The organism is Parabacteroides massiliensis, assembly GCF_900155425.1.
Taxonomy (GTDB): domain Bacteria; phylum Bacteroidota; class Bacteroidia; order Bacteroidales; family Tannerellaceae; genus Parabacteroides; species Parabacteroides massiliensis.
In genome coordinates, this window is record NZ_LT700191.1 from 635,289 (window position 1) to 865,974 (window position 230,686).

At 45.0% G+C, this 230,686-nt stretch carries 201 protein-coding genes, 12 tRNA genes, 3 pseudogenes and 1 riboswitch (2 of these 217 only partly in view); of the genes and pseudogenes, 79 read left to right on the forward strand and 137 right to left on the reverse strand.

Annotated elements, in window-relative coordinates:
* Positions 1–254: the 5' end (the start) of a DNA recombination protein RmuC gene (locus BQ9893_RS13590; RefSeq protein ID WP_075966526.1), read on the reverse strand. 1,021 nt of this gene lie to the left of the window's left edge; only the first 254 of its 1,275 coding nucleotides appear in the window; its start codon is at positions 252–254; its stop codon lies beyond the left edge, outside the window.
* Positions 255–413: 159 nt separating this feature from the next.
* Between BQ9893_RS13590 and tpx the strand changes: the two genes are divergently transcribed.
* Both tpx and BQ9893_RS13600 read left to right on the forward strand, forming a co-directional pair.
* On the forward strand, positions 414–920 hold the full coding sequence (gene tpx, locus BQ9893_RS13595) for a thiol peroxidase (RefSeq protein WP_075966527.1): 507 nt from the start codon (positions 414–416) through the stop codon (positions 918–920).
* 100 nt (positions 921–1,020) lie between these two features.
* Positions 1,021–2,238, forward strand: coding sequence for an MFS transporter (locus BQ9893_RS13600; protein WP_075966528.1), 1,218 nt, complete (start codon positions 1,021–1,023; stop codon positions 2,236–2,238).
* 673 nt (positions 2,239–2,911) lie between these two features.
* Here BQ9893_RS13600 and BQ9893_RS13605 read toward each other — a convergent pair.
* The 13 genes from BQ9893_RS13605 to BQ9893_RS13660 all read right to left on the reverse strand — a co-directional run bounded on the left by BQ9893_RS13605 (position 2,912) and on the right by BQ9893_RS13660 (position 17,313).
* The gene (locus BQ9893_RS13605) at positions 2,912–3,265 is read right to left on the reverse strand and encodes a HepT-like ribonuclease domain-containing protein (RefSeq protein WP_075966529.1); all 354 of its coding nucleotides are present in this window, start codon (positions 3,263–3,265) and stop codon (positions 2,912–2,914) included.
* Entirely contained in the window at positions 3,262–3,555 is a 294-nt protein-coding gene (locus BQ9893_RS13610) for a nucleotidyltransferase family protein (RefSeq protein WP_075966530.1), read from the reverse strand. The genes BQ9893_RS13605 and BQ9893_RS13610 overlap by 4 nt, the downstream gene beginning before the upstream one ends.
* 292 nt (positions 3,556–3,847) lie before the next feature.
* Complete coding sequence (locus tag BQ9893_RS13615) at positions 3,848–4,324, reverse strand: Arm DNA-binding domain-containing protein (protein WP_262497383.1); 477 nt, start codon at positions 4,322–4,324, stop codon at positions 3,848–3,850.
* Between the two features lie 105 nt (positions 4,325–4,429).
* Positions 4,430–4,502: transfer RNA gene (locus BQ9893_RS13620), tRNA-Thr, on the reverse strand.
* Between the two features lie 39 nt (positions 4,503–4,541).
* Positions 4,542–5,003 carry a hypothetical protein gene (locus BQ9893_RS13625; protein WP_075966531.1) on the reverse strand — a complete coding sequence of 154 codons (462 nt, stop codon included), beginning with the start codon at positions 5,001–5,003 and terminating at the stop codon, positions 4,542–4,544.
* Positions 5,004–5,071: 68 nt separating this feature from the next.
* A complete protein-coding gene (locus BQ9893_RS13630; RefSeq protein ID WP_075966532.1) occupies positions 5,072–6,103 on the reverse strand; it encodes a DUF6340 family protein in 1,032 nt (343 codons plus the stop codon).
* Between the two features lie 91 nt (positions 6,104–6,194).
* Positions 6,195–7,046, reverse strand: coding sequence for a sugar phosphate isomerase/epimerase family protein (locus BQ9893_RS13635; RefSeq protein ID WP_075966533.1), 852 nt, complete (start codon positions 7,044–7,046; stop codon positions 6,195–6,197).
* A gap of 151 nt (positions 7,047–7,197) precedes the next feature.
* Entirely contained in the window at positions 7,198–7,356 is a 159-nt protein-coding gene (locus BQ9893_RS21745) for a hypothetical protein (RefSeq protein WP_167369875.1), read from the reverse strand.
* 19 nt (positions 7,357–7,375) lie between these two features.
* A complete protein-coding gene (locus tag BQ9893_RS13640) occupies positions 7,376–10,003 on the reverse strand; it encodes a valine--tRNA ligase (RefSeq protein WP_075966534.1) in 2,628 nt (875 codons plus the stop codon).
* A gap of 489 nt (positions 10,004–10,492) precedes the next feature.
* Positions 10,493–12,100, reverse strand: coding sequence for a RagB/SusD family nutrient uptake outer membrane protein (locus BQ9893_RS13645; RefSeq protein WP_075966535.1), 1,608 nt, complete (start codon positions 12,098–12,100; stop codon positions 10,493–10,495).
* Entirely contained in the window at positions 12,097–15,366 is a 3,270-nt protein-coding gene (locus tag BQ9893_RS13650) for a TonB-dependent receptor (RefSeq protein ID WP_244155136.1), read from the reverse strand. Before BQ9893_RS13650 ends, BQ9893_RS13645 begins: the two co-directional genes overlap by 4 nt.
* A gap of 361 nt (positions 15,367–15,727) precedes the next feature.
* On the reverse strand, positions 15,728–16,708 hold the full coding sequence (locus BQ9893_RS13655; RefSeq protein ID WP_244155137.1) for a FecR domain-containing protein: 981 nt from the start codon (positions 16,706–16,708) through the stop codon (positions 15,728–15,730).
* A 62-nt stretch (positions 16,709–16,770) separates the two neighbouring features.
* Positions 16,771–17,313, reverse strand: a complete 543-nt coding sequence (locus BQ9893_RS13660; RefSeq protein ID WP_075966538.1) for an RNA polymerase sigma-70 factor — start codon at positions 17,311–17,313, stop codon at positions 16,771–16,773.
* A gap of 151 nt (positions 17,314–17,464) precedes the next feature.
* On the opposite strand from BQ9893_RS13660, the gene BQ9893_RS13665 reads away from it, so the two are divergent.
* The 3 genes from BQ9893_RS13665 to mazG all read left to right on the forward strand — a co-directional run bounded on the left by BQ9893_RS13665 (position 17,465) and on the right by mazG (position 21,354).
* On the forward strand, positions 17,465–18,376 hold the full coding sequence (locus BQ9893_RS13665) for an RluA family pseudouridine synthase (RefSeq protein ID WP_075966539.1): 912 nt from the start codon (positions 17,465–17,467) through the stop codon (positions 18,374–18,376).
* 17 nt (positions 18,377–18,393) lie between these two features.
* Positions 18,394–20,469, forward strand: a complete 2,076-nt coding sequence (locus BQ9893_RS13670) for a protein-disulfide reductase DsbD family protein (protein WP_075966540.1) — start codon at positions 18,394–18,396, stop codon at positions 20,467–20,469.
* 99 nt (positions 20,470–20,568) lie between these two features.
* Entirely contained in the window at positions 20,569–21,354 is a 786-nt protein-coding gene (mazG, locus tag BQ9893_RS13675) for a nucleoside triphosphate pyrophosphohydrolase (protein WP_075966541.1), read from the forward strand.
* A 95-nt stretch (positions 21,355–21,449) separates the two neighbouring features.
* On the opposite strand, the gene BQ9893_RS13680 is transcribed toward mazG, so the two are convergent.
* The 13 genes from BQ9893_RS13680 to BQ9893_RS13740 all read right to left on the reverse strand — a co-directional run bounded on the left by BQ9893_RS13680 (position 21,450) and on the right by BQ9893_RS13740 (position 33,836).
* On the reverse strand, positions 21,450–21,920 hold the full coding sequence (locus BQ9893_RS13680; protein WP_075966542.1) for a hypothetical protein: 471 nt from the start codon (positions 21,918–21,920) through the stop codon (positions 21,450–21,452).
* A gap of 48 nt (positions 21,921–21,968) precedes the next feature.
* Positions 21,969–22,358 carry a hypothetical protein gene (locus BQ9893_RS13685; RefSeq protein ID WP_075966543.1) on the reverse strand — a complete coding sequence of 130 codons (390 nt, stop codon included), beginning with the start codon at positions 22,356–22,358 and terminating at the stop codon, positions 21,969–21,971.
* Between the two features lie 46 nt (positions 22,359–22,404).
* Positions 22,405–22,956, reverse strand: coding sequence for an RNA polymerase sigma factor (locus BQ9893_RS13690; RefSeq protein WP_075966544.1), 552 nt, complete (start codon positions 22,954–22,956; stop codon positions 22,405–22,407).
* Between the two features lie 157 nt (positions 22,957–23,113).
* A tRNA-Leu gene (locus tag BQ9893_RS13695) sits at positions 23,114–23,195 on the reverse strand.
* Positions 23,196–23,355: 160 nt separating this feature from the next.
* Complete coding sequence (gene groL / locus BQ9893_RS13700; RefSeq protein WP_075966545.1) at positions 23,356–24,993, reverse strand: chaperonin GroEL; 1,638 nt, start codon at positions 24,991–24,993, stop codon at positions 23,356–23,358.
* 72 nt (positions 24,994–25,065) lie between these two features.
* Positions 25,066–25,335: a co-chaperone GroES gene (locus BQ9893_RS13705; protein WP_075966546.1), complete on the reverse strand. Its 270-nt coding sequence runs from the start codon at positions 25,333–25,335 to the stop codon at positions 25,066–25,068.
* Between the two features lie 225 nt (positions 25,336–25,560).
* Positions 25,561–26,991, reverse strand: coding sequence for a glycoside hydrolase family 30 protein (locus BQ9893_RS13710; RefSeq protein WP_075967381.1), 1,431 nt, complete (start codon positions 26,989–26,991; stop codon positions 25,561–25,563).
* A gap of 62 nt (positions 26,992–27,053) precedes the next feature.
* Positions 27,054–28,409 carry a histidine--tRNA ligase gene (hisS, locus tag BQ9893_RS13715; protein WP_075966547.1) on the reverse strand — a complete coding sequence of 452 codons (1,356 nt, stop codon included), beginning with the start codon at positions 28,407–28,409 and terminating at the stop codon, positions 27,054–27,056.
* A 45-nt stretch (positions 28,410–28,454) separates the two neighbouring features.
* On the reverse strand, positions 28,455–29,141 hold the full coding sequence (locus BQ9893_RS13720; RefSeq protein ID WP_075966548.1) for a zinc metallopeptidase: 687 nt from the start codon (positions 29,139–29,141) through the stop codon (positions 28,455–28,457).
* A 122-nt stretch (positions 29,142–29,263) separates the two neighbouring features.
* A complete protein-coding gene (locus tag BQ9893_RS13725; RefSeq protein ID WP_075966549.1) occupies positions 29,264–30,535 on the reverse strand; it encodes an adenylosuccinate synthase in 1,272 nt (423 codons plus the stop codon).
* Positions 30,536–30,567: 32 nt separating this feature from the next.
* Positions 30,568–31,026 (reverse strand): Fur family transcriptional regulator, encoded by a 459-nt coding sequence (locus BQ9893_RS13730; RefSeq protein ID WP_075967382.1) that lies wholly within the window; start codon positions 31,024–31,026, stop codon positions 30,568–30,570.
* A gap of 60 nt (positions 31,027–31,086) precedes the next feature.
* Positions 31,087–31,770 (reverse strand): DNA alkylation repair protein, encoded by a 684-nt coding sequence (locus tag BQ9893_RS13735; RefSeq protein WP_075966550.1) that lies wholly within the window; start codon positions 31,768–31,770, stop codon positions 31,087–31,089.
* Positions 31,771–31,778: 8 nt separating this feature from the next.
* Positions 31,779–33,836, reverse strand: a complete 2,058-nt coding sequence (locus BQ9893_RS13740; protein WP_075966551.1) for a dipeptidyl-peptidase 3 family protein — start codon at positions 33,834–33,836, stop codon at positions 31,779–31,781.
* Between the two features lie 269 nt (positions 33,837–34,105).
* On the opposite strand from BQ9893_RS13740, the gene BQ9893_RS13745 reads away from it, so the two are divergent.
* From BQ9893_RS13745 to BQ9893_RS13760, 4 genes are all read left to right on the forward strand, one after another.
* On the forward strand, positions 34,106–35,896 hold the full coding sequence (locus BQ9893_RS13745; protein WP_075966552.1) for an aminopeptidase P family protein: 1,791 nt from the start codon (positions 34,106–34,108) through the stop codon (positions 35,894–35,896).
* Between the two features lie 87 nt (positions 35,897–35,983).
* Complete coding sequence (locus BQ9893_RS13750) at positions 35,984–36,502, forward strand: gamma carbonic anhydrase family protein (protein WP_075966553.1); 519 nt, start codon at positions 35,984–35,986, stop codon at positions 36,500–36,502.
* Entirely contained in the window at positions 36,503–37,159 is a 657-nt protein-coding gene (locus BQ9893_RS13755; RefSeq protein ID WP_075966554.1) for an HAD hydrolase-like protein, read from the forward strand.
* 53 nt (positions 37,160–37,212) lie between these two features.
* Positions 37,213–38,610, forward strand: a complete 1,398-nt coding sequence (locus BQ9893_RS13760; RefSeq protein ID WP_075966555.1) for a C1 family peptidase — start codon at positions 37,213–37,215, stop codon at positions 38,608–38,610.
* An 85-nt stretch (positions 38,611–38,695) separates the two neighbouring features.
* Here the strand turns inward: BQ9893_RS13760 and BQ9893_RS13765 are convergent, their stop codons facing one another.
* Positions 38,696–40,561: a RagB/SusD family nutrient uptake outer membrane protein gene (locus BQ9893_RS13765; RefSeq protein ID WP_075966556.1), complete on the reverse strand. Its 1,866-nt coding sequence runs from the start codon at positions 40,559–40,561 to the stop codon at positions 38,696–38,698.
* Between the two features lie 30 nt (positions 40,562–40,591).
* A complete protein-coding gene (locus BQ9893_RS13770) occupies positions 40,592–43,657 on the reverse strand; it encodes a SusC/RagA family TonB-linked outer membrane protein (RefSeq protein WP_244155139.1) in 3,066 nt (1,021 codons plus the stop codon).
* 744 nt (positions 43,658–44,401) lie between these two features.
* Here BQ9893_RS13770 and BQ9893_RS22170 point away from each other — a divergent pair.
* From BQ9893_RS22170 to BQ9893_RS13805, 6 genes are all read left to right on the forward strand, one after another.
* Positions 44,402–45,454: a helix-turn-helix domain-containing protein gene (locus tag BQ9893_RS22170; protein WP_244155140.1), complete on the forward strand. Its 1,053-nt coding sequence runs from the start codon at positions 44,402–44,404 to the stop codon at positions 45,452–45,454.
* 184 nt (positions 45,455–45,638) lie between these two features.
* Positions 45,639–46,526 (forward strand): FimB/Mfa2 family fimbrial subunit, encoded by an 888-nt coding sequence (locus BQ9893_RS13785; RefSeq protein ID WP_075966559.1) that lies wholly within the window; start codon positions 45,639–45,641, stop codon positions 46,524–46,526.
* Positions 46,527–46,599: 73 nt separating this feature from the next.
* A complete protein-coding gene (locus BQ9893_RS13790) occupies positions 46,600–47,442 on the forward strand; it encodes a fimbrillin family protein (RefSeq protein ID WP_167369876.1) in 843 nt (280 codons plus the stop codon).
* Between the two features lie 19 nt (positions 47,443–47,461).
* Positions 47,462–48,397 carry a fimbrillin family protein gene (locus BQ9893_RS13795; protein ID WP_075966561.1) on the forward strand — a complete coding sequence of 312 codons (936 nt, stop codon included), beginning with the start codon at positions 47,462–47,464 and terminating at the stop codon, positions 48,395–48,397.
* An 86-nt stretch (positions 48,398–48,483) separates the two neighbouring features.
* Positions 48,484–49,389 (forward strand): fimbrillin family protein, encoded by a 906-nt coding sequence (locus tag BQ9893_RS13800; RefSeq protein ID WP_167369877.1) that lies wholly within the window; start codon positions 48,484–48,486, stop codon positions 49,387–49,389.
* Positions 49,390–49,404: 15 nt separating this feature from the next.
* Entirely contained in the window at positions 49,405–50,697 is a 1,293-nt protein-coding gene (locus tag BQ9893_RS13805) for a leucine-rich repeat domain-containing protein (protein ID WP_075966563.1), read from the forward strand.
* A gap of 22 nt (positions 50,698–50,719) precedes the next feature.
* Here BQ9893_RS13805 and BQ9893_RS13810 read toward each other — a convergent pair whose 3' ends face one another.
* From BQ9893_RS13810 to gltX, 3 genes are all read right to left on the reverse strand, one after another.
* On the reverse strand, positions 50,720–53,044 hold the full coding sequence (locus BQ9893_RS13810; RefSeq protein ID WP_075966564.1) for a GH92 family glycosyl hydrolase: 2,325 nt from the start codon (positions 53,042–53,044) through the stop codon (positions 50,720–50,722).
* 124 nt (positions 53,045–53,168) lie between these two features.
* The gene (locus BQ9893_RS13815) at positions 53,169–54,407 is read right to left on the reverse strand and encodes a 3-deoxy-D-manno-octulosonic acid transferase (protein ID WP_075966565.1); all 1,239 of its coding nucleotides are present in this window, start codon (positions 54,405–54,407) and stop codon (positions 53,169–53,171) included.
* A 71-nt stretch (positions 54,408–54,478) separates the two neighbouring features.
* Positions 54,479–55,993 (reverse strand): glutamate--tRNA ligase, encoded by a 1,515-nt coding sequence (gene gltX, locus BQ9893_RS13820; RefSeq protein ID WP_075966566.1) that lies wholly within the window; start codon positions 55,991–55,993, stop codon positions 54,479–54,481.
* A gap of 437 nt (positions 55,994–56,430) precedes the next feature.
* On the opposite strand from gltX, the gene BQ9893_RS13825 reads away from it, so the two are divergent.
* Positions 56,431–58,461, forward strand: a complete 2,031-nt coding sequence (locus BQ9893_RS13825) for an HD family phosphohydrolase (RefSeq protein WP_075966567.1) — start codon at positions 56,431–56,433, stop codon at positions 58,459–58,461.
* Between the two features lie 167 nt (positions 58,462–58,628).
* On the opposite strand, the gene BQ9893_RS13830 is transcribed toward BQ9893_RS13825, so the two are convergent.
* The 12 genes from BQ9893_RS13830 to mutA form a co-directional block, all read right to left on the reverse strand.
* Positions 58,629–59,105, reverse strand: coding sequence for a low molecular weight protein-tyrosine-phosphatase (locus BQ9893_RS13830; RefSeq protein WP_075966568.1), 477 nt, complete (start codon positions 59,103–59,105; stop codon positions 58,629–58,631).
* A gap of 32 nt (positions 59,106–59,137) precedes the next feature.
* Positions 59,138–61,600: a replication restart helicase PriA gene (gene priA / locus BQ9893_RS13835; protein WP_075966569.1), complete on the reverse strand. Its 2,463-nt coding sequence runs from the start codon at positions 61,598–61,600 to the stop codon at positions 59,138–59,140.
* 113 nt (positions 61,601–61,713) lie between these two features.
* Positions 61,714–62,301 (reverse strand): porin family protein, encoded by a 588-nt coding sequence (locus tag BQ9893_RS13840; RefSeq protein WP_075966570.1) that lies wholly within the window; start codon positions 62,299–62,301, stop codon positions 61,714–61,716.
* Between the two features lie 272 nt (positions 62,302–62,573).
* Positions 62,574–62,772, reverse strand: a riboswitch (cobalamin riboswitch).
* Positions 62,773–62,831: 59 nt separating this feature from the next.
* Positions 62,832–64,112, reverse strand: coding sequence for an acetylxylan esterase (locus tag BQ9893_RS13845; protein WP_075966571.1), 1,281 nt, complete (start codon positions 64,110–64,112; stop codon positions 62,832–62,834).
* Positions 64,113–64,141: 29 nt separating this feature from the next.
* Positions 64,142–64,993 carry an ATPase gene (locus tag BQ9893_RS13850; RefSeq protein WP_075966572.1) on the reverse strand — a complete coding sequence of 284 codons (852 nt, stop codon included), beginning with the start codon at positions 64,991–64,993 and terminating at the stop codon, positions 64,142–64,144.
* A 17-nt stretch (positions 64,994–65,010) separates the two neighbouring features.
* Positions 65,011–66,321, reverse strand: coding sequence for an MFS transporter (locus BQ9893_RS13855; protein ID WP_075966573.1), 1,311 nt, complete (start codon positions 66,319–66,321; stop codon positions 65,011–65,013).
* The gene (locus tag BQ9893_RS13860) at positions 66,318–67,253 is read right to left on the reverse strand and encodes a DUF4922 domain-containing protein (RefSeq protein WP_075966574.1); all 936 of its coding nucleotides are present in this window, start codon (positions 67,251–67,253) and stop codon (positions 66,318–66,320) included. Before BQ9893_RS13860 ends, BQ9893_RS13855 begins: the two co-directional genes overlap by 4 nt.
* Complete coding sequence (locus tag BQ9893_RS13865; protein ID WP_075967383.1) at positions 67,246–68,715, reverse strand: glycosyltransferase family 2 protein; 1,470 nt, start codon at positions 68,713–68,715, stop codon at positions 67,246–67,248. Before BQ9893_RS13865 ends, BQ9893_RS13860 begins: the two co-directional genes overlap by 8 nt.
* Positions 68,716–68,797: 82 nt before the next feature.
* Positions 68,798–70,216, reverse strand: coding sequence for a S41 family peptidase (locus BQ9893_RS13870; RefSeq protein ID WP_244155141.1), 1,419 nt, complete (start codon positions 70,214–70,216; stop codon positions 68,798–68,800).
* A 16-nt stretch (positions 70,217–70,232) separates the two neighbouring features.
* Positions 70,233–71,189 carry an Rpn family recombination-promoting nuclease/putative transposase gene (locus BQ9893_RS13875; RefSeq protein ID WP_075966575.1) on the reverse strand — a complete coding sequence of 319 codons (957 nt, stop codon included), beginning with the start codon at positions 71,187–71,189 and terminating at the stop codon, positions 70,233–70,235.
* Between the two features lie 223 nt (positions 71,190–71,412).
* Positions 71,413–73,560 carry a methylmalonyl-CoA mutase gene (scpA, locus tag BQ9893_RS13880; RefSeq protein WP_075966576.1) on the reverse strand — a complete coding sequence of 716 codons (2,148 nt, stop codon included), beginning with the start codon at positions 73,558–73,560 and terminating at the stop codon, positions 71,413–71,415.
* 88 nt (positions 73,561–73,648) lie between these two features.
* Positions 73,649–75,514 (reverse strand): methylmalonyl-CoA mutase small subunit, encoded by a 1,866-nt coding sequence (gene mutA / locus BQ9893_RS13885; RefSeq protein ID WP_075966577.1) that lies wholly within the window; start codon positions 75,512–75,514, stop codon positions 73,649–73,651.
* A gap of 262 nt (positions 75,515–75,776) precedes the next feature.
* Here mutA and BQ9893_RS13890 point away from each other — a divergent pair.
* A tRNA-Glu gene (locus BQ9893_RS13890) sits at positions 75,777–75,849 on the forward strand.
* A gap of 46 nt (positions 75,850–75,895) precedes the next feature.
* On the opposite strand, the gene BQ9893_RS13895 is transcribed toward BQ9893_RS13890, so the two are convergent.
* The gene (locus BQ9893_RS13895) at positions 75,896–77,902 is read right to left on the reverse strand and encodes a tetratricopeptide repeat protein (RefSeq protein ID WP_075966578.1); all 2,007 of its coding nucleotides are present in this window, start codon (positions 77,900–77,902) and stop codon (positions 75,896–75,898) included.
* Positions 77,903–78,036: 134 nt separating this feature from the next.
* Here BQ9893_RS13895 and BQ9893_RS13900 point away from each other — a divergent pair, with 134 nt between their 5' ends.
* Together BQ9893_RS13900 and BQ9893_RS13905 are read left to right on the forward strand one after the other, a co-directional pair.
* Complete coding sequence (locus BQ9893_RS13900; protein WP_075966579.1) at positions 78,037–78,912, forward strand: SPFH domain-containing protein; 876 nt, start codon at positions 78,037–78,039, stop codon at positions 78,910–78,912.
* Positions 78,913–78,933: 21 nt separating this feature from the next.
* Positions 78,934–79,140 carry a type II toxin-antitoxin system antitoxin gene (locus BQ9893_RS13905; protein WP_075966580.1) on the forward strand — a complete coding sequence of 69 codons (207 nt, stop codon included), beginning with the start codon at positions 78,934–78,936 and terminating at the stop codon, positions 79,138–79,140.
* A 96-nt stretch (positions 79,141–79,236) separates the two neighbouring features.
* On the opposite strand, the gene BQ9893_RS13910 is transcribed toward BQ9893_RS13905, so the two are convergent.
* On the reverse strand, positions 79,237–80,229 hold the full coding sequence (locus BQ9893_RS13910; RefSeq protein ID WP_075967385.1) for an HU domain-containing protein: 993 nt from the start codon (positions 80,227–80,229) through the stop codon (positions 79,237–79,239).
* A 315-nt stretch (positions 80,230–80,544) separates the two neighbouring features.
* Here BQ9893_RS13910 and cbiB point away from each other — a divergent pair, with 315 nt between their 5' ends.
* Genes cbiB through cobC form a run of 6 tightly spaced genes read left to right on the forward strand, consistent with a single transcriptional unit; the run spans position 80,545 to position 85,036 of the window.
* Entirely contained in the window at positions 80,545–81,498 is a 954-nt protein-coding gene (gene cbiB, locus BQ9893_RS13915) for an adenosylcobinamide-phosphate synthase CbiB (protein ID WP_075966581.1), read from the forward strand.
* A 15-nt stretch (positions 81,499–81,513) separates the two neighbouring features.
* On the forward strand, positions 81,514–82,122 hold the full coding sequence (locus BQ9893_RS13920) for a S4 domain-containing protein (protein WP_075966582.1): 609 nt from the start codon (positions 81,514–81,516) through the stop codon (positions 82,120–82,122).
* A gap of 4 nt (positions 82,123–82,126) precedes the next feature.
* Positions 82,127–82,642, forward strand: a complete 516-nt coding sequence (locus tag BQ9893_RS13925; RefSeq protein ID WP_075966583.1) for a bifunctional adenosylcobinamide kinase/adenosylcobinamide-phosphate guanylyltransferase — start codon at positions 82,127–82,129, stop codon at positions 82,640–82,642.
* A gap of 18 nt (positions 82,643–82,660) precedes the next feature.
* The gene (gene cobT / locus BQ9893_RS13930) at positions 82,661–83,698 is read left to right on the forward strand and encodes a nicotinate-nucleotide--dimethylbenzimidazole phosphoribosyltransferase (protein WP_075966584.1); all 1,038 of its coding nucleotides are present in this window, start codon (positions 82,661–82,663) and stop codon (positions 83,696–83,698) included.
* Between the two features lie 37 nt (positions 83,699–83,735).
* Entirely contained in the window at positions 83,736–84,488 is a 753-nt protein-coding gene (locus BQ9893_RS13935) for an adenosylcobinamide-GDP ribazoletransferase (RefSeq protein WP_075966585.1), read from the forward strand.
* 14 nt (positions 84,489–84,502) lie between these two features.
* Entirely contained in the window at positions 84,503–85,036 is a 534-nt protein-coding gene (cobC, locus tag BQ9893_RS13940) for an alpha-ribazole phosphatase (RefSeq protein WP_075966586.1), read from the forward strand.
* A gap of 133 nt (positions 85,037–85,169) precedes the next feature.
* Here the strand turns inward: cobC and asnS are convergent, their stop codons facing one another.
* From asnS to purB, 3 genes are read right to left on the reverse strand one after another with little or no spacing between them, the layout of a single operon-like run.
* Complete coding sequence (gene asnS, locus BQ9893_RS13945) at positions 85,170–86,576, reverse strand: asparagine--tRNA ligase (protein ID WP_075966587.1); 1,407 nt, start codon at positions 86,574–86,576, stop codon at positions 85,170–85,172.
* A gap of 19 nt (positions 86,577–86,595) precedes the next feature.
* The gene (locus BQ9893_RS13950) at positions 86,596–88,101 is read right to left on the reverse strand and encodes a pseudouridine synthase (protein ID WP_075966588.1); all 1,506 of its coding nucleotides are present in this window, start codon (positions 88,099–88,101) and stop codon (positions 86,596–86,598) included.
* A gap of 60 nt (positions 88,102–88,161) precedes the next feature.
* Positions 88,162–89,505 (reverse strand): adenylosuccinate lyase, encoded by a 1,344-nt coding sequence (purB, locus tag BQ9893_RS13955; protein WP_075966589.1) that lies wholly within the window; start codon positions 89,503–89,505, stop codon positions 88,162–88,164.
* Between the two features lie 169 nt (positions 89,506–89,674).
* Between purB and BQ9893_RS13960 the strand changes: the two genes are divergently transcribed.
* The 3 genes from BQ9893_RS13960 to BQ9893_RS13970 all read left to right on the forward strand — a co-directional run bounded on the left by BQ9893_RS13960 (position 89,675) and on the right by BQ9893_RS13970 (position 89,952).
* Positions 89,675–89,749 (forward strand) — tRNA-Val (locus tag BQ9893_RS13960).
* Positions 89,750–89,776: 27 nt separating this feature from the next.
* Positions 89,777–89,851, forward strand: a tRNA-Val gene (locus tag BQ9893_RS13965).
* Between the two features lie 26 nt (positions 89,852–89,877).
* Positions 89,878–89,952, forward strand: a tRNA-Val gene (locus BQ9893_RS13970).
* A gap of 456 nt (positions 89,953–90,408) precedes the next feature.
* On the opposite strand, the gene BQ9893_RS13975 is transcribed toward BQ9893_RS13970, so the two are convergent.
* Positions 90,409–90,843: a DoxX family protein gene (locus BQ9893_RS13975; protein ID WP_075966590.1), complete on the reverse strand. Its 435-nt coding sequence runs from the start codon at positions 90,841–90,843 to the stop codon at positions 90,409–90,411.
* A gap of 404 nt (positions 90,844–91,247) precedes the next feature.
* Between BQ9893_RS13975 and BQ9893_RS13980 the strand changes: the two genes are divergently transcribed.
* The 3 genes from BQ9893_RS13980 to BQ9893_RS22355 all read left to right on the forward strand — a co-directional run bounded on the left by BQ9893_RS13980 (position 91,248) and on the right by BQ9893_RS22355 (position 92,296).
* Positions 91,248–91,433, forward strand: coding sequence for a type II toxin-antitoxin system HicA family toxin (locus BQ9893_RS13980; protein ID WP_075966591.1), 186 nt, complete (start codon positions 91,248–91,250; stop codon positions 91,431–91,433).
* A gap of 62 nt (positions 91,434–91,495) precedes the next feature.
* Complete coding sequence (locus BQ9893_RS13985) at positions 91,496–91,900, forward strand: type II toxin-antitoxin system HicB family antitoxin (protein WP_075966592.1); 405 nt, start codon at positions 91,496–91,498, stop codon at positions 91,898–91,900.
* Between the two features lie 267 nt (positions 91,901–92,167).
* Positions 92,168–92,296, forward strand: a complete 129-nt coding sequence (locus BQ9893_RS22355; RefSeq protein WP_262497384.1) for a hypothetical protein — start codon at positions 92,168–92,170, stop codon at positions 92,294–92,296.
* Between the two features lie 115 nt (positions 92,297–92,411).
* Here BQ9893_RS22355 and BQ9893_RS13990 read toward each other — a convergent pair.
* Positions 92,412–92,485, reverse strand: a tRNA-Arg gene (locus tag BQ9893_RS13990).
* Positions 92,486–92,682: 197 nt separating this feature from the next.
* On the opposite strand from BQ9893_RS13990, the gene asnA reads away from it, so the two are divergent.
* Together asnA and ung are read left to right on the forward strand one after the other, a co-directional pair.
* Positions 92,683–93,720 carry an aspartate--ammonia ligase gene (gene asnA, locus BQ9893_RS13995; RefSeq protein WP_075966593.1) on the forward strand — a complete coding sequence of 346 codons (1,038 nt, stop codon included), beginning with the start codon at positions 92,683–92,685 and terminating at the stop codon, positions 93,718–93,720.
* Between the two features lie 109 nt (positions 93,721–93,829).
* Positions 93,830–94,492, forward strand: a complete 663-nt coding sequence (gene ung / locus BQ9893_RS14000; RefSeq protein WP_075966594.1) for a uracil-DNA glycosylase — start codon at positions 93,830–93,832, stop codon at positions 94,490–94,492.
* Here the strand turns inward: ung and BQ9893_RS14005 are convergent, their stop codons facing one another.
* A complete protein-coding gene (locus BQ9893_RS14005) occupies positions 94,493–97,255 on the reverse strand; it encodes a putative LPS assembly protein LptD (RefSeq protein ID WP_075966595.1) in 2,763 nt (920 codons plus the stop codon).
* Positions 97,256–97,320: 65 nt separating this feature from the next.
* Positions 97,321–97,863, reverse strand: a complete 543-nt coding sequence (locus BQ9893_RS14010) for an HD domain-containing protein (protein WP_075966596.1) — start codon at positions 97,861–97,863, stop codon at positions 97,321–97,323.
* A gap of 90 nt (positions 97,864–97,953) precedes the next feature.
* On the opposite strand from BQ9893_RS14010, the gene BQ9893_RS14015 reads away from it, so the two are divergent.
* Positions 97,954–99,147, forward strand: coding sequence for an exo-beta-N-acetylmuramidase NamZ family protein (locus tag BQ9893_RS14015; protein ID WP_075966597.1), 1,194 nt, complete (start codon positions 97,954–97,956; stop codon positions 99,145–99,147).
* A gap of 103 nt (positions 99,148–99,250) precedes the next feature.
* Here BQ9893_RS14015 and BQ9893_RS14020 read toward each other — a convergent pair whose 3' ends face one another.
* Together BQ9893_RS14020 and BQ9893_RS14025 are read right to left on the reverse strand one after the other, a co-directional pair.
* Positions 99,251–99,694: an META domain-containing protein gene (locus BQ9893_RS14020; RefSeq protein WP_075966598.1), complete on the reverse strand. Its 444-nt coding sequence runs from the start codon at positions 99,692–99,694 to the stop codon at positions 99,251–99,253.
* Between the two features lie 10 nt (positions 99,695–99,704).
* Positions 99,705–100,130, reverse strand: coding sequence for an META domain-containing protein (locus BQ9893_RS14025; protein ID WP_075966599.1), 426 nt, complete (start codon positions 100,128–100,130; stop codon positions 99,705–99,707).
* 352 nt (positions 100,131–100,482) lie between these two features.
* Between BQ9893_RS14025 and BQ9893_RS14030 the strand changes: the two genes are divergently transcribed.
* Both BQ9893_RS14030 and BQ9893_RS14035 read left to right on the forward strand, forming a co-directional pair.
* Positions 100,483–101,736: a M23 family metallopeptidase gene (locus BQ9893_RS14030; protein WP_075966600.1), complete on the forward strand. Its 1,254-nt coding sequence runs from the start codon at positions 100,483–100,485 to the stop codon at positions 101,734–101,736.
* A 10-nt stretch (positions 101,737–101,746) separates the two neighbouring features.
* Positions 101,747–102,115 (forward strand): YccF domain-containing protein, encoded by a 369-nt coding sequence (locus tag BQ9893_RS14035; protein ID WP_075966601.1) that lies wholly within the window; start codon positions 101,747–101,749, stop codon positions 102,113–102,115.
* 24 nt (positions 102,116–102,139) lie between these two features.
* On the opposite strand, the gene murI is transcribed toward BQ9893_RS14035, so the two are convergent.
* The 8 genes from murI to ribD form a co-directional block, all read right to left on the reverse strand.
* Positions 102,140–102,973: a glutamate racemase gene (murI, locus tag BQ9893_RS14040; protein WP_075966602.1), complete on the reverse strand. Its 834-nt coding sequence runs from the start codon at positions 102,971–102,973 to the stop codon at positions 102,140–102,142.
* 139 nt (positions 102,974–103,112) lie between these two features.
* Positions 103,113–103,610 carry an OmpH/Skp family outer membrane protein gene (locus BQ9893_RS14045; protein ID WP_075966603.1) on the reverse strand — a complete coding sequence of 166 codons (498 nt, stop codon included), beginning with the start codon at positions 103,608–103,610 and terminating at the stop codon, positions 103,113–103,115.
* Between the two features lie 74 nt (positions 103,611–103,684).
* Positions 103,685–104,200: an OmpH/Skp family outer membrane protein gene (locus BQ9893_RS14050; RefSeq protein ID WP_075966604.1), complete on the reverse strand. Its 516-nt coding sequence runs from the start codon at positions 104,198–104,200 to the stop codon at positions 103,685–103,687.
* 24 nt (positions 104,201–104,224) lie between these two features.
* The gene (locus BQ9893_RS14055; protein WP_075966605.1) at positions 104,225–106,915 is read right to left on the reverse strand and encodes a BamA/OMP85 family outer membrane protein; all 2,691 of its coding nucleotides are present in this window, start codon (positions 106,913–106,915) and stop codon (positions 104,225–104,227) included.
* Positions 106,916–106,929: 14 nt separating this feature from the next.
* A complete protein-coding gene (locus BQ9893_RS14060; protein WP_075966606.1) occupies positions 106,930–107,673 on the reverse strand; it encodes an isoprenyl transferase in 744 nt (247 codons plus the stop codon).
* A 17-nt stretch (positions 107,674–107,690) separates the two neighbouring features.
* On the reverse strand, positions 107,691–108,410 hold the full coding sequence (gene porG / locus BQ9893_RS14065) for a type IX secretion system protein PorG (RefSeq protein WP_075966607.1): 720 nt from the start codon (positions 108,408–108,410) through the stop codon (positions 107,691–107,693).
* Positions 108,411–108,497: 87 nt separating this feature from the next.
* Positions 108,498–109,922, reverse strand: a complete 1,425-nt coding sequence (locus tag BQ9893_RS14070; protein ID WP_075966608.1) for a BamI family beta-barrel-assembly machinery protein — start codon at positions 109,920–109,922, stop codon at positions 108,498–108,500.
* A 71-nt stretch (positions 109,923–109,993) separates the two neighbouring features.
* Positions 109,994–111,037 (reverse strand): bifunctional diaminohydroxyphosphoribosylaminopyrimidine deaminase/5-amino-6-(5-phosphoribosylamino)uracil reductase RibD, encoded by a 1,044-nt coding sequence (ribD, locus tag BQ9893_RS14075; protein ID WP_075966609.1) that lies wholly within the window; start codon positions 111,035–111,037, stop codon positions 109,994–109,996.
* 427 nt (positions 111,038–111,464) lie between these two features.
* On the opposite strand from ribD, the gene BQ9893_RS14080 reads away from it, so the two are divergent.
* The 12 genes from BQ9893_RS14080 to BQ9893_RS22570 all read left to right on the forward strand — a co-directional run bounded on the left by BQ9893_RS14080 (position 111,465) and on the right by BQ9893_RS22570 (position 120,295).
* On the forward strand, positions 111,465–114,362 hold the full coding sequence (locus BQ9893_RS14080) for a glycoside hydrolase family 2 protein (protein ID WP_075967386.1): 2,898 nt from the start codon (positions 111,465–111,467) through the stop codon (positions 114,360–114,362).
* A 109-nt stretch (positions 114,363–114,471) separates the two neighbouring features.
* Positions 114,472–115,332, forward strand: coding sequence for a peptide chain release factor N(5)-glutamine methyltransferase (gene prmC, locus BQ9893_RS14085; protein ID WP_075966610.1), 861 nt, complete (start codon positions 114,472–114,474; stop codon positions 115,330–115,332).
* Entirely contained in the window at positions 115,316–115,807 is a 492-nt protein-coding gene (locus tag BQ9893_RS14090; RefSeq protein WP_075966611.1) for a regulatory protein RecX, read from the forward strand. The genes prmC and BQ9893_RS14090 overlap by 17 nt, the downstream gene beginning before the upstream one ends.
* On the forward strand, positions 115,782–116,474 hold the full coding sequence (locus BQ9893_RS14095; protein WP_081415469.1) for a ComF family protein: 693 nt from the start codon (positions 115,782–115,784) through the stop codon (positions 116,472–116,474). Before BQ9893_RS14090 ends, BQ9893_RS14095 begins: the two co-directional genes overlap by 26 nt.
* Before the next feature lie 136 nt (positions 116,475–116,610).
* Positions 116,611–117,252: an orotate phosphoribosyltransferase gene (gene pyrE, locus BQ9893_RS14100; protein ID WP_075966613.1), complete on the forward strand. Its 642-nt coding sequence runs from the start codon at positions 116,611–116,613 to the stop codon at positions 117,250–117,252.
* 6 nt (positions 117,253–117,258) lie between these two features.
* Complete coding sequence (locus tag BQ9893_RS14105) at positions 117,259–117,669, forward strand: SRPBCC family protein (RefSeq protein ID WP_075966614.1); 411 nt, start codon at positions 117,259–117,261, stop codon at positions 117,667–117,669.
* Between the two features lie 12 nt (positions 117,670–117,681).
* Positions 117,682–119,019 carry an argininosuccinate lyase gene (gene argH, locus BQ9893_RS14110; protein WP_075966615.1) on the forward strand — a complete coding sequence of 446 codons (1,338 nt, stop codon included), beginning with the start codon at positions 117,682–117,684 and terminating at the stop codon, positions 119,017–119,019.
* A 6-nt stretch (positions 119,020–119,025) separates the two neighbouring features.
* Complete coding sequence (locus tag BQ9893_RS14115; protein WP_075966616.1) at positions 119,026–119,487, forward strand: Rieske (2Fe-2S) protein; 462 nt, start codon at positions 119,026–119,028, stop codon at positions 119,485–119,487.
* A gap of 96 nt (positions 119,488–119,583) precedes the next feature.
* Positions 119,584–119,656 (forward strand) — tRNA-Gly (locus BQ9893_RS14120).
* A 21-nt stretch (positions 119,657–119,677) separates the two neighbouring features.
* A tRNA-Leu gene (locus BQ9893_RS14125) sits at positions 119,678–119,762 on the forward strand.
* A 25-nt stretch (positions 119,763–119,787) separates the two neighbouring features.
* Positions 119,788–119,860, forward strand: a tRNA-Gly gene (locus tag BQ9893_RS14130).
* Between the two features lie 285 nt (positions 119,861–120,145).
* Positions 120,146–120,295, forward strand: coding sequence for an Arm DNA-binding domain-containing protein (locus BQ9893_RS22570; protein ID WP_374046600.1), 150 nt, complete (start codon positions 120,146–120,148; stop codon positions 120,293–120,295).
* Positions 120,296–120,524: 229 nt separating this feature from the next.
* On the opposite strand, the gene BQ9893_RS14140 is transcribed toward BQ9893_RS22570, so the two are convergent.
* The 7 genes from BQ9893_RS14140 to dxs all read right to left on the reverse strand — a co-directional run bounded on the left by BQ9893_RS14140 (position 120,525) and on the right by dxs (position 138,801).
* Positions 120,525–121,955 (reverse strand): RagB/SusD family nutrient uptake outer membrane protein, encoded by a 1,431-nt coding sequence (locus BQ9893_RS14140; RefSeq protein ID WP_075966617.1) that lies wholly within the window; start codon positions 121,953–121,955, stop codon positions 120,525–120,527.
* Positions 121,956–121,971: 16 nt separating this feature from the next.
* The gene (locus BQ9893_RS14145; RefSeq protein ID WP_075966618.1) at positions 121,972–125,139 is read right to left on the reverse strand and encodes a SusC/RagA family TonB-linked outer membrane protein; all 3,168 of its coding nucleotides are present in this window, start codon (positions 125,137–125,139) and stop codon (positions 121,972–121,974) included.
* Between the two features lie 728 nt (positions 125,140–125,867).
* The gene (gene sov, locus BQ9893_RS14150) at positions 125,868–133,322 is read right to left on the reverse strand and encodes a T9SS outer membrane translocon Sov/SprA (RefSeq protein ID WP_075966619.1); all 7,455 of its coding nucleotides are present in this window, start codon (positions 133,320–133,322) and stop codon (positions 125,868–125,870) included.
* A gap of 37 nt (positions 133,323–133,359) precedes the next feature.
* Complete coding sequence (gene ruvA, locus BQ9893_RS14155; RefSeq protein ID WP_075966620.1) at positions 133,360–133,953, reverse strand: Holliday junction branch migration protein RuvA; 594 nt, start codon at positions 133,951–133,953, stop codon at positions 133,360–133,362.
* Between the two features lie 81 nt (positions 133,954–134,034).
* Positions 134,035–135,489, reverse strand: a complete 1,455-nt coding sequence (locus BQ9893_RS14160) for a TrkH family potassium uptake protein (protein ID WP_075966621.1) — start codon at positions 135,487–135,489, stop codon at positions 134,035–134,037.
* Positions 135,490–135,526: 37 nt separating this feature from the next.
* Positions 135,527–136,864, reverse strand: coding sequence for a Trk system potassium transporter TrkA (gene trkA / locus BQ9893_RS14165; protein WP_075966622.1), 1,338 nt, complete (start codon positions 136,862–136,864; stop codon positions 135,527–135,529).
* A gap of 29 nt (positions 136,865–136,893) precedes the next feature.
* On the reverse strand, positions 136,894–138,801 hold the full coding sequence (gene dxs, locus BQ9893_RS14170; RefSeq protein ID WP_075966623.1) for a 1-deoxy-D-xylulose-5-phosphate synthase: 1,908 nt from the start codon (positions 138,799–138,801) through the stop codon (positions 136,894–136,896).
* Between the two features lie 732 nt (positions 138,802–139,533).
* Here dxs and BQ9893_RS14175 point away from each other — a divergent pair.
* Positions 139,534–140,634 (forward strand): annotated as a pseudogene (locus tag BQ9893_RS14175) (PD-(D/E)XK nuclease domain-containing protein); the annotation flags it as partial.
* A gap of 5 nt (positions 140,635–140,639) precedes the next feature.
* Here the strand turns inward: BQ9893_RS14175 and BQ9893_RS14180 are convergent.
* Positions 140,640–140,951, reverse strand: coding sequence for a DUF1905 domain-containing protein (locus BQ9893_RS14180; RefSeq protein WP_075966624.1), 312 nt, complete (start codon positions 140,949–140,951; stop codon positions 140,640–140,642).
* A 25-nt stretch (positions 140,952–140,976) separates the two neighbouring features.
* Complete coding sequence (locus BQ9893_RS14185; protein ID WP_075966625.1) at positions 140,977–142,359, reverse strand: AlbA family DNA-binding domain-containing protein; 1,383 nt, start codon at positions 142,357–142,359, stop codon at positions 140,977–140,979.
* A gap of 108 nt (positions 142,360–142,467) precedes the next feature.
* Between BQ9893_RS14185 and BQ9893_RS21135 the strand changes: the two genes are divergently transcribed.
* Positions 142,468–142,665: a DUF3788 family protein gene (locus BQ9893_RS21135; RefSeq protein ID WP_081415471.1), complete on the forward strand. Its 198-nt coding sequence runs from the start codon at positions 142,468–142,470 to the stop codon at positions 142,663–142,665.
* Here the strand turns inward: BQ9893_RS21135 and BQ9893_RS14190 are convergent.
* The gene (locus BQ9893_RS14190) at positions 142,594–142,863 is read right to left on the reverse strand and encodes a winged helix-turn-helix transcriptional regulator (RefSeq protein WP_394333241.1); all 270 of its coding nucleotides are present in this window, start codon (positions 142,861–142,863) and stop codon (positions 142,594–142,596) included. The two genes, BQ9893_RS21135 and BQ9893_RS14190, sit on opposite strands and share 72 nt — an antisense overlap.
* 45 nt (positions 142,864–142,908) lie before the next feature.
* Here BQ9893_RS14190 and BQ9893_RS14195 point away from each other — a divergent pair, with 45 nt between their 5' ends.
* Entirely contained in the window at positions 142,909–143,664 is a 756-nt protein-coding gene (locus BQ9893_RS14195; RefSeq protein WP_075966627.1) for a hypothetical protein, read from the forward strand.
* A 210-nt stretch (positions 143,665–143,874) separates the two neighbouring features.
* On the opposite strand, the pseudogene BQ9893_RS22575 reads toward BQ9893_RS14195, so the two are convergent.
* From BQ9893_RS22575 to BQ9893_RS14220, 5 genes and pseudogenes are all read right to left on the reverse strand, one after another.
* Positions 143,875–144,049: pseudogene (locus BQ9893_RS22575) on the reverse strand (ATP-binding protein); the annotation flags it as partial.
* Between the two features lie 317 nt (positions 144,050–144,366).
* Positions 144,367–145,323: an Acg family FMN-binding oxidoreductase gene (locus BQ9893_RS14205; RefSeq protein WP_075966629.1), complete on the reverse strand. Its 957-nt coding sequence runs from the start codon at positions 145,321–145,323 to the stop codon at positions 144,367–144,369.
* On the reverse strand, positions 145,313–145,927 hold the full coding sequence (locus BQ9893_RS14210) for a TetR/AcrR family transcriptional regulator (protein ID WP_075967387.1): 615 nt from the start codon (positions 145,925–145,927) through the stop codon (positions 145,313–145,315). The genes BQ9893_RS14205 and BQ9893_RS14210 overlap by 11 nt, the downstream gene beginning before the upstream one ends.
* Before the next feature lie 209 nt (positions 145,928–146,136).
* Positions 146,137–146,898 carry a phage integrase SAM-like domain and Arm DNA-binding domain-containing protein gene (locus BQ9893_RS14215; RefSeq protein ID WP_075966630.1) on the reverse strand — a complete coding sequence of 254 codons (762 nt, stop codon included), beginning with the start codon at positions 146,896–146,898 and terminating at the stop codon, positions 146,137–146,139.
* Positions 146,899–147,033: 135 nt separating this feature from the next.
* A tRNA-Phe gene (locus BQ9893_RS14220) sits at positions 147,034–147,106 on the reverse strand.
* A gap of 186 nt (positions 147,107–147,292) precedes the next feature.
* Here BQ9893_RS14220 and BQ9893_RS14225 point away from each other — a divergent pair.
* Together BQ9893_RS14225 and BQ9893_RS14230 are read left to right on the forward strand one after the other, a co-directional pair.
* Positions 147,293–147,366 (forward strand) — tRNA-Pro (locus tag BQ9893_RS14225).
* Positions 147,367–147,467: 101 nt separating this feature from the next.
* On the forward strand, positions 147,468–148,115 hold the full coding sequence (locus BQ9893_RS14230) for a pentapeptide repeat-containing protein (RefSeq protein ID WP_075966631.1): 648 nt from the start codon (positions 147,468–147,470) through the stop codon (positions 148,113–148,115).
* Here BQ9893_RS14230 and BQ9893_RS14235 read toward each other — a convergent pair.
* A complete protein-coding gene (locus BQ9893_RS14235) occupies positions 148,105–151,590 on the reverse strand; it encodes a DUF748 domain-containing protein (protein ID WP_075966632.1) in 3,486 nt (1,161 codons plus the stop codon). The genes BQ9893_RS14230 and BQ9893_RS14235 overlap by 11 nt on opposite strands.
* A gap of 192 nt (positions 151,591–151,782) precedes the next feature.
* Between BQ9893_RS14235 and BQ9893_RS14240 the strand changes: the two genes are divergently transcribed.
* From BQ9893_RS14240 to BQ9893_RS22190, 10 genes are all read left to right on the forward strand, one after another.
* Positions 151,783–152,247 carry a MaoC family dehydratase gene (locus BQ9893_RS14240; protein WP_075966633.1) on the forward strand — a complete coding sequence of 155 codons (465 nt, stop codon included), beginning with the start codon at positions 151,783–151,785 and terminating at the stop codon, positions 152,245–152,247.
* 216 nt (positions 152,248–152,463) lie between these two features.
* Positions 152,464–152,772, forward strand: coding sequence for a hypothetical protein (locus BQ9893_RS22180; protein ID WP_244155144.1), 309 nt, complete (start codon positions 152,464–152,466; stop codon positions 152,770–152,772).
* Positions 152,694–153,410: a TolC family protein gene (locus BQ9893_RS14245; RefSeq protein WP_244155145.1), complete on the forward strand. Its 717-nt coding sequence runs from the start codon at positions 152,694–152,696 to the stop codon at positions 153,408–153,410. The genes BQ9893_RS22180 and BQ9893_RS14245 overlap by 79 nt, the downstream gene beginning before the upstream one ends.
* On the forward strand, positions 153,407–154,318 hold the full coding sequence (locus BQ9893_RS14250; RefSeq protein ID WP_075966634.1) for an efflux RND transporter periplasmic adaptor subunit: 912 nt from the start codon (positions 153,407–153,409) through the stop codon (positions 154,316–154,318). Before BQ9893_RS14245 ends, BQ9893_RS14250 begins: the two co-directional genes overlap by 4 nt.
* Positions 154,315–157,461 (forward strand): efflux RND transporter permease subunit, encoded by a 3,147-nt coding sequence (locus tag BQ9893_RS14255; protein WP_075966635.1) that lies wholly within the window; start codon positions 154,315–154,317, stop codon positions 157,459–157,461. Before BQ9893_RS14250 ends, BQ9893_RS14255 begins: the two co-directional genes overlap by 4 nt.
* 22 nt (positions 157,462–157,483) lie before the next feature.
* Positions 157,484–157,900: an EamA family transporter gene (locus BQ9893_RS14260; RefSeq protein ID WP_075966636.1), complete on the forward strand. Its 417-nt coding sequence runs from the start codon at positions 157,484–157,486 to the stop codon at positions 157,898–157,900.
* The gene (locus BQ9893_RS14265) at positions 157,897–158,574 is read left to right on the forward strand and encodes a response regulator transcription factor (protein ID WP_075966637.1); all 678 of its coding nucleotides are present in this window, start codon (positions 157,897–157,899) and stop codon (positions 158,572–158,574) included. The genes BQ9893_RS14260 and BQ9893_RS14265 overlap by 4 nt, the downstream gene beginning before the upstream one ends.
* Positions 158,571–159,650: a sensor histidine kinase gene (locus tag BQ9893_RS14270; protein WP_075966638.1), complete on the forward strand. Its 1,080-nt coding sequence runs from the start codon at positions 158,571–158,573 to the stop codon at positions 159,648–159,650. Before BQ9893_RS14265 ends, BQ9893_RS14270 begins: the two co-directional genes overlap by 4 nt.
* A gap of 100 nt (positions 159,651–159,750) precedes the next feature.
* The gene (locus BQ9893_RS22185) at positions 159,751–160,290 is read left to right on the forward strand and encodes a phosphatase PAP2 family protein (protein WP_244155146.1); all 540 of its coding nucleotides are present in this window, start codon (positions 159,751–159,753) and stop codon (positions 160,288–160,290) included.
* A 48-nt stretch (positions 160,291–160,338) separates the two neighbouring features.
* The gene (locus tag BQ9893_RS22190) at positions 160,339–161,001 is read left to right on the forward strand and encodes a phosphatase PAP2 family protein (RefSeq protein WP_244155147.1); all 663 of its coding nucleotides are present in this window, start codon (positions 160,339–160,341) and stop codon (positions 160,999–161,001) included.
* A 21-nt stretch (positions 161,002–161,022) separates the two neighbouring features.
* Here the strand turns inward: BQ9893_RS22190 and BQ9893_RS14280 are convergent, their stop codons facing one another.
* The 5 genes and pseudogenes from BQ9893_RS14280 to BQ9893_RS14300 all read right to left on the reverse strand — a co-directional run bounded on the left by BQ9893_RS14280 (position 161,023) and on the right by BQ9893_RS14300 (position 167,483).
* On the reverse strand, positions 161,023–161,787 hold the full coding sequence (locus tag BQ9893_RS14280; RefSeq protein ID WP_075966639.1) for a TIGR03915 family putative DNA repair protein: 765 nt from the start codon (positions 161,785–161,787) through the stop codon (positions 161,023–161,025).
* Positions 161,784–163,052 carry a putative DNA modification/repair radical SAM protein gene (locus BQ9893_RS14285; RefSeq protein WP_075966640.1) on the reverse strand — a complete coding sequence of 423 codons (1,269 nt, stop codon included), beginning with the start codon at positions 163,050–163,052 and terminating at the stop codon, positions 161,784–161,786. The genes BQ9893_RS14280 and BQ9893_RS14285 overlap by 4 nt, the downstream gene beginning before the upstream one ends.
* 58 nt (positions 163,053–163,110) lie before the next feature.
* A pseudogene (locus BQ9893_RS14290) lies at positions 163,111–163,425 on the reverse strand (AraC family transcriptional regulator); the annotation flags it as partial.
* Entirely contained in the window at positions 163,421–164,470 is a 1,050-nt protein-coding gene (locus tag BQ9893_RS14295; RefSeq protein WP_075966641.1) for an aminotransferase class I/II-fold pyridoxal phosphate-dependent enzyme, read from the reverse strand. The pseudogene BQ9893_RS14290 and the gene BQ9893_RS14295, both read right to left, overlap by 5 nt.
* Before the next feature lie 31 nt (positions 164,471–164,501).
* A complete protein-coding gene (locus BQ9893_RS14300) occupies positions 164,502–167,483 on the reverse strand; it encodes a serine hydrolase domain-containing protein (RefSeq protein WP_075966642.1) in 2,982 nt (993 codons plus the stop codon).
* Between the two features lie 176 nt (positions 167,484–167,659).
* On the opposite strand from BQ9893_RS14300, the gene BQ9893_RS14305 reads away from it, so the two are divergent.
* The 3 genes from BQ9893_RS14305 to rplS all read left to right on the forward strand — a co-directional run bounded on the left by BQ9893_RS14305 (position 167,660) and on the right by rplS (position 170,179).
* On the forward strand, positions 167,660–168,433 hold the full coding sequence (locus tag BQ9893_RS14305; protein WP_075966643.1) for an NIPSNAP family protein: 774 nt from the start codon (positions 167,660–167,662) through the stop codon (positions 168,431–168,433).
* 28 nt (positions 168,434–168,461) lie between these two features.
* Positions 168,462–169,697: a glucuronyl esterase domain-containing protein gene (locus BQ9893_RS14310; protein WP_075966644.1), complete on the forward strand. Its 1,236-nt coding sequence runs from the start codon at positions 168,462–168,464 to the stop codon at positions 169,695–169,697.
* 134 nt (positions 169,698–169,831) lie between these two features.
* Positions 169,832–170,179: a 50S ribosomal protein L19 gene (gene rplS / locus BQ9893_RS14315; protein WP_005645840.1), complete on the forward strand. Its 348-nt coding sequence runs from the start codon at positions 169,832–169,834 to the stop codon at positions 170,177–170,179.
* A 96-nt stretch (positions 170,180–170,275) separates the two neighbouring features.
* On the opposite strand, the gene BQ9893_RS14320 is transcribed toward rplS, so the two are convergent.
* Genes BQ9893_RS14320 through BQ9893_RS14330 form a run of 3 tightly spaced genes read right to left on the reverse strand, consistent with a single transcriptional unit; the run spans position 170,276 to position 173,052 of the window.
* Positions 170,276–171,487, reverse strand: a complete 1,212-nt coding sequence (locus BQ9893_RS14320) for a BamG family beta-barrel-assembly machinery protein (RefSeq protein WP_075966645.1) — start codon at positions 171,485–171,487, stop codon at positions 170,276–170,278.
* Positions 171,474–172,790: a DUF4270 family protein gene (locus tag BQ9893_RS14325; protein ID WP_075966646.1), complete on the reverse strand. Its 1,317-nt coding sequence runs from the start codon at positions 172,788–172,790 to the stop codon at positions 171,474–171,476. The genes BQ9893_RS14320 and BQ9893_RS14325 overlap by 14 nt, the downstream gene beginning before the upstream one ends.
* Positions 172,791–172,806: 16 nt before the next feature.
* Positions 172,807–173,052, reverse strand: a complete 246-nt coding sequence (locus BQ9893_RS14330) for a hypothetical protein (protein ID WP_139322612.1) — start codon at positions 173,050–173,052, stop codon at positions 172,807–172,809.
* Here BQ9893_RS14330 and BQ9893_RS14335 point away from each other — a divergent pair.
* Together BQ9893_RS14335 and BQ9893_RS14340 are read left to right on the forward strand one after the other, a co-directional pair.
* Entirely contained in the window at positions 173,046–174,056 is a 1,011-nt protein-coding gene (locus tag BQ9893_RS14335) for a Kelch repeat-containing protein (RefSeq protein WP_075966648.1), read from the forward strand. The two genes, BQ9893_RS14330 and BQ9893_RS14335, sit on opposite strands and share 7 nt — an antisense overlap.
* An 11-nt stretch (positions 174,057–174,067) precedes the next feature.
* A complete protein-coding gene (locus BQ9893_RS14340) occupies positions 174,068–174,403 on the forward strand; it encodes a DUF4907 domain-containing protein (protein WP_244155148.1) in 336 nt (111 codons plus the stop codon).
* A gap of 33 nt (positions 174,404–174,436) precedes the next feature.
* On the opposite strand, the gene eno is transcribed toward BQ9893_RS14340, so the two are convergent.
* On the reverse strand, positions 174,437–175,720 hold the full coding sequence (gene eno / locus BQ9893_RS14345; protein ID WP_075966649.1) for a phosphopyruvate hydratase: 1,284 nt from the start codon (positions 175,718–175,720) through the stop codon (positions 174,437–174,439).
* Positions 175,721–176,065: 345 nt separating this feature from the next.
* Here eno and BQ9893_RS14350 point away from each other — a divergent pair, with 345 nt between their 5' ends.
* The 7 genes from BQ9893_RS14350 to BQ9893_RS14380 all read left to right on the forward strand — a co-directional run bounded on the left by BQ9893_RS14350 (position 176,066) and on the right by BQ9893_RS14380 (position 182,170).
* Positions 176,066–176,461, forward strand: coding sequence for a hypothetical protein (locus tag BQ9893_RS14350; RefSeq protein WP_075966650.1), 396 nt, complete (start codon positions 176,066–176,068; stop codon positions 176,459–176,461).
* Positions 176,462–176,654: 193 nt separating this feature from the next.
* Positions 176,655–177,464, forward strand: a complete 810-nt coding sequence (locus tag BQ9893_RS14355; RefSeq protein ID WP_075966651.1) for a MotA/TolQ/ExbB proton channel family protein — start codon at positions 176,655–176,657, stop codon at positions 177,462–177,464.
* A gap of 5 nt (positions 177,465–177,469) precedes the next feature.
* Positions 177,470–178,078, forward strand: a complete 609-nt coding sequence (locus tag BQ9893_RS14360; protein WP_075966652.1) for an ExbD/TolR family protein — start codon at positions 177,470–177,472, stop codon at positions 178,076–178,078.
* Between the two features lie 14 nt (positions 178,079–178,092).
* Positions 178,093–178,758, forward strand: a complete 666-nt coding sequence (locus BQ9893_RS14365; RefSeq protein WP_075966653.1) for an ExbD/TolR family protein — start codon at positions 178,093–178,095, stop codon at positions 178,756–178,758.
* A gap of 5 nt (positions 178,759–178,763) precedes the next feature.
* Positions 178,764–179,582, forward strand: coding sequence for an energy transducer TonB (locus BQ9893_RS14370; protein ID WP_075967389.1), 819 nt, complete (start codon positions 178,764–178,766; stop codon positions 179,580–179,582).
* A 55-nt stretch (positions 179,583–179,637) separates the two neighbouring features.
* The gene (locus tag BQ9893_RS14375; protein ID WP_075966654.1) at positions 179,638–180,570 is read left to right on the forward strand and encodes a PstS family phosphate ABC transporter substrate-binding protein; all 933 of its coding nucleotides are present in this window, start codon (positions 179,638–179,640) and stop codon (positions 180,568–180,570) included.
* A 13-nt stretch (positions 180,571–180,583) separates the two neighbouring features.
* Positions 180,584–182,170, forward strand: a complete 1,587-nt coding sequence (locus tag BQ9893_RS14380) for a tetratricopeptide repeat protein (protein ID WP_075966655.1) — start codon at positions 180,584–180,586, stop codon at positions 182,168–182,170.
* Between the two features lie 388 nt (positions 182,171–182,558).
* Here the strand turns inward: BQ9893_RS14380 and BQ9893_RS14385 are convergent, their stop codons facing one another.
* The 44 genes from BQ9893_RS14385 to tig all read right to left on the reverse strand — a co-directional run bounded on the left by BQ9893_RS14385 (position 182,559) and on the right by tig (position 218,637).
* Entirely contained in the window at positions 182,559–185,663 is a 3,105-nt protein-coding gene (locus tag BQ9893_RS14385; protein ID WP_075966656.1) for a DUF6383 domain-containing protein, read from the reverse strand.
* Between the two features lie 1,076 nt (positions 185,664–186,739).
* Positions 186,740–187,228 carry a 50S ribosomal protein L17 gene (rplQ, locus tag BQ9893_RS14390; protein ID WP_075966657.1) on the reverse strand — a complete coding sequence of 163 codons (489 nt, stop codon included), beginning with the start codon at positions 187,226–187,228 and terminating at the stop codon, positions 186,740–186,742.
* Between the two features lie 8 nt (positions 187,229–187,236).
* Positions 187,237–188,229 (reverse strand): DNA-directed RNA polymerase subunit alpha, encoded by a 993-nt coding sequence (locus BQ9893_RS14395; RefSeq protein WP_005634785.1) that lies wholly within the window; start codon positions 188,227–188,229, stop codon positions 187,237–187,239.
* 12 nt (positions 188,230–188,241) lie between these two features.
* Positions 188,242–188,847, reverse strand: coding sequence for a 30S ribosomal protein S4 (rpsD, locus tag BQ9893_RS14400; RefSeq protein ID WP_075966658.1), 606 nt, complete (start codon positions 188,845–188,847; stop codon positions 188,242–188,244).
* A 123-nt stretch (positions 188,848–188,970) separates the two neighbouring features.
* On the reverse strand, positions 188,971–189,360 hold the full coding sequence (rpsK, locus tag BQ9893_RS14405; protein WP_075966659.1) for a 30S ribosomal protein S11: 390 nt from the start codon (positions 189,358–189,360) through the stop codon (positions 188,971–188,973).
* An 11-nt stretch (positions 189,361–189,371) separates the two neighbouring features.
* Positions 189,372–189,752, reverse strand: coding sequence for a 30S ribosomal protein S13 (gene rpsM / locus BQ9893_RS14410; protein WP_005634778.1), 381 nt, complete (start codon positions 189,750–189,752; stop codon positions 189,372–189,374).
* Between the two features lie 35 nt (positions 189,753–189,787).
* Positions 189,788–189,904: a type B 50S ribosomal protein L36 gene (ykgO, locus tag BQ9893_RS14415; RefSeq protein WP_005645768.1), complete on the reverse strand. Its 117-nt coding sequence runs from the start codon at positions 189,902–189,904 to the stop codon at positions 189,788–189,790.
* A 15-nt stretch (positions 189,905–189,919) separates the two neighbouring features.
* The gene (infA, locus tag BQ9893_RS14420; RefSeq protein ID WP_005634776.1) at positions 189,920–190,138 is read right to left on the reverse strand and encodes a translation initiation factor IF-1; all 219 of its coding nucleotides are present in this window, start codon (positions 190,136–190,138) and stop codon (positions 189,920–189,922) included.
* 15 nt (positions 190,139–190,153) lie between these two features.
* A complete protein-coding gene (gene map, locus BQ9893_RS14425; protein WP_075966660.1) occupies positions 190,154–190,939 on the reverse strand; it encodes a type I methionyl aminopeptidase in 786 nt (261 codons plus the stop codon).
* Positions 190,940–190,944: 5 nt separating this feature from the next.
* Positions 190,945–192,285 (reverse strand): preprotein translocase subunit SecY, encoded by a 1,341-nt coding sequence (secY, locus tag BQ9893_RS14430; protein ID WP_075966661.1) that lies wholly within the window; start codon positions 192,283–192,285, stop codon positions 190,945–190,947.
* Between the two features lie 3 nt (positions 192,286–192,288).
* Entirely contained in the window at positions 192,289–192,735 is a 447-nt protein-coding gene (gene rplO / locus BQ9893_RS14435; protein ID WP_075966662.1) for a 50S ribosomal protein L15, read from the reverse strand.
* A 27-nt stretch (positions 192,736–192,762) separates the two neighbouring features.
* Complete coding sequence (rpmD, locus tag BQ9893_RS14440) at positions 192,763–192,939, reverse strand: 50S ribosomal protein L30 (RefSeq protein ID WP_075966663.1); 177 nt, start codon at positions 192,937–192,939, stop codon at positions 192,763–192,765.
* A gap of 19 nt (positions 192,940–192,958) precedes the next feature.
* Positions 192,959–193,477, reverse strand: coding sequence for a 30S ribosomal protein S5 (rpsE, locus tag BQ9893_RS14445; RefSeq protein WP_075967390.1), 519 nt, complete (start codon positions 193,475–193,477; stop codon positions 192,959–192,961).
* Positions 193,478–193,482: 5 nt separating this feature from the next.
* On the reverse strand, positions 193,483–193,827 hold the full coding sequence (rplR, locus tag BQ9893_RS14450; RefSeq protein ID WP_075966664.1) for a 50S ribosomal protein L18: 345 nt from the start codon (positions 193,825–193,827) through the stop codon (positions 193,483–193,485).
* Between the two features lie 21 nt (positions 193,828–193,848).
* Positions 193,849–194,400: a 50S ribosomal protein L6 gene (rplF, locus tag BQ9893_RS14455; protein ID WP_075966665.1), complete on the reverse strand. Its 552-nt coding sequence runs from the start codon at positions 194,398–194,400 to the stop codon at positions 193,849–193,851.
* 16 nt (positions 194,401–194,416) lie between these two features.
* Positions 194,417–194,812, reverse strand: coding sequence for a 30S ribosomal protein S8 (gene rpsH, locus BQ9893_RS14460; RefSeq protein WP_005634758.1), 396 nt, complete (start codon positions 194,810–194,812; stop codon positions 194,417–194,419).
* Positions 194,813–194,869: 57 nt separating this feature from the next.
* The gene (rpsN, locus tag BQ9893_RS14465; protein WP_005634756.1) at positions 194,870–195,139 is read right to left on the reverse strand and encodes a 30S ribosomal protein S14; all 270 of its coding nucleotides are present in this window, start codon (positions 195,137–195,139) and stop codon (positions 194,870–194,872) included.
* A 6-nt stretch (positions 195,140–195,145) separates the two neighbouring features.
* On the reverse strand, positions 195,146–195,703 hold the full coding sequence (gene rplE, locus BQ9893_RS14470) for a 50S ribosomal protein L5 (protein WP_005634754.1): 558 nt from the start codon (positions 195,701–195,703) through the stop codon (positions 195,146–195,148).
* On the reverse strand, positions 195,703–196,023 hold the full coding sequence (rplX, locus tag BQ9893_RS14475) for a 50S ribosomal protein L24 (protein ID WP_005634752.1): 321 nt from the start codon (positions 196,021–196,023) through the stop codon (positions 195,703–195,705). Before rplX ends, rplE begins: the two co-directional genes overlap by 1 nt.
* A 19-nt stretch (positions 196,024–196,042) precedes the next feature.
* Positions 196,043–196,408: a 50S ribosomal protein L14 gene (gene rplN / locus BQ9893_RS14480; RefSeq protein WP_046146311.1), complete on the reverse strand. Its 366-nt coding sequence runs from the start codon at positions 196,406–196,408 to the stop codon at positions 196,043–196,045.
* A gap of 1 nt (position 196,409) precedes the next feature.
* Complete coding sequence (rpsQ, locus tag BQ9893_RS14485; protein WP_005634746.1) at positions 196,410–196,667, reverse strand: 30S ribosomal protein S17; 258 nt, start codon at positions 196,665–196,667, stop codon at positions 196,410–196,412.
* A gap of 9 nt (positions 196,668–196,676) precedes the next feature.
* Complete coding sequence (gene rpmC, locus BQ9893_RS14490) at positions 196,677–196,874, reverse strand: 50S ribosomal protein L29 (RefSeq protein WP_075966666.1); 198 nt, start codon at positions 196,872–196,874, stop codon at positions 196,677–196,679.
* 6 nt (positions 196,875–196,880) lie between these two features.
* The gene (rplP, locus tag BQ9893_RS14495; RefSeq protein WP_005634742.1) at positions 196,881–197,315 is read right to left on the reverse strand and encodes a 50S ribosomal protein L16; all 435 of its coding nucleotides are present in this window, start codon (positions 197,313–197,315) and stop codon (positions 196,881–196,883) included.
* 20 nt (positions 197,316–197,335) lie between these two features.
* The gene (rpsC, locus tag BQ9893_RS14500) at positions 197,336–198,070 is read right to left on the reverse strand and encodes a 30S ribosomal protein S3 (protein ID WP_005634741.1); all 735 of its coding nucleotides are present in this window, start codon (positions 198,068–198,070) and stop codon (positions 197,336–197,338) included.
* A 7-nt stretch (positions 198,071–198,077) separates the two neighbouring features.
* Positions 198,078–198,488: a 50S ribosomal protein L22 gene (gene rplV / locus BQ9893_RS14505; RefSeq protein WP_005634739.1), complete on the reverse strand. Its 411-nt coding sequence runs from the start codon at positions 198,486–198,488 to the stop codon at positions 198,078–198,080.
* A gap of 49 nt (positions 198,489–198,537) precedes the next feature.
* The gene (rpsS, locus tag BQ9893_RS14510; RefSeq protein ID WP_005634738.1) at positions 198,538–198,807 is read right to left on the reverse strand and encodes a 30S ribosomal protein S19; all 270 of its coding nucleotides are present in this window, start codon (positions 198,805–198,807) and stop codon (positions 198,538–198,540) included.
* Between the two features lie 20 nt (positions 198,808–198,827).
* Entirely contained in the window at positions 198,828–199,652 is an 825-nt protein-coding gene (rplB, locus tag BQ9893_RS14515; RefSeq protein WP_005634735.1) for a 50S ribosomal protein L2, read from the reverse strand.
* Between the two features lie 8 nt (positions 199,653–199,660).
* Complete coding sequence (gene rplW, locus BQ9893_RS14520; protein ID WP_075966667.1) at positions 199,661–199,954, reverse strand: 50S ribosomal protein L23; 294 nt, start codon at positions 199,952–199,954, stop codon at positions 199,661–199,663.
* An 11-nt stretch (positions 199,955–199,965) separates the two neighbouring features.
* A complete protein-coding gene (gene rplD, locus BQ9893_RS14525; RefSeq protein WP_075966668.1) occupies positions 199,966–200,595 on the reverse strand; it encodes a 50S ribosomal protein L4 in 630 nt (209 codons plus the stop codon).
* Positions 200,595–201,212, reverse strand: coding sequence for a 50S ribosomal protein L3 (gene rplC, locus BQ9893_RS14530; protein ID WP_075966669.1), 618 nt, complete (start codon positions 201,210–201,212; stop codon positions 200,595–200,597). Before rplC ends, rplD begins: the two co-directional genes overlap by 1 nt.
* A gap of 21 nt (positions 201,213–201,233) precedes the next feature.
* Entirely contained in the window at positions 201,234–201,539 is a 306-nt protein-coding gene (rpsJ, locus tag BQ9893_RS14535; RefSeq protein ID WP_005634728.1) for a 30S ribosomal protein S10, read from the reverse strand.
* 21 nt (positions 201,540–201,560) lie between these two features.
* Positions 201,561–203,690 (reverse strand): elongation factor G, encoded by a 2,130-nt coding sequence (gene fusA, locus BQ9893_RS14540; protein ID WP_075966670.1) that lies wholly within the window; start codon positions 203,688–203,690, stop codon positions 201,561–201,563.
* A 27-nt stretch (positions 203,691–203,717) separates the two neighbouring features.
* Positions 203,718–204,194, reverse strand: coding sequence for a 30S ribosomal protein S7 (gene rpsG, locus BQ9893_RS14545; protein WP_075966671.1), 477 nt, complete (start codon positions 204,192–204,194; stop codon positions 203,718–203,720).
* A 159-nt stretch (positions 204,195–204,353) separates the two neighbouring features.
* Positions 204,354–204,764: a 30S ribosomal protein S12 gene (gene rpsL, locus BQ9893_RS14550; protein ID WP_005634721.1), complete on the reverse strand. Its 411-nt coding sequence runs from the start codon at positions 204,762–204,764 to the stop codon at positions 204,354–204,356.
* Positions 204,765–205,051: 287 nt separating this feature from the next.
* Positions 205,052–206,917: a DNA mismatch repair endonuclease MutL gene (mutL, locus tag BQ9893_RS14555; protein WP_075966672.1), complete on the reverse strand. Its 1,866-nt coding sequence runs from the start codon at positions 206,915–206,917 to the stop codon at positions 205,052–205,054.
* Positions 206,914–207,225 carry a hypothetical protein gene (locus BQ9893_RS14560; RefSeq protein WP_075966673.1) on the reverse strand — a complete coding sequence of 104 codons (312 nt, stop codon included), beginning with the start codon at positions 207,223–207,225 and terminating at the stop codon, positions 206,914–206,916. Before BQ9893_RS14560 ends, mutL begins: the two co-directional genes overlap by 4 nt.
* A 27-nt stretch (positions 207,226–207,252) precedes the next feature.
* Positions 207,253–208,932: an OstA-like protein gene (locus tag BQ9893_RS14565; RefSeq protein WP_075966674.1), complete on the reverse strand. Its 1,680-nt coding sequence runs from the start codon at positions 208,930–208,932 to the stop codon at positions 207,253–207,255.
* A complete protein-coding gene (locus BQ9893_RS14570; RefSeq protein ID WP_075966675.1) occupies positions 208,929–210,293 on the reverse strand; it encodes a peptidylprolyl isomerase in 1,365 nt (454 codons plus the stop codon). The genes BQ9893_RS14565 and BQ9893_RS14570 overlap by 4 nt, the downstream gene beginning before the upstream one ends.
* Before the next feature lie 22 nt (positions 210,294–210,315).
* Positions 210,316–211,173 carry a hypothetical protein gene (locus tag BQ9893_RS14575; protein WP_075966676.1) on the reverse strand — a complete coding sequence of 286 codons (858 nt, stop codon included), beginning with the start codon at positions 211,171–211,173 and terminating at the stop codon, positions 210,316–210,318.
* 15 nt (positions 211,174–211,188) lie between these two features.
* Entirely contained in the window at positions 211,189–212,787 is a 1,599-nt protein-coding gene (locus BQ9893_RS14580; RefSeq protein WP_075966677.1) for a peptidylprolyl isomerase, read from the reverse strand.
* Positions 212,788–212,943: 156 nt separating this feature from the next.
* The gene (gene recQ, locus BQ9893_RS14585) at positions 212,944–215,124 is read right to left on the reverse strand and encodes a DNA helicase RecQ (protein ID WP_075966678.1); all 2,181 of its coding nucleotides are present in this window, start codon (positions 215,122–215,124) and stop codon (positions 212,944–212,946) included.
* Between the two features lie 26 nt (positions 215,125–215,150).
* Positions 215,151–216,380: an ATP-dependent Clp protease ATP-binding subunit ClpX gene (gene clpX / locus BQ9893_RS14590; RefSeq protein ID WP_075966679.1), complete on the reverse strand. Its 1,230-nt coding sequence runs from the start codon at positions 216,378–216,380 to the stop codon at positions 215,151–215,153.
* A 49-nt stretch (positions 216,381–216,429) separates the two neighbouring features.
* Positions 216,430–217,095, reverse strand: coding sequence for an ATP-dependent Clp endopeptidase proteolytic subunit ClpP (clpP, locus tag BQ9893_RS14595; protein ID WP_005634693.1), 666 nt, complete (start codon positions 217,093–217,095; stop codon positions 216,430–216,432).
* Positions 217,096–217,281: 186 nt separating this feature from the next.
* Complete coding sequence (gene tig / locus BQ9893_RS14600) at positions 217,282–218,637, reverse strand: trigger factor (protein WP_075966680.1); 1,356 nt, start codon at positions 218,635–218,637, stop codon at positions 217,282–217,284.
* Between the two features lie 325 nt (positions 218,638–218,962).
* Between tig and BQ9893_RS14605 the strand changes: the two genes are divergently transcribed.
* Both BQ9893_RS14605 and BQ9893_RS14610 read left to right on the forward strand, forming a co-directional pair.
* Positions 218,963–219,205 (forward strand): RNA recognition motif domain-containing protein, encoded by a 243-nt coding sequence (locus BQ9893_RS14605; RefSeq protein WP_008149986.1) that lies wholly within the window; start codon positions 218,963–218,965, stop codon positions 219,203–219,205.
* A 70-nt stretch (positions 219,206–219,275) separates the two neighbouring features.
* Positions 219,276–220,166, forward strand: coding sequence for a CPBP family intramembrane glutamic endopeptidase (locus tag BQ9893_RS14610; RefSeq protein WP_075966681.1), 891 nt, complete (start codon positions 219,276–219,278; stop codon positions 220,164–220,166).
* A gap of 69 nt (positions 220,167–220,235) precedes the next feature.
* Here BQ9893_RS14610 and lptB read toward each other — a convergent pair whose 3' ends face one another.
* Together lptB and BQ9893_RS14620 are read right to left on the reverse strand one after the other, a co-directional pair.
* Positions 220,236–220,988, reverse strand: a complete 753-nt coding sequence (gene lptB, locus BQ9893_RS14615; protein WP_075967391.1) for an LPS export ABC transporter ATP-binding protein — start codon at positions 220,986–220,988, stop codon at positions 220,236–220,238.
* A 97-nt stretch (positions 220,989–221,085) separates the two neighbouring features.
* On the reverse strand, positions 221,086–221,268 hold the full coding sequence (locus BQ9893_RS14620; protein ID WP_075966682.1) for a hypothetical protein: 183 nt from the start codon (positions 221,266–221,268) through the stop codon (positions 221,086–221,088).
* Positions 221,269–221,505: 237 nt separating this feature from the next.
* Between BQ9893_RS14620 and BQ9893_RS14625 the strand changes: the two genes are divergently transcribed.
* The gene (locus BQ9893_RS14625; protein ID WP_075967392.1) at positions 221,506–222,252 is read left to right on the forward strand and encodes an MlaE family ABC transporter permease; all 747 of its coding nucleotides are present in this window, start codon (positions 221,506–221,508) and stop codon (positions 222,250–222,252) included.
* Positions 222,253–222,255: 3 nt separating this feature from the next.
* On the forward strand, positions 222,256–223,044 hold the full coding sequence (locus BQ9893_RS14630) for an ABC transporter ATP-binding protein (RefSeq protein WP_075966683.1): 789 nt from the start codon (positions 222,256–222,258) through the stop codon (positions 223,042–223,044).
* 65 nt (positions 223,045–223,109) lie between these two features.
* Here the strand turns inward: BQ9893_RS14630 and BQ9893_RS14635 are convergent, their stop codons facing one another.
* The 3 genes from BQ9893_RS14635 to BQ9893_RS14645 form a co-directional block, all read right to left on the reverse strand.
* Positions 223,110–226,022, reverse strand: coding sequence for a M16 family metallopeptidase (locus BQ9893_RS14635; protein WP_075966684.1), 2,913 nt, complete (start codon positions 226,020–226,022; stop codon positions 223,110–223,112).
* 143 nt (positions 226,023–226,165) lie between these two features.
* Positions 226,166–228,091, reverse strand: coding sequence for a RagB/SusD family nutrient uptake outer membrane protein (locus BQ9893_RS14640; RefSeq protein ID WP_075966685.1), 1,926 nt, complete (start codon positions 228,089–228,091; stop codon positions 226,166–226,168).
* A gap of 27 nt (positions 228,092–228,118) precedes the next feature.
* Positions 228,119–230,686, reverse strand: the 3' portion of a protein-coding gene (locus BQ9893_RS14645; protein ID WP_075966686.1) for a SusC/RagA family TonB-linked outer membrane protein. It continues 804 nt past the right edge of the window; the window shows 2,568 of its 3,372 coding nt (coding positions 805–3,372); its start codon lies beyond the right edge, outside the window; its stop codon occupies positions 228,119–228,121.

Consider the following 230,686-nt stretch of genomic DNA (forward strand, 5'->3'; position numbering starts at 1 on the left):
CGGTCGAAGGCCTCCCTGAATTCATTCATGGAATGCGTCAGTTCTTCCCGGTTATCCCTGGCAACGATGCGCCCTTCTTCCCGGTTCAAACGAAAATCTTCCCGAAAGTTTTTTTCGATACGTTCAAATGAACGTTGCATTTCATCGATCAACCGCTTCAACTCGCTCGCGATGTCCGAATGATCTTTCCGGGGGCGGAAAAAGCCCTGTAAAACAATGATTACAATAAGTAAACAAATAATCAACCAATCCATTTTTTCTATTTTGGGTCAAAGATAGAAAAAGAGTTATCGCAAGCAGTAATTAAAAATAGTTAAAACAAGAAACATTATTCAGAATCCTTTGTTTAAGTTATACAAAGCAGCTTATATTTGTAAGCCGTTTTTGATAAAGGACATAAAATACAACAAAAGATGGCAAAGATAACATTAAAAGGTAATGAAGTGAATACGAACGGTTCACTGCCCACAGTTGGAGCAGAAGCTCCTGATTTTAAGGGTGTAAAGAGTGATTTATCCGAATTGCATCTGAAAGATTTGAAAGGTAAGAAAGTCGTGATTAATGTATTTCCGAGTTTGGACACAGCCGTGTGTGCCGCATCGGTAAGACGCTTTAATAAAGAAGCAGCTTCTCTTCCTAACGTTGTGGTGCTTGCCGTATCAAAAGATTTACCTTTTGCGCAAGGACGTTTCTGTACCACGGAAGGTATAGATAAAGTGATTCCACTTTCTGCATTCCGTTGTTCTTGCTTTGAAACCGGGTACGGGATGTTGATGGTCGATGGTCCACTGAAGGGTTTGTTAGCCCGTGGTGTAATAGTAGTCGACGAAGCAGGTAAAATTGTTTATGAGGAACTGGTTTCCGAAATAACAAACGAACCGAATTACGAAGCCGCAATCGCTTCGCTAAAAAACCAATAAAGAAGATTATTGTTTTTCATTGGTTAAAGTTAAGGGTTAGTGTAGAAGGCCGTCAGATGTGAATCCTGCGGCCTTCGTTTTTTTATATAACAATAAAGTCATGAAGAACTGGGAAAAAGTATTCGCTATTATATGGACCGGGCAGTTTTTCTCTATCCTGACCAGTTCGATCGTTAATTTTGCAATTGTCTTATGGCTTAGTTTTGAAACTAAATCAGCGGAGGTCTTGGCTTTGGCCACTATCATGGCTATGCTTCCCCAATCCGTATTAGGGCTGTTTACCGGTATTTTTGTAGATCGATGGAAAAGAAAACGAGTCATGATCTTGGTCGACAGTTTTATCGCTTTCTGTACACTGATCCTGGCAGTGCTGTTTTATCTGGATATAGCGAAGATAGGACATGTCTATCTTTTGTTGGCTCTGCGTTCGGCCGGTTCCGCTTTCCATATGCCGGCTATGCAGGCCTCCATACCCTTGCTGGCTCCTAAATCTGAATTGATCCGAATTGCCGGAATTAACCAAATCATACAGTCGGCTTGTAACATTGCCGGGCCGGCATTGGCGGCTCTTTTCATCTCTTTTATGAAAATGACAAACATTCTTATGCTGGATGTGATCGGAGCGGCATTGGCTTGTACGTCACTATTATTTGTAACAATTCCAGATCCTGATAATGCGGAAAGAACCCGAAAGGTCCGACTCTTAAAAGAGGCAAAAGAGGCCTTTACGGAAGTCCGATGTCAAAACGGATTGTCTTTATTATTCCTGGCGTCTATCTTAGGAACATTCTTTATCATGCCGGTGAGTGTGCTCTATCCGCTTATGACGCTTAATCATTATTCGGGGAATGCTTATCAGATCAGCTTGGTAGAGATTACCTGGGGGATCGGGGCTCTGTTGGGAGGAACTTTCCTCGGCTTGAAGAAATTCCGGTTGAATGAGATCTCACTGATTAACTGGATGTATATTCTGTTAGGGTTTACATTCGTGCTGTCCGGAATCTTGCCTGTTTCCGGATATCCGTTATTTGTTCTATTGACAGCTGTCGGCGGAATATCAGGCTCCCTTTATACGGCGTCTTTCACGACCGTAGTCCAGACCCGCATAGATCCGGTGGTAATGGGGCGTGTGTTCTCTTTCTATATGAGCGTCAATATGCTTCCTCCCATGATCGGGCTGTTGAGTACGGGATTTTTGGCAGATACAATCGGAATCGGCAACACCTTTATGATCGGTGGCATATTGGTCGTACTGATCGGAGTTGTCTCGTTCTTCATTCCTTCAATCGAAGATTTGAGGAATAGCTTCCGAAAATAGAATACACAGACTGGAATCAAAGAGCTTAAAGTGGTTCAACGAAGATTGATGATCCATTTAGAACAGCCTTAAAAAGCATCTCTGATATTACACCATCCTCATATATGGATGTTATTTAACAAGTTAACCGACCATAAATTACGAATTTGTGAGAATAGAAGAAATACCACCAAGTATGAGACATAGCCAATTTTTCAATATCAGATGATAGGCTTAATCAGTTAGAAAAAGCCATTCAGGATTGAACGATAGTGTACCCGTTTGAACTTGAAATTGCGATTGGCTGATCCTGTAGGCTTTCTGGTAGGATATTCCTTTTTTATTCTCATACATGGCGGGGTGTCTTTTAAGTAGTGAACTTATGAACACATAGGATATACTTGGTCTGGTTCGCTCTTTGACGTTATCCAAGTAAAAGGGATATATATATAATTAATGTATAGAGAATTTTAAATATCAGATAACATTTTATCAATAGTCATTTTTACGGCTGGCTCATTAGTGTCCCGTTAAAATCGGGTGAGGTTAAAACTCTGCTTTACGAGAAAAAATACCATTGAAAATGAGAAAGTTATGATTCTTACAGAATACTCATAATGAGTTTGCAATTTCAAATCCGTTTTCCCGAAATTCCACTGTAATTTCTTGTATTTCTGCATTATACAAGGCTTTATTAGAATTTTAATGGGACACTAATGACAACCGCTGGCAAGTTATTTTTCATTACATCAAAAACGATAACTGCATCTATATCGAAATAATGATGTGCTATAATGTCTCGCATTCCCATCACTCCTTTCCAATCAATTTCAGGATAATTCGATAAAAGTTCTTTATTTGTGGCTTTATCAATACGTTTGACACTTTCTCCGATTGCAATCAACAGCATACAAATACTTTCCAATCTCTCAACTCCACTTGGTGTCGTCAAGAAATCGTCTGGAGAAAGTATTGTTTCCGATCTCTTTAATATTCTATCTAAAGCTGTTTGTATCTTTATTAAAGAAGAACGGATTAATTCTGTCACACATAAATACCCTCCTTCTCAATTCGATTTTTCAGGAAAGAATCCATGTGATCCCGTAATCGGACAATATCGACATTACAACCAAACAGGGTTTGCAGATCATCCTTTATATGTACTAATACGAACATATTAGGCTTTGAAGTTTCCAAATAAACATCAACATCACTATCTTCTGTTTGTTCTCCTCTGGCAACAGAACCGAATATCCCCATACGGGTAATGCTATATTTGGAAGCATTCTTCGCCATATAGTCACGCAAGATGTTCATATATTCAGTTGTTGATTTCATTTTCTTTTATCTATTTGATACAAAGATACACATTCATCTGTCAAAACCAAACAGAAAGTATCGTTCTTCTCTCATTTTGGATTTGCTCACAAATCACTTTTTTAAGTCCCTATTTATCTGTAACCTCGTGTATTCTTCCAAATCAAAGAGATCCTCCATGTAATCCGGATAATCCAATATTCATAACCCCAAAAACTCATTATGCAGCAGGAATATAAACCATTCGATAGGGTTGAAGTTTACAGGGAAATTATGGAAACCATTAAAAAAGGCACATTTTGCCAACAGAGATTTATGAACCTGTTTTCTGTATTAAAAATCGGATCAGGGAAAAGAAGAAAAATTCCTGAAACAGCTTAACTGTAACAGGATTCTGATCTTTATACATATCCGCATAACGTAAACGATTTGCAGATTCAAGTTCTTGAATATACAGGTTAAAGACTTCTTGTACTGTTTTACGCTTTACTGGTTTGTTCACTTTCTCCATTAAAGAAGTTGCTGTAAATTCTTTTTCCTGTGATTTAAATTCTATAACCTTATCTGTATAGACTTTTACTTTCTCCGCTATCAGTCTTTCTATATACTCCTTATTGGGACATTTAGAAGTTAGTTTGTTGGCTTTAAAGTCCCAATATTTAGGCAATATGGAAATACCAAGACTTTGATATTTCATTTTTCGATCCTTACAGATACGCAACATCAAAGGTGATTCATTGTTTTTCAATACTTTAGATTTGTAACATACGACACTAATTGTTGTACACATGGTTTAAACGCTGGTTTAAACATCGGTTTAAACAAACCACGCAAACCACAGAAAATGCCATAAAAAAAAGCAGTTATCTTAAAAAGATAACTGCTTGATTTTGTGAGCCGAAAGCCGGACTTGAACCGGCGACCTACGCATTACGAATGCGTTGCTCTACCAACTGAGCTATTTCGGCGACATTTACTTCTTGAATGCGGGCGCAAATATAATATGTTTATTTGACATCTGAAAGAAGTTTTGCTAAAAAATCATCTAAATCTGCATCCAAATCTTTTAAAAGAGGATCATCCAAACGCAGATTTTCATCATCCAAAAACAGAAGTTCCTCAATAACAGAGAAATTCTCGTCTGTCAAGCTTACCGAGAACGGCTTCAGGAAGCAAGGCTTATCAAAAACTTTTTTTGTAACCAAAACAGCAAGCACTGCTTTCAAAGTTGCAGCAACCTGCTGAATGAACTGATCGTCATCACATGTCGTATTCATCCAATCAAAAATGATAGTCTTTTCAACCAGCGCATCCTCTTCATCATAAATAAACAACTCTCCGCTTTCAGCATCTACCTGTACGTACAAATCGCTGTAACAATTACCAGCTTCGTTCGTCGCAAGTTTATTGATGGCCGAATTGAAAGTCGTTTCTATGACAGCCTGAACCTTTGCATTATTTGCACTCATATCTTATTATTTATTCTTTATTCGAAACGTCTGCCAAAAGTAATAATAATTCAGAGAATATAAGATTATTATTCTCCAAATTGCTTATTTAGTTTTTGATCTGAACGAATACGCTTGCCAAGAGCCTCGACATACAACCGTTGCATTTTCGTGTAATTGTAGTCTTCTCCCTTTTTATTATTAAAAATTTCGTATGATTTAGCAGCCCAGTCGTAGGCCTCCTTCAAGCGGGTATTCATTTCATAGTACAAAGCTAAGTTCGATGCTGCCTTTGCCCGCTCTTTCCAACGAGTAGAATTCGCATACACATGTTTCCAACGAGAGGCCGCTTCTTCCCATTTATCTGACAAAGCATAGGCGGTCGCTTCTTTCCATCGTGCTCCTTCGCCTTTGTAAAACCAACGGCTTTCATTATTCCAGTGAGGTACAAAATTTGGAGTAACCTTCTTTCCTATATATTGCCCGGCAGCCCGTAAAGCCTCATCCGGCGACGGCAGGTAAAGTTTCAATTGCTCCATATTGTTTGCACTCTCTGACCAGAAAACACTGTCCTGCACATAGACGGTAGCCAACGGATTGTCGCGTTCGGGAAGATAACCGCGAACGACTCCCGTAATCTTAACATCGACTCCTCCTACTACAAATCCTTCGGCAAAAGCGACAACATCCTTTTCCATCTGGAACAGCAGACGGTCGAACGAAATAACAGCATCCGTTCCAGTCTCCCGGCATAGTTCTTTCACTATTTCGGGCGTCAACTTTTCATCTTCCAAATATTTTGTATTCTGACGGGTTCCACCGTGATAGAGCAAGACATCATTAAAAAAAGGAACATCCACAATCGATTTGCCTAAAGAATGACAAGCGTCATACAAGGCACTATCTGCATGGGCACGAGCCGTGTCTTGCACAGTCCCATATAAATTATAGATATAACCGACATCATCGGGTTGGGGAACGGCGTTATTAACAATCAAAACCTTGTCGACATTCTTCGGGAAAGTAATCTCTGCCGGGTTATAAGTTTCTATTCCGATATATTCGATGGTGCTGCACGCCGAAAACAAGCAGGCCATCAACAGATACAACGATGTTCTCATTTTTTACATTTATGATTTATAATTTATGAATTATGCTTCACAACTTGTGCTTCATAAATCATAAATCACAAATCATAAATCATAATTCTTATCAAGCCATATCACTAACGGCTTTGAAATAACCGATAGACTCTGCGATACCCAAGAAAGGATCTTTCATGTCCTTCTCAAATTCAAGACTACACATACCCGTATAGTTTACTTTGCGCATCATACGGATCAATGCAGGGAAGTCAATCTTTCCTCGTCCGATCTCGATGCCACGTCCCGCCTTGGAAGAATCTGTCACATCTTTAATGTGCATATCGAACACACGAGTGTGATATTTCTTCAAGTCAGCAACAGGATCGCAACCGTTACGCAGGTCATGACCGACATCCAGACACATACCGATACGCGGATCCAGATCTTTCGTATGTTCCCACACATCCGTTGCATCCGGATAAGTCTTGATATCGGGTCCATGCAAATGGATTGCATAATTGAAGTCATACTCTTTTACTTTTTTGTCCACATAAGGCAAAAGTTCATAATTAGGTACGCCGACAATCGTTTTCACGCCTACTCGTTTCGCATATTCAAAACCACGATCGATTTCATCTTCGCTCTTCATATAGATAGGACCGACTGCATATCCGGTCACACCATAAGATGCACATTTTTCATGAAAAGCCTTGATCTCTTCATCTGTGCTTTTAAACGGCAAGTGGAAATCTTTGATACAAAGATAATGAATATCCAAACGCTGCAAAGTTTTTAGCGTAGTTTCCAAGTCAAAGTTTACAAATGTAAAACCGGCCATACCCAAATGAAATGGGTTTACAGCCTTAGCAGCCTTAGGCTTCACAGGATCAGGCAATCCGGCCTTCGCTACGCTTGCCGTGCCCAGCAGAATAGCTCCTGCCAGCCCTTTCTTAAAAAAAGATCTTCTTGATTTCTCCATGATATTAAAATAAAATAATGTGTTTGTATTATTATGACAGCAAATATACTCTTTTTCCAGTGTGCACGATAACATTTTTTGAAAAAATAGAAGGCTTTACATTAATTAATTCATTTACACATGGGGTAGCTTTACATAGAAAACAGAACCTTCACCAACTTTCATTTGTCAACTCGCTCAAACGCTCTATCCGATCCTCGGCAGAAAGAGCCATTAAAACAGAACGCAAACTATCCGTCTCATTGTTTACGTTCAACGAGACAGTAGTTTGCGTCAATAACAATAAAGCAAACCAGAAGATATGCTTCATCTGATTATGTGTTTGAAACCTACTTCTTCAAAGCTGCGATACTTTCTTCGATAGACTTGATTTTACTTTCTGCATCGGCCTGTTTCTTGCGTTCCATTTCAATGACTTTGGCCGGAGCTTTGCTTACAAAACTTTCGTTACTCAGCTTTTTCAACACAGAGGCCAGGAAACCTTGCTGGTATTTCAGTTCGTCCTGAAGCTTAGCCAGTTCTTCTTCCACGTTGATCATATTACCCAATGGAACAGCATATTCCGTCGTACGCACCAAGAAGGAAACAGAGCCGGCAGTTTTTTCTTCCGTACGAATAATGGACGACAGGTTACACATTTTGGTAATTACGGCGTTGAAGTGATCGTTATGTTCACCCAATACCTGCAATTCCAATGCTTCCTTATTCGGTATATTTTTCTGAAGACGTATCGTACGCACTCCACCCACAATTTCTTTTGCAATTTCGAAATTCTCCAAATATGCGTTATCAACAGGTGCAACTTCCGGGATTAAAGCGACCATCAAGCTTTCACCTTCTTTGCGCGGTTCCAATGCTTGCCACAATTCTTCTGTTATAAAGGGCATAAACGGATGGAGCAAACGGAGCAGGGCGTCGAAGAAGCCAAGTGTTGACAAGTAGGTCGATTTATCAACAGGTTGTTGATAACCCGGTTTAACCATCTCTAAGTACCAAGCAGAAAACTCATCCCAGAAGAGTTTGTAAACAGCCATCATCGCTTCGCTCAAACGGTATTTGCCAAACAGGTCGTCCATTTCGACGATTGTCTTGTCCAACTGCATCTTAAACCACTTGACGGCTGTAGCTGCCGCTTCAGGCTGTTCGATAGTTGAATCGACCGTCCATCCTTTGATCAGACGGAAGGCATTCCATATCTTATTGTTGAAGTTACGCCCTTGTTCGCACAACGCTTCATCGAAAGGTATATCGTTTCCGGCAGGTGCCGCCATCATCAGCCCCATACGCACGCCATCGGCACCGTATTGCTCGATCAGCTTCAGCGGGTCGGGAGAGTTTCCTAATGACTTTGACATCTTACGTCCCAGTTTGTCACGCACAATACCGGTGAAATAAACATTCTTGAACGGCATCTTGCCCCGATATTCGTAACCGGCCATAATCATACGGGCTACCCAGAAGAAAATAATATCCGGTCCTGTCACCAAGTCGCTCGTCGGATAATAGTAGTTGATCTCCTGGTTGTCCGGATCGTTGATGCCATTGAACAGGGAGATCGGCCATAACCAAGAAGAGAACCAAGTATCCAGCACATCTTCGTCCTGACGCAGATCGGCCATTGTCAAAGAGACGTTACCGGTCTTCTCCTTTGCCATTTCCAACGCTTTCTCTGCCGTTTCGGCTACGACATAACCGCCTTCGGGCAGGAAATAAGCGGGGATACGGTGTCCCCACCACAACTGACGGCTGATACACCAGTCCTTGATATTTTCCATCCAATGGCGATAGGTATTCTTGAATTTCGGAGGATAGAACTTGATGTCATCCTTCATCACCGGTTCCAAGGCAATCTGTGCAAGGTGCTCCATCTTCAGGAACCATTGCATAGACAATTTCGGTTCGATAGGCACATTGGTACGTTCGGAGAAACCGACTTTATTTTCATAAGCTTCCACCTTTTCCATCAGCCCAGCAGCTTCCAGGTCTTTTTCGATCTGCTTACGGACATCAAAACGGTCCATACCGACATACAAACCGCCGGCCTCGCTGATCGTACCGTTGTCATTGAATATATCAATAGAAGGCAAATTATATTTTTCGCCCAACATATAGTCGTTCACATCGTGTGCCGGAGTCACTTTCAGACAACCGGTACCGAACTCGATATCCACATAATCGTCTTCAATCACCGGGATCACGCGGTTTACCAACGGAACAATCACTTTCTTCCCCTTCAACCAAGCGTTCTTCGGGTCGTTCGGATTGATACACATAGCCGTATCTCCCATGATCGTTTCAGGACGGGTTGTAGCGACAACCGCATAACGGCCTTCCGGATCACCTTCCACCTTGTAGCGGAGGTAATATAGTTTGCTGTGCTCTTCCTTATAAATAACTTCTTCGTCGGATAGGGCGGTCAGCGCTTTCGGATCCCAGTTCACCATACGGACACCACGATATATCAATCCTTTATTATAGAGATCGACAAAAACCTTGATCACACTTTCGGAACGCAGTTCGTCCATCGTGAAAGCCGTACGATCCCAATCACAAGATGCCCCCAACTTACGCAACTGTTTAAGGATGATGCCTCCGTGTTCCTCTTTCCATTCCCAAGCATGTTTCAGGAAGTCTTCACGTGTCAGGTCAGTTTTCTTAATCCCCTGCTGTGCAAGGCGATTCACGACTTTAGCTTCGGTTGCGATGGAAGCATGGTCCGTTCCCGGCACCCAACAAGCGTTTTTTCCCTGCATACGGGCACGGCGGATCAGAATGTCCTGAATGGTATTGTTAAGCATGTGTCCCATGTGAAGCACGCCGGTGACGTTTGGAGGTGGAATGACGATTGTATACGGCTCACGGCCGTCGGGTTTCGACTTGAAAAAGCCGTTATCCAACCAATACTGATACCACTTACCCTCTACTTCTGCGGGGTTGTACTTACTTGCAATTTCCATATTGTTTCGTTATATTTATATCTATGTTCGGCACAGACTAAAAAAGTCCGCCATTTTAAGGTGCAAAAGTACAAAAATAATATAGATAAGCACATAAGAGCTTCGTTTTATATTACTTTGCATCACGGCTTTTTCATTTAGGAAATGTTCATCGCTTGTTATTGCAGTAAATTTGAGAAAATTTGTATCCTCAGCCTCTGAGATGATGAAGGAATATGTTTTTAAGATTATCAAAATGTCACTACTACCCCCTCTAAATCGGATTAGTACCCCATGTTTTGGGAACTACACTAACGGGTAATATTTTTTAACCTTTCATAATGTACTGATTTATCCGAATAAAGATAATAAAATGACATTTGCCCAAATTCTGTTGTCACCACCACATCCTAACCATACGATATATACTAATTCTTTATTCATAAAAATCCCCGAATCTTCATTCAAAGAACTCAGGTTCGGGGATCACAACGTGAATTACAATCTATTTTACCAATCAGGATTCTGAACTAAATTCCCATTATTATCCATTGCCTCTTGTGGGATTGGGAAAAGATACATTTTATCGTTCCAAAAACGTTCTTCCACAAATTTATGGTCCATTGCTTCATTGACAGCTCTTAAACGAGCACCATAAACTTTACCGGATTTCACTTTATCCGCAATACGCCAGCGAATAATATCAAAATAACGTAATCCTTCAAATGCTGTCTCAATTCTTCTTTCATGACGAAGTTTTTCTCTCAAAACCGATTGAGAAGCGACATCTATATTAGGCATTCCGACTCGAGCACGGATTTGATTGATCAAAGAAACTGCTTCAGGCAAATTTTGAGATAATTCAATCAAAGCCTCCGCACGCATTAGTAAGACATCGGCATAACGCAAAATCGTCATGTTTTTATCTGCCAATGTACGATCTGCATATTCTCCTCGCAAGTCAATCCATTTTTCACACATATAACCTGTCATGTGTGTTTCTTTCTGTACATAATCGCCACTATTAGGATCGTCCACTCCATAACGGCAACGCACATTTCCATCTACAACCCATTCCTTGTACGGCCAAGTGATAGTTGCATTCAAGCGAGGATCACGAAAATCAAATTCACCCCGATGGGTTTCCGTTTCAGCCTCTTTCCTTTTCTGAGCATACTCACAACCCAAAGATTCACATTCAGAAACGGGATGTCCGTTCAAACATTCATAATCGTCAACCAGCTCATTTAAAGCAAGCACATTAGACCAACCAGAATAAACACCGGAGACATACGACAAATTTCTGTTTAAATCATGGACGACTAACGGTGAACTATATTGACGCTCAAATATTACCTCTTTGTTGTTTCCATCCGACTGCGGACGAAACAATTTATCATAATCGGCATACAATTCGTAATCGCCAGATTCTATGACCTTCTCTGTGTACTCTAACACCTTTTCATAATTCTTTTCATATAAATAAATGCGAGAAAGGTATGAATTGACTGTCTGCTCATTCACACGTCCACTCTCTTTAATTTCAAGCGCATTTATATTAGGGAGAACAAAACCTTCCAACTCGCTCAATATAAAATTCAGAACCTCCTGACGAGGCTGGCGAGAAGTCTCACGAGATTCCGCAACAGTCAATGTTTTAGTGATTAATGGAACATCTCCGAAATAGAATATCATATCATAATAAACAAAAGCCCGGATAAAACGAACCTCTGCACTAAACCTCAAATATTCAGCTTCCGTTATTTTATCTTTCGCTTTTTCCAAGCCTTCCATTATATAATTTAACTTGGCGATAGAAGCATATTTCCATTCTCTTTTCACTGCACTATTCTGAGTCGTATAGGTTCCATTGCCTATTTCTGTTTGAGCAGAACTCCTGCGCATTCCATTATCACTGAAACAATCCCGATATGCAACTTCTTCCGTACCATAAATATACTCATAAGCTCCTTTAACCATCATTTCTGTCTGGCTTTTATCATTCCACCATTGATCCTCCGAAATTTGATCCAGTGGCGGAGTTGTCAAAAAACTGTCACACGAAACCAATCCTAATAAAAAGGCAATCGCACACAAATATTTATTTATCGTTTTCATCTTTCCTTACTTTTAAAATTGACATTCAAACCAAATGAATATGTACGGGCAAACGGATAAGCCCATGCACTGGCTGCTTCCGGATCCATACCTGGTACGAAATCAGAGACCGTAAACAGGTTGTTGGCCGTGAAATAAACACGTACACGGCTGAAACCGGTTGAAGACAACACCTTGCGAGGAATAGTATATCCCAATGTCAAGTTCTTCATACGTAAATAACCGGCGTTGATCATCCAGTAATCAGAGTTCTCATAATTATGATTCGCATCGCTTTTATTCAAAATACGCGGATATTTGGCATCTGTGTTCTGAGGTGTCCAATAATCCAGTTGATGTTCAAAAATAGAAGCGTCATTCAAAGGTCTTACAAAATGATCATTCACAATCCGATCTTGTTGTCCGACACCTTGGAAAAACATTCCCAAATCAAAGTTTTTATAATCGAACGAAAGATTCATGCCATACAGAAAATGAGGATTGGGATCTCCTAAAACGACACGGTCATTTGCATCGATCTTGTTATCACCATTTTGATCTTTATAACGGATATCACCTGCACTTGTCTTCGAGTTCTGGAATGGAGCTTCCGCTACTTCTTTGTCTGACTGGAATAACCCCATCGATTCATAACCATAAATAGAGTTGAACGGCAAACCAACCTCCGTATAGGTACTCGAACCCTTCCACGGACCCGTATCTCCCAAATCAACGACTTCATTCCGGTTATCAGACAAGTTTGCTGAAATGCTATATCCGAAATCGTTCACCCGGTCGTTCCATCCCAATGACAATTCCCATCCTTTATTCCGAACCTGACCGATATTCATATTCGGTTTGCCAAAACCATATTCCAATGGGACAGGCATCGCCAACAATATATCTCGCGTGTTCTTGACATAATATTCACCCGTAAAACTCAAACGATTATTCAGCAGCCGGGCGTCCATACCTACATTGAACATATCCGAATGTTCCCATGTCAGTTCCGTGTTTCCGATTGTTTTCAACTGGGCAATCTGCTGATAGCTGTTGTTCAGAATCAAACCTCCAGTCGAAACTAACGTATAGCTCGGATACAGCCCCAACCCGTTCGCATTACCGGTCTGTCCCCAAGAAGCACGAATTTTCAAATCATCCAAGAAGTTGTGCGTCCCCTCCATGAAAGACTCTTGAGAAAGACGCCAAGCGACAGCTACAGAAGGGAATGTCGACCAACGACTTCCTGCTGCAAAACGCGAAGAAGCATCAGAACGCATACTCAACGACAGAATATATTTATTGTCATAATCATAGTTGATACGCCCAATGAAAGAGGCTAAAGCCCAATGCTCACCGTTTCCATCATTACTCCAATTATCTTTCGGACCAGGATTCAACTCCCAAATCAGATCTGTCGGATAACCAGAACGAGCTCCTTTCAACCAGTCACTACTTTCACTTTCCTGTTGATAACCGGCTAAAATATCAAAATTATGGATGCCAAAGCTCTTCTTATAATTCAACAATGCCTGCAAATTATAGTAGTTATCCTGATCTCTACGATCAGAAAAAGTGTTCTGGCCTTTTTCTATCGTTTCTTGTGTAAAATAATTCTTATACACTAATTTGCGAGATTGGGATTCTTCATCTTTAAACGTGTATTTAACATTCGCGATTCCAGTAAATGTCAATCCGTCAACAATTTCATAGTTCAACTTGAAAAGACCTGAAGCCTCATGCCGGTTTGTAAATTTCTGCCCCCCTTCATAAAGCGCAACCAATGGATTGGTAAAGAAACCGGCGTTGTAACCATACGTTCCATCTGTATAATAAGCCACCATTGTCGGATCTGCTGCAATAACCTGTTTATAAATATCCTGCTGATTATTCAAACCTTCCATATCACGTAACTGATAACGGATATCGAACGAAATGTCAAATTTTTTGCTAATCTGGATATCAGTACTTGAACGCACGTTGAATACATTCTGTTGTGTTTGCGGGAAAATGCCTGTTTGATGATCTACACCTGCACTCACCAAATATTTCACCTTCTCAGTCCCGCCGGAAGCCTCAATGCCATGACGGGTTATCACAGTGTTCTGAATCGTCAGATCTAACCAGTCTGTATTCGGATAGCGATTCGGATCTGTTCCATTCTCATAGCCGGCAATCTGTTCGGCAGTATAAATCGGATCCTGATTCATATTAGCTACTGCCTCATTCATAATGCGAGCATATTGTCCGGAACTGACTGTTTTAGGCATGTGCATCGGCGTATTAACCCCCACGGAACCATTATACCGGAACGTAGGTTTGCCTTCTTTTCCTCGTTTTGTCGTGATCAATAAAACACCGTTGGCTGCACGTGAACCGTAGATTGCAGACGAAGCTGCATCCTTCAAGACATTTATGCTTTCAATGTCTTCCGGATTCAAAAAGTTGAAATCTGCCGGAACACCGTCAACCAACACCAATGGCGCCGTAGAATTATTAGTATTCAAAACAGAAGACCCACGCAGTTGAAGAGAAGGAGATTCCCCTGGAGCACCTTTGCCCGTTACCATCAAACCAGGCACCTGCCCTTGCAAAGCTTCTCCTACAGTCTGCACCGGACGGTTTCGCAACGTTTCTGCTTTGACTGTCGTTACAGCAGTCGCAATATTGCCCTTACGTTGTGTGCCGTAACCAACCACTACGACTTCATCCAAACTCTGTGAATCTTCTTTCAGAACAAGCGGCCATTTCTTCTGGGTACCGACAGAAAACTGTTGTTCTATATAACCAATATAAGATATAATCAAAATGGCATCTTCCGAAGAGACGTTGATTGAGAACTTTCCATCTATATCTGTCACCGTTCCGTTAGTCGTTCCTCTTTCAACAACATTCGCTCCGATAATCGGCAGGCCGGTCTCATCCACAATCATCCCGGCTACAGTTTTGCCAACCTGTTGGGAAACGGACAAAATTTGCTTTTCTCCTCGTTTCGTCAATACAATATAATCATCATCAAAAACATACTTGATACCGGAACCATCGAAAACACGGTTCAAGCAATCAGCAACGGATTTACTTCCGGATTCAAGTGAAACTGTTCTATTTGCATCGACATCTCGTTTGTTGTATACAAACATATATCCCGTTTCTTTTTCGACTTGTTCGATAAAGGCTCCGATTGTCATACGGGAATTTGTAATATTTACTTTTGCCGTCTGCGCATCCATATCCGCCGCATAAGAAGCAAAGGCACAGGCGAACAATCCCAATGTTGATAATCTCATAACATTAAAAAATTTACCAAAGCACTGTCTTTTACGTAATAAATGTATGGGTAAAGTATATTTTTTCATACTTTTGTGAATTAGATATTTAATACTTCTTTTTACGATTAAAGGTGTTAAATTTTAGCCGTCTGGTGCGGGCACACCAGACGGCTTTTATATATATAAAACTTCTTCTATTCAAATCATAGGCATTATCTTTTTAGGTTACACATGTTTTTCCTGATATTTATAAGTTTGACCCCTCACCAGTGAAAGACCACTATAGACACTTTATTTTTTAACCTCGCTTAACTTCTAACAAAGCTAACGAACCCGACAGCAATATCTCTATTGCCACTATTAAAATGATAATGTTATTTTATTGTAATACGATCAGGTTCTTATCGTCATCCTTCGTATACTTGAACGGATATACGATCTGGAGTTTCCGCAAAACGCTTTCCACTCCATCTCGTTGCCTGAATTTACCGGTATAGCGGAAGTTCCCGAGTTTCGTGTTTTTCACGATGATCGATACATCATAGTAGAGTTCCAGCTTCTTAATGATATCCGTCAGCAACATATCGTCAAAGATAAAGACTCCATCCTTCCATGCCATAAAATCCGTATTTTCGAATAAGGAAACTTTGGCAGAATGATCCGAGACAACAATTTGCTGCCGAGGTTGCAAAGCATAGCTGCTACTCCTGCCATGCACACAGGAAACGGAGACAGCCCCTTCGACCAGTGAAGCTACAAAATATTCTTCCGTATCGTAAGCATTTACGTTGAACTTCGTTCCGGTGACCTGAATATCCATTTTGTTTGTCTTGACCACGAAAGGATTCCCTGCTGCTTTCTCCACTTCGAAAAAAGCTTCACCATGCAGTTCGACTTCCCGCTTTTTCGGGTCGAAACGTTCGGGATAACGCAAGGTGGTGTTGGCATTTAACCAAACTTCGGTACCGTCGGCAAGCAAGACTTTGGCACGCTGCCCGGGTGGAGTCGAAAACACCTGATAACGGACAAGCTCTTCCTCTTTGTTTCCCGCATAATTCATCAGCAGATAAGTCGACAAGACAGAAAAGAGCACGATCGCGGCATAACTCGCCACTTTACGCAGACTGAATAGCAACGTACGTCTCTTCCGCATACCGACAAACAAGCGATATTGCCTGTCCGAAGCAACCCCATCCTCTTTCGCCATAGAAACAAGCGCGGACAGATTTTGTATCCCGGCCGCCTCTTTCCTGAGTTCTTTATTTTCTTTCAACTGCTGGAAAAGAATTCGTTTTTCTTCTACAGAAATCTCTCCTGCCAAATATTTTGATAACAGATCGTACATACTTCCTTTTGTCATTATATATATAAGTTAAACCCTCATCACGGAACGTACCACTATGTCCCGATCCCAAATAAACATTAATTAACCAGGAACAACAATAACGGCAAATAGTCTTTCAGTGCCACACGTAACTTTTTGAGAGCTGTGACCATCTGATTCTCTACCGTATTCACAGAGATTCCGAGCTCGTCCGATATTTCCTTGTATTTAAGCCCTTCGATACGGCTTTTGATAAAGACTTCGCGGCAACGTTCAGGTAACGTGTCAAGAGCACGCCGGATAATCTCCTGCAACTCCTCCTCCGACTGGTAGGAATAGTCGAACGTCTCCAATGCATACAATTTGAATCTTAGCTCTTCTTTCATCTGGCTGTTATACTCTTCTTCGATCAGCTTGTGGCGCAGAAAGTTCAGGCAGCGGTTTTTCACCAATGTAAACAGATAAGTCGTAAGCGTAAAAGATATCTCGATTTCGTCCTTTCTTTCCCAAAGTATAAGAAATACATCTTGCACGATATTCTCTGCATCTTCATTTGCCGGAACATAATTTTGGGCAAAAGCGAACATCTTCGGATAATACAATTTATATAGCTTCTCAAAATTCCCCTTAAGGTATAGCATACCAATTTAATTTAATCTTTTTAGCAAAAATAGTACATTCTTTCAGAGCTCAAACATCTGCCTGCAAAATAATCTTATCATAAGTTGTCCGCATCTCCTTGCAGCATTGGCCAAAAGCCAGTATCTTTGTAAACTATATATAATTAGGAATATGGCAAGACGCTCAGAATACAGAGACACAGATAGATCAAGGGCCCCTCGAGGACGTAAAGTTACAGTGAAAGAGGAGAATACGTTACTTCCCTTCCTGTTCGGTCTTTTAAACGAACAAAGTAAAAGTTCTGTCAAGGCGTTACTCGCCCACGGACAGATTTCAGTCAATGGTACGGTAACCTCTCAGTTCGACACGCCGCTCGCACCGGGCGACGAGGTGTTAATCAGCTACGAACGGGGAAAAGTCGAGTTCAACAACCCGCTGCTCACGATTGTATGGGAAGATGAGGACCTGATAGTCGTAAACAAGAAAGAAGGCTTGCTTTCGGTTTCCAGCACACGCGTGAAAGAACGGACCGCTTTCCATCTGCTCAGTGAATATGTCAAGAAGACGGATCCGCGCAACAAGATATTCGTGCTCCATCGTCTGGACCGCGACACTTCGGGGTTGATGATGTTCGCCAAGAACCAGCATGTGCAAAAGGCTTTGCAATCGAACTGGAACTCTGCCATCACGGCACGCACATACGTAGCCGTAGTGGAAGGGCGTCCGGATAAAGACTGCGACCTGATCGTTTCCAACCTGACAGAAAATGCCAAGATGCAAGTCTACGTGACGGCTGAAGGAGAAGGAAAAGAGGCGATCACACGTTACCGCCTGTTGCACAGCAACGGAGCTTATTCACTGTTGGAGCTCGACCTGGAGACAGGACGTAAGAACCAGATACGTGCACAAATGCAATCGATCGGCCACTCCATCGCAGGCGATTACAAGTATGGCGCAGAGACAGATCCTACCGGACGGCTGATGCTTCACGCCCGACGGCTCAACTTCATTCATCCGGTAACGGGCGAAGAGATGCGTTTTGAGACACGCATTCCTGATAAATTCACCTCTTTAGCTAAATAACTAAAATAAAAAATAATATGAAGAAGCTCTTTAGTACCTTGATGTTGGTGCTCGTCGCACTGACCGTACAGGCACAGATTCTCCAGCCTGTGAAATGGAAGATACAACTGAACGATTCCGGTTCTGCGGAGAAAGAGATCGTGTTTACCGCTACCGCCGATAAAGGCTGGCATTTATATGATCAAGACCTGCCGGAAGGTGGTCCGGTCTCTACCTCGTTCACATTCGAGACATTGAAAGGAGCCGAACTGATCGGCAAACCGACTTCATCTGTCAAACCGACCACTGTGTACGACGAACTGTTCGCCATGAACCTGCGTTGGTATCCGGGTACCGTTTCATTCACCCAAAAGTTCAAAGTGACTGATCCCGCTAAGTTCAAAGCCGAAGGTGAAGTGGAATTTATGGCTTGCAACGATGAGACTTGCCTACCGCCCGACCGCGTCAGCTTCTCGTTCGACAAAAAGAACATAAAGATGACAGCTGCCACCGAAACGGTAGCTGAAAAACCGGAAGTCGAGCAAAATGATGTGACAGCCGTACAGCCGGATACCGAAAAGGTGGTGGAAGAAGTGGCAGAATTGAAGACTTCCGCTCCTGTAGCCGACAAGGACAAAGCCGAGAACAAGCCAACCCGCGTCTCTAACGAACTGACCGACGATGCTGCCCTCTGGACTCCTGTCATCGACAAGTTGAAGGCATTCGGCGACACGACGGTTTCCGCAACCGACACATCGTGGTTGTTTATCTTCCTCGCCGGTTTCTTAGGTGGATTGATCGCCCTGCTGACACCTTGTGTATGGCCGATGATCCCGATGACGGTCAGCTTCTTCCTCAAACGGACGAAAGACCGCAAGAAAGCGATCCGAGACGCGGTGACATACGGACTTTCGATCATTGTGATTTATCTGGTAATGGGATTGCTGATTACGGGTATATTCGGAGCAAGCGCATTGAACGACTTGTCGACGAATGCAATCTTCAACATCATATTCTTCCTGCTGTTAGTAGTCTTCGCCATCTCTTTCTTCGGGGCGTTCGAAATGGTATTGCCCTCTTCCTGGACGAATAAGTTGGATTCGAAAGCAGATTCGACGACGGGCATTATCAGTATTTTCTTCATGTCGTTCACGTTGGTGCTGGTTTCCTTCTCCTGCACAGGTCCGATCATCGGAACTCTGTTGGTACAGGCCGCTTCGATGGGAACAGCGGTAGGACCGGCTATCGGTATGTTCGGTTTTGCCTTGGCACTGTCTATTCCGTTCAGCCTTTTCGCTATCTTCCCGAATATGCTGCAAAGCATGCCGAAGTCCGGAGGCTGGCTAAACTCAGTCAAGGTTGTATTAGGCTTCCTTGAACTGGCACTGGCACTCAAGTTCCTCTCCGTTGCCGACTTGGCCTATGGATGGCGCTTGCTGGACCGCGAAGTGTTTATCGTACTTTGGATCGTGATCTTTATCCTGTTGGGCTGCTACCTGTTGGGTAAGATCAAGTTCAGCCACGACAGCGACCTGCCGTACGTATCCGTGCCGCGCCTGTTCATGGCGATCATTTCTTTCTCTTTTGCCGTTTATATGGTTCCGGGGCTTTGGGGTGCGCCATTAAAAACGATCAGCGCTTTCGCTCCTCCTTTGTACACTCAGGATTTCAACTTGTATAATAGTGAAGTACACGCTGCTTTTGACGATTACGAAACAGGTATGGCTTATGCCAAGAAAGTGAACAAGCCGGTCATGATCGACTTCTCCGGTTTCGGTTGTGTGAACTGCCGCAAGATGGAAGCCTCCGTTTGGACCGACCCGAAAGTAAAACAGATATTGGAAAATGATTATGTCCTGATCACCCTGATGGTTGACGACAAGACGAAGCTGCCGCAGCCAATCACGATCGAAGAGCACGGCAAGACCCGAAAGTTGAAAACAATCGGTGACAAATGGAGCTATTTGCAGCGCAGCAAATTCGGTGCAAATGCCCAACCGTTCTACATCTTGCTGAATGCCGAAGGTGAACCGCTCGGTCCGTCGTATGCATTCAACGAAAGTGTTCCCGACTATATCCAGTTCCTGGAAAACGGATTGAAAATATTTAAATAATGTGCCAATGCGATAATGTGCCAACAAAAGGGCTCCTTCCAATTGGCACATTATCACATTGGTTTATTGGCACATTATCACATTAATACATTATTTATAATGGCAACTAAACAAGAAAAGATGGAAGCCTTCGGACAATTGCTCGACATACTGGACGAGCTTCGTGTGAAATGTCCGTGGGACCGTAAACAAACAAACGAAAGCCTTCGCACAAATACAATCGAAGAGACTTACGAATTGTGCGATGCCATCATGAAAGATGACAACAATAACATTAAAAAAGAATTAGGCGACCTGCTCCTGCACATTGTCTTCTATGCCAAAATAGGTGAAGAAAAGGCAGCATTCGACATCAAGGATGTATGCGACAGCCTTTGCCAGAAGCTGATCTACCGCCATCCGCATGTCTTCGGAGATGCTCAGGCCGATACCGCCGGCAAAGTGGAACAGAGCTGGGAACAACTCAAACTAAAAGAAAAAGGTGGCAACAAGACTGTTCTCGAAGGCGTTCCCGCCTCTTTGCCTTCCGTGGTCAAAGCTCACCGTATCCAAGACAAAGCCCGCAACATCGGTTTCGATTGGGAACAACGCGACCAGGTCTGGGATAAGGTATACGAAGAGTTTACCGAACTGAAGACCGAAATCGACAAGATGGATGCAGACAAGATGGAAGCCGAGTTCGGCGACCTGTTCTTCAGCCTGATCAACGCAGCCCGTCTCTATAAGATCAATCCAGACAATGCTTTGGAACGCACAAACCAAAAGTTTATCCGTCGTTTCAACTATTTAGAAGAGCATACCATAAAAGAAGGCAAGTCATTAAAAGAAATGTCTTTGAAAGAAATGGACCGGATCTGGAATGAAGCCAAATCGAAAGGGTTATAAAAAACAAAAGGGGAACCGACATCACGTCGCCACCCCTCCCTTAACTTAAACGCCAAAACTAAATCTAAACAAAAAACACAAATAATGATAATATTTTATTTCTTCTTATTTTCCTCTTTTCTACTATCTCCTCCTTTCATAAACTCCCGTACAAACTTTCCTTCTGCATGTTTGTATCTGTAAAGTTTCTTCGGAGATAATATCTTTTTAAACTTTTCATAATACTCCTTTTCCAATTGCGCCTGCTTCATGTTCACGCTCACACACTCATCAATTACCTTCAAGTAGTCAGCATCGGTTGCACTTTCATTGTGCTTTAAATCTTTGGATAGCTTACGACATTCACGACCGGCCTCAAACATCTTTTCTTGCAGTTCGTTACTAAGAGGTATAAATAATGCAGCCTCTTCCGGGGTCAACCCCATTTCTGCCGTAATAAAAGCATTTTTCTTTGCCAAAAATGCTTCTCTATCAAAATTGCGATGCTGTTTCCCACTTTGAGCGTGAGCACTGAATGAGAACACAACTGAACACGCCACAAATGTAATAAAAAATATTTTATTCATACAAGTATTCTTTCAAAAATATTTCGTCCAACTTGATTTTTTTCCAATTTATTCGATTTCTCCTATTTCTTCAGCCAAGATATAGCCAGTATATCGTTCTTCCAAATACTCCAGGTACTCTTCATCATCAGCCGCTTGCAGAGCTGAAACTGAGGCAGGAGACACTTCTGTTTTGACGAGCAACGAATCCGTTTTTGCCGCTTTATCTTCCGGTCCGACCAAAACTTTAAAAAACAATCCCAATCCGGCAAAAACGGCTGCCATGTACAACCAGGGACGAACACGATCCATCAAGGAAATCTTTTTTGCCTCCTTTTCCGGTGTTTTCTCGGGAAGCTGACTCATAATGTTAGCCGTCAACCCTTCCATATATCCGTCAGGCACAGTAAAAGGATTTTTTCCTTTAAAACGATCCAGATTGTTTTGTTCTGTTTTCATATTATCTCTCTTTTACATTCTTTTGACAAATGGCAATACAAAAGGTTTAAATGTCTTTTGTTAAAAACTCCTCTACTTTTTTCACCGCATGATGATAGGATGCCTTTAAAGCGCCTACGGAAGTTCCGAATATTTCAGACATATCTTCGTATTTCATATCGTCAAAATATTTCATATTAAAAACGGCACGCTGTTTCTCCGGCAATGTCAGGATGGCTTCCTGTAGCTTCATCTGTGCGGCATCTCCATCGAAATACTCGTCGCCCTTCAGACGCTCCAGCAAAAACACATCCGTATCGTCAATCGATACATTGTTTTGTGCACGTTGCCGGTTCAGAAAGGTTATACATTCGTTTATCGCGATCTTATACAACCAAGTCGACAACTTCGCTTCTCCCCGGAAATAGTCGATATTCATCCAGGCTTTCAGGAATGTATTTTGCAATAAATCGTTGGCATCGTCATGGTCCAACACCATCTTTCGTATCTGCCAATACAACTTCTCCCCATAGAAATTGACAACCTGCGCGAAGGCTTCACGTTGATGTGCCGGATCGCGTAATTGCTTTATTATCTCTTCCTCTATATATTGTTGCATTCCTACTCACTAATTTGGGGGTAAATATAAGAAAATAATCCTTATCTCCTTCCATTCCCCTTTCTATAACAGACGGGAATAATGGTTCAAAGTTTAATCAAACTTCATCAGGGAATATAAAAAAAGCGGACAACCCTATAAGTTATCCGCTTTGATGTGCCCAGAACAGGACTCGAACCTGCATGCCTCTCGACACACGCACCTGAAACGTGCGCGTCTACCAATTCCGCCACCTGGGCAATTCAGCACTTTTCAGTGAAGCAATCTCTCTTGATTGCGGTGCAAAGGTAACAACTTTTTTGAGATTGCCAAACAGTAACCATACTTTTTTTATTCGAAAAAACGGCCACCTCCCTTTCAGGAAGCAGCCGTTTCTGATTTTATACTTTATGGGAAGAATTACATCATACCACCCATGCCACCCATACCAGGGTTCATAGCAGGAGCTGCCGGAGTTTCTTCTTTCTTTTCAGCGATCACACATTCCGTAGTCAGGAACATACCTGCGATAGAAGCAGCATTTTCCAACGCTACACGTGTTACCTTAGCAGGGTCGATCACACCGGCTGTACACAAGTTTTCATACTTGTCTGTACGAGCATTGTAACCGAAGTCACCCTTACCTTCTTTTACTTTCTGAACAACTACTGCGCCCTCTTTTCCTGCGTTGGCTACGATCTGACGCAACGGTTCTTCGATCGCACGTTTAACGATTTCGATACCGGTTGTTTCGTCTTCATTTTCACCTTTCAGGCCTTCCAATGCTTCAATTGCGCGGATGTAAGCCACACCACCACCAGGAACCGTACCTTCTTCGATTGCAGCACGAGTTGCATGCAGAGCATCGTCAACACGGTCTTTCTTTTCTTTCATTTCAACTTCAGACGGAGCACCTACATACAGAACGGCAACACCACCGGCCATTTTAGCCAAACGTTCCTGCAGCTTTTCTTTATCGTAGTCGGAAGTCGTATTTTCGATCTGAGTCTTGATCTGGCCGATACGAGCCTGGATAGCTTCCTTATCGCCTGCACCGTTTACGATAGTAGTCGTGTCTTTGTCTACCGTAACTTTTTCTGCAGTACCCAGCATATCCATTGTAGCACCTTCCAGCTTCAAACCTTTTTCTTCGGAGATCACAACGCCACCAGTCAGGACAGCGATATCTTCCAACATAGCTTTACGACGGTCACCGAAGCCCGGAGCCTTGACAGCACATATCTTCAAAGAACCACGCAGACGGTTTACAACCAAAGTAGCTAATGCTTCGCTATCGATATCTTCAGCGATGATCAACAGAGGGCGACCACTCTGAACTGCCGGCTCAAGAATAGGCAGCAGGTCTTTCAATACAGATATCTTCTTGTCGTAGATCAGGATATACGGATTTTCCATCTCGCATTCCATCTTCTCTGTGTTGGTTACGAAATACGGAGAGATATAACCACGGTCGAACTGCATACCTTCTACAACATCTACTGTAGTTTCGGTTCCTTTTGCTTCTTCTACCGTGATAACACCTTCGGTTTTTACTCTCTGCATAGCTTCAGCGATCAGTTTGCCGATAGCTTCATCACCGTTAGCAGAAATCTTGGCTACGTGTTCGATCTTTTCGAACTGGTCGCCTACTGCTTCAGCCTGAGCTGCGATATGTTCTACGACTTTAGTCACAGCCTTGTCGATACCACGCTTCAAGTCCATAGGATTAGCGCCTGCTGTTACGTTCTTCAGACCGACACCGATGATAGACTGTGCCAAAACCGTAGCAGTTGTCGTACCGTCACCGGCATTGTCGTTAGTCTTGGAAGCTACTTCCTTAACCAGCTGAGCACCCATGTTTTCGAACGGGCAAGCCACTTCTACTTCTTTAGCCACCGTCACACCGTCTTTTGTGATATGAGGAGCACCGAATTTCTTTTCGATGATCACGTTACGTCCTTTCGGGCCCAATGTTACTTTTACTGCGTTAGCCAGTTCATCCACACCTTTCTTCAGAAGGTCGCGGGCATCCATATCGTATTTAATCTCTTTTGCCATGATTTCTATCGTTTTATATAAATGTATAAATGTTTTTGAATTATCAATTGTCAATTATCAATTGTCAATTATTTAGATAATAGCCAAAATATCAGACTGGCGCATGATAAGATATTTCTCTCCGTCCAGTTCAATTTCCGTACCTGCATACTTACCGTACAGAACAGTATCGCCATTCTTTACAACCATTTCTTCATCCTTTGTTCCGTGACCTACGGCAACAACTTCACCTTTTAAAGGTTTTTCTTTTGCTGAATCGGGGATAATGATTCCGCCAAGTGTCTTTTCTTCTGCTGCAGCCGGCTTAATCAGCACTCTGTCTGCTAATGGTTTAATGTTCATCGTTGTATATTTTTTTAGTTGTTAATAATATTACGTTAATCTTGTGCTTTCTTTTTACACGTAAATGCCTATGCGAATACTGTGCCAAAATCATTATCAGGAAAAAGACTGACAATTTTACACTACGGGCAGGCAGACAATGCAAATATGTCTGACAGGATGACCTTTCTGCCACAAAAAAAACTTTCTCATTACAACAAGAGAGTAAATGAGGAAGTTCAACTGTCAGTTTATAAAAATAGTAGAAACGGACTGTGGCGGAAGCAACGGTTGGTACACACGGTTTCCGATACGGATTGAAACAGTACGGCTGTCAAGTCCTTCGTTCGCCAAGGCGATCACGATACTTTTATCCTGATTGACAAAAGCGAGCAGATCGGTAAACGTACCGTCTGTTTCCACCTTGCGTGCACCGGGCCGGACATAATGGCTCAAATGTTTCATTATATAATATTCGGGAGTAAAAGAATAAGTTTTATCAACAGGATCTACAACCACCAACGAATTCTGAGCCCATCCCCAACGACTGATTCCTCCTTTCTCAAGGGAGATATTCCAATACATATAGGTAGAAGCGCCACTATTCAGGTAATGCCGCATCAGGTTCCACGAATATACTGCGCCTTTCCAGTCATTCAAACCGTTGCCACACTCTTGCTCCGTCTGATAAAGTTTCAGGTCGGGATAGCGTTCATGTATTCCGGTTATCGCTCCCTTGCCGGCCCATTGAAAACCGGCACCTTTTATATAACGACGGCAAGCCGGATCCGACAGGATCGTATCGACCAGCGCCTCGTTCTTGCGCTCGACAGTTCCAAACATGACATCGACCTGCAGTTCCGCCATTGCCGGTCCCAGATAGTTTCCGATAAAATTTGCCAACGAGGCCGCCGTCCAACAACAACTTGGAAAGATCTGGGCTGAATTAAATTCATTCTGCGGCATAACGGCAAAGATGTCTATTCCTTGCTCCTTATAGGCTTGGATAAATTTGGAAAAATATAAAGCGTAGGCCTGCAAATAGAGCGAATCCTGAATAAACATATCCTCCCCTTCATACCCGACTTTATCTGCCGGCAAGCCGTTCCGGTATTTTTCATCATAAGCCTCTCCGGTATAAGCCGAAGCATAATGCTTGTTGGACTTCATCCAAGAAGGCGGACACCAAGGAGACGCCCAGATACGCAAGTCCACATTATATTTCCGGGCATTCCGGATAAAAGGAATCAAGGTCTGCTGATCGTTCGCGATAGTGAAATTCTTCATTTCAAAATCACCGTCCGTCTCATCATAAGAATACCAGTCACGAGAAAAGTCATTTGCCCCGACCGGCATACGACAGATTGTGAAATTAGCTCCGTATTCCGGAAAGAAAAGTTCTTCCATTATGCTTTCACGGTCAGTCGGATTCAGACGACTCAAAGAAATCCATCCTAATTCATTGAAACAGGCGCCGAACCCGTCGATCTCCTGCAAGGGCTTATCCTTATATACGGTTACATCAATTGTCCGGACAGTATCAGCCGATGCGGAAAGCAAATCGGGTTGTTCCTGCCAGAAAGCCTTTTCCGTAGTCATCACCCAAGAGGCACGGGGTTGGAATGTGCAGGATGACAGATATAAAGCAGTCGAGAGAATAAGACAAGGTGTTTTCATAAATATCTGTATATAAAAAAGAAGTGCCACAATAAAATCGTAGCACTTCCTATCCTTTTTTGTTAGAATCTTTCGATCAGTTCATCCAACGTGACAAGAGACTGTTCACCTGTCAACATGTTTTTCAGATTGATCTTGCCTTCGTTTATTTCGTTTTCACCGACAATCGCCACGAACGGAATCTTCTTCGTATCGGCATATCCCATCTGTTTCTTCATCTTGGCAGATTCAGGATACAACTCCGTACGGATACCGGCAGCACGTACTTTCGATATCAGAGGCAATAAATAGTTTTCTTCCTTTTCGCCGAAGTTCACGAACAGCAGTTGCGTGGTCTTCAAAGAATCGGCCGGATAAAGTTCCAACTGGTTCAAGACATCGAAGATACGATCGGCTCCGAAGGAGATTCCGACACCAGAAACACCGTCCAAGCCAAACACGCCGGTCAAATTGTCATAGCGTCCGCCCCCCGTGATACTTCCTATCTGGACATCCAACGCTTTCACTTCGAAGATGGCCCCCGTATAGTAGTTCAGACCGCGTGCCAACGTCAGGTCCAGCTCCAACTCTGCTGTCAGTTCCAATTTCTCGATGCGGTCCAGGATAAATTCCATTTCGGCAATACCTTTCATCGCGATTTCCGATGCTGCCAATTCCTTTTTCAGCACAGCCAGCTTTTCGCGGTTCGTACCTTTCAACATAATGATAGGCTGCAAACGGGCGATTGCATCTTCAGACAAATCCTTGGAACGCAATTCTTCATTCACATTATCCAAACCGATCTTATCCAGTTTGTCGATGGCAACCGTGATATCGACAATCTTGTCGGCTTCACCTATTATCTCGGCAATACCGGAAAGGATCTTACGGTTGTTCATCTTGATGCAGACGCGAATGCCGAAACGGCGGAATACCTCATCCATAATCTGGATCAGTTCGACTTCGTTCACCAGTGAATCGGAACCTACCACATCACCGTCGCACTGGTAAAACTCGCGGTAACGTCCTTTCTGCGGACGGTCGGCACGCCATACCGGCTGTATCTGGTAACGTTTGAACGGGAAAGCAATATCATTACGGTGTTGTACCACATAACGGGCAAAAGGAACTGTCAAGTCATAACGCAAACCTTTTTCGCAAGCTTTCATTCCAAATCTTATAGCATTACGTTCCGACAGTTCTTCATCCGTTATCCCGGAAAAACAGTCACCCGAATTTAATATTTTGAAAAGTAACTTATCGCCTTCTTCTCCATATTTGCCCATCAGTGTAGACAGGTTTTCCATAGCCGGCGTTTCGATCTGCTGAAATCCGTACAGATGGTATACTTCGCGAATAGTATTGAATATATAATTACGCTTCGCCATTTCTTCAGGCGAAAAATCTCTTGTTCCTTTAGGGATAGACGGCTTTTGCATGATTCACTAATTTATTATTAAGATTGCAAAGGTAATGCTTCCTGTTTAATCCCGGCTTCTTCCACCCAAGAAAATCATGATATAATATAATAATGTAGCAAGCGAGCCCAAAGCAGCCACTACATACGTGTAAGCAGCAGAACGCAAGGCATCTTCAGCCTTGTCATGCGTATAAACATTCGTGATGCCGGCGTTGCTCAACCACACCAAAGCCCGCCGGCTTGCGTTGATCTCGACCGGAAGCGTAATGAAACTGAACAAAGTGGTCGTTGCAAACAGGATAATACCAAAAAGCAACAACTGTGGGAATGTATGCAGCAACAGCATACCGCCCAACAGCACCCATGTCATAATGTTGGAGGCAAAGCTGACAACCGGAACCAAAGCCGAACGCATCCGAAGAGGCGCATAGGCCGTGGCATGTTGGACAGCGTGTCCGCATTCATGAGCCGCAACGGCAGCGGCCGCAATACTATTACTGTAATAAACCGATTCACTCAGATTGACGGTTTGATTTGCCGGGTTATAATGGTCCGTCAAATGTCCGGGAGTAGAAATAACCTTTACATCATAAATACCGTTATCATGCAACATCTTTTCCGCCACATCTTTTCCTGTCATGCCATTCGGCATTGGAATCTTGGAATATTTCTCAAACTTGTTCTGCAGTCTGGAAGAAACCAGCCAGCTAAGAAGGGCAAAACCGATAAATATAATCCAATACATGCTCATATTCTTCTAATTTATATCGTTATACTAAATCACGAACGGCAAAAAGCCTGCCAAAAACAAAAATGGCAGGAGATCATCCTTACGGGATGTGGTCTTCTGCCATTTTGTATTATTTTCAGGTTTTATTCTTCGGTATATCTGACAATTGTTTGTTCACGGTCAGGGCCGACAGAAACAATCTTGATCGGCACTTCCAGTTCTTCTTCGAGGAAAGAAATGTAGGCATTGAACTCTTCTGGGAATTCGTCCTCGCTCTGCATCTTCGTCATGTCGACATTCCAGCCCGGCATTTCCACATATACCGGTTCGATGCCTTCATTGATTTCAAATGGGAATTCGGTCGTTTCCTTACCATCGACTTTATAAGCGACGCAAGCCTTGACCGTATCGAAACCATCCAGCACATCGCTCTTCATCATGATCAGTTTCGTCACTCCGTTGATCATGATCGCATATTTCAGCGCAACCAGGTCAATCCAACCGCAACGGCGTTCACGTCCGGTTACGGCGCCATATTCGTGACCGATCTGGCGTATCTTGCTGCCTGTTTCATCAAACAATTCGGTTGGGAACGGACCGCTACCGACACGTGTGCAATAAGCTTTGAAGATACCGTAAACTTCGCCGATGTTGCGCGGAGAAACCCCCAAGCCTGTACAGCAACCTGCACAAATCGTATTGGAAGAAGTCACGAACGGATACGAACCGAAATCGATATCCAACATAGTACCCTGTGCACCTTCGGCCAAAACCGACTTGCCTTCTTTCAGATAGTTATTGATCACATGTTCGCTGTCGATCAGGCGGAACTGTTTCAGATATTCCAAAGCCTTAAACCACTGTGCTTCCAGTTCGGTAATGTCATATTCGTAATTTAAAGAACGCAGAATAGCTTCATGTCTTGCTTTTGCTGCTGCATACTTTTCGTCGAAGTTATGCAATAGGTCACCTATGCGCAGACCGTTACGGCTGACTTTATCCGTGTAAGTCGGTCCGATACCTTTACCGGTCGTACCGATTTTACCTGAACCTTTCGCAGCTTCGTAGGCTGCATCCAATATACGGTGAGTCGGCAAGATCAAATGAGCTTTTTTGGAGATACACAACTGTTTGGTCAGGTCGTGTCCGCTGGCTGCAAGCACTTCAGCTTCCTGTTGGAACAATAACGGATCCAGCACGACACCGTTACCGATAACGTTTACCTTTCCTCCCTGGAAAATACCGGAAGGGATGGAACGTAACACATACTTTTCACCGTTAAATTCCAAAGTATGTCCTGCATTGGGACCTCCTTGAAAACGAGTTATCACATCGTAATTCGGAGTCAAAACGTCGACAACTTTCCCTTTGCCTTCGTCACCCCATTGCAATCCTAATAGAACGTCAACTTTCATCGTTTATATATATTATATAGATGTTAATATTCTTACCTCTTCCGCTGAAGCCGATACTTACATTTGCTGCACAGGCCATAAATGTAAAGCGCATGATATTCCGGAGTGAAACGCGATATTTTCAATGCTCCGACATCTTTTTTCAGTGTTGCATCCTTCAGCTCCCGAATCGCCCCGCATTTCGTACAGATCAGATGCAGATGTGTCTCCGCCAGCATCCGTAGTTCATACTGTACGGCTTGTGCCGTCAACTGATGGCGCACAATCAGGCCACAGTCCACCAATACATCGACCGTGTTATAAACAGTAGCCCGACTGACATGAAAATTCATTTCTTCCAGTTTCTGATGAAGCAAACCCATATCGAAATGACCGGGGAAACTGCATATACACTCCAATATGGCATATCGTTCCTCCGTCTTTCGTAGTTTTTTCTCGACAAGATACCTGGTAAACAGGTCTTGCATCTCTGTATATTTTTTTGCTTCCATCTTCAAGTAGCGACTCCACGCGACTGACAAAGTTAGCGCATTTATTTTAAACGCAAAGTCTTAACGGCAATATTCAAACTCAAATTTTAAATCATTATACATTTCCTGCCCTTCGGACGTCTGCATGAATTCAGGGAAATCGTCGAATCTGCCCAACATTTGCCGTGCCTGATCGGCCGACTGCCTTCCATAAAACTTCATGGCTTTTACCGCAGCCTGCTTTTCCTTGAAAGAAGCCTCCAGGGCTGGACTGGCAAGCGTCTGCATACATTCCGCGACAAATGTGGTTTTCACCGGTACTGTCAGGATCTTCCCTTCCTTAAACAGCTCGGTCCAGACAAGGTAAGCTACCGTCCGTGCATATTCGTCTGCCGCATCAGCTATCAGCCCAAGCAGCAAATCCTCCACATCCGGCAACTTGTAAAACAAATTGTGGCTGCACTGTTCCGCTATTTCCAAATAAGGAATTTCCTTCACCCATTGTTCCGCCTTCCGGGAAGAGAACTCGTCCACCGGCTGCAAGAGAGAAGCCAGTATCTTGAATTCGCGAATATCTTCCTTCCACAAAGCGGCAGCCAGCTCGGAATCCGGTTTGTGCATAGTGGCAATCTGCTTGATTTCGGGCAACGGAACGCCGAAATTCAGCTTATAGACAATACCCTTTTCGCGCATGCTGGTAGAGATCACACCATTCATCGCCAAGCGAAGCCGGGTCCGTATTTCCTTTAATTCATTCTGCAACATACGCTTTATTATTCATTATAGGAAGGTAAAAACGAATACTCCTTGCTGTAGCGTAACATCTGGCCGGCATACCCTTCGGTATAATCCAGTATGATATCCGCTACTTCTCCTTTATCGTTCCGGACTTCCTTCATCACCGGATTCACAAATCCCTTGTATGGAGCCAGGTTCAATTTGGCATAGCGTTCGAGCACTTCGGCATGAAGAACCGGATCGACCTTCACGCCATATTCTTCCACCAGTTCCTTTCCGGCAGCAAAATCGCCTTCGCTCTTGATACGCTGCACTTCCGCCAGTAAAGTACCGAACAGTTCACGCAGCTTGACATAATCGTTGACCACCACATATGTCTTGCCATCTCGTTGCGTCAGTTCGATCACGTTATCAGCCTTTCCCTTTTCATAGGCCCATTTAGCAATCAGCTGACGGTTGCGCATATGGGCTTCTTCGACATTCTTGCCCTGCTCGATCCGGACCAGCTGTGTCATCAGGCCATTCATTATATATTTATAGTATTCGGCCTTATAAGCCTCTGCATCCGGCACAAGTCCGAGTTCCACCAACTTGGCATCTCCGAGATAGTACAAACCGAAAAGATCGGCACGTGCCTCTTCCAAAGTCGAACTGTAAGCCTTCAAAGCATCCGGATCGGTATCGGGAAGCAATTTACCGGAACCATGTCCCAGGCATTCATGCAAATCGGTATGCAGATTGTCGGTGATGAATCCGTATTTCTTCAATCCTTCGCGCTCCTTATCGCTCCAGACAAATTCTTCATTGAAACCATTCCCCTGAGAGGCTTTGTCATATGCCTCGGTGATATTCTCGATCGTAACGGATTTCGAACCATGATCGCGGCGGATCCAGTCGGCATTCGGCAGGTTGATGCCGATCGGGGTTGCCGGATAACAATCGCCTCCCAACATCGAAACAGTAATTACTTTTGCACTGACTCCTTTTACCTTTTCTTTCTTAAACCGTTTATCTACCGGAGAATGGCCTTCGAACCATTGCGCATTGTTACTGATCACTTTCGTCCGCTTTGTTGCCTCTTTATTGATGAAGTTCACGGTCGACTCCCAACTGGCTTTCATTCCTAACGGATCACCGTATGTCTCGATAAAACCGTTCACAAAGTCGACATCCGATGCCGTATCTTCCACCCACAGGATCGAATAGGCATCGAAGGTTTTCAAGTCGCCGGTCTGATAATATTCGATCAATTTCCCAATGATTGCTTTTTGTGCACCGTTCTCGGCAAACGCCTCCGCTTTCTGCAATTCCGATACTATCTTTTCGATTGCCGGAGAATAGAGGCCGCCTGCTTTCCAGACTTTTTCGACCAATTTGCCATTCTCTTTTACCAAACGGCTGTTCAAGCCATACGAGATCGGAGAAATCGTATCTTTCCCGGTTTTCATCCGTGCATAGAAATCCTCGACTTCTTCCTGGGTGACTCCTTCACCATAATAATTGTTGGCCGAAGCCCGGATCAAATCGACATCGCCACTTTGCACCGTACGCTTCGCCATCACGGCCGGATCAAAGATCACGGGACTGATCTCGGCAACAAACTGTTCCACCGTCTGCCCTTCACGTAGCGGAAGAGCAGAAGCCCCGACCTGCACGATGCAAGTCCGAAAGAATTCGGGCGTAAAGCCGGGAGCGAATTTATCTTCCGCATAGTGGTGATGGATACCGTTGGCAAACCAAACCCGCTTCAGATAAGTCTCCAAAGCGACAAACTGCGGATCCGTTCGATCTCCTTTATAGCCGGTATAAACAGCCTCCAGTGTACGGCGGATCGGCAGGTTATAACGACAGTTCTGGTCGAACAGGATATCTCGGCCCATCAGGGCAGCTACCGACAAATGATATAATAGTTGTTTCTGCTTCAAAGAAAGAGATTCGAATCCAGGAACCCGGTAACGCAGTATCTGAAGATCAGCAAACTGATCCACGACATAGTTGAAATTATCCTGAGCGGCTTCCGCCTTCTCACCCTTCTGCCCCGAACAGGCAGTCATAGCCATTGCAGTCATAAGCGATAACATTATATTTCTCATATACACATTTCACGTAAAGATACATTAGCAAAGATACAAAAATATCCTTTCATCCTATTTTTTGACTTCACGTTTCTTATGGGTTTTCCTGAACATTGGAAAACTGAGCTATTGTAGGAAGAATTTCTATGAAAAGAATAACGGTAAATCAGGCGATTTAGATGTAATTATCCTATCTTTTTACAAAAATTTGGAACAATCGCCCAGATGGTAGTCCGAAGAAATTTAATAACTTTGCCAATAGTAATGTTGACATAAAACAAAATGCGATGAAAACAAACATTTCCGAACGCATTGCTGCCCTGAGGGAAGCAATGAAACAGCATAAAATAGATGCTTATATCATTCCGACTTCCGACCCTCACATGAGTGAATATCCTGCCGATTGCTGGAAATACCGTGAATGGATTTCCGGATTTACAGGTTCGGCCGGAACAGTTGTTATCACAGCCGATAAAGCCGGACTTTGGACCGACTCACGCTATTTCCTGCAAGCCTCCACCCAATTGGAAGGAACAGGGATCGAGCTTTTCAAAATGATGCTGCCCGAAACCCCGACAATACCGGAGTTCTTAGTGCATGAACTGAAAGAGGGACAGACTGTCGGACTGAACGGCGAAACATACAGCCTGGCAGATGCCCGCACACTGGAAAAAGTGCTGGCGGGAAAAGAGATCAAACTGAATACAAACGCTTCGCTGATCGATCCTATCTGGAAAGAACGCCCCGCCATCCCGGAGGCGCCGCTATTTGAAATGCCGGTCGAATTAAGCGGAAAATCAGTCGAAGACAAACTTCTCGATATCAACAAGATGTTGCATAAGGCAGGAGCCGACTGCACCATCCTATCCGCATTGGACGAAGTAGCCTGGACTTTCAATATCAGGGGGACGGACGTTGCCTATAATCCGGTCGCCATCAGTTACGCATTCGTTTCCGAAAAGGAAAGCGTGCTGTTCGTCAATCCGAAGAAACTCCCGGCCGAAATAGCCGAACATCTAAAAAAAGAAGGAGTGACACTGGCCGACTACGGCATGTTGGCGACCTTCCTGTCACGGCTGCCTGAACGGACACGGGTGTTTGTCGACAGTAAACGGACCAACGTGGCCATCTACAACGCACTGCCCGAAAGCTGCATCCTGGTAGAAGGCATCTCGCCCGCCAACCATCTGAAAAGCATCAAGAACGAAACAGAGATAAAAGGATTCCGCAACGCTGTCCTGAAAGACGGCATCGCCATGACCAAATTCTATTTTTGGCTGGAAAAGATGCTTAAAGCCGGAGAGAAGGTAACAGAACTGAGTGCCGCCGCCAAACTGACGGCACTGCGTGCCGAACAGCCTCAATATGTCATGGACAGCTTTGCCAGCATATCCAGCTACGGCCCTCACGGAGCAGTCGTACACTATTCTCCCACACCCGAAACGGACACGGAGCTGAAAACAGACAGTTTGTACCTGCTCGATTCCGGAGCCCAATATCTGGACGGAACAACCGACATCACCCGCACGATCGCCCTTTGCGACGAGCCAAGCGAACAGATGAAAAAAGATTTCACCCGCGCTCTGAAAGGCACGATCGGAATTGCCAAATGCAAATTTCCTGCCGGCATACGGGGTTGCCTGATCGACGCTTTCGCCCGTAAAGCCTTGTGGGATGCCGGCATCAACTATCTGCACGGGACCTGCCACGGCATCGGTCATTGCCTGAACGTGCACGAAGGGCCACAAAGCATCCGCATGGAAGAAAACCCGGTAATCTTGGAACCGGGCATGGTGATGAGCGACGAACCGGCCTTGTACCGCCCCGGCGAATATGGCATCCGTACCGAGAATATGGTTCTGATCCGTGAAGACAGTGAAACGGAATTTGGAAAATTCCTCGGTTTCGAGACATTAACGTTATGCTACATCGACACGAAGCTGGTCATCCCGTCCATGCTCTCCGTACGCGAACATGCCTGGCTGAACAAATACCACCAAATGGTATACGACCTGATAAGCCCGCATCTGGACGAAGAAGAGAAGGCTTGGTTAAAAGAAAAAACGGCAGAAATTTAATCAACGGACGATTGACAATTGACAATAGGTTTGTCGTTCTCCCCTTAAATTGTCAATTGTCAATTATTAATTGTCAATTAAAAAGTTATGGCTTTAATAAAATCAGTAAGAGGCTTTACACCCAAAATAGGTAAAGACACGTTTTTAGCAGACAACGCCACCATTATCGGCGATGTTGAGATAGGCGAAGGTTGCAGCATCTGGTTTGGGACCGTGCTGCGAGGTGATGTAAACTCCATCCGGATCGGTAACGGGGTGAATATACAGGACGGCTCTGTCTTGCACACCTTATACGAGAAATCGACAATCGAGATAGGAGACGACGTTTCGGTCGGACACAATGTCACGATCCACGGGGCAAAGATATGCAACGGCGCCCTGATCGGGATGGGATCGGTCGTACTGGACCACGCCATGATCGGTGAAGGTGCGATCGTCGCTGCCGGATCGGTCGTGTTGAGCAAGACCATCGTCGAGCCGGGAAGCATCTACGCCGGCGTACCGGCAAAGTTCGTAAAGAAAGTAGACCCGGAACAGGCAAAGGAGATCAACCAGAAGATAGCCAAGAACTATCACATGTACTCATCATGGTATAAAGAAGAATAAATGAAAGAGTACAAATACATCCTGCTGGATCTGGACGGCACGATTACGGATCCGATGATCGGCATCACCCGATGCGTCGAATACGCATTGAACCATTTCGGCATACAGGTAAACGACCTTCGCGAGTTATGTCCTTTTATCGGTCCTCCCCTTCTGGATTCGTTCCGCGAGTTCTACCATTTCACGGACGAACAAGCCAAAGAGGCTGCGGAAAAGTACCGGGAACGTTATACCGACACCGGCATTTATGAGAACAAACTGTATGACGGCATGAAAGACTTTTTAGAAGAGGCGACCCGGCAAGGACGTATCCTGATGCTGGCGACATCCAAACCGACAGTCTTTGCCAAACGCATACTGGACTATTTCGATATCGCCCGCTACTTCACTTTCGTTGCCGGCAGCGGCTTAGACGGTTCTTTCTATACGAAAGGAGATGTAATCCGCCATGTATTGGAAAGCAATGACATGGCGGACCATTCATCAGTTGTCATGATCGGCGACCGCAAACATGATATCATCGGGGCCAAAGAGAACAAACTCAATTCGATCGGTGTGCTTTACGGCTACGGCAACCGGGAAGAGTTATCACAAGCCGGAGCCGACTATATCGTCAAGGATATTGCCGGACTGCGCGACCTGCTGTTCCATATATAAAGAAATTAAACTACTTTTGTAACAGAACACTTAAAAACTAAACGAATTATATCATGAGAAAGAAGAATCTGTGGATAACGGCTCTTGCATTCGGGCTATCGTTATCGGCTTACGGGCAGGACAAGCCGGCAGGCGGTATCTCTTCCGGAATGTTGCAGGAAATCAAGCAAGCCTACAAAGGAACGCCAGCCGACAAAGCCATTCACAACGCGATCGCAGGCAACGACATCAACCGCCTGGCAGTCAACAACGACAGTAAAAACAATTTTGACACTTACTTTTCCAATAAAGTGAACAGTAAAGGCATCACGAACCAAAAATCATCCGGTCGTTGCTGGTTGTTTACGGGGCTGAATGTGATACGTGCGCAGGTCATCGCCAAGTACAACCTGCCGGAATTCGAACTCTCGCAGAACTATAACTTCTTCTGGGACCAGCTTGAGAAGGCAAACCTTTTCCTGCAAGGGATTATCGACACACGGGAAAAGCCGATCAACGACAAGATGGTGGAATGGCTGTTCAAGAACCCGATCGGAGACGGCGGACAGTTTACCGGCATATCCGACAACCTGATGAAATACGGTATCGTTCCTTCCGATGTCATGGTCGAAACCTACAGTAGCGAAAATACCAGCCGCATGTCCAACCTGATCGGCCTGAAACTGAAAGAATACGGATTGGAACTGCGCGATGCAAAAGGCTTGAAACCGGAAGCGCTGGCAAAACGTAAAACCGAGATGTTAGGCGAAATCTACCGTATGTTGGTCCTCAACCTCGGAGAACCTCCTACGAAATTCACCTGGACACGCAAAGACGCAAGCGGCAAACCGGTCGAGACAAAAGAATACACCCCGCAATCGTTCTATCAGAAATTCGTGGGTGAAGATTTGAAAGACAACTATGTCATGCTGATGAACGATCCGAGCCGCGACTACTACAAACTATACGAGATCGACTTTGACCGCCATGCCTATGACGGCAAGAACTGGACATATGTCAACCTTCCGATAGAAGATATCAAAAAAATGGCGATCGCCTCTATCAAGGACAGCACCATGATGTATTTCTCCTGCGATGTAGGCAAATTTTTCGACCGTACCCGCGGAATACTCGATGTCAACTATTACGACTATGGTTCGCTGATGGGCACGACTTTCGGCATGGACAAGAAACAGCGTATCCAGACATTCGCCAGCGGTTCTTCCCACGCCATGACGCTGATGGCGGTAGATTTGGATGCCAACGGCCAACCGAAGAAATGGATGGTGGAAAACAGTTGGGGACCGGGTGCCAACAACGGTCATCTGATCATGACGGACGAATGGTTCAACGAATACATGTTCCGCCTGGTTGTCAACAAAAAATTCATTACCGACAAGGTTAAGGAAGTATTAAAACAAACACCGACCCGGCTACCGGCTTGGGACCCGATGTTTGCGGAAGAAGAGTAAAAAAGAGTTGAAAGTGGAGAGTTGAGAGTTGAAAGTTTTTTGTTGTTATTTCAACTTTTCACTTTTAACTCTCAACTTTCAACTATTAATAGTATCCTTCATTCTGCGCTTCTTCGACAGCCGGTTTCGGAGACAGGCGGTCGATATGGTTTTGCGGGATCGGGCGAAGTTTGTGATATTCCTTTATGTTCGGGGCGGCATCCGGGTTAAGCTTCTTCACACGCTCATATAAAGTTTCCGTACGTACCAAATCCACCCATCGGTTCATTTCGCCGTAAGTTTCACGGGCACGTTCATCCAGGATAAAACCGACAAAATCGTTACTGAGCTCTGCCGGAGTCACCAGCATTGACTTTTCAGTCGAACCGGCCAAGTCAGCCACATTGCCACCATCGATCTGCCACCACTCCTGCGGTTTGTCCTCTCCTTCCTTATAAGCAGCACGTTTACGAACGATGTTGATCAGCGCGGCCGCCTTCTCGAAATCGCCCTTTCTGCCATAAGCTTCGGCAGCAGTCAGATAAGTCTCACCCAAACGCATACGGACAAAGTTACGTCCTCCCTGTTCGTAGTTCATATCCGGACGTTGCGTATCGAGCCATTTCTTCAGGCAAGGGAAAAAGTGGTTCGTATTTTCATCTACCGGGATCAATGTATAACGGGCTTTCGCTATATCCAACTGCATCTGGCGGTTTTTCGCCTTGTCAATCACTGCTCCTTTATAATCCTTGGCTCCATAATATTTCGGAGTGAAGTAAACCGCAGTATCACCCAACTCAAATTTCGGTTTTCCGACTAATCCGGTTGGCGTTTCATAAAGCAAATCATCCGTTTCCTTACCATCTTCATCAATGTAATAATACCTGTCTTTCCAGACCGGAATAGAAGATGCTTTGTTTGCATAGAACACCCAGCTAAACGTCTTATACATACGCGAGTCATTCAAATGGTCAAACAACTCGGTCTGCAAAAATGGAGTAGGCCGCATACGTTTCCAAGCGCGTCCTTGCTGTAGGTCACGCTCCATTCCCGGCAATTTCTCGTATGTCGGAACCCAATACAAATGCATCTTATTTCCTTCCGAACCGTTAAACAACACATCATTCGTAAACTCGACACCCCAAATCGTTTCCGAAGACACTTTCTGCCTGTCCTGATCGAACGTCATGGAATAGTCCGGTTCCAAGGCAAACTTTCCGGAGTTGATCACAGCCTCGGCAAAATAGGCGGTACTATCCATGTCGGTCGGTTTCTGTCCGCGTTGGTCTTTCACGGCGCTGCCTCTTGTCAGGTAGACTTTAGAAAGCAAGTTGGCTGCCGCCCATTTGGTTGCACGGCCACGATCTGCCTGCATGGCAACATCGGGCAGGATATCGAACGAATAGCGCAGGTCACTAATGATAAAAGCATACACATCGGCAACCGACGCACGCGGAAAATCGGTTATGATCTGCGAAACATTTCCTTCGCTCAATAGCGGAATGCGTCCGAACTGCTGGACCAGGTCAAAATAGAAATAAGCACGCATGAAACGGAGTTCACCTTCTCGCGCCATTTTCTCGTTATCGGTCATATCTCCCACTTTCGGCAAATACATCAAAGCCGTATTAGCCCGGTTGATTCCTTTGTAGCCATTTTCCCAAAATTCATACAACATGCCGAAAGAAGAGTTCAACTGATTGCCATATTTATTGAAAGCATCCTTATTTCCGCCATCTGCTCCTTCCCAGACATAATCCACACCATACTCGGTCAGGCAATAATAACGCTCGCCACCGACATACCAGCGCATGGTCGAATAGACACCGTTCACAGCAGTTTCTATACCGGTCTTTGTTTCCAGATAATCATACGACACACCGCTGACCACCTTTTCATTCAGGAATGATTCGCACGACACGCCGGCCGCTGCCACTAAAGACAGCAAACCATATTTTATTATATTTTTCATACTATCGTCTATTTATCATGTTAGTTATTATCAAAAGCTCAGGTTCACACCAAACAGGTACGTCCTCGGCATCGGTTCGTTAAAGTCGCCTCCACTTTCGGGATCCGTTCCCGAATAGCCAGTAAAGACATGCGCGTTCTGTACGGTTGCATACACACGCAACTTTTGGATGCCGACATTCTGTGACAAGGCCTTCGGCAAGGTATAGCCCAACGTCACCTGCCCGATTCTCAGGAATGAAGCGTCTTCCTTGTAAAGGGAAGAAATGTAGTTTGGATTCTCGAAGTCGATATTCGGACGCGGAGCCTCGTTACTGCGGTTACTGATCGGATTGCCGTTTTCATCTTCTCCGACAATACGCCAGTAGTTCACTTTCGCACCATTATAACGTCCGTTTAAACTCCAGCCTCTATCAAAAGATTTTGTCTGTCCGAAAGCACCGTTCAGAAAGAAACTGAAATCAAAATCCTTATAATTAAAATAATTACTCATGCTCAACGTCACGGTCGGGTTCTCATGGCCAAGGATAAAGCGGTCTTCGGATGTGATCTTATAGTCGCCATTGCGGTCTACGATCTTGATATCGCCGGGTTTGAAGACACCGCCCCACTTTTCGAGTTCGGCTGCATCTTCCAATTGCCAGATACCGTCGGACTTATAATCATAGAACACTTTCACGGGTTGGCCGATAAACCATTTATTCCCTTCGTCATCGACTTTCCCGTTATAGAGTTCCACGATCTCTTCCTTGTTGACGGAGAACATGAAGTCGGTCGTCCATTTGAAATCTTTCGTATCGATATTGACCGTATTCAAGGTTACTTCCAGACCTTTGTTGCGGATCTGCCCGATATTGGTCGTCACATTACCGAAACCGGAAACAATCGGCAACTGGCGGTCCATCAAGAGATCGTTCGTGTTCTGAAGATACAAATCCACGCTACCTCCGATCCGGCCGTTCAAAAAACCGAAATCGACGCCGGCATTCCATTGCTCGGTCTTTTCCCATGACAAGTTCGGGTTCGGCATCTCTTTCTGATAGAAGGCCAGCACACCGTTCGAGCCATAGCTGTAACGCCCGTATTCGAGGCTGCCCTGTGTCTTATAAGGATCGATGGCCGTGTTGCCGGTGATCCCCCAACCCAGCCGGAGTTTCAAATTACTCAGATAGTCGACATCTTTCAGAAACGATTCTTCCTTGACACGCCATGCAAGAGCAGCAGAGGGGAACAACACCCATTTATGCCCCGGCGCCAAACGGGAAGAGCCGTCGTAACGGGCAGACACCGTCAGCAGATAGCGGTCTTTGTAGCTATAATTCACACGACCCATGAAAGAAGCCAGATTCCAACGTTGGTAATCGCTCGACAAGGACTCGATCGTCTGGGCCGAACCGACATTGTTCCAAGTCTGATTCTCATAAGGAAGGTCTTTCACCTTGATTTCCGACTTCTCGTATGTCTCCTGCTGGATGGATTGCAAGAAAGTTAGGCCCAAGGTATGATCTTTTTTGAATGTCTTGTTATAGAACAACAGGTTTTCCCACGTGTACATACGACGGTTGTCACGTGAATTGACAGCACGCGCCGGACTGCCGGAACGGTCCGAACTCAACGATCCGTAGAACTCGTTTCCATACCAAGGCCCAATGTCGATACCGACATTCGAACGGTATTTGATGTCGAACGGAAGCGTAACATCCAGATAATAGCTCCCCAAGAAACGATCTTTCTTTATCTCCTTCTTCATGTTGTCCAAATTCAGGAACTGATTCCAAAGCTGGGGGTCATTTCCCGGACGGGTAGTAATCAGGCGGCCGTCCGTATCGTGGATATCAGCCAAAGGATATACGCCTTTCACATCACTATACAAGTTACTTCCGTTATTCCTGTCGACATGGGAAAAAGAGGTCGAACCACCAACTTTGACAAACCTGTTCAGCGTCCAATCAAAATTGACACGGATCGAGTAGCGGCGGTAATCCTGTCCTTTTACAATTCCGTCTTGTCCGAAATAAGTAGCGGAAGCCAGCATCTTCAGTTTTTCCGTTCCGCCCCTTACACTGATCTCGTGGTTATGGATCGGAGCCACTCGCAACGCCTCATCCGTCCAGCTATTGTAAGGCAAACGTTCAGGACACCAATTCCCAGCTTCGTCATAGGCCTGTTCTATCTTTCCGATCACATTCGGATCGGCATTGAAATAACCGATTTTCCTATCCCAGTCCAATGTCGGGACAAGCGGGTACGGAGTAGTCTTCGATGTCGCCCGATTCGCTTCACGCACAAGATCGACCCATTCCGCCCCGTCGAACATTTCTATTTTACGGGCAGCTTGTTGTACACCCACATAACCGTTGTAATCAATCTGGACTCTTCCTTCTTTTCCTTTTTTAGTCGTTACCAGGATCACGCCATTCGCTCCACGCGAACCGTAGATAGCCGTCGCGGAAGCATCTTTCAAAACCTCGATCGATTCGATATCCGAAGGACTCAATTCGTTCAACCCGACTACGATCGGAATACCGTCGACAACATACAACGGTTCGTTTGTCGCCTTCAACGAACGGTTTCCGCGAACACGTATGCTCGCCTCTTCACCTGGCTTCGCACTTGTTTGTATAATCGTCACACCCGCTGCTCTCCCCTGCATCGCTTGTACGGCACTCAGCGAAGCGGTCTCTTTCAATTTTTCTCCTTTTACGGAGGCTACCGAACCAGTCAAGTCCCGCTTCTTGGCCACACCGTAACCGACGACCACGACTTCGTCCAGGTTTTGCAAGTCTTCTTTCAATGTGATGATCACATTTTCCTGCCCCTTGTAAGCATAATCTTGCGGCTGATAACCGATGTAGGAAACAGACAACGTAACCGCCGGTCTGGAGATGGGAAAAGAGAATTTACCGTCGATATCGGTAATGGAACCATTCGTAGTCCCTTTTTCGACTACATTCGCTCCGATGACAGGTTCACCGGTCACATCCTTGACAACACCCGAAACCACATGCTGGGCATAGGAAAGCGTGGTCATGCACACACAAAACAAAAAGACTAACATGATAGGATGCAGCCTTTTAAACGTTTTCGTTTTGTTCATAATAATACCAGAATTAAATTATTCAGTAATTCCCGAACTGAATGATTTTTTCATAAAAAGAGGCGTGGGAACTGTTGATATATCTAACATTGAGGCCTTCGACTGCCCGAATAACTGATATAAACAACAGCCCACGCCCTTCTATTCTTGAAGACATACCCATGCCTGGCATGAATATATATAACAAAGAAGGAACGTGAGCGTTCAGTTGTCTACTATCCAGTTATTCTGAAAGTGTCGAAGTTTCAATGTTAGGATAATATCTTTAAACGCTTCTCGTAATCAATAAAATGCAGGGACCTGCAACGCTATGCAAGTGTACGGACACAAATATAGAGAGAAGAAACTACACGGGCAAACAAAAGCGTTTGTTTCTTGTGTATTGATTATTTTTTCCGGTTGTGATGCAAATTCTTTGAAAAAATTGTCTGCCATACAATAAAAACTCTTTAACTTTAGCCTCCAGAAATATAGCAGCATTTGTTTTATTGTTATTTTTAATTTTATTAACTTAACATTTTTATCGCTAAGTTCCTATTATTCAACGAACTTTATTTGATACTTATATCGACACATGTTAACGTAAATAATTTGTTCATGGACTCATTATACCTACTCCAGTTCGCATGTTTCATTTTCATGCTCATCAACGCCTTCGTAGTCGCAATTCCTCATTTACATATAAGTTGGGAGAACAAACGGTATGAACGTTCACGTTGGATGATATTCACCGCCATAATAGGCATGGCAATACAGTATTTGATACAGATGGTATTCGGATTCCGCGCCACGGACGATGATTTGGGCGCAGTTGTAAACATCCTCATCTACACTCCATGTTTCTCGCTCATCTCTATGGGAATCTACAATCTTGAAACCACTCGTGCCAATCGCAAGAAGATGAATCTGGTCTGCGGAATCATTTATGCAGCCATCATCATTGCCTTTTGCATAGGGACAAAACTACATCATAGCTTGCACATTGGAGCATGGCTCTATGTGATGCTGGCATTGTTTTGCGTGAGCGTGGCCTATTGCATATACATGATAGTCCGCGAGATGATCAAGCGTAAAAACATGTTGGAGACTATGGCGGCAACAGATATGCTGCCATACGTGCGATATTCCAGAGCAAGCATTGTCATTCTCTGGCTTGCAACCATCGCCATGCCGTTTGCCATCCTTTCCACCTCCTTATTGTTTATTGTGGGTCCTATGGCATTGCTCGCTCTGCTGTTCTTTAACCTCACCTTTATCGCTCTCGGCAGCAACTACGTCCCTACAGAAGAACTTTTGGACAAGGAAGAGGAAAACAAAGCTGCAATGAAAACGAATAAAGTGAATCATAGGGAAGCATGGACGCATCTCGGCAAGCAACAGGAGACAGCCGAGAAAGGAACAGAATCTCTACAGCAGCAATTGTCGGAAGAGCGTAAAAACTTTATCCAGAAAAGCCTTGACAAATGGTGTGCAGACTTAGGGTATAAGGACAGTGCCGTAAATATGCTGACGCTTTCCCGTTCTCTCTGTATCTCCAAAGATGAATTAACAATGTTCTTCAGCCAATGCTTGAAATCTACATTCAGGATATGGCTCAGTGATATACGTTTCGACGCGGCCAAAAAGATGATGTTAGAATATCCGGACTATAGCAATGACATCATTTCTGCTGAATGCGGCTTCTCTTCCCGAACCTATCTATACCGGATTTTTAAATCAAGAGAAGGATGCACACCGACAGAATGGAGAGACCTGCGACCGATAAATGCCCTCAAAAAAGACTCAAATCAGGAATAATCATTGTCGCATTCATAGGAAAGCGACACCTTTTTGGATAGGAAGTAGACACATGAACAGGGCAAGTGGACACCTTTTTTTCAACCAAAACACTATTTTCGCGCCGTATCATTTTCTGACATGCCATAAGTGACAATGCTACTCAAATAACCATAATCAGTAACCCATAAAAGCACAAGATAAAATGAAAGTAAAAAGTATATTTACTATTTGGTCGTGGATGCTGCTATGTGTCCCATGCCTATTGGCAAGTTGCGACCATCATGATGGCGAGGATGAAAAAGGCTTGTCCATCTCGCTCACTTGGCAAGACGAGGCAGACCAAGGCACGAAAGTGGAGGATGTCAAGCTTTGGATATTCAATGCTGATAATGATTCTTTAGTGGAAGAAGAAAATTATGGAAGTGCACAAGAAATAGCCAACCAACGTTTCTTTCTCGCAGAAGGCGACTATCGTATCTTGACGACAACCAATCTCACGGAACCTTTCACCATCGGCGAAATAACAAAAACGTTGTCGAATTGGGACAACATCATGATAGGCTTGACGAACCCCAAGAATGTGAAGGACAATGCCTATTTTGGTGTAACCGATATCAGGATAGATCTCGAAGAAGGTTACTACGTGGTACAGAATCCTATGAAGAGCGTGCTTGCCGAATTGACCATCATCATCGAAGACGTGCCGAAGGGCACAGAGATGAGTGGCAAGGCAATGGATGCTGCCCTATGCTTGTTTCCTACGCAGAAGAATGACGACGGCGACTATGGCTTGCCGAGTATCGAGCCTGTGGAAGTGGAACTTCCTACCATCCTGGCCACGGGGACGACCCTACAGTCGGAAGTCATCCGGCTCATGCCCACAACACCGGCCAGTGCAGCTTCTCATATTTATCTCCGCCTTTTGCTCCCTAACGAAACTCTGCAGGAATATGACATCACGGCTCCAATGATGAAGGTGGGAGGAAAATATGAGTTGCGGTTCAAGCACAACAAGATGCAACCCAAGATGAATCTCGATGCGACCATCAATAATTGGAAAGACCTCAACAACGAAGTAGAAATAAAATAACAACAACTTTTAAAATATTTATATTATGAGAAAGATAACAAAACTTTTCGCCTTTACACTCTTTGCTGGTGCTATGGTTTCGTGCAGCAGCGAAGACTCGCCTATGACACAGAATGACAAGGTAGCCGTGCAGTTTACCGGTGGCATCAACGCAAGCACCCGTGCCGTTAATATTAATTGGTCTACAAATGACATAATCGGTATCTTTATGATAGAAGCTAACAAGACTCTCTCGGCGGATGCAATCAAAGAGGGCGTCGACAATGTGGCTTATCAGACAGATGGTGGTTACACATTCTCACCTATCAGTGGAGGAAAGACCATTTACTTCCCTATTGACGGAGATGTGGACTTCTATTCTTACTATCCACAGACAACGGTCAACAATTACAAGGTGGCACTCAACGTAGCCGACCAAACAAATCAGGAAGCAATCGACTTCATGTATGCCAAGACTACTGGATGTAATAAAGCAACACCACAGGTTGAATTGAAGTTTAATCATCAATTGAGCAACTTGATACTGAATGTTCAGGCTGGCAATGGATTGACTCAAGACGAACTCAAAGATATGACGGTCACTATAAAAGACCAAAATACAACAGCCACCTACAATCTTGTAGATGGTACCATCTCTGACGAAGGAAATCCTACCGACATTACGATGAAGACTACTAAAGCAGGCGAGCAATACGAGGCAATCTTGCTTCCAACGACATCAACGACCAGAGAACTTGTGTTTGACTTGAAGAATGGTTATGATGCTCCGTTCGTTTGGACAATGGAGTCAGATCTCAAGGGGGGCAACCGATACTACTATACCACAGTGAAGCTTACTCGAACAGGTGTAGTTCTTACTGGTACTATCGAAGCTTGGAATGAGGTGCGAAATAACAATGAGAATATAGCTGAATAACAACTTTTATACAACGATTATGAAGACTTTCAAATTCTTATATATCACTGCCACAGCATTGCTGTTTGCAGCTTGCACTAATGACAACGAGGAAGTGGACAACGGTAGTCTTGTTACAGCAACCGTACAAGCAGACATCTTCAAGACCATCACACGTGCTACTGTAAATAACTCATGGTCTGAAAATGATGCCATAGGCGTATATGTAACTTCTGCGGGCTATACAACGGGAAACAATGTGAAATATACAACATCATTAGGCAATGGAATATTCGAGTCAAGTTCTCCGATATACTTTGCCGACGCAACGGAAAACACCGTTTTCAGTGCCTATTATCCATATCAAGAAAACGTTGACGACGACGGCACCATCTATAATTGGAGTATGGCAATGGTAGAGGAAGGTGTTCCATGCCCGGCCGACTTCCTTTTTGCGTCAGGCGCAACTGCCAGTAAATCTTCTCCCCAAGTGAAGTTTACTGGAGACAACAACTTCAAGCATTGCATGAGTATGATACAGCTGATTATTAAGGCTGGCAATGGTATTAATGCAGAATATGCAAATCTTAAAGGTGATTTAAGTTTGAAAAATATCTACACAAAAGGTTCTGTTAATACAAGAACAGGTGGAGTCACAACTACTGGGGAAAGAGACTCTTCTATCCCCTTCTCTGTAGATAATAAAAGCTTAAAAGATGATGCTACCTGTGAGTTTATATTATTTCCTCAGCCTTTGGAAAATAATAAAATGGATATTGAACTAAATGTAGCTGCGAATGGCACGATCAACACTTATACAACATCATTGAATTCACCGACCAACAATGAGTTTAAGGGTGGTAATAGGTACACATATATTATACGTGTCAACAATACTGGTATAGTAATTGAAAATGCAGATATTACAGCATGGAGGTCCTATGACGGAGGCGATCTCGACGCCGAACAGCAATGACGATGATAAAGAAAGTACGATAGGAAATACAGGGTTAGTGAGTTTGATCGCTCACTAACTCACTAACTACAAAAAAACAGATGATTATGAAGAAGACAATACAAATTTCCTATGCAGTATTCGCATTGATGGCAATGAGCTTTGCTGCATGTACGCAAAATGAGGATATAACTCCCTTTCTAAGTGGGCAAGAAATTAACGCGACCTTCTCCATCGGGGGTGTACAGACTCGTGTTAACACATTGGATTATTATGGTAACCAGTGGGAAGATGGAAATCAAATTAATGTACAGGTGTTTACAGACGAGACTGCGCCAGGTGACTCTATCCATCTTACTTATGATGGTAACAACAAGACATGGTCTCGTGATAGCCGTTTCCACTGGTTAGATAAGTCCGGCAAACATACGATATTGGCAGTATATCCATCAGAGTATAAATTTGATAAGTTTGATTTGCCTAAAAATCAAGACTCATCAGAGGCATTAAAGTCTGCCGATTTAATTAATGGCTATTGGCACGAAGACCCTGATAGGTATGATAGGTATGTAGATATTCCAATGAAACATCGTATGGCTTTGGTTATGATAACATATCATGTTGGCACAGCTGATTATCCTAATATGGACATTAGTGAACCACAGGTATACTCTAAACATATGAATGTCACTTTTAAGATTGACCAAGAACAGGGAAAGCTTGTTATGGATCAGCCTACTGGCAATCCTGATTGGGTAACAGCTTGTAAGCACGATACCAACAAGTTTTCTGCAATAGTAATACCTGGCTCATACGCAACTGGAGAGATTTTCTTGAAATTCGAGTTAGACAACAAGAATTTTTTTGTAAAAATGAAGACACCTACAGAATTTGAGGAAGGTTATCGCTACACTTATGAACTCAACATTGGAAAAAACAAAGTAGAACTAACCCAAATTAGTTCTGATGATTTGGCAGGTTGGGATAACGACAACGAAGAAGAACTCAAGTAATTAGAGAACAGGAATATGAAAAAGATATTTCAATACATCATATTAGTTATCGCTACTATAGTAGCGGTATCATGTACAAGCGATATAGAAAATACAACCGTAAAAACAGGCAAGAGCAATATTCAGTTTGTTGTTGGTGATTTCCCAACATTCGGAGATTCACAGACTCGTGCTGTAGGTACACCTGATGAAGGCAAGATTTCATGGGAAGCTGGAGATGAGCTGCTTTTGGAGGTAAATAGCCGTACTTTAGGGGCTAAGTATGCAACTTTTACATATAATGGCAATAAATGGGAATTGACAAGTGGCGAGCCTGCTTATAAAGAAGACGAAGTGCCATTTATACCTCATGTATATTATGCCCCTAATTACAAATGGGAATCTGGCAAATTAACTTTGAAAGAAGGCAAGGTCCCAGGAATGGATGAATACATTGAAGGAACAGCACAAATCACCCCTAATGGCGAGGGAATAACTGTATCTTTTTCTAATGCGACACGAAGCTATTCACGCCTCCGTATTGCGACGATTCCAAATAAAGCAATAACAGTTGTTACCAACAAGTTCGTTCCAGCCCAAGGTAGTGGTCCAATAGAAGTCACCTATAGTCTTACTTCAGACAATAATGGCAATGCCTTTTTGTATGGCAATTTTGAAGAGAGCTCGTCTGTTACCGTGAAATATGAGGGAACGTCTTTAGCTGCTTATAAATTCTCCCAAGCAACAGTAAAGGGTAAAAGTTATGCACTGGATGCTACTGTTGTTTCATTGGCAGATGAAGCTATCACTTTCGAGCAAATAGTGGAAGCCGTTAAGAATGAATTTGATGCGGGCAAGACAAACATCAATCTCACCCTTGCTCACGATACAGATAGTACTGTATTGGATGCAATACATTATGGGCTTGCAGAAGCTGGGTATTGCAGTATAAATCTTACATTGATGGGATGTAAGAAGATTCCTTCAAAAGGATTTATGAGTTGGGGAATGCTAAAATCTATAGCTCTTCCAGATGTTACAGAAATCGAAGAAAATGCTTTTTCCGGTTGTGCATGGCTTCAGAAAGTTGTCTTTGGTAATCTTACTAAAGTATATGGAAAAGCAGATATAAACGGAATCTTTGAGGGGTGTACCACCAAAGACATCGACTTGGTTTTGTCAAAAGACCAAAAAGTCATGAATGGTGGCGATATAGAAGGTGGGCAATATTGCTGGACTCCTGATAATACAGAAAATTATAGGGGTAGCGATGACCACAATGCAATAGAGTTTCTCGGTTATAAGTTCAAGTCTATTACATGTGAATAATATCGAGTTCCATAAAATATTATCACTCTTTTCCCCAATCCGAAGGTTTTGCACCCATTTGGAGAACAAGCGTTCCGCCTGCCGCCAGATCGGCGTGCGTCAGGTAATATTTATCATACTTCTTACCGTTGAGCGTCGCACTCTGGATATAGATATTCTCCGGACTGTTGTCGCGGGCTTCGATCACAAAAGAACCGCCAGTCGCATAAGTCGGGTCCAGACGAAACTCCACCCGGTCGAATACGGGGCTGGTGATCTCATAGCGGCCATCGCCCGGACATATCGGATGTATGCCGGAAGCCGCCAACACATACCACGCCGACATCTGCCCGACGTCTTCGTTCCCCACCAAACCGGTCACTTTGTCGTGATAAGCATTCCGGCAAATGTCGCGTGTCCATTTCTGGGTAAGCGAAGGCACTCCCAACCGGTTGAACAGGAAAGGAACATGATGGACCGGTTCATTGGCATGGTTATAATAGTCATTCCAAAGATAGTCGCCCGGTGTTTTCTCAAACATATCCTCCAGGTCGGCCAAAGCCTTTTCACGGCCACCCATCAGACGGACCATCCCTTCGACATCGTGCGGCACGAACCACCCCTGCTGGTAAGGATTGGATTCCACGCAACCATAGCCCTCTTGCAAACGCCCTTTTTCAGGCAAAGAAGAAAAAGCGCCTTTCTCGTCACGCGGACGGAACCACCCCGATTCAGGATCGAAGATAGTTGCATACGACAAGGCTCGTTTGTCAAACTCCGCCCGGTCGCCCTCTTTTCCCAACCACTCGGCCAGACGAGCCATGCACCAGTCCGTATAATCATATTCCAACGTGCAGGAAATATTGCCGGGCGTATAGCCGTCGTCATTGTTGCCAAAGCGCCGGGAAGTGTTCAGAGCATAGCGGTAGGCTTTCTCCACGTCATAATCCCGAATACCTTTCTGGTAGGCATCGCACAAAACCGAAATGGCGGGATTGCCCACCATGCAACCGGAGTAAGCATTCAAGAGCTCCCACCGTTCGAGATATTCGTTGCCGCTCTGGTCGGCTATCTCCACAAGCGAATTGACAAGATCGTTCACCATCGTCGGGTTGATGATGGTCTGAAGAGGCATCTGGCTACGGAAGACGTCCCATCCGCTGAAGATAGTCCGCTTACGGAACTTGCCGGTCTGATGGATCTTTTTATCCGCCCCGAGGTATTCGCCGTTGACATCGCTACACAGGCGCGGGTCGATCAACGTATGATAAAGAGCCGTGTAGAAAATTCTCTTTTCCTCATCGGTTCCTCCCTTGATAGAAACTTTCGCCAACTCGTCATTCCAAAGATGGACACACTCGGCATGCGTCCGGTCAAAATCAAAGTCTTTCATCTCCGCCGCCAGATTTTCTTCTGCGTTTTTCAAACTGGTATAAGAGATGCCGCTCTTTAACAAGATCACCTCATCGGGTTTGGTTTCAAAATTGGCATAAAAACCTAAATGTTTGCCTTCAAAAGAAGAAACAGAAGGATGGACGGCTGCCTGCCGAATCGCTTCGCGATAGCGCTCGCTACAAACATCTTCACGCTTACGCCCCCAATCGTCCGGAATATCGGCAGACCAAACGCCATGCCCGGAAAATGGCCGGGAAAATTGAGCATAGAAATAGACCGTATAATCAGCCTTGCCGTCTCCGTTTCCCCAACCGCCTCCATCAGGCGTGCATTGCATCCAACCTTTGATGGTATGGTCGTCCACCACCTCTATGCTTTGAAATGTCGATGTCCCTCCCACCCGGCGTGCCAGATCGACCTGGATACGAGCTTCCTTGCTTTCCGGGAAGGTAAAACGAAGCATTCCGCTATGAGGTAAAGCGGTAGCTTCCGCCTGAATCTTATAATCGGAAAGAAAAACAGAGTAATAGCCCGCCGAAGCCTTTTCGGTTTTCTTGTCATAGCGCGAACGGTAACCTTCTTCCGGCCGATCTTCCGTCCCGGCAAATGTATGAAGAGGACCAACGGCCGGCATCACCAGAAAGTTCCCCAAATCGCCGTACCAACCGATGCCGGACATTTGTGTAAAAGCAAAACCTTCGATGGTCGTATGTTCATAACTATAGCCAGGGCCGTTGTCGCCTCCGGTAATCGTGTTGGGACTGACCTGCACCATACCGAAAGGAGCGGTCGCTCCGGGAAACGTTTTTCCAAGTCCATGACTCGCGCCCGCCAGTTCCGTATTCGTTGAAGCACCCACAAACGGATTTACATAAGAAGACAAAGGGCCTTCTGCTGCTTCATGCCTTCCTGTATGGCAAGACATTAGAGAAATGACGGAGAATAAACCAATCGAAAATAGCCTAAAATTCATTACTAATAATGATTTAAGAAATACACTAAAAACAAAAAGCACGCTGATACGACAGACCCGTCCGGCCTTCACCATCAGCATGCCATATTCATATAAACTTCGGAAACTGCCGGAGACACACCGCCTACAAAGCCATTTCCTTCAATATACCATCCGTCGCACCCGCATTGCCTTTCACGAACCGTCCGGCACTCTCGCCGGCAGCCTCCAAGACTTCAGCGTAGGTCAGCAGCTCGTCCATTTTGGCCACGAACTCGTCTTTCGATGCAACCGAGAATCCTCCGCCCACCTTGATCAGGTCACGGGCCTCCTTGAACTTCTGATACCGGGGACCGAACAACACCGGAATACCATAAACCGCCGCTTCCAGCGTATTATGGATGCCGGCGCCGAAACCGCCGCCGATATAAGCAATCGTCCCATACCGATAGATGGAAGACAGCAATCCGAAACTATCCACGATCAGGCAATCTTTCCCTTCAAGCAGGCTCTTGTCCTGCATCACATCGGACAGACGGACAGACGGGCGTTTCAGCAACGACTCGATATACATCAGATGTTCCCGGTGGATTTCGTGCGGAGCGATGATCAGCTTCATCTCCGGATGTTCGTTGAAATAAGGGATCAGAATCTCCTCATCCTGTGGCCAGGAACTTCCGGCGATCAAGGCCAGGCTTCTTTCTCCTGTTTCACCGGTGACGAATCGTTCGACTTCGGGCAACTCACGCGCCTGATTACGCACATCCAAGACACGGTCGAAACGGGTATCGCCGCAGACCGTCACGTTACGGATGCCATATTGCCCGAGCAGTTCCTTCGAACGTTCGTCCTGCACGAACAAATGCGTAAAGCTGTACAGCATCTTCCGGTAAGAGGCTCCGAACCATTGAAAGAACAACTGGTCGGGACGAAAGATCGCCGAAATGATATAGACCGGAATACCCCGCTTCTTCAACTCATGCAAATAGTTTCCCCAAAACTCATACTTGATGAAAACAGCCACTGCCGGATTCGCCAGATTCAGGAACTTCTTCACCCGGTAAGGCGTATCGAAAGGCAGGTAGCAGATAACATCCACCCCGTTATAGTTTTTCCGTACTTCATAGCCGGAGGGAGAAAAGAAAGTAAGCAATATCTTATATTCCGGATATTGCGCCTTGATCTTTTCAATCATGGGACGTCCCTGTTCGAACTCGCCCAACGAAGAAGCATGGAACCAGATGTACTTTGCATTCCGGTCTATCTTCTCCCGTAAAATGCTATTTGTCTTCCACTGGCCGAAACGCATCAGACGCGCCTTCTGGTGGAAAGGAGAAATCAAAGCGACAATAAAGGCATAAAAATGTATGAGTAAGCTGTACATGGTAAAACAATTTATAATTTATGATTTATGATTTATCATCGATACATAAATCATAAATCATAAATCTGAAATCATAATTTCTCTATCGCTCTCTGGATACGGCGGATCGACTCTTCCTTTCCCAAGGCTTCTGTTATGTCGAAAATATGCGGTCCTTTGCCTTCGCCGACAAGGGCCAGGCGGGTTGCATTCATTATATTTCCCAAATGGTAACCTTTGCTTTCAATCCAGGCTTTCACCTCTTCTTCCGTACCTTCGATATCGAACGGTTCGCGTGCGCGAAGCACTTCGATCAGCTCGGTAAGTTGGGCGGCACTGTCTTCCTTCCAGCGTTTTTTACGCGTCTTTTCGTCATACTCTGTCGGAGCAATGAAGAAAAACGAACAGAGATCCCACAAATCCTTGATAAAGGTAGCACGGTCTTTCATCATCGCCACGACCTTCTCCACATACGCCGGGTCGGCTTTCACACCGTGGCTTTCGAGGATCGGCATAAAGAGGGCGGCCGCTTTCTTGTTGTCCATTGCCTGGATATAGTGATGGTTGAACCATTTTCCCTTTTCGTAATCGAACTTGGCTCCGCTCTTGCTGCAACGGCTCAGGTCGAAGCAGCGGATCAGCTCGTCCATGCTCATCACTTCCTGGTCATTGCCCGGATTCCATCCTAACAGGGCCAGGAAGTTGACAACAGCTTCGGGCAGGTAGCCGCTCTCGCGATAGCCAGAAGAAATCTCGCCGCTCTTCGGGTCATGCCATTCCAACGGGAACACGGGGAAACCTAGACGGTCGCCGTCACGCTTGCTCAGCTTGCCGTTGCCTTCCGGTTTCAAGAGCAAAGCCAGGTGTGCGAACCGGGGCATCGTCTCTTCCCAACCGAAATAGCGGTACAACAGTACGTGGAGCGGGGCGCTCGGCAACCATTCTTCACCTCGGATCACATGCGTAACTTCCATCAAATGGTCGTCCACGATATTGGCCAGGTGATAAGTAGGCAGCTGGTCGGCCGATTTATACAAGACTTTATCATCCAAGATAGAAGAGTTGATAACCACTTCGCCACGGATCAGGTCGTTCACATGAATGTCTTCATTGGGTTCGATCTTAACACGGACCACATACTGGGCTCCGGCAGCGATCAAGGATTTCACCTCTTCGTCGGAAAGAGTCAGCGAGTTGCGCATCTGCATGCGGGTGGATGCATCATACTGGAAATTGGGTATTTCTTTCCGTTTGGCATCCAACTCTTCGGGCGTGTCGAACGCGATATAAGCCTTACCGGCCTTCAACAACTGATCGACATACTTTTTGTAAATATCCCGGCGTTCACTCTGACGGTAAGGGCCATACTCGCCTCCGAAACCGACACCTTCGTCAAATTTGATTCCCAACCAGGTCAACGCCTCTATAATATAAGCTTCCGCTCCGGGAACAAAACGCTGCGAATCGGTATCTTCAATACGGAGAATCAGATCTCCACCATTCTGTTTGGCAAACAGATAATTGTATAAAGCTGTACGAACACCTCCGATATGCAAGGGTCCTGTAGGACTCGGTGCAAACCGTACTCTTACTTTTCTTTGAGTCATAATCTTTTTAACAATTGACAATTAACAATTGACAATTGACAATTAAGGTTGATAATTGACAATTATCAGGAAGACCGGAAGTCTCCTAATCATCAATTGCCAATCGTCCTTTGTCAATTGCCTGCGTTTTTAATTTGCAAAAGTAGCCCTTTTTTTTCTCTTAGTAAACTTTTTTATGTACATTTCGCCAATCAATACATAACTGTATTTTTTATAAGAAGTAAATGATAATTTATCGGTGTAAAATAAAATAATGGCGATCCGTGTAGGGGCGAGGTTCTACTCCGCCCTATGCAATCAACATTCCTCTATTGAATGACAATGGGCAGAGCAGAGCCCTGCCCCTACGAAACGACAATCATTTTTGTATAACCATGCCATCCATGTTTTACACAGATAAATCTGTATTTAAAGAATGATCAATAAAACAAAACAGTATGAAGGTAAAAAACTATAGCATACATCCGAGTGTCTATTTTATCGTAGCCGCCTTGCTGATCGCTTACTTCTTCCCGCGGGAAGGGAAGTTCCGCTACCAGTTTCATGAAGGGAAACCCTGGCGATACGGATTGCTTACCGCTCCGGGCGACTTTCCTATCTACAAGACAGATGCGGAAGTACAAGCCGAACGCGACAGCGCTCTCAAGAAGTTCGAACCTTATTACCGGCTGGATGCCACAATCGAATCCAAAGAAATAGACAAACTCCGCACCGACTATCAGGGTACGCTGAAAAAGCGGGCGACCCCGGCCTATATGCAGTATATCGAAAACAGCTTGCAGAAGCTATACCGGGACGGAATCATTTCCACCCAGGAAATGGAAGAACTCAGGAAAGAGGAATATCCCCGCATCAACCTGCTCGCGGGCAGCGTCGCACAACCCCACTACAGCAGCGAGTTCTTTACGGTCAAGACGGCGTATGAGTTCATCATCAACAATTGCCCTTCCTACCTGGACAAGTCGGCCTTGCAATCCTGCGATATCAATAACTACCTGGTGGAAAATGTCACATACGACAAGGCAATGTCGGATAAAGTCAAAGAAGACATCCTGAACAGTGTCCCGCTGGCCAACGGCATGATACAAGCGGGAGAGCGCATCGTCGACCGGGGCGAGATCATCGACAACCACACTTACAACGTGCTTCGCTCCCTTAAGATCGTACATGAGACCAAGTCCGGAGGCGCCCAGCGGCAAGGGATCATCATGGGAGGTCTGTCTGTGTTGGTATTCGGGATTCTCTTCTGCTTCTGGCTGTACCTATGGTCCTTCCGGTTGAAGATACTGCATAACAGGAAGAATACGCTTTTCCTCGTGCTCTGCATATTCGTAAGTTGCATCTTGACAGAGCTTTGCGTGACGTACGGGTTGTTCAATGTCTATATCCTTCCGTTCGCCATCGTGCCGATTGTCGTACGCACGTTCTTCGACTCGCGTACGGCACTGTTCACACATCTGATCATCGTGCTGATCTGCTCGCTGATGGTGCCTTTTCCACACGAATTTCTGTTGCTCCAGGTGATTGCCGGCATGGTCGTGACATTCAGTTTGAAAGACTTATATGAACGTTCGCAGTTGATCCGTTGCGCATTTTTCATCTTCATGTCCTACGTTCTCTGCTACATCAGCCTGTCCATCTACCAGGAAGCGGACTTCAAGAAGATCAACTGGATGATGATGCTCTATTTCGGCATCAACTTCATCCTGCTGATGTTTACATATATATTGGTCTATATGTTGGAAAAGACATTCGGCTATGTGTCCAGCATTACACTGGTCGAACTCTCCAACATCAACACGCCGATCCTAAAGAAATTGTCTGAAATATCTCCGGGCACTTTCCAACATTCCCTGCAAGTGTCGATCTTAGCGTCTGAAGCAGCAGCCGCCATCGGGGCAAATGCGCAACTCGTGCGTACAGGAGCCATGTTTCATGATATCGGGAAGATGGCGAACCCGGCGTTCTTCACCGAAAACCAGAGCAGCATCAACCCGCACAGCCAGCTATCGTTCGACCAGAGTGCGAGAATCATCATCAACCACGTGAACGATGGTGTCAAGATCGCAGAAAAAGCGATGTTGCCTAAAGCCATCATCGACTTTATCCGAACCCATCACGGACGCGGAAAAGCCAAATACTTCTACAACTCTTTCAAAAACCAATATCCCGACCGCGAGATAGACGAAGAGGCTTTCACCTATCCGGGACCGAACCCGTTCTCGAAAGAGACAGCCGTCCTGATGATGGCCGACTCCGTCGAAGCGGCCTCCCGCAGCCTGAAAGAACACACGGAAGAAAACATACGTGCCTTAGTCGACAAGATCATAGACGGACAGATCGCCGACGGACTGATGCGCAACGCCCCGTTGACATTCAAAGATGTGGAAACAATCAAGAATGTCTTTGTGGAAAAGCTGAAGATCATGTACCATACGCGGATCAGTTATCCGGATTTGAAGAAGTAGGGTTGCACATCTTCTTGCAATCCTTTGTTCCCGCAATCAAAGCAAAAGTATCTGCGGTCGAAACTTTAGCTTCATGGCTCGAAACTCAAGTGTCTGCGGTCGAAACTTTAGTCTCTGCGGTCGAAACAGAAGTTTCGACCGAGGAAACTAAAGTTACTAGAATGAAACTAAAGCTTTTCCAGCAACCCCGCACAAGCATCTTCCAGTAGATCGAGGACCAGTTCGAAACCTTCCGCTCCGCTATAGTACGGATCGGGAACATAGTCATACAGCTTGTTCCGGGAATATTCCGTCATCTGATGTATCTTTCCCACGGATTCCAAATCCGGAGCTTTCCGTTTGAGATCGTCAATATTACGGTTGTCCATGCCGATGATCAGGTCGAAGTCGAAAAAGTCGTCCGTACATACCGGACGGGAGACCGAATCCAACTTATATCCCCTACGGGCTGCATGCGAACGCATACGCGGATCAGCCTTTTCTCCTGCGTGATACCCGATGATACCGGCCGAATCGACCTTGATCCGCCCGTCTAATCCCGCATCATGCACCAATTTCTTCATCACAGCCTCAGCCGACGGTGACCGGCAAATATTCCCCAGACACACAAACAATATCTTATATTCTCCTTTCTTTTCTTCCATCTTTCTTAATTTTTTGATTTATGATTTTTCTCTTACGCCGGATCCACATCATAGTGCACGATCAGTTGCTTAAATGGCAAGTAGCGTTGCATATCGGCATGTACCGATTCCAGTATCTCGCGTACCGGAGCGATCGCAGCGGCAATCTCTATCTTTAAAACAATCTTCCGGATATGAAGAGTCTGTACGCGCGTTATCGGCGGTGTGACAGGCCCAAGCACACGTTCGCCCAGGCGGCGGCGCAGGTTTTCGGCGTATAAAGCCGATAGCTCTTGCAAAACAGAATCATTCCGGCTACGCAAGACAATCACGATCAAACGGTAGTAAGGCGGATAGCGGAACATGCTCCGCTCACTCAATTGAAAGCGCACCATCCCCTTATAGTCAAAACATTCCACCATACGGATCAACGGATGGTTGGGCTGAGACGTTTGCAGGACAACCGTTCCCCGCTTATCCCGCCTTCCGGCACGGCCGCTCACCTGTACCATCAGCTGGAAGGCACGTTCATGAGCCCGGAAATCCGGAAAGTTCATCAGGTTGTCGGCATTCAGGATGCCGACAACACCGACGTTGCCGAAATCCAGGCCTTTCGACAGCATCTGGGTTCCGATCAATATCTGCGTTTTACCTTTCTCAAAGTCTGCAATGATCCGCTCATAGGCCGTACGGGTACGGGCGGTATCGAAATCCAGGCGCTCGACTTTGGCAGAAGGGAAGAGAGCTGCGATCTCCTCCTCCACCATCTCGGTCCCAAACCCCATCGTACGAAGTTCCGGACTCTGGCATTCCGGACATTGGCGGGGCAACTGGATTTTATATCCGCAATAGTGGCATACCAGCTCGTTGCGAAACTTATGATACGTCAGGCTGACATCGCAATTGACGCAATGGGGAACCCAACCGCAGCTCTTGCACTCGATCACCGGAGCGAATCCACGGCGGTTCTGGAACAGGATCGCCTGCTCTCCTTTCCTTAACGCTTCGCCCAACTTTTCCACCAGAACCGGCGAAAAGAGCGTATCTTTCATGATCTTCTTACGTCTCAACTCCTTGATATCGACCGTCAGTATTTCCGGCATCAGCCGATCGCCATAACGGGTAGTGAGTTCCACCAAACCGTATTTGCCGGTAGTGGCATTAAAATAGGAATCGATGGATGGAGTGGCAGAGCCCAACAATGTTTTCGCCCCATGCATACCAGCCAACACCAAAGCCGCATTCCGGGCATGATAACGCGGAGCCGGATCTTGCTGCTTATAGGTATTCTCATGCTCTTCGTCCACAATGATCAAACCTAAATCCTTGAATGGCAAAAACAAAGAGGAACGGACACCTAACACTAACATCGGTTCGCCCGCATGCAGCAAACGGTTCCAGACTTCCACCCGCTCGTTATCGGAGAATTTGGAATGATAGACCAGCAACTTATCTCCGAACAACTTAGCAAGCCGTTCCGTGATCTGGGTCGTGATGGCGATCTCAGGCAACATATACAAAACCTGGCGTCCCATTTTCAGCACCTCGTCGATCAGCCGCACGTAGACTTCCGTCTTTCCACTGGATGTAACGCCGTGCAGCAGGCAGACTTCTTTCTCCCGGAAGACATCATGTATCTCCCCGTAGGCCTTCTCCTGCGCCGCACTTAAAGGGTTAAGGGGTTGCAAACGGCAAACCGGAATTTGCAAACGTCCCACCTCTTTTTCATAACTTTCCAGCACACCCCGCTTCAGCACACCGTCCAGTATGGCCGCAGAACAACCGCTGCTCTCCAACAGTTCTTTCTTCGACAATTCGCGTACCAGTACCGGATTAAGCGCATGACTGAGTTCAAGGAAACAGATCAACAGGTGTTCCTGCTTCTTCGCCCGCTTGAAATCTGCAAACACGGCCTGTAGTTTTTCTTCATCTTTATACGCCTCTGCAAGACGGATAAAGGTCTGCATCTTCGGCACAAAGCCCCGCTTCAGTTCCTCGCTCACCTCAACCGCACCCTTAGCCATCAGGGAAGCGACAACAGGCACGACATTCCGTAGCCCGGTTTTCTTTTCCAGTTCGGAAACCGTCAGCTTCAAAACACCGGTAAAGGCATCCAACACAGCCTGCTCATTCGGCCGCAAAGGTCCGTCGGCTTCGAACTCTTCATTGTAGGTGACAGCCGTTTCACTCTCTAACTTCAAGCCGGAAGGCAAAGCCGCCTTATAAACATCTCCTAACTTGCACAAGTAATAGGAGGCGATCCATTTCCAGAAACGAAGTTGCGGACGACGGAGCACCGGCGTGGCGTCCAACAAGGCGTAAATCTCTTTCGTCTCATACTGGCTGTCGGTTACACGGTCGTGCACATCCATGACGATAGCCGTATAGTAACGCTTCTTTCCGAAATGGACGATCACCCGGCAACCGGGTATCACCGTCTGTTCCAGATCGGGCGGTATGCTATAGGTATAGCTGTTCTCTAACGGAAGCGGGAGTATAACGTCTGCGTACTTCATTCTTATCCTTTTTACACGAACCAATGTTCATAGCGATGCCAAAAGTAACAAAAAAGGCCGGACTGTTAAAGCCCGACCTTTGTTTATCTGATCGCAAATATTCTGTATTCCTTTTAGAACAGGATGGCAGCCGTAATCGACCAACCCCGGTTCTTACCGTTTAATTCGAACTTTGACGCACTATAATCATCCGTCAAGCCGAGAGCATAATTGAAACCAACCTGCAAATGTTTGATCAGTTCCACACCGCCGCCCAAATTCAAACCGGCATTAAAGCTTTTTGCCTTCAACTGCTCTCCGACCGATCCCGGAATATCCCAGAACTTATCACCGCCCACACGGAAACCGACATACGGGCCGGCAGCCAGATATCCTTTGATAATAGGCAGGCCGAATTTCCATTTCAAATTAACCGGGACATCGATATAGTCATTCTTAATGTCTTTCTCGCTCTTCACGCCTATCCCTTTTTGAGAATACAGGATAGCCGCATCAAAACCGACTCCCATTACCGGGGCCATCACTTCCACCATCGGACCGATGTTAAATCCGGTCACATTATCCTTTTCTACAATATCCTTGTTGAAATGAACAGACGAAATATTCAAACCGCCTTTTATACCGAACTTAATCTGGGATTTCGCAGGAACGGCTATCAATGCCATCACTGCCAATAATATAAGCCCTACAATCTTTTTCATACTTTTCCTTTAATTAGTTAATACGAATTACAAATAAACGCACTTTTCCATTAATAAACAAATATCACCGCCTAAGTGTTGCCAATGTTACCATCCGTAAAAGGAAAGCATGAACCGAAGGCGGAGCTCATCCCGCAAACAGATTCATGCCTCTTTTCCTAATTATTATGGCAAAATAATTAAAAACAAACAGATAGGCTACGGGAAACGGGAATAAAGAAAGGCAAAAACCTGCGGCTTTACTGTTCTCTTCCGGCCTTTCCTCGAAGCCGTCGAAAAAAATATGCGTTGCAGGTCTTCTGACTTACTTCCGGTATGAGCGCCTTCCCAACTTGCGTCAGTGGCATAAAAGAATTGCCCAATCCGTTTTTTGAAGCTTACAGCAGCGGGACTGTCCGGGATTTGCACCCGATTCCCTTTTAATCCTTTTCCGCAGATTGCGAAACAGGAACAATGCATGGGACAAATATAGAAATATTTTCCATATATTTCTCATCTTACTACAGGAAAAAGATGATCGGGAAACATATCTACTTGCCACATTGGCTTTTCAGCCATTTAAGATGTTCCGCCTGCTGTTCCGGGTATGTCCAATGACCGGTTTCAAGATAAAGATGCAATTCCTTCACTCCCGGAATAACATTGTAAGCCGAATATGTGGAAGTCGGCGGGCAGACCACATCATTATACCCCCAGCTATACCAACCCGGAGCTTTCACACGACGGGCAAAATTCACCACATCGAAATAAGCAAGCGTTTCCACTTCATTCGCGACAGGTTGTGTATTCAGGAAATAGTGCGGCCAACCTCCTGCCCGTTTATGCAAATAACCGGCATAATCGCACAAAGCCGGATGAAAAGCAGCAAGGAATTTAATGCGCGGGTCCAAAGCGGCCGTAACAATAGACAAAGCACCACCTTGGCTTCCACCGGTCACACCGACCGTATTCCCGTCAAACTCCGGTAACGAATAGAGAAAGTCCACCGCACGCACGCAACCGAGATAGACCCGCTTATAGTAATGTGCATCACGATTATTTTTATTCAACGCATTATATCTTCTCAATGCCCCTACAGCCAAATTGTTATACACTTCCTGCGGCATCGTTACAGGAATACCATGTATTCCAATCTCCAGCGTAATGATATTTTCTCCCAGATAGAATCCGCCGTAAGGACGTATGCCGGCCCCGGGAACTTGGAGGATTGCCGGATATTTGCCGGGTTTCTTCGGAACGACCAAAATGCCGTACATACGGGAACCGGGACGTTCATTCTGGAAACTGACATGATAAACATTCTGTGTGGAAGTACATCTTTCCGGCAGCAATGTCATCTTGGGATCGAGCGGTTGCTTACGGGCCTCTGCAATCGCATCGGTCCAGAACACATCAAAATCTTCCGGATTGGCCGTTGTCGGCTGAATCTTTGTCTCATCCACGCCTACAGTCGCCATTCCTTCATATATTCGCCCGTCCACTTTGGCCGTCACTTTACAACGCAGGAATCCGGGTTCATTCATCTTCGCTTTCAGCGTCGTTTTCCCATCCGCCAAACGAACGTCCTTTTTTACTATCGTTGGAAAATATTCCGGCCCCAACTCATAGTCGACAACTACATCTTTCAACAAATTTTCATTCTTGAAAACCTGCACCGTAAACTTCACTTCTTCCTTCGCCTTGCATTTCCAATCGACACGATCAGGCGAAACCACCACATTGATCAACTTCTGAGCCGGTTGTGCCAACACCAATGCACAATTTCCCAACATTACCAGAAGCAAGCACAATAAGAATAAAGATTTTTTCATGATAAAAACCGAATAAAATAATATTATAATTATAAAACACTATGATATACAACCAGACCTTGAATCGGGCTTTGAACGATCGAGCCTAACCGAAGCCCGAACTCACGGGCTATATCTTTCAATATATCCTGATAATACCAGGCAATGGAGCCTACCAGGTGGACCGGATGATCCCGGCAATCATACTGCATGACATTGCGGGCAAAGAACGCCCGGAAACTATTACTCACCAAATTATATATGGCCGGTTCTTCTATATGCCGAAGTAAAAAAGGAGACAGACTTGCCAAAAAACGATTCGGAAAAGGTTGCTTATAAACCTTTTCCATAATCATGGCCGGTGTCAGGCCGGTCTCTGCAAAGAAAGCCTCTTGCAAGGTTACCGGCAATTGGTTCTTCAACACATCCCCGACCAGCCATTTTCCAAGTACGGCACCGCTCCCCTCATCTCCTAAGATAAAACCTAACGGGGATATGTTCCTGACAATATCCTTCCCGTCATACAGGCAGGAATTGGACCCGGTCCCCAAAATACAGGCAATACCGGGATTGTGGGCACAAAGAGAGCGGGCTGCAGCCAACAAGTCACTGCCGACTTCCACCGGAACCGGAAGATAATGCGCGATCGCCCGGCGTACAATTTCATTCTTCTCCGGGAAAGCACATCCGGCCCCATAAAAGTAAACAGCTTCGATAGGATCATACTTCTTTATCCGGGGAATCAGATTGTCCCCTATTTCAGCCGAGATATCTTCTTCCGTCTGGAAAAACGGATTAATCCCGCGCGTCTTGATCCGTTCTATTTCCTGATTGCCGGACACAATGCTCCAATCCGTTTTCGTAGAGCCGCCATCCGCAATCAATATCGTTTTCAACACCATATACAAAACAAAACTATTTAGCAATCCCCCTGTTTTTTCTTTTTCCCGAATTCAGGATCGATCTTCAGACAAGCCGTGACAAACAACGTCACCAGGCAGCATCCCATCACCCACCAGAAGAAGTTTTCATAACCCATCTGTTCCTGTAACCATCCGGCTGCCATTCCGGGAAGCATCAAGCCTAAAGCCATAAAAGCGGTACAGATCGCATAATGTGCCGTTTTATGTTCTCCGTCGGAATAATAAATCAGATACAACATATAGGCCGTAAAACCGAAGCCATACCCGAACTGTTCGACAAATACGCAAAGATTGACTATCCACAGATTATCAGGCAACGCGCTGCTCAAATAAATAAAGACAGCGTCAGGCAGGGAAATCGCCAACGCCATCGGCCAGATCCATTTCTTCAATCCTCCCGCCGAAGCGGCGACACCTCCCAGTATTCCGCCCAATGTCAAACCGATTGTACCGATCGTCCCGTACACCAGCCCGATTTCAGTCGTCGAAAGCCCCAAACCTCCTACTTCGCGAGGATCGACAAGGAAAGGCGTTACCAATTTTGCCAACTGGGCCTCCGGGAAACGATACAGCAACATGAACAGGATCGCGACAAAAGCCTGTTTCTTTTTGAAAAAAGAGGCAAATGTCGCGAAAAATTCTTTTAATATCGTGGAAGGAGTCACCGTCGCCGATGGCTTATCTCCATCCGGAAAAGGAAGTATATACCGGTGATACAGGAACAATGCTAAAAACAGTCCGCCTAAAATAAAGAAAGTAATAGACCAGGCAAGCGGAATATTTCCCGTACTGTTTTCCAAGAATCCGGCAAACATCACCAATGCGCCCTGTCCGGCAATAATCGCAATCCGATAAAAGGTACTCCGGATACCGACAAAGAAAGCCTGCTCATGCGAATCGAGGGCCAGCATATAAAATCCATCCGCTGCAATATCATGCGTGGCGGAACTGAAAGCCAGCAACCAGAAGACGGCCAACGACGCTTGGAAAAAGAATGTCGCCGGGATCGTAAACGCCACACCGGCAAGTCCTGCCCCTATCAATAATTGCATAGTGACCACCCACCAACGTTTGGTCTTCAGCAAATCCACAAAAGGACTCCAAAAAGGTTTGATCACCCAAGGCAGATTCAACCAACTCGTATAAAGGGCAATGTCGGTATTGGAAACTCCCAGACGCTTATACATCAAGACAGAGATGATCATCACCGCGACATAGGGTATCCCTTGCGCAAAATATAGGGAAGGGACCCAAAACCAGGGAGACCGTGCAGATGGTTTATCAGATAAAGGCATATGTGGCATCATACTTCTTTTTCTATTTTCCGTATGAGTTCGTTTTTCTCTTCTTCAGTTATACTTACCTCCTTCCATATTTTTTCCAAGTCTGCAAATGTCACTTTCTTAAAGTCTTTTTCCAAAGGGGCAACAAACAGTCCGGCCATCTCGACTGTTGCCGGACTGATCAGGATATTGGCATCCCCTTCGGCATAATAGCAGGAAGGACGTAGTTCCCGCCGGGGAAAGACACAAGTAAGCCAAACCTCATCCTCCATCCAGACCAACAGGTTCATCATCGGTTCGTAATCATCCGGTCCCACAGGCATCACATCATATAACAAATCGAAAGCAGCCGCAGCCTCATCCTTATCTCTCGACGCAAGGATGAAACAAACCGGAAGGAGATCGTCTGATGCATAAATACTTGCCCGTTCACTTTCCCAGACCATCAGTTTCGAGAAATTCAGCCAATTTCTCACAACCGGAAATTCATATTTCTTTCCAGCCTGGAAATGCATATGGTCCGGAGCAGAAGCGCCACATTTCGGTCCATTATAAAACAAGGCATAATCGGACAAATCCGAGACGATGTCCAACATATCCTCATAATAAGGTTTTATCTGTTGCTTTTCATGCCAACGCAGAGGCACGGTCAGATGTTCTTCGAAAATAGGGTATGGATTAACCAGTATATCAAACATACTGTTATACGCCACACTCCTTTGTTCTTTCGGGCGATGACAGAATAAACAAGGACGCATCCGTAAGGATGTCTTGTCTATCTTTGCACAAGAAGAACGAATCCGTTCCGGGTTATACTGAAGGATCGTCGTCCTGTAATCACCCTGAAAATAGCGTGTCTGCGTATTTGCCAAAGAAGCATAATTCTCCTCTGCCAATTTCCAATCCTGCTTTTGACTCAACAGCAGGTACTCGATTTCTCGTTCCAAATCATTCATGGTCTTTTCTGTTTAATGCGATCCGCGCCTGCAATTCCCAAGTGCGGATACGGTCTTTGTAAGTATTATATCTGTTCATTTTCACAACATCGAGCGCTGCATCCGAATTGTCTTCCCAACGACGGCAAAGGTAAAGGACATCATAGATGCGTCCGATCCGCCAAGTACGTGAGATACGCAACCCCAAAGCATAGTCTTCTCCATAGCTGGTATTCGGAAGATTGATTTTCCGGAGTATAGGCGTATAGAACGCACGGGGAGCGCCCAAACCGTTAATACGGAGAGCATTGTTGCGCCCGTTTTCCAGAGTCCACTCCCGGTGGTCGATGACGCCGGGAGGTAGTTCGTTCATTTTGAAATCGGTCATCCGATAGGTCCCGACAACCATTGCACAGTTCTGTTCGTAAAAAGCATCGACGATCTTCTGCAACGTATCAGGGTTGCTGTACACATCGTCACTATCGAGCTGGACGGCAAACTTGCCGCAAGCCGGATGATGCACACCCACATTCCAACAACCGCCGATCCCCAGGTCGAAACGTTCCGGAACCAAATGGACCACACGTTCGTCAGTCGTATATTTTCCGATTGCTTCGGTAGTTCCGTCTGTCGAATGGTTATCCACGATGATCAGGTTAAAGCGGAAGGTCGTTTTCTGTGCCAACACGGAGCGGATAGCATCTTCTATCGTACGAATGCGGTTACGGACCGGAATGATGACGGAGGCTTCCTGCTCGAAAGTTCCGGCATCGAAGGCTATCGGTTCAAAGTCCGGAGCAAGATAACCGCCAATCCGCTTCAAGTAGGCCGTGCAAACAGCCTCCATTTCGATCTGCACCGCCCGGTTCTTCGGATCGACATAATCGAACAGCTTCTCTCCGCTCTTGCGGGTGTCTGCCTCCACCTCCGAGTACAAATATTCATTGACATGAACCAGTTCGGCCAAATCCGACACACGAAGGCGAAGATCATACAATCCGGCGAAACGATAATCGGCATCCATAGCCGCAACAGCCTGTTTCAAGACGGATGAACGAAAGAACAAGAGAGAGCCGAAATCAAAATCATCACGCAGGCTTCCTTTCTGATAATCTATGACAGGGGCCGGTTGGCTGTTCCCGTCTTTTACCAGATAGCGATCTGCATAGAGCATTCCGGCATTCGTATCGCCGGCAATAGCCAACAAGCGCTCGAAGGCGAACTGCCCTGGCTCGAAAGCCGTATATTTAGTATATAGTAATGTATAAGCCGTATCTGCAAGTAAAGCGATCGCCCGGAAAGTGGCGGTACCGGTGGGCGAATCGATCATTAGAACCTCACACCCCTCGACCTCATCCGGAACTTTTCCCGTTGCCAACAGATAGATATTCTTTATCCGGCCACATTGCCTCAACGCCTTTATGGTTTGCCTGGTCCGAGATGAAGAGAGATATGGAATAAAACAATTTATTGTGTCCATCATGTAATTAGTTGATACCGGAACAAATATACGGATAAAATATGAGCTTTTGCCCAAAGAGGGAAAGCTTCTTTAACAAGAGGTCTTATTTTTCGGATTCGAAGACAAGGCCTTTTGTTTGTTTTCTTTCGAGAGACGACGGGGCGAGTAAAATGCGGCCTTCACTTTCCGTACGTACCGACCGGCTCTTCAATCCGGTTATCTGCGAAAGAGCTTCGCTTAACAATATCTCGCCGGTATCTCCGAAAGGCAACAGTTCATTTCCTATAACCAGTTCTTCAAGCTTCACGTCCGGTTCAAAACCGTTCGCATAGTCGGCATTGTGATCGGCATTATAAATGCGTAATGTAATCGGATGCAACAGCCAGCCATATTCCTCCTTGGTTCCGAAAGTGTTGCCGCCGACCCGTTTGCCAATCGTTTTTTCACCTATGATCGTGATGTTACTACGGGTAAGATAAGGGATCAGACAGTTGATCACGGCCTCCGAAGCAGAAGCAGTCACACCTCCCGTCAGCACATAAATGCGTTTCAAATCCAAGTTGGCATTCCCTATCTCGGCATTCTTTTTCAACAGCAAAGCTTCATCTCTTTTAGATTGCTTTTTGTTATGCTCCATGATGCAGAAGGTCTTACCCAAAGCATCCGCCGGAGCCAAAAGAGAGGTCATAAGTTGTGCACAAGTAACCAATCCTCCCTGGTTATATCGCAAATCCAATACAAACTCGCTCACATTTTCAGCCTTAAACTCCGCAAAGATTTGTTTCATCCGATCGTCATAGGCAGTACTTTCATCGTCCGGCCCGGAAGAAAAGTTGTTGTAAACCAGATAACCTATTTTCTTGCCATTGATCGTATAAACGGAATCCTTCAGAAAAGGGGTGTCTTCTACAGCCCGGGAAGCCGCGATCGAAATAGATCTTCTCTTATAGAAAGTGACCTCGTTACCTTTCCTTACCACATCAGCCAATAAGAAAGTGGTCTCACTCCCGCTATAAAAAGCAGACGTGTTTGTCACGTTCGGAGTCTCGCTACCGACAGCAATGATCCAATCCCCCCGTTTCAGTCCGGCTTCGGCAGCAGGAGAACCGGGCAATACGTATAAAACCCAGGCATAATAAAGATTCCCGTTTTTATACGACGCAAACTCAAAACCATACGAATCGGCTGCTGTAACAGCTTTCGTTTCTTCTTCTTTTTTCTCTATCCGGGAAAAAGTGAGCCATCCGTCTCCGTATTTTACGCCATCCTGGTCAGACAACAATGATTCGAAGAACTTGTCAGGAGATTGCGAGAAGTTCAGGTTCCCTTTGTCAGGCACATCCTCATTCCACAAATAGTAGTCCGTCATGACCTTATAGATCCAATCATTCGTCCCCTCATCGGAGAGATCAGGAACCTTATCATCCGTCGAACAAGACGGTACAAGCAAAAGGACAGCCAGCAATCCCATGAGGACGGTAAACGTCTTTTTCTCTAATGCAAACTTCTGTTTCATTTTCATATTCAAACTATTCAAATTACAAAGAACGTATTAGCTCTTCGCTTAAACCGGTGTATTTTGCAATGGTGGCCATATCGACCTCCATCCGTTTCATATTGGCGGCCACTTGGCACATACCTTTTGTTTCCCCCTCAACAAGCCCTTCGGCGTGTCCTTCAGCGTGTCCTTCAGCATGCCCTTCGATCCGTCCTTCCCATTTAGCAGTGTCGATGACATCATTTTGGATCATGACGGCGTCGAGATGATTATCGTAAGCGAGACGTTCCTGGGGAGACATGGAGTAATACTTCAACTTCTCACGGGCTTCTTTCAAACCGGGCGCAGTCGTGTTCGGACGGATCGTACCGTCTTTCAAGTATTCAATCCATTCGTCCAAAGGAGTAAGAGCGACCTTATCAAATTCGCTTACCCGGATCAGTATATATTCGGGAAAGATTTCGGCCGGCAGATGCGAGACGAGGAGATTTCGCTCGCGTGTGTTGACACGCAGATGGTCACCCGTATGCACGCCAATAAAATGATTCTGTCCGTGATAAAAATAATCCGTACCAATCCCGATATCGAAATAGAGGATACTGATGGAGTAGACTTTCTTTATTTTCATATAGCCTTCGCCAAGCGAGATATGCTCAGTGATAGCTTTGGCCACACCATAGAGGATGCGTTCCAAGTAGTGTAATTCGCGTGTGTTCTGGATTTCGACGAGGATGATCTCACCTTTGCTGTTCAAGGCTTTGATGTCGACACGGTTAAACTTGTCGTCGGCACTTTCCTGATTGCCTTCGCTTTCGAGGATTTCGATAATCCGGACCTTTTCATTCAGCATGACGGTCAAGAAACCATCAAGCACATCAAAGTTGGCCTTCTGGCGCAACAAACGCTTGATAGCCCAGTCAAAGCGAATATACCTGTCCTGCAACTCTTTTCTTTCCATCTCCTCCATAATTTTCAAACCCGACTCTTTCTTTTTCATAGTTACTGTTTTATTCGTTATTACTTATTCCACAAATATAGGGAATTATTTATGAGCAGGCAACGAAAACCACACGATTCGACATAACAAAAAAGGCAGCGTACAAAACAAGGGATTCTGCTTGCTAATAGACATAATTTAGGCACGAACCACATGGAAAACACGAAATTTATCCGTGTAAAACCATGAAATCCGTGCCTAAAAAGAGAAAGATTCTTTCTTATTATTCACCTAACAGTATTTCCAGGATCTGGACAGCTGCTTTCGTTACAGATGTACCCGGACCGAAGATGGCGGCAACACCAGCTTTGTACAGGAAGTCATAGTCCTGTGCAGGGATAACGCCTCCGGCGATCACGATAATATCGGGACGACCCAATTTCTTCAGTTCTTCGATAACCTGCGGAATCAAAGTCTTGTGTCCGGCGGCCAAAGAAGAAACACCCATTACGTGAACGTCGTTCTCTACAGCCTGGCGGGCAGCTTCGGCCGGAGTCTGGAACAGGGGCCCCATATCCACATCGAAACCACAGTCTGCATAACCTGTAGCCACAACTTTAGCACCACGGTCGTGCCCGTCCTGACCCATCTTAGCGATCATGATACGCGGCTGGCGACCCTCTTTCTTGGCAAACTCGGCAGTCAGCTCACAAGCCTTCTGGAAGTCTGCGTCTTTCTTCGTTTCTGATGAATACACGCCTGATATAGTTCTGATGATTGCTTTATAACGACCTACTACAACTTCGCAAGCATCGGAGATTTCTCCCAGTGATGCACGCAAGCCGGCTGCTTTGACTGCCAGTTCGAGCAGGTTGCCTTTCTTCGTACGGACGCATTCCGTGATGTCGGCCAACGCTTTCTGCACGGCTTCTTCGTCACGGTTGGCACGCAGTTCTTTCAACAGTTCGATCTGCTCGTTACGAACGGCTGTATTGTCGATTTCAAGGATATCGATCGGGTCTTCTTTCGGCAGGCGGTATTTGTTCACACCGACGATTGTCTGGACGCCAGAGTCGATACGAGCCTGCGTACGGGCAGCAGCCTCTTCGATACGCATCTTGGGCAGACCTGTTTCGATCGCTTTCGCCATACCGCCCATGCTTTCGATTTCCTGGATCAAAGCCCAGCCTTTATGAACGAGTTCGTTTGTCAGAGATTCCACATAGTAAGAACCGGCCCACGGGTCGATCTCCTTGCATATCTTCGTTTCTTCCTGGATATAAATCTGGGTGTTACGGGCGATACGTGCAGAGAAGTCTGTCGGCAAAGCAATGGCTTCGTCCAATGCGTTCGTATGCAGAGACTGTGTGTGGCCCAAAGCGGCAGCCATAGCTTCGATACAAGTACGGCCTACGTTGTTGAACGGGTCCTGCTCGGTCAGTGACCAACCTGAAGTCTGGCAGTGAGTACGCAGAGCCAGAGATTTCGGATTCTTGGCACCGAAGCTCTTCACGATCTTCGCCCACAACATACGTGCGGCACGCATCTTGGCGATTTCCATGAAGTGGTTCACTCCGATAGCCCAGAAGAATGACAGACGCGGAGCGAAAGCATCGATATCGATACCGGCGTTCACACCGGCACGAAGATATTCAAGGCCGTCGCAAAGCGTATAAGCCATTTCGATATCGGCTGTCGCACCTGCTTCCTGCATGTGGTAACCGGAGATGGAGATGGAGTTGAACTTCGGCATCTTCTGGGAAGTATATTCGAAGATATCGGCGATGATACGCATGGAGAATTCAGGCGGGTAGATATAAGTGTTACGTACCATGAACTCTTTCAGGATATCGTTCTGGATTGTTCCGGCCATCTCTTCCAATTTGGCACCCTGTTCCAAACCTGCATTGATATAGAAAGCCAATACAGGAAGTACGGCACCGTTCATTGTCATGGAAACAGACATCTTGTTCAAAGGAATGCCATCGAACAAAACCTTCATGTTCTCCAACGAACAGATAGAAACACCGGCTTTACCGACGTCACCGACCACACGTTCGTTGTCAGCATCGTAACCACGGTGTGTCGGAAGGTCGAAAGCGACAGACAGACCTTTCTGGCCGGAAGCCAGGTTACGGCGATAGAATGCGTTAGACTCTTCTGCTGTAGAGAAACCTGCATACTGGCGGATCGTCCAGGGGCGCATAGCGTACATGCCGCTATACGGGCCACGCAGATAAGGAGGCAGACCGGAAGCATAGTTCAAATGTTCCATCCCTTCCAGGTCTTCTTTTGTATATACGGGTTTCACCTCGATGTGCTCGGGTGTTTTCCAATTGGCCTCGATGCCATTGGCTTTTGCCCATTCGGCAGCGTTGGTTGCTGCAAAACCGGCATTCTTTATATCTATGTTTTTAAAATTTGGTCTCATTTCTCTGATGATTTGAGATTCACCATTTATGATTTGCAATTTATGATTTACGGCAACGAACTGCCAATCATAAATTATAAATCATAAATCAATTAATTCCTAATTTTACGTTGAAAGCTTTCAATGTTTCAAGCACGTTGCTCTTTACATTTACATATTGGTCGATACCCACTGCTTTCAGGTCTTCCATACAAGCAGGCATACCGGCTACAACAAACTCAGCTCTTCCGGCCAAAGCCTTGTAAGCCGCAGGAGCCAATTCTGCATATTCATCATCGCTTGAGCAAAGAACCACGATTTCAGCACCGGCTTCGACAGCTGCTTCCACACCCGCTTCAACCGTATCGAAACCTAAATTATCAATCACCTTATATCCTGCACAAGCAAAGAAGTTGCTTGAGAACTGAGAACGAGCCAGGCGCATAGCCAGGTTACCGATCGTCAGCATGAATACTTTCGGAGTCTTGCCGCTCTTTTCCGTTGCCAGGCGCAATGCTTCAAATTCCGAAGCGCCACGGGAGAAATCAAGCGCGGTGACAGTAGCTTCGCCACAATCGTGACCGCCGCCACAGCAACAACCGCCGGCCTCGGTCTTGATCTTTTCGGCTGCCACTTCGTTGAAGTTCGGGAACTGGTTGGTTCCTAACAGGATTTCACGACGGGTAGCGACTGCTTTCTTACGGGCTTCGTTGGAGGCGTTAACGGCTTTCTGGATTTCACCGGAAGCGACTTCCGCACCAAAACCGCCTTTATCTTCCACTTCAAGGAACAACTTCCAAGCAACATCAGCCAAGGAATTCGTCAGAACCTCTACATAATAAGAACCGGCAGAAGGATCGACAACCTTATCCAAATGGCATTCTTCCTTCAACAGCAACTGCTGGTTGCGGGCAATACGCTCGGAGAAATCGTCCGGAGTCTGATAAGTCTTGTCGAACGGACGAACCGTGATCGAATCGACACCGGCAAGAGCAGCCGACATGGCTTCTGTCTGTGAACGCAGCAAGTTTACGTGAGCATCATAAACTGTCATGTTCCATTCCGAAGTCTGCGCATGGATATGCATCTTGCAAGCGCACTGGCAAGCCGGATTGTAAGCGGCAACGATTTCAGCCCACAACCAACGAGCGGCACGGAACTTGGCGATTTCCATGAAGTAGTTGGAACTGATACCGAAATTGAATTTGATCTTCTTGGCAACTTCCGTAACGTCCAGGCCGGCTTCAGCCAGCTTAGCCAACAGTTCGTTACCCCAAGCCAATGCATACCCTAACTCCTGAGAGATATAGGCTCCTGCATTATTGAAGTAGAAGGCATTTACTGCCAACACTTTGTAACCCGGCAGAGCAGCACCCGCTTTGAGCACAGCGGCGGCAGCTTCCACCCAGTTTTCGTTTTCCTTACCTTTCACCAGAGGTTTCTTGAACGGGTCGTAGTTTACAGAACCTTTGCATTTTTCCAGGTCTGCGCCTTTGCCTTTGAAGTAGTCGGCAAGAATGCCGATCAACATTTCAGCCTTGCAATTGCAAGTGTCGAAATTCAGTTCCACACATTCAGGACAAATACCGTCAAGCAAGGCAGCAATGTTTTCTGCGTTTACGTCGCTTCCCTTAATGATGAAGCCAAGAGAGGTCACACCCTTATTCAGAATGTCAAGGGCTTTTTCATTAGCACCTTTGAAACAGGTGACTTCGATGTTCTGGCGCACCTTCCAATCGTTGTCCTTCTTTGTTCCGCGAACGTAAGGGAATTCACCGGGAAGAGACTCGGTTGTCTTCAATCCTTCGATGTCTTCTGCACGATAGAAAGGATTTACATTAAATCCTTCGCCTGTCTTCCAAACAAGCTTTTTCTCAAACGGAACCCCTTTCAGGTCGGCCGTAATCTTCGCCATCCACTCTTCAGTAGACACAGGGGCAAATTCTGAGAAAAGTTTTTCTTTTAATTCTGCCATAATATTAGTTGTTTTAATACTGGTATTAGTAATTGTTCAATAGTATATTGTTCAATAACAGTAGGCAAAGGTAGAATAAATAAACTTGAACACAAATGAAATACAAACGAATTTGACACCTCTTTTAACGCCTTTTAGTGGAGATACGAAGAATTTGATACCAAAATGACAGGGGATAATCATTTTCTTCAAAAAAAATTCTTCAAATGATACACCGAAATAAAATATTTACTATTTTCGCAGCGTCAAACAAAGACTATCCGGTGCATTCGTCTAGTGGTCTAGGACGCCGCCCTCTCACGGCGGAAACTCGGGTTCGAACCCCGGACGCACTACAAAAGCCTGCAATTCACTTGCGGGCTTTTTTCTTTCTATGGCCGCTTATCTGCTTTTATTCTCATTACGAAGTTCATCGGCAATATCCCGGTGTTGCCGCGCCAGCTCCTCCTCTCCTATATGCAGGAATGCTTCGGCAAGATATTCATGGGCTGCTGCATGCTTCGGCTTCAGGTCGACAGCTTTCATGAAGTCAGAAACAGCCTCGTCATAATATTTCAGTTGAAGATAGGATTTTCCACGATTATAACGCGCTTTAAAAGATTTCGGGTTCAGCCGCACAGCTTCGTTCAGGCAAGTAACCGCCTGGAAACCGTCACCCAAATCGAGAAGAGTCACTCCTTTCCGCACCCAGGCATCCACAAATTCGGGATAAAGCTTAAGCGCTTTGTCGAAAGAGCGGATAGCCGCATTCGGATCATGCGCTTTCGTGATACATTCATTTCCCATCAAATAGTATTCGTGGGCATATTCTTTCTGAATCTCCCGCTGGGCGTGTATCTCCTCCCTGAGTTTCTTGATCTGCGCCCGTTGAGTGTTCATCGTTTGCAATTTCATACGGAGCAACCGTTGCACTTCCGGCTTTTCCAACTCATTCCGCTTACTGACGGCCGCTGCAAAGGCCTCGACCGTCTCTTTCACATTGCCGGACTTAAAGCTATGAGCGGCACGCGCGTACAACAATTCGGCTTCACTTTCACGCAAACTCTTTTCAATCAGTTGCCGGTCATTAAACATCTGGCTGAACTGGACGATTTCTTTCCGCACAAAGATGTCATGCGGAGAAATGCGGCTTTTCAAGACCAATCCTTCCAAAGACGTGCAACGACTCAGAGCGACATACGTCTGGCCGCCGGCAAACACGCCGCCTGTCAAATCCACCACGACACGGCTGAACGTCAGCCCCTGGCTCTTATGCACGGTGATCGCCCAGGCAAGGCGGATCGGCAACTGCTCGAATGTACCGACTATTTCCTCTTCGACCTTTTTTTCTTTTTCGTTGTACTTATATTTATAGTTGCGCCAGGAAGTCGGCTCGACCAGATATTCCCTCCCGTCCTCCAGCAGGACATAGACATTTCCATTCTCGTCGATCCCCGATACCATGCCGATCGTACCATTGACCCAACGCCGTTCATAATCATTATCGATAAAGATGACCTGTGCCTGTTCCTTGATGGACAGGTTCAATTGTGTCGGCAGCGACGATTCGGGGAAATCGCCTTCGATCTTGCCTCGGGAGACAAACTCTTCACCGGGCAATTCCCCTAACTTTCGTTCATTGATAAAATCCACCTGATCCCGTCGCGTCGCAAGCGTGATGTACATATCTTCGTTTCGAGGCGTAAAATCAGGGAAACAGCGGGCATTCAACGTATCCAACTCCTGTTTTCGGGCGGCATTGCTACGGATACGGTCCAAAATATTGATAAACACCGGATCTGTCTGCCGGTACACTTTCTGCAATTCGATCGGAACCAGGTTTATATCCTTGAAGACACGGGCCGAAAAGAAAAACGGGCTGGCATAGAAAAGACTCAATATTTCTTTCTGGTCGGAAGGGACAACCGGTTCCAACTGGAAGACGTCGCCGACAAACAAGAGCTGCTTCCCTCCGAACGGCAAACGCATATTGCCGGAAAAGACACGCAAGATACGGTCGACACAATCGATGATATCTGCCCTCACCATCGAAATCTCGTCGATAATGATCAATTCAACTTCCGAAATCAGCTTCCGATGTTCTTTCCTATACTTGAAAAACTCGAAGATACGTCCGTTCTTCAGGCTCAAATCCGGATCATCGGGCAACATCGGGCGAAAAGGCAACTTGAAAAACGAATGAAGCGTCACCCCTTCCGCATTAATCGCCGCTATCCCTGTCGGCGCCAATACGACATACTTCTTTTTCGTATGTGCGCAGATGTATTTCAGGAACGTGGATTTACCCGTTCCGGCCTTCCCGGTCAGAAAGACGGACTGGCGCGTATGGGAGATCAGTTGCAGGGCATCCTGAAACTCCTTATTATCTGTATCTAATTGAAATTCCAATCGTGTAATTTTTGATCTGACAAAGCTATAGAATATTTTATATATCTGCTTACAAAAAGTTCATAATTTATTTGCAGAAGTCCGGGACTTTGCTTTACTTTGTGATATCAAAATAATATCAAATAACGATCATTATGAAAACACAGGAAAAGAACTTCGACGGCATTAAATTATCCGGTTTTACGGCTATATTTATCATGCTTGCTTTAACAGGGACAGCCATATATCTACTATCGCTGCCACAAACAACGAGTACCATCGCCGGCGTCATCTGCGGGATATGCGTCGTTGTCATGTTTCCCGGATTCATGATCATCCAGCCAAACAATTCGCGCGTACTGACTTTTTTCGGCAGATATGCCGGAACAGTCATGAGTAATGGTTTCTATTGGGTAAATCCGCTTTTCCTGAAATCAACCGTAACATTACGCATCTTAAACCTGAACATCGACCCGATCAAAGTCAACGACAAAGTCGGTAATCCGATCATGATCGGAGCCGTAGTCGTCTGGAGAATAAAAGACACCTATAAAGCCAGTTTCGATATATCCGGAGACATCCGGGAGTTTGTTCAAATACAAAGCGACGCCGCTCTTCGGCAAGTTGCAGGCATGTATGCTTACGACACAAACGAAGCGATTGATAAAGTCACACTCCGTTCCGATGAAAGCGGAGAAATAACCCAACGCCTGGAAGACGAGCTCAACAGCCGTCTTGCCATCGCCGGAATCGAAATCGTGGAAGCCCGTATCAACTACCTGGCTTATGCATCCGAAATCGCCAGCGTGATGTTGCGCCGCCAGCAGGCAGACGCCATCATCTCTGCCCGCGAACGGATCGTGGAAGGAGCCGTCAGCATGGTCCACCTGGCATTGGAAAAGTTAGAGAAAGACGGCGTTGTCGAACTGGATGAAGAACGGAAAGCGGCGATGGTCAGCAACCTGTTGGTAGTCCTTTGTGCGGACGAGTCCGCGCAACCTGTTGTCAATACAGGTACTTTATATCAGTAATTTTTACAGTTAGAATAAAATATGGCCAAAAAGGAAAATGGAAATGCGATCAAAAGTTTCATCTTGCGTGTGGACGCAGAAATGATGGAAGCGATCGAAGCCTGGGCTGCCGATGAGTTTCGGAGCACAAACGGCCAGATACAATACATTTTGGATCAAGCCTTACGCAAGGCTGGACGGCTCAAAAAGAAACGAAAAATGAAATCAGAAGAAAATGATAAAGAGTAGAAAACAATAATAACGAAAACCTGTCCGGACGTTTTTTAAATATCCTTCGGTAGAAAACAATTTTCTCCCCGAAGGATATTTCTTTTTATACATAAATCAACGGCTGATAAACAACCAAGCATCCTTATATCTCGGATTGGAACGGAGAGTCTGCATATAAGATTCTGCCGCTTCGCGGTTATCGAACTTATCCGCATAGATACGATATTTCCCATCGCGCACAACCTTGCTGACATGCTTGCATTCGTTACGGTCTACACCGGCAATAAATTCGTCCGCCTGCGACTCGGAGGGGAAACTGGCAATTACGATATGGTACATTTTTTTAGGCTGGACAACTACAGGCTTGGACACAGCCGCTTTCTTTTCCGCAACCGGAGCAGACGCAGCTTTTTTCACTTCACGGGCAATCACCTCTTCCGATGATTCCTGCTTCGTATCCGCTTCCGCCACTGTACTGTCCGGCAAAACCGCTTCAAGAAGAACCGGCTTTTGCACAACCATCCCGGTCGGAACAAAACTGGCTGTATAGGCCTCCTGGTTGACTTCTTTCACCGGAGTGGAGACCAACAGGAACAATGCTACTGCGGCAGCCGAGACCATAGCTGTACGGATCAGCTTACGGCTGATCGGAATATAAAGGGTGTCTTTCTTTTCTTTTTGAACGGAAAGAAGAGCCGGGAAATGGAACACGGGCAAACCATACGAACCGACACTGAAAAGGTCAGTTTCACCCGGATGGAAAATCATCTGCCCCTCTTCTCCTACCGTGAACGAACCTAACACGCCTAACGATAGTTTTCCATACCGTTGCAGGGTGTTCTTCATATCCTCCACATCTTCGTCCAACATCAGTTGTGCCCGGCGATAGCTCACCGCATACATCTGCATATATGATTCAGGCAAAAGCCCGTCGTTATGCTGCAGCGTCATATTGAAGCCGATCTCTTTGCGCAAAGGACAAAACGTATGTTCCTCCACACGCCGCACAGCCGGAACAACCTGCAGGACAAAACCTCCGAACTTCGGTACAATCACACAATCATGCACCAGAAGCAAACGTTCAATATGTGTTACAATTCTAAGCATACAACAAAGGTAAATCTTTTGCACGGATTGCCAAAAAATTTCATTATCTTTCGAACACTTTTCAACGCGAACCGCATCCGGGTTCACCTTGTTCACGATAAAATCTTTTTTCCGATGTTGTCAAGCATATTTTCGACATTGCCGAAAACATACTCGACAACCCCGGAAACATTCCCGACAATGCCGAAAACAGATTACATGCAGACAAAATCCACACGGCATGCAGACCCGACTACAATTTCACTCCGATAAATCATGAGGAATATAAGCAATGGATTCCATAACTGGAATTATATTTTTACCTTTGCCACTATTATGTATTACTGGTTTCATCATTCATTTTACCTGGCAAAAGCCCTCCCGTTCATCGGCGGATGGCTGGCAGACCGCCTGTTGGGCGATCCTGAGGGATGGCCGCATCCGGTTGTGGGGTTCGGCAAAGTGATTTCATTGGGAGAAAAGACTTTGAACAAAGGGAATAACCGGGCTGCCAAGGGGGGTGTCATGGCGCTCGTTTTGATTGTCGGGACCTACTTGCTTTGCGAACGGATACTGGCGCTCGCAGGATACTTTTACCCGCTGTTCGCTTCAGTTCTGGTTGGGGTTGGCGTCTTTTACTGCCTGGCAGGAAAAACACTGATCAAAGAGGTGAAAGCCGTTTTCGAAGCCGTGAACTGCAGCACGGAAGAAGGGCGCAAGCAGGTCGGACGAATCGTTGGCCGCGACACTTCCCGCCTTTCCCCACAAGAGATACGGGCCGCCGCACTGGAAACGCTCGCGGAAAACCTGAGCGACGGAGTGATCGCTCCCATGTTTTGGTTTGCCCTGCTCGGACTTCCTGGTATGATGGCTTATAAGATGGTGAACACGCTCGATTCGATGATCGGCTATAAAAACGAACGCTATTTAGAATTCGGGCAGATTGCAGCAAGGCTCGACGATCTGGCCAATTATATTCCTGCCCGGCTGACTGCATGGCTGATGCTGGCTGTCTCCGGTAACCTGGATAAAATGGATTTTGTAAAACGTTTCGGTCCGGCTCATGCAAGCCCGAATTCCGGCTACCCGGAATCCGCCCTTGCTGCCATATTGAATTGCCGGTTCGGGGGGACACACGACTATTTCGGGAAGCCGGTGGAAAAACCTTATATCGGGACTAACGAACGGGCTTTCAATACGGAAGATATGCTAATTGCCATCAAAATAAACAGTAATGCCGAACTTGCCATGGGGCTTATTGTTTGTTTAATATCAATGATTATCCACTAAATAAATACGCACAGAATGGAAGTAAGATTAAATAAACTCATCAGTGATTCCGGCCTTTGTTCACGCAGGGAAGCCGACAAATTCATCGAAGAAGGACGTGTCACCGTAAACGGCAGCCTGCCTCATGTCGGACAGAAAGTAACCGAAGCCGACATTGTCATGCTGGATGACATACGGATCAAAGCCGGGAAGCATGCGTCCGAGCATGCGTCTGTCGCACGTGGCAAGACACAGGAACTGGTATTCGGCGATCAGGAGAAAAAAACAAAGAAAGAGAAGCCTCAGGCAACGGCAGCATCCGAAAAGAAAACGACCTCTCCGTCGTCAACCGGTTCAAAAGGCCTGCGCCCCGGCAAATATGTAAAATACAATAAATACGCAGCCGCCCGTCATGCAGCCCGCAATGGGGATAGTGCTAAAAAAGAGACAAAGGCAACCGGCCTCGACTATGGAGCACTGAAAGAAGCTCTACAACCCAAATTCGGCAAATCCTTAGGCCGGTCGGCCGTTGCGCAACGCCTGGCTTCTTCTCCGAAATCGGCAGCTTTGCGCAAGACGAGCAAGAACAACCCGCTCAACAAGGCTAAACGGGCAGCAAACCGAAACAAACCGAAAGGAGAATAAGGGCATGGCAGAAAAGCATATCGTTTTGGTGACAGGCGGTCAACGATCCGGGAAAAGCGGATATGCGCAAAAGCTCGCTTTGTCACTGACGGCCAATCCTGTTTACCTGGCGACTTCGCGCGTTTGGGACGATGAGTTTCGCGAGCGTGTGCTTCGCCATCAAGCCGACCGGGGACCGGAATGGACAAACATAGAGGAAGAGAAATACCTGAGCCGCCACGATCTGAATGGGCGTGTGGTCGTCATAGATTGTGTCACGCTCTGGAGCACGAACTTTTTCTTCGACAATGAAAGCGACACGAATCGTTCATTGGCCGAGTTAAAAGAAGAATTCAACAAATTCACGAAGCAGGAGGCCTATTTGATCTTCGTCACAAACGAAATCGGGTTAGGTGGCGTTTCTCCCGATGCGGTGCAACGCCGGTTCACAGACCTGCAAGGGTGGATCAACCAATACATCGCATCCCGTGCCGACGAAGTTATCCTCATGGTAAGCGGCATCCCTATGAAAGTGAAATAACAATAAAAACACGATACAATGATCTCTTTCAACATTAAAAAACCTGACATCGCTATTGCCTCCACTCTGCTGGACAAAATAGATAATCTAACGAAACCCAAAGGATCATTGGGTACGCTCGAAGAAATTGCACTTCAAATCGGCCTGATCCAACAAACATTATCTCCGGCACTTCGTCATCCGGTTAACGTAATATACGCTTCTGACCACGGGATCGCCGACGAAGGAGTCAGCAAATCGCCCAAAGAAGTGACACGCCAGGTGATACATAATTTTCTGAACGGGGGAGCCGGCATCTGTTTCCTTTCCCGCCAGCATGGTTTCGAAATCAAGATTGTCGACGGTGGCGTGGATTTCGATTTCCCGGCCATTCCACAGTTGATCGACCGGAAAATCAGAAAAGGGACCCGCAACTTCCTGCATGAAGCAGCCATGACGCAGGATGAAATGGAATTGGCCCTCCAATACGGTGCCGACATTGTCACGGATTGCCACGACGAAGGGTGCAACGTGATCAGTTTCGGTGAGATGGGAATCGGGAACACCGCCGCTTCGAGCATGTGGATGACCTGTCTGACAGGAATCCCTCTGATCGATTGCGTAGGCGCCGGAAGTGGTTTGGATAACGAAGGTGTCAGACATAAATACAATGTCTTAAAAAAGGCACTCGAAAACTACAAGGGAGACAACAGCCCGTTGGATGTAATCCGCTATTTCGGCGGTTACGAGATGGTGATGGCTGTGGGAGGCATGCTCCGTGCGGCCGAATTGAAGATGGTGATTTTGGTGGATGGCTTCATTATGACGAATTGCGTACTGGCTGCTTCACGGCTGTACCCGGACATGCTCTCTTACTGCATATTCGGACACTGCGGAGACGAGGCCGGACATAAGCGTGTATTGGATGTCTTACAAGCCAAACCTTTGCTGAATCTCGGCTTACGCCTGGGCGAAGGTTCCGGCTCCGTATGCGCCTATCCGATTGTAGACTCGGCAGTCCGCATGATCAACGAGATGCACAGCTTCCAGCAAGCCTCCATCACCAAATATTTCTAATTCAGTTATTCCATCATTCATAATTTGCAAATTCTTCATGCTTCGTATCCTTGCCGCTTTCATATTTTTCACCCGCCTGCCATTCTGGCGACTGGCAGAAGTTCCTTCTGAATATTTCAAGAATGTAGTCTGCCGCTGGGCGTTAGTCGGTTGGCTCACTGCCGGACTTTCCGTGATCGTGCTCTATGCTGCCTCACTGATACTTCCGGCAAGCGTTGCCGTACTATTGGCAATCGTCACCCGCCTGCTGATAACCGGTTGCCTGCACGAAGACGGGCTTGCCGATTTCTTCGACGGTTTCGGGGGAGGGACTTCACGCGAACGTATTCTTTCAATCATGAAGGATTCACATATCGGAAGCTACGGGGTGATCGGGTTGATTCTTTATTTTGCACTTCTATACACGTTGTTGAGCAGCCTGCCGCTGGCTCTTGCCGGAAGTGCGATACTGGCGGGCGATCCTTTTTCCAAAGGAGTTGCCGGAATGATCATCAACCGGCTTTCCTATGCCCGCAAGGAAGAAGAGGCCAAAAACAAAACGGTCTACAGCCGGATGACAACAGGTGAGTATACATGCTGCCTTTTCTCCGCCCTTATTCCGATGTGTTGGCTACCGAAACCCATCTATTTCCTGGCAGGCCTGTTGCCTGTCACAGTCTTCTATTTTCTCACTTCACTAATGAAAAAGAAAATACAAGGTTATACAGGCGATTGCTGCGGAGCGACATTTCTGCTTTGCGAACTAAGCTTTTATCTGGGAATAGCTGTTATTTATACAACAAGCACATAAAAATACACTATTATATGGAAATTTATCTGGTCAGACATACCTCCGTCGACGTCCCTGCCGGCTATGCGTACGGGCAAACCGACGTTCCACTTCGCTCTTCATTCGAAGATGAAGCCGAAGTCGTAAAAAAAAACTTATCCGGCCACACATTCGACAAGGTGTGGAGCAGCCCGCTTACACGTTGCGTCCGCCTTGCAAACTATTGCGGTTACCCGAATGCAGAAAAGGAAGACCGTATTAAAGAAATCAGCTTTGGGGAATGGGAAATGAAATCTTGGGACGAACTATCCTCTGACCCTCGCTCGGAAGCTTGGTTCAACGATTGGATCAACGTTCCGGCTCCATCGGGCGAGTCCCTGCAAGACCAATACAACCGTGTCAGTCGTTTTCTGGATGAAATAAGAGAAAGCGGCCTACAGAAAGTATGCCTCTTTGCGCATGGCGGCGTCTTAGCCTGTGCCCATGTCTATGCCGGAGAGTATGAGCTGAAAGACGCTTTCAAAAATGTCCCTTCATACGGAGCAGTCATCAAGTTAGAGTTGGATTAAGGGCGGTGTGCCGAAACAAAATCTGTGCCTAAAAGATTGGTGATAAGATGTCTTGACTTTCCGCCATAAAAAAACTCCGCATAGTCCTGAAAGGTTCTATGCGGAGTTTTTTATTTTCCTATTCTATGTGAATTTAGAAATCGGCATTTTTCGGTGTACGCGGGAAAGGTATTACGTCGCGAATATTTGTCATACCTGTCACAAACAACAACAAACGTTCAAAACCCAAACCGAAACCGGAATGAGGAACTGTACCGAAGCGGCGGGTATCCAAATACCACCACATGTCCTTCATCGGAATACCCATTTCGTTGATACGGTTCAACAGTTTGTCATAATCGGCTTCACGTTCGGAACCTCCGATAATTTCACCGATTTTCGGGAACAACACATCCATCGCACGAACTGTTTTGCCATCTTCGTTCTGCTTCATATAGAACGCCTTGATCTCTTTCGGGTAGTCAGTCAGGATTACCGGACGTTTGAAATGCTCCTCGACCAGGAAGCGTTCATGCTCTGAAGCCAAGTCGACACCCCAATACACCGGGAACTCAAACGTATGGCCTTTAGCTACGGCCTCTTCCAGAATCTTGATTCCTTCCGTATAAGACAAACGGACGAAATCGTCTTTCAACACACCCTGCAAACGTTCGATCAAACCCTTATCGAACATATCGTTCAAGAATTTGACATCGTCCATGCAATTGTCCAAAGCCCATTGTACACAATACTTGATGAACTCTTCCGCCAACTGCATATTGTCCAGGATATCATTGAAAGCCACTTCCGGCTCGATCATCCAAAACTCGGCCAAGTGGCGTGGCGTATTGGAGTTTTCCGCACGGAAAGTCGGGCCGAACGTATAAATCTGCCCCAAGGCCGTAGCCGCCAACTCACCTTCCAACTGTCCGGAAACGGTCAGGCTCGTCTGTTTGCCGAAGAAATCGTTATCATAAATGATAGATCCGTTTTCATCCTTCTTCAGATCGTACAGGTTCATGGTTGTCACCTGGAACATCTGGCCTGCACCTTCACAGTCAGAAGCTGTGATCAGCGGTGTATGGAAATAGAAGAAGCCTCTGTCATGGAAAAATTTATGAATGGCATAAGCCATGTTATGACGAATACGGAACACTGCTCCGAATGTATTCGTACGTGGACGGAGATGAGCGATCTCACGCAAGAATTCCATCGAATGGCCTTTCTTCTGCAAAGGATAAGTATTCGGATCGGCAGAACCGTAAATTTCTATCTCCGTAGCTTGGATTTCCACATTCTGGCCTTTACCCTGCGACTGCACCAACGTACCGTTTACGCTGATACTCGCACCTGTCGTTATCGGCTTCAGAAATTCTTCACCCAGCTTATCCACGTCTACAACGATCTGAACATTATTTATTGTAGAACCGTCATTCAGGGCGATGAAACTAACCTGTTTACTACCACGGCGGGTACGTACCCAACCTTTCACGTTAACGGTCGTGCCGAAAGCATCGCTTTTCAGTACGTCTACAACCTTTGTTCTTTTAATTGCTTCCATGTTCAATTTTGAGTTTATATTATTCAAAAGCACCCATACGGAGCGCGTTCACTTCGCGTTCGTTCAGATAACGCCACTTTCCACGTCCCAGGTTCTTTTTCGTAAGACCGGCAAAATATACACGATCCAGTTTAACCACATGATAACCCAGTGATTCGAATATACGACGGACGATACGATTACGTCCGGAGTGAATTTCGATACCGACCTGGCTTTTGTCATCTTCGCTTGCATAACTGATAGCATCTGCATGGATTTCTCCGTCTTCAAGCTCCAGCCCGTTAGCGATCTTTTCCATATCTTCGATAGATACGTTCTTATCCAACCATACATGGTAGATCTTTTTCTTCTTGAAAGAAGGATGTGTCAGCTTGGAAGCCAGATCACCATCGTTAGTCAGCAGCAGTACACCTGTCGTGTTACGGTCCAGACGGCCCACCGGATAAATACGTTCCTGGCAAGCATTCTTTACCAAATCCATGACAGTCAGACGTTCCTGAGGATCATCAGAAGTCGTCACACAATTCTTCGGCTTATTCAGAACGATATATACTTTACTTTCGATCTGAACCGGCTGTCCTTTGAACAGCACCTTGTCCTGACGGGTAATCTTCGTCCCCAATTCAGTTACAACCTGATCATTTACCTGAACAACACCTGCCTGGATAAATTCATCAGCTTCGCGACGCGAACAAACACCTGCATTAGACAAGAACTTATTCAAGCGGATCGGTTCGTTCGGGTCAGCCAGCACTTCCTTATACTTCAACTGTTTCTGGAAGTTATACTTGGCATTCGGATTGTAATCACCGGTACGATGATTATTGTTCGGGCGTCTGTTGTTATTGTAGCCGCCGCGTCCACCGCCACCATTTCCATAACGATTGTTGTTATTGCCGTATGAAGGTCTGCCGCCACGATTATCGCGGTTGTCGTAAGACGAACTTACGCGGGTATCACCTACACGCGGTCTTCTTTTCTTTACGCCATCACCCGAAACACCCTCACCGGACGGAGTGGCCGAATAAGCCTTTCCTCTGTCTTCATAGCTCGGACGAGACGGACGATTATACGGACGATCGTTTCCATAAGAACGGTCATTGCCGTAAGAAGGACGATCGTTGTTACCATAAGACGGACGATCGTTGTTGCCATAAGGGCGATTGTTGCCATAAGAAGGCCGGCTGTTATAGCCTCCTTCACGATTAGAGTTGCCATAGCTACGGTTTCCACCATTATCGCGGTTATACGGTTTATTGTAACCGCCATCACGGTTATCATACGTACGCGGACGACTCGGTCTGTCTCCATAGGAAGAGCGGTTGTCCCCATAAGAATTATAACCTCCGCGGTCATCCCGGTTAGGACGGTTATATGGTCTCCGTTCATAGTTGTTTCCCTCAGGTCTGTTATAACCTTGACTGTAAGGTCTTCTTTCAGAATCCTGGTCTGTGTTTTCCCGTCTGATACTTGGTATCACCTTTCTTGGACGCGGTTGAGATTCATCTCTTTCTTCTGTGCTCATTTGATGTAAATTAAATGATAATTAACTACTTGGTAACCTCACGGCTACCCATTTTACTCACTAAATACCTGTATAATTATGCGGCGTTATCGCCTTTAATTCAGCTTTAACGGCATCGCTAACCTGCAATGTGTCGATAAAATTACTGATTGATTCGGCGGTGATGCCTTCATTTGTACGGGTCAAGGCCTTCAATGCTTCATAAGGTTTCGGATATCCTTCACGACGAAGAACAGTCTGAATACCTTCGGCTACAACAGCCCAGCAGTTATCCAAATCCCGATACAATGCTTTTTCGTTTAATAACAACTTACCCAGTCCTTTTGTTAAACTTTTGAATGCAATTTCGATATGAGCCATCGGTACGCCAACATTACGAAGGACTGTAGAGTCTGTCAAGTCACGCTGCAAACGTGAAATCGGCAATTTACCAGCCAAGTGTGTCAAGATAGCATTTGCCATACCCAAATTTCCTTCCGCATTTTCGAAGTCGATCGGATTCACTTTGTGCGGCATGGCAGAAGAACCGACCTCACCGGCTTTGATCTTCTGTTTAAAATACTCCATGGAAACATATTGCCAGAAATCGCGACACAAATCGATCAGGATCGTATCGATACGTTTCATTCCGTCAAAAATAGCCGCCATGTTATCATAGTTGGAAATCTGTGTTGTCCATTCCTCACGGCTCAGCCCCAACACTTCATTCACAAATTTATTTCCGAAAGCTTTCCAGTCATACTCAGGATAAGCGACATGGTGCGCATTGAAATTACCGGTTGCACCACCAAACTTAGCAGAAACAGGAGTTGCCTTCAACAACTTCACCTGCTGTTCCAAACGGTAAACAAACACCATCACTTCTTTTCCCAAACGGGTTGGAGAAGCCGGCTGTCCATGTGTTTTGGCCAACATGGGAATATCCGCCCAGTCTTCGGCATATTTTTTCAACATGTCGATCACTTCCTGCAAACCCGGGAAATACACTTCATTCAGTGCATCCTTGATAGACAATGGAACAGATGTATTGTTAATATCCTGAGAAGTCAATCCGAAATGGATAAATTCCTTGTATTCTTGCAAAGACAACAAATCGAATTTTTCTTTTATAAAATATTCAACAGCCTTTACATCATGATTTGTCACACTCTCGATTTCTTTAATACGGGTAGCGTCTTCAATCGAAAACTCGCGGTAAATTTTCCGCAAAGCCTCTTTATTCTCCACAGTCGCCAACGCATGAAGCTGCGGTAAGAATTCAGACAGAGTAATAAAATACTCGATTTCAACCTGCACTCTGTATTTAATGAGCGCATACTCTGAAAAGTAAGCCGCCAGGTTCTCGGCTTTATTTCTGTATCGCCCGTCTACAGGCGAAATTGCTGTCAGTGTCGAAAATATCATATACATTATTAATATGGAGTTGCAAAGTTACTATAAATCTTAATACATATAGGCAGAGACGAAGTTTTTTTCCACTTTTTCTCAAAAATATTTGGAGGTAACAAAAAAAGCCGTATCTTTGCAGCGCTTTAGAGAGATAGAGCGTATCTAACTTAATGTATAAATGAAAGGGCGTTTAGCTCAGCTGGTTCAGAGCATCTGCCTTACAAGCAGAGGGTCGGCGGTTCGAATCCGTCAACGCCCACCTTTCATAACGAATTGATTTCACTTTGGGCGTTTAGCTCAGCTGGTTCAGAGCATCTGCCTTACAAGCAGAGGGTCGGCGGTTCGAATCCGTCAACGCCCACTCATTACCAAAATGATTTCACATTCGGGCGTTTAGCTCAGCTGGTTCAGAGCATCTGCCTTACAAGCAGAGGGTCGGCGGTTCGAATCCGTCAACGCCCACCTCTTTTTAAAGAGCAATCATGGTCAACATGGTTGCTTTTTTTATTTTCCCAACCAACACAAAAAAGACACCTTATTCTCTCACTATTTTTTTAAGAGAAGGCTAACACAACAAAAAAGGCAGGAATAACAACTCCCGCCTTTTTTGTTTCCTGACGTCGTGCATCTCTACTCCGCCTGACACAATCAACGTTTCACTATTGAATGCCTTTTTTTGCAAACAACCATCATACTATCATAGTTCGTTATCAATCCTTTGAAAACAAACGGATATACAGAATGATAGGTTGCATGACGGTTGTTTTTTCAACCATCATACTATCATAATGACAAAAGCACCTTATCCGAAACTATATAGATTATTATCAAGCGATTACCCACCTGTCACCTTTGACTTCCGGACACCGAAACCTTCGAAATTCGAATCCCAACATCATACAGATAGAGGCAAAAACCTCATTGTTTCTTTAATGCAGAAGATATGATATGATCAACAGAATATTTACCGGGCCCAGCTATATACATCAGAACAAATACCACCAGATAAATAAAAGCCAGTTCCTTCACGGCAAACGGATCATTCCCGTGTATCACAAAAAAAGCCATTCCCATCGTAAAGATCATCGGAATCATAGCCAGACGATAGAACGCCCCTAATATAAAACCTACGGAGCAAAACACCTCACCGAAAATCGCCAGCCCTAATGACATAGTGCTTCCTACGCCCAACGGATCCGGAAAAGATCCTGACACAGCACTAAAATTCATCCATTTCTGGACACCATGTAAAAGCAGCAATACTCCGAAAAGTATACGCAACGCCAACAGAAAAAGGGAAAACGCATTCCCTTCCGGCCTGGAAGGAAAAAGAAATTTATAAACCACTGACATAATCTTTCTTTAATTTAGTTGTTCACTTATGAAACATAAACAAAAAAAGAAAAGTTTACACGCAAGCCCACAAAAAAAGCGCTGTACTCATTTCGAACGGTCACATCTTTTTGAACGGAACGGAAGCCTTTATCAACAATACCAATGAAGAAGTAAAAAACCAATTACTATCCGGAAACTCAGAACTCAATTATCTCATCGGCCGGTGCAAACTCTTACATTTATAGAAACTGCCAATGTCATTAAAGTTGAAAACTATTCCAAACTAATCGAAAAATTTACAGATGCTGGCACATTCTACGAGGCCAAATAAAAAAGAACAAATTTGTTACTTTTTCATTTGGCCATCTGGAACAAATATGTTACTTTTGCAGTGTTCAATTAAATAATAGTTCTTTTACACAATGAAGTATTCCGAGTTCTACAAACTGATTGAAGCCGCAGGCTGGACAATCAGAAAAGGGAAGAAACATCACAAGTATGTTCACCCGGACTTCGACTATTTCATTCCTGTCGGACGTCATCCGAGTAAAGAAATACCGAAAGATACGCTTGAATCGATGATGAAGGATGCCGGACTGAAAAAGTAAAAGTTCTGCCACTCCCTTCGGGGAGTGACTTTAATTGGACTAAACCTCAAAAAATCTGTTGTATGAAAACAATTGTAGCAATTATCGAAAAAGCAGAAGACGGCGGCTATGGTGTTTACACGAAATCTGTACAAGGTGCGTACGGGTACGGTCTGACTGAGCAAGAGGCTAAAAATGACTTTGTAGACGTACTAAACGAACAAGCCGAATTTTACAAAGAAAAGAAAGGTGTGTTTCCGAAATGGTATACGGAAAATCTATCGATAGATTACAAATATGACTTTTCCGGATTTTTCAAAACCTTTCCTTTTTTCAATGTATCGCAATTTGCGCAAGCTGTTGGGATAAATCCATCATTGATGCGTAAATATAAAGAAGGTCTGGCTTTTGCTTCCGAAAAACAAAAGGCGATCATACAAGATAAATTCAATGAGATAGTAACTAAAATGAGTCTGGTCCAGTTTTAAAAAGAGCTATTTTTAATTGAACACCTGTACCGCTCACATAACTAAGGGGAACCGATTGGTTCCTCTTTTTTGTTAAACTGTGTTACATACGAACGCACTAAAACTCTCCCATTTTATAGCAAGTGTTTCAAAAATTTTGACTATACTTTTGCAGCACGTTAATGAAAAGCGTGCTGATCGGGATGCAAACGACAGCATCAGAAAGAAATTTTAAAGGTATTGGGAGTAAGCGTTGCATCCACCGAAACCATACCTCTTTTTTATATTATGGGAACAAAGATTATCGCTAAAGTAAACAACATCGCTATCATTGCAAGTAACGAACCTGAAAAATTTGTACCGATCAAACCTATTTGTGACATTTTAGGTGTTGATGTCGATTCACAAAGAATATGAAATCAAAATTTTCCTCCAACAGAACATTCATTTGCAATGCGTTGATACACATATAAAACGCAAATGGCGACACCCCTAAAAGAGGCATCGCCATTTACAAAAATACTTTAAATCGTGACCAGGGTGGGATTCAAACCCACGACCTTCAGAACCGGAATCTGACGCTCTATTCAGCTAAGCTACCCAGCCAAAGACAGTGCAAAAGTATATATAATCTTGCAGGAAAACAAATGAATAGACGAAAAAAGATTATTTTTGATATTTTGAAAGCTTCTTAACGGAAATTGCTTCCATTTTGCAAATAAAACAAGGCTCACAATTGTTATTTTGCCATTAATTAGTATCTTTGCCACGCATTATTCATAAACATAAAACAAAACAAATATATGAGTTACTTAATTAAACCTGCAGGATATAAGGCTTTATTGAACCTATCGCAGACCGAGATGGGTATCAAAAAGATCAAAGACTTTTTCCAGCAAAACCTGTCTTCTGAATTACGGTTACGACGCGTCACCGCTCCGTTGTTCGTTTTAAAAGGGATGGGGATCAATGACGATCTGAACGGTACGGAACGTGCTGTCACGTTTCCAATCAAGGATTTAGGCGATGCAAAAGCCGAAATCGTCCATTCGCTTGCCAAATGGAAACGCCTTACTCTCGCTGATTATAAAATCGAAAAAGATTATGGTATCTATACCGATATGAATGCTATCCGCTCCGATGAAGAGTTGGGGAATCTCCATTCTTTATATGTCGACCAGTGGGACTGGGAACGTGTCATGGGAGTCGAAGAACGCAATGTGGACTTTCTGAAAGAAATCGTACGCCGCATCTATGCAGCCATGGTCCGTACCGAATATTTAGTTTATGAGATGTTCCCCGAAATCCGCCCGACATTGCCGCAGCAAATCCATTTCATACACTCCGAAGATTTGCTGCAAAAATACCCGACCTTCACACCTAAAGAGCGGGAAGATGCGATTACGAAAGAATACGGAGCCGTTTTCATCATCGGCATCGGTTGCAAGTTAAGTAACGGAGAGAGACACGACGGACGCGCCCCGGACTACGATGACTGGTCGACTGTTGCGGAAAACGGACAAGTCGGGCTAAACGGCGACCTGCTCGTTTGGGACGAAGTGCTGAACCGCTCGCTCGAACTCTCTTCTATGGGTATTCGCGTGGATAAAGAAGCCTTGCTCCGCCAGTTGAAGATATGCAATGCGGAAGAAAAGAAAGAACTATACTTCCATAAACGCCTGCTGAACGGCGAACTGCCTTTAAGCATCGGAGGTGGTATCGGACAAAGCCGTCTATGTATGTTTTATCTCCGCAAAGCCCATATCGGGGAAATCCAGGCAAGCATATGGCCGGAAGAAATGCGCCGTGAAGCCCGTGCAGCCGGCATGTACTTGATTTAATTGAAAATTAATAATTGAAAATTGAAAATTAAGGATGGATTATTGATAATTATTTCTGATATTCGCGTGATAAAGATAATTTTCAATTCCTAATTTTCAATTTTCAATTATGGACGTCAAGATAGAACAGAGCTGGAAAGAACGATTAAGTTCAGAGTTTGAAAAGGATTATTTCAGCCGGTTGATCACATTTGTCAAAGAAGAATACCGCCAAAGAACCATCTATCCTCCCGGTCCCTGTATCTTCAGCGCGTTCGAACACTGCCCGTTCGATAAGGTCAAAGTAGTCATTCTCGGACAAGACCCCTACCATGAACCCGGACAGGCACACGGACTCTGCTTCTCCGTTCAAGACGGGACACCTTTCCCCCCGTCACTTGTCAACATCTTCAAAGAAATCGAAAGCGATTTAGGCAAACCCATTCCGCCAACCGGCAATCTGCTCCGTTGGGCAGACCAAGGTGTCCTGCTTCTCAATGCAACCCTGACGGTCCGTGCACACCAAGCCGGTTCACACCAGAATAAAGGATGGGAAGAATTTACGGATGCCGTGATTCATCGCCTGGCCGAAGAACGAAACCACATCGTTTACATTCTGTGGGGTTCGTATGCACAACGGAAAGGCGCTTTCATCGATCCCTCCCGCAACTTGATATTGAAATCGGCCCACCCGTCTCCCCTCTCCGCTTACCGCGGATTCTTCGGGAACAAGCATTTCAGCAAAGCAAACGATTATCTGATCGCAACCGGACAGACACCTATAGATTGGTAATTACTCCCACTTCTGCCCGTCACGATAGTTGCTGCTCTGGCGCCATTTCAGGTCTTTCAGCAAAGACGAACTTACTGCGATATTGAAGGTATAGGACTTATAAGGCCCCACCGGCACAAAGCTGGCAGTCATTTGCCAGCAATGCAGGTCGCGGGTTATGTTGCAAGTCATATAGGATATCTTATGCGTATCGAAGTCATAAGTGGCATTAAAGTTAAAACGCCAGTTCTTCGTCGGCTGGAGATTTCCGTTAAAGCTCAACGCGTGTGTCAGTTTGTACTTATATTCGAGCTTGCTCGGATCAAAGTCTCCATAACGCAGCTGCATGCTATAGCTGAATGAAAGGCTCCAAGGAACCTTATTGATCATATAGCCATACGAATCGAAGTCACCCGTCTCTTTCTTGGCGCCACGCAAACGCCCGCCTTCCGTTTTATCTTGTTGATCGCCTTCTCCCGGAGATATCTGTTCGAATTCCGGATCGTTCGATGCATTGGAGTCTGCCGGAGGATTATTGGAATCATCGTTGTTTCCTTTCTTGCCGAACCATTTGCCGAACGTATCATTATTGAATGTATAGGAGAAGCTCGTACCTGTCTGCCGCAAACGGCCTAATCCCTTACCGGCCTGCCAACGCGGAATATCCAACCGGCGAACACTCTTCGTCGCTTCATCGTAGCCATAGGTATAAGTATCGAACGTACCGTTCAGGTTCAACGTATAGCTCTTCGAGAACTTGAGACGCAAGCCTACGCTCAAGTCACTCCACTTGAACGAATCGGCCGCCATATTATAGCTCATACCCAACGACAACTTATCGATCAGGCTGATCTTGCGTTCTCCCGTCGAATCGCGATCCGATTTGATCTTCATCTCAAGGTTGTTATCCAACTGAAAACTCAGACTCCCCGACTTCCCGTTAGGGGCCGTCCCGAACATACCGCTTTCAAACGGCGAGTAAGTGGCATACTGCATCTGTCCATATTGATCTTCATACATAAGATCTTTCCAGAAGCCATATTTGGAAGCGCCAAAGTCTGGCGTATAGCTCAAGGTTACCGAAGGTTCGAAACGATGGCGGATCATTTTGATCTTATCGCCCAAGAACGGCAACGGTTTATAGAAACCATACAGCGTGGTGGAAGCAGAAACCGACGTGCTGTAATCGAATACGCGGTAGAAACCATAAGTCGTATCACGTGCAACCACCTGCTTCTTCTGCATATCGTATGCTTTTTCCACCTTATTGGTGTACCAACGTTCGGTATAGTTGAACGACGGCGAGATATTCAGATACTTGAACAAAGAGAAAGTCGCACTCACCGGAATCTGGTGCTGCATGGCATTCCGCCAATCCTTCACCAGGCTCGACTTGAACAGTTTGTCTTCTTTCGTATCGATGCTGTTACGCAGGTAACCGTTGTAACTCATGGAAATCTTCTCATACCACCGCTCCTTGCCTACCGCTTTCTTCCGCTTGAACGGGAAGATACGGCTCATCGTAATCGTAATATCAGGCAACGTCAACGATATCGTCGAGTCTTTCGAACGCTGGTTCACATTCATGGTGGCCGAAAGGCTGAACGGGTTATTCGGGAAACGCTGCGTTATACTGATACTGGACCCTTTGGTATTCTGGTTCGCATCCGCAAACCCCTGCGAGCCAGGATAGAAACTGTTCAGGTTGTTACGGTCATAACTGCTGGTCGCGAAGTTCACGCTTGCCGAGAATGTCCGGTAGGGATTAGCCTTCGGGTCCTGCGAGTGTGTCCAGTTCAGTTTGAAGTCCTTAGACAAGCTATAGTCGGGAAGCCCCTTGTCGCCCAAACGGGTGACAAGATAAGAGGCATTGAAACTACCCGAAAACTTATACCGTTTCCGGTAAGAAGAACGGGCCGACAATCCCCAAGATCCTTTCGTATAGATTTCACCGGTCAGAGCCAGGTCCATATAATCGCTCAACGCAAAATAATACCCGCCGTCGCGCAGATAGAAACCACGCGAACTTTCATCCCCGAAAGTAGGCATGATAATCCCCGAAGAATAAGTACTCGAGAACGGGAAGAAACAGAAAGGCAGGCCGATCGGATAAAGCGGGACATCTTCAAACACCATATAGACAGGTCCCGTCACGATATTTTTCTTCGGACGGACTTTCGCTTTTGTCATCTGGATATAGAAGTGGGGATGATCGTGCTCATCGCAAGTCGTATACCGTCCACCCACCATATTCAAGACATCGTTGTCCATCTTTTTAGTACGGCCGGCCGTCACGTAGCCTTCGCCTTGTTGCGTGATCACATCCGTAATGTATCCTTTTTTCGTGCCGAAGTTATAGCGCATCGTCTTGGACTCATACTGCTGGTCGCCATCTTTGAAAAGAGGATAGCCGAATTCCTCCCCGATCGAGTCGAGGCCGAAAGTGGCATACACCAAGCTGCTGTCCATATTCATCTCGATTTTCTCGGACTGAAGTTCGATCTGTTGATATTTCACATCGCTTTCCCCGAACAGGTAAGCCCAGTTCGCCCCAGTCATGATGATGGAGTCTTTCGCCTGGTAGGTAACCGGAGCGTCCAACCCTGTCTGCTTCTTCGGTACGCTGTCCAACGCAAGCACACTATCCTGTCCGGCGGGGACGAGCGTATCACCCACAACGGCCATCACGGTATCGGTCGGGGCAATAAGTTCCTGCGCCTCAGTCATCATGTTTCCTGTGAGGAAAAGCAACAAAATAATCAGGCATTTGTATTTCAAAAACATTCCGTCGTTATTTGCAGTGTGTTACAGCGGGCAAATGTATAACAATTTAGCGAGTCAATCCTTTTTTATTCCCCTAAAAAGAGTTTACACCAGTTATCAAACCGTTCGACTGTTTCGCTTCCATACTTGGAAAGACTCAGTTTTACCTTTTCGACAGATTTTTCTTTGTCCAGCTTCGTTTTGCTGTAAAATTTGTCGGCGAAACAAATCAGTTGTTCTTCCAGTGTTTCGGGCATAAAGTCTCGGTGCGGAAGAGGCAGATTACGTTCTTCGATCATTGCCAGCGTGATACCCGTTCCGGTATGTCGTTCGCATACACGGGCATGGCGGGGATAGCCTTCCGCCCGCATCAGTTCGGCCCCCAGATAACCGTGGCAAATATATTCCGCATCGCCATGGCAATCGATATCGGGTGCATTACAACGGAAAATACCGATATCGTGCAGCATGGCTGCTTCTTCTATAAAGGAAAGGTCAAGATTCATCTCCGGATGCATCCGGGCTATAGCCAAAGCTTTATCAGCCACACTTCTACTATGAATAACCAAAATCCGGTACGCCTCCGAACCTACCGGGTAATATTTGGCAATAATATCTAAAGGGTTCATAACATTCAATCGCTTTATTGAGACACAAAGATACGCAATAAACAAAAAGAATCGTTACTTTTGCAGAAACAAATAGTAAGGAATGAATCTATGAGAACAGTTATCAGGTGTGCCTTCTGGCTGTTAAGCCTGTTCTTGATGTCCGGGATCCAGGCCGTCACTCCACAGAAAGAGCCTCTAAAACTGGGGGCCGAACGTATGGATGTCGTTACCCGTCTGTTGAAAGACAAACAGGTCGGATTAGTCGTGAACCAAACCTCCATCCTCGAAAAACAGCAGAAACATTTGCTGGATGCTTTGCTGGAAGAAGGCGTCAACGTAAAGAAAGTGTTCGCTCCCGAACACGGTTTCCGCGGGACGGCCGATGCAGGCGCAGAGGTTCAAGACAGCCGCGATATAAAAACAGGAGTTCCCATCATATCCTTATACGGGAAAAACAAGAAACCGACAGCCGAGCAACTGGCCGGCCTGGACGTGATCGTATTCGACATCCAGGATGTCGGAGCCCGTTTCTATACCTACATCAGCACCATGCACTATGTGATGGAAGCCTGTGCCGAAAACAATGTCGAGTTTATCGTCCTGGACCGTCCCAACCCGAACGACTTCGTCGACGGCCCTGTGCGCAAAAAAGGATTCGAATCGTTTGTCGGTGTAGATCCGTTACCCATACTACATGGCCTGACGGTTGGCGAACTGGCATGGATGATCAATAAGGAAGGCTGGCTGAAAAGCACGCCCGACACCTGCAAACTGCATATCGTCAAGATGGAGAACTGGCGTCACGGCGATCCGTACTGGCTACCGGTAAAGCCCTCTCCCAACCTGCCGAACGACCAGTCGATACGCCTCTATCCTTCGCTCTGTTTCTTCGAAGGGACCAAAATCAGCGTTGGCCGCGGGACCTACTACCCGTTCCAGATACTGGGAGCCCCCGATCCCAAATACGGAGATTTCACCTTTACGCCCGCCTCGCTGCCCGGATTCGACACGAAGCCGCTGTATAAAGACAGGGAATGCTACGGCACAGACTTGAGAGAATATCCCTTTACCGGCGGATTGACGCTGAAATTCCTCCTCGATTTCTACAACAAAGCCGGAAACGACCAAGCCTTTTTCTTCACCCGCCCGCAATGGTTCGACCTGCTTGCCGGGACAAAAGAATTGCGTTTCCAGATTGTCCGCGGCTTAAAGGAGAAAGAGATACGCGCAAGTTGGCAACCGGCATTGAACGAATATAAAAAAATCAGAAAGAAATACTTGCTATATCCCGATTATCGTTAACACCGTACGTGTCTCTTTTTGCTTTCAGCAAACTTTGATCAAGGCGAAATAAAAAAGGCGGCCCGTCAACCGGAACCGCCTTTCAATCATTTCACAATAAAAATTACTTCTTTTCGATTACCATCAGCTTGGTGTTGTCCGTGCCATACAAAGCAATCTTATTGACAGGTTTCGCATCTCCTTCCGCTTCAAAGCGTACAACCTTGTCCAAAGCCAGCAACAACTCACGCTCGCCGCTCATATCCGGACAAGCCATACGCGTTGTCGCAACCTGGGGGAATTTAATGATGTTCTTATGAGAATCGCTATACTCGATCTGCCCCATCATCCGGTTACATCCGGCTTTTCCTGAAAGAGTATGGCGAGCCACATCAAACTCGATAACCTGGTTCGTCTCGGTCGGGTTCAACGTCTTACCGTTCAACTCGACAATATTCCAACTGCCGTCCAAATCAGAGAAAGCCGCTTCCACCGCCTTTTTTGTCTTACAGGAAACAAAGATACCGAAGCTCAAGACAACAAGGCAAAGATATATGTACTTCTTCATTTCCGCTCAATTAGTTTTTCGACAGAACCAACAAAACATTCCCGTTAGCATCGACCAGCAACATTTCATTTTCAGACTGGCCGGCCTTCACGCCTTTCACGTCTTCCATCGCTTTCAGGATCGCATCCTCCATTTCCATATCCGGGCAAGCCATCATGGTCGTGATACCGGGATTGATTGTAATGGAAGAAATATCCTGGTCGTCCAACACGACCGTCGAATTAAAGATATTACATCCGGCATTACCGTGGACTTTGTTATCTTTCAGATCAAACTCCATATTGGGCAAACCTTCCTTCAGTATTTTTTCTCCTTTTACTTCCACAATATTCCATTTACCTTCCAACTTCTTTGCATCCGTTTTGACTTCAGAGCAAGAACACAACATCCCGACAAAAGCAGGAACCATCAAAAGTGTCAAAATAGCCTTTTTCATCTTTTACTTTCATTTATAATTATCACTCGTATTGATAAGATGTCAAATTACGGCAAAAAGTTCCCAACACACATCTTATTTAACACACCTTAATAAACAAGTCCTGATAAAGCAAGCTCAACCATACGGTGAAGGAATTATGTCTTGCAATTAAAACATATATGCTTTCAAAGCAAAACATAGGTGTTTTGAAAGCGAAACATAGGTGTTTTGAAAAGCAATCATATCTGTTAAGGATTTAGCCGATCAAGAATGCTTTCTGATTAATTTCGTATATTTGTTGCAACGTAAAAAAACTTCAAAAAAAAACGTGTCGACAAATTGGAAAAACAAAAGAATCAGAAACCGGAATATGAATAAGAACATCGTCCTATATTTGTTATTTGCAGGATTGCTTACCTGCTTTTCCTGCACACATACGAGGCAGCAACCCGACGAAGAAGAAGGAGTTGACAGTGAATGGCTGGACAGTCTGCAACACGTATATCAATACGGTGTTTGCATCGACTCGTTGGACGTGACGGAATACAAGATGAAAAACGGCGATAACCCCGCCTCCATTTTTTCCGCCCTCGGCTTCTCCGCTTTGAAAGCGGACAGCATCACGAAAGCCTCCATCGACGTCCTGAACCCGACCAAACTTCGCGCGGGCATGAACTATTATACGTTTACAACCCAGGACAGTGTAGCCGATATCCGTTATATCGCTTTTGCAAAATCGCTGGTCGACTATGCCGTCATCGACCTGACAGGCGATTCGATCCTGGCCTACGAATTCAACAAGCCTATTACCATCAAACGCCATTACACGGAAGGCACAATCAATTCTTCTCTTTGGAACGTGATCAAGGCAAGCGGGGCGGATCCGTTGTTGGCGATCAAGATTTCGGATGTATATACCTGGCAGATCGACTTTTTCGATGTGAAGGAAGGAGATTCGTTCCGGGTCCTGTATGACGTTGCCTATATAGACGACACGACAGCCCTGAATATCACCACCATCGAGGGAGCCGTCTTCACGCATCAGGGGAAAGATTTCACAGCCATACCATTCACCCAGGATAGCGTTTTAGAATATTTCGACCTCGAAGGAAACAGCCTTCGAAAGGCCTTCCGGAAAGCTCCGCTGGATTTCTTCCGTATCACCTCGCGTTTCACAAACGCCCGCTTCCATCCGATCCTGAAACGCTATCGGGCACATCACGGAGTGGACTACGCAGCCCCCGTCGGGACGGAGGTCAAGAGCATCGGAGCCGGTACTGTCATCGCCAAAGGCTATATGGGCGGCGGAGGACATACGCTGAAAGTGAAACACAACTCCGTATATACGACTTCCTACATGCACCTGAGCAAGTATGCCAAAGGCATACAAGTCGGCAGCCATGTCGAGCAGGGACAGGTAATCGGCTACGTTGGCTCGACGGGCCTCTCGACAGGGCCTCACCTCGATTTCCGGGTCTACAAGAACGGGCAGCCGATCAATCCGCAGCACATGGAAGCTCCGCCTTCGCTACCGGTCAAACAGGAACTGCGCGACAGTTTCGCAATCGTGAAGCGGACGGTGTTGGCGGAATTGGACAGCATGAGAATAAAAAACAATTTATAATATTGACGCTATGAAGTTTTTGGGAAATATCATTTGGCTTATCTGCGGCGGATTGATTACTGCTGTGGAATATCTGATATCCAGCTTGCTGCTGATGGTTACGATAATCGGCATCCCCTTCGGGTTGCAGACATTGAAATTAGGGATGCTGGCCCTCTGGCCTTTCGGCAGCCGGGTGACGGACAACGGCAATTCAGGTGGTTGCCTGTGTCTGGTCATGAATGTGATCTGGATCTGCATAGGTGGTTTTTGGATCTGCCTGACACACCTGTTTTTCGGGTTGCTGTTGTGCATCACGATTATCGGCATTCCTTTCGGCAGACAGCATTTCAAGATGGCCGCACTGGCTCTCACGCCGTTCGGAAAGGATATTGTTTAAGAGGAAGGATTTGCCCCTTTGCTTTCAATCAATCGAAATTTGTTCCACCTCCACCGGATGGCTCAGGAAGACAGAGGCGGCATCGGAGAATTTGGCGGCGGATTCGGTGGTCAGGAAACGACAACTCCCCTGCTTTGTCAAACGGGCATCCATTTCGGGATGGCGGTGCAGGTAGTCGACCAGGCTTGCTGCCACATATTCGCCTTGCGAGAATAAAGTGATCCCTGCGGGCAAGCATGTTTTGATCTTTTCGATCAGCAGCGGATAATGCGTGCAACCCAAGACGAGCGTATCGATCTCAGGATCGGTTGCCAGAATATGTTCCAGATGCTTCCGTACGAAATAATCCGCTCCAGGCGAAGCAAATTCATTATTCTCGACCAGCGGGACCCACATCGGACAGGCTTCGCCCGTTACCGTCATATGCGGAAACATCTTCTTTATCTCCAATGAATAGGAGCCGGAGGTGATGGTTCCGTTCGTCCCCAAAATACCGACATGCTTGCTCTTGCTGATCTTATCCATCAGTTCCACCGTCGGACGGATTACGCCCAACACCCGGCGGGCCGGGTCCCACTGCGGCAAGTCGCGCTGCTGAATCGTGCGCAAAGCCTTTGCCGACGCTGTGTTGCAAGCCAGGATAACGAGCTGGCACCCCTCATTGAAAAGCGTCTCCACGGCCTGCCTTGTAAAACGATACACGACCTCGAACGAACGCGTGCCATAAGGAGAACGGGCATTATCTCCCAAATAAATATAATCATATCCCGGCATTGCTTCTCTGATCTTATCAAAAATGGTAAGCCCTCCGTAACCGGAGTCGAAGATACCGATCGGGCCTGGTGCTGATGAAAACATGGAAGAAGTTTTTAATTTATAATTCAGGCACGGATCATACGGGAAACACGGGAAGAAAATCCGTGAGAGTCCGTGTAATCCGTGCCTAAAAATAGAATAGCGAGAAAAGGCTTCCTCGCTATTTTATGATTGCTAATTATTAGTTGATACCCAACTTAGCTTTTACAAACGGAGTCGCATCAACTGCAGCGTTACCCTGATAAAGAACAATCTGCGGATCCAGGATATAGGTATATCCTTTTTCGTCACCGACAGCTTTGATTGCATTTCTCAGTTTGTCCTGGATCGGAGTGAACAGTTCACCTTGCTTCTTCTGGAAATCCTGTTGGGAAATCTGGATGAAGTTCTGTGTACGTTGTTCCATATCCTGCAATTCCTGCATTCTTCTCATTTTGATATTTTCCGTCAACGAATCCTGTTGTGCGATAAAATCGGAATACTTCTTATTGTATTCGTCCTGCATCACCTGCATTTCGTTTTTATATTTGGTTTCCATATCAGCCATCTGTTTTTGCATAGTTGCAAATTCCGGCATAGCCTGGATCACATCCTGCGTATTCACAATCGCAATCTTAGATTCTTGAGCAAAAACGCCCAACGGGAGCATCATCAACAAAAAAATAATCAGTTTCTTCATTTTTCTATAAAAATTATTACTTGTTATTAATCATATTCTTGACTTGCCTTATTAAAGCGCACAAATATAAGCATTTATTTTGAATATCCTAACTTTATCAGGACTTCATCGCTTATATCGATCTTGGGAGAAGCAAAAATGATATTCCTCGACGATGCCCGATCCATGACCATCTGATAGCCTTTATCTTCGGATATTTCCTTCACGGCATTGTATATTTCATCCTGTATCGGATTCATCAAACTTGCACGTTTCTTGAACAGTTCGCCTTCGGGACCGAAATACTTACGCTTCAGGTCTTGGGCTTCCTGCTCTTTCTGGACGATCGCTTCTTCACGTTTCGACTTCATCTCGGCAGACAGGAATACAAGATCGCTCTGGTAAGTCTTGTACATGTTCTGCGCTTCCTGCTGGATGGCATCCACTTCGTTCTGCCATTTTTTGGAGATTTGGTTCAACTGTTCATTCGTCATTTCATAAGCCGGAATATTTTTCAATATATATTCCATATCTATTAAAGCAAACTTTTGTGCGTGCCCTGCAAACGAGCAGAGGAACAGCAGACAGCTCAAAGCAATAATCTTTTTCATACACATGTCATTTTATAGTTTTACTTAAAATTCCTGTCCGATGATGAAGTGGAAATTGCTACCGCCTCTCTGGGAGCTTCCGTCAGGACGGTCGAAACCGTAAGCCCAGTCGATACCCATCAAACCGATCATCGGGAGGAAGATACGAACACCGACACCGGCAGAACGTTTCAACTGGAACGGATTGAAATCCTTCAGATCTCTCCAGGCATTACCTGCTTCTACGAATACCAGGCCGTAGATCGTTGAAGACGGTTCCAGCAAGAACGGATAGCGCAACTCCATCGACAGGCGGGAGTAAGCATAACCATACGAATTGTAGCCTCCGTTACCGGCGATACTTCCGTTTTCGTATCCTCTCAAACCGATCGTTTCGGTTGCATAGGTACTGGAGTATCCACTCATACCGTCGCCACCCATATAGAAGGTTTCAAACGGCGATTTCTTATACTTGTTGTATGAACCCAAGAATCCATATTCGACACGCGACATCAACACCGGTGTGCGTTTCACTGTCAGCGGAGCCAGCGGAGAGAATATCTTCGCTTTGAATTTCCATTTATGATATTCGATCATGCGGAACTTGGCTTCGTCCTGGTCGCTCATATTCTTGTAGTCCTTGCCGTCCCACAATGACCAAGGCGGAGTGGCGGCTACCGAGAACATGAACTGTGAACCTCTACGTGTGTACAGCGGGTTGTCGATAGAGTTACGCTGCAGGTTCAATTCTAAGTTGATGTTATGGCAGTTTCCGTTATTTACCAAGAAGTAATCCCAGTCTTTCATCATATACAACTGGTAGTTCAAAGTCGCCATAAACTGGAAGTAGTCATCCGGCCAGTTCAAACGTTTACCGTAACCGGCAGAAAGTCCGAACATCATGATTGATTTATCCGGGTCGTAGGCCAACTCATAGTTGCCGTAATTGCCATAACCGTAACCGCCATAACCGTAGCCATAACCGCCGTAGCCGCCATAATAAGGATAGCCACCATAGCTGTAGTACGGATTATAGCCATAGCTGTTATTACTCAGGTAATTACTACTGATATCCGTCTGTTTGGAGAAATAAGCGCTCACGGACAATGTATTCGGTCGTTTACCACCGAACCACGGGTCCATAAACGAAATGCTGTATGCCTGGTAATAACGTCCGTTTGTCTGGCCGCTCAGCGTCAACGTCTGTCCTTCGCCCTGCGGGATAATACCTTTATAGGTACTCGGGTTCAGCAGGTTCTTCATGGAGAAGTTCGTAAACTTCAAACTCAGCTTACCGATCACACCTGTTTGTCCCCAACCGGCAGAGAACTCGATCTGGTCGTTTGCCTTGGACACGAGGTTGTACTGGATATCCACCGTTCCGTTATCAGGATCGGGTATCGGTTGCGGTACCAGGTTTTCCGGGTCGAAATGTCCCATCTGCGCGATTTCACGGGTTGAACGCATCAAGTCTTCACGGCTGAACAACATACCCGGCTTCGTACGGAGTTCACGACGGACGATATCTTCATACAAACGGTCGTTACCGTTAATGATCACCCTGTTGATTGTAGCCTGCGGGCCTTCCTGTATACGGATTTCCAAAGAGATGGAGTCGTTTTCGACATTCACCTCTACCGGATCGGCTCCGAAGAAGATGTAACCATTATTATAATAGATATTGGAAACGGCGTCATCATCTGTTGTCAAACGCTCATTCAGTTTCTTCTGGTTATATACGTCTCCCGGCTTCATGCCCAAAATATACAAGAGCTTCTCGGTCGGTTCTTTCGTATTACCGACAAAGTTGATATCTTTCAAGTAATATTTGTCGCCTTCTTCGACCTTCAGGAAGATATCCACACGTTTATCATTGTAGTTCACTACACTGTCTTCCACAAGGACGGCATCGCGATACCCTTTCTCGTTATATTTCTCGATAATGTGTTTCTTATCGTTTTCATATTCTTCAGTCGTGAATTTCTTCGTACTGAATGCTTCCAGGATACTGCTCTTCCAGTCGTTATACAGGCTGAACTTTTCGTTTGTCTTCTTCATCGCCTTTTTCAAGTCGCGGTCAGACAACGCACTGTTCCCTTCGAAATGGATCTTGTGGATTTTTGTTTTTTCGTTCTTATCGATGTCGATGTCCACGATCACTTCGCCTTCATGCGCGATGTCGTCTTTCTGGTGGATCGCGACATCCACATTCTTAAAGCCTTTTCCATCGAAAAACTTCTTGATCAGCGTCGTCGCACGGTCGATCAGGTTAGGTGTCACCTGATATCCTTTGCGCAGCCCCAAACGTGTCTCCAGTTCCTCACGTTCCCCTTTCTTGATGCCATGATAGTTGACTTCCGAAATACGCGGACGCTGCTTCAGCCGGATTTCCAACCAAACCTGATCCCCTTCGATTTTAGTCGCCAGAATCTTTACATCCGAGAATAGTCCATGTTTCCAGAAACGTTTTACAGCATCTGTAATCGCTCCGCCCGGCTCAGGTATAGTAATCTCATCTCCTACCGACAAACCGGAAAAGCCTATTAACACGAAATCATCATAATTCTTAATCCCTGTCACCTTGATATCCGCAATTTTATACTTCTTGGGTGGTGACGAATAGGATATGACCGGCACTTCTGCCGGCTCTTCAACCTTGGTAGTGTCAGTTTCCTGAGCAAAAGCCCCGAAGGCAAATCCCAGAAAAACAAAAAACAGCACTATTCTTTTGTACATATAACAGCTATTGTTTATAAGATTAATTGCTCACTTGTCTTACCGAAGCGCCGTTCACGCTGCTGGTAATACAATATAGCTCCATACAACTCTTCTTCTCTAAAATCCGGCCAATACACATCGGTAAAGAAGAATTCGGCATACGACAACTGCCAAAGCAGGAAGTTGCTGACGCGTTGCTCTCCCCCGGTACGGATCAACAAATCCGGATCGGGAATACCTTTGGTTGTCAGGTGATCCGAGACGACAGCCTCGGTTATATCGTTGGGGTTTATTTTCTTCTCCACCGCCTCCTTGGCCAGGCGTTTCACAGCTTCGGTTATTTCCCAACGGGCCGAATAACTCAAAGCCAATATGAGCGTAACGCCCGTATTGGCCGAAGTCTGTGCGATACAATCCTGCAGGGTGGCGTATGCATCTGCCGGCAAACGGTCCAGATTGCCGATCGCCATCAGACGGACATTATTTTTCATCAGGTCGGGTGTTTCGCGATGGATGGCTGCAACCAGCAGACTCATCAACGCCTGAACCTCCGCTTCCGGACGATTCCAGTTTTCCGTCGAAAACGTGTACATCGTCAGATATTTCAAACCCACGGCTGTAGCAGCTTCCACGACTTTACGGACAGACACAACGCCCTCCTGATGCCCGTAGCTTCGGTCTTTTCCCCGCGCTTTGGCCCAGCGTCCGTTGCCGTCCATTATAATCGCCACGTGCTGCGGCAATCGTTTTTTATCTATTTGTTCAATCAGCGACATAGTGTTTTCATCTATAATTACTGTATATTATCTATATTCTTCGCGTTGTTGCAAGTCCTGCATCGCGGACCGAAATCCCAGGTGACCGTGAACAACAAAAAAGAATACCAATCTTTATTCTTCAAGAAACTACCTTTCATATGGTAGGGATCATCCAGAAACGCATTGCTATCGTCCGTCACGTCCAGACCGTCGCCAAACAGTTTGCGGAACGAGAACTCGCATCCCAGGTTAATCCTATTCTTAACCTTGTATTTCAAACCCACACCGAGCGGGATATTCGGACCGGCAAAAGTCTTCCCGCTACCCGGCGCCACCGTCACACCCAATCCCATAAAAATATAGGGAGTGAAACGTTTTGCGTTTGAATACGCAAATTTGTCACTATACGGAAAGAAGTTGAACTCCATTTGTCCGCCCAGTTCGATCAGGCTCCTGTCGAAAGAGCCTTGTGCCTGATCCGGGAAAACATTCTCCTGTCCTTCCGTCGTGCCTGAAACCTGCCCCCACATCAAGTTGCCTTTGAAAGCCCACCTGAAATTGGCATTATACCGGAAAACAGCTCCGAACGCGGGATTCAATCCCTTAAAAAATGCATTCTTGTTGACATCGCCCATATAAAAGGCTCCGCCCGCCATTCCTCCGATCTCGTATTTATATTCTTGTGCGTGAAGACCGGTCATACAGCCGGTCAAAAGGACTAATATGAGTATGCGCTGAAAGAAAGTTGAAGTCATAATCGTTTTCTGTTATAATCTATACTTTCTTTTCTAACGCCGAATCGCTCATAAAATTATATGCCCCTCCACGAACTTTCTTTATGCTTAAAAACCCAGACGGTTAATACGACCGCGCCAGATTTGGTTCAAAACATTCGAACTATTGGTCTCTTTTCCGCCGAAAAGATACATATAATTATCCTTATCCACATAGATAGAAGAGAACCCTCTTGCCTTGAATTCCGGTGGCATTACGACCAACGTGTCCGAGACGCTCCAGTTTACGCCGCCGTCACGCGACAGGTAAATGTCTGAAGAGGCTTTGCCTGCTTCATCGATGCCACTCAACAGAAACATTTTATCGTCATATTCCGCTACGGCGACACCTTCCTGCTTATCAAAAGGTGCAGCTTCATCGTCTGTCAGTTTCGCCCAGACTTTTCCGTTCTCCGTCGACCAAGCCGTATTCGTGAGTCTGTCATCCTTGTCTCTTCCGGCTACCACCAGCAGGCGGGCACGATACATTGAATTATAGGAAAGGCTACCGAAACCGATCAAAGGGAAACCTTCATTCAGGAGAGTGCCTTCGTTCCATTCTTTTGCTTCGTTCATATATCCGTAAACGAGCGTGCCATCCTTGTCGATAACCGCGCTAAGGGCTGACGGTTGCTTGCCGGCTGCCGTAAAGTCATCGTCCACATCGATAACGCCTAAAAGGGCTTTTATCACCGGAGTGTTTTCAACAGCCGACCAATTCTGGCCATCGGCCGAACTATAGAGAACGCCTTTCGTCGTAACGGCATAAAACGCATCTTCATAAGCGGTAATCTGGGACAAACGGATTTCTCCGGCAGGAAGGCCCGACACAGCCAGCTTCGTCCAGTTCCGACCGTCCGTAACAGCCGAACGGTACAACTGGTAGCCTTCGCTTGCGTTTACAGGCTGCGTATACATATAATAAGACTCGTCATTCCCTTCTCCGAAAACAACGACTTTTTCTTCTTTGACAGCACCGTCCGTAATATCTTCTTTGTAAATGTTCCAAACCATCGAATCGGGTACGACCTGGTGGATATTGACTTGTGCGAGGTATGCTTTTGTGGTTTCACCGTCCCATAATGTGTTCACGAATTTAACCGGTTTGGAAAAGTCCAGCGAGTCTTCCAGATTCCAATAAATCGTATCACCGACCGCTTCCTGCATGACCTGACAGGTATATACCGTCGAAGCCAGCTGAACTTTACAGATCACCTTTTCATCCAACTTCGTCCCATAGGGCATGGAATCTATATTGAAGATACGCCCGGTTAACTGGTCTATCGTAAAAACGACATCCTCAAGTTCCGGGATAGAATCACTCGACAAAGAAAAAGATAGAATCTGACAATCTCTACTCAGCTCATATTGCGTATCATCCGAACCCAGACAAGACGACAATAACAGAGCACAACATCCGGCTATAAACAGTACTATTCTATTTTTCATCAAAAAATAAGTTTGTTGCATATAAAGGCACAAAAGTAGAAACATTTTTTGCTTTATACCTCATATAGGGGAATATTTATAATATTTTAGTGTCGTTACGAATTATAAAGTTCATTTTAAACCTTTCGTTTCCAAGTTTCCAACAGATGTCCGCGTCGTTGTTCCGAGCCAACCAGCACACCCGATACGACAGGTGCTTTTACCCCCGCACCCAAAGCGATCGGAGCCGTTTCAACCCAGACCTCGTCCCACAAGCCTGCGTCGAGGAAACTTTCCAACAGTTCTGCGCCTCCTTCAACCATCAACGAATTCAATTTCTGTACATATAAATATTGTAAGACTTGCGGCAAGACTTCCTGCCCGAAATCGACTCGTACGTACTCGACATTCGGTCGGCTTTCGGCCTCAACTGCTGTAAATACGACCGTACGCACCGTGCCATCCAGCAAATGCGAACCGACCGGCAACTTCAATGTCCGGTCGAGAACCACCCGGACCGGAGAATGGCCGGTCCAATGCCGCACGGTCAGCGACGGATTGTCCAACAACGCCGTACGCGTCCCGACCATAATGGCCGCCACTTCGGAACGAAGCCGGTGAACCCTTCGGAGAGTCTCGGCGGAAGACAGAAGCACCGGGGGTTCGGAAGCATCCGCCCGACAGACATCCATAAACCCATCTGCGCTCTGTGCCCATTTCAGGTAGATATAAGGACGTTTCCGTATCTGGAATGTCATGAAAGCGGAATTCAAGGCACGCGCCTCTTCTTCCAACACTCCTGTCACGACTTCGATTCCTGCCTCGCGCAGCATGCGTATTCCCCGTCCCGACACCTCCGGAAACGGGTCCAAAGTACCGACCACGACACGCGGAATACCTTTCTTTATAATCAATTCCGCACAGGGCGGCGTCTTTCCGTAATGGGAACAGGGTTCGAGGCTCACATAAATAGTAGAATCCCGCAGGAGCGCTTCATCCCGTACCGAAGCAATCGCATTCACTTCTGCATGCGCTTCGCCGCATTTGCGGTGAAATCCTTCTCCTATGATCTTTCCTTTATGCACAATCACCGCACCGACCATCGGGTTCGGAGCCGTATAGCCTTCTCCTCCCCGCGCAAGCTCGATGCAGCGAGCCATATATTTCTCTTCAACAACCATCTTCTATTACTTTTTAGTGCATACAAATTCTTAGTGCATACAAAGGTACAAAGATTGTAAAAGACAAGCAGGAAAACCCAAAAAGTTTCACCACAAAAAAACTTCTGAAACAAAAGTTTCACCCATTTCCCCGTTCTGAAACTAAATTTTCCCCGGGAGAAACTTTTGTTTCACCAAGAAGAAACTTTTGTTTCATCCGCAGGAGGCTTTTGTTTCGATATTTTCAAAAACTTCCGTATATCAGTAAAACAATGAATTTTGACACAGTTTTGTTATTATACCTGTAGTTCCGATTTTGATGTATTTCTTGCAAATTAGTTCCGAATAAAAGCCTTATGTTTATACGATAGTCGGGGCCGGGGAAAAAGAAATGTCGTTTATTTGCAAATATAAATCGTATCAACCATTTAAACACAAAATACCGGATATGAATATAAGAAAACTATTTCACTTACTGGTTTCAGTTTTATGCCTGCAGTCTGTTTGTGCTGCGGATTTCACCGTTCCGCGTCTTTCTCCTTTACCGGCAAAGGTAGAAAAGCAAAAAATATCTTTAGCCGGAAATTGGCGGTTTAACCCTTCTCCCGAAAAAGAATTCTGGAGAAAAGAAAGTGTCAGCAATTGGAAAAATATAGAGGTTCCCGGTGAATGGGTGATGCAGGGCTTTGAAGTCGAAAAGGGGAAAGCGGCCGGTTATTTCCGCACGTTTGCTATTCCTTCAGCTTGGAGTGGACAACAGATCAAATTGCGTTGTAACGGCATATACAGCGACAGCCGGATTTATATTAACGGGAAAGAGGCTGGTTCCCATTTAGGTGGTTTTACGGCTTTTGAATTGGATGTGACGGATTTGGTACAGGTAGGCAAAGAAAACCGTATCGCAATCTCTGTCATTTCGGAAAGTCTTGCCGATTCGACATCCAGCGCTTCACAATACGCCGTTCATCCGTTGGGCGGCCTGACAAGAGACCTTTTCCTTTTTGCCTTGCCCGAGGTGAATCTCTCGATGTTTCATGCCAGTACTTCTTTCGATGCTTCTTATGTCAATGCCATATTGAAGGCTGATATTGAAATAACAAATGAATCATCTGCAGCATCTTCCGGCTTATCCCTTCATTTCACTTTGAAAGATGCGGATGGTAAAGAAATACAGTTGAAGCAAAATAGTTGTCCGGTTCAAAGCATAGCCGCAGGAGCGACTAAAAAAGCAGAAAAATCCTTTGATATCGTAATGCCGGAGAAATGGGATTCGGAGCATCCTTATCTATATACTTTCACCTGCCAGTTAAAGGAAGGGGAAAAGGTATTACATGAAACCATGCGCCGTATCGGTTTTCGCCAAGTGGAGGTTCGCGGGAACCAGATGTTCATTAATAATATGCCGGTAAAACTTCGCGGAGTATGCCATCATGAAGTCATGCCGTTGCAGGGGCGTTCCGTGAATAACGATATGTGGCGGAAAGACGTGGAACTGTTCCGCCGTGGAAATGTCAACTATTTCCGCACCTCTCATTATCCACCCGACGAAGCCTTGCTGGAGGCTTGCGATGAGTTGGGAATGCTTGTAGAAGTGGAAGCCCCTTTCTGTTGGGCTCACAACACGAATGTACCGGAAGAGATGCACGATGCCGTATTAGTCAACCAACATGTCGAGATGGTGAACCTGAATCGCAGCCATCCTTCCGTTATTATGTGGTCGATGGGGAACGAATCGATGAAGTTTGCCGAATATTTCAAAAAAGCATCCGAGACTGTGAAAGAAATAGACCCGACACGTCCACGTATCTTCAGCCAGTGGGGACCGGATGCAGATAACGGCGAACTGGAAGTAACCAATCATCATTACCCCGGACCGACCGGACCGGACAAATACCGTAACAGTAAACGCCCGGTCACTTTTGACGAATTTTGTCACCTGAACGCTTATAACCGCCTGGAACTGGCTGCCGACCCGGGGCTTCGTAGCATGTGGGGACCTTTGTTGGATAGAATGTGGAATGATATGTATCATAGCCAGGGGGTGTTAGGTGGCGCAATCTGGGCAGGTATCGATGATACTTTCTTTTTACCGGGCGAACGAGCTGTCGGTTACGGGACGTGGGGACCGGTAGACGGTTGGCGTCGTGAAAAACCGGAATACTGGAGTATAAAAAAAGCATACAGTCCGGTAAAAATGAAACTGAAAGGGAATATGACAGAGAACGGTTCCGTACATTTCCATGTAGAGAACCGCCATAATTTCAGCAATCTGTCGGAATGTACGATCGAATGGAAAGCTGGAGGTAAAACAGGCAGAGTAACAGCAGACATTGCTCCCCGTTCGGAAGGCGAACTGGAAATCAAACTTCCGGAATCTTTACGACAGACGGAAACCATGGAGTTGACAGTAACCGGCGTGCGTGGGTTTGTTATTGACCAATATCGCTTTCGCATCCTGCCTGAATATGAACAGCCGGTACAACATTTGACGGGAGAACTTTCCTGGCAAGAAAAAACGAATCAGATCGAGATTGAATCTTTAGGCAGACATTTCACTATCGATAAACGCAACGGACTGTTATCTGCCGAATGTAACGGGAAGACCGTTTTGCATCAATCGCCTTCACTGATGGTATTACCTCTGAACGGCGAAGGTGAAGGTATTCAGATGGTGGGAAAAGACCAGAAGTTCGAACCATATAATCCTGTTTGTGAGAATTGGCTGGCCCGGTCGGTCACTTTCATTCCTGGTGAAGAAGTCGTTTCCGTAAAGGTGAAGGGAAGCTATAAAGAAGCAGAAGGCATATTGGAATATTGTTTCCACAAAAACGGAGAAGTCATTTTTACTTATAACTTCACGATGCTTCAGGATATCTCACCCCGGCAAACCGGATTGGTCTTTACGTTATCCCCTTCTTTTATACATTTAAATTGGGAGCGCAGAGGTTATTGGACCGTATATCCCCAAGACAACATAGACGCACTAAAAGGAGAGGCTGAGGCGTTTGACAAATCTTTACCGATATCCGGTTTGGCCGGTCCTTCCAAACAGCCGTCAAAACCATGGTCGTATGACCAGACGGCAGCTGGTTCAAACCTGTTCCGTTCTACTAAAGAGAATATTTATCGAGCTAACCTGAAGAGTAAGGACGGCAATTCTGTAACCGTCGTTTCCGATGGCACACAATCAGTTCGCCCTTGGATAGAAAAAGAGGTTGTCCGCTTATTGATAGCCGATTATAATAATCCGGGAAGAGAGAATTTCCTAATTCCTCATGCTGAAAAATGGTACAGGCCGCTTAAAAGAGGAGACAAGATCGAAGGGGTCATTAAACTGATCTTTTGAAATGCCGGGGCAAGACTTTCGATCACAAAACATGTTTTAACTGGAATTCCGGCAGGGTTGCCCCGTATATCAGTAAAGAAATCCGTACTTTTGCAAAAAATATATTTGCATGACTGGAACCATCGCATACATCAAGAAATCATTGAAGGAGCTATATCCGCCTTCCGAGGTCAGCAGCTTGGTTCGTTTGATTATGGAGCGGGTTTGCAATATCCTGCCGCATCATTTTTTATTTTGTAAAGACAAAGAATTGTCCGAAAGCGAAAAAAAAAGGATTCACGAAATCGTCGAACGCCTGAAACAAATGGAGCCAATCCAATATATCTTAGGCACGGCCGATTTCTACAGCCTTTTGTTCGAAGTGAACCCGTCCGTCCTGATTCCGCGTCCTGAAACCGAAGAACTGGTCGAACGGGTCATTATCGACAACGCTGATAAGAAAATCAAGATATTGGATATCGGTACAGGCAGCGGATGCATAGCCGTCACGCTGCGGAAACATCTGAAAAAAGCAAGTGTGATTGCAGCGGACATTTCAGCGGAAGCACTCGCAACCGCCCGCAGGAATGCCAAGCTCAACAACGCGACGATCACTTTTATCCAGACGGACATTCTGAATCCGGAGAAAGCCGAAGCGGACATTCCGTTCATCCTGGACGTTATTGTCAGCAATCCGCCCTACATCAAGGAGGAAGAAAAGAAAGACATGGAGAAGAACGTGCTGGACTATGAGCCGCATCTGGCACTTTTCGTCCCGGACAACAATCCGTTGCTCTATTATTGGCATATCGCCCATTTCGGAAAGAAAAAACTAAAAAAAGACGGTCTCCTTTACTTCGAAATCAATGCAGCATGCGGCAAGATGGTTGTCGAGATGCTGGAAAAAGAAGGATATAAGGATATCGAATTAATCCAAGACCTGTCGGGTAAGGACCGGATCATAAAAGCACGCAATGAAACAGATCAATGAGTCCGAGATGCTTCACAAGGCAGCCGCCTACTGTTCTGCCAGCGAACGTTGCATCCAAGACGTAGAAAAGAAAATCAAAGCAGCGGGATTGACCGGAGAAGAAAGCGACCGGATCATCTCCCGCCTGCTGAAAGAACGCTTCATCGATGAAAGCCGCTTTGCACGCTATTTCGTAAACGACAAATTGCGTTTCAACAAATGGGGACGTATCAAAATCAATTACGAAATGCAACGGAAAGGCATTCCATCCGATGTCCGCTCGAAAGCATTGGCTGACATCGACGAACAGGAATATCGTTCCATCCTCCTTTCCATTCTGAAAAGCAAAAAGAAAACGACCCGCGGGAAAGACGATCGGGAGGTTTACACCAAGCTCCTTCGGTTCGCTGCCGGACGTGGCTTCGAAACAAGGGAGACAAGCCGCTGTTTGAAACAACTGTTCAACGGGAATGATTATGAGGATGATTTTGAATGATCTCCTGAACTTGTTCTACCCCCGCCTCTGCCTGGTTTGCCAAACTCCTTTGGTGAAAGGGGAAGACCACATTTGCCTGCTTTGTTCGAATCATTTGCCCTATACGTATTTTACGGACATGAAGGATAATCGGGTCAGCCGGCTTTTCCAAGGGAAAGTGCCTTTTGTTGCCGCCACCGCATTGTTCTATTTCCTGCAAAAGGGAAGCAGCCAAAAGTTGGTCCATTCATTAAAATACCATGGGAACAAGAAACTCGGATATGAACTGGGACGTTTGGCGGTTACAGCCTATCGGGAGTCAGGATTGTTCGACACCGTCGATCTTCTCCTGCCGGTTCCGCTCCATCCGAAGAGGATGAAGCAAAGAGGTTACAACCAGTCGGAATGGATCGCACGAGGCATCCAATCCGTCACCGGAATCGCAATCGACACCTCGTCCTTGTCACGCATCAAAAGGACCGAAAGCCAAACCCGCAAACAGAGATCCGAACGGCATAAAAACGTAGAGGGCATCTTTCACCCCAGCAATGCCGATGCGTTGAAAAACAAACATGTTCTATTGTTAGACGATGTCATTACGACCGGTTCCACCATTGGCGCCTGTGCAGAAGCGATAAAAGACATACCCGGTATCCGGATCAGTATTTTAGGCATAACCGTAGTATAAACCAGCATGAATCGGCACGGACTCACCCTAAAAATGTTGTACAATATGTCCGGCTCATTTTTTTCAAGAACTACAAGGTTATCTCATTCCCTTTATCTACCTTTGCGAACTGATATAAACATATTTATTAGGTTGTATGAAAACACTGGAAAGATTAGTAGCAGAGAGATTATTAAAGATTAAGGCGGTCAAATTACAGCCAGCCAATCCTTTCACATGGGCATCCGGTTGGAAATCACCAATCTACAACGACAACAGAAAGACACTTTCCTATCCGGAAATCAGAAGTTTCATTAAACTGGAACTGGCTCGCACTATCAGCGAAAAGTACGAAAATGCCGATGCTATTGCCGGTGTTGCAACCGGAGCTATCGCCCAAGGCGCATTAGTAGCCGACCTGTTGGGCCTGCCGTTCGTGTACATCCGTTCAACCCCTAAAGATCATGGACTGGAAAACTTGATTGAAGGCGAACTAAAACCGGGTTCGAAAGTAGTGATCGTAGAAGATTTGGTTTCTACAGGCGGTAGCAGTTTGAAAGCCGTACAGGCTGTTCGTAATTTCGGCTGTGATGTTGCCGGCATGGTTGCCATCTTCACATATGGTTTCCCCGTTGCAGTTGAGGCTTTCAAAGAGGCAAAAGTAACGCTGACGACTCTGAGCAACTACGACGCAGTCCTGGAAGAAGCATTGCGCACAGATTACATTGACGAATCCGAAGTTGCCGTTCTTCAGGAATGGCGTAAAGATCCGGCAAACTGGAATCCTGAAGCAAAGTAAGTAGAAATGACTGAATTTGTAAGTGAAGTAAAAACGATCCCCTTCAACGAGGATCGTATTTTTAATGTGCTGTCCGACCTCTCCAACTTGGAAAAGGTGCAGGACCGTATTCCTCAGGATAAGATTAACGATTTCGAGTTCGACAAAGACTCTTGCAGTTTTTCTGTCGCACCGGTAGGTAAGATAACCTTCCAGATCGTGGAACGTGAACCGAACAAGACGATCAAATTCACGACTACGAACTCTCCGGTTCCCCTGTTCCTCTGGATACAGTTGAAACAGGTAGAAGAAAACGACACGCGGATGAAAATAACCGTCCGTGCCGAACTGAATCCGTTTATCAAACCAATGGTATCAAAACCGCTGCAGGATGCGATCGATAAAATATCGACCATATTGGCATCTCTGCCTTATTAATTATATTTTTTGATGGCTCAGAAACTTTGGGAAAAGAATGTTCAGGTAGACCAGGAAGTGGATACCTTTACGGTAGGCAAAGACCGTGAGATGGACCTCTATCTCGCCAAGTACGATGTGCTCGGTTCGATGGCTCACATCACCATGCTGGAAAGCATCGGACTGCTTACCAAAGAGGAACTGACGGTCCTGCTTGCCGAACTGAAAAATATCTATGCCGTTGCCGACAGCGGCCGGTTTGTAATTGAAGAAGGCGTGGAAGACGTCCACTCGCAGGTGGAACTGATGCTGACACGCCGCTTGGGCGACACAGGGAAAAAGATACACAGCGGACGTTCACGCAACGACCAGGTGTTGTTGGACCTGAAACTGTTCACCCGCGCACAGATACAGGAAATCGTCGAACTTGTATCAGCCCTGTTCGAAGTGCTGATCTCGCAAAGCAACCGCTATAAGGACGTGTTGCTTCCCGGATATACGCATTTACAGATTGCCATGCCGTCATCGTTCGGACTTTGGTTCGGCGCCTATGCCGAAAGCCTGGCCGATGATTTGCAGATGATGCAGGCTGCTTACAAGGTTTGCAACCGCAATCCGTTGGGCTCTGCTGCCGGATATGGATCTTCTTTCCCGCTGAGACGCCAGATGACAACAGACTTGCTTGGTTTCGACTCGCTCGATTATAACGTCGTTTACGCCCAGATGGGACGCGGCAAGATGGAACGCACCGTCGCTTTTGCCATGGCGGGTATTGCAGCCACTCTTTCCAAACTGGCTTTCGACGCTTGCATGTTCAACAGCCAGAACTTCGGTTTCATCAAATTGCCGGATCAGTTCACGACAGGTTCCAGCATCATGCCGCATAAAAAGAATCCGGACGTATTCGAGTTGACACGTGCCAAATGCAACAAATTGCAAGGATTACCTCAGCAGATTACGTTGATCTGCAACAACCTCCCGTCGGGCTATTTCCGCGACCTGCAAATCATAAAGGAAGTTTTCCTTCCCTCTTTCGACGAGTTGAAGGACTGCCTTCGCATGGTTACGCATATGATGCGGGAGGTGAAAGTGAACGAACATATCCTGGACGACGACAAATATGCCCTCCTCTTTAGTGTAGAGGAAGTAAACCGCCTCGTTCTGGAAGGCGTGCCTTTCCGTGATGCTTACAAGCAGGTCGGATTGAACATCGAAGCAGGTAAATTCACTCCGGTCAAGGAAGTTCACCATACGCACGAAGGAAGTATCGGTAATTTATGTAATGACCAGATTTCCGTCCTGATGCAAAATATAGTGGATGGTTTCGCGTTTAATAGAGTAAACGAAGCTGAACGACAGCTATTATCCTAATAAACGATGAAACGATTTTTATTTTGCTTACTCGTATTGTTGGTCTGTTCGTGTTCCAAATTTGAGGAATCGGACATTCCTTACGCACCGGTATATCTGAATATCGATTTGAGGTTCCAAGACAAAGACTTAGTAGGCATCTATAATCACAAATCCATCACCAAAGCCCGTATTGCCGGAGAAAAGACCGGTTATTCGGGCGTATTGATTGTTTGTGGAATCGATTCGTATGGCAACACGACATACTTTGCTTTCGATCTTTGCTGCCCTCATGAAGCAAAAAGAGACATTATCATCGAACCCAACAATGCCGGTACGGCAACTTGTCCCGAATGCGGAACGGAATTTGATATAGCTGCTTATGGTGGTACCGGAGCTCCGGTAAAAGGAGTCTCCAAATATCCTTTAAGAAGATATGCAGTCTCTTCCAATTCGTCCGGAGGGCAGGAATGGGTCGTGATAAATTAAAAAACGCAGGATCAAACGTAACTTTTTTATCCAAATATTTGCAGAAACAAAAATTTCATCTACCTTTGCACACGCAAACGAAAACAATGTAACAACGCGGAAGTAGCTCAGTTGGTAGAGCATAACCTTGCCAAGGTTAGGGTCGCGGGTTCGAGTCCCGTCTTCCGCTCATCTCTTAAGAGAAAGGGATGCTCGAATGGTGGAATCGGTAGACACGAAGGACTTAAAATCCTTTGGCCATTGCGGCTGTGCGGGTTCAAGTCCCGCTTCGAGTACACATGTTTGAGCAACACACATTTTGCGGAAGTAGCTCAGTTGGTAGAGCATAACCTTGCCAAGGTTAGGGTCGCGGGTTCGAGTCCCGTCTTCCGCTCGCTTCCAAAAGGCCTCGTTATTCTCAGGAATAGCGGGGCTTTTTACTTTATGTATCAATTAGTTAGTACTATAATTACTCATAAAGAAAAAGCGATTCTCAAACATCCAAATAAGAGAATACAAATAAAGCACCTTTTCATCATTAAACACGAAAAAGATATTTGTATAATTCTAACCGTCTTATCTGATTTGTAATTGTTCCAACAAACAAAAATCCTTTTAACCGTTAAAATTCGCTGTTTTTACTCATTTGTGTAAACCACTGTGTAAACCAAAAACAGAGATGAATGCAAGTCTTAATGTACTGTGTTACACATCAAAAACACTATCTAATGGAGAACACCCAATCATGATTTGTGTAAACCAGAATCGAAAAAGAAAATATTCCAGTCTGGGAATATCAATTCAAGCCAAATTAAAACTGGCTCAATAAACATATAAGAAATGAGTCGGGTATGAAAAGTATCATATAGAGCGAGAAGTGGCAACTGCCATACTACTATCGTCAGGCAATAAAGCATTAGATAAAAGCAATCAGGGCCTGTATCACTACAGACCCTGATTTTCTAATAAATGTGTGTCTATTTATTAGGTATTGGGATATTCCCATATTATTAGAACTACAGCTTGATAAAAAATGCTGAAGTTTCTCTGTAATACATTTACAACGGATTCTGCTCCATCAACGGATTAGAATCTATTTCCTGTTTCGGGATCAAGAACAGAAGCTCCTTTGATCCTGCTTCAAAATAGCCGGCTTTAGACCAAAATGTTTCATTATGTCCTTTGTTGCGTCTATCCATAGCAATATTCAAACGCTTGATGTCAAATAACCGGAATCCGTCTCCCCAGAGATCGCAACGACGTTCCATCAAAATATGCTGGATCAGGGCTTCACCCGTCACAGTCGGCTTTTGAGCTTCCGGATCGCGATTTTTAGTCAGTTCGAAAATGACCTCTTGCGCTTCCGCATCCTTATTCTGGCGAGCTAAAGCTTCAGCTTCGATCAGATACATTTCTCCGGATTTCATGTAGATGTAATCATTCGTCCATTCTCCGAAACCAGTGAACTTATAACCTATGCGGTCTTCATCGAATACTTGTTTACGTTGGTCGCTGTCGGCCATATAGTTGATAATTTCAGTACTACCCAACTTGAAGCTGCCCAATGATGCATATCCTCCGAAATTCGGATCCACTTGCGAAAAGAAAGAAGCATAACTGGTTTGTTGTTCGTCGATTAAAACGGCTCCCCACATCCATTCGCTATCGTTCGAGCTATTCCAGCCGTTTTTGTAATTACTGGTCAGGGGATAACCTTGTCGAGCTTGATGCGCCATATCGACAGCTGTTGCCCAATCGCCGGTTGTCAAGGCAAAACGAGCTTTAAGACCTTGAGCGACACTTAAATCAAGATGCGATTTATTAGGACGGGATTCATCCGATTCGGCCAGTAATGTCATCGATTGATCAATATCTTTGAAAATCTGTTCATATACCGCTTCGACTGTAGAACGAGGCTTGGCTTCGCCACTATTGTCCAAAACCAAGGGAACTCCCAATTGGGTATTGCTTCCATTATAATCATACCAATAAGCAAACATTTGTACTAACTGCCAATAAGAATAGGCCCGATAAGCATATGCCTGTCCCTTGATATTTTTAACTAAACTTTCGTTCAATGCAGCATCGGAAGCATTATCGATATTTTCCAGGAGCAGATTCACATTGTCTATAATATCATAATAATACGACCACGCAAATTCCAAATTTTCGGAATTGATATTCCGGTTATCCAAATACTGATACCAACCTACGAACCAACCGTATCCACGTTCCAACTGCAGGTAATCGTCTCCCATAAAATCGATAATAATATCTATGGACTTTTGTCCGAATCGTCCATGATTATCATAATACGCATATGTGGAACGATGAATTCCGTTAAGTGCCGTTTCCGCACCATTGACAGTAGAGAACAAACTTTCGTCCGTGACGCTGTTAGTCGGAACTCTCTCCAGATACCCTTCACCACATCCCGTAGCGATCAGCAGGGATGTAGCCAATATGATGGAAGCTATTATTTTTTTCATTGTTTGATTCATGTTTTTAGAATGTTACGTTAATACCTAAGCTCACTACACGATTCGGTACATACGTATAATCCGACGTACCGTTAAAACTCTGCTGCGGGTCCATACCTTTCCGCTTACACAACAAGAACAGGTTATCACCGGTCAAGAAGACTTTACACCCCTTCATATCCAATTTATTCTGGATAGGTTTCGGCAAAGTATAAGAAAGCGTCACGTTCTTCAGTGCCAGATAGCTGGCATTGACCAACCAACGTGAAGAAGCGGCATTGGCAGCCGGATAGCTATTCTGCAAACGAGGCACATCCGTGATATCGCCCGGTTTCTGCCAGCGGTTCTTGATATCCGCAGACCAATGCGTACCAAAAGATCCCGGATGCATCAAACTTGCGTAATTAGAGTCATACATCTTGCCTCCGATCTGATAACTGAAGAAAACGGACAAATCGAAACCTTTATAACTGAAGCTGTTCGTGAAACCGCCATACAAATCGGGAATAGCATCGCCCATATAATAATAGCCGGCTGCATTCTGGTCTTTTGTCGTTTCGCGGCCGGTCACATTACCATTGCCCTCTTCGATATCTTTATAATACAGAGCGCTACCATCTTCAGGATCGACACCGGCATATTCCCGTAACCAAAATTCATAGATTGAATGGCCTTCGGAAAGTTTCTTGGTTCCGTTAATGATTTCTTGTGGATTGCCGTCCGAGTCTTTCGGCATCTTTGTGATCTTGTTTCTAAAGAACGTTGCATTCAGATCCAGGCTCCAACGGAAATCGGATTTTTTGAAAATATCGAATCCCAACATGACTTCCAATCCCGTGTTGCGCATCGTCCCGATATTCTGCCACATATATTCGATACCGACAGACTGCGGTTTAGGGGCTTTGAACAACAGATTGCTGGACACGCGGTTGAACACGTCTATCTCGCCGCGAAGGAAATCGAACAGAGCCAGCTCGACGCCTACATTCAGATTAGAGTTCTTTTCCCATTCCAGTTTTTTGTTCAAGAGCTGACTATGGACAGCTCCGTTCAGGTTCCCGTTGTTTTTGTCGTCGAATGAATACAAACTCTGCCATCCGAAATAAATCGGGTCTCCCCATTCATCCAGAATATTATCGTTTCCTTGCTGTCCGTAAGACGCTTTCAGTTTCAAATTGTCAATCCATGTATACTCCTTGATGAAATCCTCTTCACTCAAACGCCACGAAGCTCCCAACGACCAGAATGTACCCCAACGGGCATCCTTGTGGAAACGGGATGTTCCATCATAACGGAACGAACCGGACAAATAATACTTATTGGCATAATCGTAATTGGCCTGGAACAGGTAACCTTCCAGACTGTATTCGTTCGTATAGGAAGTCGAACCTTCTGCAACGGAACCGGCCACGATCTCTGTCGTCGGGATGGTAAAACCCGTACGGGTAGCTTCCAAATAACGATAGGTGTACATATAGTTTTCATGTCCGCCCAATAATGCCAGGTTATGATTTCCGAAGGATTTGTTCCATGTTAAAATCTGGTTGAACGTATATGAATTCTTTTTGATATAGTTCTTGGTAGAACGACCGGAGACGCCTTCCGCATCACCATACATATTGTTCTGATAGGTTGTCTTATAGTCATTGCTGATATCCGTATTACCGGAGATTTTCAATGTAAAATCCTTCAAGAACTTGATTTCAGCCGAAACACGTGCCGAAATCATATTACGTTCCGTTGAACGATCGTCAAGAGGCAATGTCACCATCAAGTTTGAATTAGGCGCATATTGGCGTGTATGACCGGCCCAGGCATAAGGTGAAGAACCGCCTCCCATATCGTACATCGGATCGCCGTTGCCATCTTTTACGACTTGGCCGTTACCGTCATATTGATAAACAGGATAGATCGGGGCCATCATGCGTCCGTAATAGAACGGGTTGGTCGTATAAGTGCCTTCTGCCAGAAAGCCGTTTTGGTTGGAAGTCGCACCAGACAAGCCGGCATCCACTTTCAACCATGAATTAATCTGGCTCGTCAGACCGACACGTCCTGTGAAACGTTCGAAATCGGACCATCTCACCATTCCTTCTTCGTTCGTATAGGAGGCAGAAGCGAAGAACGTCGAATTCTGAGTTCCTCCATTTACCGAGACATTATATTCTTGGCGCAAAGCAGTACGTGCCAGTTCTTTATTCCAATCGTCGTTATACAACAAACGCGCATTCGGGTTCAGTTTGCCATCCGCACCGATCAGTTGGTCATTGGCAACGTTATAGCTGTTATACCCACCCAGTTTGCCAACGATGCCATTCTTATCTCCTCCACTGGCTACTGCAGCCGCCTGTTCATGAGTATAACCATTGTTGTTTACCAACGCATTGCGCCAGCCTTCCCACATCAGTTCATAATATTCGCCGGTACTCACACGGTCATATTCCGGGATGGCACGTGAAACGACACCCAGATTGACTTTTGCATTCAGTTGTACCTTTCCGGACGTTCCTTTTTTTGTCGTGACCATAATCACACCGTTTGCACCACGAGCCCCGTACAGGGCAGCAGATGTTGCATCTTTCAAAACGGTAATGCTCGAGATGTCTTCCGTATTGATCGTACTGATGTCACCATCAAAAGGAGCACCGTCGACAACATACAACGGATCGTTCGAGGCATTAACCGAACCAACGCCACGGATATGGATTTTCGCATTATCCCCCGGCATACCGGTGCTTCCTGTTACCTGAATACCAGGAGCCGCTCCTTCCAAAGCCTTTGTCAACGAGGCTGCTTGAAGGTTTTCCAGTTTTTCCGACTTGATATTGGCGGCCGAACCCGTGAAGGATGATTTTTTTGCAGTCCCGTAAGCGACAATCATCACCTCATCCAACTCCGTCAAAGCAGTGTTTAAAACTACGCGCATCATGTTTTGAACCGGGACATCCTTCCCCACCATTCCGACAAAAGAGAATGTCAATACTTTGGTTGCATTGGGAATCTCCAGAGAGAAAGTCCCGTTTACATCCGTTACCGTACCGATGGTCGTACCTTTCGCCATTACAGAAGCACCAATAATCGGTTCATTGTCTTCTGCAGAAATAACAATGCCCGTCACTTTCCTCGTCTGGGCAATCACCATGCCGATCCCGACTAAAAGGAATAGCATTACTAATGTTAACTTTTTCATCATAGACACCTTTTTTTATTTGTGAATATATTTTTATCGTAGTCTCAGCAGAACTACGTCAACCCATTTATCCTTTTATTGCAAATTTATGTACATACAGATGTCCGTTCTGAAAAGAATTTTAATGTATCGCCTCTTATTTTTATGAATATAAATTGTGTTTTCGATATTTTTGTTTAAATTGCGCCCGTTTTCAGATATATAGCCAAGCAAAGAGATGCTCGTGTCATGTAATACATATTACAGATAAATAAAGTTTCCTTGAGAACTTTCCTTTTATTGGTTAAAGCTAAAGTGATATTATTAAATATTTTACATATATAATCTCGGCAAAAACAGTAATTGATAAAACTTGAATTGACGTAGTTCTGCTGAGACTAAGTCATATCTTCTCTATTATAAAAGTCTTGTCTTGCACATACGAATCGGCTTTTTCTTCTTTATTTTCTTTCTGTTTTTCATCTATAATCTAAAAATGACACATAAAAGCACAATGCATCCACAGCCTTTTTTCAGATTTCTTTGTTTCATTCCCAAACAGACAACAAGAGAGTTGTTGTCTGTTTTTAAGCAAACGCTACAATCCACACTCTATTTATCAGAAATTCAATGAGATACAACTACACAACAAGAATGGAAAGCAAACTTATTCGATCATATTGCCTGACCGGACGTTTTTCAATAAAAGTTTTATAAAATAAGCACTTATTCCCTCATATAATATCACATAACTACTGTGCAAGAGAGAATCTCAGACTGATACCGTAGTTTGAGTTTGAAGTCGGGTAAGAGGCACTCGATATCAGCGGTTCGTTGATCTGGATATCATAGAAAGCACGGACCGTCAACGCACGGCTCAAACCGTAGTCAGCCGAGAACGAGATTGTCTTTGCGATGTTACCGCTGGTAGCCTGTGTCAACTGTGTATCGATTTTACGGATCAGCGACTGCATCTTGTTGTACGAGAAATCCAGACGAACGGTGAGGTCATTGCTGAAATCACGCGTCTTCTTCATCTTCAAAACTTTGTTGAACTCGGCATATTTGTACCCCAACCCGATCGTGACTTTCTTGGAAAGCGCTTCGACCAACTGGTAGGAGGTCGTATTCAGGCTCAAATTGCGGGTAGTCGAATAGTCCGCCCGGACTGTCACGTTATTCAACAGGGTCGCGTCTGCGCCTAACAAAGGACTAAACGCCTCGGTAAGACTGACGGACGAGATCGAATAAGGAGACGAAGGCGTCGGGTTATCATTCAGTATCGACTGGATATATCCCAATCCGTCCTGTCCGGCATCCACCCAATTCAGGAAGGAGGTGAAAGCGCCTACCGAATAGGAACAACGGTACTGGTGGCTCAACGTCACGCTCTTGAAATATTTCTTGACGGCTGGGATCTTGATCAAGCCGTCGTAAGTTACGCGCCAGTTAGGCAACATGCTCTTCAACGAAGGGAAAGCCGTCAGGCCCACCTTCTTCGGGTCTTTACCGGTATAAGCGGCGAGGAAGGCCGGAATCAGGACATCGGCAGAATTCTGGTTGACACCGTTCACATTGTCGGTTCCCGGATTATAAGGCATTCCTCCTAATTTTTGATCATGGATAAAGCCCACATCCGGATATCTCAAGCCCGAATACTTGCTTTCGATACGCTGGGCAATGATCTCGCGATTCGCCAACAGCTTGTCAAAGGCTTTCGAAGAATAGTTGTTCATGGCATTGCCACTACCTCCGAAAGCACTGCCCAGTGCGATTGTCGTCATGGTAAAGTTACCTCCCATAATCTCCGGCATACCTTCATACATAAATTGTATTTCCGTATTACGCGTATCATTGCGGAGAGCCGTCAGGTCAATCTTCAATCCCGTGATCGGTTCGAGGTTCGCCCGTATATTCAGATTCTTCGTACTGGTCATGACGGCAGCGTTCACGTCTCTTTCGGTATCCGTTATCAGCCAACCCTTTTCATACGCCTCGTCTATATAGCTGCGGCGCACGTCGCCGAAGGCAAAGCCTATACCGGGAGAAAGGCCGACTGAAGTACGTCCCTGGCCAAAGATATCTCCGATCTCCTGACGGAAACCGGGCAACATCATACCGGCAGAATTCGTGAACTGGATATTGAAACGGCGCACCATCATCAGGAAGCGGGCGCTGTGTTCGGCCGCCTTATAAAGAAAATCCTCGGAAGGAGCCGGCCCCGGTATGATCGTCAACTTCAGGCGTACCGTGTCCTGGTTCAATATCTTGACTTGCGCCAAGTTGATCGGCTTGAACTTGACTCTGTAGACATTCCCGTCCATTCTTCTGGCCGTGATCTGCACTTTCTTCGTAAACATGCCATGTTCGACCACCGTAGCGCTGTCCGGACTCAGGACAATCTCTTTCTCAAGCTTAGGCTTTTTCTTCTTCTCCGGCTTTTTAGCCGTAGCCCGGGTATTGTTGAACTTCTGGTTGATCTTCTTCAGATATTTGTTTTTGTTATAGAGGGATAACAAGTTCAGGTTCGCCTGCAAATCGAACTGACGCTGGTTCTTGATCGTGTTACCCATCTCGATATCTTCGCTTACGGTTGCACCACGGTCCCAATTATAGGTGGCATTATAGCTCAAGGAGGCATTGGCCCAATCCAAAACCGGGATCAACTGCAACGGCAACTGCCATGTTGCCATAAACTGCTGGTCGTACTTCATCGGAGTTCCCAGGTCTGCAATGCTCTTCTTTACGGAGTCTTTCCATAACTGGTAACCGTCCGGGTTCAGCTCCTTGTTCACTTGGACATACGGCTCTTCGATACGGGCATTCGTACCGGAACTGAACGTTATGTTCAGGTTATTCGTAAAGGCCCAGTTCAAACTGAAAGCACGGTCCCAATAGAAGTTCTGGCTGAATGTCACCGGGATATCGTTGGTAACACCGGTCGCCACCCCCGTCAGGTCGCGCATTTTTATTTCGTAATAATTACGCATCATGGCCGTCTGGAAGTTGATGGACGGAGCCACGTTAAGCGCCAACTGTTTGGCATAGCGTGTATAGCCGTTGTTTTTCTTCAACAATTTATCGAACGGCTTAATCGGTTTGACATAAGGCACATAACTATAGGCGAAATTAGCCCGGTAATCTTTTGTCGTCTCATATTCCGTCTCCGGATTTTTCTTATCATTAATACTGTATGAATATCCAAGCGTAAAGTTTGCCGGATCGTAAGGCATCGGGGTCTTGCTTTTGATATTCACACGCACGTTGTTGAATGAAACGCTCTTGATGACCGTCCTGTCCTGCGAATAGCTGCGGATCGAATCTTTCTCTGCTTTCGTTTCCGCATTATCGATTGCATCCTTCAGTTTGACATCCTGATCCAACGGGTTATATTTCGGATCGTATGTCTCCTTCGAATAGGCATAATAGAACGGGATGCTGACCTGTGTCTTTTCCGGGAACAGCTTACCCAATTCAATAGAAGTCGCCACATTATACTGCTTGAAGTCTTCCATCCGACGTTCGTTCAACGACTGGTCGAGAGCGCCGAAGCCCGCCGTCTCGATACGTCCGCCTACGTTCACCGTACCCAAGTCGGAAAGCGCGACATTCAAATTTGCATTGGCAGCCCATCCGCCTTCTTCATTGAAGTCGGTCAGGCGTAATTCGTTCACCCAGACCTCCCCGCTCTTCAGCTTATTCCGGACATTACGCACACCGATCATGATCGTCTTCACTTCGGAAAGGCTCGGATTACCCTTGACGCGAATCGTGTTGCTCTCATTATCCGGGTCTCTGCCTAAATAGATAGTCTGGAAAGACACCCCGTTCTCTCCCGAACGCTTCTGCCGGTTACGCTCCAGTTTCAAATCAGTCAAGACCTGCAGGCGGAAGTTCAACATGTTTTCTGCCGGCCAGACAATTTTCTGATGTTCCGTATTGTTATAGTTATACTCCCCATGCGGAGTCAGCTTCAACGGGACTTCATATTCGTAATAGTTATTCTTATAGTCCGATCCCAAACGGATGAAGACTGCGAGATCGCCATCGGCAAGATCGTTTACGTCCAGTTTCGGTGCTTCAGCATGCGTAAACAGTTGCAAGCGCTTGTACTGGCGCAAATCGTAGTTCGTATTCTTGTATACGGCACGTGCATCTTGAGCGGCGAGATCCGTCACCTTCAAAGAAAGCGCCTGTTCGTTCTCCTGACGTATCTGCGGCTGGCTCGGATCCAGAACGCGGCTGACGCCCGGAGGCAATGTATAGTTGACCGGATCTCTGTCACTGTTTTCCTCAATATTGACAGTCGAGACTTCCAATTTGCCCTTTACAGCTGGCGGCATCTTCGGATCGGACAAATCCTGTTCATAGGATCGCCATTCACCGCGTACCAGTTGCAAAGTACCGAAACGCAAAACGACCGATTCCTTGAATCCCGTCATATACATACGCATGAAACGAATCGTCTTGAAATCATTGATCGCCCCCACGCGGCGTTGGTATTGTTTTACCGGTATCTTAAACTGATACCAGGTAACGGATTCTGTCGTTCCGTTTGACAGTCTTACCAACGATGTGCGTTTATCCGCAATGAAGTTTTCGCCGACAACCGTATCCTGCGGAGTGATCCTCACCTTGTATTCGAAATATTTTTCGTTCTTATTCAGCGTATTGTCCTGATTGATATCCTCCACATCAGGCACAGTCTTGGAAGAGGTACTGTAGCGTTCACTCGAATTGTCGATATCTTTCGAGTTTCCTTCCGTTCCGTTATAGCGTTTGTAACGAGTCAAGATATCCACATCCTGAGAATCATAGTCCGTACCACGGAAATAGTGGAACTTGTCTCCTGCCGGATCAAAGAAAGGCGACAATTGCAACGGGTCGTTCTCCATCTCGGTAAGGGTTGCCGCATTCAATTTCTGGCGCAACTTGTCCAGATAATCGCGATAAGCCGGATATTCCTTTTCCTCGTCCGAAGATAAGCCGTTCAAGCCGACATCCTGCAACAGACGTGCTCCTGCCGTATTATCGAATGCATAGACCGTACTCTGTTGCTTGGGGACCTTACCCCAAACCGTATAATCGACTTTCGACGTATCGCCATCGATCGGCAATCCGTTCTCGAAGAACTTCTTTTCATCCTTCAATATGTCTTCCGATATCTCACCCAAGTTAAAATACAGGTCGCCCCCTGCGGTCTGGCGGTCGTAGATAAACGGGTCGAGCATCCAGAATTCGATGTATTCGACATTCGCCGTCTCGAAGTCGCTCTGGTCTATCTTGCGCATCATGCCGCCAAAACGTTTTTCCGGGTTCTGCAATGTCCCGTCCGGGTTAATGTTGTCGGCATCCAAATTATACGGGCCGCGCTCCTGCGGATAGTAAGCCATGTTCAGAATCGTCAACGTATTGCTCTCGCTCATGCTTTGCTGCCGTTGCGGGAACAACTCTCTCGACTCGATGGCACGGACATAATGATTGTCCAAATACTCTTCGGGTTTGAGATGCTTCGGACGTAAAGAGGAATTCTTACGCGTGAACAATCCGTCGATCGTGTACCAGGCAAGCAAAGCGCGGCTTTTTCCGTAATCGATATTATTGGTCAGCCCGGCTTCAGGGAACAACTGAGGCGTACCGTCGTCATAAGGCACACTGGACAACTGCCAGGGATAAGGGTCGGAAAGGTCGAAATTGCTCTGCGTCGACTCGAAGTCATCCAGATACGAATATCCCCCCGTGTTCTTGTTCTCGTAATGCCCGGCGATCAAATGCGCAAATTCCGCGTTAAAAGAGATTTGGCTCGGTTTGCTGAGGTTTAGCAACGGCAGCTTGTCGAACACATTGGTAAGCCATTGGCTTTCGCCTTTATAAGCCATGTTGACACCCCAAAGCGTATTCTTGATCGCTTCGTCTCCCATTGTCGTTTTGGTTGTCAAGGGCATTTCGGACATGTGCATGATGGTGGCGCCTACCATCAGGTTCGGATTGAACTGATAGTTCAAGTCCAATCCCATCATGGTCTTGCGCTGCATACTATAGGCTGTCTGGTTTTCCAGCGAGACACTGACCGGCGTTCCTGCTGAAATAATGCTTTCGTTCAGGATTGTCACCACGCCGGAGGTATAGTCGACGGTATAATCCACATTCTCGGTCAATATCGCTCCGCCGGCCGTCACCTTGACAGAACCGCGCGCCACGTTGGATGCGCCCAACTGTATCTCGGCACCCGAAGAGGCTTTGTATTCCCCTTCCAGCTTGAACTTGTTCTTTTCCGCTATCTGCCGGGCGACGGTCAGCGTCGAGTCGTAGAGTTCCTGAAACACATATTTGTCGGCTATCGCATCATTGTTTATCTTCTTGCGCAGATAAGAACCGAACGGTTCCACACTCGGAAAAATAATCTTTCCATTATCGGCCAGTATAGTCACACCTTCGATAAAGTCATATATGCCATCCGGATGCGGTTGGTTGTTGGAATCGTAGTTGTCCAGATTCAGTACCCGCAACAGAATTTGATTGGCGATCGCTCCTTCCGGCAGATAGTTGACGTATGTGCCGGTCGTATCGCTCTGGTACATGATGTTCAACCTGAACTTTTCTTTCTGGACGGAATAGGCTCCTAACGAATAGATGTTTTTCATCATCAGGTCCCAGAAAGGCATATCAGGCGACATGGTGATTCCTTTCAGCAGCTTCACATACAGGCAGGAGGCTGCCGAAGAAGGGTTGTCGGTCGAGAACTCGCCCACCTGGTAAGTCCTCCCGTCCGAATAAGTATAATTATAAGCGACGGCCAACACCTCATCCGCCTGCAACTGTGTCTTCAGCGAAATATATCCCAATTTCGTATTAACCGTATATTCGGACGCATCCAACAAGCGGGCGCTTTCCACTTCTTCATACTCCGTACCGTTGACGAAGGTCCCTCCCAACGTCTGGTTCACAGTACTGATATCACGTGCACCGGCAAACTGCTGGTTGAGGGTATTATACAATGTGTTTGTATTATTATAAGGAATCGGGAGTACCCCCGAAGGAGAAACGACCGCCGTGTTCGAGATATTGGCATGCTCTCCCAGATCGGCAAAAGCGACCACGTTACGCGCTTGATCGTAAGTGGCCCGTTTGTTTGTCACCCAGACTTCCACCTTGCTGATCGTGACGGGAGAAGAAATCGTGTTCAGGTTTTTTACCGCTTCGTCATAGCGGTCACGGAAATAGTGAGACAGAAAGAAATGGCGGTTTTCCTCATACTGGTCGATCGTCAGTTCGAATGGCTTTGTCTGCACGCCTCCTTTTGAGCTGACCGTTTTCGATTCCGATTCCTGTTGCGCAAACAATGCATTGACTCTCAATTTGCCGAACTGAAGATCCGCTTTCATTCCGAACAGGGCCGCTCCTCCGTTGATCAGGGAGTTGCTGGTCGTCATGCTCACATTGCCGGCTTCCAACGACTTGATGATTTCGTCTTCTTCACCGGTATAAGCTAATTTCAATTTCTTGGAGTCGAAGTCGAAAGAGGTTTCGGTATTATAGTTCATGTCGAAATTCACTTTACTGCCGACCGACGCTTGCACATTCAATTGGACACTCTCGTCGAAATTAAAGAACGTACGGTTACGAGCGCGTTCCGGCAAAGACGGGTTCTTGGTCTTGTTCTGCTTCATGCCTAACACCACTTCGGCCGATCCTTGCGTTTTCACCCGTACGCCGCCCGGTCCGAAGATACGCTCCGCCGCACCGATATCGAACTGCATATCTGCTAAGTTGAACTGCTTATTGGCAGCCTTTTGAAACTCTTCTTCGTTTTTCTGGCGATAGTAGGATTGGATGGATTTCTGGAAACTATAGTCCTGGTATTCTTCGGGAGTCAACGAAATCGGAGTAGTCAGATCGACATCGCCCAATTTGGTGCGGACCACATACGTTCCGGTCCTGATGTCGTATTCAACCACCGACTTCACGTTTTCCGGTGTCTTCAAGTCTGCGGGCGACTGCTTGGTAAGATCTTGATATTCTTCGGGAACCGTCTTGGCTACCGGGAAGCGGGTACGTACCTTCGGTATCGTATCGTCCGGTACGACCGGCAGTTTGACATCCGGCAACGACATCGCATAAGCCAGGAAATCCGTATTCATCGAATACAGGCCTGCGCCAAACAGTAGAATTGTTATCCAGAGTATAAATTTCAGTATCCTTCTCATGTTAATTGTCAATTGCCCATTGTCAATTATCCATTGCTCAGAGCATTCTTAGGGCTGTTTTAATGACCTGCTCGACAGCCAGTGCAGGCGAACCTTTCAAGATCGTGTTAACCGCCTTTTGCGAAGCGGCTTTCTGGAATCCCAACATAACCAATGCCGCCACAGCTTCTTCCGCGACAGCACTGCTGGCAACGACAGAAGAAGAACCACCTGCCGCAATCATACCGTCTATCGGTTTTACCTTATTCTTGAGGTCTACCAGTATGCGTTGGGCTGTTTTCAATCCGATACCTTTGACTGCCGTCAAAGCCGTTTCGTTTTTATCGGCAATCACCCGGACCAATTCGGCAGGCGACAGGGAGGAAAGGATCATCCGGGCTGTATTGGGACCGACCCCCGACACGGAAGTCAACATCAAAAACAGCTCTCTCTCCTCTTTCCCTGCAAAACCAAAAAGCAGATGGGCATCTTCACGTATCACTTCGTATACGTAAACCTTCCCGGTCGGTTTTCCGTTGTAAAAAGTATATGTATTCAGGGAGATATTCAGTTCATAGCCGATCCCGGCGCATTCCAGGATCATCCGGGCCGGCGTCAGTTCCACAATCTCTCCCTTGATATATTCTATCATGTATTTTTACGTCTTTATGATTCGTACCTATTATAACGCAAAATTAGGCAAAAGCGTATATCCGGACCCTCTTTTTTGGTATTATTGTTTCCAGAATCCCGGCAACAAAATCGTCAATACCGTAAATATCTCCAAACGCCCGACCATCATCAGAAAAGACAGGAACCATTTCGACACAGTCGGGACATCGGCATAATTCCCGGCCGGCCCCAAGCTGCCAAGCCCCGGTCCGATGTTGCTGATCGAAGAGATCGCGGCGCCGATCGTCTCCTCGAATCCCATCCCGTCGATCATCAGCACCATGCAACTGACAAAGATCAAAGCAATATAAGCGAAAGCAAACGCCAGCACCCGGTGGACGATATCGCCCGAAACGGCATGCCCGTTCATCCGTACCGGTATAATGGCATGCGGGTGCGTCTGCTTCTTAAATTCGTTAAAGAGATTCTTGGTCAGGATCACAAAACGTCCCATCTTCAAACCTCCGCAGGTAGAACCCGCGCAACCGCAGACTACCATCAGAACCAGAGCCAACAGCCAGAAGAACGGTCCCCACGAGATATAATCGACTGTCACAAACCCACATGTAGACACAAGTGAGACAACCTGAAACACTGCCAGCCTGAATGCGGTACCAAAATCGTCCACAATCCCCTTATACATGATCCAAGCCACCGACATTGCAGTGATAATCAGCACGAACCAGAAAAACCAGCGTGTCTCTTCATCCGTAAACACTTTCTTGAGTTTACCGTTGAAAAAGAAATAGACCAGGGTGATATTGGTTGCCCCGACAAACATAAAGATCGTAATTATATATTCGACATAGTCAGAGTTCCAGTAAGCAATACTGGCATTCTTGGTGGAATAGCCACCGGTGGAAATACAGGTGAGCGCATGATTGACAGCATCATACAGGTCCATCGGGCCTGCCCATAGAAGACCGATAAGGACAATGGTCAGGAACAGGTAAACACCCCACAGACGTTTGGCGACCTGGGTTACACGCGGGCGGAAACGCTCGTGCGTGATCCCCGGAGTCTCGGCATCGAACATCTGGGTGGCTCCCCCTCCGATAATAGGCATCAAAGCAACGGTAAACACGATCATTCCGATACCGCCCTGCCATTGCGTGAGGCTTCGCCAAAACAATATCCCATGCGGAAGCGCTTCGATATCGGCCAATATGGTAGAGCCTGTCGTCGTGAAACCAGACATCGTTTCGAAATAGGCATCCGTCACATTATCGATATACCCGCCTAAATAGAATGGCAACATTCCCAAGAGGGAGAAAAGCGCCCAAGTCAAAGTGACGGTCAGCATTCCTTCCCGTCGCCCGGCTGTATGCTCGTTGGCGCGTAGCCCGATCAACGTAAAAAGGACTCCCGTTCCGAACATGATGCCGCTCGACTGGAGAAACGGATAGAAATCATCCCCTTCATACAGGAAAGCGACCGCCGTCGCTGCCAGCATAAACAACGTCTCGAGGATGAACATCAACCCTAACATCTTAATTATAAAACGAACATTCAGCATAATATGCAATTGTCAATTGTTAACCATCAATTGTCAATCAATTAAAGTAGTCCTCCAATTTACGCATAGCTGTATCCAAGCAGAACACCACAACGTGGTCATAAGCCTGGATATGCGTATCACCTTTGATCATCATCGGCTCACCGTCACGGATCAACCCTCCCAATGTCAAATCCTTCGGAAGATTCAGGTCTTTTACCTGCTTACGGGTAATCTTCGAATCGGGACGGGCAACAAGCTCAGCCACGTCCGCATTGGCAAAAGTAAGACATTTCACGTTCGACACGTCTGCGTCCAACAGGAATTGGTAGATATGGCTGGCAGCAATCAATTTCTTATTGATAACCGAACCGATATCCATGCTTTCCGCCAAAGGTATGTAATCGATGTTCTCGATCTTGGCAATGGTTTTGAACACTCCGGCACGTTTGGCGGCCAGGCAGGCCAGGATATTTGTACTCGAATTGTCCGTCAGAGCGATAAAGGCCTGTGCATCTTTGATCCCTTCCTGCATCAGAAGGTCGGTATCGCGTCCGTCTCCATTGATGATCAAGACGTTTCCAGGAACGACTTCCGCTATGCGGTGACTCTTTTCTTTGTTTGTCTCGATTACTTTTACACGGATATTGTTCGGAAGGTACTGGCAGGTACGGATCGCAATGCGGCTACCTCCCATGATGATGACTTTCTTCACTTCAGGGTCCCGTTTGCCGGCATGCAACCGGACATCTTCGATATGGGCTTTGGTCGTTGTGAAGAAAACGATATCTCCCGATTCTATGCGGTCCATACCACGCGGGACAATGGTCTCGTTCTGCCGTTTGATGGCCACGATATGATAGAGCTTCTGTTCGTTCAGCAGTTCGGACAAATGTTTGTTCACAAGCCGGGAATTATCGCGGACCTTCACTCCGATCAGAATCAGGGCTCCTCCGAACAACTCCCAGTACTGACGAGTCCACGGACGTTTGACAGCCGTCACAATCTCTTTGGCCGCCAACATTTCCGGATAGATCATGGAATTAATCCCCATCTTCTCGAACAGCTCTTTGTTTTTAGGAAGCAGGTATTCGTAATTATTGATACGCGCCAACGTCTTACGCGCTCCCAATTTAGAAGCCAGAATGCTGGCTGCCACATTGGCCGTTTCCTCCGGCGTGACACTGACAAACAGATCGGCCTTTCTGATGCCGGCTTCCTCCAGGTCCCGAATGGATGTCGGATTGCCCACCATAGGCAGGATCTCCATGCTTGAATTCGTAAAATTCAAACGCTCCTCATTCGGATCCATCAGGATGATATCCTGCTTCTCCTGTGATAACATTTTTGCCAGGTGGGTTCCTACTTCACCGGCTCCGGCTATGATAATTTTCATTTTATATAGAGATTAATTATGAGGATATATTATCCTCCGATAACCATCTTTTTTATTTCTCCTGCAATACTTCCGGCATCCATGCCGCATAGCTTATACAGCTCGGGGACCGATCCGTGTTCGATGAATTCATCCGGCACACCGATCCGTTTCACCTGTGGAGTATAACCGTTATCAGCCATAAATTCCAGAACAGCACTGCCGAATCCTCCTTTGATCACACCGTTTTCAACAGTGATGATACGGCTGAATTTCTTACCGACTTCATGCAACAGTTCTTCATCCATCGGTTTCAGATAAATCATATCGTAATGGGCAACCGATATGCCGTCATTCTCTACCGTCTTTATTGCCTTTATCACCTCGTTGCCGATAGGGCCGAGCGACAAGATCGCAATATCACTTCCCTCACGGAGCTTCTTGCCCTTTCCGATCGGCAAGACCTGCATCTTATTCCTCCACTCCGCCATTTCTCCCTTACCGCGCGGATAACGGATTACGAACGGACCGTTGCTTTCCTTATATCCGGTGTACATCAAGTTACGCAAATCCCATTCGTTCAAGGGAGACGAGATAATCAGGTTCGGGATCGGACGCAGATAAGCGAGGTCGAACACACCATGATGCGTCGCCCCGTCTTCGCCTACCAGGCCGGCACGGTCCAGGCAGATCACCATATGGAGATTCTGAAGGGCGACATCGTGTATCACCATATCGTATGCCCGCTGCATGAAAGAAGAATAGACATTGCAGAAAGGGATCATCCCCTCTTTGGCAAGCCCGGCAGAAAAAGTCACCGAATGTCCTTCGGCAATCCCGACATCAAACGCCCGCTTCGGAAACGCCTTCATCATATAAGTCATGGAACAACCCGTCGGCATCGCAGGAGTGATCCCCACGATCCGTTCGTCCTGTTCGGCCAACTCGACAAGGGTATGCCCGAAAACATCCTGATAAAGTTGAGGTTCGTTCAGTTTGTGGACAATGATCCGCTCTCCGGTCTCCTTATTGAACAGGCCCGGGGCATGCCATTCCGTCGCCGACTCTTCAGCCGGCTTGAACCCTTTCCCTTTCGTCGTTTTGATATGTAACAACTTCGGGCCTTCCATATCTTTTATATCATTCAGCACCTTGATCATATAATTGACATCATGTCCGTCAATCGGGCCAAAGTAGCGGATGCTGAATCCCTCAAACAGGTTATGTTGTTGCGTGAGCAATGCTTTCAGGCTATTATTGAAGCGAAGGATGTTTTCCCGACGATCATTATCGATCAGTTTCATCTTGCGCAGTCCGCGATACACATCATAACGCATTTTATTATACGCCTGACTGGTCGTGATATCCACCAGATACTGGCTCAGCCCACCGACGGCATGATCTATCGCCATATCGTTATCATTGAGTATGATAAGCAGATTGTTCGGATTGGCCGAAGCATTGTTCAGGCCCTCGAAGGCCAAACCACCCGTCATGGCTCCATCGCCGATCACAGCTATCACGTGCCGGTCTTTTTCTCCCTTCAAGGCTGAAGCGACCGACATGCCCATGGCTGCCGAAATGGAATTGGATGCATGTCCGGCAATAAATGCGTCATAGACACTTTCCTGTGGATTAGGAAAACCACTGATCCCTTTGAATTTCCGAAGCGTATGAAAGGCCTCCCGACGTCCGGTCAGTATTTTATGACCATACGCCTGATGCCCCACATCCCATACGATACGGTCATAGGGAGTATTAAAAACATAATGTAGTGCAACCGTCAGTTCTACCGTTCCAAGACTTGCCCCAAGATGCCCGGGGTTCTCCGATAGAACATCTATTATATATTGACGCAACTCTGCACATACCTCTCCCAATTTATCGGGGGACAACCTACGCAAATCCTCCGGGTAATCAATGGAATTTAATATGTATTCATCCTTGCATTCTGTCATAACCGCTATAATTTTGTGGCAAATGTAAAGAATTAACGGGAGATAAAATAGTTTTAGTATATCATTCTTTAACAGTATGACACAATTAAACCGCTCATCCGATAACCATCGAGGACAAGCACAAGGATGAGGTCGCCATGCGAACCAGTTCTAAACATGCATATTATGAATTTTATTTTGAAAAATGCAAAAGGAAGCGAGATAAACTAACCCGTTTCATGTCATAAACTAAGTCAAAGCACCCGAAGAACTAAATGAGAACATATAGTAAAGTATTTATTGGTAGTTACTACCAACTGTCCATATGTAGTACTACAAATCGGCAATAAGTAGTACTACGTAAGGAGGATAGGTAGTACTACGTATCAATAATTTACTATATGCTTTGAATTAGTTTACTATGACTTTCGAATTAGTTTCCTGTATGTTCCGTACCAGTTACCCCATGGAAAGAGGAGACTCCGAACGAACTGCCGGAAAACAAAAAGGTGTCGGTTCAGTGTCGGTTACAAAACCCGACCGACACCTTTTAATCATTTGTTTATTAGAGATATATAAACAAAAGTGCCGGGTGTCGGTTCCTGTCGATATAATATTTATATTCAATCCACGTCATCGCTTGCAAATACTGTTGATATAGCGGACCGCCAAAAGACATGTCATCTATAGTAATTTATGCATCTTTTATAGGAGTTTGCATGTATATTTTCATGAAAACCTGTACCTTTGAATCATAACAAACCCTTATTACAGGCATTAGAAAATGAGGCTTTACTTGATGACTATCGTAAAACATTGAAGGCTTTCTATGGCGTGCTGAAAAGTTCCGACCGTTATCTTCGTTTTGTTTTCCTTACCGGTGTGACCAAATTTGCACAAGTCAGTGTGTTCAGTGATTTGAACCAGTTGAATGATATCAGTTTGGATTTGGCCTATGCTACCGTTTGCGGCATTACCAAAGAAGAGTTGACATCGACTTTTGTCCCGGAGTTGGAACGCCAATCGGTAGCCAACAAAATAACATTGGATGAAGTTGTGGAAGTGATGACACGCAAATATGATGGATACCACTTTCATCCGAAAGGTGCCGGCGTGTTTAATCCGTTCAGTATTCTCAATTCATTTTATAAACTTGAATTTGGCAACTATTGGTTTCAAACGGGGACTCCAACTTTTTTGGTCGAACTGCTTAAAACGAGTAAATATGATTTGCGAATATTAATTGACGGAGTAGAAGCTACAGCTTCTTCCTTTACAGAATACAGAGTGGAGGCCAACAATCCTATTTCGCTGATTTACCAGAGTGGATATTTGACTATAAAAGGCTATGATAAGGAATTCCAACTTTATCGTTTGGCTTTTCCGAATGATGAGGTCCGTTATGGGTTTCTTAATTTTTTAGTTCCGTATTATACGCCAATCAATGAAGAAGAGCAGGGTTTTTATATCGGTAAATTTATCCAGGAATTGCGTACCGGTGATGTCGATGCTTTCCTTACCCGACTGCAAGCTTTCTTTGCAGATTTTCCATACGAACTGAATGAAAAGACCGAACGCCATTATCAGGTTGTATTTTATTTGGTTTTCAAATTGATGGGGCAATTCACCGGAGCAGAAGTTCTTAGTGCCCGCGGACGGGCTGATGCCGTAGTGGAAATGCCTAAATATATCTATGTCTTTGAGTTTAAACTGAATGGAACAGCCGAGCAGGCTCTGCAGCAGATCTGTGAGAAAGGGTACCTGATTCCTTATCAGGCAGACGGACGTAAATTAGTCAAGGTTGGAGTTGAGTTCAGTGCAGAAAAAAGAAATATAGACCGATGGTTATATTAGTTTATTTAGATCCTAATCATAATTTTCACATCTTTATCAGTCTCAATTTTTTCTTTTTTTCTGATTTCGGCCTTGATAGGGAGCAAATAGGTCTGAAGTTTTGTATCAAACCAAATGGCGGTTGCCCACTGGCTATTGCCGATTTTTGCAGTCATTTTCAAACGCCCCCAACCTTCTTCCAAGAATTTAAGGTTTTCTCTTATTTCTTTGGACATTTCTTTAGGAAGGCAAGCTATGTACCAACCACACGTTCCGCCAGTCGATGAGTAGTTCCACACTTTGGCGGTAAACTCATACTTAATTCCTTTATTTTCCATCTCACAAATATAGAGGTTAATCGGGTTATTTCAAATAATATCCCCCTGTTTTAGGTGCACCTCTAAATTCTATCAAGTTTTTATCTTGTAAAACCTTGATATATCGCATAGTCATTCTTAAACTCTTGTTAATATACTTACTGATTTCAGAAGCATTTAAAGCGGAAGTGGTTGTCAGTAGATTGAGAATAGCTTGTTCATTCTTGTTTATAGTATCATTTACTATGTCATTTACTCTGCCATTTACAGTGTCATAGTTGGCAGAGTTAGTGACTTGGCGTTTGAATACTACCGTAAACATTCCCTCCGTATGAAATTCCGGCTCAGGCAGATTCGCTTCTTTCATAGCTTCCTGCATACGAGGAATGCCGGAAGCAACTTTTTCCACTAAGTGCATACGGGTAAACAATCCGAATATTAGCGGATTACGTGTCATACTTTTATGCCCGAAATCTTTGGCTACGATAGGTAAAAGCCCTCCGGGATTGGAAACTTCTACTCTATCATCGAACATTTCTATTGTAATGGTAGCTCCTTGTTCATAGTAGTCACGATGTGACAGAGCATTTATAACAGCTTCCTTAAATACAGTTAGAGGGATTTCCCAAATTTCTTCTCTCGGTCCGGGGCCTTCTATTTTGTAGGCAACTTGAAGTTTACTTTCAAGCCATGCCATTGCCTGCAAATACTGTTGATATAGCGGACCACCAAAAGACTTATCATCTATGATATATACTTTAGTCGTTCCCTTGAAAAGAACACATCTTGTTATTGCATGTGGAAATTTCCGTTCCGGCTCTTTCCCGAAGAACATGGCAGTGCCATTCTTGGCTATTCCCTTATCTGTAAACAGTTCCAGATTCTCGAATATCTGTTTGTCGCCTGTGGATGAACTTAGTTGTGCTTCCGTACGGAAGTCTTTTATCGCTTGTTCATCTGCATCAGTGTCGATGTTGAACCAAGAACAGGGAATGTGGTCAAAAAAGATTTTGTTGCATTCCTGAAAGAAGTAGCGCATTTCTTCGACTGTACGAAGTTTCTGCGAGTTTGCTCCCTCACGCACATAGATAGAACCGGAAAATATATAAGGTTTATCTTTTCCGGACGGAATATCAATTACCCAAACTGTTTTGCCTTCAACATTTACCGAATACAATTCGCAATGAAGAGCCGGAGATATTTCGCTGATAGAACTTTGAATGGCGGAACGTTTGTCGTTCTCTAAATTCGTACCTACGACTTGCCCATTGTCATCCACACCAATAAGTAAATATCCCCCGTCAGCATTGGCAAAAGCGCAAATTTCTTCTGTCAATTCACGTACCTTTGAAGGAGCACGAACTTTAAATTCTACATTGTAGCCTTCTCCGCTATCAATGAGCGATTGTATGGTTTCTGTATTCAGCATGGATTCTTATGGTTAGGACACAAAGTTAGTTATTTGTTCTATATAACTCCATGAAGTTTTATTTTATTTATCTCCAATCGCGTCTTTGAGGTATATTCGCAATACGTCATGGGAAAAGTTTCTCAAATATCTACTCCTACTTCGGAAACCATAGAGACTTTGATAGGAAAAGAACTTTACCAAATATGGAATGCGCTTTGTCTTTTAATAGAACATAAATATGAGATGGAACGATTATGGAACAGTGGCGGATTTCTTTCGATGCATCATTATAGATTTCATGTTCTTTTGTGCCCACTCCGTTAATGAAACAATGATAGGGACAAGAGATTTACCGATTTCTGTCAATTCATATTCTACCCGAATAGGAACTTCGGGAAATACCGTCCTTTTGACTAAATCATCTGCTTCCAATGTGCGTAATGTATTGGATAACACTTTTGTAGAAATATCCGGAATAAGTTTTCCCAATTGGTTGAATCGAATAGACCCCGTTTCACTCAAAACAAGGACGACCAGTAATGTATCAACCCAAAAAAATACAGTAGTATGGATAGATTTTTATTTGTGGCAATCTTTTTAGTGCTTTCTTGTGCTACAATTACAACACAAAAAAAGACTGTAATGTTTGACCTGTCACATGGGCAATGTCAAGATACCCCTCCCGGACATGAATATTATACGGATATAGTTCCGGACTACAAAGCATTGATAGAACAAGCCGGAGCAAGTTGGCAACAAAACGATAGTGCAACAATAACACCTGATTTATTGAGAAATGTAGATGTACTGATTATGTTGTCTCCTCTCTCAAAAAATCTTCAAAAGAACATTTCCAACACGGAACAAAACGCGATCATTAACTTTATAAGACAAGGTGGTAAAGTTTTGCTTTTCATAGACGAAGAGCATAGAGTGGATTTACGTAAATATGGGGCAAATGAAATAACAAAGGCTTTCGGCATAGAACTGGGATTTGACATCGAGGGAATTTCAAAAAATTGCGGTGCGGTTTCTTTTGAAAATGAGATATTCAAAAAACGCCGGGAAATTCCATATAGCGGAGCAAGAGCCATAAAGGGAGGAATTCCTGCCAGTATCTGTTTGGATGGCGGATATTTACATTCTTCCTATGTCATGCTTGATAATGGCGGAAAGTTATTTGTCGCAGCAGATGCGATGGTCGGGCAATTAATGGGCTATCCTGATGGGGTTAGGAATACGTTTAATAAACTGCAAACTCGTTGGTGGGGGAAAGATAGCCGCATATTCATGCAAGAGTTGGTACAGTGGGTGTTAAAATAGAAATAAGGCGCTGCAATGCAGTACAATAATAGTAACATTAATTTTACAAACAATAAAAAGTATTTTCAAGAATGAACGGTTATTCCGTTATGAGAACAGCACAAGATTACCCCTGTGCAAGTGATTCCAAAAAACAACAAGTCATCAGTATGGAATACTTTGCTTTTCAATGGCATGTTACAGATAATTGCGACCAACATTGCAAACACTGCTATTATCGAGATTGTAACAAACCTGAATCGCCGTGTAATCATCGGGAATATAGAAGTCAACTTCAATATTTTGATTGTAGAAATAAACAGCATCATTTCGTCCGTATTTACGCAGTAGATTTACGGCTACCATATTCTCCAGCAAAAGAAGTGTTCCCATCCAATAAAAAGAGACACGCCTTGCGTAAAGTAGTTGTTACATCCGTTGATAGAGCAGATAAGATTTTCCTGCACGTCGGATGCCTACAAAAACATAGTTTCCAAACTCTTCGAAAGTGAAATTCCGTGGAATTACCTTGTATCTTGGAACTTCCTGTTGATTATCGGCTATAACCGTTCTCAGAATATTTTTGTCCTTGGTTTCCTGTTTTTATTCTACTAACAACACAAAGACAACGCATTTTCATTTTACGCACAGAACAAAAAGTCCTATTTTTTATTTTACACACAAAACATCCACTAATCGGAAACATGATAAACAAAAAAAATATTAGACTAGTAATGTTTCAATCTTTTTACGGGGAGAATAAGGAGTTTGCTTTGCATAACCAATTCTCATTATTAATGTTGGGTGTTCCTTATTGACAGGTAATTTCTCTCGTAAATCAAAGGCTAATACTGCAACTTCGCACGGCTGATTCAAGAAAGCATAAGAAATCCCGATCTCTGTTACTTTTAACAGAAAGCGTTGGAGAGTTCGCCCCAAGTTAATCCACTCTTTGATTGTATCTTGTTGCGTGGTGCATACAACAAAATGCGAAGAAGAATCTATTTTCTTTCTATCCGATTTGTTTTGCACATTAGGTTTTAAGAATAAGCTAACTATGGGACGTGCTAATATTTTAGGAAGTGGCGGATTTCCGAAAACCAAATAACTTAGCCCATTATGTGTAGCCTCAACTTGTTTTTTATTAAACCTCATCCACGAAAGCAATTCATTCTTGAAAGCAATATCAGTCATTTGAATTTCATTCCCTTTCATTATGTATTGAGTTATTGTATTTGCAAATGACGTACTTATTTCAGTAAAGTAGAATTGAACACCATTTTCTTTTGGAATGGATTGAAGTTGTTGTAGAATTTCATCTGATATTTTATTACCATTATAGATATTGCGGTTTGTCTGTCGTTTCTCAATTTGATGGAATAGGGAATCTTCAATTGTGAGATCATTTTTCGTTAATTCAAGAATAATCGCTTCTATACTGCATTCTATTATATGGGTAGTGTAACCAAAATAGCTGGCAGCGATACATAAGTTTTCAACAGCACAGCCTAAGCTAATAAATAACTCACGATTGTTTCTATCAACGACAGGTAACGCTACATCTAAGTTGGGGAGAACCGTAATAGTACTGTCCGTAATATGAAACTTCCAAGGCTGTGTGTTATGTCCCGAAGGAGCTTTGGAAGCATAACTGGCTATTTGTATGAAATCAGTTTTCATCTTGAAATACCTTATTTATTAAAACTTCAATTCCTTCGTTTATTTGTTCCCATCCTGAATTCTCATTCAGAGGAATACCATTGTAAACCGGACAAAAATCTTCCAGCATCACCAGATAAGTAATTGATGCTGTCAGCATAGAGGCTATTGCTGCAATTTCCTTTTGGGGATGCCCTGTTAGTTCGCTTACTTTCTTTACAAGGTCTATTCCCACTTTTTCCCGTTGCTCTCTTAGCTTTACAATCATATCATTATTACAAGATAATTCCCAACGATAAAGTCTTTTCAAAGTAGGATTATTCCTTAATTGCTCAATCTGTCCTTGAAACATACTTTTCACGAATGCAGGTAGTTTTTCACGACTGGGGCATTCAAGAGGGAAATTGATCCAAAAATCATGTTGTCGTATGTAAGCAGCCATAAGTCCCTCTACCGAACCGAAATAACGGTATATCAATATCTTTGAAACACCTGATTGGGTAGCTATAGCGTTAATGCCGATTTTCTCGAAGCCATCTTCGGCAATCATTTTACCGATAGTATCTAACAACCGCTTTTCGGTAGTTTCCCGATCTCTTTCTCCTGTTATGCTTTTCCCTTTCATTTTACGCATTGTTACTATTTGGGAACAAATATATGTTACTTATCGGGAACATACAAATAATCTGCTTGGTAAATTTGCAGTGGTAGAAAGTTTTTTTGTTATCAAGCCAATGCTGAACTTACTATGTCATCCTTAGACAGTTTAGAAAACGTCTCTTGATTCTTCTTTCATTTGCTGGTGAAAATAGAATCAACATGTTTTATGAACCATTACACGAAGTTAATTTCACCCATGAAGTAAGAGAAAGTAAACAGGTCGATAGGTAGTCTTGTAAACGGATTACTTGACTTGTAGGAAAGAACCTTGTTTATATCCTCTTTATTGATAGCTCTTTTGGCTGTCTTTTCATGTAGTTTGGATACTTTATACTTTTTGAAAGGATAATATTCAGCCTTGACAATGTTTTCTTCAATAGCCAAATTGTAAATCGCTCTTAAAGTTCTGAAACGAATACCGATTGTATTTTCTTTGATATTGTTTGAGCGTAGCCATGTTTCATATTTTCGTAGCCAAGCTGTATCAATATCTGGGAAATAGATATTCAGATGTTTGTTGAACTTGATAAGCGAGTTATAAACTTGCTTAACAGAAAGCATATATCCAGTACGTTTCTCTGTTGAAAGCCTCTCCATGTAGCCTAAAAAGACTTCGCCAACAGTTTTCAGTTTTATAGGATTGTTTACTTTTTCAGCCAATGTGGTTGCTGTAAAATCCTTTTCCATAGCCTTTAATTCCAAAATTTTATCCGTATAGGCTTTTGTTTTCTCTGTAATCACCTTTTCGATATACTCCTTGTTTGGACATTTGGAAGTAGGTTTATTGGCTTTGAAGTCCCAATACTTAGGATCAAGCGAGATTCCAAGACTTTCATACTTCATCTTTCTGTCTTTGCAGATTCTAATCATCAAAGGTGATTCATTGTTTTTCAATACTTTAGATTTGTAACATACGACATTGATAGTTGTACTCATGGTTTAAACGCTGGTTTAAACATCGGTTTAAACAAACACCGAAAAACACCGAAAATAGTGGAATTTGAAGAGAAAAACTAGTGAAAAGACATAAAAAAAGCAGTTACATTTGATTGTAACTGCTTGATTTTCAGGTGGTGCCACCAGGAATCGAACCGGGGACACAAGGATTTTCAGTCCTTTGCTCTACCAACTGAGCTATGGCACCATTGTTTTGTTTGACGGGTGCAAAGGTAAACTTTATTTATTACACTCCAAACGTTTCAATGGAAAAATATTCAAAGAAAATATATTTTAAGGAGGAAATGAAAAAAAATACACTTCATTTGAAAAAAAACGGCAAAACTATTTGCAGTTTAAAAATTAGTTGTACCTTTGCAGCCGTAATCAAAAACGGGATGTAGCACAGTTGGCTAGCGCGCCACGTTCGGGACGTGGAGGTCGGAAGTTCGAGTCTTCTCATCCCGACTACAGAAAGAGGATATATTAAAAGATATGTCCTCTTTTCTTTTTTTATTCACACGGACAAAAATATTCTTTTACTCTCCCATTTATAAAACAGACAGCATATGAAAATTACACAACCCCGTTTGGAAAACGTCCTTCACGAAGATACAGAGATACAGACAGCGTTAGAAAAAAACGATGAGGATTTAACCGGGTATTCTTTTAAAAGCCAGCGTATAGAAGGAGTGAAGAAGAGTAATCTTTCGGTACAATCCTGCATTTTCTCCAACTGTAGCTTTGGGGCATGCAGCATACGGAAATCCCAATTCAGCGATGTTGTATTTAAGAACTGCGACCTGTCGAATGTAAACCTTACAGAGTGTGGCTTTCACCGGGTAGAGTTTACCGGCTGTAAATTAATGGGGACCAACATGTCAGACGGGACATTCAATCATATCACTTTTGATGAGTGCCGAGGAGAATACATGAATCTCTCGATGAGCAAAATGCGATATATACAATTTACCCGATCTAACCTGCAAGGGGCCGGAATAGAAGGCTGCCAACTGATGAATGTCTCATTCGATGCCTGCAACCTGATGGAAGCGGAATTTTATCGCACATCCTTGAAAGGCATCGATCTGTCGAACTCGGAAATATCCGGTATCCGTATCACAAACCTTGCCAATAACGAGTTGCGAGGATCTTCCGTTTCCTCCTTACAAGCTTTGGAACTGGCACGAATGTTGGGTGTAGAGATCAGAGACTGAACTCTCCCTCTTCTTCCGGAACATGTTTCTCGGAAATGTTCTTTTTAGCTCGGAAGAAATTCTTTACTTTCGTAAAGAGAGCCATGACTCCTTTGGCTGCATCCTGTTTCTTTTGAGAAACGCCGACCGATTCAATCAACGGTGGTCTTAATATCTGCCACAGATAATTAAATGTGGAATGATAAGGATCCCTTATTATTGAAACACTCGAATGACGCAGTTTGTCACCCCCCTGTCTTGCTTTATCCGGATTATCATGTTTTAATATACGGTTGACCAAGCTGGTCAGAAATTTTCTATCCGTCGGTTCCCCATCTTTTTCTTTCAGCAAAGTGGCTTTCAAGTCATTATACAAAAAAAGCATATTCACGGTAGCTCCTTTGCTGGAGGCTTCCGTACTAAAAGTCATTTCCCGTACCTGTCCACTCCGGACTTCCACCGAGGCCAGAGGAAGCAGCAATTCGTTCAATGCCGTCAAATCGAAACTGTCCAGACGGGCATTCAGCAGAAAGCGGTCGTTCAGCGAATCGACCGGCAACTTCCATGTAGCAGTAAAAGCTCCCTTTCCCATTAACTTGCCATCAGCATCCAGCACGATATATTGATCCGGACGGGAGACGATATTTGTAAAACCGGTAAACCTACCGTTCATATCCGTAAAAAACAATTTGCCGGGTACTGTCCCCTTCTTTGACAATTCTTCGTAAACAACAGAAAAGTTCTTAACCTTCACCCTTTGAAAATCCAATTTGACAGGTGCTTTTTGAAGTCCGGTATAGATCATCGGGACAATATGCCGGGACACCGGTATTTTCTGATTCTTCAAATTCTGCAATACGACATCCGACACCTGCACATCAGCTATCCGAAGCACCTTCTCCGAGAAATAAGAGGGCAGATCGATATCTGTCAGTGACACCTGCCCGACACTCACATCAAACCAATCTTTGTGATGGGGTTGCAAATAAGCAAACTGCATTTTAGGAAAGGGAGATACAAGACGGATACGATCGATAACCGCACTCGACCTTGTCAAATCCACACCACCTACCTTCAGCGTATAGAAGCCGCCATCCAAAGGGAACGCCAGGTTACGAGTGGAGAAACGGATATCATCCAATTTATATGTGCGAAGACGAGTATCGACAGCCAGTCCTTCTACAAACAGATTTGTCGTATCGAATTTCTGATGCTGCAAAGAATCGCTTTTCCCATAATAAGTATAACGAATGTCCGCATCTGTCAGACTAAAGCGTCCTAAAGAGATTTGTCCGGCAACTTTCCCCAAGGTCGTATATAAATCACTCGGACCGGGCTTTGTTTGATGTGATAGAGTATCGCGAAGATGACCGGAATAAATATCCGCCACAGGACTTTCCAAGCAAACCGAACCCAACTTCAAAAAAGTACTGTCCCAGGAGATATCCTCCAATGCCAAGCTTTTAAGCGAAGCAGACATGCCGACACCATCAGGTCTGAACACTCGGATATCCGGCGAATCGACCCGGAACGATGCCAACCGGATATTCCGATCCGGCCTTTCAGGTATCCGTTTCAACCCGCTTATGCAAAGTTCCGGTGAAGAAAACCGGATACACGTCTTTGCCACCTTCCCTGCCGTATCTTGCGGCAGTAACCTAATATCCTGTAATTCCAGGATTCCCTTCACAGTCGAAAATTGTCCTTTCCCTACAGACAGGCGATATTCTTTCCCCGGCAAATAGTTATCGAACCGCCCCAAGCTAAACCCCATATTTTCATAGTTAAAGAACAGTCCGCCCCCTTTTCCCGTTTGCCGGTTCACCCAAACACCGGTTGCAAAAAAATTAAAGTCGTTCAGTTTATAAGTAAGCGAGTCGGGCGTACTTTTATCATCGACTGTCACATTTGCGTGATTCAGGTTCACTCGTTTGACAGAAAGATAACGAAGGAAAGGATTCAGGATCGCCTCCACATCGACACGACCGTTTACTGCCTTCACTCCTTTCTTATTTAGGGAGGGCGCCACCACATAACGCAGATTCGGATGGTCTATTTTCAACAACCGGGCACTAATCCCTTTATCGTACAACAAACCGCGGATTCCAACCGTATCTATACTTCCCGTCATATAATCATTCTGCCCGCGAACCGACAAGGGGCGTAACCGGATTTGTTCCATACTGAAATCCCCGCTTTCCGTGTCCAATGCCATACGTTTCACAGAGAACCGGTGGTTACGGGCCGTCATCATTCCCTCAATGCCAGTCGCTTCGAACGAGAAACCACGCGAATACCAAAGTCCACTCCGGTCCTCCGATACGGAATCTATCCGAAAATCATTCGCCCGAAAATCAAAGTTTGCCAGTTTATACACCTCGATCGTATCTTTAACAGCCAAAGAGTATTGCAACTTTGCCTGACCAATTCCAATCGTCCCAATAGAAACTGCATGTAAAACCGGAGATATCAATTCATAGAGAGACAGGGGACGAATGAGGGAGAGAGAAGAAGAAGCAGACGGCTGGCTTTTCCCTGCCAGACTAAAGGCTTGTATATCCGAAGAAATAATATCGAACGAACGTGCCGTGAGATAGTTCAGTGCATTTTCACGACGAAACTGAATTCCTTTCACTTCTATGGCTCCAACCGATGCGTTCAGGTAACTGTCCGGTCGCTGTTTCCGCACCTTCCACAATTCTCCCTGAGGCGCAAGTGTAATATTGGAGATGGAGATAATGGAATCTTCCGTATTCAACAGGATTCGATTCGTTTGCAGGCTGAAGTCATTATTGGTCAATAATGTCTGCGGCCGATTAGTAATGAAATCAAAATTGTCACAATAGAGCAACTTCCCGCTTTCAGACGAATCCTCATCCAAACGAAAACCATACGCATGAAAACTAACATCGTTCAAGGCATAGACTATCGGGGATACGGGATTCTCCACGAAATAGGAAACACTGGCATTCTCCAGGTCCAACTCTCGGACGGTCAGTACATTAATATAAGGAGAGATTACTTCATATAATGTCTTGGTCTCCGCTTCCTTTCTTTCTTTCACCTTCACCCGCGTCGAATAGTAAGGGTTAAACATTTGTATATCAGGATCACGGATTTCAAACGAGTCAAAATGCAATTGCTTATAGCTCCAGCGCCAAGTGAGGTTTAATCCTTTAAAGTCGATCATACCAACCTCAGCCGTCACATAAGTAGATGGCAGACTGTCCTTTCTTTCCCAATCCTGGAAAACCCTTGGGTCTGGATATAGCTTTATTCCCTCAATCTTCAGTTCACCTTTGAAGAAACTGATGGAGAGGTTATCGAAAGAAAGCTTATAAAAACCATCTGTAGCTTCAGCCGTCCGATGAATCAATTCTTTCCGGAGATACCGTTCGAGGCGTTTGGTCAGATGAAGATTAAGCAAAAATATAGCAGTGGTCAGCACTATTGCGATCCCCAACGTGTACCCTATGACTTTCTTTGTCTTCCCCATAAGACTTAAATATGATTGTTATCTAACTCTATCTAATAAAATCAACAAAATTAGTAGAGTTAAGTTGTAATATTTGTTTATTCCAAGAATTATTGCGAAAATTGCAAAAATACCCTGTAACCGACGATAAAAACGGATCGCAGTTACTTGACGGCAGACGTATAAGATCATCAATCACTAAACAAAAAAATAATGGGAAAAGTAGTTATCAACTCGTACGAAGACTTTGAAAAGCTGGTAGGCCAGCAAATAGGAATTTCAGACTATGTAGAACTGACACAGGAGCGTATCAACCTTTTTGCCGATGCGACATTGGATCACCAATGGATTCACGTGGATCCTGAACGTGCCAAAGTGGAAAGCCCGTTCCACAGCACAATCGCCCACGGCTACCTGACGCTGTCACTCCTTCCACACCTCTGGAATCAGATCATCGAGGTGAACAACCTGAAGATGATGATTAATTACGGCATGGACAAAATGAAGTTCGGACAACCGGTGCTGACCGGACAAAGCATCCGCCTGATCGCCAAACTCCAGACCTTGACAAATCTGCGCGGTGTGGCCAAGGCCGAAATCAAATTTGCCATCGAAATCAAGGACCAGCCGAAGAAAGCACTGGAGGGTGTTGCAATCTTCCTGTACTACTTCGAATAACCGTTCTCTGGAAAATTTTCTCCGGCAATGGTTATTGGTGTTTTGTGAGCAATCTCTTGCGAGTCCTGCTCACAGAACACATTTCTGATAAACCTGTTTTTATACAGCAACCATACTTTCATCGGAATCGACTCGCAAACATTCTTTTTTCCAAGTTTTCTTCTTCAAACTTTCAACAAAATTCCCCTCTACTTTTGTTTTCCAAATATAAGAAACATGAGTAGAATATTTTTCCTTTTATGTGCGATCTGGTGTGCTTCGCTACTATATGGACAAGAAGTGATCCATTCCCTACCCTACTACATCGAAGCCGCGCAGACTAACAGCCCGTTGATACAAGACTGCCTGAATCAAAAAGAGATCCAGAAGCAGGAACTAATGCGACTTAAAGCCCTCTACACTCGTTCCATTTTAGAACTGAACGGAGCCTTGCCAAACAATCGGACTTGCATCTGCTACAAATCGAACAAAATGCCAACCGCGACCAAAGAACAACTTCGTGCCAATCCTACCGGACCCATCTGATCGATCTGAACATTCTTTGCGGCATAAAAGACACGACATGCGTTTCGTTGGAAAACATTAACCTGTCTCCTCGTTTTATCAACAGTCCGGGATCCGGCTTTTTGAAGCAATACCAGCTCGACAGTCTGAACACGATCATGTCATTGCGATCTTTCAATCTACAGTACAAACCTCAACTCAACCTGTTTGTCGACGGCGGATTACGAACAGGCGAATATACCGCCATACAGAGACACTTTGGCATGAGTGCGGGCGTCACTCTTTCATGGATATTATTCGACGGAAAGCAGAAGCGCATGAAAGAACGACAAACCCGTGCACAGTTGAATAGTATCGAAACTTATAAAACAAACTTCCAGCTCCAACAAGAACTACGCAAACAGCAATACCTGACTGAACTAAAAACATATGAAGAACGAAACATTCTCTTGCTAAAGCGTTTGTCTGAATACACCCGGATTCTCTCGGATTATAAAAAAGAAATGCAAGCCGGACAATTGTCTGTAATCGATTATATTCTCATACTCAGGGACAAGATACAAGCAGAACAAGACCGGATGTTACTGCAAACGAACCGTCAATTGCTCACAGCAGCTTTTAACTATTGGAATTGGGAAATAAACTATTGGGAAATATGAAAACAATAACAATCTTTCTTATGTTAGCATTCCTGACCAACTGCACTCATAATACGCAGGATGCTCCCCAAACAGAAAAGACGCCCCACACAGCTGTTACTCTGACTCAGGTCTCTTGGGGTAAAATACAAAATGAAATCGTATTGTCCGCCACGACTGCGTATCTGGACAAATCGATCATCACTGCCCCCATTCCTGCATTTATCTCGGATGTCAATGTGCAACCTGGTTGTATGATCAGGAAAGGAGAAACTCTTTATACGCTGGAAACAAAAGAACATCATGCCCTCTCCAATGAGACGGCTCCTTCCACAATAGAAAATGTTCCCGTAAAAGCAGGAACAGACGGTATCGTAACTGCGGTCATGCAACAGAAAGGAAGTTATGTGGCCGAAGGAACCATCCTTTGTTCACTGGCAGTTCCGAGCAACCTCGTTTTCATGCTGAACGTCCCTTACGAGCAACAAGAATATGCTTCACCAGGCAAGAAATGCATACTGGTACTTCCGGATGAGACCAGACTCACAGCAACCATACAAACGCCTTTGGTTACCATGAACACGACTTCGCAAGCACAGCAGGTCATCGCGCGAGCAAAGTCGCCGTTTCTCCCTGAAGGGATGTCCGTGAAAGTCCTTATCACAACCAATAATACAAACAAAAAAGAAGAAATGATCTTACCCCAAAATGCTATTCAAAGCAATGAAATGCTTACAGAACATTGGGTTATGAAACTGGCAAACGACAGTACGGCCGTAAAAGTTCTGATACAAACGGGAAACTGTAACGCGGACAGTATAGAGGTCATATCTCCCTCCCTCTCCTCTGCCGACCGCATCATCCAAACAGGTGGTTACGGACTTGAAGATAACAGCCGTGTCGTTATTACAAAAGAAATACAGCCATGAATATCACACAAAAGAAATGTTTTCACCAATTATATAGTAAGCCCATCCTATTTGCCGGATTGCTGATCCTGCTCGCCGGGATATACAGTTATACCCAGATGCAGACAAACTTGTTTCCGGAGGTTCTGTTTCCTCGTATCACAGTTATAGCAGATGCCGGACAACAACCGGTAGACCGGATGATGATTACAGTGACCAAACCTCTGGAAAGTGCTGTAAAAAAGGTTCAGGGAGTTACGGTGGTAAAAAGCAGTACAAGCCGGGGAAGTTGCGTTGTGGAGGTTTATTCCAACTGGGGACTGGACATCTACGCCTTGAAAACACAGTTGGAAAATCGTATAAACGAGGTCAAAGGATTTCTTCCGGCAGGGACCGTTATTTCAACCGAAGCGATGAATCAATCATTGTTCCCGGTATACGGCTATACGCTGGAGAGCAAAACACATAGCCGGATCGCATTGAGAGACGCCGGAAACCTGATCGCACGCCCGGTCTTTTCACAGGTAAAAGGAATCAGTAATGTTGTCGTTCGTGGAGGAAAAGCCAAAGAATTTGTTGTCCTGCCTGATCCGGCCAAGATGTCTTCGTTAGGGATCACTCCTTCACAGATAAAGTCGGCTTTCGAACAAACCAATTTCGTACAAGGAAATGGTAATATTGCGGATTATAACCGCCTCTATTTGACACTGACCGATACTCGTATCAACGACTTACAGGAACTGGAAAACACGATCATCCGCAATGATGGCACACGGATCGTGCGCCTCAAGGACATCGCCCATGTTGAGATACAGGAACAACAGGAGTTTTTAAAGATCAATGCGGACGGGAATGACGCCGTACTGATTGACTTGGTGAAACAACCAGGTGTCAACCTGATTGATTTTGCAACAGACGTAGAAGCTAAAGCAGATGAGATACGTGGGTTACTTCCGGCAGGATATGAATTGAAACCTTATTACAATCAGAGTGCATTCGTCGGCGACAGTATCCACAGTGTGATGAAAACGATTTACGAAGGTTTGTTTCTTGCAATCGTTGTGATGGTCCTCTTCCTGCGCTCATGGCGTGCAAGCCTGGTAGTGATGCTGACAATCCCGATAACATTAGCATTCAGCATATTATTGGCTTATCAAGCCGGGATCACCATCAATATCATGTCGCTGGGAGCAATAGCCGCTTCGGTTGGGCTCATTATCGACGATGCCATCGTTATCATCGAACAGATATATAGGGAACATGAAGAATCTCCCGGAACTGATCGTTTCACCGTTGTCCGCCATGCCATCTCAAATTTGTTTCCGGCTATGGTTGCCTCATCATTGGCGACCATCGTCATCCATTTCCCTTTCCGACTCATGAGCGGATTAGCTGGTAGTTTCTTCAAAGAACTATCTGACACGATGTTACTGACAATGGCGGCATCTTTTCTGGTGACATGGCTATTGTTACCCGTTCTGCATCTCATAACGGGCTATCAGGAAAAAACCTCTTCCACAACTCTTCTTGATAACCGGGAGGAAAAAGCCATTCATAAAGTACAACTTTTGACATGGTTGTACCGTAAACCCTGGATCGCTACAGGCATTGTCTTGCTTCTTGCCGTCGGAGGATGGTCAGCTTCGATCCGGCTGAGTTCCGGATTTCTTCCCGATCTTGACGAAGGGACAATCGTTCTCGATTACCATTCTCCTGCCGGAACGGATATAGAAGAAACAGATCGTCTTTGCCGGCAGATGGAGAGAATCATCCTTAACCATCCCGACGTCGACACCTATTCCCGCCGTACCGCTTTAGGCATGTCGTTCAAAACACGCCCGAGCAACTTCGGTGATTATCTGATTCAACTGAAAAAAGACAGGAAGAAAACAACCCCAGAAGTGATCAGCGATCTGCGCCATTCACTCTCACAAGCCGTACCGGTAGTCACAATTGATTTCGGGCAACGTATTTCCGACTTGTTAGGAGACTTGATGAGTACTCCCAAACCCATCGAAATAAAAATATTCGGAAATGACTATACCACCCTGCAACAGATAGCGGCACAAGCAGAGAGCGTGATGAAAACCATTCCCGGGATAGTAGACATTGACAATGGCCTGGTTCCGGCAGGAGCCTCTTTAGTTTTCATTCCCAACCAGGAGCGACTTTCGCAATTTGGAATTCCGTTAACCGATTTCCAGGAACAACTTTCGGCTTATATCGGAGGAGTTCCTCTCTGCCTGTCCTCCGATATGATCGAACCTAATCCGGCACAAGCCGCCATGACTGGAGGGCTTCAGATCGGTTCGATACAGGACGGAGAACAAATGCGGCGTATACTGCTGCGTTTCACTGACTTTGCAGACAATTCACCCGAAAAATTAGAAAAACAACTAATTTTCCTGCCCGACGGGAGTACTCGCCCGTTGTCCTTTTTTTGTCGTGTGGAAGTCATCCCCGGAGAAATAGAAGAACGCAGGGAGGATTTGAAAAGCAATATCACACTGACCGCCCGATTGGAAAACTATGATCTGGGTAGTGCAGTCCGCAATTTAAAACAGGCTTTCAACCAACAGCTTTCCCTTCCCAGTGGATATAGTATCTCGTATGGAGGAGCCTATTCCGAGCAGCAACAATCGTTCCGGGAACTATTATTGATACTCTGCCTGGCGACCTTGTCTGTGTTTTGCGTGTTAATGTTCTTGTTCAGGGAATGGATGATATCATTTGCCGTACTATTCGTGTCCTTATCAGGCACTTGCGGTTGTTTGATGGCATTATGGATTACAGGAATCCCATTAAACGTAAGCAGCTACACCGGTATTATCATGATTGTCGGTATTATTGCCGAAAACTCAATATTCACAGTCCATCAATATCGTATGAAACGGAAAAACGGAGGTAATGTACCCGAATCGGTCGACTATGCTATTGCCTTGCGTATCCGCCCCAAACTTATGACCGCGATCGGTGCCATACTCGCACTCATGCCCTTAGCTCTTGGCTTCGGCATGGGAACCCAGATGCAGCAACCGCTTGCAGTAGCCGTGATCGGGGGTTTTATTGCGGCATTACCGCTACTGTTGGTAATTTTACCCTGCTTAATGATGTTTATTTACAAAAAACAGGATCAGAATCAGTCAAACCAAGTAAATTTGTAACACTAAAAAACAGAATAAAGCAATGTGGAAATATTATGCACTATTATCGGCGTTGTTTGCTGCATTAACCGCCATCTTTGCTAAAATAGGGGTAAAAGCGATCAACTCCGATCTGGCTACCGCCATCCGTACGACTGTAATCCTGCTGATCACATGGGGGATCGTTTTGTTCGGCAATCACGCAGGAGAAATAAAAGAGATCAATCGTCATTCCTGGATATTCCTGATACTTTCCGGTATTGCAACCGGGTTGTCATGGCTCTTCTATTTCAAGGCGCTACAGGATGGCGATGTTTCCCGTGTGGCACCGATAGACAAACTTAGTGTGGTCATTACCATCTGCCTGGCCTTCTTCCTGCTAAAAGAGCCCGTCAGTCCGCGGGTTGTCATAGGTGCTTTGTTTATCACCGGTGGAAGTATCATAATGCTTATAAAATGAAACTACTGATTATCGAAGACGAACGCGAGCTGTCGGACAGCATTGTTGCCTACCTCAGTTCGGAGAACTATCTATGTGAGCAGGCTTTTACTTGCGATGAGGCAAAAGAAAAGGTTGAATTATATGATTACGACTGTGTGTTGCTGGACTTGATGCTGCCGGGAGGGAACGGACTTGATATTCTGCGAAACATAAGAAACAAGAATAATCCGGTAGGTGTTATCATCGTATCGGCCAAAGACTCTTTGGAAGATAAGGTCAGGGGGTTGGAAATCGGAGCGGACGACTATCTGGCCAAACCGTTCCATCTTCCGGAACTAAGCATGCGTATCTATGCCATTATCCGTAGAAAAGAATTTTCAGCCAACAATGTTTTACAAAGTAATGGGATCACCATCAACCTGCTGAGCAAGACTGTTCACATAAACAACAAACCGGTTCTATTGACACGAACGGAATATGAGTTACTGCTATTCCTTATAGGCAATAAAAACAAAGTAATATCCAAGGGAGCTATGGCGGAACATTTGAGCGGAGACATGGTAGACATGTTGGACAACCATGATTTTGTCTATACACATATAAAGAACCTGAAAGCCAAACTGGCGGAAGCCGGTTGCAAAGACTGTATTAAAAATGTTTACGGAACCGGATATAAATGGGTAGAGTCATGAATAAGAAAAGCCTGTTGAAAAAAACACTTACACAGTTCATTGTCTGTATAGCCGTCACACTGTTGTTAGCGACACCGTTGTTTTATCTTCTGACCAAACATTACTATGCAGAAGACATGATCGATATTATCGAAGCCACCCAGCAAGGACATCCTTTGCCCGCTATAGATTTGGAGCAAGACATCATGCATGGTATCATGATACAATTTGCCTTGATCAGCGGAGTATTGGGAATCGCTATCGTTTTTATGATGCGTTTCATTTCACAACGGTTATGGAAACCTTTTGATGAATCTTTAAGGCAGATTGAAAGTTTCCGGTTGGAAAGTGGCATCGTTCCGCCGTTACCGGACTGCGATGTAAAAGAGTTTGACCGGCTGAACCATGCCCTGACTCTTCTCATGGGGAACAGTATGAAAAGTTACCGGGCCCAAAAAGAATTTACAGAAAACGCTTCACATGAACTACAAACGCCACTGGCTGTTTTTCAAAGTAAACTCGACTTGTTGCTTCAGCAACCGAACTTAACAGAACGGCAAGCTGTAGCCATACAGGATTTATATCAGATATCCAATCGTCTGGTCAGATTAAACCGTAATCTGCTATTACTTGCCAAAATCGAGAATAAACAATATGTGCAAATGGATTCCATTGACATAGTGGCCTGCATAGAAGAGCTTCTTCCTTCATTGGAAAGTCTGGCTGGCAATATCACGATCTGCAAATCATTCCAAAAACAAAGCCTTGTCATACACGGGAATAAAATTCTGCTGGAGAGCATGATAAACAATCTGGTTGTAAACGCGGTCCGGCATAATACCGCAAACGGGAAAATTGCGATTACAATCCGGGAAAATTGTTTCATCGTATCCAATACTTCCGAAGAGGGAGCATTAAATCCACAGCTAATATTCAACCGTTTCTATCATCCTTCCGAAAAGACGAAAGGCAACGGGCTCGGACTCGCCATTGTAAAAGCAATTTGCGATTATCATGGATGGACAGTGGAATATGAATATAAAGACCGTAAACACTTTTTTAAAATACAATTCCATCAGGAAGTTCAATCCCGATAACCATCTGTTCAAGCACAGAAATACCGGTCTAAACAAAAGACTTCAAATTTTCCACAAATTTGCCTTCTACCTTTGTTGCAGTTTTCTTTAAGGATAGAAGATGGTAAAAACAATTATTGCAATCGCTTTATTTTGCTCGACCTTTACTGCCCGGGCAACTGTCGGCTACATTGACGAGGATGTGCATGACACATTAACGATTCGCTCCATGAGCCGATTTGAACAAACATTAGATAAAATAACCTCTTCCCAAGCTTACCAAATGACCTGTATCGGCGTACCTCTTATCATAGGCGGAGCGATTGTAAAAGGGGAAGATGACCATTTTCAGCAGTTAAGAAATGACTATCTGCCTTCGTTCAACCGCCACTTCGACGATTATCTGCAATATCTTCCGGCAGCGGTGATGCTCGGAATGAAAGTCGGTGGAGTGGAAGGGCGCAGTTCGTGGGGACGAATGTTGGTTTCCGATGCATTCTCTGCTATAATCATGTCTACTGTAGTTTGGCAACTAAAGGTCAGTACCCAAGTCACACGTCCCGATGGTTCCAACAACCATTCTTTTCCTTCGGGACATACCGCCACCGCTTTCATGACAGCAACAATGATGAGCAAAGAATATGGTGGACGCAGTCCCTAGTATAGCGTGGGAGCCTATTCCGTTGCAACAGTAACGGGACTCATGCGAATGGCCAATAATAAGCACTGGCTGAGTGACGTGCTGGCCGGAGCTGGATTTGGAATTTTATCCACAGAATTAGGTTATTATTTGGCAGATCTTATATTTAAAGATAAAGGCTTCCATTCTTTTCATTCACAGGAATCTTTCGACCGGCTGAGGTTCCCTTCTTTTATCGGTATCTATATGGGCTTCAATCTGGCTCCCGGCACTTACCTTCTCCCGGATCATTACCGGTTAAAATTTTCGACAGGAAGCAACGCCGGAATAGAAGGAGCCTGGTTTTTCAGTCCCTACATCGGTATTGGCGGACGTTTTTCTGCGGGCAATATGGCCGTCACCTTAAATAATGAAGGCCAAAACAATGCATTAGACCTTATATCGGGCTATGCCGGTACTTACTTTTCCTATCCGCTTAGCTCGCGATTACAGATTGGAAGCAAGCTTTTGGTCGGGTACAATTATTTCACCTCTTGCAAATTACCTACTATGACGATCGGTAATAAAGGGGGAATCGGCATGGGGACCGGACTTTCTTTTTCTTTTCAGGCCAAACAAAATATGGCAGCCAAACTTTTTTTTGATTATAACCTGATTCATCCAGCCATACAGTCAGAGAAAAAATGCATGCAACTTATGACGTTAGGAAGCTCTGTCGCCGTATCTTTTTAAAGCAAGGATATGCAAGCTGGCCTATAGCTTTTCCGGCATATACTTCCAAAATCGGGCAGGCATGTGTTGGCGGTGCAGTTTGGGGTTGAGACGTTCTTTAATGGCGATAGATTTGAAGTAGGTTTTCCACATCTGCTGGAAAAGTTTCTCGTCGGCATCCATCAGTTCTTCGCTGAGCAAACCGGAAAGGAGATGGGCCTCCTTCTCTTCAAAACGGACTTCGACTGTTTCTTTCAGGTCGTAATAGTAACCGTACTCGCGTTTCAAGTCATAGAGCAGCCAACACTGATCGGCAAAACGGTCTTTCAGGTGTGGCAAGGTAAGAGGAAGTACGTTATATACAGGTTTGACGGCTGCAAAGAAAGTCCCGTCCGCAGCTTTCTGAAAACGGAGGAACTGGATGACACGCAGGCGTTCGTTCGTCACCTTCTTCCATATCTTGGATACTTCGAGAACATCTGGATCGCCGAAGTTCAGTTCGATCGTACGGGGGGCATCGATCGCCTTGCGGATATAGTGGAAAAGCAACATGTCCACTTCAGGCAATTCGGACAGCCAGGTAACGGTAATCACAGACAAAGCCATATCGGAAAGTCTCTTCTGCAAACCTTTCCAGACACGGTCCACCTTGGCATCGTCCGTGCAGATCGTCACCGCCTCATCATAAAACAAAGGAAAAGGTTCTCCTTCCGCTAACAGCAGATCGGGAAAGCTACGACGCGAATAAGCGTCAAAGACAGCAGTCAGCAGCCCTTCAAAAGTCTTATCGTACACAAATATCGTCATGATTCTTCCCTGAATTGAAGGACAAGCTGGCGGTCGTCGTTTTTCTTCCCTCCCGCTTTCCGGGTAAGGATTTGACGAACAGCTTCAGGTGAGACTTCGTTGATCGTGCGGACAGGTAGTTCGTGGCAGGTAATGAAATACTGGGCTTTCTTCATCACAACACCGATCTTCTTCAATTGCTCCGTTCCCAGGCGGGAATAGCGGCGGGAGACAACGATCAATTTCGCCGACTTCACCCCGATACCGGGTACGCGAAGAAGCATCTCGTAATCCGCCTTATTGATATCTACCGGGAACTGTTCCGGATGACGCAACGCCCAGCCAAGTTTCGGATCGACTTCCAAATCCAGATCCGGACAGGCATCGTTCACAATCTCATCCACTTTGAACTGATAGAAACGCAGGAGCCAGTCCGCCTGATACAGGCGGTTCTCCCGTACCAAAGGCGGCTGCTTCAGAGCCGGCAACCGATTATCGTATGCATTGACGGGGATAAAACCGGAATAATAGACACGTTTCATTGTCGGACGCTGGTAAAGGGCGGACGAGAGACGAAGGATATCTTTATCCGAATCGGACGTCGCCCCGACAATCATCTGCGTGCTCTGCCCGGCAGGCACAAAACGCGGAGCATGGCGGAAACGTTTCCGTTCTTCGGCACTTTGCAAAACCCCTTGCTGGATATAACGCATCGGCTGAAAGACGCTCTGGAAATCTTTTTCGGGAGCCAATAACTGAAGACTTTTCTCGTTTGGAATCTCGATGTTCACACTCATACGGTCAGCATAAAGCCCGGCTTCGTTCACCAGTTCCTGGCTGGCACCAGGAATACTTTTCAAGTGGATATAGCCGTTAAACCGGTACACTGTCCGGAGGTCTTTTACTACTTTGACGAGGCGCTCCATGGTGTAATCGGCATTGCGCACGACGCCGGAACTTAGGAAAAGCCCTTCAATATAGTTACGGCGGTAAAACTCGATCGTGAGGTTCACCAGTTCCGTCACCGTCAATGTAGCACGGGGAATATCGTTGCTGCGGCGATTGATGCAGTAGGCACAATCGAACATGCAGTAATTTGTCAGCATGATTTTCAGCAAAGAAATGCAACGCCCATCTTCGGCAAAGCTATGACAAATGCCCCACCCTGCCGCACTTCCGATCCCGCCGCTCTTGTTCTTTCGCGACGTTCCGCTGGAAGCGCAAGAGACATCGTACTTGGCCGATTCAGCCAGTACTTTCAGTTTTTCAAGCACTTTTTCGTCCATAATTGCTACCGGGATTTCTTGACAAAAGTAAGAATAATCTTTTACTATTTCTTCGCTCTCAAAAGAAAAGTAATCCTACCTTCTTGGAAGGATCACTCCACTCTTCAAACATCCTCACAGTCAGCAGGTTTTCAGGCTTCGTATTGCGTGGATCGTTCAGATAGCGTTCATAACTCGGCTCGTCACGGAGTGTACAACCCATCTCTGGCAATTTCTTTGCATAGATCGTATCGTAAACGGCTTGCAGATATTCATATGATCCCTTATAAATAAAGGATGCATAGCAACCGGTCGGGATCTGCTTGGATCCAACTTCGCCTTTCGGCAGAACAGGTTCAGGCATGACCATGCAAACATCCGTACGCAATTTATCTTCTGATATATCTTTTTTTCTGGTCTGAGAGCCATTCCCGTACCGCATTGACAAGTATCCGGTTCTCAGCTGCTGTCTGTGCCGAAATACGGAGATAGGTTTCATCCAGACTGCGGAAATTGGAGGCATCACGGATCAACAGGCCGTGATGATCCCACAAATACTGCTTCAACGCAGCGGCCGTTCCTTTTTTCAAACGGACCAAAAAGAAAGTAACGGATGTCGGCAACGCTTCCAGGTCGCCCAACTCATTCAACTGGTCGATCAGGCAGGCAGTCTCATGTTGCCATTCACGAAGAGGCAAGACATATTGCTCCGGATGTGTCAAGATATATTTACCGGCTTCCACTGCAATTGCATTGACAGACCAGGGAATGATGTACCGGTTTATCTGCTCGACCTTTTCAGGAGAAGCGATCAGGTAACCTATGCGGAGTCCCGGTATATTATGCGCTTTCGAGATCGATTGAATCAGGATCAGGTTCGGATGATCGCGGACATCCGAGGGTTTCAGCAACTTTTCCGTTGTGAAGGCGACGTATGCCTGGTCAATAACAAAGACCGTTTGCCTGTTTGCCTCGATCAATGCCAGCAGGTCCATCCGGCGGATCAGTTTGCCGTCCGGATTATTCGGGTTACAAATCCAGCAGAAGTCCTGCCCTTCCAGCGAAAGGCCGGACAGGTCGCACGAAGTCGGGAAGAAACATATCTCATGTCCATGCAAGCGGCAGGCATCTTCATACTCAGCAAAAGAAGGAACGGCAATAGCAGATTTCGCTCCTTTCCAGGTTTGTGCCAGCAGATAGAATGCCGTGATTGAGCCGTTCGTAACTACGATATTATCCTCCTCCACCTCATGGCAGTGAGCAAGCAATCGTTTCAGAGAAGAAGCATCCGGTTCCGGATAACGCGTCAGTTCATAAAATCGCTTGTTCAAGTGTTCCCTGAGTGTGCGGAGATCAGCTCCATGCCATACATTTGAACTGAAATTTATCTTTACCTCTTTCTGCGAATTATAGTGATCGTCACCGTGTCCGAATAACATCTTGGGGAAATTATGATTTATGAATTATGATTTATTTGATCGCTTTATATATTGCGTCTTGGATGCGTGTACGAATCTCCAGCGAACTCAACTTATTGTTGGCCCGCGTCGGGTTCACACGGTTGGACAGGAAGATATACAGCAGGTTGTTGTCCGGATCTACCCAGAAACAAGTACCGGTAAAACCGGTATGTCCATAGACTGAGACAGGAGCCAAATTGCCGCAAGGAGAAGTTTTACCTCCACCGGCTACCGGCTTGTCGAACCCCAGACCGCGACGACAAGTCGGGCTTTTGCTTTGAGTAAAGAGGCGACTGGTCTCTTTGGATAAATATTCTTCACCTCCGTAACTTCCCTGGTTCAGATAGAGCTGCAACACTTTCGCCAAGTCGCCCGCGTTGGAGAAAAGTCCGGCATTACCCGAAACACCTCCCTGGAAAGCGGCAGCCTCATCGTGCACATAGCCGCGCAGCAGCTGGCGACGGATAAAACCATCGTACTCGGTCGGGACAATCTGCATAGTATCGAGGATGTGCAATGGATTGTAGGTCGTATGCCTGGCACCAAGCCGGTTGAAGAACGTGTCATACAGCAGACGGTCCATAGGTTGCTGCATCTGCTTTTCCACCATCATTTTCAAAAGGATAAAATTGATGCAACTATATTTGTACTTGCCGCGCATACCGAGGCGCGAGTCTTTGATCTCCTGGATAATGGTGTCTTTAAAAGAGTCGTGCAAATACATGTTACGAGCCACTTCGGTCGTAAAGCCCGGTTTCCTGTCAAAGGAAACCAAACCGGGCAGAAAAGAGAAGTCGTTGCGCACATACGTCCGGGCATCGAAACGGATCGGATGCGTCTGGCTCTTTGCATTGCTGTACAGGCTGCCTTTGTAACTGTCCTTATCGATCGCGTTCAGATAGAAATTGATCGTCGGCGTCAGCCCTGACTGATGGTAGAGGAGATCTCTGATGAGCAGATTCTTCTTATCCGAATCCTTCAGTTCGGGAATAAAATCGGATATCTTATTGTTCAGCGTGAACTTCTTGTCATCATAGGCTTTCATTACGGCCAACAAGGTCCCCGCCGCTTTGGAAGAAGAAGCCAGGTCATAGACGGAGTTTTCGTCAACAGCCTGTTTCTTGTCATAATCGAAATAGCCGAATGATTTTTCATAGATAATCATCCCATCTTTGGCTACAAGCACCTGGCAACCGGGAAAAGCCTTCTGTTCCAGGCCGTCTTCTACGATAGAAGCGATCACGTTCAAGCGTTCAAGGTTTGCCCCTACTTCTTCCGGCTCATGATAGCCGAGACGTGTCTTTCCTGTAAATACGCCCGTCCCCGCCGTATACAAAGTAGGGATGGAAACCGGTAGCTTTCCTTTGGCTGCAATACCGCCAAAAATGGCTTGCGCGGCATATTTCTGAGCAAGCGGCGTGCCCTCGTAGGCCATTACGACCGCTTTGGCTTTCAATATGGATGATTTATATTCTTTACAAAAATAGGGCAAGGTAAAAAAGGCATAGATTAATTCTTTCTTGGCTGCCAACTCACGCAATGCCAAACTTTCCGGAATACGGACCGTATGTACGCCGCAGATAACCACATCATATTTCTCCAGTTTCTTATACACGTTCTGCACTTGGGCGGCCGTTGCATTCCGGCTGATACTGAAACTGGCGATCGAATCATAACGTCCCAACATCTTCTGAAACTCGTTATCCACCCCGTCACCGATAGACAGGGCTGCTATCTTTTTCTTATCGAGTTGCTTCAACGGGATGATGCTGTCTTCATTCTTCAAGAGGGTGATCGCTTCTTCATTCAACTTGGCAGCGAGCCATGCAGCATGGGGAGAGTTCAGCCGTTCGGACAAACCTTTCGTATCGACCGGGTGATAATCGTTCAACCCGGCAATGTATTTATATTGCAGAATCTTGATGATCTTCGCTTCTATCTCTTCTCTATCCAAAATTCCATCTTCCAATGCTTCCTTCACGGCTGCGAAGTCATTGAGCGGTGCTGCCGGTGCCAAAAGAATGTCATTGCCGGCCAACAGTGCCTTCACGGATGGATTATCGGATTTACGAGTAGTAGCCCCTTTCATCGCCAAAGCATCGGTAAAGCACAATCCTCGGAATCCGAGTTCTTTTTGCAACAGGCCGGTGACGACAGCACGGGACATGGAGACCGGCCTATTGCGTGCCTTGTCCAACGCCGGGACATACAGATGCCCGGTCATCACACCGGCATAACCGTCATAGATGTAACGTCTGAAAGGCAACAGTTCCACACTGTCCAAGCGTGCCCGGTCATGATGAACGGCAGGCAGCGTATAATGGGAGTCTTCAGCGGTATCGCCATGCCCGGGGAAATGCTTGGCAACGGACAAGATACCCTGCCCTTCCAGCCCGCGGGCATACGCCAGACCTTTGTCGGCTACCGCCTGCGGATTCTCGCCGAAGGAACGGAGTCCGATCACCGGATTGTCTGTATTGCTGTTCACGTCCATATCGGGTGCGAAATTGATATGGATTCCCATCTCCTTGCACTGACGGGCAACTTCCTTGCCGTATTCGGTTATCAAATCGTTATCTTCGATCGCCCCCAACATCATATTCTTCGGGAAACGGGTCGTACCGGATAGACGCATGGAAAGTCCCCATTCTCCGTCAAGCGACACGAGCATCGGTACGCGGGATGCTTTTTGCAGGCGGTTCGTCACCTCCGCCTGCATGACCGGATCGCCCTTATGGAAAAGGATACCACCGATCTTCATTTCATTGACATAACGCATCAGACGTTGCATATTACGTGTGTCGGATTTCGGGTTGGCAATGACCATAAAGAGTTGTCCGACACGTTCGTCATCGCTTATCGCATCGAAAACGGAGTCCACCCAATGGTTCATTTTCGCTTTGTCCACTGCCCGGTAAAGGTTCGGTGTCGTCTGGGCGACAGCGGAAAGGACGGTAACACAACTAATTAAAAATATATATATTTTCTTCATCGAAAAAGTTGAAATTTATGATTTATGATTTATGATTCATAAATAATGATCACAATATCTCTCTAATAAATCATAATTCATAAATCATAAATCAAAACAAATGTACGGAAATTACCCTGATATTTTCTACCTTTTGGGTGCTTACTAACTTATTTTTATTTAAAATCTATAGAACCATGCAGAGAAGGCACTTCATGAAGCTAACAGGTCTGTTGGCTACACTCCCGGCTATCAGAGGAATAGCCGCGACCTCCGAAAGAACAACTTCGTCACAAAAACAGATATACGAATGGCGCATCTACACACTGGAAGGGGGTGGTAACGGTCTGGACGACTTTTTCCACGATACACTGATCCCGGCCTATAACCGGAAGAACATCAAAGTCGGAGCTTTCACTCCCTATAAGAAAGAGGAAAAAGAACGGCGTTTGCTGTTGTTCATCTATCCCGATATCACGACTTTTCATCAGGTAAAACGGACGATCTGGGACGATGCGGTATTCAGGAAAGCGGCACAGCCTTATTTCGACAGGACGGCTCCCGACCCGGCTTACTTCAATTTCGAAAGTTTCCTGTGTGAAGCTTTCGACAAAGTACCTTCCCTTCTGATGCCGGACAAGAGCCGGACAATGTTCGAACTCAGGACATACCACAGTCCCAACGAAGAGGCCAACCAGCGGAAAGTCGCGATGTTCAATAAAGACGAAATAGATGTTTTCGACAAGGTCGGCATCAACTCTGTTTGCTACGGGGAAGTGTTGGCCGGTCCGATCATGCCAGCGGTGATGTACCTCACCTGGTACAAGGACGAACCGACACGCAACGCCGCCTGGGACAAATTCCGGGCACATCCAGACTGGCAGCGGATCAAGAATCTGCCGGAATATGCCAATACGGCTACCCGGAATACCAGCCTGTTCCTCTCACCATTGCCTTATTCGCAGATATGAAAAAATTGAAAATCAAAAAATCAAAGTTATGAGACAAACCATATATTTTTTGTGCCTTTGGGCTTGCAGCCTGTTGGCAGGACATGCCCAGGAAGCTGATGAAGCAAACTACGACGAAAACAAAATACCGCCTTACACTCTTCCCGCCCTGTTAAAAACAGCAAACGGCAGGGAAGTGGCAACCGTGCAGCAATGGGAACAGGCCAGACGTCCGGAACTGCTGTCCCTCTTTATCGAGCAGGTATATGGGAAAATACCGGCGGACAAAGTGGCTGTGTCCTACAAAAAACGGGACGACAACCACAGTGCCGTCAACGGCAGTGCCACTCGTAAACAGATAGAAATCACATTCAACCATAACGGTGTAGAACGGAAAGCCTTGTTGCTGATGTATCTGCCGAACCATGTCAAAACAAAAGTGCCAGTATTCCTGCATTTCAACTTCCAGGGAAACCAGACTATTTCTTCGGACCCGGACATCATCCCGTCGCAACACTCCGATCGCCCACGCGGAAACCAGTCATCGCGTTGGCCGGTGGAAAAGATCATCGACGCCGGATACGGACTTGCCACCGTCCATTACTTCGACTTCTTCCCCGATAGCAAGGACAAGTATGCGGAAAGTATTCTCGCTCTCTTCGGCTATCAATCGGAAGAAGACATTCCGGAGGACGGCGGACAGGCGATCGCCGCCTGGGCATGGGGTTACAGCCGGGTGATGGATTACCTCGAAACGGACTGGCAGGTCGATGCCTCCAAAATCATCCTGATGGGCCACTCCCGCCTGGGTAAAGCCGCTCTATGGGCAGGCGCAACCGATCCGCGTTTTGCAATCGTCGTCTCCAACGAATCCGGATGTGGCGGAGCAGCCCTGTCCAGACGACAGGTGGGCGAAACGGTCAACCGGATCAACCACGCTTTCCCTCACTGGTTCTGCAAGAACTTCCACCGGTATAACAAGAAAGAGGACGAATTGCCGGTCGACCAGCATGAACTCTTGGCTCTTATCGCTCCCCGCCCCCTTTATGTGGCAAGCGCCGAAGAAGACCGTTGGTCCGATCCGAAAGGTGAATTTCTCTCAACCGCATACGCCGGAGAGGTCTACAAGCTCTATGGAATGAAAGGACTGGAAACGACCACGATGCCAAGGGTCAACACACCAGTCATGAACCGTGTCGCCTACCACAACCGTACAGGCGGACATGACGTTACGGATTTCGACTGGGAGAACTACATCACGTTCGCTGATAAGTGGTTGAAGTAAAATTTATTAATTCGCCACTTGCGTATCAAATAATTATTTCGTTACTTTGCATCCGCTTTACGTAATCTCTGTCGGGACAAGTAGCCCGTTACATTGCGTTTCATTAAATATTACAATTAAAAAGCTATAAAACAATGGATTTAATTAAAGTTGTAAACGAAGCGTTTGCTACAAAGAAGGAATTTCCTGCATTCAAGAGTGGTGACACTATTACAGTAGCTTACCGTATCAAAGAAGGTAACAAAGAACGTATCCAGCAGTACAGAGGTGTTGTAATCCGTATCTCTGGCCATGGTGACAAAAAACGCTTCACAGTGCGTAAGATGTCTGAAAACGTAGGTGTAGAACGTATTTTCCCGATCGAATCTCCGTTTATCGAAAGCATCACAGTTAACAAGTTCGGTAAAGTGCGTCGCGCTAAATTGTACTACCTGCGTGCTCTTACCGGTAAGAAAGCAAGAATCAAAGAAAGAAGAGTGTAATCTCTGCGGTTCTATTGCCATACAAAAAAGCCGTCCGAATTTATTTCGGGCGGCTTTTTTGTTTACTATCTATCCATGAATGGATCAAGACAAATTTCATAATTTGACCTTATAGAACAGTTCGCTCAACGTATAAGTGACGCTAAAGCCCGTTATCCCGCGCTTCAGCATCCGGCCGTCCAGATCGACACGATCGTAAAAGAAAGACGTGTGGAGCCGGCCGTTCATCAAAGGGAAGCCCAACCCGGCACTGACGCGCCAAGAGAGACCTGATTGTCCTCGGATCTGCATGTAAAAAGGGGACGACAACCCGACACCGACTTTATAGTCCATCCGTTTCCAGATACCCGAAGAGCTGTAGCCATCCGGGAAATAGCAGATACCGGCACGCAATTCATGCGAGTCATGGAATGTGACGCGACTGTCTGCCGAAGTCAACGAACCGTATTGGCGAAACAGGTAGTCAAGCGCATACGTCATTTTTTTATATTCCACGGAAACACCACCCCCGACATATTGCGGCAAGGTCTGGCTGACTCTTTTCATATTATAACTGTATTCGGAAGAACTTTCCGTTATCGTTTTCGTCTTTTCCATCCGTATCGTCTGAGGTAAACCGTAAACCACCCCTAACGTCAGATTCAGTTCACGTCTTAGACGACGGGAATACTGCATGCCGAAATCAGCAGAGAAAGATTGTCCGGAGAGTTTCTGGGAAACAGACATTGTGCTCTGAGCCTCCGTTTGTGTCATATTCCCGAAAATATACCCTAAATTAACCCCGACCGACAAAGAAGGCAAGAGTTGAAAGGCATTCGAAAGATAGGCCTTCGACAGACCTCCGTCGCCGGAAAAGGTACTCGTATAGTAGGAACCGGGAGCCCCTTCCAGCTCCTGCGTACTCTGGAAATAATAACCGACCGAGCTATAAGGAGCCAATCCTGCCGCCATATACCAGCAAGGCATGACACGTCCTGCCAGTGCAAAACGCGAAAAGTTACCGGTAAAAGCCTGGTTTTCGCCTCCTTTCGATCGATAAGATTCCCATTTTGCAAAAGCGGACGCTTCTGCAAACAAGCGGCACGTATCGAGCCCGGTCAGCCCGGCAGGGTTATCCGTATTGATAAGCATTTTTCCGCGCATGCCGATCGCAACGCCTCCCATACCTGCATTGGCCCCGTGCAAACCGGTCATGATCTCTCCCACGCCAAACATGGAATAAGGAGAAGAAGTCATCACATTCTGTGCCACACCCGAAAAAGGGAGCAGGAACAGGCTAAATATCCATCCGTAGTTAATAGCTCTCATAAACTTTATAGGTTAGTTGTAAGACAATGGGAGACTTCCCTTCCTGGTCGCTGAAAGTAAGATTACGGAACGTCCGCGTGTAGGTGTCTTCATTGAAGACAAGTTGCAGATTATGCTTATACTTCCCAAAAGCTCCTAACTCTTCCTGCAGGAAGGTGCTGATATCAAAATAGTAATAAGTATTCTCGACAAAGCTGTCGTCCTTGACCAGCGTTCCGCTCTGCACTTCTGTGCCCAGGTAATCGGTAACGGCATCTGTCACGACATTGTTCTCATCTATGATATAAAGATAAAGGCTGTCGGGAAGAGGGTTGAACTCAGACCAAGTGTTCGGTTCCGGATAAATCTTCAGATAGGCGGATTCGATCGAAATGCGTTTCCCCTGCTGCAAGATCTCGTTCAGGTGCGGAAAACCAAGACGGCTGTACCAACCGATCCCTGCAAACAGAATACCCCGATTCTCCAACTCGGAGGATGCGACTTCGACATTCTTCGCCGGAAGACCTTCCATGGCTGTCCCCATGCGGTCGTGGTCGACGTGATAGAACTGTGTCTCGGTTTTAGGATTGATCACACACTCGGCTTCCCGGGCTACCGCATCTTCTATGCTATAACGCAGAATCAAGGCGGAAGCCGTATCGCCCACTCCGAACGATACGATGTTCCGGCATACGTCAGGATCGGGAACAACGACCAAGCCTTTGAAATAATCTTCAAAACGATCACCCGACAGTACATCGTCACGACCGTGCAAACGAGTGAGCATATCCTCTCCCAACTCATCCGGCAGACGGATCTCCAACCGTTCGCTATCGCCCGGTTTCGGATTGAACGTGCAGGTCGCGATCGGTTCCGGATCGAAGGCAAAAGAGGAATTATTGTACAGATAGTCATTGTCATTCAGGATCACCTTCTCCAACAGGCGGTGTATGGTGAGACGCATCGGCTGCATCGTGTCACCAATCGAATAGCCCCCGTAAGACAAGGCCAATACAAGAGAATCCAGCCGGACCGCTTCGTCGGCCTCCGTGCTATAGGTCGGAACCGAATAAGGAAGGTAGGCGCAGGCAGAAACGGTCCCCCAAAGCGAATGGGTGTATTTGCCGACAAGGGCAAGTCCCAGCCCGTTCGTCTCCAACGAGTCGATTATGGTGGAAGTGACCGTCACGGTACAACTATCGACACAGATATTGCGAAAAGCACTGTCGACCAGATTATCTCCGTAGCTGTTTCCCTCATCGTAACAAGAAAAGAGAGAACCGCACAGCAAGAGCAACCAAAAAGGAATCAGAATTTTATTCATACATATATATTATATTTCAAGTTTGCAAAGAACTCCAATCCCGACTTGTCTTGCAAGAATAACCTGCCAACGCTCCATTTCTCTCTATCAAAGACAAATGTTGCCCTGTCAACGCCTTTTCAAAGGCAAAAACAGCTTTTACCATCCTGAACCATCCGTTCACCGGATAAGAAAGCCCGTTTACCGATTTAATTTGCAGGAAAAGAGGAAGTCCCGTTTTTTTGTATCCGAAAACAATAAAGAACACGTTTAAGAATGACACACAAAAGTTTATTTGCTCTTTTGATAGCATTGTTTCCCGTCTTCGTGACTTCCTGCAGCGACGATGACGATGATGACTTGATCGGTCACTGGGTCCGCACCTCCGATTTCGACGGGCTTGCCCGTGGAGAAGCCTCCAGTTTTTCCATCGGCGACAAAGGATATTTGGTCTGCGGATATGACGGCAGCAAAAGCAATGCTCGCCTGAGCGATTTATGGGAATACGATATGACAACGGATGCCTGGACACAAAAGGCAGGCTTTCCAGGAACAGCCCGCAGTAACGGAACGGCTTTTGCCATCGACGGCAAAGGATATTTCGGGACCGGTTATGACGGCGTAAACAAACTGAACGACTTCTGGGAGTATGATCCGGCAACCAACAACTGGACACAGAGAACCGATTTTCCAGGTTCGGGACGCTACGACGCCGTTTCTTTCGGCGTATCCGGCAAAGGATATATAGGAGCCGGATATGACGGGAACTACCTGAAAGATTTCTACTCGTTCGACCCCGCAGCCAACACATGGACGCAAATCGTCAGCATCGGAGGAAGCAAACGCCAGGGAGCTTCCAGCTTCGTGATCGACAATATTGCCTACGTCTGCGGAGGTGTCAACAACGGCGAATATGTCGACGACTTCTGGAAATTCGATCCGACGGCAGGCCAGTGGACGCAACTGCGTGACATAGCCAACACCTCGGACGAAGACTATGACGACGATTACAGCATTGTACGCATGAATGCCACAACCTTCGTTATTGACGGTGCGGCATACCTGACCTGCGGAGAAAGCGGGGGTGTCCGCAGCGACACTTGGAAATACTATCCTTCCACCGACTTGTGGGAACAGGTACACAACTTCAAAGGGGCGGCGCGTACAGTAGCGGTCTCTTTCTCCAACGGGACAAGAGGCTACATAGCAACGGGCAAAAGCGGTACCTACCGGTTCGACGACATCTGGGAACTGCATCCTTTCGATTATGATCCTGATGACGATTGATGATGAATGCGATGATGAGAAAAGGCAGGAAGGCTCTCGGAAGCCTGATCATACTGCTGCCGTTGTTACTGGTTCTTTTTTATTTTCGTTTCCGGGAAAAGGGGTCCCGGAACGAGATGCAACCTGAGTTGCAGACGTTTCAATTGGGGGATGGCTGGGGATACAAAGTGATGATGAACAAAAAAGTGATGATTTACCAACCCACCATTCCCGCAATTGATTCGCTCCGCCCCTTCCCTTCGGAAGCCAGTGCCCGGCGTATCGGCAGCCTGGTAGTGGAAAGAATCAAGAAGAGCCAATGTTTTTCGATAACAACAGATGATATTATACATTCACTCTCTGATTAAGAGGAAGGCCTGCCAGTGATGGTCGGCCTTTTTTTATTTTTTGTAAGTCTTATATCCATAGACAGCCAAGCTGCCCAACTCTTCTTCGATACGGAGCAACTGGTTGTATTTCGCCATACGGTCCGAACGACTCAACGACCCGGTCTTGATCTGTCCGCTGTTGGTCGCAACGGCAATGTCGGCGATCGTAGCGTCTTCTGTCTCACCGGAACGGTGTGAAGTAACGGAGGTATAGCCGTTGCGGTGGGCCATTTCGATTGCATCCAGTGTCTCGGACAACGTTCCGATCTGGTTCACCTTGATCAGGATAGAGTTCGCACAGCCTTCCTCAATACCTTTCTTCAGGAATTCCACATTTGTCACGAACAGGTCGTCACCGACCAACTGGCATTTGCTTCCCAACGCCCCGGTCAACAGTTTCCAGCCGGTCCAATCGTTTTCGTCCATACCGTCCTCGATAGAGTCGATCGGGTATTTGGCAACCAGTTCGGACAGGTAGGCCACCTGTTGCTCAGCCGTACGCTTGGCGCCTTTGGCCCCTTCAAACTTCGTATAATCATACACACCATCATGATAGAATTCGGAAGAAGCACAGTCCATAGCGATCGTCACGTCCTTACCCGGCTCGTATCCGGCAGCTTCAATGGCAGCCATGATGGAGTTCAACGCGTCTTCCGTCCCGTCCAATGCAGGAGCGAAACCGCCTTCGTCACCGACAGCCGTGCTCAAGCCGCGATCGTGCAACACCTTCTTCAAGGCATGGAAGACTTCGGCGCCCATGCGCAAGCCTTCACGGAAACAACAGGCGCCAACCGGACGGATCATGAATTCCTGGAAAGCGATCGGAGCATCGGAATGCGAACCGCCATTGATAATATTCATCATCGGGACAGGCAACACATACGCATTCGTCCCGCCGATATAACGGTAAAGAGGCAGGTCCAGATAGTTGGCTGCCGCCTTGGCTACTGCCAAAGAAACGCCCAACATGGCGTTGGCGCCTAAATTGGACTTAGTTTTCGTACCGTCGAGTTCAATCAGTTTATGGTCGATCTCACGCTGGCTCAGAGCACTCATCCCCAAAATGGCGGGAGCAATTACGTTATTGACATTATCGACAGCTTTCAGAACGCCTTTGCCACCATAGCGTTTTTTGTCGCCATCGCGAAGTTCGATTGCTTCGTTTTCACCAGTAGACGCACCGGAGGGAACGGCTGCACGGCCAAAAGCGCCGGAAGCCAGATGTACATCTACTTCAACAGTCGGGTTACCACGTGAATCAAGGATTTCTCGTCCTACTACTTTTACAATTTCCATACTTCTAATATTTGAGTTTTATCTTCTGTATCCATGTAACAAAAGAAGACGAGGCTTTGTTGGATGAACAAGATCGAACTTATTTACCACGCCATTTACACAATTGACAAATGGATGGCAATTCCTGTTTTTTGTCAACACTTTGTCGTGTTAAAAAATATTACCCTTAGGTGTAAATCCTTTTACATGCCCTACTAACCCCAAATTCCTGCTATACCGGTTACATTTTGACAATAGAGGTTAAGAGAACAAACAACATCTTTATCCAACTTTTTCAAAAAATTCCTCAACTTTTTCCCAACCGCATTGTTACTTTTATACGATAGAATTTTAAAATTGGCCATGATGAAAAGGTTATTATCCATATTATCGCTTCTTCTCCTGTTTTTCATAGGACAGGAAATCATGGCTGCGACAGGCGAATCCGTTACGGACAAAAAGCAAACGACCGTTACGTCAAATCCAAAAGCCTTCTCTCTGCAACATAAGGTAAAAGTTTTCGAACTGAACCAGAGTCCTAATGCTGCTCCGTGTCTGAGCAATCGCGTACAACTTTCCACGGAGATAGGCGGACGGTTCCTGAAAACGGCCTCCCGCCAGTTCGAACTGTCCTTACAAAAAGAACAAGATACCCTCAACAAGATATCGGAAATAGTAGCAGTCACTCATTCGTTAAAATGCTCTTCTCTTCGTATACGGGCAGGCCATTGGGTCTACGTCTTACGAAAAATAATTATTTGATAGTCCATACTGTTGGTTTAGTAGCTGAGAGTAATCGTCTCCCCTCTTGAGGAGAGGATTAAAGGGTGTGTATTTTCGAATGCGCAGACAACATCACACCCCCGCCTCATCCAAGAGGGGAATGGTTAGGAACAGCCACGTGTATATCTGCTTTATCGCAACAAAATCAATCACTATCAAATAATTCAAGAGTATGGGAACTAAAAAAACAAATAATAAAAAATCATACAACGGCATCTCCGCAGCCATCGTAATTTTGACCTGCTTCATCATTGCCGTTTGTTTTTACAGATTCGTCCTGGGCAACCCTGCGAACTTCATGGACAACAATCCTGCCAACCATCCGCTGCCCGGCAACTACTTCGGGACGGTATATAAAGGCGGCTACATTGTTCCGGTCGTCATCACCTTGTTCCTCACCGTCGTTACTCTGAGCATCGAGCGCCTGATCGCCATCAGCCGTTCCAAAGGGAAAAAGAATCTGGTCGGCTTCGTACAGATGATCAAAAAATATCTGGAAGAAGGCAACCTCGATGCCGCCCGTAAACTGTGTGGCGAACAGAAAGGCTCCGTTGCAAATGTCGTCAATGCAGCCTTGTCGCGCTACAGCGATGTGGAGAGTTCTTCCGGGCAGACCAAAGAACAAAAAATACTGATTATTCAAAAAGAGATTGAAGAGAGCACCGCCCTCGAACTGCCTTCGATGGAGCAGAACCTTCCGGTCATCGCCACGATCTCCACGTTGGGAACCCTGTTCGGACTATTGGGAACCGTGTTAGGCATGATCCGTTCGTTCGCCGCTTTGGCCAACGCCGGCGCACCAGACTCCGTAGCCCTGTCCACCGGTATATCCGAAGCTTTGGTCAACACCGCATTAGGTATCGCCACCGGTGCACTGGCCATCATCTCATACAACTACTTCACCAGTAAAATAGACAATATCACCTACGCTATTGATGAAATAGGTTTCTCCATCGTACAGACGTTCGCCGCTAAACATTAAGTCTTATGCCTAAGCTGATAGTAAAACGTAAAAGCACATTCATCGACATGACGGCGATGAGTGATGTCACCGTGTTGCTGCTTACTTTCTTCATGCTGACGTCCACCTTTATACAGAAAGAACCAGTGGTGGTTACCACCCCTTCGTCCGTCTCTGAGATCAAGATACCGGAAACGAACATCCTGTCCATCCTGGTGGACCCCGACGGGAAAGTATTCATGAGCCTGGACAAGCAGGAAGACAAGGCGAACGTCCTGAAATTGTTGGGAAAAGATTTCGGCATCAATTTCACGGACAAAGAAGTGTATGACTTCAGCCTGCAACCTTCCTTCGGTGTCCCCATCCAGAACATGCAGGAGTTCCTCGGCATGCCGTCCGGCAAACAGGACCGACTGATGAAGGATTACGGTATTCCCACCGACAGCACCGACAACCAGTTCAAACTCTGGGTGCAACATGCACGGGAAGTGAACCGTAACCTCGTCATCGCCATCAAGGCGGACCAAGACACTCCCTATCCGAAGATTAAGAACATCATGAACACATTGCAGGACCTTCGAGAGAACCGGTATAATTTGATTACCTCGCTCAAAAAGATGCCTGACAATGTCTAACAACGACTAAAGTCATGGCAGAAGTAAATACAGACAAAGAGAAAAACGACGGAAAGAAAGGCAAACAGAAAAAAATGACCGTCCGCGTGGACTTCACGCCTATGGTGGACATGAACATGTTGCTGATCACTTTCTTCATGCTCTGTACCTCGCTCAGCAAGCCACAGACAATGGAGATCAGCATGCCGTCGAAAGACCAGGTGACAGAAGCGGAGCAGACAAAAGTCAAAGCCTCCAAAGCCATCACTCTGTTGCTTGGCGAAGAGGATAAGATATACTACTATTTCGGCGAGCCGGACTACGAACACGTCGAGTCGCTGCAACAGACCGACTACTCGCCTGCCGGACTGCGCGACATCCTGCTGGAACGGAATTTCGATGTCGTCAGCCAAATGAAGGAGCTCAAGTTGAAAAGACTCAACAAGGAAATTTCCGAAGACGATTTCAAGAAGCAGGCCACTGAGATAAAAGGTTCCAAAGACGCTCCCGTCGTCCTGATAAAAGCGACCGACGAGGCCTCTTACCGGAATCTGGTAGATGCACTGGATGAAATGCAGATATGCAATATCGGCAAATACGCAATCGTGGATATCACGGATGGAGATAAATTTTTGATCGACAACCTGAAGAGCGGCGGTGAGCTGACCCGACAGATTGCCCGGTCCAACCCTAAAAAATGAAGGTCATGCTAAAGAATATAAACTTGAATTCGCCGGAATGGTGCGAATTGGTCTTCACCGGAAAGAATAAAGAATACGGTGCCTACGAATTACGCAAGACTTCTTCTTCCCGCCACCTCCGCGCCCTGCTGGTCGTAGTGGCCGGGGCGGTCCTGATCATGGCATTGCCGGTCATCATCAAGTCGGTCGTACCGCAACAAGCAAAGGAGCAAGTATTGGAAGTGACTGCTCTCTCCGATCTGAAGATGGAAACGAAAGTGCCGGAAGAAAACATCGTGCGCAACATCGAAGCCCCTCCCCCGCCCAAATTGAAGAGTAGCATCAAGTTCACCCCGCCCGTCATCAAAGCAGACAAAGAGGTGAACGACAATGATGAGATCAAGACACAGGAAGAACTGACAACCTCGAAGATGGCGATCTCGGTTGCCGACGTTCAGGGGACGGACAGTGAAGACGCGATCGACATCGCCGACCTGAAAGACAACAAGGAGGTTATCCAGGAAGAGACGAAACCTTACACAGCTGTCGAACAGATGCCGGAATATCCCGGTGGCACGACAGAGTTGTTGAAGTTCATTGCCGAACACTTGAGATATCCGGTTTTTGCTGCCGAACAAGGCATACAGGGGATTGTCACGATCCGCTTCGTGGTCAGTCCAGATGGAGAAGTGACGGATATACAAATCCTCCGCAAGCTGGACCCGACGTGTGACAGGGAAGCTGTACGGGTAATCAAATCACTCCCGAAATGGATGCCTGGCAAGCAAAACGGCAAGGCCGTACCTGTCTACTTCACGCTACCGGTACGGTTTAAACTACAATGACCATGAACCGTGAGTCTTCTATTGAGGATACAGATTCTATAAATACAGAAATAATATGAAACGGACTATTATCTTCTCTTTCTTAGCCGTTACGTTTTTAGCAGCTTGCAACTCTAAAGACCGGACGGAGCCTGACGACACTCCCACAAGTGGCGTGATAACGATTGCGGTGGATGAATCGCTCGCTCCGATCGTACAGGAGGAGATCGCCGTATTCGAAAGCATCTACAAAGAAGCGGGTATCGTTCCCCGATTTTCCGGCGAGACGGAGACAATCAACCGGCTACTTCACGACAGTACCTGGCTGGCCATAACCACCCGCCCTCTGACACCGGAGGAAACGGCCTACATGAACCAAAAGAAGCTGTTTCCGAAAGCCGTCAAGGTAGCGACCGATGCGATCGCTTTGATCATCAATCGGCAAAACCGGGACTCGTTGATCGGGATGCCCGCTTTGAAGGACATCCTGACCGGCAAGATACGTAACTGGGACGAGCTGTCGCCTCGTAATCCGTCCACACCGATCGAGGTGGTGTTCGACAATCCAAACTCGAGCACGGTACGGTATGCGATCGACTCGATCTGCGGCGGTGAGAAACTTAGCGGACACCTACAGGCGGAACAAAGCAACCGGGCGGTACTCGATTATGTCTCGAAAACACCGGGGGCGCTCGGTATTGTCGGGGTCAACAGGGTCAGTAACCCGGCCGATTCCACAAGTATGAGCTTTATCGACAATATCCGTGTGATGGCTGTCAGCCGTTACCAGGAGGCGACTCCTGCAAACAGCTTCAAGCCTTACCAGGCTTATATCGCTTTAGGCGATTATCCAATGACACGGCCTGTCTACCTGCTTCTTTCCGAACCCCGGATGGGGCTGGCTTCAGGTTTCACATCCTTTGTGGCAGGCGACCGCGGACAACGGATCATCCTCAAATCGGGATTACTCCCGGCTACACAGCCGCTACGGATTGTAAACATCAAATAAACGCTATATTCGTATGACACGCAACTTCTATATCTTCATCATCTGCCTGTTGGCCAACATCGCTTATGCAGACAATAATTCCGGCATTGATTTTTACAAGGTCGGTGAACCGGACATCGCCCAAAAGCTGTTCGAAGAACAACTAAACAGTTCTCCTGCCGAAAAGGCGGTAGCACTCTATTATATAGGCGAGATCGCTTTCGATACCGGACGGCCGGCAGAGGCACTCGACTATTACAAACAGGGATGGGAAACCAATCCCGAATATGCCTTCAATAAAGTGGGTGAAGGGAAAATCCTGTTGAAGACAGACAGGCCGGCAGCCGAGAAAGCATTCGCCGCCGCGGTCAAGGTCAACAAGAAAAACGCAGAGACCTATGTTGCCATCGCCTCCGCCTACTCGACCAACGGTATGGAGGCTGAGGCCGCAACCTCCCTTGAAAACGCCCGAAAACTGAATCCGAACGCTCCTGCCATCTTTCTCTACGAAGGCGACCGTTTGTTAGCACAAAACAAGCCGGGAGATGCCGCCGGCAAATACGAACAGGCGATTCATTCCGATCCGGACTGCCGGATCGCCTACATCCGGTATGCCGAAGTTTATCAGGGTGTGACTCCTTTTCTCTCCATCGAAATGCTGCAGAAGGTTTTAGCGAACCATCCGGAGTTCCTGCTCGCCAAGCGCACATTGGGAAATATCTATTCTTTGCAGGGCGCCTATGACAAAGCGGCCGAGGCTTACGCCCAATATATGGCCGGTGGGTTATACTCCGTAACCGACCTGGTCCATTATGCTTCCGCCCTGTTTTTCGACAAACAGCATGGCAAAGCGGCCGAAGTGCTCGTCAAAGGCAAGGCTATGACCCCGGACAATTTCTTGCTGAAACGTCTCAGTTTCTACAATGCTTGCGAGACCGGCAAATATCAGGAGGGACTGGACGAGGCGGTTGCTTTCTTCCAAACCTCGGACGGCAAATTTATCTGGCAGGATTATCTATATTACGGCCGCTTGCTGAACGAAGCCAGGCAGTATGACCAATCTTTAACCGCTTTGCTGCAGGCACAAGCTCTTTGCGACAGCAACGCGCACCCCGAAATATACAAGGATATCGCCAACGTCAGCCTGAAGAACGGAAACGACAATGCGGCAATCGAGGCTTATACAAAATATATCGAACAGATAGGCGAAACAGCAGAGGCTGCTGATTTCTATCAATTAGGAAAATATTACTACGGGGCTGCCGTCAAGGACAGTACGCTCGCTACCGGTTATCTGGCAAAAGCCGACAGTCTCTTCGCCATCGTAAAGGAGCGCGTGCCGTCAAGTCCTTTAGGCCTCCTGTGGCAGGCCCGTACCCATTCGCTACTGGACCCGGAAACGGAGAATGGGCTGGCTAAACCATACTACGAAGCATGTATCCCGATGTTCGAAAAGAATCAGGATAAATACCGGAAGGAACTGGCCGAATGTTACCGCTACCTGGGCTATTATTATTATCTCAGGCAGGAGATGGACTGTTCGAAACTGTACTGGAATAAGCTCCTCGCCATCAACCCCTCCGACCAAATGGCTTTAGAAGCACTGAAAAACATCAAATAGGACCTTTTTCTCTCTCTTCATATTTTTTTTCGCCCTGGCATATCACTTAATCGACCTTTCGGTATGCCGGGGCTTACTTTTATAGTACAACTACGAAGCCCCTATAACCAAACGATTACAGGGGCTTGTTTTTTGTCTGCCTCCGGTCTTCACAGAGGGAAGGGCAGAAGATCTTTTTATAATTTCATTAACTTTAGTATTAATATTCACCGCATGTTCTCCCTCACGGGGTAATTGGACATTTCCAAGCAATCCGGTTACAAGACCGACTAACTATCCGGAAAACACCGCACGATGATATTCTGAATTATTTGATTATAAAATGTCAAATGTCTGTAAGGGCAACTCACGAACCGCCCTTACGACAGACAGTATTGTTTTTAAATTGTTATTTAACGATAGCTTTTACAGCTGCTTCACCTTCAACAGCAACAACTACCACTCCTGTCGGAACTGCGATTGTTACATTGTCAGAAGAGACAACCGTGTTGGCTACCACCTGCCCCAAGATGTTACTTACAACAACTTTCTTGCCTGCAGCACCGGTAATCATCACATTTCCTTCTCCGGCAATAACTTTTACTTCAGATACTGTTACACCCTCATTTGCAGTAGGGGCCGATTGCGATTCGATAAAGAAACGAACTGCATTCTTTTTATCAGCATCCATATAGAAGTAGTTGTTATACTGGCTAACATATTTTTTACCCTGACGAATAACATATTCATCACTGCCATTTCCATCCAGAATAATCTGATATTGGAACTTAGCCAAGTTTCCTTTGATCTTTTTCGGAGCATTATCTTTTTCAGCAACCAATACGGACTTGCCGTCAACCGTAGTACGTAAAGTATCGGAAGAAACCAGTTCACCGGCCTTGAAGATCAGCTTTGCTTCACCACTTGCCTGATTTTCCATATTGAAACGATAGTTCTTACGAGCTGCATAATAATCTGCAGAATCTATAGCATTGTACAGGAAGTTGCCACCTTTAGCAATATAGAACGACGGAATATTACGATCCGAATGAACAGTATCAACCCAGAATGTCAAGTCTTCACCAGCTTCGCTTGCAATAGCCAAACGTGCGTCCTTGTTATCATCCATAGTCATGAAACCACCACGTACCACTTCAATAGAGAGATGTTGCGGAATAGCTTCCAGACTGACGGCCGGAGTTTCTTCCACCATGAAAGTCTTCAGGCTTGTACTGATCTTGGCAGCCAGATCATAATTCTCTTCAGCATCCCAAGCTGCCTCTTCGTCATTTTTCACATCTGCAACCTGTGCATATGTTGTGGTCGCAGTCGTAAGTACACTGCTACCATTCTTAATCAGTGAAACAGAGCCATCAAGGTTATTTTTGATAATGAATTTATCAGCAGTTGCATCTGTCTTTTCGTCCAATTCATAATCAGAAGAGTAAGTCAGGTAATAATCATCGATCTCATCATCAAATGCTTTTATTGCATAAGTATAATAAGCTACAGTATCTCTTGTTGTAGAAGTCAAGATACGGCTATCTTTCAGGTAGATGTATTTATTCAATACGTTAACCGGCTTTTCACTCTTAACCAGCTCAAACTGTGTCATATTGTCTGCATCTACATAAGCGAGGATTTCATCTTTCTGAAGAACACCGTCATCATCTCTCGTTCCACCCACATAGAAAGCTGTTGCAGCATCATTGTTTTTAGCCAATTCAAATTGAACCAGCCCCATACCGTCTGTTCTATTTACGAACGTTGCGAACTTGTCTTCTACAGTATACGGAGTCAGGACGATCTTCGTATTTGCCAAATCAACGGATTTGAACTCTACATCTTCATTTGTTGTCGTAGCATCTACCCATTCAACATTTACGTTAGTTTGAGTTGCAGGATATACTGTATAAATACCTTCTTTGTTTTCATACAAAGAAATTTCGAACGATTTTTGAGTCTGACGATTTGTGAATGTGATCGTCTTATCAGTTTTATCGATTGCAGTTACAACAAACTGATACATCGGGTCTGCTTCGTCATATTCGACAGTTGAAGCCAAGGCAAATGCTGAAGCATTTTCCATGATGGTCAGATACTGTTTGTATTCTGTTTCATTCTCTTTCTTTTCACCGCTTACAAACTGGATCGTATAGATAGAAGGAGCATCTTCTTTCTGCAAGAATGCAGCCAGGTCGTCACCATCCATCAACGTTGAATTGGTAGTTGCAAAACTCAATGCATCTGCAACCGTAGTTGTTACCAAATAGTTTTCTTTCTGATCCGTAACCACACCGATATAGCCATTTTTAGCGTTATGCTTTTCTGTCGGGTTTTTATCGGCAGATACAAACACATGTATATCACTTGCAACAATATTGTAACTTTCCGGAGCTGTCATTGGATCAGGAACTTCAATTGCGAAACATGCATTTCCGACGTAAACTTCATCACCGGAAGAATAGTCATCTGATGTACGAGCACCTGTGAAAAAGTTCATTTCAGAACCTTGAACGGTAGTCAATTCATAGCCTACACCATTAGCACGATCAGCCTTGTTAATGTCATAATTGCCTTTCGGATCGATTGCAAGGAAAGTACATTGATAGAACAACTCTACCATATTCTCTGTAATCTCAACATCTGTTCCATTCAATTCTTCCGGATAAGCTGTTGCAAAATAAACACCGGCGGGGATAGCCATGTCATTTTCCAAGTCAATATCAGACTTTACATAGAAAGCTTTCAAATTAACCTTCGACAAATTATCATTCTTCCAAGAGTACTTATTATCAGCCTTGAAATCCAAGTTAAAACCTTCACCTCCCATTACATCGTTCAGAGCAGCAACTTCATCATCCCCCAATGTCTTTGTTTTAAGTTTACAAAGGATTATTTTACTTCCCGAACTATTAAGAGAAACAGATGCACTAATTTGTAAAGGATTACCCGAACTTACACCCGTATAAAGATACAAATCATCTTTCTGATTGAACTGGGAGTCATGGTTATCTGAAGCATCAACAGCAAAACGAGCAAACTGATCTTTCTCTGCATCATGAGAGCTCTTAGAAGCATCAGTTATAAGTTGATTGGAATCATCAAATGTCAAATACTTTCCTGTTCCAATGTTTTGCAATGAATACAAATATCCATTAGCTTTACCAAGAGCATCTTTCTGAGGAGATTCCAAGAAATTCCATGCAGTCTCTTCTAAATCCAATGACTGATCACTGGCAGTTAAGGTCACCCCTGAGTAAGTCAAAGTCTTACCATCCCCTGAAGCTGTAACTTTCAGCAAAACATCATTTGCTGAAGCCACACCATCATTGTCTACATCTGCAATAACAAAATAAGGACCGCTTTTCCATGTTGCTTTAGCTGCAGGATCAGCCACTGTCTCTAATTCAATTCCATTAACAGTAAGGGGAGTTTGAGCCCAAACACTACCACCCAACGAGCTCACAACTAATAAGCCCGCTGTCAAAAGCGTAGAAATCTTTTTGTTCATAATCTAAAATTTAATATTAATAATACTATAATTGAAATATTCGTCCTATTCTATCTATATATGTACGCGCATTTATAATGTACACGTGTTAACTTTTGTATCTTGATTGCAAAAACGATCGTTTTTTTAGCCATTTTTTTTGCCTCTATTTGAGGTTCGTATCGAAAAGGAGGTTTTTTGTACTTGAATTGCTATCTGATTGATAAGAAAGGATATAGAGATCGGATTTTTTTAGAGAAAAGAGTTGTGGTTTAAAAAAGTATATGTATTTTTGTACTGTAAAAATGACAAATTAAAACGATCGTTTTTTTTAGTCATTTCTCCTCCACTTAAAAGTCAGTACCACAGACATTTATATTCAAAAGCGATGTTATGATAATTCATCAATGCCATTTTCGTTCAAAAATCGGTATTTTTTAGTGAATCCCCTGATGCCAACTGCGTTTCAGATGGGTATCCATACATTTTTGTTCCAATACTCACAAGTCCTTTTTTTGAAGTTTTTCAATTTTTGCTCAAAAACGATCTAAAATGAAGAAAACTGTCCCCTATTTTAAACAAGGGTAATTCTTTCCAACATCCATCTCCACACAGAAACAGACCACAACCTTCAGTACTTCACTAATTATCTCGTCCAAATCCTGGTCATATAAGGAAAAACAGAAGTGGCAAATGCAGACGATTTTCAAGTATCACCGTTCAAGGAATCACAAATATTCCCCTCTCCGGAAGTTAAACTACACGAAACGCCCACTTAATTGCACAATAATTCATTGATAAACAGCAAAATGAATCTTACAATCAAAAGAAAAACAAAAGATAGGGAAATTATAAAAGTAGCAGCGCGTTTGTTACAAAATTATGAAGATACAATATATACGGCTAATGCATATCAGCCTGCAACTATCAGAGGAAGAAAAACAGTAACGAAACAAATGAATCTTTTTATTACTATAGTGCCCATGGGAAAGGAGGATGATTCAGCTTATAGCATATATCCATTTGGGATAAAAATAAAAAAACCCATCTGCGAAAGGCAGATAGGCTTTTTTATTTGTTTGTTGAATATGCTTAAATTATTCAGCAGCTTTTTCCTCTGTAGCAGGAGTCTCTGCAACAGGAGCTTCAGTTTCAGCAGCCGTAGACTTTTTACGAGAACGTCTTGTCTTTGTTGCCTTCTTAGCTGTAGCTGTCTTCAACATGTTTTCGTTGTAATCAACCAGTTCAATGAAGCACATTGCTGCGTTGTCACCCAAACGGTTACCAGTCTTCAAGATACGAGTGTAACCTCCCGGACGATCACCGATCTTCTGAGATACTTCCTTGAACAATTCTGTTACAGCATATTTGTCTTGCAAATTGCTGAATACCACACGTCTTGAGTGAGTTGTATCCTCTTTAGACTTAGTGATAAGCGGCTCTACGAACTTACGGAGCGCTTTAGCTTTAGCTACAGTCGTGAAGATTCTCTTATGTTTGATAAGAGAACATGCCATGTTTGAAAGCATTGCGTCACGGTGAGTGTTCGTACGACCTAAATGATTTATTTTTTTATTGTGTCTCATCGCTATACTTACTCTTTATCTAATTTATATTTAGTGATATCCATACCGAATGAAAGGTTCAGACTCTCAAGCAGTTCATCAAGTTCTGTAAGTGACTTCTTACCAAAGTTACGGAATTTCAACAGGTCATTCTTGTTGAATTTAACCAACTCACCTAATGTTTCAACATCTGCGGCTTTCAAGCAATTCAATGCACGAACGGAAAGATCCATATCCGAGAGTTTGCTCTTCAGCAACTGACGCATGTGAAGCACTTCTTCATCGAATTCCTCATTACCGTCAGTATCAACTGTCTCGATAGCAATCTTTTCATCTGAGAACAACATGAAATGGTGAATCAGAATCTTAGCTGCCTCTTTTAACGCTTCCTTCGGATGAATAGAACCATCAGTGGCTATTTCAAGAACCAACTTTTCGTAGTCCGTCTTTTGCTCAACACGGAAGTTTTCAATCGAATACTTGACGTTGCGAATAGGTGTGTAAATAGAGTCGATTGCAATCACGTGCATGTCTGCATTCGGGTCTCTGTTTTCATCAGCGGGAACATATCCGCGACCTTTGTTAATCGTCAGCTCGATCTGGAAACCTGCGTTCGGATCCAAACGACAAATAACTAACTCAGGATTCAATACTTCGAATCCGGTCAGCTGTTTACCTATATCACCGGCTTTGAACACTTCCGAACCCGAAACAGTAATACTTACTTTTTCATTCTCTATGTCGTCTACAATATGCTTGAACCGTACTTGTTTCAGATTCAAGATAATGTTTGTCACATCCTCGATAACACCGGGGATCGTACCAAATTCATGGTCAACCCCTTCAATCTTAATGGATGTAATAGCAAAACCTTCAAGTGACGACAGGAGAATACGGCGCAGAGCATTACCTATAGTAATACCATAGCCGGGTTCCAACGGACGAAATTCAAACTTTCCGAAGAAATTGTCCGCTTCCAACATTAATACTTTATCGGGTTTTTGAAATGCTAATATCGCCATGGAAATCAATTATTATTTAGAATACAATTCTACGATCAACTGCTCTTTAATGTTTTCAGGAATATCAGCTCTTTCCGGCAGATGCAGTAATTTTCCGCTTAAAGAAGACTGATCCCATTCAATCCAAGGATACTTGCTGTGATTAAATCCAGACAATGCATCGGCAATCACCTCAAGAGATTTAGATTTTTCTCTAACACCAATAACCTGACCGGCTTTTACAGAGTAAGAAGGGATGTTTACAACCTTACCGTCTACCGTAATGTGACGATGAGAGACCAACTGACGGGCTGCAGCGCGTGTCGGAGCGATACCCAAGCGGAATACTACATTGTCCAAACGAGCTTCCAGTAACTGCAACAGTACTTCACCGGTAATACCTTTTGAACGTGACGCTTTTTCAAACAGGTTTCTAAACTGTTTTTCCAATACACCGTATGTATATTTAGCTTTCTGCTTTTCACGAAGCTGGATTCCGTACTCAGAAGTCTTTCTCTTGCGGGCATTTCCGTGCTGTCCGGGAGGATAATTCTTTTTTGAAAGAACTTTATCCGGTCCGAATATTGCCTCACCAAACTTACGGGCAATTCTTGTTTTAGGTCCAGTATATCTTGCCATTTTTTTATTGTTTTAATGTTCTGTTCTGAATCTGGAACCGTGCAGCCGCGACTACAGAGAGGATAAGGTCTATGTGTAATCTATTCACAATTCCGGATTCAATGTTCAAGAAACTATAGTTAATTATACTCTTCTCTTTTTCGGAGGACGACAACCATTGTGAGGAAGCGGAGTAACGTCTATGATCTCTGTTACTTCAATACCTGCACCGTGAATAGTTCTGATAGCAGACTCACGTCCGTTACCCGGTCCCTTTACGAATACTTTTACTTTTCTCAAACCAAGATCGTAAGCTACTTTTGCACAATCCTGAGCTGCCATCTGAGCTGCATACGGAGTGTTCTTTTTAGAACTTCTGAATCCCATCTTACCTGCAGAAGACCAACTGATTACCTGACCTTCGCTATTAGCAAGAGATACAATAATGTTGTTAAAAGAAGAATGAATATGAGCTTGACCGTAAGCGTCAACTTTTACGTTTCTCTTCTTTGCTGCGACTGTTTTCTTTGCCATATCAATTCTTATTATTTAGTAGCTTTTTTCTTATTTGCAACAGTTTTCTTCTTACCCTTACGAGTACGAGCATTATTCTTTGTGCTCTGGCCTCTCAAAGGTAAACCAATACGGTGACGAACACCTCTGTAACATCCGATATCCATCAGACGCTTGATATTCAGCTGAACTTCAGAACGAAGATCACCTTCTACTTTGTATTCAGCGCCAATGACTTCACGTACTTTTGCAGCCTGATCGTCTGTCCAGTCTTTTACTTTGATATCACGATCGATCCCTGCTTTATCTAAAATGGATTTTGAAGCGCTACGACCAATACCGTAAATATAGGTCAAGGCAATTTCTCCTCTTTTATTTTGTGGCAAGTCTACACCAACTATTCTTATAGCCATATTACTTACTTAAATTATTTTGCAAAAATAATAAATTATCCTTGACGTTGTTTATACTTAGGATTTTTCTTGTTAATTACGTATAAGCGTCCCTTTCTTCTAACGATTTTGCATTCGGGAGTACGCTTCTTTAAAGATGCTCTTACTTTCATATCTTGTTATTTTTTTTATTTATATCTAAAAGCAATTCTACCTTTCGATAGATCATACGGAGACATCTCAACTCTTACTTTATCACCGGGAAGTATTTTAATGTAATGCATCCGCATCTTCCCTGAGATATGAGCAGTGATTTCATGTCCGTTCTCTAATTCTACACGAAACATTGCGTTTGACAATGCTTCTACTATAACTCCATCTTGTTCAATTGCTGACTGCTTAGCCATATAAAATTAAATCAATTAAATTGCGTTGTTACCTAAAACTTCTTCTAAAAACTTGAATGAAGACAATATCTGGGGTCCTTCTGGGCGAATTGCTATACAATGCTCGAAATGAGCCGAACACTTCCTGTCTTTCGTACGAACTGTCCAACCGTCTTTCTCAAAAGCGACATTCTTACTACCCATATTGATCATCGGCTCTATGCAGATACACATACCGCTGCGCAACAAGGGACCGCAACCTGGACGCCCGTAATTAGGAACTTCAGGTTCTTCATGCATCTTACGTCCGATACCATGACCGACCAGTTCCCTGACAACAGAGTAACCTTTCGATTCACAATAAGACTGTACGGCATGACTGATGTCTCCGAGACGTTTGCCCTCGATAGCATGCTGGATTCCCAAATAAAGTGATTCTTTCGTTGCCTTCAACAAAGCCTTCACCTTGGGATCAACTTCACCCACACAAAATGTATAAGCCGAGTCTCCGACAAAACCATTCAACACTGTACCACAGTCGACAGATATAACATCTCCCTCTTTCAATATTGTCTTTGAAGAGGGAATACCATGTACAACCTGTTCATTCACAGAAGCACATATGGAATTGGGGAAACCACCATATCCCAAAAACGCCGGAACCGCACCATTATCTCTAATGAATTCTTCGGCTATCTTATCGAGTTGAAGCGTATTGACACCAGGAACAATATGTTTGGCCAATTCACCAAGCGTCTTGCCCACCAGTTGATTCGCCGCACGCATCAACTCAATCTCTTCATCTGTTTTTAAATAGATCATTCTAATTAATAAGCACCAACTGCGCCTGAGCGACCTTTAATTCTTCCTGACTTCAACAAACCGTCATAATGACGCATCAACAAATGACTTTCTACTTGCTGCAGTGTATCCAACACCACACCAACCAGGATCAACAAAGATGTTCCGCCAAAGAACTGGGAGAACGCCATACTAACACCGGCGATCCGGGCAAAAGCTGGCATGATTGCCACTAATGCGAGAAAGAATGCTCCCGGCAAAGTAATACGGTCCATGATGGTATCCAAATAATCCTTGGTACTTTTTCCTGGCTTAACACCAGGAATGAACCCGTTGTTTCTCTTCAGATCATCCGACATCTGAGTAGGATTGATCGTGATAGCTGTATAGAAATATGTAAACAAGATAATCAGTACAGCAAATACGAAGTTGTACCAAAATCCGGTATTGTCCATAAACGCAGCTACCCAACCAGACTGTTCGCCAGTACTCGAGAAACCAACAATTGAAATCGGAATAAACATAATTGCCTGGGCAAAGATGATAGGCATCACGTTTGCAGCATTCACCTTAAGAGGAATGTACTGACGAGCGCCACCATATTGTTTATTCCCGATGATCCGTTTCGCATACTGTACGGGCACCTTGCGAGTACCTTGTACCAACAGGATTGCACCTGCTATAACCAGCAAAAGGAACAACATTTCAAACAAGAACATAACCAGACCACCGGTTTTCTCACTTGTTCTCGAAATAAATTCTTCGAACAAAGAGTGCGGTAGACGGGCTATAATACCAACTAAAATGATAAATGAAATACCATTTCCAACACCTTTATCTGTAATTCTTTCACCAAGCCATAAGATAAACATACTTCCAGCAGCTAAAATAACTGTAGAAGATATTGTAAACCATATACCTGCAGGCAGAGCTGCTCCGGCGGCTTTCAGCTGTACACTTAAGTTAACAAGATAAGTAGGACCCTGGAACAGAAGGATAGCTACAGTCAGATAACGAGTCCACTGGTTGATCTTACGTCGACCACTCTCACCTTCTCTCTGCAATTTCTGGAAAGAAGGGACTGCAATTGCCATCAACTGCATTACAATGGAAGCGGATATATATGGCATAATCCCCAATGCAAAAATCGAAGCATTAGAGAAAGCACCACCAGAGAACATATCCAACAACGCCAGCAATCCGCCTCTTGTCTGTTCCTGTAAAGCGGTCAACGCTTTAGGATCAATACCCGGAAGAACGACGTATGTACCGAAACGGTATATAGCCACCAACAATAGAGTGGTGAGGATCCGATTTCTCAGATCCTCAATCTTCCAAATATTTTTTATTGTTTCAACTGCTCTCATAACTTAGAGTTTAACAACAGTTCCACCTACTGCCTGGATAGCAGCTTCAGCACTCTTAGAGAAAGCGTGAGCTTCTACTTCAAGTTTAACTGTCAAGTTGCCGTTAGCAAGAATTTTAACCAGCTGAGAAGAGGAAATAAAACCAGCTTCAATCAGTTCGTTAATACCAATCTTTGTAAGCTGCAGGGCTTCAGCCATGCCTTGTAATGTAGAAAGATTGATAGCTTTATATTCAACGCGGTTAATATTCTTGAAACCAAATTTAGGTAAGCGTCTCTGTATAGGCATCTGACCTCCCTCGAAACCGATTTTCTGTTTGTAACCAGATCTTGATTTCGCACCTTTATGACCTCTTGTTGAAGTTCCTCCTAATCCTGAACCTGGACCACGGCCGATTCTTTTTCTGGTCTTGGTAGATCCTTCAGCAGGTTTTAAATTTGATAAATTCATATCGTATAATTTATTTTTCAACCGTTATTACTTTACTACTGAAACCAAATGTTTCACTTTCTCAACCATACCCAGAATTGCCGGAGTAGCTTCATGTTCTACAACCCGGTTCATTTTCTTCAGACCCAGTGCATCAAGAGTTCTCTTTTGGTCTTTCGGGCATTTAATTCTACTTTTTGTCTGCTTAACTTTAATAGTTGCCATAACTTATTATCCTCCCTAATTAACCTCTGAATACTTTTTCAACTGCAACACCTCTGTTCTGAGCAACCATCAACGGGCTTCTTAACTCACTTAAAGCGGCAATAGTAGCCTTTACCAAGTTGTGAGGGTTGGAAGATCCTTTTGACTTAGCCAAAACGTCAGTGATACCTACACTTTCCAATACAGCACGCATAGCACCACCAGCCTTAACACCGGTACCATGAGAAGCCGGCTTGATCAGCACCTGAGCGCCACCGAACTTAGCTAACTGTTCGTGAGGAATAGTACCTTTATGAACAGGGACTCTAATCAGATTTTTCTTTGCAGCCTCAACTCCTTTTGCGATAGCTGTCGTTACTTCACCGGCTTTACCCAAGCCCCAACCTACGATACCGTCTTCGTTTCCTACTACAACAATAGCAGCAAAACTGAATGTACGTCCACCTTTGGTTACTTTAGTTACGCGGTTGATTGCAACCAAACGGTCCTTCAACTCTATGTCGTTGGTCGACTTAACTCTATTATTAACTCCTGCCATCTTCATTAAAATTTAAGGCCGCCGTTACGTGCAGCATCAGCTAATTCTTTAATTCTCCCATGATACAGGTAACCGTTACGGTCGAAAACAACAGCCTGTACACCAGCTTCCTGGGCTACCTTAGCGATCTGTTCCCCAACCTTAGCAGCAATCTCCTTTTTCGGAGCTTTAATATCCATCTTCAAAGAAGAGGCTGCAGCCAGAGTCTTACCTGTCGTATCATCTATAACCTGTGCATAGATCTGCTTATTGCTTCTAAACACAGTCAGGCGCGGACGTTCAGGAGTTCCTGATATCTTACCGCGTACACCTGCTTTTATCTTTAATCTTCTTTCTTCCTTCGTTGTCATGATAATTTCAGTTTACGTAGATTACTTACCTGCTGATTTACCAGACTTTCTGCGAATTTCTTCACCCACGAACTTGATGCCTTTACCTTTATACGGTTCCGGCATTCTGAATGAACGAATCTTAGCACAAATCTGTCCCAGTAATTGTTTATCAGCCGATTCAAGGATAATAAGAGGATTTTTATTTCTCTCTGCCTTTGTTTCCACTTTTACTTCTTTAGGCAACAACAGATAGATGTTGTGAGTATAACCTAAAGAAAGATCTAACAGCTGACCTGTATTTGTCACACGGTAACCGACACCAACAAGTTCCAGTTCTTTTTTGTATCCTTCTGAACAACCGATCACCATGTTGTTGATCAGCGAACGATACAGACCGTGCAATGCACGATGGTTCTTTTCGTCTGTCGGACGTGTCAGATGAATGATTCCATCTTCCAAAGTCACGTTAATATCAGGATTCACAACCTGAGTCATTTCGCCTTTGGGACCTTTTACAGTCACTACATTATCCTTAATGGTAACCGTAACACCGGCCGGTACATGAATTGGTAATTTTCCTATTCTTGACATTCTTCTTTCCTCCTAATTAATAAACATAACATAATACTTCACCACCGATCTTCAGATCACGGGCTTCTTTGTCTGTCATCACACCTTTAGAAGTAGAAAGAACGGCAATACCTAAACCATTCAATACTCTCGGCATTTCCTTGTAACCAGTGTACTTACGCAAACCAGGGGTAGAAACTCTTTCCAGTTTCTTGATTGCATTTACTTTGTTTACCAAGTCATACTTCAAGGCAATCTTAATTGTACCCTGAGGACCATCTTCTACAAACTTAAAATTAAGAATGTAACCCTTGTCGAAAAGGATCTTAGTGATCTCTTTCTTTAAATTTGACGCCGGCACTTCAACAACTCTGTGCTTCGCTTTAATTGCATTACGCAATCTTGTCAAATAATCTGCAATAGGATCTGTCATATATAAATGAATTAAATTGATCCGGCCATCCGGACAATATTTAAATTAAAAAAACTCTTACCAACTTGCTTTCTTTACACCCGGGATTAAACCATGAGATGCCATTTCACGCAGTTGAATACGAGAAATACCGAACTGGCGTACATAACCTTTCGGACGACCTGTAATTTTGCAACGATTGTGCAAACGTACAGGAGAAGCATTTTTAGGTAAAGCCTGTAAAGCTTCATAGTCTCCTGCTGCTTTCAATTCTGCTCTTTTAGCAGCATATTTAGCTACGAGCTTTGCTCTTTTCACCTCACGGGCTTTCATTGATTCCTTTGCCATAACTACTTAGTCTTTTTTTGCATTTTTAAAAGGCAACCCAAATTCTCTCAAGAGAGCATACCCTTCTTCGTCTGTTTTCGCAGAGGTCACAAAGGTAATATTCATTCCCAATATTTTGGTAATATTATCGATATTTATTTCAGGGAAAATGATTTGTTCCTGAATTCCGAGGGTATAATTACCTCTTCCGTCCAACTTACTTTCGATCCCCTTGAAGTCACGAATACGGGGAAGAGCTACACGAACGAGTCTTTCCAAGAATTCGTACATCTGTTCACGACGCAATGTCACCATTACACCGATCGGCATTTTCTTACGCAACTTGAAGTTAGAGATATCCTTCTTTGAAACAGTTGCAACAGCCTTCTGGCCTGTAATTGCAGACAATTCACTAATGGCGATATCGATAATCTTCTTATCTGCAGCAGCCATACCCAAACCTTGATTGATAACAATCTTTTTCAGTACGGGAACCTGCATTACGGTTTTATAACCGAACTCTTTCGTCAAAGCAGGAACAATTCTGTCCTGATATTCTTTCTTAAGACTGGCAGTATTGCTCATTACTTAATTTCCTCCCCTGATTTTTTAGAATAACGCACTAAAGCACCTTTTTCGTCTAACTTCCGACCGATACGTGTCGGTTTACCGGATTTCGGATCAACAACGTTCAGGTTAGAAATATGAATAGGAGCTTCCTTCTTTTCAATACCTCCTTGAGGATTCTTTGCATTAGGCTTGGTATGCTTTGATACCATATTAATACCTTCTACAATGGCACGGTTGTCTTTTACAAGAACTTCTAAAACACGACCTGTCTTACCCTTGTCTTCGCCGGCATTAACAAAAACTATATCGCCTTTTTTGATATGTAATTTGCTCATTACTTTAAGTTTTACAAAATTAAAGCACTTCAGGTGCAAGTGAAACAATTTTCATGTTTGTTGCACGAAGTTCTCTGGCAACCGGACCAAAGATACGGCTTCCACGAATATCACCACCGGCATTCAATAATACACAAGCGTTATCATCAAAACGGATGTATGAACCATCCTGGCGGCGAATCTCTTTTTTAGTGCGAACAATGATAGCCTTAGAAACAGCACCCTTCTTCACATCACTCGACGGGATTACACTCTTGATTGCTACTACGATTACATCCCCGACAGTGGCGTAACGTTTTCTTGTACCGCCCAAAACGCGAATACACAACGCTTCTTTTGCACCACTGTTATCTGCTACTACTAGTCTTGATTCTTGTTGTATCATGTTACTTAGCCCTTTCGATTATTTGAACTAATCTCCATCTTTTTGTTTTGCTCAAAGGACGAGTTTCCATAATCTTTACGGTATCACCGATACCGCATTCATTCTTTTCGTCATGAGCATGATATTTCTTCGTCTTATTAACGAACTTTCCATAAATGGGGTGTTTTTCCTTCCATTTAATAGCAACAGTGATGCTTTTATCCATCTTGTTGCTGGTAACCACGCCCGTTCTTTCTTTTCTTAAATTTCTAGTTTCCATCAGGCTCAATTATTTGTTGTTAAGTTCTCTCTGGCGCAATTCTGTTTTCATGCGCGCAATCATCCTGCGTTGTTGTTTAATCTGAGCAGGGTTTTCACTCGGAGAAATGCTGTGGTTGATCACTTTCTGATCGTAAGCAGTCACTTCAGCATCAATTCTTTCTACTAACTCCTTCGTGCTTAATTCTCTAATTTCTGCAATCTTCATAACAAATTACGCATTTTGATTAGCCATATCATAATCACGTCTCACAACAAACTTTGTTGTTACCGGAAGCTTTTGTGCAGCCAAGCGCAAAGCCTCTTTAGCAATATCAAAAGGAACCCCTTCTATTTCGAAAATCAAACGACCTGGAGTAACAGGCGCAACAAACCCTTCGGGATTACCTTTACCTTTACCCATACGTACTTCAGCAGGCTTCTTTGTGATTGGTTTGTCCGGGAAAATACGGACCCAAACCTGCCCCTGACGTTGCATATAACGAGTTACCGCGATACGAGCAGCTTCGATCTGACGACCGGTAATCCATTTATTTTCTAACGCTTTTATACCAAACGAACCGAATGCCAGCTGGTTGCCACGTTGAGCTTCGCCCTTCATGCGACCTTTCTGCTGTCTTCTGAACTTGGTTTTCTTTGGTTGTAACATCTCTTCTTAAATTCTAACGTTTAACGATTAGCTTTCTTTCTCTTGAAGTTTTTATCTCTGCTGCCGCCGGCATTCTCATTTCTGCGACCTGAATCTTTAGAAGCAGCGAATGAAGGAGCAAGATCTCTCTTACCATAAACTTCACCACGACAGATCCAAACCTTAACACCGATCAAACCAACCTTCGTCAACGCTTCAGCCAAAGCATAATCAATATCTGCTCTGAATGTGTGTAACGGAGTTCTTCCTTCTTTATACATTTCTGAACGAGCCATTTCAGCACCATTCAAACGACCAGAGACTTGCACTTTAATACCTTCGGCACCCATTCTCATGGTAGAGGCGATAGCCATCTTGATAGCACGACGGTAAGCAATTTTTCCTTCAAGCTGACGAGCAATATTGTTTGCAACGATAACAGCGTCCAATTCGGGTCTTTTTACCTCAAAGATGTTAATCTGAACTTCTTTGTCGGTAATTTTCTTCAACTCTTCTTTCAACTTATCAACTTCCTGACCACCTTTACCGATGATGATACCCGGACGCGATGTGCAAACTGTGATTGTAATCAACTTCAACGTACGTTCGATAACGACGCGAGATACACTAGCCTTAGCAAGACGAGCATTCAAATATTTACGGATTTTGCTATCTTCCAGCAAAGTATCTCCGTATTTTTTGCCGCCATACCAATTGGAATCCCAACCACGGATGATTCCCAAACGATTACTAACCGGATTAACTTTTTGTCCCATCTACAAATTAATTTTGACTATCGTTTTTACTAAGTGTATCAACAAACAGAGTTACATGGTTCGAACGTTTACGAATTCTGTATCCTCTTCCCTGAGGAGCCGGACGCATTCTCTTCAATGTAGTAGCGCAATCTACGCTGATTGAAGATACGCACAACTCTCCAGCTTCTGCTTTACGTTCATTTTTCTGTTCCCAATTGGCAATAGCTGAACGAAGCAATTTTTCTACTCTTGCTGCAGCTTCCTTGTTAGAAAACTTCAAAACACCAAGTGCACGGAATACTTCCATTCCGCGGATCATGTCTACAACGAGACGCATCTTGCGGGGAGAAGTCGGCACGTTTCGCAATTTTGCGAAGTACATGGTCTTCTGAGCTTCTTTTCTTGCTTCAGCTGATATTCTTTTTCTAGCACCCATTTTATTGATTCTTTTTATTTTCAGATTCCTGAATTCCTGTTACTACCGATTATTTTTTCTTGTTACCGGCATGACCACGGAACGTACGAGTAGGAGAAAACTCTCCCAGTTTATGACCTACCATGTTCTCGGTTACAAAAACAGGAATAAATTTATTTCCATTGTGAACTGCAATAGTATGGCCTACAAAGTCAGGCGAAATCATTGAAGCTCTTGCCCATGTCTTAACGACAGCCTTCTTTCCCGACTCATTCATAGCCAAGACTTTCTTTTCAAGCTTTACATTAATATACGGGCCTTTTTTTAGCGAACGACTCATAGTTTACTTAATTAATCAGATTATTTCTTTCTTCTTTCAATAATATATTTTGAAGAATGCTTCTTCGGAGCTCTTGTCTTCAAGCCCTTAGCATATAAGCCATTGCGAGATCTAGGATGACCTCCGGAAGCACGACCTTCACCACCACCCATTGGGTGATCAACCGGGTTCATTACAACACCACGGTTGTGAGGACGACGACCTAACCATCTAGAGCGACCGGCTTTACCTGATTTTTCAAGACCATGGTCTGAATTACCTACACTACCTACTGTAGCCTTACAAGCAGCAAGAATCTTTCTGGTTTCGCCAGAAGGCATCTTAATAATTGCATAATCGCCTTCTTTCGAAGTCAACTGAGCAAAAGCACCGGCAGAACGTACTAATTTAGCACCTTGTCCCGGACGAAGCTCAATATTGTGAATAATAGTACCAACGGGAATATTTGCCATCGGCAAAGTATTACCTACCTCAGGAGCGGCTTCGCTACCTGAAACCACTGTCTGGCCAACTTCCAATCCATTCGGAGCGATGATATAACTCTTAGCTCCGTCTGCGTAATACAACAGTGCAATACGAGATGTACGGTTAGGATCATACTCGATAGACTTGACTGTTGCAGGAATGCCATCTTTGTTTCTCTTGAAATCGATAAATCTGTACTTTTGTTTGTGACCGCCACCAAGATAACGCATTGTCATCTTACCAGTGTTATTACGACCACCTGTACTCTTCTTACCTACTACAAGAGACTTTTCTGGTGTACTTGCAGTGATTTTATCAAATGCACCAATAACTTTGTGTCTCTGCCCCGGTGTTGTGGGCTTTAATTTACGTATTCCCATTTCTTTTTTTAGATATTACTAAAGAAATCAATTGTTTCTCCTTCTTTCAACGTTACGATAGCCTTCTTAAAAGCTGATTGTTTGCCATTGATAATACCGGATTTGGTATAACGACTTTTCTGTTTTCCAGAGTAGTTGATGGTGTTAACATCAACTACTGTAACATTATACATGTCTTCAACGGCTTTTTTAATCTCTAACTTGTTGGCATCAGGAGAAACACGAAAACCATAGCGATTGTCCATTTTTTCTGTAATCGCTGTTTGCTTCTCAGTTACTATAGGCTTAATAATAATTCCCATTTTTCTACTCCTTATGCGTTAAACAGTTTTTCAATGACAGCAACAGAACTTTCAGTCAATACCACATTTGCAGCATTTAACACTCCATATGTATTTAGTTCATAAGCTGTTATAACATTTGCCTTCTCTAAATTTCTGGCCGACAAATATACGAAATTATTTTTCTCAGATAAAACCAAAAGTAACTTTCCGTCAGCCACTTTCAGATTCTTAGCAATTGTTACAAATTCTTTAGTTTTAGGAGCTTCCAAAGTGAAATCTTCTACTACTACGATTGCATTATTCTTTGCCTTATAAGTCAAAGCAGACTTACGAGCCAAGCTTTTTACTTTCTTGTTCAATTTGAACTCATAATCTCTCGGTCTCGGACCGAATACACGGCCACCACCAACCAATACCGGAGAATTGATGTCACCACGACGAGCTCCACCACCACCCTTCTGGCGGATCAATTTACGAGTACTACCAGAAACTTCACTTCTTTCTTTTGATTTGTGAGTTCCTTGACGTTGATTTGCCAAATACTGTTTTACATCCAAGTAAATAGCATGATCATTGGGTTCAATGCCAAAGATAGCATCGTTCAATGTTACCTTTCTTCCGGTATCTTCACCTTTAATATTTAATACGCTCAGTTCCATTACTTTTCAATTAATAAGATTGAACCTTTTGCTCCTGGAACAGATCCTTTAACCAATAAAAGATTGTGTTCCGGCATCACCTTGATCACTTGCAGGTTCTGAACAGTTACACGTTCATTACCCATTTGGCCGGCCATACGCATACCTTTGAATACCTTTGCAGGATAAGAACAGGCACCGATACCACCGGGAGCACGCAAACGGTTATGCTGACCGTGAGTAGTCTGACCTACACCACCGAAACCATGACGTTTTACTACACCCTGGAAACCTTTACCTTTTGATGTACCAACTACATCAACGAAACCTGCATTTTCCAAATAATCTACAGTGATTACATCACCGAGCTTATATTCGGTTTCAAAATTTTTGAACTCGGCCAAGTATCTCTTGGGAGTCACACCTGCTTTTTTAAAGTGGCCCATTTCCGGCTGTGTTGTGTGTTTCTCTTTTTTATCTTCAAAACCCAACTGTACAGCTTCATAGCCATCTTTTTCCAAAGTCTTAATCTGTGTAACTACACAAGGACCCACTTCGATAACAGTGCATGGAAGATTTTTTCCCTCGGCACTGAAAACGGATGTCATTCCGATTTTTTTCCCTAATAATCCTGGCATTTCACTAATTTGTTAATAAACTTACACTTTAATTTCTACTTCAACACCACTGGGCAATTCCAGCTTCATCAGTGCATCAACTGTTTTTGCAGTTGAGCTGTAGATGTCAATCAATCTCTTATAAGAAGAGAGTTCGAACTGTTCACGAGACTTTTTGTTAACGAAAGTCGAGCGGTTCACAGTAAAAATACGCTTGTGCGTAGGCAGAGGTATCGGGCCGCTAACAACTGCACCGGTAGCCTTAACCGTCTTCACGATCTTCTCGGCAGACTTGTCTACCAGAGAATAATCGTAAGACTTTAATTTAATTCTGATCTTTTGGCTCATATTTATATATATGTTTCTAAATTATTTGATCAAATCAGCACGACCTTGTACTTCTGTCAATACCTGCTTAGCAATAGAAGAAGATACTTGAGCATAGTGCGAGAACTGCATTGAAGAAGTTGCACGACCTGAAGTGATGGTACGTAAAGCAGTCACATAACCGAAAGTTTCAGCCAAAGGAACTTTTGCTTTTACGATACGAGCACCTGTACGGCTTGTTTCCATACCTTCAATCTGTCCACGACGTTTATTCAAGTCGCCGATTACATCACCCATACTTTCTTCCGGAGTAACAACTTCCATCTGCATAATCGGTTCCATCAAAGCAGGACCTGCCTTTTCAGAAGCGTTCTTGAATGCCTGGATTGCTGCAATTTCGAAAGACAACTGGTCTGAGTCAACCGGGTGGAAAGAACCATCGATCAAAGTAACTTTCAGTTGATCCAACGGATACCCTGCCAATACACCGTTCTTCATAGCCTTTTCGAAACCTTTCTGAACAGACGGGATAAATTCCTTCGGAACGTTACCACCTTTCACTTCATCGATAAACTGCAAAGTTCCATCGAAACCTTCGTCAGCCGGTTCGATACGAACGATGATATCCGCAAACTTACCACGACCACCAGATTGTTTCTTGTAAACTTCACGAAGTTCAACTGGTTTGGTAATAGCTTCTTTGTAAGTAACCTGAGGTTTACCCTGATTACATTCAACCTTGAATTCACGTTTCAAACGGTCGATAATGATATCCAAGTGAAGCTCACCCATACCACTGATAACAGTCTGCCCTGTTTCTTCATTAGATTGTACACGGAACGTCGGGTCTTCTTCAGCCAACTTAGCCAATCCCATACCCAGTTTATCCAAATCTTTCTGAGTCTTAGGCTCTACTGCGATACCGATAACCGGTTCCGGGAATTCCATAGACTCCAACGTAATCGGGTTGTTTTCATCGCAAAGCGTATCACCTGTACGAATATCCTTGAAACCTACACCGGCACCGATATCTCCACACCCGATTGATTCCATCGGATTCTGCTTGTTTGAATGCATCTGGAACAGACGAGAGATACGTTCTTTCTTACCGGAACGTGTATTCAAGACATAAGAACCGGCATCCATCTTACCGGAATAGACACGGAAGAAGCACAGACGTCCAACATACGGGTCTGTAGCGATCTTAAATGCCAAAGCAGTCAAAGGTTCTTCAAAGAGAGGCTTACGAACAACCACCTTGTCCGGATCTCTCGGATCCGTACCTTCGATAGCTGCCGTATCTTCCGGACTAGGCAGATATGCACAAACGGCATCCAGCAAAGTCTGAACTCCTTTATTCTTGAAAGAAGAGCCGCAAATCATCGGATTGATCTGCATAGCTAACGTACCCTTGCGAATAGCGACTCTGATTTCTTCTTCTGTGATAGTCGAAGGATCGTCAAAATACTTTTCCATCAAGGCATCGTCGCATTCAGCCAGGACTTCGAGCATTTTATCTCTCCATTCTTCGGCTTCAGCCTGCAAATCGGCCGGAATATCCTCGACCGAATATTCAGCGCCCATCGTTTCGTCGTGCCAGAAAATAGCCTTCATCTTCACCAGGTCTACAACCCCTTTGAATGTTTCTTCCGCACCGATAGGAATCTGGATCGGACAAGGATTAGCACCCAGTACATCCTTTACCTGACGAACAACTTCGAAGAAGTTTGCGCCGGAACGGTCCATTTTGTTTACATAACCAATTCTGGGTACATTATATTTATCAGCTTGACGCCATACTGTTTCAGACTGCGGTTCAACACCACCTACAGCACAGAAAGCAGCAACAGCACCATCCAGGATACGCAAAGAACGTTCAACCTCTACAGTAAAGTCCACGTGCCCCGGAGTGTCGATCAAGTTAATTTTATATTTATCATTGTTGTATTTCCAGAAAGTAGTAGTTGCAGCGGAAGTAATCGTGATACCACGTTCCTGTTCCTGCTCCATCCAGTCCATTGTTGCAGCACCGTCGTGGACTTCACCGATTTTGTGAGTCAGACCCGTGTAGAAAAGAATACGCTCGGAAGTCGTAGTCTTTCCTGCATCGATGTGCGCCATGATACCGATGTTTCTGGTATACTTTAATTGTTCGTCAGCTTTTGTTGCCATCTTTATTGTCTACTAAAAATTGATAAATTAAAATCTGAAGTGAGCGAAAGCACGGTTAGCTTCAGCCATACGGTGCATATCTTCTTTTCTCTTAAATGCTCCACCTTGGTTGTTGAAAGCATCTACAATCTCTGCAGACAACTTATCAGCCATAGTCTTACCACCACGTTTACGAGCGAAGATGATAAGATTCTTCATTGAAATTGATTCTTTACGGTCGGGGCGAATTTCAGTAGGGACCTGGAAAGTAGCACCACCTACACGGCGGGATTTCACTTCGACTTGAGGAGTAATATTGTCGAGTGCAGCTTTCCAAATTTCGAGAGCGGACTTTTCTTCGTTAGGCAATTTGGCCTTAACTGTTTCCAAAGCGGAATAGAAAATTTCGAAGGCAGTATTTTTCTTGCCATCATACATCAAATGGTTAACGAATCTCGTAACCTTAACATCACCGAAAACAGGATCCGGGAGGATCTGTCTTTTCTTTGGTTTTGCTTTTCTCATTTTGTTTTCAAAAAAATTTCGTTCTTGTTCTTGGTTGCCTTTAATACGTCTTCAACGGTTCCGCCGAACCATTTACTCAACCTTATAGCCTATCCAAATAACTCAAACCAGCTTTAATACTTTTAATTTAAATTCTCAGTTTGAAGGGGATGTAACTAATTACTTCTTCTTTCCTTTAGCTGCAGCTGCTGCCTGTCCCGGTTTCGGACGTTTAGCGCCGTATTTGGAACGTCTCTGAGTACGTCCGTTTACGCCAGCTGTATCCAAGGTTCCACGTACAATGTGATAACGTACACCAGGAAGATCCTTTACACGGCCACCACGAACCAATACGATCGAGTGCTCCTGCAAGTTATGTCCTTCTCCCGGAATGTAAGAGTTTACTTCTTTTCCATTTGTCAAACGAACTCTCGCTACTTTACGCATTGCAGAGTTAGGTTTCTTCGGAGTAGTAGTGTAAACACGCACGCAAACGCCACGTCTCTGCGGACATGAATCCAATGCAGGTGATTTACCCTTTTCCACCAAAGTTTCCCTTCCTTTTCTAACTAATTGCTGAATTGTAGGCATTTCTTTTCTTTTTTAAACTTTGAATGTGTTATTATTATAATTATCTATTTCTTTATTTTGAGCTGCAAAGGTACACATTATTTTCGGACTATCAACAAGTTGCGCCTTCTTTTTCGTACACTCCACGCTAAAACGCTGCAAAGGTACGCATTTGTTCCCGTACCGCAAGATGCTTCTTTTATCCATTTATAAATAATTAACTGTTATTTTCATAAAAAAGCTCGATAACCGGAACATCCGGCTCTCTTTCATGAAAAATTTTGCAGGCGTAGAACACCTTCAGCCGATTATTTGAAACGTTTCTCCAACTCTTCGTCTGTCAATTTCGAAATAATAGTCTTTCCATCGGGAGTCAGGTTTGATTCCTGGCAGGAAAAAAGAGAAGCGAGCAAGTTGTCCATTTCTTCACCGGACAGGATCTTTCCCGGACGGATAGCAGCCGCTTTAGCCAGAGAAAGCGCCAGAGAGTCACAGATTTCCTCATGCACTTCACAACCGGTCTCGATCGCACGATCCACCATATTCCGAATCAAAGACACCGGATCAAGATTCTCCACACCGGCAGGAAGGCCGTTAATAGCATAACTGTTATTTCCCAGGTTCGTCAGATCAAAACCAATAAACTGCATATCTTCGAGCAAGACCGGCAAGACAGCCGCTTCGCCTGCTGTAAACTCGACAATCTCCGGGAAAAGAACTTGCTGGGAGGCACCCTGCCGTTGTCTAATGTTTGCGACATACTGATCGAACAGGATACGGACATGAGCACGGTGCTGGTCGATCAAGGCCAAACCCGACTTCAAAGAGGTAATGATATATTTTCCTTTATATTGATAACAAGGGGTGGATACATTATTGAATAAACTATCCGACGTTTCCCGAACAGCCACTTCATCGGCATCGACGACCGGTTCGGAAATATCCGAAGCCAAGAAAGTTTCGGTCAATTCCGGATTCTGCCGTACAGCAGCCCTGTCTTCCTCAAAATCATTATAAAGTTTGGACCAGTCGAACTCTGGTTTCTTATAAGAAGAGGTTTCAAAAGGATTATACCCGGAGTCTACCTGTACGCGGGGAGCCTTATAAGGTGTTGCTTCTTTCACAGGATTATACACCGGGATATCAATAGCGCCTTCTACATCGAAATCGATCGTCGGGATCGCACTGGACTTGGCCAATGCTTCACGGGTCGCAGCCATCAGTATCTGCCAGATCGGCTGTTCGTTTTCAAACTTAATCTCCGTCTTGGTCGGATGAATATTGACATCTATCGTTGCCGGGTCAAGCGTGAAGTAGATAAAATAGTTCGGTTGTTCGCCTGCCGGAATCAGTTGTTCGTAAGCCTGCATGACTGCTTTGTGAAAATACGGATGCTTCATGAACCGTCCGTTCACAAAGAAATACTGTAAAGCGCCCCTCTTTTTTGCCGAATCGGGTCGCCCCACAAAGCCGGAAATTGTTACCAGCGAACTGTGCGCATCCACAGAAAGCAGTTTCTGGTTCAGCGTCTTCCCATATACATTAATAATACGTTGTCTCAAACCTGACTCAGGTAAGTTGAATATCTCCGTATCATTATGATAAAGAGACAAAGCTACTTGCGGATTGACCAAGGCAATCCGTTCGAACTCATTGATGATATTCCGAAACTCCGTCTCATTCGACTTCAGGAACTTCCGACGAGCCGGGACATTGAAGAATAGATTCTTGACTGAAAAAATACTTCCTTCGGTACACGCATCCGGTTCAATGCTCTCCAATTCGGAACCCGAAAAAACAAGATGCGTTCCCAATTCGGTATCTTTCAGGCGAGTACGAAGCTCAACTTGCGAAACCGCAACTATCGAAGCAAGCGCCTCACCGCGGAATCCCATCGTATGGAGGGAAAAAAGATCGTCGGCTGTCGAAATTTTCGAAGTTGCATGCCGTTCGAAAGCCATCCGGGCATCTGTCTCGGACATACCCTTCCCGTCATCGATCACCTGGACCAATGTACGACCGGCATCCTTTATATTCACCTGAATATGCCCGGCACCGGCATCCACCGCGTTTTCCACCAATTCTTTTACGACAGAAGCAGGACGCTGGATAACCTCGCCTGCCGCTATCTGATTGGCGATACTGTCAGGAAGTAAATGAATTATATCGCTCATTGCATAAACAAAAACCAAAACAAAGCAGCCAATACTGCAGCTGCAACCAGTAGTCTCACATTTTTATAAGTACGACTTCGGCGGTCATCACCTTTATCGCGGCTTTTCTTCAAATGCGAAGTCCCTTCTATAAAGCTACCTTTGATCTCTGCTTTATAATCTTCTGCGCTTAACTGGTCGTCCATGCCAATCTCACGTTTTACCTTACGGATGCGATCTTCCATAGCCTCTTTATGAGGATCCCAGTAAATCGGCTTGTGAGTATACTGGCGAGGTTTCCGCACATTATAAAATGAGAATAATGCCATAGTCTTTTATTGTTTGAAAATTCTTTGCTAATGTACAAATTTATTGCTTCTCTTGGGTGATTCCGTTGCTTTTCTTTTCACCACCTCGTAAATATCATCCTTATTCTTCGGGCGTAGATAATCGAACCAATAAAAATCTTTCAGCATCTTTTGATCGGGCTTCAGGTCCGGGATCGGGGTCATACTGCCAACCGGACTCGGCCAGATTTTCAGTTTATCCAGTTTATTGTCTTTCACCCAAATAGTCAGGAATCCACTTTTAGTCTCATTCATTCCGACCTTAGCCCCATCGCTTTCCAACGGATAAAAAATGGATTCGGCATTTCCCGCCACATCAATCTGACGAACAGCCTGCCCCACAAAATAGGCTTTCAGGTCGTTCCCCTTCAACTGGTTATAGTAACTCGAATCGACATGCTGCGCCGCAAAAGCGAACTGGATCACATGGGCATACTCGATTGTGCTGTCATTCATATAAATGGCGATCGTATCACCATACAGTTGATATTGTTCGTTCCAGAGAACCGGCTCCGTGTACATATATAATACGGAATCACGCGTATTGAATTGCATGGAATCACATACGCCCTGCACATCGGTCCGGTAGAAGCGCACGCCGTAATAGGCCTTGATCTCCCGATAAGTGGAATCGATCGTCACCATCTGCAATGTATCGGCATGCAAGAACAAGGTATCACCTTTCGAATACTCAAGAAAACAAGCGCTGTCAGTAGCAAAAGCATATCCGGTCTGTTCATTATAATAACCATATTCGCCTTGCAACGTCACATGCTGAGCCGTATCGATCAGGCTCATATTCCCATAGACCTCTCCCATACCTGTATCCCGATTGTAGAAAATAGAATCGCCGACCAGTATCTTCTCGCCCGATTCAACCTGCGACCGGTCCAGCAAGAGGGAGGTGTTGTTCTCCGTATCATACCATCCTTTTGAAGTATGGATCGTACCGCTGTCTGAAACAATGACAGACGGCCCCAGGATGGTTGCAATCTTGGATTCCGTATCATAATGCAAGGTATCGGAATACAACGTGAAGTCGGGATTCTCAAGTTGCACGCTGTCATTAAACACCGCCAACTTCGTTTCCGGAGAATATTGTCCATAAAAAGAGGAAAGTTGATTCAGGGAATCCACGATCAACCCTCCTTCAAAATAGTATCCGATATTCGGAATGCGTTCATAATTGAGACTATCCGTAAAGAGCGTCACTTGACCGTTCTCCATCCTGACATTCTCACGCAGATAGGCAACCTGCGTATTTCCATCATAAAAAAGATAATCCCCATAAACAAACAGGGTGTCTCCCTGCTCCATCCGGACATTGCTGAACGCTTCGAGTGAATTGGTCTGTTCGAAAAAGTAGGCGCTGTCGCAATACATATATGAACTGTCATGCCGGAAACAAACATCGCCGTTCAGTATTTGCGCATCCGGTTTTACCGCCTTATCGAAAGACAAAGTATTGGTATGGATCAAGTATACCTTCGTCTTTTTGACTGGGACAGTATCCGTCGCAACCTGCAAGCTATCGGCAGCTACCAGGCTGTCCACCGGAGCAAGCGTCACGTCTTGCGCGGTAATGATAGTCGTATCTGCACGCACAATACTATCTTGGGCCTGTGCAAAAGCACAGACCGCCAACAAAAAAAACAGACCAGTGAAAATAAATCTATTTACAGTCCTCATTCTTTAACCCAGCCGGGATACTGGAAGTCACAATTACGCCAGCCGTCACTGATACGCACATATGTGCTTTTCTGCTTCTTAATGATCCAGTCATGCAGCAGTTCTTCACGTTTTCGGGATTCGACGATCGACTTCAAGGCCTGATAGTCATCCGATATGTTTGCCTTATGCTGGTCCACTCTGGCTTTCAGTTTTACAATAGCGACCACTTCTTTCTGCTTGTCATTGATCATGGTGAAAGGTTTGGAGATATCCCCCACCTGCATCGTATAAACCATCTTACCGATTTCTTGCGGCAGTTCGGCCATCTCGAATTTCGGAGTACTATGGTTGTCACTTTCAAAGTTCTGGTTCACCATCAAACCTTTGTTATTCCTCGTGTCCTTGTCGGCAGAGATAAAAGTTGCCGCGTCTTCAAATGTGAATTTCTTAGCTGTCAAGTCATTATACAACGAATCCATACGCGTCATACATTCGTTCAACTCCTTGTCCGAAACTTTCGGCTTCAGCAGGATATGGCGACAGTTGATACGGTCACCGCGCTTTTCGATCAACTGGATAATATGATATCCATATTCGGTCTGCACAATCTGGGAAATTCTTTTCGGATCTTTCAGATTGAAAGCGACATTGGCGAATTCAGGCAACAAACTTGTCTTACCCAAAAATCCCAGTTCACCGCCCCTTTTGGCTGATTCCGGATCTTCCGAATACAGACGGGCCAATGTTGAGAACTCATATTTTCCGCTGTTGATATCATCGGTAAACTGGCGAAGACGCGCCTTGATGGCATCCGTCTCTTCAAACGGGATCTTCGGTTCCATTGTGATGATCTGCACCTCGACTGTTGTCGGGATATTTGGCAGACTATCTTTGGACAGCTGGTTGTAATACTTACGGACTTCAGAGGGCGTCAGTTTGATCTCACCGATCAGCTGGCGCTTCATCTGTTCCACGGTCTGTTGCTCCATGATCATTTCCTTACGCTCGTCTTTCAACTGGGAAATCTTTTTACCGAAATATTCCTCCAACTTTTCTTTAGAGCCCATCTGATTGATTGCGTAATTGATCCAACGGTCTGTTTCCTGGATCACCTGGCTTTCGCCCACTTCCACACTATCGATTTTCGCCTGGTTCAAGAATAGCTTCTGAACGGCCATCTGTTCGGGGAGCACGCAATAAGGGTCACCGTCGAAACGTTGCCCCTCGTTTTGCAGATATAAACGCTGGCTCTCGATGTCCGAACGCAAAATCGCATCATCTCCTACCACCCACACAATTTCATCGATCACATTATCTTGGGCATAAACCACACAAGATAAACAGGCAAGAATGAATACAGTTAAAATCTTTTTCATCATGTACTTTTCTATAAGCTACCAATCACGGTTCCGTATAAAATTTGACATCCCCGCTCCTGACTGCGTCATTATATAATTCTTCTTCAAATTTCCTCAAAAATTCCACCTTACGCAGATTCGTCAGCATCTCCACGATCTGTGCACTGGCATAATCATAGGGTGCCACACTTCCCACAGGCAGATATTCCTTAATATTCAGCAGATAGCAATATGTACTATCCGAAACTTCGACAAACTTGTTTGCCTTCAGGAAGTCATTCGCATTCGACACATGCACCGGAATATTATCCATCACCTGGTCAAAATCCACCCATTTGTCGTAAAAGTAGTCATAAATACTGGCATTCTGCACACTATACTTCTCAATTTTTTCTAAAGAAGCCTCAGATGTCGATCTATACCATCCTTTTACATCAGAAAGTCCGGGAGCATCCACCGGTATCTTCAGGAAGAGCCCTTTCACTAAAGCCTTGTCCAATACAAACTTTTTTTGGTTCTCTTCGTAATAACTCAGCTTGTCGCTTTCCTGGAATTCGGAAGAAAGTCTTTCTTTTATCAATTGTTCCTGATACCGATAGCGAATCAGCGAATGGCGGTACTCCTCCACCAACTTATCCACTTCTGCCTTATCTTCCCCCTCCAAATTACGCAGAGCCACATCGTAGACCAACGCATCTTTCACCCACTTCTTTTCCAAACTTCCGGCGAGCAACATGCTGTCGGCTGAGGATAATCCGCGCGGGATCTGCTGTTTTATTTCCGAACGTCCGAGAGTCCGGTCCTTCACTTTTACCAACACATCCGCATCATCCACAGGCAGCGTTCTCTTACAAGAACACAGCAAAGATACAAATGCTATAAAAATGAAGCAACACCTCATATAACTTTCTCTTTATTATTTCTTTGTCATTTTACTTACTTTTTTCACCAGCTTCCAGTTTATCGTCACTGGATATTTTCGGTTCAACTGTTCGATCCATTCAGCTTCCGCCTTGGCCTGCTGGTCCATCGGTTTGTTCCAGACTTCCTTGTTGCTGATATCGAACAGCAGGATACCATCCCGATATTCTTTCATAAGGAGGTCGAATTCCGGATGTTTTACTGTCAGATTTTTCCGTTCGGCAGTAGTCACGATGTCACGAATAAAAAGATCGTAAACTTCCTGCATAAAATCTCCCGCATAAGATTTCGTGGAGAACGGGCAGCGCTGTATATAATAAGCGAACTCACTCTGGGAAAAATCCGTATCATTCAGATGAAACAAGGTCTTGTCCATCTCTTTTGCCTTCTCGTAAAAAGCAGGATCGGACGGGAAATACTCGTTGCACAAAGCTTGCAGTTCAGCATACGCTTCGGGATAGAAACGATAGCCATACTCTTTCTTCATCCGTTCGTCGAACGCACCGTAATATTCGAAGTTCCGTTCTCCCTGTGCCATCTGACGGGACCAACTTTTCTTTTTGTCTTCGAAAGATGGAAGGCCTTTCTTTTCAATCAACTTTATGATATGATAGCCGAAACGAGTTTTCACCGGCCGGGACAATTCTCCCGGAGTGTTCAACGCGAAAGCTGCCTCTTCAAACGGTTCCACCATTTCGCCGACACCAAAAGCAGGCAGCTCTCCACCTCGCTTAGCCGAACCGGTATCGGATGAATATTCTTTTGCCAACCCGGCAAAGTCAGCTCCATTCCTTGCTTCCCTATAAACTTCTTCAGCACGGGCCAATGTCTCGGCTTCTCCAAACTTCAGCGAATCTTTCTCAAACGGGATCAAGATATGCGCCACACGCACCAGCCCCGGATTCGGTTTCCGGCTGTGTATTTTTATGATATGGAAGCCCATAGTCGTCCGAACGGGCTGGGATACAGAACCAACGGGCATCGAATAAGCAACATTTTCAAAGGCCTTAACCGTCTGCATCGGCAACAGGCAATGTACATATTCGTAGCCTACATTTTCCTTGTCAGCCTCTTTCAGTTCCTTACCGACAGTGGCAAAATCTTCTCCTGCCTGAATGCGGTCATAGACCTCGATCGCCTTCTGGTACACGAGAACCGTATCTCCCGACAGCGTATGTTGTGGCAAGCGAAACAAAATATGGCTCAGTTCCAACACTTCACCATACCGGTCATATACGGCACGAACAGCCGCCTCTTCCCCATCCTTATCCGACAGATAACTTGAAGTCAACTGAGCCCGATAGCTATCCAACTCATCTTTGAATGCTTTCGTCTTGTCCAGCCCCAAATCTTCCGCTTCCGCCACTTTCAATTTGAAGTTCTTAAACAACTCCACATAGGCATTCACGGATTTACGGTCGGACAGATTAACTTCGCTATTCTTTTGTGCAATAAATATAAATTCATCCAACGGGATCTGCTTCCCGGCAACCGTCATCACCACGGAATCGGCCGAAACCTGTGCATTTCCTGTCATACAAGTGAATAGCAAAGATAATACAAGCAACTTCTTCATTAATCCTTCTTTTACCATACCACGATATCGTTTACAAAAATAACACTAATCTAACGGAGATGCAGCCTAAAAAGTACATAGCCCCGTTAAATTAGTGTTTTTTATCAAATATAATAAAGAAAGAGGGTTCGTATTTGCATTGACAAAGCCTCTATCTTTGTTCCATCCTGAAATTTAATTTGCCATCTCCGACAGGAACTTAATGCGGACAAGGCGGATCTCTTCTTCCGTATAGTCACCGCCCAATTCCTCGATGGCATCTTCCAGATCGTCTGTTTCCGAGTCTTTGAAGTATTCATAAATGTCGTCGATATGATCTTCGTCCATCACGTCGTTCAGGAAGTAGTCGATATTAATGCGGGTTCCGGAATAAACAATCGCTTCTATTTCATCGAGCAGTTCGTTAAATTCCAATCCGTTCGTCATGGCGATCTCATCTAACGCGACCTTACGGTCTATACGCTGGATAATCGAAACCTTCAGTTTGGATTTGTTGGCAACCGTACGAACACGAAGATCTTCGGGACGTTCAATCTCGTTTTCTTCCACATGCCTCTTAATCAGTTCGACAAATTCCTTGCCATATCTTTTTACCTTACCGGCTCCGACACCCGGAATATTTTGCAATTCCTCCAATGTCACCGGATAGGTAGTAGCCATCGCCTCCAGGGATGGGTCTTGAAAAATAACGAAAGGAGGTACTTCCAGACGCTTGGACAACTTCTTGCGTAAATCTTTCATCATCGAATAGAGGACCGGATCGACGGCACAGGTTGCTCCACCACGCACAGGAACATCTTCTTCCTCTTCGTCAAATTCGTTATCTTCGGTAATCTTGAAAGAGACAGGCTTCTTTATAAACTCTTTCCCTTTATCCGTAATCTTCAGCAGGCCGTAATTCTCGATATCCTTAGTCAGATATCCGGCAATCAGAGCCTGACGGATAACGGCATTCCATGTCTTTTCTTCTTCATCCGAACCGGAGCCGAAAACTTCCAGTTCATTGTGCTTGTAAGATTGTATTTCGGAGGTTTCGTTGCCAACCAACATATTGACAATATATTCAGCCTTGAACTTTTCTTTTAACGTACCTATTACTTCGAGTACGGCGCTTAATAATTCCTTTGCTTCCACTTTCTTTTTTGGGTTCAAACAATTATCACAATTTCCACAATTTTCTTCCAGGTATTCTTCACCGAAATAGTGCAACAAGACTTTCCGCCGGCATACGGAAGTTTCAGCATAAGCGGCAGTTTCCAGAAGCAGCTGCTTCCCTATCTCCTGCTCAGCCACAGGTTTCCCTTGCATGAATTTTTCCAACTTCTGCAAGTCTTTATAGGCATAAAAAGCGATGCACTGGCCCTCACCGCCATCACGGCCGGCTCGTCCGGTTTCCTGATAATATCCTTCGAGGCTTTTGGGAATATCATAATGGATGACATACCGCACGTCAGGCTTGTCGATCCCCATGCCAAAAGCAATGGTAGCAACAATCACGTCCGCTTTTTCCATCAGGAATGCATCTTGATTGCTCGAACGCTGCTGCGAATCCATGCCGGCATGATAAGGGAGTGCCTTGATCCCGTTTGCTTTCAGGATATCGGCAAATTCTTCCACTTTCTTACGGCTCAAGCAATAGATAATACCGGATTTTCCCTCGTTGGACTTAATATATTTAATAATCTCGCGGTCGATATTCGCCGTTTTCGGACGAATTTCATAATACAAATTAGGACGATTGAAGGAGGATTTAAAGACAGAGGCATCGATCATCCCCAGGTTTTTCTGGATATCGTGTTGTACCTTCGGAGTGGCTGTCGCTGTCAAGGCTATCAACGGGCGTTTACCGATTTCATTTATGATCGGGCGAATACGACGGTATTCCGGGCGGAAATCATGTCCCCATTCGGAAATACAATGTGCTTCGTCTACGGCATAAAACGAAATATTGATTTGTCGCAAGAACTCCACATTTTCATCTTTGGTCAGCGACTCTGGTGCCACATAGAGCAACTTCGTCCGACCGCTGCGGATATCATCCTTCACCTGATCGATAGCCGATTTGTTCAAGGAAGAATTAATAAAATGGGCAACTCCGTCCTCTTCACTGAAATTGCGCATGGCATCCACCTGGTTCTTCATCAGGGCTATCAAGGGAGAAATCACAATGGCCGTTCCCTGCATCATAAGAGAAGGCAGTTGATAACACAAAGATTTTCCTCCTCCTGTCGGCATCAATACAAAAGTATCATTTCCTGCCAACACATTTTCAATGATTGCTCTTTGATTTCCCTTAAAGGTATCAAAACCAAAATGCTTCTTGAGCTCCTCTGTTAAATTATCCTTCTTCGCCATACTATTCATATTTTAAAAACCGCCGATCAGGCCATCTGCAGGCGGTTTACGTCCGATTTTTCAAACTTTTCCTTTGCATACTCCAGTGTGACATGGAGTTTCTTTTCATTTGCGGACGGCATGCTGTACATGGCATCCATCATCACAGCCTCCACAATGGAACGTAAGCCGCGTGCTCCCAACTTGAATTCAAGAGCCTTATCGACAATGAATTCGAACACGTCTTCGTCAAATGTCAGTTCAATTTCATCCATCGCAAACAATTTGACGTATTGCTTGATGATCGAGTTCTTCGGTTCCGTCAGGATATTACGAAGCGTGCTCCTATCCAACGGATTCAAATAAGTCAGGATAGGCAAACGTCCGATGATCTCCGGAATCAGGCCAAACGATTTCAGGTCAGTTGGCGTAATGTATTTCAGCAGATTGTTACGATCCACCTGTGCCGTGCTTTCGTTTGCAGCGTATCCTACTACACGGGTATTCAGACGCTGGGCGATTTTCTTCTCTATTCCGTCGAAAGCGCCACCACATACAAACAGGATATTCTTCGTATCCACGGCAATCATTTTTTGCTCCGGATGCTTGCGCCCACCCTGAGGAGGCACGTTCACGATAGAACCTTCCAGAAGTTTCAGCAAACCCTGCTGCACGCCTTCACCGCTGACATCACGGGTAATGGAAGGGTTATCGCTCTTACGGGCAATCTTATCTATTTCATCAATAAACACGATACCGCGCTGTGCCGCCTCGACATCATAATCGGCAGCCTGCAACAGACGGGTCAAAATGCTTTCTATATCCTCTCCCACATAACCGGCTTCTGTCAGAACCGTCGCGTCCACGATAGCGAACGGGACATGAAGCAATTTGGCGATCGTACGGGCAAGCAGCGTTTTACCTGTCCCCGTAGCGCCCACCATAATAATATTCGATTTCTCGATTTCGACATCATCCGATGTCACTTTCTGGATCAAACGTTTGTAATGATTATACACTGCAACCGACAGATAACGTTTCGCGTCGTCCTGCCCTATCACATATTGGTCCAGAAAAGCCTTAATATCCTCCGGCTTCGGCAGGTCTTTCCGGTTTAACCCGAAAGAACTCCCCTTGCCACGCATTTGTTCTTTTACTATTTCGTACGCTTGCTGTGCACATTCATCGCAAATAGCGCCGGAGATCCCGTTAATCAACATATTAACGTCCCGGCTACTGCGCCCGCAAAACGTACAGCTATCGCCTGTTTTGGCCATTCCGTATTTGTTTTTAAAGGGGCTTTTGACACAGCCCCCTACATTAATATTATTTGTTACGAACCAGAACTTTGTCGATCATACCGTAAGCCAAAGCCTCCTCAGCCGTCATCCAGTAATCACGGTCACTATCATGTTCCACCTTTTCATAAGGCTGACCGGAATGAGTCGATATGATTGTATAGAGTTCCTTCTTTACTTTCAGGATTTCACGAGCTGTGATCTCAATGTCTGAAGCCTGTCCTTGCGCACCTCCTAACGGTTGGTGGATCATCACACGGGAATGAGGCAACGCCATACGTTTCCCTTTCGTTCCGGCAACCAACAACACCGCAGCAAAAGAAGCAGCCATGCCTGTGCAGATGGTCGACACGTCGCTACTGATAAACTGCATTGTGTCATAAATGCCATATCCTGCATAAACAGAACCGCCCGGCGAATTGATATAAATCGAAATATCCTTGCCTGGATCGCTTGAATCCAGATACAACAACTGCGCCTGGATTACATTTGCCGTATAATCGTCTACTTGTGTACCCAAAAAAATGATACGGTCCATCATCAACCGTGAAAAAACGTCCATCTGAGCAACGTTCAATTGGCGCTCTTCGATAATCGTCGGAGATATGTAACTGCTGGTTATATTCATATAACTGTCCAGCGCGTTACTGTTCATTCCTAAATGTTTCGTTGCATACTTTCTGAAATCTTCCATAATCTATAGTCTTATTGTGTTACCGAAAAGTCATAAAAAAAGGGATTCCCCTCTTACTTATCGGAATAACAAAGTTATAAATAAATTTCTGAAAGAAACAACTTATTTGCTATCCGGTAAGATTTTTTTCGAGAGAAAGCCCTTTTTATATAGAAAAAGCAGCTGTTGCTGCTTTTTCAGGTAGTTTTATTCTTCAAAAAGTTTATTGAACTCGTCAACTGTTACTTTCTTAACATCCAGTTCGACTTGTTCTTTCAACCAGCCTGCCAGTTTTTCTTCAACCGCACGGTCGATGATATTCTGCAGTGTCTGTTTGTTTTTCAAAATATCTTTAGCATAGTTGGCCAAAACATCTTCCGGAACGGAAAGCATTCCGTACTGAGCAAACTGGGCTTTAGCTACACGTTTGGCGAAGTTTTCGATATCGGCATCTTCCACCTTCAATCCGTTTTCTTTCACCAGATTTTCTTTGATCAACTGATATTTCAAATCTTCTACGATCTGCGGATACTCTTCGTCGATCTTTTCTTTCGTGTTCTTTTCATTTGCAACCAGCAACCAACGCTTCAACAGATCTTCGGCAAATGCCAGTTCTCCGGCTTTCTGAACCAACAGATCGCGGGCATCGACCAAGAATTTGAAGTCGCTCTGCGGAGTGAACTGTTCAGCCAAAGCTTCGCGGATATTGTTCTTAAATTCCTCTTCGCTGGTAACAACGCCTTCTCCGAATACTTTGTCGAACAATTCTTGGTTCAGTTCAGCATTCTTATGACGGGTCACTTCCGTGATTTCGAAGCTGAAATCACCTGTGATACCGGCAACAGCTTCTTTATCCACTTTCAGGAAAGAGGCGATTTCTGCTTCTGCGCCTTCGTAGGCCTTATTCGGATTGAATACGATCACAGAGTTCTTCTTTGCACCGATGAATTTAGCTTTTTCAGCTTCATCCTTTATGTACATCGGCATCAAAACTGCTTCTTCAACAACAATACCGCCTTCTTTCGGAGAACCGTTTTCCAATTCGGCAACCGTACCTTTCACCAAGTCTTTTTCTTCAACATCTTCAACCTGATCGTATGTTCCGAAGTTAGCCTGATAAGCCTCAACCTGTTTACCGATCATTTCATCGTCGATATCTACCTGGTAATAAGGAATTTTATCATTCTTAGACAGTTCGATCTTGATTTCCGGAGCCAAAGCCACATCAAAACAAAATTCGAAGTCTTCCTGAGTATCGAAGTTGATTTCTTTCTGTTCAGTTTCGTTAGGCATCGGTTCGCCTAAAATGTTCAGTTTGTTTTCACGAATATAGTTGTACAAGTTTTCAGAAACCAATTTATTGATTTCTTCAACCAATACATGCTTACCATACATTTTCTTTACCATACCCATCGGGACCATTCCTTTACGAAACCCCGGTACTTCTGCTTTCTGACGGAAACTGCGAAGGCTCTTTTCAACCTTGTCTGCATAGTCAGCTTTCACTATTTCCAATTTCACAATGCCTTTTGTAGCATCAATGTTTTTAAGCGAAACGTTCATTCTGAATGATTTATTTAATTAATAGTCTTGTTCGAATTTTAGGGTGCAAAATTAGACTTATTCTTTTAATCTCGCAAATTGTTTGCTTAAATTGTTATAACCGAGATGAATTTAAGAGCAATATTATTTTTTTCAAACTAAAATATTGTTTATCTAAAATAAATGTATTCCTTTGTGACGTGAAAGGGCATTAACCTTGAACGTACCTAACATTGTTTTTTATTTCTTCATTTACTCGTTACTTGTCGAATATCTCTCACTGTTACGAAATTCCGGTTTACAACTTTCATCAAGTAACAATTTTATTTCTTTAATTTCTATTTTTATGAACATTTATGTTGGTAACCTGAACTATCGTGTTCGGGAAGATGATTTGAAACAAGTAATGGAAGAATACGGTACAGTTGAATCCGTAAAGATCATTAAAGACCGTGAAACGGGCAAATCAAAAGGTTTTGGTTTTGTTGAAATGCCGGACGATGAAGCTGCAAAGAAAGCAATCGCCGAGCTGAACGAAGCCGAATACGAAGGTCGTCAGATGGTAGTAAAAGAGGCTCGTCCTAAATAATTACTTTTCTGAAAAAAAAACAAGAAACTTCTGCTTATCTTTGAGCAGAAGTTTTTTTATGCTTAAAAATATGTTCTTAAAAGGTATATACGCCGGCAAACCGGCCATCTTTCAATTGATTCTCCTGCTTCTCCTGATTCTGGCAGGCGCAGTCTTTTCATCCCTGTTTGCAATGGGATTATTCTATCTGAGTTATGGTTTGCATGCTGATATTACGCAGTATCCGGACATGATGCGTTTGTTGCAACTCATTTCAGCCATCGGGACATTCCTCTTTCCGGCACTGGCTCTTGCGTGGTTGTGCAGCAGTAATCCGAAAGAATATCTGTCGATCGGGAAAATGCCGAAAGGACACATTTTGCTTCTCACCTTTCTTTGCGTGTTTTTACTCACCCCTTCCATCAGCCTGACCGGATTGCTGAACAAACAGATGGAGCTGCCTTCTTTTATGGAACCGATAGAAAGCTGGATGCGGTCACAAGAGGAAACGGCCGAACAACTGACACTGAAATTGCTGGCCGGAGGAGGGATCATAACCTTGTTTTTCAACCTGATCGTTATCGCGGTGGCTGCCGGTGTCACGGAAGAATTCCTTTTCAGGGGTGCTTTGCAACGGATAATCGGGAATTGGACGCACAACCATCATATCATCATCTGGAGTGCAGCCATCATCTTCAGCGCTTTCCACATGCAGTTTTTCGGCTTCCTGCCACGTATGCTGTTAGGGGCTTATTTCGGATATTTACTTTATTGGACCCGGAATATCTGGATACCGGTATTTGCCCACTTCGTCAATAACGCATTTGCCGTTATCGCCTTGTCGGATACCCAATTAAAAGACAACGAATTTATTACCGGAGATATCTCCACACAGAATCTGTTGCCTTACACTATCGTGGCGATCGTTGCGCTGTTCTTCTTTGTCTGTTGCTGCAAGAAATTGAAAACTAATAATTATTAGCTCGCCCTTATTCCTAACATATCAAGACGAGGGTGAAGCCAACGCGCATATTCTTGCGCATGTATTGCTTTAAAAGTCTTTTTTGCGAAGAACAAAATCCTTACCCAGATATTTTTCACGCACAATTTCATTCTCGGCCAACTGTTCGGCTGTTCCCTGGAAAAGAACTTTTCCTTCAAACAACAGGTAGGCGCGGTCACAAATACTCAAAGTCTCGTACACATTGTGGTCCGTGATCAAAATCCCGATATTCTTATGTTTCAGCTTCGCGACAATACTTTGGATATCTTGCACGGCAATCGGGTCTACTCCGGCAAACGGCTCATCAAGCATGATAAATTTCGGATCGATAGCCAAACAACGGGCAATCTCGGCACGCCGGCGTTCACCTCCGGACAACTGGTCGCCTAAATTCTTCCGCACCTTATTTAAGCCGAACTCGGCAATCAGGCTTTCCAACTTCTCTTTCTGGTATTCGGGAGTCGTCTCTGTCATTTCCAATACGGAACGAATGTTATCCTCCACCGTCATTTTACGGAAAATAGACGCCTCCTGAGCCAAATAACCGATACCGTTACGAGCACGCTTATACACCGGGAACTTCGTGATTTCCATATCGTTCAAGAAAATCTTTCCTTCATTGGGAGTCACCAATCCTACCGTCATATAGAATGTCGTCGTTTTCCCGGCTCCGTTAGGACCGAGCAATCCCACGATCTCACCCTGTTTCACATTGATCGAAACATGATTCACAACGGTACGCATCTTATATTTCTTAACGAGATCCTCCGTACGGAGCACCATTTGTTGTTCGTCTGCCATATCCAAAAATCTTTGCCACAAAGAAACGGAATTAATTCTTTCTATACAAATTGTTTTCAATTTACAGAAATAACTACCCGAAATATGAGTCAACCAACTATAAGCCAGCTTCCCAAATTTCGCTCCTCCGCACAGAAAGAATGGAAGAACTGGTCTCGACCGGCTCTACCCCATATCGTTTTTCCCAATAAAGCAGCTGTTCATTCAACTTACCCTCCATACGAAGTTTTTCAAAACTTTGTATTCCTATCGGTAATTTACGCAACGCAACTGTACTCATGTTTCCTTATTTTCAGAATAAGACAAATGTAAGAATATAATCTTGAATAATCGATTATATTCCATAAAACAAAGTACTCAAAAGCAGTGTTTCCGAATAACTCGTCCATACATCTTTATTGACTTACAGCCCAGTTTAGTTTAGATACAGACCAGAAGTATCAAGCAGGAAATGAACAGTTGTTCCCAGATTTGCGTTATATTTGCAGACTGTAATTGAATAGAAACATAATAAATGATGAATAAAGCATTACATCAAGTAGGCGAGTATGTCATGTTGATGGGGAAAAGTATCTCCGTACCCAACCGGTGGAGCATGTTCTTCAAGCAACTGATAAAGGAAATATACAAATTAGGAGTCGATTCGCTCTGGATTGTCATTATCATTTCCATTTTTATCGGTACGGTTATCGCCATCCAAATTTCACTGAACATCAGTTCGCCTCTCATCCCCAAATTCACAATCGGATACACGACACGTGAAATCATCCTGCTAGAATTTTCTTCTTCCATCATGTCATTGATCCTGGCAGGCAAAGTCGGTAGTAACATTGCCTCCGAGATCGGGACCATGCGTGTGACGGAGCAGATCGACGCAATGGAAATCATGGGGGTCAACTCCGCCAATTTCCTGATCCTGCCGAAGATGGTCGGTATGATGACTTTCATTCCCGTATTGGTTATCTTCAGTATGTTCACCGGCATTTTGGGAGGTATCGCAGCCAGCCATTCCACGGGAACAGGCATGACGCCCGCTTCTTTCGAATATGGTTTGCAGTTCTATTTCAACGAATTTTATATCTGGTACTCCATCATTAAGTCCGTAGTCTACGCATTCATCATTTCGTCTATTGCCGCTTACTTCGGCTATAACGTAAAAGGCGGAGCCTTGGAAGTAGGCAAAGCCAGTACGAATGCAGTCGTGATGAGCAGCATCATGATTCTGCTGGCCGACGTGATCTTAACCAACTTAATGCTGACATAAAAAATGGTAGAAGTAAAACATATCACAAAGTCTTTTGAAGGACGGGTAGTCTTGAATGATATCAGCGCAATATTCGAAACGGGAAAAACGAACCTGATTATCGGGCGAAGCGGTTCCGGCAAGACAGTCCTTATTAAAAATATTATCGGATTGATGCGCCCGGACTCAGGAGAAGTCCTGTACGACGGACGCGACCTGACCTCGATGGGTAAGCATGAGCTGAACATGCTGCGCCGTGAAATGGGTATGCTGTTCCAGGGATCAGCCCTGTTCGACAGTATGACAGTGTTGGAAAATGTCATGTTCCCATTGGATATGTTCTCTAACGACACTTACAAAGACCGCCTGAAACGCGCCCGGTTCTGCCTGGACCGTGTAAACCTGTCGGAAGCCGGCCACCTCTATCCATCCGAGATCAGCGGCGGTATGATGAAACGTGCCGCCATAGCCCGTGCAATCGCCCTGAACCCCAAATACCTGTTCTGTGACGAACCAAACTCCGGCCTGGATCCCAAAACTTCGCTGATTATCGATGACCTGATCCACGATATCACCGCCGAATACAAAATGACGACTATCATCAACACGCATGATATGAACTCCGTCATGAATATCGGTGAAAACATTGTCTTTATCAAAGAAGGCGTAAAAGAGTGGCAGGGTAACAACAAAGAGGTCATCACTTCCAAAAACAAAGCATTGAACGACTTTATCTTCGCTTCCGACCTGTTCCGTAAAGTCAAAGAAGTCGAAGAATTCGAACTGAAAGAAGAAGAACAGAACGCAAAATAAAAAATATCCGATGCCCATCGGATAAAAAAACATGAGCATCGGATCGGAAATGGATAGGTATCGGATTAATATCCGAACAACTCTTCCTGTGTCAGTTTTTGGATCGGGCCATATTGTGACAAGCCTTTCAGATCGAGATCCTTTTCATCGCCTAATACACAATAGATATAGGTACGTCCTTTTACCCATTTTTCCTGGAATGCCTTGATTTCGGGCAATGTCATTGTCTGCGCCTTTTCGAACAGCTCTTTACGGCTATCCGTGTTCAGACCTAAATCCTGAGCATTCAGATAAGACCAGAGAACGTCCGACTTGGTAATACGTTCCGTACGCAAACGGGTGATAAGAGCGTCTTTGGCCAAATTGAACGCTTTTTCTGATTCGGGCATATTATTGATAATTTCATCGAATGCTTTCATCGCATCGATCATCTTATCATTCTGAGTCGCAATAAACGTACGGTATACATACGGATATTTCAGTTTGGACGGAGTGATCAGGAAAGCTCCCGCAGAATAAGCCAGACCACGCGATTCACGCATTTCCTGGAATACGATTGCGTTCATGCCGCCACCGAAATATTCGTTATACATATTCAATGTAGGCTGGATAGCCGGATCGAACTTTTCACCCCGGTTAGAGACTGCTGAGAAATAAATCTGTTTAGCATCATACTGGGCAAGCAGAACTTTATTTTCCGGAGTTTCCTGCTGGTTGAACTCGATAGCGGCCGGAACCGGTTGTAACTGGTCGGGGACATTATGATATTGTTTGATGATATCCAAAACAGCCTGCGGTTTTTCCGGGCCATAATACAATATCTTATGATCGAAAGAATTGATCTTGTGAATACGGTCCACCAGTTCCTGCGGATCCATCTGCTGCAACTCGGCAGTCGTCAGAACATTCGTCGACGGAGATTTCGGTCCCCAGATAGCATACTGGATCAGCTTGTTGAAGTTCTGTCCCTGATTCAATTTAGCATCGACCCGTTTTTTCAGGATATCGCCGGCAAGATTAGCATATGCTTCTTTATTGACCTGTGCATCTGCAAGAATTTCCTCAAACAAGGCCATTGCAGCCGGCATGTTCTCCTTCAATCCTTCCAATACTACGTATGTACGGTCCGAACCTGGAACAACATCAAAGTAGCAAGCCAACCGATAAAACTCTTCATTGATCTCCTGCAGGCTCTTCTTAGATGTTCCCAGATATTTCATATATTGGAAAGCAGTACCCATCGCCTTGTCGTTATTCGTACCCATATCAAAGACATACATCAAAGAGAAAATGTCATTTGACGTATTTTCCTTATACAACACAGGGATACCGGACTTGGCTGTCAATTTCTGAAGATCCTTGTCGTAGTCCAGGAATACCGGTTCGATCGGCGCCACCTTTGAAGCCTGTATTTCTTTCAGGAACATACTTGAGCTGTCACGGTTCATCACGATCGGAGTGATTTTAGGTTTGTCAATCTTCTTTTCGTTCGGGTCTTTACCCTGTTTTTTGTATATAAGTGCATAATTATCACCAAAATACTTATTGGCAAAATCGACTATCTGTTGTTTTGTCACTTTACTCATGCGATCCAACGAAGCGACTTCATCTTTCCAATCGACACCGTCGATGAAAGAAGAGACAAACATATCGGCACGGCCATCATTGTCGTCGATCCGGTGCATCTGCATCAATTTATAATTATTGATTGCCGCTTCCAACAAACCTTCGTCAAATTCGCCTTTCTTCAATTTTTCTATTTCAGCCAGGAAAAGATCCTTTACATCATCCAGCGTCTGTCCCTGTTTCGGACGGCCGTTAATAACAAAAGCATTGTAGTCCGACATTCCGTATGTTCCGGCATAGCAGCTTAGTACTTTCTGTTGCTGAACCAAATCGACATCCAACAAACCGGCTTTTCCGTTATTGATGATTTCGCCAGTCAGGTTCAATAAATCCTGGTCAGGAGAAGCGGCTCCCGGAAAACGCCAACCCAATGTCACATTTTCAGCATCGACGCCCAACACTTCTTTTACAACCGGTGCCTTAATCGGAGATTCGTGTGTCACCGGCAATTTCGGCAGATTGGGATTCGGTTTCAAGTGACCGAAATATTTATTGATCGTCTCGATCATCTGGTCCGGATCAAAATCGCCGGACAGACAGATTGCCATATTATTAGGAACATACCAGGTTTTATGGTAGTTCTTGATATTCGTGATAGACGGATTCTTCAGGTTTTCCTGTGTTCCGAGAACCGTCTGCGTCCCATAAGGATGATCGGGGAAAAGAGCACCTAAGACCGCTTCATACACTTTACGGGCATCACTGGTAAGAGACATATTCTTTTCTTCGTATACCGTCTCAAGTTCCGTATGGAAACCACGGATTACATTGTTTTCAAAACGGTCAGCCTGTATCTTGGCCCAATTGTCGATCTGGTTGGAAGGGATATCTTCCACATAGACCGTCTGGTCAAAACCGGTATACGCATTTGTTCCGGTTGCCCCGATAGCTGACATCAGTTTGTCATATTCGTTTGGAATAGCCAACTTGGATGCCTCATAAGACACACTGTCGATCTGATGATAAATAGCCTGTCGTTCTGCCTCATCGGTAGTCTTGCGATACACTTCGAAAAGCTGTTCGATCTGATCGAGCATCGGTTTTTCCTGTTCGTAATTCTGCGTACCGAACTGCTGGCTTCCTTTAAACATCAAATGTTCGAAATAGTGTGCCAGGCCGGTTGTTTCGGCAGGATCGTTTTTCCCTCCCACGCGAACGGCGATATACGTTTGAATACGCGGGGTCTCTTTATTCACAGTCATATACACCTTCAATCCGTTATCCAAAGTATAGATACGGGCTTTCAGAGGATCATTCGGGACCGACTCGTACTTGAACGGGGAAGTCTCTGTACAAGCAGTAGCCAAAAGGAGAATAAAGGCTAACTGAAGAAACTGAATCGTTTTATGCATAAATTTTAAATTTAGATAAATGAATTTGCAAATATATAACAAACTCAAGCCATATACAAAAAATTAAGAGCGAGGCTACAGAAATTCTGCACCTCGCCCCTACGACTTTTGCCGATACGCTTTCCCGCTACTCGACAAGTTATTTATTCATTCCAGAAAGGAGCTTGGACCAAAGTCGGATCTTTATCGATTTCAGTTTGATGAATCGGGAACCAATATTGTTTCTTTTGGTAAACACGCTTCAAAACGACAGACCGTACAAAGAAAGATTGCGAATCCGAAGCATCATCCGAATAAGAAGTGCCTTGGAAGTTCATGCCATATTCATCTGTATTCAGGAATTGTTCGCCCAACTTCCAACGGCGTATATCACTATATCGTATGCCTTCACAACAAAGTTCGACACGACGTTCCTTGCGGATCAATTCACGAACGGTTTCTTGGTCATTCGTACAATGAATCCGCTGGAACCCGTTATTATCTGTTCCTGTCCCATATTCGGGCACACCGGCACGTTCGCGGATCAGATTCAAATATTTCAGGATATCGGGATCTCCAGGAGAAGACTCATTCAGAGCTTCGGCATAGTTCAGGTAAGCCTCACCAAGACGATACAAGATACCGGGACGGTACGGCCGTTTCCCGTCACGCGGAATAGACTCCAAGGATACTTTTTTCCTGTTCAAATAACCGTTCTGCGGAGCATCATGCGTAGGACCGCCATCCCATTCATTGTTCATGAAACGCACCGTACGGTTTTCACTCCAAAACCAAGCTCCGTTAAACAACACGGTCAGATAAAAGCGAGGTTCGCGATTGCTATACATATTATAAGTATTCGCCATCGTGATCTGTCCGGGCCGTACATCCGGCGATTTCCGGCAAGGATCCCATTTGGTCTTTCGTATTTCCGGTTCCGTCGAAAAACCTTTTTCCGTATACCCCGAAGTTTCATTTATAATAGGACTTCCATCTGCATTATACCCCAAAATGGGAGATAAACCGTTCTCCATAAAAAAGGCATCCACCAATGACTGAGTTATTCCTAACCCTCCATTGCCTCCACATCCACGTGGAGTGCTGTGCGCTTCCAATTCTCCATAACTACAATCCGGACGAGCGAACAGGATTTCCTTATTTCCCTCGGAAGTCTTCTTCAATTGCAAGTTATAGCAAGACATAAAAGGATCAATCGAACCATCATCGTTATATTCATAATATAACTTGTGACCGGCAGCATGAGCCGCATCAATCAATTCCTTGCAAGCCTTAGCCGCACGCGACCATTTCGTCGCATCGTAGGTACTGTTGAAACGTTCCTTTCCGTCATAATTTTTAAACCCTTGATACCAATCATTGCCATTGACTAACGGACTGGCAGCAAACAAAAGCATACGGGCACGGACAGCCAAACAGGCAATTGATGTGGCACGTCCGAAAAAAGCTTCCTCCCAAGCTGCCGGCAGTTTGGTTGACAAATCCAACAACTGTTTGTCTAATATATCCACCATATCGTCGAAAGCCATCTGTCCCTTCATCAACTCATCCTGTGGAGCGTTAACATCAACCAAATCATCGAAATAAGGAACAGCCCCGTAACATTCCGTCATAAGCCAATAATAATAAGCGATCAAAAAACGGCATTCATTTTTCATCATTTCGATATCGGCTTCCGTCACATTCTGCAGCGGATTGGCATGAGCATTATGAATGAAGATATAAGCCGAACGGATATTTTGCGACAACACCCAATAAGAACCGTTCCACCCCGAATCGGTAAACCAGTTCCCGACTTTATAGTTCAGCAAAGTACCTCCCCACCACTGCAGCCAGCGCTGTGACGGAGTCATATCATCTCCAGCAGTTTCCCAGCCGATATCACGGACAAATCCCCAAATAGGATCCGGTATGCCGCTATACACATTGGCCAACCAGTCTTCCGTACGTGTCTTGTCATTGAATACCATCTCCAACGTCAATTCGTCATCCGGAGCGTTATCTATAAAATCAGAACAGCCATTCAACACGAAACATAAGGCTGTAATTCCGATATATCTTACAATTTTCATTGTTTCCATATATTGTACCTTAATCTATTAGAAATTAACATCCAACCCGAACGACAAGGACTTCATGATCGGGTATTTCATACCATTCCCCGTATCGACTTCTGGATCCCATACCTTGAATCCCGAAAAAGTCAACAAGTTAGAACCTTTCAAATAAAGACGCACGGAACGAAGTCCGATCTTCCCAATCCATTCTTTCGGCAAACGGTATCCGACCTCTACATCTTTCATGCGCAACATGCTCATATTACGTAACCACCACGTCGAATTCCGATTATTGTTTTCATTCTCACCATAACTCAAACGAGGATAGAAAACATTTTGGCTCGGATTTTCAGGCGTCCAACGATCCTGGTAATTATCCAACACATTACCCATCGCGCCCAACGTACTGCCCGGCAAGAAATTATTTCCTCCAATGAAACGATAAGTCTTACCGTTCCCTTGGAAAAAGATATTCACATCCACATTCCTGAACGTAGCGTTCGCACCAAAACCGTAGATGATCTGAGGATCATAAGTTCCACCGATCGCTTTCTCATCCATGGTCGTAATAGCGCCGTCACCGTCAACATCCAAATATTTTATATCTCCCGGACGTACCTTAGTCGTAAACGTATGCGAAGGTATGCCGTCCTTCAGTATGCCATTTTCCACATCGACAAAATCATCTTCCGTGAACAACCCGTCAGCGACCAGGCCAAACAACTGGCCAACAGGATGTCCTGTCCTTTGTCGGTTCGTCCCGACGACACCCGGAGCCTCATCCTGTTCGATGATCTCATTTTTCGCATAAGTGAAAGTTCCCCGGAACCCCACAAACCAATCCTTGTTCAGCTGCTTGTTATAAGTCAACGACATGTCCACACCCGAATTGTTCACCTTACCGAAATTCGCCCATGGAGTTTTCTTGAAACCTGCAGCAGAAGGAATCGTGTTGCGCTGCATGAAAATATCCCGGCGCTTTTCCTTGAACCAATCCACCTGCAGCTCCAATGCGTTCCAAAGGCCTACTTCCAGACCGGCATCGATCTTTTCAACCGTTTCCCAAGTCAAATTGCTCACACCAAAATCTCCTTCATAACGACCAGAACGGTGATAATCATTGTTCACACCCCAACGATATTCTGTTCCACCTCCGTCAATCGTTGTGATATAAGCAAAACGACGTCCCGACAACTGATCATTTCCAACCAGTCCCCAAGAACCTCTCAATTTCAACTTGGACAAGGTATTCTTCACGGGTTCCATGAAAGGCTCTTCGGATACCAAATAACCAATAGCGCCAGAAGGGAAAAAGCCGAAGCGTTTCCCTTTCGAAAAGTTTTCAGATCCATTATAACCGAAGTTGAATTCAGCTATATAACGATTGCCATAGGTATAAGAAGCACGACCGGCAATTCCCATACGACGATAAGGAACAACTGATCCGTCTTGGTAATCCCGCTGATTGTAAAGAAACATTCCCTCGACACTATGTTCTCCGAATGTTCGCGAATAGCTCAAATTTCCTTCCAAATAAGTAGCCTTATTCCCCCATTCGGTCTTCTGTTCCGTTCCCAAAAACATCTGCCCGTAATCGGCAATCGTCAAATCCAACGAACCGTCTTCCTTGCGGCCTGTGGCCGGATTATAGTAATCAGGAGATTTGGAACGGACTATTCCTGATTTCATGTAACGATCGAAAGAGAATACACCTTTCAATTTTAACCCAGGCAACAAAAACTTCAAATCTTGCTCAAGCGAAAACAACGACTCTATCTTGGCAGAAGAATAGGTTGAAAAACCATGTTGCGTTGTCATCACCCAAGGATTAGAACGCTGTTTCACACGCGGGAATTCACCACTTGAGTAAACTGCCGGATGCACAAAAGGCGGTGTTTCGAAAGCAGCACTGAAAATATCATCCGAACTATACGCCATTCCACCTGTTTCTTGCAAATATCCGCCTATGCTGATACGTGCGACAGTTGTCTTCGTTAGATTCACATCTACATTCGAACGCATGTTGTACTTGTTCAGCTTTGTAGACGAATCCCAAGTCTGGCTACGGTCACGTTCGAATATCCCCCGTTCACCATAATAAGAAGCGACCAAAGCATATCTCAAGATATCGCTACCCCCCGACACGGTGATATTAGCACGTCTGTTCGAAGCATGATCCTTCGTAACAGCATCCAACCAATTGACATTCGGATACAAGTCAGAATCCACATTGTCCCGGTATTTTTGGATCAATTCAGCACCATAATTGGGTTGTGCATACCCAGCATCCAACTGCAACTCATCCAACAAGGACAAGTAGTCAGCCGAACTGATAAACTTAGGCAACTTGACTGGCTGCGTGAAACCCTGTTCATAGTGTACATCGACATTCGGTTTCCCCATCTGTCCTCGTTTCGTATTGACCAATATTACACCATTTGCTCCACGGACACCGTAAACAGCACTGGCTGCTGCATCCTTCAACACAGAGAACGATTCGATTTCCGACGGATCCATGTCGTCCAAAGTACGCTCGATTCCATCCACCAAAACAAGCGGAGAACGTCCTGAACTTTGAAAAGAAGAGATACCACGAATCCAAAAATTGGA

Bases quoted from the DNA above. Each gene is read 5' to 3' on its own strand.
- BQ9893_RS13785 (WP_075966559.1), top strand. From the start codon at position 45,639: ATGAAAGTAAAAAGTATATTTACTATTTGGTCGTGGATGCTGCTATGT.
- BQ9893_RS14580 (WP_075966677.1), bottom strand. From the start codon at position 212,787: ATGGTAAAAGAAGGATTAATGAAGAAGTTGCTTGTATTATCTTTGCTA.
- rplW (WP_075966667.1), bottom strand. From the start codon at position 199,954: ATGGGAATTATTATTAAGCCTATAGTAACTGAGAAGCAAACAGCGATT.
- BQ9893_RS14090 (WP_075966611.1), top strand. From the start codon at position 115,316: ATGAAACAGATCAATGAGTCCGAGATGCTTCACAAGGCAGCCGCCTAC.
- ung (WP_075966594.1), top strand. From the start codon at position 93,830: ATGGACGTCAAGATAGAACAGAGCTGGAAAGAACGATTAAGTTCAGAG.
- BQ9893_RS13720 (WP_075966548.1), bottom strand. From the start codon at position 29,141: ATGAGCATGTATTGGATTATATTTATCGGTTTTGCCCTTCTTAGCTGG.
- BQ9893_RS13625 (WP_075966531.1), bottom strand. From the start codon at position 5,003: ATGAGTGCAAATAATGCAAAGGTTCAGGCTGTCATAGAAACGACTTTC.
- BQ9893_RS14030 (WP_075966600.1), top strand. From the start codon at position 100,483: ATGAATAAGAACATCGTCCTATATTTGTTATTTGCAGGATTGCTTACC.
- BQ9893_RS14350 (WP_075966650.1), top strand. From the start codon at position 176,066: ATGAAAAGGTTATTATCCATATTATCGCTTCTTCTCCTGTTTTTCATA.
- sov (WP_075966619.1), bottom strand. From the start codon at position 133,322: ATGAGAAGGATACTGAAATTTATACTCTGGATAACAATTCTACTGTTT.
- BQ9893_RS13830 (WP_075966568.1), bottom strand. From the start codon at position 59,105: ATGGAAGAAAAGAAAGGAGAATATAAGATATTGTTTGTGTGTCTGGGG.
- BQ9893_RS13665 (WP_075966539.1), top strand. From the start codon at position 17,465: ATGGCAAGACGCTCAGAATACAGAGACACAGATAGATCAAGGGCCCCT.
- purB (WP_075966589.1), bottom strand. From the start codon at position 89,505: ATGATATTTTCGACACTGACAGCAATTTCGCCTGTAGACGGGCGATAC.
- infA (WP_005634776.1), bottom strand. From the start codon at position 190,138: ATGGCTAAGCAGTCAGCAATTGAACAAGATGGAGTTATAGTAGAAGCA.
- BQ9893_RS13635 (WP_075966533.1), bottom strand. From the start codon at position 7,046: ATGGAGAAATCAAGAAGATCTTTTTTTAAGAAAGGGCTGGCAGGAGCT.
- BQ9893_RS13610 (WP_075966530.1), bottom strand. From the start codon at position 3,555: ATGAAATCAACAACTGAATATATGAACATCTTGCGTGACTATATGGCG.
- BQ9893_RS22355 (WP_262497384.1), top strand. From the start codon at position 92,168: ATGGGAACAAAGATTATCGCTAAAGTAAACAACATCGCTATCATTGCA.
- BQ9893_RS14230 (WP_075966631.1), top strand. From the start codon at position 147,468: ATGAAAATTACACAACCCCGTTTGGAAAACGTCCTTCACGAAGATACA.
- rplD (WP_075966668.1), bottom strand. From the start codon at position 200,595: ATGGAACTGAGCGTATTAAATATTAAAGGTGAAGATACCGGAAGAAAG.
- BQ9893_RS13760 (WP_075966555.1), top strand. From the start codon at position 37,213: ATGAGAAAGAAGAATCTGTGGATAACGGCTCTTGCATTCGGGCTATCG.
- BQ9893_RS13645 (WP_075966535.1), bottom strand. From the start codon at position 12,100: ATGAAAACGATAAATAAATATTTGTGTGCGATTGCCTTTTTATTAGGA.
- BQ9893_RS13840 (WP_075966570.1), bottom strand. From the start codon at position 62,301: ATGAAAAAGATTGTAGGGCTTATATTATTGGCAGTGATGGCATTGATA.
- map (WP_075966660.1), bottom strand. From the start codon at position 190,939: ATGATCTATTTAAAAACAGATGAAGAGATTGAGTTGATGCGTGCGGCG.
- BQ9893_RS13810 (WP_075966564.1), bottom strand. From the start codon at position 53,044: ATGAATTTTAGGCTATTTTCGATTGGTTTATTCTCCGTCATTTCTCTA.
- secY (WP_075966661.1), bottom strand. From the start codon at position 192,285: ATGAGAGCAGTTGAAACAATAAAAAATATTTGGAAGATTGAGGATCTG.
- BQ9893_RS14395 (WP_005634785.1), bottom strand. From the start codon at position 188,229: ATGGCGATATTAGCATTTCAAAAACCCGATAAAGTATTAATGTTGGAA.
- BQ9893_RS14185 (WP_075966625.1), bottom strand. From the start codon at position 142,359: ATGCTGAATACAGAAACCATACAATCGCTCATTGATAGCGGAGAAGGC.
- hisS (WP_075966547.1), bottom strand. From the start codon at position 28,409: ATGCAAAAGCCGTCTATCCCTAAAGGAACAAGAGATTTTTCGCCTGAA.
- rplC (WP_075966669.1), bottom strand. From the start codon at position 201,212: ATGCCAGGATTATTAGGGAAAAAAATCGGAATGACATCCGTTTTCAGT.
- BQ9893_RS14570 (WP_075966675.1), bottom strand. From the start codon at position 210,293: ATGATGAAAAAGATTTTAACTGTATTCATTCTTGCCTGTTTATCTTGT.
- BQ9893_RS14250 (WP_075966634.1), top strand. From the start codon at position 153,407: ATGAAAACAATAACAATCTTTCTTATGTTAGCATTCCTGACCAACTGC.
- rpsC (WP_005634741.1), bottom strand. From the start codon at position 198,070: ATGGGACAAAAAGTTAATCCGGTTAGTAATCGTTTGGGAATCATCCGT.
- ruvA (WP_075966620.1), bottom strand. From the start codon at position 133,953: ATGATAGAATATATCAAGGGAGAGATTGTGGAACTGACGCCGGCCCGG.
- BQ9893_RS13875 (WP_075966575.1), bottom strand. From the start codon at position 71,189: ATGAAAAAGAAAGAGTCGGGTTTGAAAATTATGGAGGAGATGGAAAGA.
- eno (WP_075966649.1), bottom strand. From the start codon at position 175,720: ATGGAAATTGTAAAAGTAGTAGGACGAGAAATCCTTGATTCACGTGGT.
- BQ9893_RS14215 (WP_075966630.1), bottom strand. From the start codon at position 146,898: ATGAGTACAACTATCAATGTCGTATGTTACAAATCTAAAGTATTGAAA.
- BQ9893_RS13660 (WP_075966538.1), bottom strand. From the start codon at position 17,313: ATGCTATACCTTAAGGGGAATTTTGAGAAGCTATATAAATTGTATTAT.
- scpA (WP_075966576.1), bottom strand. From the start codon at position 73,560: ATGAGACCAAATTTTAAAAACATAGATATAAAGAATGCCGGTTTTGCA.
- BQ9893_RS14240 (WP_075966633.1), top strand. From the start codon at position 151,783: ATGGGAAAAGTAGTTATCAACTCGTACGAAGACTTTGAAAAGCTGGTA.
- BQ9893_RS14355 (WP_075966651.1), top strand. From the start codon at position 176,655: ATGGGAACTAAAAAAACAAATAATAAAAAATCATACAACGGCATCTCC.
- mutL (WP_075966672.1), bottom strand. From the start codon at position 206,917: ATGAGCGATATAATTCATTTACTTCCTGACAGTATCGCCAATCAGATA.
- BQ9893_RS14280 (WP_075966639.1), bottom strand. From the start codon at position 161,787: ATGACGATATTTGTGTACGATAAGACTTTTGAAGGGCTGCTGACTGCT.
- rplB (WP_005634735.1), bottom strand. From the start codon at position 199,652: ATGGGAATACGTAAATTAAAGCCCACAACACCGGGGCAGAGACACAAA.
- groL (WP_075966545.1), bottom strand. From the start codon at position 24,993: ATGGCAAAAGAGATTAAATACGATATGGATGCCCGCGACCTTCTGAAG.
- argH (WP_075966615.1), top strand. From the start codon at position 117,682: ATGGCTCAGAAACTTTGGGAAAAGAATGTTCAGGTAGACCAGGAAGTG.
- BQ9893_RS14380 (WP_075966655.1), top strand. From the start codon at position 180,584: ATGACACGCAACTTCTATATCTTCATCATCTGCCTGTTGGCCAACATC.
- BQ9893_RS13765 (WP_075966556.1), bottom strand. From the start codon at position 40,561: ATGAAAAATATAATAAAATATGGTTTGCTGTCTTTAGTGGCAGCGGCC.
- BQ9893_RS13735 (WP_075966550.1), bottom strand. From the start codon at position 31,770: ATGTTGCAGAATGAATTAAAGGAAATACGGACCCGGCTTCGCTTGGCG.
- BQ9893_RS14640 (WP_075966685.1), bottom strand. From the start codon at position 228,091: ATGAAAATTGTAAGATATATCGGAATTACAGCCTTATGTTTCGTGTTG.
- BQ9893_RS13825 (WP_075966567.1), top strand. From the start codon at position 56,431: ATGAAGGTAAAAAACTATAGCATACATCCGAGTGTCTATTTTATCGTA.
- BQ9893_RS13725 (WP_075966549.1), bottom strand. From the start codon at position 30,535: ATGAAAGTTGACGTTCTATTAGGATTGCAATGGGGTGACGAAGGCAAA.
- rpsG (WP_075966671.1), bottom strand. From the start codon at position 204,194: ATGAGAAAAGCAAAACCAAAGAAAAGACAGATCCTCCCGGATCCTGTT.
- BQ9893_RS13745 (WP_075966552.1), top strand. From the start codon at position 34,106: ATGAAAACAAACATTTCCGAACGCATTGCTGCCCTGAGGGAAGCAATG.
- BQ9893_RS13705 (WP_075966546.1), bottom strand. From the start codon at position 25,335: ATGAACATTAAACCATTAGCAGACAGAGTGCTGATTAAGCCGGCTGCA.
- BQ9893_RS13920 (WP_075966582.1), top strand. From the start codon at position 81,514: ATGGAAGTAAGATTAAATAAACTCATCAGTGATTCCGGCCTTTGTTCA.
- clpX (WP_075966679.1), bottom strand. From the start codon at position 216,380: ATGGCCAAAACAGGCGATAGCTGTACGTTTTGCGGGCGCAGTAGCCGG.
- lptB (WP_075967391.1), bottom strand. From the start codon at position 220,988: ATGGCAGACGAACAACAAATGGTGCTCCGTACGGAGGATCTCGTTAAG.
- rpsN (WP_005634756.1), bottom strand. From the start codon at position 195,139: ATGGCAAAGGAATCAATGAAAGCCCGTGAGGTGAAAAGAGCAAAGCTC.
- BQ9893_RS14575 (WP_075966676.1), bottom strand. From the start codon at position 211,173: ATGAGGTGTTGCTTCATTTTTATAGCATTTGTATCTTTGCTGTGTTCT.
- cobC (WP_075966586.1), top strand. From the start codon at position 84,503: ATGGAAATTTATCTGGTCAGACATACCTCCGTCGACGTCCCTGCCGGC.
- BQ9893_RS13925 (WP_075966583.1), top strand. From the start codon at position 82,127: ATGGCAGAAAAGCATATCGTTTTGGTGACAGGCGGTCAACGATCCGGG.
- BQ9893_RS14385 (WP_075966656.1), bottom strand. From the start codon at position 185,663: ATGAACAAAAAGATTTCTACGCTTTTGACAGCGGGCTTATTAGTTGTG.
- BQ9893_RS14305 (WP_075966643.1), top strand. From the start codon at position 167,660: ATGCAGAGAAGGCACTTCATGAAGCTAACAGGTCTGTTGGCTACACTC.
- BQ9893_RS14635 (WP_075966684.1), bottom strand. From the start codon at position 226,022: ATGCATAAAACGATTCAGTTTCTTCAGTTAGCCTTTATTCTCCTTTTG.
- BQ9893_RS14320 (WP_075966645.1), bottom strand. From the start codon at position 171,487: ATGAGAGCTATTAACTACGGATGGATATTTAGCCTGTTCCTGCTCCCT.
- BQ9893_RS14610 (WP_075966681.1), top strand. From the start codon at position 219,276: ATGTTCTTAAAAGGTATATACGCCGGCAAACCGGCCATCTTTCAATTG.
- BQ9893_RS22170 (WP_244155140.1), top strand. From the start codon at position 44,402: ATGGCAATACAGTATTTGATACAGATGGTATTCGGATTCCGCGCCACG.
- BQ9893_RS13910 (WP_075967385.1), bottom strand. From the start codon at position 80,229: ATGCTTAGAATTGTAACACATATTGAACGTTTGCTTCTGGTGCATGAT.
- BQ9893_RS22570 (WP_374046600.1), top strand. From the start codon at position 120,146: ATGAATGCAAGTCTTAATGTACTGTGTTACACATCAAAAACACTATCT.
- BQ9893_RS14235 (WP_075966632.1), bottom strand. From the start codon at position 151,590: ATGGGGAAGACAAAGAAAGTCATAGGGTACACGTTGGGGATCGCAATA.
- BQ9893_RS13740 (WP_075966551.1), bottom strand. From the start codon at position 33,836: ATGAGAAATATAATGTTATCGCTTATGACTGCAATGGCTATGACTGCC.
- mutA (WP_075966577.1), bottom strand. From the start codon at position 75,514: ATGGCAGAATTAAAAGAAAAACTTTTCTCAGAATTTGCCCCTGTGTCT.
- cbiB (WP_075966581.1), top strand. From the start codon at position 80,545: ATGTATTACTGGTTTCATCATTCATTTTACCTGGCAAAAGCCCTCCCG.
- BQ9893_RS13630 (WP_075966532.1), bottom strand. From the start codon at position 6,103: ATGAGAACATCGTTGTATCTGTTGATGGCCTGCTTGTTTTCGGCGTGC.
- BQ9893_RS14365 (WP_075966653.1), top strand. From the start codon at position 178,093: ATGGCAGAAGTAAATACAGACAAAGAGAAAAACGACGGAAAGAAAGGC.
- BQ9893_RS14005 (WP_075966595.1), bottom strand. From the start codon at position 97,255: ATGTTTTTGAAATACAAATGCCTGATTATTTTGTTGCTTTTCCTCACA.
- BQ9893_RS13795 (WP_075966561.1), top strand. From the start codon at position 47,462: ATGAAGACTTTCAAATTCTTATATATCACTGCCACAGCATTGCTGTTT.
- BQ9893_RS13710 (WP_075967381.1), bottom strand. From the start codon at position 26,991: ATGAAAACACCTTGTCTTATTCTCTCGACTGCTTTATATCTGTCATCC.
- BQ9893_RS14360 (WP_075966652.1), top strand. From the start codon at position 177,470: ATGCCTAAGCTGATAGTAAAACGTAAAAGCACATTCATCGACATGACG.
- BQ9893_RS13680 (WP_075966542.1), bottom strand. From the start codon at position 21,920: ATGAATAAAATATTTTTTATTACATTTGTGGCGTGTTCAGTTGTGTTC.
- BQ9893_RS13730 (WP_075967382.1), bottom strand. From the start codon at position 31,026: ATGGAAGCAAAAAAATATACAGAGATGCAAGACCTGTTTACCAGGTAT.
- BQ9893_RS21135 (WP_081415471.1), top strand. From the start codon at position 142,468: ATGGGAAAAGTTTCTCAAATATCTACTCCTACTTCGGAAACCATAGAG.
- BQ9893_RS14265 (WP_075966637.1), top strand. From the start codon at position 157,897: ATGAAACTACTGATTATCGAAGACGAACGCGAGCTGTCGGACAGCATT.
- BQ9893_RS21745 (WP_167369875.1), bottom strand. From the start codon at position 7,356: ATGAAGCATATCTTCTGGTTTGCTTTATTGTTATTGACGCAAACTACT.
- BQ9893_RS14050 (WP_075966604.1), bottom strand. From the start codon at position 104,200: ATGAAAAAGATTATTGCTTTGAGCTGTCTGCTGTTCCTCTGCTCGTTT.
- pyrE (WP_075966613.1), top strand. From the start codon at position 116,611: ATGAAAACACTGGAAAGATTAGTAGCAGAGAGATTATTAAAGATTAAG.
- BQ9893_RS13975 (WP_075966590.1), bottom strand. From the start codon at position 90,843: ATGTCAGTGGTTTATAAATTTCTTTTTCCTTCCAGGCCGGAAGGGAAT.
- BQ9893_RS13865 (WP_075967383.1), bottom strand. From the start codon at position 68,715: ATGATGGACACAATAAATTGTTTTATTCCATATCTCTCTTCATCTCGG.
- BQ9893_RS13655 (WP_244155137.1), bottom strand. From the start codon at position 16,708: ATGACAAAAGGAAGTATGTACGATCTGTTATCAAAATATTTGGCAGGA.
- rplV (WP_005634739.1), bottom strand. From the start codon at position 198,488: ATGGGTGCTAGAAAAAGAATATCAGCTGAAGCAAGAAAAGAAGCTCAG.
- BQ9893_RS14140 (WP_075966617.1), bottom strand. From the start codon at position 121,955: ATGAAAAAAATAATAGCTTCCATCATATTGGCTACATCCCTGCTGATC.
- BQ9893_RS14300 (WP_075966642.1), bottom strand. From the start codon at position 167,483: ATGAAGAAAATATATATATTTTTAATTAGTTGTGTTACCGTCCTTTCC.
- rpsQ (WP_005634746.1), bottom strand. From the start codon at position 196,667: ATGGAAACTAGAAATTTAAGAAAAGAAAGAACGGGCGTGGTTACCAGC.
- rplF (WP_075966665.1), bottom strand. From the start codon at position 194,400: ATGTCAAGAATAGGAAAATTACCAATTCATGTACCGGCCGGTGTTACG.
- BQ9893_RS13935 (WP_075966585.1), top strand. From the start codon at position 83,736: ATGCTTCGTATCCTTGCCGCTTTCATATTTTTCACCCGCCTGCCATTC.
- BQ9893_RS13905 (WP_075966580.1), top strand. From the start codon at position 78,934: ATGGCCAAAAAGGAAAATGGAAATGCGATCAAAAGTTTCATCTTGCGT.
- tpx (WP_075966527.1), top strand. From the start codon at position 414: ATGGCAAAGATAACATTAAAAGGTAATGAAGTGAATACGAACGGTTCA.
- BQ9893_RS14620 (WP_075966682.1), bottom strand. From the start codon at position 221,268: ATGAGTACAGTTGCGTTGCGTAAATTACCGATAGGAATACAAAGTTTT.
- BQ9893_RS13600 (WP_075966528.1), top strand. From the start codon at position 1,021: ATGAAGAACTGGGAAAAAGTATTCGCTATTATATGGACCGGGCAGTTT.
- BQ9893_RS14160 (WP_075966621.1), bottom strand. From the start codon at position 135,489: ATGCTGAATGTTCGTTTTATAATTAAGATGTTAGGGTTGATGTTCATC.
- BQ9893_RS22180 (WP_244155144.1), top strand. From the start codon at position 152,464: ATGAGTAGAATATTTTTCCTTTTATGTGCGATCTGGTGTGCTTCGCTA.
- BQ9893_RS14080 (WP_075967386.1), top strand. From the start codon at position 111,465: ATGAATATAAGAAAACTATTTCACTTACTGGTTTCAGTTTTATGCCTG.
- ribD (WP_075966609.1), bottom strand. From the start codon at position 111,037: ATGGTTGTTGAAGAGAAATATATGGCTCGCTGCATCGAGCTTGCGCGG.
- BQ9893_RS13750 (WP_075966553.1), top strand. From the start codon at position 35,984: ATGGCTTTAATAAAATCAGTAAGAGGCTTTACACCCAAAATAGGTAAA.
- rpsM (WP_005634778.1), bottom strand. From the start codon at position 189,752: ATGGCTATAAGAATAGTTGGTGTAGACTTGCCACAAAATAAAAGAGGA.
- BQ9893_RS13900 (WP_075966579.1), top strand. From the start codon at position 78,037: ATGAAAACACAGGAAAAGAACTTCGACGGCATTAAATTATCCGGTTTT.
- BQ9893_RS14010 (WP_075966596.1), bottom strand. From the start codon at position 97,863: ATGAACCCTTTAGATATTATTGCCAAATATTACCCGGTAGGTTCGGAG.
- cobT (WP_075966584.1), top strand. From the start codon at position 82,661: ATGATCTCTTTCAACATTAAAAAACCTGACATCGCTATTGCCTCCACT.
- BQ9893_RS13755 (WP_075966554.1), top strand. From the start codon at position 36,503: ATGAAAGAGTACAAATACATCCTGCTGGATCTGGACGGCACGATTACG.
- BQ9893_RS13860 (WP_075966574.1), bottom strand. From the start codon at position 67,253: ATGAATGATTTGGAACGAGAAATCGAGTACCTGCTGTTGAGTCAAAAG.
- BQ9893_RS13985 (WP_075966592.1), top strand. From the start codon at position 91,496: ATGAAAACAATTGTAGCAATTATCGAAAAAGCAGAAGACGGCGGCTAT.
- BQ9893_RS22185 (WP_244155146.1), top strand. From the start codon at position 159,751: ATGGTAAAAACAATTATTGCAATCGCTTTATTTTGCTCGACCTTTACT.
- rpsD (WP_075966658.1), bottom strand. From the start codon at position 188,847: ATGGCAAGATATACTGGACCTAAAACAAGAATTGCCCGTAAGTTTGGT.
- BQ9893_RS14605 (WP_008149986.1), top strand. From the start codon at position 218,963: ATGAACATTTATGTTGGTAACCTGAACTATCGTGTTCGGGAAGATGAT.
- BQ9893_RS14270 (WP_075966638.1), top strand. From the start codon at position 158,571: ATGAATAAGAAAAGCCTGTTGAAAAAAACACTTACACAGTTCATTGTC.
- rplP (WP_005634742.1), bottom strand. From the start codon at position 197,315: ATGTTACAACCAAAGAAAACCAAGTTCAGAAGACAGCAGAAAGGTCGC.
- asnA (WP_075966593.1), top strand. From the start codon at position 92,683: ATGAGTTACTTAATTAAACCTGCAGGATATAAGGCTTTATTGAACCTA.
- fusA (WP_075966670.1), bottom strand. From the start codon at position 203,690: ATGGCAACAAAAGCTGACGAACAATTAAAGTATACCAGAAACATCGGT.
- BQ9893_RS14375 (WP_075966654.1), top strand. From the start codon at position 179,638: ATGAAACGGACTATTATCTTCTCTTTCTTAGCCGTTACGTTTTTAGCA.
- BQ9893_RS13815 (WP_075966565.1), bottom strand. From the start codon at position 54,407: ATGTACAGCTTACTCATACATTTTTATGCCTTTATTGTCGCTTTGATT.
- BQ9893_RS14325 (WP_075966646.1), bottom strand. From the start codon at position 172,790: ATGAATAAAATTCTGATTCCTTTTTGGTTGCTCTTGCTGTGCGGTTCT.
- rpsK (WP_075966659.1), bottom strand. From the start codon at position 189,360: ATGGCAAAGAAAACAGTCGCAGCAAAGAAGAGAAACGTAAAAGTTGAC.
- BQ9893_RS13850 (WP_075966572.1), bottom strand. From the start codon at position 64,993: ATGGTGTTGAAAACGATATTGATTGCGGATGGCGGCTCTACGAAAACG.
- BQ9893_RS14205 (WP_075966629.1), bottom strand. From the start codon at position 145,323: ATGAAAACTGATTTCATACAAATAGCCAGTTATGCTTCCAAAGCTCCT.
- BQ9893_RS14035 (WP_075966601.1), top strand. From the start codon at position 101,747: ATGAAGTTTTTGGGAAATATCATTTGGCTTATCTGCGGCGGATTGATT.
- rpmC (WP_075966666.1), bottom strand. From the start codon at position 196,874: ATGAAGATTGCAGAAATTAGAGAATTAAGCACGAAGGAGTTAGTAGAA.
- rplE (WP_005634754.1), bottom strand. From the start codon at position 195,703: ATGAGCAATACTGCCAGTCTTAAGAAAGAATATCAGGACAGAATTGTT.
- mazG (WP_075966541.1), top strand. From the start codon at position 20,569: ATGGCAACTAAACAAGAAAAGATGGAAGCCTTCGGACAATTGCTCGAC.
- BQ9893_RS14015 (WP_075966597.1), top strand. From the start codon at position 97,954: ATGAGAACAGTTATCAGGTGTGCCTTCTGGCTGTTAAGCCTGTTCTTG.
- BQ9893_RS22190 (WP_244155147.1), top strand. From the start codon at position 160,339: ATGGCCAATAATAAGCACTGGCTGAGTGACGTGCTGGCCGGAGCTGGA.
- BQ9893_RS14370 (WP_075967389.1), top strand. From the start codon at position 178,764: ATGCTAAAGAATATAAACTTGAATTCGCCGGAATGGTGCGAATTGGTC.
- priA (WP_075966569.1), bottom strand. From the start codon at position 61,600: ATGAAGTACGCAGACGTTATACTCCCGCTTCCGTTAGAGAACAGCTAT.
- BQ9893_RS13870 (WP_244155141.1), bottom strand. From the start codon at position 70,216: ATGAAAATGAAACAGAAGTTTGCATTAGAGAAAAAGACGTTTACCGTC.
- BQ9893_RS14060 (WP_075966606.1), bottom strand. From the start codon at position 107,673: ATGTCGCTGATTGAACAAATAGATAAAAAACGATTGCCGCAGCACGTG.
- rpsJ (WP_005634728.1), bottom strand. From the start codon at position 201,539: ATGAGCCAAAAGATCAGAATTAAATTAAAGTCTTACGATTATTCTCTG.
- BQ9893_RS14020 (WP_075966598.1), bottom strand. From the start codon at position 99,694: ATGAAGAAGTACATATATCTTTGCCTTGTTGTCTTGAGCTTCGGTATC.
- BQ9893_RS14295 (WP_075966641.1), bottom strand. From the start codon at position 164,470: ATGTTATTCGGACACGGTGACGATCACTATAATTCGCAGAAAGAGGTA.
- BQ9893_RS13800 (WP_167369877.1), top strand. From the start codon at position 48,484: ATGAAGAAGACAATACAAATTTCCTATGCAGTATTCGCATTGATGGCA.
- BQ9893_RS14095 (WP_081415469.1), top strand. From the start codon at position 115,782: ATGATTATGAGGATGATTTTGAATGATCTCCTGAACTTGTTCTACCCC.
- BQ9893_RS14210 (WP_075967387.1), bottom strand. From the start codon at position 145,927: ATGAAAGGGAAAAGCATAACAGGAGAAAGAGATCGGGAAACTACCGAA.
- BQ9893_RS14105 (WP_075966614.1), top strand. From the start codon at position 117,259: ATGACTGAATTTGTAAGTGAAGTAAAAACGATCCCCTTCAACGAGGAT.
- BQ9893_RS14560 (WP_075966673.1), bottom strand. From the start codon at position 207,225: ATGGCATTATTCTCATTTTATAATGTGCGGAAACCTCGCCAGTATACT.
- BQ9893_RS14045 (WP_075966603.1), bottom strand. From the start codon at position 103,610: ATGAAGAAACTGATTATTTTTTTGTTGATGATGCTCCCGTTGGGCGTT.
- BQ9893_RS13640 (WP_075966534.1), bottom strand. From the start codon at position 10,003: ATGGAAATTGCAAGTAAGTACAACCCCGCAGAAGTAGAGGGTAAGTGG.
- clpP (WP_005634693.1), bottom strand. From the start codon at position 217,095: ATGGAAGATTTCAGAAAGTATGCAACGAAACATTTAGGAATGAACAGT.
- BQ9893_RS13690 (WP_075966544.1), bottom strand. From the start codon at position 22,956: ATGCAACAATATATAGAGGAAGAGATAATAAAGCAATTACGCGATCCG.
- BQ9893_RS14070 (WP_075966608.1), bottom strand. From the start codon at position 109,922: ATGTTTCTACTTTTGTGCCTTTATATGCAACAAACTTATTTTTTGATG.
- BQ9893_RS13770 (WP_244155139.1), bottom strand. From the start codon at position 43,657: ATGAACAAAACGAAAACGTTTAAAAGGCTGCATCCTATCATGTTAGTC.
- BQ9893_RS13855 (WP_075966573.1), bottom strand. From the start codon at position 66,321: ATGATGCCACATATGCCTTTATCTGATAAACCATCTGCACGGTCTCCC.
- BQ9893_RS14195 (WP_075966627.1), top strand. From the start codon at position 142,909: ATGGATAGATTTTTATTTGTGGCAATCTTTTTAGTGCTTTCTTGTGCT.
- rpsE (WP_075967390.1), bottom strand. From the start codon at position 193,477: ATGGCAGGAGTTAATAATAGAGTTAAGTCGACCAACGACATAGAGTTG.
- porG (WP_075966607.1), bottom strand. From the start codon at position 108,410: ATGACTTCAACTTTCTTTCAGCGCATACTCATATTAGTCCTTTTGACC.
- trkA (WP_075966622.1), bottom strand. From the start codon at position 136,864: ATGAAAATTATCATAGCCGGAGCCGGTGAAGTAGGAACCCACCTGGCA.
- prmC (WP_075966610.1), top strand. From the start codon at position 114,472: ATGACTGGAACCATCGCATACATCAAGAAATCATTGAAGGAGCTATAT.
- rpmD (WP_075966663.1), bottom strand. From the start codon at position 192,939: ATGGCAACTATTAAAGTTAAGCAGACAAAAAGTAGAATTAAATGCCCG.
- recQ (WP_075966678.1), bottom strand. From the start codon at position 215,124: ATGGCGAAGAAGGATAATTTAACAGAGGAGCTCAAGAAGCATTTTGGT.
- BQ9893_RS13790 (WP_167369876.1), top strand. From the start codon at position 46,600: ATGGTTTCGTGCAGCAGCGAAGACTCGCCTATGACACAGAATGACAAG.
- BQ9893_RS13805 (WP_075966563.1), top strand. From the start codon at position 49,405: ATGAAAAAGATATTTCAATACATCATATTAGTTATCGCTACTATAGTA.
- rpsH (WP_005634758.1), bottom strand. From the start codon at position 194,812: ATGACAGATCCTATTGCAGATTATTTGACAAGATTGCGTAATGCAATT.
- tig (WP_075966680.1), bottom strand. From the start codon at position 218,637: ATGAACGTTTCGCTTAAAAACATTGATGCTACAAAAGGCATTGTGAAA.
- BQ9893_RS14340 (WP_244155148.1), top strand. From the start codon at position 174,068: ATGATGAGAAAAGGCAGGAAGGCTCTCGGAAGCCTGATCATACTGCTG.
- BQ9893_RS14260 (WP_075966636.1), top strand. From the start codon at position 157,484: ATGTGGAAATATTATGCACTATTATCGGCGTTGTTTGCTGCATTAACC.
- BQ9893_RS13650 (WP_244155136.1), bottom strand. From the start codon at position 15,366: ATGAGATTATCAACATTGGGATTGTTCGCCTGTGCCTTTGCTTCTTAT.
- BQ9893_RS14565 (WP_075966674.1), bottom strand. From the start codon at position 208,932: ATGAGGACTGTAAATAGATTTATTTTCACTGGTCTGTTTTTTTTGTTG.
- BQ9893_RS13615 (WP_262497383.1), bottom strand. From the start codon at position 4,324: ATGTGTACAACAATTAGTGTCGTATGTTACAAATCTAAAGTATTGAAA.
- rplX (WP_005634752.1), bottom strand. From the start codon at position 196,023: ATGAGCAAATTACATATCAAAAAAGGCGATATAGTTTTTGTTAATGCC.
- dxs (WP_075966623.1), bottom strand. From the start codon at position 138,801: ATGACAGAATGCAAGGATGAATACATATTAAATTCCATTGATTACCCG.
- rplQ (WP_075966657.1), bottom strand. From the start codon at position 187,228: ATGAGACACAATAAAAAAATAAATCATTTAGGTCGTACGAACACTCAC.
- rplN (WP_046146311.1), bottom strand. From the start codon at position 196,408: ATGATACAACAAGAATCAAGACTAGTAGTAGCAGATAACAGTGGTGCA.
- rplS (WP_005645840.1), top strand. From the start codon at position 169,832: ATGGATTTAATTAAAGTTGTAAACGAAGCGTTTGCTACAAAGAAGGAA.
- BQ9893_RS13845 (WP_075966571.1), bottom strand. From the start codon at position 64,112: ATGAAAAAATCTTTATTCTTATTGTGCTTGCTTCTGGTAATGTTGGGA.
- rpsL (WP_005634721.1), bottom strand. From the start codon at position 204,764: ATGCCTACAATTCAGCAATTAGTTAGAAAAGGAAGGGAAACTTTGGTG.
- BQ9893_RS14025 (WP_075966599.1), bottom strand. From the start codon at position 100,130: ATGAAAAAGGCTATTTTGACACTTTTGATGGTTCCTGCTTTTGTCGGG.
- BQ9893_RS14310 (WP_075966644.1), top strand. From the start codon at position 168,462: ATGAGACAAACCATATATTTTTTGTGCCTTTGGGCTTGCAGCCTGTTG.
- ykgO (WP_005645768.1), bottom strand. From the start codon at position 189,904: ATGAAAGTAAGAGCATCTTTAAAGAAGCGTACTCCCGAATGCAAAATC.
- BQ9893_RS14285 (WP_075966640.1), bottom strand. From the start codon at position 163,052: ATGGACGAAAAAGTGCTTGAAAAACTGAAAGTACTGGCTGAATCGGCC.
- BQ9893_RS13950 (WP_075966588.1), bottom strand. From the start codon at position 88,101: ATGAGCACAGAAGAAAGAGATGAATCTCAACCGCGTCCAAGAAAGGTG.
- BQ9893_RS13670 (WP_075966540.1), top strand. From the start codon at position 18,394: ATGAAGAAGCTCTTTAGTACCTTGATGTTGGTGCTCGTCGCACTGACC.
- asnS (WP_075966587.1), bottom strand. From the start codon at position 86,576: ATGGAAGCAATTAAAAGAACAAAGGTTGTAGACGTACTGAAAAGCGAT.
- rplR (WP_075966664.1), bottom strand. From the start codon at position 193,827: ATGACAACGAAGGAAGAAAGAAGATTAAAGATAAAAGCAGGTGTACGC.
- BQ9893_RS14630 (WP_075966683.1), top strand. From the start codon at position 222,256: ATGGTAGAAGTAAAACATATCACAAAGTCTTTTGAAGGACGGGTAGTC.
- rplO (WP_075966662.1), bottom strand. From the start codon at position 192,735: ATGAATTTATCAAATTTAAAACCTGCTGAAGGATCTACCAAGACCAGA.
- BQ9893_RS14625 (WP_075967392.1), top strand. From the start codon at position 221,506: ATGAATAAAGCATTACATCAAGTAGGCGAGTATGTCATGTTGATGGGG.
- BQ9893_RS14055 (WP_075966605.1), bottom strand. From the start codon at position 106,915: ATGTACAAAAGAATAGTGCTGTTTTTTGTTTTTCTGGGATTTGCCTTC.
- BQ9893_RS14180 (WP_075966624.1), bottom strand. From the start codon at position 140,951: ATGGAAAATAAAGGAATTAAGTATGAGTTTACCGCCAAAGTGTGGAAC.
- rpsS (WP_005634738.1), bottom strand. From the start codon at position 198,807: ATGAGTCGTTCGCTAAAAAAAGGCCCGTATATTAATGTAAAGCTTGAA.
- BQ9893_RS13685 (WP_075966543.1), bottom strand. From the start codon at position 22,358: ATGAAAACAGAACAAAACAATCTGGATCGTTTTAAAGGAAAAAATCCT.
- BQ9893_RS14115 (WP_075966616.1), top strand. From the start codon at position 119,026: ATGAAACGATTTTTATTTTGCTTACTCGTATTGTTGGTCTGTTCGTGT.
- BQ9893_RS14255 (WP_075966635.1), top strand. From the start codon at position 154,315: ATGAATATCACACAAAAGAAATGTTTTCACCAATTATATAGTAAGCCC.
- BQ9893_RS13980 (WP_075966591.1), top strand. From the start codon at position 91,248: ATGAAGTATTCCGAGTTCTACAAACTGATTGAAGCCGCAGGCTGGACA.
- BQ9893_RS14335 (WP_075966648.1), top strand. From the start codon at position 173,046: ATGACACACAAAAGTTTATTTGCTCTTTTGATAGCATTGTTTCCCGTC.
- gltX (WP_075966566.1), bottom strand. From the start codon at position 55,993: ATGACTCAAAGAAAAGTAAGAGTACGGTTTGCACCGAGTCCTACAGGA.
- murI (WP_075966602.1), bottom strand. From the start codon at position 102,973: ATGTTTTCATCAGCACCAGGCCCGATCGGTATCTTCGACTCCGGTTAC.
- BQ9893_RS14145 (WP_075966618.1), bottom strand. From the start codon at position 125,139: ATGATGAAAAAGTTAACATTAGTAATGCTATTCCTTTTAGTCGGGATC.